This is a genomic window from Micromonospora sp. Llam0, assembly GCF_003751085.1.
Classification (GTDB): domain Bacteria; phylum Actinomycetota; class Actinomycetes; order Mycobacteriales; family Micromonosporaceae; genus Micromonospora_E.
This window is the reverse complement of sequence record NZ_RJJY01000002.1, coordinates 1,073,515-1,302,437: the sequence shown is the minus strand read 5'-3', so window position 1 is coordinate 1,302,437 and position 228,923 is coordinate 1,073,515. Positions and strand designations below refer to the sequence as shown.

At 71.0% G+C, this 228,923-nt stretch carries 222 protein-coding genes, 5 tRNA genes, 2 pseudogenes and 1 riboswitch (2 of these 230 only partly in view); of the genes and pseudogenes, 171 read left to right on the top strand and 58 right to left on the bottom strand.

The features are described from left to right. From nuoK to EDC02_RS33330, 6 genes are all read left to right on the top strand, one after another. A protein-coding gene (nuoK, locus tag EDC02_RS33355) for an NADH-quinone oxidoreductase subunit NuoK (protein WP_123606172.1) crosses the window boundary here: on the top strand, positions 1–296 show its 3' portion. Its footprint begins 97 nt before the window's first position; only the last 296 of its 393 coding nucleotides appear in the window; its start codon lies off the left edge, out of view; its stop codon occupies positions 294–296. Further along, complete coding sequence (locus EDC02_RS33350) at positions 293–2,248, top strand: NADH-quinone oxidoreductase subunit L (protein WP_123606171.1); 1,956 nt, start codon at positions 293–295, stop codon at positions 2,246–2,248. Before nuoK ends, EDC02_RS33350 begins: the two co-directional genes overlap by 4 nt. A gap of 16 nt (positions 2,249–2,264) precedes the next feature. Then, entirely contained in the window at positions 2,265–3,866 is a 1,602-nt protein-coding gene (locus EDC02_RS33345; RefSeq protein ID WP_123606170.1) for a NuoM family protein, read from the top strand. Beyond that, positions 3,863–5,455: an NADH-quinone oxidoreductase subunit N gene (locus tag EDC02_RS33340; RefSeq protein WP_123606169.1), complete on the top strand. Its 1,593-nt coding sequence runs from the start codon at positions 3,863–3,865 to the stop codon at positions 5,453–5,455. The genes EDC02_RS33345 and EDC02_RS33340 overlap by 4 nt, the downstream gene beginning before the upstream one ends. Before the next feature lie 142 nt (positions 5,456–5,597). After that, on the top strand, positions 5,598–6,485 hold the full coding sequence (htpX, locus tag EDC02_RS33335; protein WP_123607344.1) for a zinc metalloprotease HtpX: 888 nt from the start codon (positions 5,598–5,600) through the stop codon (positions 6,483–6,485). Positions 6,486–6,656: 171 nt separating this feature from the next. Further along, positions 6,657–7,931: an MFS transporter gene (locus EDC02_RS33330; protein WP_123606168.1), complete on the top strand. Its 1,275-nt coding sequence runs from the start codon at positions 6,657–6,659 to the stop codon at positions 7,929–7,931. A 6-nt stretch (positions 7,932–7,937) separates the two neighbouring features. Here the strand turns inward: EDC02_RS33330 and EDC02_RS33325 are convergent, their stop codons facing one another. Then, entirely contained in the window at positions 7,938–8,432 is a 495-nt protein-coding gene (locus tag EDC02_RS33325) for a YajQ family cyclic di-GMP-binding protein (RefSeq protein ID WP_123607343.1), read from the bottom strand. A 162-nt stretch (positions 8,433–8,594) separates the two neighbouring features. Here EDC02_RS33325 and EDC02_RS33320 point away from each other — a divergent pair. Further along, positions 8,595–8,678, top strand: a tRNA-Tyr gene (locus EDC02_RS33320). A 687-nt stretch (positions 8,679–9,365) separates the two neighbouring features. Here EDC02_RS33320 and EDC02_RS40565 read toward each other — a convergent pair. Next, the gene (locus tag EDC02_RS40565) at positions 9,366–9,566 is read right to left on the bottom strand and encodes a hypothetical protein (RefSeq protein ID WP_158632396.1); all 201 of its coding nucleotides are present in this window, start codon (positions 9,564–9,566) and stop codon (positions 9,366–9,368) included. 42 nt (positions 9,567–9,608) lie between these two features. On the opposite strand from EDC02_RS40565, the gene EDC02_RS33315 reads away from it, so the two are divergent. The 55 genes from EDC02_RS33315 to truA all read left to right on the top strand — a co-directional run bounded on the left by EDC02_RS33315 (position 9,609) and on the right by truA (position 51,410). Then, on the top strand, positions 9,609–9,809 hold the full coding sequence (locus EDC02_RS33315) for a hypothetical protein (protein WP_123606167.1): 201 nt from the start codon (positions 9,609–9,611) through the stop codon (positions 9,807–9,809). Between the two features lie 28 nt (positions 9,810–9,837). Beyond that, positions 9,838–12,363, top strand: a complete 2,526-nt coding sequence (locus EDC02_RS33310) for a bifunctional diguanylate cyclase/phosphodiesterase (RefSeq protein ID WP_233606573.1) — start codon at positions 9,838–9,840, stop codon at positions 12,361–12,363. 118 nt (positions 12,364–12,481) lie between these two features. Further along, positions 12,482–12,554 (top strand) — tRNA-Thr (locus tag EDC02_RS33305). Between the two features lie 25 nt (positions 12,555–12,579). Further along, positions 12,580–12,652, top strand: a tRNA-Met gene (locus EDC02_RS33300). Between the two features lie 134 nt (positions 12,653–12,786). Further along, the gene (rpmG, locus tag EDC02_RS33295; protein ID WP_123606165.1) at positions 12,787–12,954 is read left to right on the top strand and encodes a 50S ribosomal protein L33; all 168 of its coding nucleotides are present in this window, start codon (positions 12,787–12,789) and stop codon (positions 12,952–12,954) included. A gap of 63 nt (positions 12,955–13,017) precedes the next feature. Next, positions 13,018–13,467: a MaoC family dehydratase N-terminal domain-containing protein gene (locus tag EDC02_RS33290; RefSeq protein WP_123606164.1), complete on the top strand. Its 450-nt coding sequence runs from the start codon at positions 13,018–13,020 to the stop codon at positions 13,465–13,467. Between the two features lies 1 nt (position 13,468). Next, the gene (locus EDC02_RS33285; RefSeq protein ID WP_123606163.1) at positions 13,469–13,861 is read left to right on the top strand and encodes a MaoC/PaaZ C-terminal domain-containing protein; all 393 of its coding nucleotides are present in this window, start codon (positions 13,469–13,471) and stop codon (positions 13,859–13,861) included. 156 nt (positions 13,862–14,017) lie between these two features. Then, positions 14,018–14,090 (top strand) — tRNA-Trp (locus EDC02_RS33280). A 134-nt stretch (positions 14,091–14,224) separates the two neighbouring features. Beyond that, positions 14,225–14,614 (top strand): preprotein translocase subunit SecE, encoded by a 390-nt coding sequence (gene secE, locus EDC02_RS33275; protein ID WP_123606162.1) that lies wholly within the window; start codon positions 14,225–14,227, stop codon positions 14,612–14,614. A 23-nt stretch (positions 14,615–14,637) separates the two neighbouring features. Continuing rightward, positions 14,638–15,450, top strand: coding sequence for a transcription termination/antitermination protein NusG (gene nusG, locus EDC02_RS33270; RefSeq protein WP_123606161.1), 813 nt, complete (start codon positions 14,638–14,640; stop codon positions 15,448–15,450). Between the two features lie 240 nt (positions 15,451–15,690). Beyond that, positions 15,691–16,122: a 50S ribosomal protein L11 gene (rplK, locus tag EDC02_RS33265; RefSeq protein ID WP_123606160.1), complete on the top strand. Its 432-nt coding sequence runs from the start codon at positions 15,691–15,693 to the stop codon at positions 16,120–16,122. A 92-nt stretch (positions 16,123–16,214) separates the two neighbouring features. Continuing rightward, positions 16,215–16,931, top strand: a complete 717-nt coding sequence (gene rplA / locus EDC02_RS33260; RefSeq protein WP_123606159.1) for a 50S ribosomal protein L1 — start codon at positions 16,215–16,217, stop codon at positions 16,929–16,931. Positions 16,932–17,263: 332 nt separating this feature from the next. Further along, positions 17,264–17,806 (top strand): 50S ribosomal protein L10, encoded by a 543-nt coding sequence (gene rplJ, locus EDC02_RS33255; protein WP_123606158.1) that lies wholly within the window; start codon positions 17,264–17,266, stop codon positions 17,804–17,806. Between the two features lie 46 nt (positions 17,807–17,852). Further along, the gene (rplL, locus tag EDC02_RS33250; protein ID WP_123606157.1) at positions 17,853–18,239 is read left to right on the top strand and encodes a 50S ribosomal protein L7/L12; all 387 of its coding nucleotides are present in this window, start codon (positions 17,853–17,855) and stop codon (positions 18,237–18,239) included. A gap of 573 nt (positions 18,240–18,812) precedes the next feature. Beyond that, positions 18,813–22,244 carry a DNA-directed RNA polymerase subunit beta gene (locus EDC02_RS33245; RefSeq protein ID WP_123606156.1) on the top strand — a complete coding sequence of 1,144 codons (3,432 nt, stop codon included), beginning with the start codon at positions 18,813–18,815 and terminating at the stop codon, positions 22,242–22,244. An 86-nt stretch (positions 22,245–22,330) separates the two neighbouring features. Beyond that, positions 22,331–26,218: a DNA-directed RNA polymerase subunit beta' gene (locus EDC02_RS33240; protein WP_123606155.1), complete on the top strand. Its 3,888-nt coding sequence runs from the start codon at positions 22,331–22,333 to the stop codon at positions 26,216–26,218. A gap of 82 nt (positions 26,219–26,300) precedes the next feature. Beyond that, on the top strand, positions 26,301–26,666 hold the full coding sequence (locus tag EDC02_RS33235) for a hypothetical protein (RefSeq protein ID WP_123606154.1): 366 nt from the start codon (positions 26,301–26,303) through the stop codon (positions 26,664–26,666). A gap of 160 nt (positions 26,667–26,826) precedes the next feature. Then, the gene (locus EDC02_RS33230; RefSeq protein ID WP_123607342.1) at positions 26,827–27,201 is read left to right on the top strand and encodes a hypothetical protein; all 375 of its coding nucleotides are present in this window, start codon (positions 26,827–26,829) and stop codon (positions 27,199–27,201) included. A gap of 464 nt (positions 27,202–27,665) precedes the next feature. Further along, the gene (gene rpsL / locus EDC02_RS33225; protein WP_123606153.1) at positions 27,666–28,040 is read left to right on the top strand and encodes a 30S ribosomal protein S12; all 375 of its coding nucleotides are present in this window, start codon (positions 27,666–27,668) and stop codon (positions 28,038–28,040) included. A gap of 1 nt (position 28,041) precedes the next feature. Then, a complete protein-coding gene (rpsG, locus tag EDC02_RS33220) occupies positions 28,042–28,512 on the top strand; it encodes a 30S ribosomal protein S7 (RefSeq protein WP_123606152.1) in 471 nt (156 codons plus the stop codon). Positions 28,513–28,579: 67 nt separating this feature from the next. Then, positions 28,580–30,676, top strand: coding sequence for an elongation factor G (gene fusA / locus EDC02_RS33215; protein ID WP_123606151.1), 2,097 nt, complete (start codon positions 28,580–28,582; stop codon positions 30,674–30,676). A 187-nt stretch (positions 30,677–30,863) separates the two neighbouring features. Next, the gene (tuf, locus tag EDC02_RS33210) at positions 30,864–32,057 is read left to right on the top strand and encodes an elongation factor Tu (RefSeq protein WP_123606150.1); all 1,194 of its coding nucleotides are present in this window, start codon (positions 30,864–30,866) and stop codon (positions 32,055–32,057) included. Positions 32,058–32,465: 408 nt separating this feature from the next. Then, a complete protein-coding gene (gene rpsJ, locus EDC02_RS33205) occupies positions 32,466–32,774 on the top strand; it encodes a 30S ribosomal protein S10 (RefSeq protein ID WP_007073037.1) in 309 nt (102 codons plus the stop codon). Positions 32,775–32,784: 10 nt separating this feature from the next. Further along, positions 32,785–33,450: a 50S ribosomal protein L3 gene (gene rplC, locus EDC02_RS33200; protein ID WP_123606149.1), complete on the top strand. Its 666-nt coding sequence runs from the start codon at positions 32,785–32,787 to the stop codon at positions 33,448–33,450. Then, positions 33,447–34,106 carry a 50S ribosomal protein L4 gene (gene rplD / locus EDC02_RS33195; RefSeq protein WP_123606148.1) on the top strand — a complete coding sequence of 220 codons (660 nt, stop codon included), beginning with the start codon at positions 33,447–33,449 and terminating at the stop codon, positions 34,104–34,106. The genes rplC and rplD overlap by 4 nt, the downstream gene beginning before the upstream one ends. Then, a complete protein-coding gene (rplW, locus tag EDC02_RS33190) occupies positions 34,103–34,405 on the top strand; it encodes a 50S ribosomal protein L23 (protein ID WP_123606147.1) in 303 nt (100 codons plus the stop codon). The genes rplD and rplW overlap by 4 nt, the downstream gene beginning before the upstream one ends. A gap of 12 nt (positions 34,406–34,417) precedes the next feature. Then, positions 34,418–35,257: a 50S ribosomal protein L2 gene (gene rplB / locus EDC02_RS33185; protein WP_123606146.1), complete on the top strand. Its 840-nt coding sequence runs from the start codon at positions 34,418–34,420 to the stop codon at positions 35,255–35,257. A gap of 17 nt (positions 35,258–35,274) precedes the next feature. After that, positions 35,275–35,556 (top strand): 30S ribosomal protein S19, encoded by a 282-nt coding sequence (gene rpsS, locus EDC02_RS33180; protein WP_123606145.1) that lies wholly within the window; start codon positions 35,275–35,277, stop codon positions 35,554–35,556. A 37-nt stretch (positions 35,557–35,593) separates the two neighbouring features. After that, complete coding sequence (rplV, locus tag EDC02_RS33175; protein WP_123606144.1) at positions 35,594–36,145, top strand: 50S ribosomal protein L22; 552 nt, start codon at positions 35,594–35,596, stop codon at positions 36,143–36,145. Continuing rightward, entirely contained in the window at positions 36,145–37,011 is an 867-nt protein-coding gene (rpsC, locus tag EDC02_RS33170) for a 30S ribosomal protein S3 (RefSeq protein ID WP_123606143.1), read from the top strand. The genes rplV and rpsC overlap by 1 nt, the downstream gene beginning before the upstream one ends. 3 nt (positions 37,012–37,014) lie before the next feature. Further along, a complete protein-coding gene (gene rplP / locus EDC02_RS33165; RefSeq protein WP_123606142.1) occupies positions 37,015–37,440 on the top strand; it encodes a 50S ribosomal protein L16 in 426 nt (141 codons plus the stop codon). Then, positions 37,440–37,676, top strand: coding sequence for a 50S ribosomal protein L29 (gene rpmC, locus EDC02_RS33160; RefSeq protein ID WP_123606141.1), 237 nt, complete (start codon positions 37,440–37,442; stop codon positions 37,674–37,676). The genes rplP and rpmC overlap by 1 nt, the downstream gene beginning before the upstream one ends. Then, positions 37,673–37,963 (top strand): 30S ribosomal protein S17, encoded by a 291-nt coding sequence (rpsQ, locus tag EDC02_RS33155; protein ID WP_123606140.1) that lies wholly within the window; start codon positions 37,673–37,675, stop codon positions 37,961–37,963. Before rpmC ends, rpsQ begins: the two co-directional genes overlap by 4 nt. Before the next feature lie 131 nt (positions 37,964–38,094). Continuing rightward, positions 38,095–38,463, top strand: coding sequence for a 50S ribosomal protein L14 (rplN, locus tag EDC02_RS33150; RefSeq protein WP_123606139.1), 369 nt, complete (start codon positions 38,095–38,097; stop codon positions 38,461–38,463). Continuing rightward, positions 38,460–38,780: a 50S ribosomal protein L24 gene (rplX, locus tag EDC02_RS33145; protein ID WP_123606138.1), complete on the top strand. Its 321-nt coding sequence runs from the start codon at positions 38,460–38,462 to the stop codon at positions 38,778–38,780. Before rplN ends, rplX begins: the two co-directional genes overlap by 4 nt. After that, positions 38,780–39,349: a 50S ribosomal protein L5 gene (gene rplE, locus EDC02_RS33140; protein ID WP_123606137.1), complete on the top strand. Its 570-nt coding sequence runs from the start codon at positions 38,780–38,782 to the stop codon at positions 39,347–39,349. Before rplX ends, rplE begins: the two co-directional genes overlap by 1 nt. Before the next feature lie 3 nt (positions 39,350–39,352). Beyond that, positions 39,353–39,538, top strand: coding sequence for a type Z 30S ribosomal protein S14 (locus EDC02_RS33135; RefSeq protein ID WP_007465272.1), 186 nt, complete (start codon positions 39,353–39,355; stop codon positions 39,536–39,538). A 78-nt stretch (positions 39,539–39,616) separates the two neighbouring features. Next, on the top strand, positions 39,617–40,024 hold the full coding sequence (rpsH, locus tag EDC02_RS33130; RefSeq protein ID WP_123606136.1) for a 30S ribosomal protein S8: 408 nt from the start codon (positions 39,617–39,619) through the stop codon (positions 40,022–40,024). 17 nt (positions 40,025–40,041) lie between these two features. Beyond that, positions 40,042–40,584 carry a 50S ribosomal protein L6 gene (gene rplF / locus EDC02_RS33125; protein WP_123606135.1) on the top strand — a complete coding sequence of 181 codons (543 nt, stop codon included), beginning with the start codon at positions 40,042–40,044 and terminating at the stop codon, positions 40,582–40,584. A gap of 52 nt (positions 40,585–40,636) precedes the next feature. Further along, a complete protein-coding gene (gene rplR, locus EDC02_RS33120; protein WP_123606134.1) occupies positions 40,637–41,032 on the top strand; it encodes a 50S ribosomal protein L18 in 396 nt (131 codons plus the stop codon). A gap of 69 nt (positions 41,033–41,101) precedes the next feature. Then, on the top strand, positions 41,102–41,716 hold the full coding sequence (rpsE, locus tag EDC02_RS33115) for a 30S ribosomal protein S5 (protein WP_123606133.1): 615 nt from the start codon (positions 41,102–41,104) through the stop codon (positions 41,714–41,716). Positions 41,717–41,744: 28 nt separating this feature from the next. Then, complete coding sequence (gene rpmD / locus EDC02_RS33110) at positions 41,745–41,927, top strand: 50S ribosomal protein L30 (RefSeq protein ID WP_199757998.1); 183 nt, start codon at positions 41,745–41,747, stop codon at positions 41,925–41,927. After that, on the top strand, positions 41,927–42,370 hold the full coding sequence (gene rplO, locus EDC02_RS33105; protein WP_123606131.1) for a 50S ribosomal protein L15: 444 nt from the start codon (positions 41,927–41,929) through the stop codon (positions 42,368–42,370). The genes rpmD and rplO overlap by 1 nt, the downstream gene beginning before the upstream one ends. Before the next feature lie 231 nt (positions 42,371–42,601). Next, on the top strand, positions 42,602–43,933 hold the full coding sequence (secY, locus tag EDC02_RS33100; protein ID WP_123606130.1) for a preprotein translocase subunit SecY: 1,332 nt from the start codon (positions 42,602–42,604) through the stop codon (positions 43,931–43,933). Then, positions 43,934–44,587, top strand: a complete 654-nt coding sequence (locus EDC02_RS33095) for an adenylate kinase (RefSeq protein ID WP_123606129.1) — start codon at positions 43,934–43,936, stop codon at positions 44,585–44,587. A gap of 6 nt (positions 44,588–44,593) precedes the next feature. Further along, positions 44,594–45,442 (top strand): type I methionyl aminopeptidase, encoded by an 849-nt coding sequence (map, locus tag EDC02_RS33090; protein ID WP_123606128.1) that lies wholly within the window; start codon positions 44,594–44,596, stop codon positions 45,440–45,442. A gap of 88 nt (positions 45,443–45,530) precedes the next feature. Continuing rightward, positions 45,531–46,109 carry a DUF1707 domain-containing protein gene (locus EDC02_RS33085; protein ID WP_233606572.1) on the top strand — a complete coding sequence of 193 codons (579 nt, stop codon included), beginning with the start codon at positions 45,531–45,533 and terminating at the stop codon, positions 46,107–46,109. Positions 46,110–46,498: 389 nt separating this feature from the next. After that, positions 46,499–46,720, top strand: a complete 222-nt coding sequence (gene infA / locus EDC02_RS33080; RefSeq protein ID WP_007073013.1) for a translation initiation factor IF-1 — start codon at positions 46,499–46,501, stop codon at positions 46,718–46,720. Positions 46,721–46,807: 87 nt separating this feature from the next. After that, the gene (gene rpmJ, locus EDC02_RS33075) at positions 46,808–46,921 is read left to right on the top strand and encodes a 50S ribosomal protein L36 (RefSeq protein WP_012184307.1); all 114 of its coding nucleotides are present in this window, start codon (positions 46,808–46,810) and stop codon (positions 46,919–46,921) included. Between the two features lie 242 nt (positions 46,922–47,163). Next, the gene (rpsM, locus tag EDC02_RS33070; RefSeq protein WP_123606127.1) at positions 47,164–47,544 is read left to right on the top strand and encodes a 30S ribosomal protein S13; all 381 of its coding nucleotides are present in this window, start codon (positions 47,164–47,166) and stop codon (positions 47,542–47,544) included. 61 nt (positions 47,545–47,605) lie between these two features. After that, entirely contained in the window at positions 47,606–48,013 is a 408-nt protein-coding gene (gene rpsK / locus EDC02_RS33065) for a 30S ribosomal protein S11 (protein WP_007073011.1), read from the top strand. 14 nt (positions 48,014–48,027) lie between these two features. After that, positions 48,028–48,654 (top strand): 30S ribosomal protein S4, encoded by a 627-nt coding sequence (gene rpsD, locus EDC02_RS33060; protein ID WP_123606126.1) that lies wholly within the window; start codon positions 48,028–48,030, stop codon positions 48,652–48,654. A gap of 128 nt (positions 48,655–48,782) precedes the next feature. After that, positions 48,783–49,805, top strand: a complete 1,023-nt coding sequence (locus EDC02_RS33055; protein WP_123606125.1) for a DNA-directed RNA polymerase subunit alpha — start codon at positions 48,783–48,785, stop codon at positions 49,803–49,805. Positions 49,806–49,839: 34 nt separating this feature from the next. Next, positions 49,840–50,415 (top strand): 50S ribosomal protein L17, encoded by a 576-nt coding sequence (gene rplQ / locus EDC02_RS33050; protein WP_123606124.1) that lies wholly within the window; start codon positions 49,840–49,842, stop codon positions 50,413–50,415. A gap of 161 nt (positions 50,416–50,576) precedes the next feature. Further along, on the top strand, positions 50,577–51,410 hold the full coding sequence (gene truA / locus EDC02_RS33045; protein ID WP_123606123.1) for a tRNA pseudouridine(38-40) synthase TruA: 834 nt from the start codon (positions 50,577–50,579) through the stop codon (positions 51,408–51,410). A 79-nt stretch (positions 51,411–51,489) separates the two neighbouring features. Here the strand turns inward: truA and EDC02_RS33035 are convergent, their stop codons facing one another. After that, the gene (locus EDC02_RS33035) at positions 51,490–52,206 is read right to left on the bottom strand and encodes a hypothetical protein (RefSeq protein ID WP_148083737.1); all 717 of its coding nucleotides are present in this window, start codon (positions 52,204–52,206) and stop codon (positions 51,490–51,492) included. Between the two features lie 287 nt (positions 52,207–52,493). On the opposite strand from EDC02_RS33035, the gene EDC02_RS39885 reads away from it, so the two are divergent. The 14 genes from EDC02_RS39885 (at position 52,494) to thiC (ending at position 64,213) form a co-directional block, all read left to right on the top strand. Beyond that, a complete protein-coding gene (locus EDC02_RS39885) occupies positions 52,494–52,724 on the top strand; it encodes a hypothetical protein (RefSeq protein WP_148083736.1) in 231 nt (76 codons plus the stop codon). Positions 52,725–52,922: 198 nt separating this feature from the next. Further along, the gene (locus EDC02_RS33030; RefSeq protein WP_123607340.1) at positions 52,923–53,537 is read left to right on the top strand and encodes a class I SAM-dependent methyltransferase; all 615 of its coding nucleotides are present in this window, start codon (positions 52,923–52,925) and stop codon (positions 53,535–53,537) included. Between the two features lie 96 nt (positions 53,538–53,633). Then, the gene (locus tag EDC02_RS33025; RefSeq protein WP_123606121.1) at positions 53,634–55,361 is read left to right on the top strand and encodes an ABC-F family ATP-binding cassette domain-containing protein; all 1,728 of its coding nucleotides are present in this window, start codon (positions 53,634–53,636) and stop codon (positions 55,359–55,361) included. A gap of 28 nt (positions 55,362–55,389) precedes the next feature. Further along, positions 55,390–56,370, top strand: a complete 981-nt coding sequence (locus tag EDC02_RS33020; protein WP_370461624.1) for an aldo/keto reductase — start codon at positions 55,390–55,392, stop codon at positions 56,368–56,370. A gap of 403 nt (positions 56,371–56,773) precedes the next feature. Next, positions 56,774–57,658, top strand: a complete 885-nt coding sequence (locus tag EDC02_RS33015) for a helix-turn-helix transcriptional regulator (protein WP_123606119.1) — start codon at positions 56,774–56,776, stop codon at positions 57,656–57,658. Next, positions 57,645–57,845, top strand: a complete 201-nt coding sequence (locus EDC02_RS33010; RefSeq protein ID WP_123606118.1) for a DUF397 domain-containing protein — start codon at positions 57,645–57,647, stop codon at positions 57,843–57,845. The genes EDC02_RS33015 and EDC02_RS33010 overlap by 14 nt, the downstream gene beginning before the upstream one ends. Before the next feature lie 84 nt (positions 57,846–57,929). Beyond that, positions 57,930–58,130, top strand: coding sequence for a DUF397 domain-containing protein (locus EDC02_RS33005; protein WP_123606117.1), 201 nt, complete (start codon positions 57,930–57,932; stop codon positions 58,128–58,130). A gap of 130 nt (positions 58,131–58,260) precedes the next feature. Next, positions 58,261–58,372, top strand: a riboswitch (TPP riboswitch). Next, complete coding sequence (locus tag EDC02_RS33000; protein WP_123606116.1) at positions 58,367–59,041, top strand: thiamine phosphate synthase; 675 nt, start codon at positions 58,367–58,369, stop codon at positions 59,039–59,041. (Overlaps the previous riboswitch by 6 nt.) Further along, positions 59,038–60,228, top strand: a complete 1,191-nt coding sequence (gene thiO / locus EDC02_RS32995) for a glycine oxidase ThiO (protein ID WP_123606115.1) — start codon at positions 59,038–59,040, stop codon at positions 60,226–60,228. The genes EDC02_RS33000 and thiO overlap by 4 nt, the downstream gene beginning before the upstream one ends. Beyond that, a complete protein-coding gene (thiS, locus tag EDC02_RS32990; RefSeq protein ID WP_123606114.1) occupies positions 60,219–60,419 on the top strand; it encodes a sulfur carrier protein ThiS in 201 nt (66 codons plus the stop codon). Before thiO ends, thiS begins: the two co-directional genes overlap by 10 nt. 5 nt (positions 60,420–60,424) lie before the next feature. After that, on the top strand, positions 60,425–61,195 hold the full coding sequence (locus tag EDC02_RS32985; RefSeq protein WP_123606113.1) for a thiazole synthase: 771 nt from the start codon (positions 60,425–60,427) through the stop codon (positions 61,193–61,195). After that, positions 61,192–61,788: a thiamine phosphate synthase gene (locus EDC02_RS32980; RefSeq protein WP_123606112.1), complete on the top strand. Its 597-nt coding sequence runs from the start codon at positions 61,192–61,194 to the stop codon at positions 61,786–61,788. The genes EDC02_RS32985 and EDC02_RS32980 overlap by 4 nt, the downstream gene beginning before the upstream one ends. Next, positions 61,788–62,621 carry a bifunctional hydroxymethylpyrimidine kinase/phosphomethylpyrimidine kinase gene (thiD, locus tag EDC02_RS32975; RefSeq protein ID WP_233606571.1) on the top strand — a complete coding sequence of 278 codons (834 nt, stop codon included), beginning with the start codon at positions 61,788–61,790 and terminating at the stop codon, positions 62,619–62,621. Before EDC02_RS32980 ends, thiD begins: the two co-directional genes overlap by 1 nt. Then, complete coding sequence (thiC, locus tag EDC02_RS32970) at positions 62,621–64,213, top strand: phosphomethylpyrimidine synthase ThiC (RefSeq protein ID WP_123606111.1); 1,593 nt, start codon at positions 62,621–62,623, stop codon at positions 64,211–64,213. Before thiD ends, thiC begins: the two co-directional genes overlap by 1 nt. Here the strand turns inward: thiC and EDC02_RS32965 are convergent. The 3 genes from EDC02_RS32965 to EDC02_RS32955 all read right to left on the bottom strand — a co-directional run bounded on the left by EDC02_RS32965 (position 64,195) and on the right by EDC02_RS32955 (position 67,625). Then, the gene (locus EDC02_RS32965; RefSeq protein WP_123606110.1) at positions 64,195–65,826 is read right to left on the bottom strand and encodes a hypothetical protein; all 1,632 of its coding nucleotides are present in this window, start codon (positions 65,824–65,826) and stop codon (positions 64,195–64,197) included. The genes thiC and EDC02_RS32965 overlap by 19 nt on opposite strands. A gap of 69 nt (positions 65,827–65,895) precedes the next feature. Next, the gene (locus EDC02_RS32960; RefSeq protein WP_123606109.1) at positions 65,896–66,837 is read right to left on the bottom strand and encodes an LLM class F420-dependent oxidoreductase; all 942 of its coding nucleotides are present in this window, start codon (positions 66,835–66,837) and stop codon (positions 65,896–65,898) included. 2 nt (positions 66,838–66,839) lie between these two features. After that, on the bottom strand, positions 66,840–67,625 hold the full coding sequence (locus EDC02_RS32955; protein ID WP_123606108.1) for an ABC transporter ATP-binding protein: 786 nt from the start codon (positions 67,623–67,625) through the stop codon (positions 66,840–66,842). Positions 67,626–67,929: 304 nt separating this feature from the next. Between EDC02_RS32955 and EDC02_RS32950 the strand changes: the two genes are divergently transcribed. Beyond that, positions 67,930–68,964 (top strand): ABC transporter substrate-binding protein, encoded by a 1,035-nt coding sequence (locus tag EDC02_RS32950; RefSeq protein ID WP_123606107.1) that lies wholly within the window; start codon positions 67,930–67,932, stop codon positions 68,962–68,964. An 83-nt stretch (positions 68,965–69,047) separates the two neighbouring features. Then, positions 69,048–69,887, top strand: coding sequence for an ABC transporter permease (locus tag EDC02_RS32945; protein ID WP_123606106.1), 840 nt, complete (start codon positions 69,048–69,050; stop codon positions 69,885–69,887). Positions 69,888–69,976: 89 nt separating this feature from the next. Here the strand turns inward: EDC02_RS32945 and EDC02_RS32940 are convergent, their stop codons facing one another. Continuing rightward, positions 69,977–71,176, bottom strand: a complete 1,200-nt coding sequence (locus EDC02_RS32940) for an ABC transporter substrate-binding protein (RefSeq protein ID WP_123606105.1) — start codon at positions 71,174–71,176, stop codon at positions 69,977–69,979. A 465-nt stretch (positions 71,177–71,641) separates the two neighbouring features. Here EDC02_RS32940 and EDC02_RS32935 point away from each other — a divergent pair, with 465 nt between their 5' ends. The 4 genes from EDC02_RS32935 to EDC02_RS32920 all read left to right on the top strand — a co-directional run bounded on the left by EDC02_RS32935 (position 71,642) and on the right by EDC02_RS32920 (position 76,335). Continuing rightward, a complete protein-coding gene (locus EDC02_RS32935) occupies positions 71,642–74,869 on the top strand; it encodes a nitrate- and nitrite sensing domain-containing protein (RefSeq protein WP_123606104.1) in 3,228 nt (1,075 codons plus the stop codon). Continuing rightward, positions 74,866–75,279, top strand: a complete 414-nt coding sequence (locus EDC02_RS32930) for a roadblock/LC7 domain-containing protein (RefSeq protein WP_123606103.1) — start codon at positions 74,866–74,868, stop codon at positions 75,277–75,279. The genes EDC02_RS32935 and EDC02_RS32930 overlap by 4 nt, the downstream gene beginning before the upstream one ends. Before the next feature lie 80 nt (positions 75,280–75,359). After that, on the top strand, positions 75,360–75,731 hold the full coding sequence (locus tag EDC02_RS32925; protein ID WP_123606102.1) for a DUF742 domain-containing protein: 372 nt from the start codon (positions 75,360–75,362) through the stop codon (positions 75,729–75,731). Further along, positions 75,712–76,335 carry an ATP/GTP-binding protein gene (locus EDC02_RS32920; protein ID WP_123606101.1) on the top strand — a complete coding sequence of 208 codons (624 nt, stop codon included), beginning with the start codon at positions 75,712–75,714 and terminating at the stop codon, positions 76,333–76,335. The genes EDC02_RS32925 and EDC02_RS32920 overlap by 20 nt, the downstream gene beginning before the upstream one ends. 75 nt (positions 76,336–76,410) lie before the next feature. On the opposite strand, the gene EDC02_RS32915 is transcribed toward EDC02_RS32920, so the two are convergent. Genes EDC02_RS32915 through EDC02_RS32895 form a run of 5 tightly spaced genes read right to left on the bottom strand, consistent with a single transcriptional unit; the run spans position 76,411 to position 84,035 of the window. Continuing rightward, the gene (locus EDC02_RS32915; protein ID WP_123606100.1) at positions 76,411–77,499 is read right to left on the bottom strand and encodes a uroporphyrinogen-III synthase; all 1,089 of its coding nucleotides are present in this window, start codon (positions 77,497–77,499) and stop codon (positions 76,411–76,413) included. After that, the gene (nirD, locus tag EDC02_RS32910) at positions 77,499–77,861 is read right to left on the bottom strand and encodes a nitrite reductase small subunit NirD (protein ID WP_123606099.1); all 363 of its coding nucleotides are present in this window, start codon (positions 77,859–77,861) and stop codon (positions 77,499–77,501) included. The genes EDC02_RS32915 and nirD overlap by 1 nt, the downstream gene beginning before the upstream one ends. Further along, on the bottom strand, positions 77,858–80,437 hold the full coding sequence (gene nirB / locus EDC02_RS32905) for a nitrite reductase large subunit NirB (protein ID WP_123606098.1): 2,580 nt from the start codon (positions 80,435–80,437) through the stop codon (positions 77,858–77,860). Before nirB ends, nirD begins: the two co-directional genes overlap by 4 nt. After that, positions 80,434–81,891, bottom strand: a complete 1,458-nt coding sequence (locus EDC02_RS32900; RefSeq protein ID WP_123606097.1) for an FAD-dependent oxidoreductase — start codon at positions 81,889–81,891, stop codon at positions 80,434–80,436. Before EDC02_RS32900 ends, nirB begins: the two co-directional genes overlap by 4 nt. Continuing rightward, on the bottom strand, positions 81,888–84,035 hold the full coding sequence (locus EDC02_RS32895; protein ID WP_123606096.1) for a molybdopterin oxidoreductase family protein: 2,148 nt from the start codon (positions 84,033–84,035) through the stop codon (positions 81,888–81,890). Before EDC02_RS32895 ends, EDC02_RS32900 begins: the two co-directional genes overlap by 4 nt. A 421-nt stretch (positions 84,036–84,456) precedes the next feature. Here EDC02_RS32895 and rplM point away from each other — a divergent pair, with 421 nt between their 5' ends. The 3 genes from rplM (at position 84,457) to glmM (ending at position 86,977) form a co-directional block, all read left to right on the top strand. Further along, positions 84,457–84,900: a 50S ribosomal protein L13 gene (gene rplM, locus EDC02_RS32890; RefSeq protein ID WP_123606095.1), complete on the top strand. Its 444-nt coding sequence runs from the start codon at positions 84,457–84,459 to the stop codon at positions 84,898–84,900. A 20-nt stretch (positions 84,901–84,920) separates the two neighbouring features. After that, complete coding sequence (gene rpsI, locus EDC02_RS32885) at positions 84,921–85,403, top strand: 30S ribosomal protein S9 (protein WP_123607338.1); 483 nt, start codon at positions 84,921–84,923, stop codon at positions 85,401–85,403. 209 nt (positions 85,404–85,612) lie between these two features. Further along, positions 85,613–86,977, top strand: a complete 1,365-nt coding sequence (glmM, locus tag EDC02_RS32880; protein ID WP_123606094.1) for a phosphoglucosamine mutase — start codon at positions 85,613–85,615, stop codon at positions 86,975–86,977. 20 nt (positions 86,978–86,997) lie between these two features. Here the strand turns inward: glmM and EDC02_RS32875 are convergent, their stop codons facing one another. Continuing rightward, complete coding sequence (locus EDC02_RS32875) at positions 86,998–88,206, bottom strand: pyridoxal phosphate-dependent aminotransferase (RefSeq protein WP_255500600.1); 1,209 nt, start codon at positions 88,204–88,206, stop codon at positions 86,998–87,000. Positions 88,207–88,356: 150 nt separating this feature from the next. Here EDC02_RS32875 and glmS point away from each other — a divergent pair, with 150 nt between their 5' ends. Continuing rightward, positions 88,357–90,303 carry a glutamine--fructose-6-phosphate transaminase (isomerizing) gene (gene glmS / locus EDC02_RS32870; protein ID WP_123606093.1) on the top strand — a complete coding sequence of 649 codons (1,947 nt, stop codon included), beginning with the start codon at positions 88,357–88,359 and terminating at the stop codon, positions 90,301–90,303. Here glmS and EDC02_RS32865 read toward each other — a convergent pair. Beyond that, positions 90,290–91,894 (bottom strand): alpha/beta hydrolase, encoded by a 1,605-nt coding sequence (locus EDC02_RS32865; RefSeq protein ID WP_233606570.1) that lies wholly within the window; start codon positions 91,892–91,894, stop codon positions 90,290–90,292. The genes glmS and EDC02_RS32865 overlap by 14 nt on opposite strands. Then, positions 91,891–92,211, bottom strand: coding sequence for a hypothetical protein (locus EDC02_RS32860; RefSeq protein WP_123607336.1), 321 nt, complete (start codon positions 92,209–92,211; stop codon positions 91,891–91,893). Before EDC02_RS32860 ends, EDC02_RS32865 begins: the two co-directional genes overlap by 4 nt. Positions 92,212–92,398: 187 nt before the next feature. On the opposite strand from EDC02_RS32860, the gene EDC02_RS32855 reads away from it, so the two are divergent. From EDC02_RS32855 to ung, 5 genes are all read left to right on the top strand, one after another. Further along, complete coding sequence (locus EDC02_RS32855) at positions 92,399–93,919, top strand: NAD(P)H-hydrate dehydratase (RefSeq protein WP_123606091.1); 1,521 nt, start codon at positions 92,399–92,401, stop codon at positions 93,917–93,919. A 101-nt stretch (positions 93,920–94,020) separates the two neighbouring features. Further along, positions 94,021–95,139 carry an alanine racemase gene (gene alr, locus EDC02_RS32850; protein ID WP_123606090.1) on the top strand — a complete coding sequence of 373 codons (1,119 nt, stop codon included), beginning with the start codon at positions 94,021–94,023 and terminating at the stop codon, positions 95,137–95,139. After that, positions 95,136–96,224: an alpha/beta fold hydrolase gene (locus EDC02_RS32845; protein ID WP_123606089.1), complete on the top strand. Its 1,089-nt coding sequence runs from the start codon at positions 95,136–95,138 to the stop codon at positions 96,222–96,224. The genes alr and EDC02_RS32845 overlap by 4 nt, the downstream gene beginning before the upstream one ends. Then, positions 96,221–96,727, top strand: a complete 507-nt coding sequence (gene tsaE / locus EDC02_RS32840; protein ID WP_123606088.1) for a tRNA (adenosine(37)-N6)-threonylcarbamoyltransferase complex ATPase subunit type 1 TsaE — start codon at positions 96,221–96,223, stop codon at positions 96,725–96,727. The genes EDC02_RS32845 and tsaE overlap by 4 nt, the downstream gene beginning before the upstream one ends. A 91-nt stretch (positions 96,728–96,818) precedes the next feature. After that, positions 96,819–97,523, top strand: coding sequence for a uracil-DNA glycosylase (ung, locus tag EDC02_RS32835; protein ID WP_123606087.1), 705 nt, complete (start codon positions 96,819–96,821; stop codon positions 97,521–97,523). Positions 97,524–97,527: 4 nt separating this feature from the next. Here ung and EDC02_RS32830 read toward each other — a convergent pair whose 3' ends face one another. Further along, positions 97,528–98,250 carry a helix-turn-helix domain-containing protein gene (locus EDC02_RS32830; RefSeq protein WP_123606086.1) on the bottom strand — a complete coding sequence of 241 codons (723 nt, stop codon included), beginning with the start codon at positions 98,248–98,250 and terminating at the stop codon, positions 97,528–97,530. A gap of 381 nt (positions 98,251–98,631) precedes the next feature. Here EDC02_RS32830 and tsaB point away from each other — a divergent pair, with 381 nt between their 5' ends. From tsaB to EDC02_RS32800, 6 genes are all read left to right on the top strand, one after another. Then, a complete protein-coding gene (tsaB, locus tag EDC02_RS32825; RefSeq protein WP_123606085.1) occupies positions 98,632–99,345 on the top strand; it encodes a tRNA (adenosine(37)-N6)-threonylcarbamoyltransferase complex dimerization subunit type 1 TsaB in 714 nt (237 codons plus the stop codon). Between the two features lie 17 nt (positions 99,346–99,362). Further along, positions 99,363–99,815 carry a ribosomal protein S18-alanine N-acetyltransferase gene (rimI, locus tag EDC02_RS32820; protein ID WP_123607335.1) on the top strand — a complete coding sequence of 151 codons (453 nt, stop codon included), beginning with the start codon at positions 99,363–99,365 and terminating at the stop codon, positions 99,813–99,815. Continuing rightward, on the top strand, positions 99,808–100,854 hold the full coding sequence (gene tsaD / locus EDC02_RS32815; RefSeq protein WP_123606084.1) for a tRNA (adenosine(37)-N6)-threonylcarbamoyltransferase complex transferase subunit TsaD: 1,047 nt from the start codon (positions 99,808–99,810) through the stop codon (positions 100,852–100,854). Before rimI ends, tsaD begins: the two co-directional genes overlap by 8 nt. Positions 100,855–100,865: 11 nt before the next feature. Then, a complete protein-coding gene (locus EDC02_RS32810) occupies positions 100,866–101,120 on the top strand; it encodes a hypothetical protein (RefSeq protein WP_123607334.1) in 255 nt (84 codons plus the stop codon). Between the two features lie 77 nt (positions 101,121–101,197). Then, a complete protein-coding gene (locus tag EDC02_RS32805; RefSeq protein WP_123606083.1) occupies positions 101,198–102,961 on the top strand; it encodes an ABC transporter ATP-binding protein in 1,764 nt (587 codons plus the stop codon). Next, entirely contained in the window at positions 102,958–104,817 is a 1,860-nt protein-coding gene (locus EDC02_RS32800; protein WP_233606569.1) for an ABC transporter ATP-binding protein, read from the top strand. Before EDC02_RS32805 ends, EDC02_RS32800 begins: the two co-directional genes overlap by 4 nt. Here the strand turns inward: EDC02_RS32800 and EDC02_RS42980 are convergent. From EDC02_RS42980 to EDC02_RS32785, 3 genes and pseudogenes are all read right to left on the bottom strand, one after another. After that, a pseudogene (locus EDC02_RS42980) lies at positions 104,716–104,949 on the bottom strand (hypothetical protein); the annotation flags it as partial. The gene EDC02_RS32800 and the pseudogene EDC02_RS42980 overlap by 102 nt on opposite strands. A gap of 44 nt (positions 104,950–104,993) precedes the next feature. Beyond that, positions 104,994–105,188 carry a DUF397 domain-containing protein gene (locus tag EDC02_RS32790; protein WP_370461594.1) on the bottom strand — a complete coding sequence of 65 codons (195 nt, stop codon included), beginning with the start codon at positions 105,186–105,188 and terminating at the stop codon, positions 104,994–104,996. Further along, on the bottom strand, positions 105,185–106,024 hold the full coding sequence (locus tag EDC02_RS32785; RefSeq protein WP_233606568.1) for a helix-turn-helix transcriptional regulator: 840 nt from the start codon (positions 106,022–106,024) through the stop codon (positions 105,185–105,187). Before EDC02_RS32785 ends, EDC02_RS32790 begins: the two co-directional genes overlap by 4 nt. A gap of 948 nt (positions 106,025–106,972) precedes the next feature. Between EDC02_RS32785 and EDC02_RS32775 the strand changes: the two genes are divergently transcribed. From EDC02_RS32775 to EDC02_RS32745, 7 genes are all read left to right on the top strand, one after another. Then, a complete protein-coding gene (locus EDC02_RS32775; RefSeq protein ID WP_148083735.1) occupies positions 106,973–107,644 on the top strand; it encodes a hypothetical protein in 672 nt (223 codons plus the stop codon). Then, the gene (locus EDC02_RS42050) at positions 107,644–108,072 is read left to right on the top strand and encodes a helix-turn-helix transcriptional regulator (protein WP_233606567.1); all 429 of its coding nucleotides are present in this window, start codon (positions 107,644–107,646) and stop codon (positions 108,070–108,072) included. Before EDC02_RS32775 ends, EDC02_RS42050 begins: the two co-directional genes overlap by 1 nt. Before the next feature lie 984 nt (positions 108,073–109,056). After that, positions 109,057–110,058: a radical SAM protein gene (locus EDC02_RS32765; protein ID WP_123606077.1), complete on the top strand. Its 1,002-nt coding sequence runs from the start codon at positions 109,057–109,059 to the stop codon at positions 110,056–110,058. Next, positions 110,051–110,818 carry a hypothetical protein gene (locus tag EDC02_RS32760; RefSeq protein WP_148083734.1) on the top strand — a complete coding sequence of 256 codons (768 nt, stop codon included), beginning with the start codon at positions 110,051–110,053 and terminating at the stop codon, positions 110,816–110,818. The genes EDC02_RS32765 and EDC02_RS32760 overlap by 8 nt, the downstream gene beginning before the upstream one ends. A gap of 96 nt (positions 110,819–110,914) precedes the next feature. Beyond that, on the top strand, positions 110,915–111,706 hold the full coding sequence (locus tag EDC02_RS32755; RefSeq protein ID WP_123606075.1) for a hypothetical protein: 792 nt from the start codon (positions 110,915–110,917) through the stop codon (positions 111,704–111,706). Then, positions 111,703–112,356, top strand: coding sequence for an ATP-binding protein (locus tag EDC02_RS32750; protein WP_123606074.1), 654 nt, complete (start codon positions 111,703–111,705; stop codon positions 112,354–112,356). The genes EDC02_RS32755 and EDC02_RS32750 overlap by 4 nt, the downstream gene beginning before the upstream one ends. Beyond that, a complete protein-coding gene (locus tag EDC02_RS32745) occupies positions 112,328–112,777 on the top strand; it encodes an NUDIX domain-containing protein (RefSeq protein WP_199757997.1) in 450 nt (149 codons plus the stop codon). Before EDC02_RS32750 ends, EDC02_RS32745 begins: the two co-directional genes overlap by 29 nt. Before the next feature lie 262 nt (positions 112,778–113,039). Here the strand turns inward: EDC02_RS32745 and EDC02_RS32735 are convergent, their stop codons facing one another. From EDC02_RS32735 to EDC02_RS32710, 6 genes are all read right to left on the bottom strand, one after another. Next, positions 113,040–114,230, bottom strand: coding sequence for an ROK family transcriptional regulator (locus EDC02_RS32735; RefSeq protein ID WP_123606073.1), 1,191 nt, complete (start codon positions 114,228–114,230; stop codon positions 113,040–113,042). A gap of 19 nt (positions 114,231–114,249) precedes the next feature. Beyond that, positions 114,250–115,506, bottom strand: coding sequence for a sugar ABC transporter permease (locus tag EDC02_RS32730; RefSeq protein ID WP_123606072.1), 1,257 nt, complete (start codon positions 115,504–115,506; stop codon positions 114,250–114,252). Continuing rightward, positions 115,503–116,309: an ATP-binding cassette domain-containing protein gene (locus EDC02_RS32725; protein WP_123606071.1), complete on the bottom strand. Its 807-nt coding sequence runs from the start codon at positions 116,307–116,309 to the stop codon at positions 115,503–115,505. The genes EDC02_RS32730 and EDC02_RS32725 overlap by 4 nt, the downstream gene beginning before the upstream one ends. 122 nt (positions 116,310–116,431) lie before the next feature. Continuing rightward, complete coding sequence (locus EDC02_RS32720; RefSeq protein ID WP_123606070.1) at positions 116,432–117,523, bottom strand: sugar ABC transporter substrate-binding protein; 1,092 nt, start codon at positions 117,521–117,523, stop codon at positions 116,432–116,434. Between the two features lie 278 nt (positions 117,524–117,801). After that, entirely contained in the window at positions 117,802–118,281 is a 480-nt protein-coding gene (gene ybaK, locus EDC02_RS32715) for a Cys-tRNA(Pro) deacylase (protein WP_123606069.1), read from the bottom strand. Positions 118,282–118,292: 11 nt separating this feature from the next. Further along, positions 118,293–119,528 carry a class I SAM-dependent methyltransferase gene (locus tag EDC02_RS32710; protein WP_123606068.1) on the bottom strand — a complete coding sequence of 412 codons (1,236 nt, stop codon included), beginning with the start codon at positions 119,526–119,528 and terminating at the stop codon, positions 118,293–118,295. 210 nt (positions 119,529–119,738) lie between these two features. Between EDC02_RS32710 and groES the strand changes: the two genes are divergently transcribed. The 3 genes from groES (at position 119,739) to EDC02_RS32695 (ending at position 123,639) form a co-directional block, all read left to right on the top strand. Next, complete coding sequence (gene groES / locus EDC02_RS32705) at positions 119,739–120,053, top strand: co-chaperone GroES (RefSeq protein ID WP_123606067.1); 315 nt, start codon at positions 119,739–119,741, stop codon at positions 120,051–120,053. Positions 120,054–120,169: 116 nt separating this feature from the next. Then, positions 120,170–121,813, top strand: a complete 1,644-nt coding sequence (gene groL / locus EDC02_RS32700) for a chaperonin GroEL (protein ID WP_123606066.1) — start codon at positions 120,170–120,172, stop codon at positions 121,811–121,813. A gap of 254 nt (positions 121,814–122,067) precedes the next feature. Continuing rightward, positions 122,068–123,639 carry a molybdopterin-dependent oxidoreductase gene (locus EDC02_RS32695; protein ID WP_233606713.1) on the top strand — a complete coding sequence of 524 codons (1,572 nt, stop codon included), beginning with the start codon at positions 122,068–122,070 and terminating at the stop codon, positions 123,637–123,639. A gap of 85 nt (positions 123,640–123,724) precedes the next feature. Here EDC02_RS32695 and EDC02_RS32690 read toward each other — a convergent pair whose 3' ends face one another. Further along, positions 123,725–124,153, bottom strand: coding sequence for a WhiB family transcriptional regulator (locus EDC02_RS32690; protein WP_123607331.1), 429 nt, complete (start codon positions 124,151–124,153; stop codon positions 123,725–123,727). A 280-nt stretch (positions 124,154–124,433) separates the two neighbouring features. On the opposite strand from EDC02_RS32690, the gene EDC02_RS32685 reads away from it, so the two are divergent. Next, the gene (locus tag EDC02_RS32685) at positions 124,434–125,501 is read left to right on the top strand and encodes a response regulator transcription factor (protein WP_233606566.1); all 1,068 of its coding nucleotides are present in this window, start codon (positions 124,434–124,436) and stop codon (positions 125,499–125,501) included. Between the two features lie 31 nt (positions 125,502–125,532). Here the strand turns inward: EDC02_RS32685 and EDC02_RS32680 are convergent, their stop codons facing one another. Continuing rightward, positions 125,533–125,964 carry a DUF5319 domain-containing protein gene (locus EDC02_RS32680; protein WP_123607329.1) on the bottom strand — a complete coding sequence of 144 codons (432 nt, stop codon included), beginning with the start codon at positions 125,962–125,964 and terminating at the stop codon, positions 125,533–125,535. Positions 125,965–126,195: 231 nt separating this feature from the next. Here EDC02_RS32680 and guaB point away from each other — a divergent pair, with 231 nt between their 5' ends. The 3 genes from guaB (at position 126,196) to EDC02_RS32665 (ending at position 130,475) form a co-directional block, all read left to right on the top strand. Next, on the top strand, positions 126,196–127,785 hold the full coding sequence (gene guaB, locus EDC02_RS32675) for an IMP dehydrogenase (RefSeq protein ID WP_370461593.1): 1,590 nt from the start codon (positions 126,196–126,198) through the stop codon (positions 127,783–127,785). 72 nt (positions 127,786–127,857) lie between these two features. Further along, positions 127,858–128,976 (top strand): GuaB3 family IMP dehydrogenase-related protein, encoded by a 1,119-nt coding sequence (locus tag EDC02_RS32670; RefSeq protein ID WP_123606064.1) that lies wholly within the window; start codon positions 127,858–127,860, stop codon positions 128,974–128,976. Positions 128,977–129,062: 86 nt separating this feature from the next. Then, positions 129,063–130,475 (top strand): M1 family metallopeptidase, encoded by a 1,413-nt coding sequence (locus EDC02_RS32665; RefSeq protein ID WP_123606063.1) that lies wholly within the window; start codon positions 129,063–129,065, stop codon positions 130,473–130,475. 71 nt (positions 130,476–130,546) lie between these two features. On the opposite strand, the gene EDC02_RS32660 is transcribed toward EDC02_RS32665, so the two are convergent. The 3 genes from EDC02_RS32660 to EDC02_RS32650 all read right to left on the bottom strand — a co-directional run bounded on the left by EDC02_RS32660 (position 130,547) and on the right by EDC02_RS32650 (position 134,107). Next, positions 130,547–131,986, bottom strand: coding sequence for a non-reducing end alpha-L-arabinofuranosidase family hydrolase (locus EDC02_RS32660; RefSeq protein WP_123606062.1), 1,440 nt, complete (start codon positions 131,984–131,986; stop codon positions 130,547–130,549). Between the two features lie 116 nt (positions 131,987–132,102). Next, positions 132,103–133,101 carry a DUF5954 family protein gene (locus EDC02_RS32655; protein WP_123606061.1) on the bottom strand — a complete coding sequence of 333 codons (999 nt, stop codon included), beginning with the start codon at positions 133,099–133,101 and terminating at the stop codon, positions 132,103–132,105. A gap of 88 nt (positions 133,102–133,189) precedes the next feature. Next, positions 133,190–134,107 carry a sulfotransferase domain-containing protein gene (locus tag EDC02_RS32650; protein WP_233606711.1) on the bottom strand — a complete coding sequence of 306 codons (918 nt, stop codon included), beginning with the start codon at positions 134,105–134,107 and terminating at the stop codon, positions 133,190–133,192. 313 nt (positions 134,108–134,420) lie between these two features. Between EDC02_RS32650 and EDC02_RS32645 the strand changes: the two genes are divergently transcribed. Together EDC02_RS32645 and EDC02_RS32640 are read left to right on the top strand one after the other, a co-directional pair. Then, positions 134,421–135,116, top strand: a complete 696-nt coding sequence (locus EDC02_RS32645) for a hypothetical protein (RefSeq protein WP_123606060.1) — start codon at positions 134,421–134,423, stop codon at positions 135,114–135,116. Then, complete coding sequence (locus tag EDC02_RS32640) at positions 135,113–135,490, top strand: GntR family transcriptional regulator (protein WP_123606059.1); 378 nt, start codon at positions 135,113–135,115, stop codon at positions 135,488–135,490. The genes EDC02_RS32645 and EDC02_RS32640 overlap by 4 nt, the downstream gene beginning before the upstream one ends. A gap of 55 nt (positions 135,491–135,545) precedes the next feature. On the opposite strand, the gene EDC02_RS32635 is transcribed toward EDC02_RS32640, so the two are convergent. After that, positions 135,546–135,863 (bottom strand): type II toxin-antitoxin system PemK/MazF family toxin, encoded by a 318-nt coding sequence (locus EDC02_RS32635; protein WP_123606058.1) that lies wholly within the window; start codon positions 135,861–135,863, stop codon positions 135,546–135,548. Next, entirely contained in the window at positions 135,853–136,092 is a 240-nt protein-coding gene (locus EDC02_RS40560) for a hypothetical protein (RefSeq protein WP_158632395.1), read from the bottom strand. The genes EDC02_RS32635 and EDC02_RS40560 overlap by 11 nt, the downstream gene beginning before the upstream one ends. Between EDC02_RS40560 and EDC02_RS42975 the strand changes: the two genes are divergently transcribed. From EDC02_RS42975 to guaA, 3 genes and pseudogenes are all read left to right on the top strand, one after another. Continuing rightward, a complete protein-coding gene (locus tag EDC02_RS42975) occupies positions 135,995–136,423 on the top strand; it encodes an NAD(P)-binding protein (protein ID WP_370461592.1) in 429 nt (142 codons plus the stop codon). The genes EDC02_RS40560 and EDC02_RS42975 overlap by 98 nt on opposite strands. Further along, positions 136,414–136,650: pseudogene (locus EDC02_RS32625) on the top strand (GMC oxidoreductase); the annotation flags it as partial. The gene EDC02_RS42975 and the pseudogene EDC02_RS32625, both read left to right, overlap by 10 nt. Positions 136,651–136,708: 58 nt before the next feature. Then, positions 136,709–138,262, top strand: coding sequence for a glutamine-hydrolyzing GMP synthase (guaA, locus tag EDC02_RS32620; protein ID WP_123607325.1), 1,554 nt, complete (start codon positions 136,709–136,711; stop codon positions 138,260–138,262). 35 nt (positions 138,263–138,297) lie between these two features. Here guaA and EDC02_RS32615 read toward each other — a convergent pair whose 3' ends face one another. After that, positions 138,298–138,600, bottom strand: a complete 303-nt coding sequence (locus EDC02_RS32615) for a PspC domain-containing protein (protein WP_123606056.1) — start codon at positions 138,598–138,600, stop codon at positions 138,298–138,300. Between the two features lie 169 nt (positions 138,601–138,769). Here EDC02_RS32615 and EDC02_RS32610 point away from each other — a divergent pair, with 169 nt between their 5' ends. Both EDC02_RS32610 and EDC02_RS32605 read left to right on the top strand, forming a co-directional pair. Next, the gene (locus EDC02_RS32610) at positions 138,770–139,714 is read left to right on the top strand and encodes an NUDIX hydrolase (RefSeq protein ID WP_123606055.1); all 945 of its coding nucleotides are present in this window, start codon (positions 138,770–138,772) and stop codon (positions 139,712–139,714) included. 253 nt (positions 139,715–139,967) lie between these two features. After that, complete coding sequence (locus tag EDC02_RS32605) at positions 139,968–141,026, top strand: phosphatidylcholine/phosphatidylserine synthase (protein ID WP_233606565.1); 1,059 nt, start codon at positions 139,968–139,970, stop codon at positions 141,024–141,026. Positions 141,027–141,087: 61 nt separating this feature from the next. Here EDC02_RS32605 and EDC02_RS32600 read toward each other — a convergent pair whose 3' ends face one another. The 3 genes from EDC02_RS32600 to EDC02_RS42575 all read right to left on the bottom strand — a co-directional run bounded on the left by EDC02_RS32600 (position 141,088) and on the right by EDC02_RS42575 (position 144,378). Continuing rightward, positions 141,088–142,341: a phosphatidylserine decarboxylase gene (locus EDC02_RS32600; protein ID WP_123606053.1), complete on the bottom strand. Its 1,254-nt coding sequence runs from the start codon at positions 142,339–142,341 to the stop codon at positions 141,088–141,090. A gap of 76 nt (positions 142,342–142,417) precedes the next feature. Beyond that, positions 142,418–142,765 carry a hypothetical protein gene (locus EDC02_RS42045; protein ID WP_233606564.1) on the bottom strand — a complete coding sequence of 116 codons (348 nt, stop codon included), beginning with the start codon at positions 142,763–142,765 and terminating at the stop codon, positions 142,418–142,420. Further along, positions 142,762–144,378 carry a PspC domain-containing protein gene (locus tag EDC02_RS42575; protein ID WP_123606052.1) on the bottom strand — a complete coding sequence of 539 codons (1,617 nt, stop codon included), beginning with the start codon at positions 144,376–144,378 and terminating at the stop codon, positions 142,762–142,764. The genes EDC02_RS42045 and EDC02_RS42575 overlap by 4 nt, the downstream gene beginning before the upstream one ends. Positions 144,379–144,574: 196 nt before the next feature. Between EDC02_RS42575 and EDC02_RS32585 the strand changes: the two genes are divergently transcribed. From EDC02_RS32585 to EDC02_RS32555, 7 genes are all read left to right on the top strand, one after another. After that, positions 144,575–145,897: a PspC domain-containing protein gene (locus EDC02_RS32585; protein WP_370461623.1), complete on the top strand. Its 1,323-nt coding sequence runs from the start codon at positions 144,575–144,577 to the stop codon at positions 145,895–145,897. Continuing rightward, positions 145,894–146,598, top strand: coding sequence for a response regulator transcription factor (locus EDC02_RS32580; RefSeq protein WP_123606051.1), 705 nt, complete (start codon positions 145,894–145,896; stop codon positions 146,596–146,598). Before EDC02_RS32585 ends, EDC02_RS32580 begins: the two co-directional genes overlap by 4 nt. Before the next feature lie 458 nt (positions 146,599–147,056). Continuing rightward, positions 147,057–148,658, top strand: a complete 1,602-nt coding sequence (locus tag EDC02_RS32575; RefSeq protein ID WP_123606050.1) for an ABC transporter substrate-binding protein — start codon at positions 147,057–147,059, stop codon at positions 148,656–148,658. Positions 148,659–148,763: 105 nt separating this feature from the next. Continuing rightward, positions 148,764–149,774 (top strand): ABC transporter permease, encoded by a 1,011-nt coding sequence (locus EDC02_RS32570; protein WP_123606049.1) that lies wholly within the window; start codon positions 148,764–148,766, stop codon positions 149,772–149,774. A 71-nt stretch (positions 149,775–149,845) separates the two neighbouring features. After that, the gene (locus tag EDC02_RS32565; RefSeq protein ID WP_123606048.1) at positions 149,846–150,778 is read left to right on the top strand and encodes an ABC transporter permease; all 933 of its coding nucleotides are present in this window, start codon (positions 149,846–149,848) and stop codon (positions 150,776–150,778) included. An 8-nt stretch (positions 150,779–150,786) separates the two neighbouring features. Then, a complete protein-coding gene (locus tag EDC02_RS32560) occupies positions 150,787–151,830 on the top strand; it encodes an ABC transporter ATP-binding protein (protein WP_123606047.1) in 1,044 nt (347 codons plus the stop codon). Beyond that, on the top strand, positions 151,823–152,833 hold the full coding sequence (locus tag EDC02_RS32555) for an ABC transporter ATP-binding protein (RefSeq protein ID WP_123606046.1): 1,011 nt from the start codon (positions 151,823–151,825) through the stop codon (positions 152,831–152,833). The genes EDC02_RS32560 and EDC02_RS32555 overlap by 8 nt, the downstream gene beginning before the upstream one ends. Before the next feature lie 118 nt (positions 152,834–152,951). Here the strand turns inward: EDC02_RS32555 and EDC02_RS32550 are convergent, their stop codons facing one another. Next, the gene (locus EDC02_RS32550) at positions 152,952–153,338 is read right to left on the bottom strand and encodes a chorismate mutase (RefSeq protein ID WP_123606045.1); all 387 of its coding nucleotides are present in this window, start codon (positions 153,336–153,338) and stop codon (positions 152,952–152,954) included. Between the two features lie 336 nt (positions 153,339–153,674). On the opposite strand from EDC02_RS32550, the gene pcrA reads away from it, so the two are divergent. Further along, entirely contained in the window at positions 153,675–156,104 is a 2,430-nt protein-coding gene (pcrA, locus tag EDC02_RS32545; RefSeq protein ID WP_123606044.1) for a DNA helicase PcrA, read from the top strand. A 21-nt stretch (positions 156,105–156,125) separates the two neighbouring features. Here the strand turns inward: pcrA and EDC02_RS32540 are convergent, their stop codons facing one another. Next, positions 156,126–157,094: a M23 family metallopeptidase gene (locus EDC02_RS32540; RefSeq protein ID WP_233606563.1), complete on the bottom strand. Its 969-nt coding sequence runs from the start codon at positions 157,092–157,094 to the stop codon at positions 156,126–156,128. 285 nt (positions 157,095–157,379) lie between these two features. Continuing rightward, positions 157,380–158,144: a M23 family metallopeptidase gene (locus EDC02_RS32535; RefSeq protein WP_123606043.1), complete on the bottom strand. Its 765-nt coding sequence runs from the start codon at positions 158,142–158,144 to the stop codon at positions 157,380–157,382. A gap of 387 nt (positions 158,145–158,531) precedes the next feature. On the opposite strand from EDC02_RS32535, the gene EDC02_RS32530 reads away from it, so the two are divergent. The 3 genes from EDC02_RS32530 (at position 158,532) to sucD (ending at position 161,468) form a co-directional block, all read left to right on the top strand. Further along, positions 158,532–158,930: a cobalamin B12-binding domain-containing protein gene (locus tag EDC02_RS32530; RefSeq protein WP_123606042.1), complete on the top strand. Its 399-nt coding sequence runs from the start codon at positions 158,532–158,534 to the stop codon at positions 158,928–158,930. 448 nt (positions 158,931–159,378) lie between these two features. After that, positions 159,379–160,575: an ADP-forming succinate--CoA ligase subunit beta gene (sucC, locus tag EDC02_RS32525; protein ID WP_123606041.1), complete on the top strand. Its 1,197-nt coding sequence runs from the start codon at positions 159,379–159,381 to the stop codon at positions 160,573–160,575. A gap of 5 nt (positions 160,576–160,580) precedes the next feature. After that, on the top strand, positions 160,581–161,468 hold the full coding sequence (gene sucD / locus EDC02_RS32520) for a succinate--CoA ligase subunit alpha (protein WP_123607322.1): 888 nt from the start codon (positions 160,581–160,583) through the stop codon (positions 161,466–161,468). Positions 161,469–161,528: 60 nt separating this feature from the next. Here sucD and EDC02_RS32515 read toward each other — a convergent pair whose 3' ends face one another. Continuing rightward, a complete protein-coding gene (locus tag EDC02_RS32515) occupies positions 161,529–161,777 on the bottom strand; it encodes a hypothetical protein (RefSeq protein WP_123606040.1) in 249 nt (82 codons plus the stop codon). Positions 161,778–161,941: 164 nt separating this feature from the next. On the opposite strand from EDC02_RS32515, the gene EDC02_RS32510 reads away from it, so the two are divergent. Continuing rightward, positions 161,942–163,282 carry a DUF6350 family protein gene (locus EDC02_RS32510; protein WP_233606562.1) on the top strand — a complete coding sequence of 447 codons (1,341 nt, stop codon included), beginning with the start codon at positions 161,942–161,944 and terminating at the stop codon, positions 163,280–163,282. 22 nt (positions 163,283–163,304) lie between these two features. Here EDC02_RS32510 and EDC02_RS32505 read toward each other — a convergent pair whose 3' ends face one another. Beyond that, entirely contained in the window at positions 163,305–163,898 is a 594-nt protein-coding gene (locus EDC02_RS32505; protein WP_123606039.1) for a DUF4190 domain-containing protein, read from the bottom strand. Between the two features lie 137 nt (positions 163,899–164,035). On the opposite strand from EDC02_RS32505, the gene purN reads away from it, so the two are divergent. The 8 genes from purN (at position 164,036) to EDC02_RS32465 (ending at position 172,287) form a co-directional block, all read left to right on the top strand. Further along, entirely contained in the window at positions 164,036–164,650 is a 615-nt protein-coding gene (gene purN, locus EDC02_RS32500) for a phosphoribosylglycinamide formyltransferase (RefSeq protein WP_123606038.1), read from the top strand. Further along, entirely contained in the window at positions 164,647–166,251 is a 1,605-nt protein-coding gene (purH, locus tag EDC02_RS32495) for a bifunctional phosphoribosylaminoimidazolecarboxamide formyltransferase/IMP cyclohydrolase (RefSeq protein WP_123606037.1), read from the top strand. Before purN ends, purH begins: the two co-directional genes overlap by 4 nt. Before the next feature lie 16 nt (positions 166,252–166,267). Next, the gene (locus EDC02_RS32490; protein WP_233606561.1) at positions 166,268–166,843 is read left to right on the top strand and encodes a pentapeptide repeat-containing protein; all 576 of its coding nucleotides are present in this window, start codon (positions 166,268–166,270) and stop codon (positions 166,841–166,843) included. 61 nt (positions 166,844–166,904) lie between these two features. Next, a complete protein-coding gene (locus tag EDC02_RS32485; RefSeq protein ID WP_123606036.1) occupies positions 166,905–167,777 on the top strand; it encodes a bifunctional methylenetetrahydrofolate dehydrogenase/methenyltetrahydrofolate cyclohydrolase in 873 nt (290 codons plus the stop codon). Positions 167,778–167,893: 116 nt separating this feature from the next. After that, the gene (gene mdh / locus EDC02_RS32480) at positions 167,894–168,844 is read left to right on the top strand and encodes a malate dehydrogenase (RefSeq protein ID WP_123606035.1); all 951 of its coding nucleotides are present in this window, start codon (positions 167,894–167,896) and stop codon (positions 168,842–168,844) included. A gap of 147 nt (positions 168,845–168,991) precedes the next feature. Continuing rightward, a complete protein-coding gene (locus EDC02_RS32475; RefSeq protein ID WP_123606034.1) occupies positions 168,992–170,209 on the top strand; it encodes an NADP-dependent isocitrate dehydrogenase in 1,218 nt (405 codons plus the stop codon). 507 nt (positions 170,210–170,716) lie between these two features. After that, positions 170,717–171,562 carry a helix-turn-helix transcriptional regulator gene (locus EDC02_RS32470; RefSeq protein ID WP_123606033.1) on the top strand — a complete coding sequence of 282 codons (846 nt, stop codon included), beginning with the start codon at positions 170,717–170,719 and terminating at the stop codon, positions 171,560–171,562. 482 nt (positions 171,563–172,044) lie between these two features. Further along, on the top strand, positions 172,045–172,287 hold the full coding sequence (locus tag EDC02_RS32465; RefSeq protein ID WP_148083732.1) for a hypothetical protein: 243 nt from the start codon (positions 172,045–172,047) through the stop codon (positions 172,285–172,287). A gap of 13 nt (positions 172,288–172,300) precedes the next feature. On the opposite strand, the gene EDC02_RS42025 is transcribed toward EDC02_RS32465, so the two are convergent. The 5 genes from EDC02_RS42025 to cysC all read right to left on the bottom strand — a co-directional run bounded on the left by EDC02_RS42025 (position 172,301) and on the right by cysC (position 177,919). Next, a complete protein-coding gene (locus tag EDC02_RS42025) occupies positions 172,301–172,534 on the bottom strand; it encodes a hypothetical protein (protein ID WP_233606560.1) in 234 nt (77 codons plus the stop codon). Positions 172,535–173,292: 758 nt separating this feature from the next. Further along, positions 173,293–174,384 (bottom strand): galactose-1-phosphate uridylyltransferase, encoded by a 1,092-nt coding sequence (gene galT, locus EDC02_RS32455; protein WP_123606030.1) that lies wholly within the window; start codon positions 174,382–174,384, stop codon positions 173,293–173,295. An 11-nt stretch (positions 174,385–174,395) separates the two neighbouring features. After that, complete coding sequence (locus EDC02_RS32450) at positions 174,396–175,175, bottom strand: DeoR/GlpR family DNA-binding transcription regulator (RefSeq protein ID WP_123607321.1); 780 nt, start codon at positions 175,173–175,175, stop codon at positions 174,396–174,398. A gap of 118 nt (positions 175,176–175,293) precedes the next feature. Continuing rightward, a complete protein-coding gene (locus EDC02_RS32445) occupies positions 175,294–176,235 on the bottom strand; it encodes a sulfotransferase domain-containing protein (RefSeq protein WP_123606029.1) in 942 nt (313 codons plus the stop codon). A 154-nt stretch (positions 176,236–176,389) separates the two neighbouring features. Further along, positions 176,390–177,919: an adenylyl-sulfate kinase gene (gene cysC, locus EDC02_RS32440; protein ID WP_123606028.1), complete on the bottom strand. Its 1,530-nt coding sequence runs from the start codon at positions 177,917–177,919 to the stop codon at positions 176,390–176,392. Between the two features lie 257 nt (positions 177,920–178,176). Between cysC and EDC02_RS32435 the strand changes: the two genes are divergently transcribed. The 4 genes from EDC02_RS32435 to EDC02_RS32420 all read left to right on the top strand — a co-directional run bounded on the left by EDC02_RS32435 (position 178,177) and on the right by EDC02_RS32420 (position 181,772). Continuing rightward, entirely contained in the window at positions 178,177–179,100 is a 924-nt protein-coding gene (locus EDC02_RS32435; RefSeq protein WP_123606027.1) for an ABC transporter ATP-binding protein, read from the top strand. Between the two features lie 88 nt (positions 179,101–179,188). Then, positions 179,189–180,049, top strand: a complete 861-nt coding sequence (locus EDC02_RS32430; RefSeq protein ID WP_123607320.1) for an ABC transporter permease — start codon at positions 179,189–179,191, stop codon at positions 180,047–180,049. Beyond that, positions 180,046–181,053: an ABC transporter ATP-binding protein gene (locus EDC02_RS32425; protein WP_123606026.1), complete on the top strand. Its 1,008-nt coding sequence runs from the start codon at positions 180,046–180,048 to the stop codon at positions 181,051–181,053. Before EDC02_RS32430 ends, EDC02_RS32425 begins: the two co-directional genes overlap by 4 nt. Before the next feature lie 20 nt (positions 181,054–181,073). Then, the gene (locus EDC02_RS32420; protein ID WP_123606025.1) at positions 181,074–181,772 is read left to right on the top strand and encodes an ABC transporter permease subunit; all 699 of its coding nucleotides are present in this window, start codon (positions 181,074–181,076) and stop codon (positions 181,770–181,772) included. A gap of 129 nt (positions 181,773–181,901) precedes the next feature. Here EDC02_RS32420 and ppc read toward each other — a convergent pair whose 3' ends face one another. Beyond that, on the bottom strand, positions 181,902–184,805 hold the full coding sequence (gene ppc / locus EDC02_RS32415) for a phosphoenolpyruvate carboxylase (RefSeq protein WP_233606559.1): 2,904 nt from the start codon (positions 184,803–184,805) through the stop codon (positions 181,902–181,904). 279 nt (positions 184,806–185,084) lie between these two features. Continuing rightward, the gene (locus tag EDC02_RS32410) at positions 185,085–186,053 is read right to left on the bottom strand and encodes an endonuclease domain-containing protein (protein WP_123607318.1); all 969 of its coding nucleotides are present in this window, start codon (positions 186,051–186,053) and stop codon (positions 185,085–185,087) included. Between the two features lie 175 nt (positions 186,054–186,228). Between EDC02_RS32410 and EDC02_RS39880 the strand changes: the two genes are divergently transcribed. Continuing rightward, positions 186,229–190,020 carry a hypothetical protein gene (locus tag EDC02_RS39880; RefSeq protein WP_148083730.1) on the top strand — a complete coding sequence of 1,264 codons (3,792 nt, stop codon included), beginning with the start codon at positions 186,229–186,231 and terminating at the stop codon, positions 190,018–190,020. Positions 190,021–190,045: 25 nt separating this feature from the next. On the opposite strand, the gene EDC02_RS32395 is transcribed toward EDC02_RS39880, so the two are convergent. Then, the gene (locus EDC02_RS32395) at positions 190,046–190,273 is read right to left on the bottom strand and encodes a winged helix-turn-helix domain-containing protein (protein WP_233606558.1); all 228 of its coding nucleotides are present in this window, start codon (positions 190,271–190,273) and stop codon (positions 190,046–190,048) included. Positions 190,274–190,484: 211 nt separating this feature from the next. On the opposite strand from EDC02_RS32395, the gene EDC02_RS32390 reads away from it, so the two are divergent. Beyond that, the gene (locus tag EDC02_RS32390) at positions 190,485–190,859 is read left to right on the top strand and encodes a hypothetical protein (protein WP_123606022.1); all 375 of its coding nucleotides are present in this window, start codon (positions 190,485–190,487) and stop codon (positions 190,857–190,859) included. Positions 190,860–190,925: 66 nt separating this feature from the next. On the opposite strand, the gene EDC02_RS32385 is transcribed toward EDC02_RS32390, so the two are convergent. After that, the gene (locus EDC02_RS32385; RefSeq protein ID WP_123606021.1) at positions 190,926–191,684 is read right to left on the bottom strand and encodes a cyclase family protein; all 759 of its coding nucleotides are present in this window, start codon (positions 191,682–191,684) and stop codon (positions 190,926–190,928) included. Positions 191,685–191,839: 155 nt separating this feature from the next. On the opposite strand from EDC02_RS32385, the gene mfd reads away from it, so the two are divergent. From mfd to EDC02_RS32370, 3 genes are read left to right on the top strand one after another with little or no spacing between them, the layout of a single operon-like run. Beyond that, entirely contained in the window at positions 191,840–195,571 is a 3,732-nt protein-coding gene (gene mfd, locus EDC02_RS32380; RefSeq protein ID WP_123607316.1) for a transcription-repair coupling factor, read from the top strand. A gap of 13 nt (positions 195,572–195,584) precedes the next feature. Next, positions 195,585–196,280, top strand: a complete 696-nt coding sequence (locus tag EDC02_RS32375; RefSeq protein WP_123606020.1) for a hypothetical protein — start codon at positions 195,585–195,587, stop codon at positions 196,278–196,280. Next, complete coding sequence (locus EDC02_RS32370; RefSeq protein ID WP_123606019.1) at positions 196,277–197,338, top strand: MazG family protein; 1,062 nt, start codon at positions 196,277–196,279, stop codon at positions 197,336–197,338. Before EDC02_RS32375 ends, EDC02_RS32370 begins: the two co-directional genes overlap by 4 nt. Here the strand turns inward: EDC02_RS32370 and EDC02_RS32365 are convergent. Next, on the bottom strand, positions 197,285–197,935 hold the full coding sequence (locus EDC02_RS32365) for a signal peptidase II (RefSeq protein WP_123606018.1): 651 nt from the start codon (positions 197,933–197,935) through the stop codon (positions 197,285–197,287). The genes EDC02_RS32370 and EDC02_RS32365 overlap by 54 nt on opposite strands. Before the next feature lie 317 nt (positions 197,936–198,252). Between EDC02_RS32365 and EDC02_RS32360 the strand changes: the two genes are divergently transcribed. From EDC02_RS32360 to EDC02_RS32350, 3 genes are read left to right on the top strand one after another with little or no spacing between them, the layout of a single operon-like run. Then, the gene (locus tag EDC02_RS32360) at positions 198,253–198,945 is read left to right on the top strand and encodes a bacteriorhodopsin (RefSeq protein ID WP_158632393.1); all 693 of its coding nucleotides are present in this window, start codon (positions 198,253–198,255) and stop codon (positions 198,943–198,945) included. Then, the gene (locus tag EDC02_RS32355) at positions 198,935–199,948 is read left to right on the top strand and encodes a Brp/Blh family beta-carotene 15,15'-dioxygenase (RefSeq protein ID WP_158632392.1); all 1,014 of its coding nucleotides are present in this window, start codon (positions 198,935–198,937) and stop codon (positions 199,946–199,948) included. Before EDC02_RS32360 ends, EDC02_RS32355 begins: the two co-directional genes overlap by 11 nt. A gap of 40 nt (positions 199,949–199,988) precedes the next feature. Next, entirely contained in the window at positions 199,989–201,605 is a 1,617-nt protein-coding gene (locus EDC02_RS32350; RefSeq protein ID WP_123606015.1) for a DUF885 domain-containing protein, read from the top strand. Here the strand turns inward: EDC02_RS32350 and nudC are convergent. Together nudC and EDC02_RS32340 are read right to left on the bottom strand one after the other, a co-directional pair. Further along, a complete protein-coding gene (nudC, locus tag EDC02_RS32345; RefSeq protein ID WP_233606557.1) occupies positions 201,591–202,493 on the bottom strand; it encodes an NAD(+) diphosphatase in 903 nt (300 codons plus the stop codon). The two genes, EDC02_RS32350 and nudC, sit on opposite strands and share 15 nt — an antisense overlap. A gap of 10 nt (positions 202,494–202,503) precedes the next feature. Then, the gene (locus EDC02_RS32340) at positions 202,504–203,214 is read right to left on the bottom strand and encodes a hypothetical protein (protein WP_123607314.1); all 711 of its coding nucleotides are present in this window, start codon (positions 203,212–203,214) and stop codon (positions 202,504–202,506) included. Between the two features lie 215 nt (positions 203,215–203,429). On the opposite strand from EDC02_RS32340, the gene eno reads away from it, so the two are divergent. The 13 genes from eno (at position 203,430) to EDC02_RS32275 (ending at position 215,422) form a co-directional block, all read left to right on the top strand. Then, complete coding sequence (gene eno / locus EDC02_RS32335; RefSeq protein WP_123606014.1) at positions 203,430–204,713, top strand: phosphopyruvate hydratase; 1,284 nt, start codon at positions 203,430–203,432, stop codon at positions 204,711–204,713. Between the two features lie 139 nt (positions 204,714–204,852). Further along, positions 204,853–205,554: a septum formation initiator family protein gene (locus EDC02_RS32330; RefSeq protein WP_123607313.1), complete on the top strand. Its 702-nt coding sequence runs from the start codon at positions 204,853–204,855 to the stop codon at positions 205,552–205,554. Continuing rightward, positions 205,551–206,084 carry a DUF501 domain-containing protein gene (locus tag EDC02_RS32325; RefSeq protein WP_123606013.1) on the top strand — a complete coding sequence of 178 codons (534 nt, stop codon included), beginning with the start codon at positions 205,551–205,553 and terminating at the stop codon, positions 206,082–206,084. Before EDC02_RS32330 ends, EDC02_RS32325 begins: the two co-directional genes overlap by 4 nt. A gap of 9 nt (positions 206,085–206,093) precedes the next feature. Further along, positions 206,094–206,621 (top strand): amino-acid N-acetyltransferase, encoded by a 528-nt coding sequence (locus EDC02_RS32320; protein WP_123607312.1) that lies wholly within the window; start codon positions 206,094–206,096, stop codon positions 206,619–206,621. 103 nt (positions 206,622–206,724) lie between these two features. Next, complete coding sequence (locus EDC02_RS32315; RefSeq protein ID WP_123607311.1) at positions 206,725–207,759, top strand: Ppx/GppA phosphatase family protein; 1,035 nt, start codon at positions 206,725–206,727, stop codon at positions 207,757–207,759. A 152-nt stretch (positions 207,760–207,911) separates the two neighbouring features. Next, a complete protein-coding gene (locus EDC02_RS32310) occupies positions 207,912–208,619 on the top strand; it encodes a dienelactone hydrolase family protein (RefSeq protein WP_123606012.1) in 708 nt (235 codons plus the stop codon). A gap of 109 nt (positions 208,620–208,728) precedes the next feature. After that, positions 208,729–209,469 carry a uracil-DNA glycosylase gene (locus tag EDC02_RS32305; protein WP_199758098.1) on the top strand — a complete coding sequence of 247 codons (741 nt, stop codon included), beginning with the start codon at positions 208,729–208,731 and terminating at the stop codon, positions 209,467–209,469. A 47-nt stretch (positions 209,470–209,516) separates the two neighbouring features. Further along, positions 209,517–210,266 (top strand): DUF4129 domain-containing protein, encoded by a 750-nt coding sequence (locus EDC02_RS32300; protein WP_123606011.1) that lies wholly within the window; start codon positions 209,517–209,519, stop codon positions 210,264–210,266. Beyond that, positions 210,259–210,843, top strand: coding sequence for a hypothetical protein (locus tag EDC02_RS32295; protein WP_123606010.1), 585 nt, complete (start codon positions 210,259–210,261; stop codon positions 210,841–210,843). Before EDC02_RS32300 ends, EDC02_RS32295 begins: the two co-directional genes overlap by 8 nt. Then, entirely contained in the window at positions 210,840–211,877 is a 1,038-nt protein-coding gene (locus EDC02_RS32290; protein WP_123606009.1) for a MoxR family ATPase, read from the top strand. The genes EDC02_RS32295 and EDC02_RS32290 overlap by 4 nt, the downstream gene beginning before the upstream one ends. 16 nt (positions 211,878–211,893) lie before the next feature. After that, complete coding sequence (locus tag EDC02_RS32285) at positions 211,894–213,366, top strand: DUF58 domain-containing protein (RefSeq protein ID WP_123607309.1); 1,473 nt, start codon at positions 211,894–211,896, stop codon at positions 213,364–213,366. Continuing rightward, positions 213,363–213,926, top strand: coding sequence for a hypothetical protein (locus tag EDC02_RS32280; protein ID WP_199757996.1), 564 nt, complete (start codon positions 213,363–213,365; stop codon positions 213,924–213,926). The genes EDC02_RS32285 and EDC02_RS32280 overlap by 4 nt, the downstream gene beginning before the upstream one ends. Before the next feature lie 146 nt (positions 213,927–214,072). Continuing rightward, the gene (locus EDC02_RS32275; RefSeq protein ID WP_123607307.1) at positions 214,073–215,422 is read left to right on the top strand and encodes an NAD(P)/FAD-dependent oxidoreductase; all 1,350 of its coding nucleotides are present in this window, start codon (positions 214,073–214,075) and stop codon (positions 215,420–215,422) included. Here EDC02_RS32275 and EDC02_RS32270 read toward each other — a convergent pair. After that, on the bottom strand, positions 215,415–217,277 hold the full coding sequence (locus EDC02_RS32270) for a hypothetical protein (protein WP_123606008.1): 1,863 nt from the start codon (positions 217,275–217,277) through the stop codon (positions 215,415–215,417). The two genes, EDC02_RS32275 and EDC02_RS32270, sit on opposite strands and share 8 nt — an antisense overlap. A 140-nt stretch (positions 217,278–217,417) precedes the next feature. Here EDC02_RS32270 and EDC02_RS32265 point away from each other — a divergent pair. From EDC02_RS32265 to EDC02_RS32255, 3 genes are all read left to right on the top strand, one after another. Beyond that, positions 217,418–217,498: transfer RNA gene (locus EDC02_RS32265), tRNA-Leu, on the top strand. Positions 217,499–217,642: 144 nt separating this feature from the next. Continuing rightward, positions 217,643–218,464, top strand: a complete 822-nt coding sequence (locus tag EDC02_RS32260; protein WP_123606007.1) for a Bax inhibitor-1/YccA family protein — start codon at positions 217,643–217,645, stop codon at positions 218,462–218,464. A 73-nt stretch (positions 218,465–218,537) separates the two neighbouring features. Then, complete coding sequence (locus EDC02_RS32255) at positions 218,538–218,855, top strand: hypothetical protein (protein WP_123606006.1); 318 nt, start codon at positions 218,538–218,540, stop codon at positions 218,853–218,855. Positions 218,856–218,884: 29 nt separating this feature from the next. Here EDC02_RS32255 and EDC02_RS32250 read toward each other — a convergent pair whose 3' ends face one another. Further along, a complete protein-coding gene (locus EDC02_RS32250; protein ID WP_370461591.1) occupies positions 218,885–219,700 on the bottom strand; it encodes an SGNH/GDSL hydrolase family protein in 816 nt (271 codons plus the stop codon). Positions 219,701–219,732: 32 nt separating this feature from the next. Continuing rightward, positions 219,733–220,812 carry an SGNH/GDSL hydrolase family protein gene (locus tag EDC02_RS32245; RefSeq protein ID WP_370461590.1) on the bottom strand — a complete coding sequence of 360 codons (1,080 nt, stop codon included), beginning with the start codon at positions 220,810–220,812 and terminating at the stop codon, positions 219,733–219,735. Between the two features lie 284 nt (positions 220,813–221,096). Here EDC02_RS32245 and EDC02_RS32240 point away from each other — a divergent pair, with 284 nt between their 5' ends. Next, positions 221,097–221,453, top strand: a complete 357-nt coding sequence (locus EDC02_RS32240) for a YkvA family protein (RefSeq protein WP_123607306.1) — start codon at positions 221,097–221,099, stop codon at positions 221,451–221,453. A 120-nt stretch (positions 221,454–221,573) separates the two neighbouring features. Next, complete coding sequence (locus EDC02_RS32235; RefSeq protein WP_123606003.1) at positions 221,574–222,950, top strand: cystathionine beta-synthase; 1,377 nt, start codon at positions 221,574–221,576, stop codon at positions 222,948–222,950. Between the two features lie 352 nt (positions 222,951–223,302). On the opposite strand, the gene EDC02_RS32230 is transcribed toward EDC02_RS32235, so the two are convergent. Then, complete coding sequence (locus EDC02_RS32230) at positions 223,303–223,857, bottom strand: GNAT family N-acetyltransferase (protein WP_123606002.1); 555 nt, start codon at positions 223,855–223,857, stop codon at positions 223,303–223,305. A gap of 739 nt (positions 223,858–224,596) precedes the next feature. Between EDC02_RS32230 and EDC02_RS32225 the strand changes: the two genes are divergently transcribed. Beyond that, positions 224,597–225,664 (top strand): helix-turn-helix transcriptional regulator, encoded by a 1,068-nt coding sequence (locus tag EDC02_RS32225; protein WP_123606001.1) that lies wholly within the window; start codon positions 224,597–224,599, stop codon positions 225,662–225,664. A 76-nt stretch (positions 225,665–225,740) separates the two neighbouring features. Here the strand turns inward: EDC02_RS32225 and msrA are convergent, their stop codons facing one another. Continuing rightward, a complete protein-coding gene (gene msrA, locus EDC02_RS32220; RefSeq protein ID WP_123606000.1) occupies positions 225,741–226,397 on the bottom strand; it encodes a peptide-methionine (S)-S-oxide reductase MsrA in 657 nt (218 codons plus the stop codon). A gap of 137 nt (positions 226,398–226,534) precedes the next feature. On the opposite strand from msrA, the gene EDC02_RS32215 reads away from it, so the two are divergent. Both EDC02_RS32215 and EDC02_RS32210 read left to right on the top strand, forming a co-directional pair. Then, the gene (locus EDC02_RS32215) at positions 226,535–227,677 is read left to right on the top strand and encodes a cystathionine gamma-synthase (RefSeq protein WP_123605999.1); all 1,143 of its coding nucleotides are present in this window, start codon (positions 226,535–226,537) and stop codon (positions 227,675–227,677) included. A gap of 116 nt (positions 227,678–227,793) precedes the next feature. Further along, a protein-coding gene (locus tag EDC02_RS32210; protein ID WP_123605998.1) for an amidase crosses the window boundary here: on the top strand, positions 227,794–228,923 show its 5' portion. It continues 262 nt past the right edge of the window; the window shows 1,130 of its 1,392 coding nt (coding positions 1–1,130); its start codon is at positions 227,794–227,796; the stop codon falls past the right edge of the window.

Genomic DNA, 228,923 nt, shown 5'->3' with positions numbered 1-228,923 from the left:
CGGTCGAGTTGATGCTCAACGCCGTCAACCTGGTCCTGGTCACCGCCGACACCACGGTGCGCGCCGCGCTGCCGTACACCGGGCAGACGTTCGCCCTGTTCATCATCGTGATCGCCGCCGCCGAGGTGGGCGTCGGGCTGGCCATCGTGCTGCACCTGTACCGGCTGCGGGCCAGCGTCATCGTCGACGACGTGCCGCTCGGCGATGCCGCAGCCGGGCCGCTCGACGTAGACCCGCCGGCCGACACCGCTGCCGTGCAGGTCGACCCCGCCGCGCGGCAGGAGGTGCCCCGGTGACCGGGACGACCCTGGGCCACCTGCTGCCCGCCGTACCGTTCGCGGCCGCCCTGGCCGGCCTGCTGGTCAGCCTGCGACCCGACCCGCTGTCCGCCACCCGCCGCCGGGTCGCCGCCGGGCTCGGCATCGGCGGTGCCGCCGCCGCGCTGGTCACCGCCGTCGCGCTGCTCGCCAGCGGGGCACCCACCGTCGAGCAGTCCCGGCCGTGGGTCGACCTCGGCGGGCTGGCGGTCACCTTCGGCGTACGGCTGGACGGCCCCGCCGCCCTGGTCGCCGTCGCGGTCGGCGCGGTCGCGCTCGCCGTACAGCTGTATTCGGTCGCCTACCTCGCCGACGACGACCGCTACCCGGCGTACGCCGCCCAGGTCAGCCTGTTCACCGCCGCGATGCTGCTGGTCGTCGTCGCCGGTGACCTGATCATGCTGCTGGTCGGCTGGGAGGTGATGGGCGCCTGCTCGTACCTGCTGATCGCGCATGACCGGCGGCTGCCCGAGGCACCGGCGGCGGCCATGAAGGCGTTCCTGGTCACCCGGGTCGGTGACGTCGGCTTCCTGCTCGGCATCGCGGTGCTCGGCATCGGCGCCGGCAGCTTCCGGATCGCCGAGGTGCTCGCCCACGACTACCCACCGGCCACGGTCACCACGGCGGCGCTGCTGCTGCTCGCCGGCGTGGCCGGCAAGAGCGCCCAGTTCCCGCTGCACACCTGGCTGCCCGACGCGATGGCCGGCCCGACGCCGATCTCCGCGCTGATCCACGCCGCCACCATGGTCGCCGCCGGGGTGTACGTGGTGATCCGGCTCTACCCGATCTTCGTCGCCGCCCCGGCCGCGCTGATACTGCTCGGCGTACTCGGCGTCGTCACCCTGCTGCTCGGCGCGTTCGCGGCCACCGCCGCCGACGACATCAAACGGGTACTGGCCTGGTCGACCGTCTCCCAGCTGGGCTACATGACCGGCGCGTTGGCCGTCGGCTCCCCACCGGCCGCCCTGTTCCACCTGCTCACCCACGCCGCGTTCAAGGCGCTGCTGTTCCTCGCCGCCGGCTGCGTGATCCACGCCGTCGGCAGCAACCTGATGTCGGCGATGGGCGGGCTGCGCCGGCCGATGCCGGTCACCTTCGCCGCCACCGCCGTCGGGCTCGGCGCGCTCGCCGGGCTGCCGCCGCTGGCCGGCTTCTGGAGCAAGGAGAGCGTGCTGTACGCGGCCGCCGAAGCCGCCCGCCACCCCGGTGACGGGCCGGTGCCGGCGTGGCTGGGCTGGCTGGTCTGGACCGCCGGTCTCGTCGGGGTGGCGGTCACCGCCTGGTACGCCACCCGGCTGCTGCTGCGTACCTTCCTCGGGCCGTCCCGGGTGCCCGCCGGCACCCATCCGCACGACCCGCCGGCGTTGATGCGCTGGCCGGTGCTGGCCCTGGCGGTGCCGGCCGGGCTGCTCGGCCTGGCCGCGTTCAGCCCCACCTTCACCGGCTGGCTCAACGCCCCGCAGCCCAGCGCGGGATTCGGCCCCGGCGACAACCGACCCGCCGGCGACCAGTTCCCACCGTTGCAGGACGAGCTGGTGCACTTCGGTCCCGACCTGGTGCTGCCGGTGCTGCTGCTGGCCGTCGGCGTCGGCGCGGCGGTGTGGCTGCACCGACGCGACCCGGCCGCCGACCCGGCGCGGGTGCTCGGCCCGCTGCGGCCGGCGTTCGCGGCGGCGTTCTGGCTCGACGCGGTGCAGCGGGCCGTCGTGGTCCGCCCGGTGACGGCGCTCGCCGCCGCGGGCCGGGTCGGCGACGAATCCGGCGTGGACGGCGCGGTCACCGGCACCGGCCGGGCGGTGACCGGGCTGGGCGACTGGCTGCGCCGCCGGCACGCCGCCCCGCTGCCCCGGGCGGTCACCATGGTCCTCGCCGGCGTACTGCTGATCGGGTTGGCGACCGCGGCCGCCGCCGCCCTGGGGAGCGCGGGATGAGCGGGGGCAGCCGATGATGACGTACGCCGACGACGCGTGGACCGTCGGGCAGTTCGCCCTGCTTGCCGTGCTGGTCGTGCCGGCGCTCGGCGCGCTGCTGCTCGCCCTGCCGGTCGGCGGCGACCGGGCCGGCCGGATCACCGGCACCGTCTTCGCGGCGATCACGTTCCTGGTCAGCCTGCCGTTGCTGCGCGACCCGACCGGGGTCGGCTGGTTCGCCTACGGTCCGCCGCTGGACGGCCCGCCCGGGGTGCTGCCCTGGCATCAGCTCGACCTGCCCTGGGTGCCCGCCCTGGACCTGCGGTTGCACCTCGGCGTCGACGGCATCTCCTACCCGCTGGTGCTGCTCACCACCGGGCTGACCCTGCTGTGCTGCGCGTACACCGTCTGGCGCGCCCCGCACGGGCGCAACGGGCGGGCGTTGGTCGCGTTGCTGCTGGTCGTCGAAGTCGGCATCGTCGGTACGTTCCTCGCCCTCGACCTGGTGCTGTTCTTCGTCTTCTTCGAGGTCGTGCTGCTGCCGATGTACGCGATCATCGCCGGCTGGGGCGGCGGCCGTACCGCTGATGGTGGCGGCCGTACAACCGATGGTGGCGACCGGGCCGACACCGCGCACCGGCGGGCGGCGACCAAGTTCGCCGTCTACACCCTGGCCGGGTCGGTGCTGCTGCTGGTCGGCGTGGTGACCGTGACGACCGCCGCCGGCACCGCCGACCTGACCGTCCTCACCGGCGGCGACGGACTCGGCCGGGGCACCCAGCTCTTCGCGTTCACGCTGCTGGCGCTGGCCTTCGCGGTCAAGGCACCACTGTGGCCGCTGCACAGCTGGCTGCCCGACGCGCACAGCCAGGCACCCACCGTCGGCAGCGTGATCCTCGCCGGGGTGCTGCTCAAAATGGGCACGTACGGGCTGATCCGGGTCGCCGTCGGCGTCGCCCCCGACGGCGCCCGCTGGGCCGCTCCGGTGCTCGGCACCCTCGCCGTCGCCGCGATCATCGTCGGCTCCCTGGTGTGCCTGGCGCAGACCGAGCTGAAACGGCTGATCGCCTACTCCAGCGTCGGGCACATGGGGTTCGTGCTGCTCGGCATCGCCACGCTGAGCGCCACCGGCATCCAGGCCGCGCTGATCGGCAACGTCGCCCACGGCGTCATCACCGGCCTGCTGTTCTTCCTCGCCGGGGCGGTCAAGGACCGCTACCACACCGGCGAGCTGGCCGCGCTCGGCGGACTGCGGGAAGACTCCCCGGCGCTGTCCGGGCTGCTCGGCTACGCGGCGATCGCCTCCCTCGGCCTGCCCGGCCTGGCCGGCTTCTGGGGTGAGGCGTTCGCCGTCGTCGCCGCCTGGCAGCGCGGCGGGGCGCTGTGGACGACGCTGGCCGTGGCGGCGGCGGTCGGCGCGGCGCTGACCGCCGCGTACCTGCTGCGGATGCTGCGCCGGGTCACCCACGGCCCGGCCGGTCCGGCGGTCCGGGCCGCACCCGCCCCGGCGATCAGCCGCCCCGAGGCGCTGGCCTGGGCACCGCTGGTGCTGCTGGCGCTGGCCATCGGGCTGGTGCCGGCGCTGGTGCTCGGCGTCGCCGAGTCGCCGGTCACGATCCTGCTGGAGGTGATCCGGTGACCGACGGGTCCGCGGCACAGACGATCGACCACCTGGCGCTGCTGCCGGCGTACCTGGCGGCGGCGACCGCGGTCGCGGTGCTGCTGGCCGACCTGTTCGTCGGCCGGCGGGCGGTCACCGGGGCGACGGCGGTCGCCGGCGCCGCCGGGGTCGGCCTCGCCGCGCTGGTGGCGCTGGCGCATCCGGCGCGGGCCACCTTCTGCGGTACGCCGTCCGGCGTACCCGCCGAGGGCGGACTGCCGTCCGGTGGGCTGGTCAACGGCGGGCTGGCCTGCTCGTACGTCGCCGACGGCCGGGCCGCCCTGGTCGCGCTGCTGTTCGCGGCGCTCACCGCCGGCGTGCTCGCGCTGTCCGCGCCGCTGCTGAACTCCGGTGCGGTGCCGGCCGGCGAGTACTGCTTCCTGCTGGCCTGCTCGATGACCGGCGGGGTGGTGCTCGGTGCCGCCGGGGACCTGATCACCCTGGTCGTGGCGGTGGAGACGCTCACCCTGCCGCTGTACATCCTGGTCGGGCTGCGCCGGCAGCGGGCCGCCTCGGCCGAGTCCGCGGTGAGCTTCTTCGTGGTCAGCGTGGTGTCCACGGCGGTGGCGCTGCTCGGCGTGGCGTTGCTGTACGCCGCGTACGGCGTGGTGCACCTCGACCTGCTCGCCGGCGCCAGCGGCCTGGCCGAGCCGGCCGGTACGGTCGTCGGCGGCTCGGCCGACGGGCAGGCCCGGCTGGCCCGGGTCGGTGTGGTGCTGCTGCTGACCGGACTGGCGTTCAAGGTGGCGGCGGTGCCGCTGCACGCCTGGGCGCCGAAGACCTACGACGGCGCGACGCTGCCGGTCGCCGCGTACCTGTCGACCGCGTCCAAGCTCGGCGGTGTGGTGGCGATCGTCGCGGTGGTGACCGAAGGGCTCACCCCGCAGCTGGCCGCGTCCGGGCCGGTGCTGGCGGTGCTGGCGGTGGCGACCATGACGGTCGGCAACCTGGTCGCGCTGCGGCAGCGGCGGATGGTGCGGCTGCTGGCCTGGTCGTCGATCGCGCAGGCCGGGTACATCCTGGTGCCGCTGGCGGCGGCCGCCGGGGTGGCCGGCCGGGGCGCCGAGGAGCAGACGGTGGCCGTGGCGGCGGTCTTCGCGTACACCGTCTTCTTCGTGTTGTTGGAGCTGGCCGCCTTCGCGGCGGTGGTGGCGTTGCGGCCGGCGGCCGGCGACGGCGGTCCGATCGCCGCGTATGCGGGCGCGGCCCGCCGCCGACCGTGGGTCGGTGCGGCGCTGACGCTGGCGTTGATCGGGCTGGCCGGTCTGCCGCCGGGCCTGGCCGGGTTGTTCGCCAAGGTGGCGGTGGTCCGGTCGCTGCTGGTCGGTGGGGCCGGCTGGCTGGCGTTGGTGGTCGCCGCCAACGCGGTCCTCGGCCTGGTCTACTACCTGCGGGTCAGTGCCACGCTGTACGCCCGGGAGTCGACGACGCCGCCGCCGGCTCAGGGCGCGGCGGTGCCCGGTGGCGCGGTGGCGTGGCCGGTGGTGGCGACGCTCGCCGTCGCGACCGCTCTGGCGGTTTTGCTCGGATTCGCACCACAGGTGGTCTTTGACGTCGTCGCGGGCTGAGTGAGAGTTCCTGACTGAGTGAAACATGCCCGCCAGGTCTTGATTGACAGCTAACTCTCAGCTATCGCGGGATGCGCAGTGGGTACGTGGGCGTTGCACCTGCCGTGGGGTCTCCAGACGACCCGGTGGAGAGGGAGTGAACGTGCACAGCCACCACAACGGTCTCAAGACGGCAGCCCTGCTCGGCCTGCTCACCGCCATGATCCTCGGTGTTGGCTACTGGTTCGGCGGCAGCGGCGGCCTGATGATCGCCGTACTCGTATCGCTGGCGATGAACGCCGGCACCTACTTCTGGTCCGACAAGCTCGCGCTGCGCTCGATGCGGGCCCAGCCGGTCAGCGAAGCGGAGTTCCCGGCGCTGCATCAGATGGTCCGGGAGTTGGCCGCCGAGGCCGGGCAGCCGATGCCCCGGCTCTACGTCAGCCCGACCATGCAGCCCAACGCGTTCGCGACCGGGCGTAACCCGGCCAACGCGGCGGTCTGCGTCACCCAGGGGATCGTGCAGATCCTCGACTACCGCGAGCTGCGCGGGGTGATCGGGCACGAACTGTCCCACGTCTACAACCGGGACATCCTGATCTCCAGCGTCGCGGCGTCGCTCGCCGGCATCGTCACCATGCTGGCCCACCTCGCCTGGTTCCTGCCGTTCGGCGGCGGGGACGACGACGAGGGCGCCAACCCGGCAGCGCTGCTCGCCATGCTGATCCTCGGGCCGCTGGCCGCGTCGATCATCCAGCTGGCGATCAGCCGCAACCGCGAGTACCAGGCGGACGCGTCCGGCGCCGCACTGACCCGCGACCCGCTCGCGCTGGCCAGCGCGCTACGCAAGATCCACATGGGTACGCAGCGCATGCCGCTGCCGGCCGAGGGCCAGCTGGCCAGCTCGGCCCACCTGATGATCGACAACCCGCTGCGCAAGGGCGGGTTCGCCGCGCTGTTCTCCACCCACCCGCCGATGGAGCAGCGGGTGGCCCGGCTGGAGCAGTTGGCGTACGCCGGTGCCGGCGGCCCGGTGCAACGCCGGTTGTGAATACGCCTGTGTGAGCGGCCTCGCACCCCGTACCGGACCGAATCCGGTGGGGTGCGGGGCCGTCAGCGGGTTAGGGTCGGCAGGCCGAACGGTCGTTACCGCCGTCGGCCCATCGGCCGGTCCGCAGCACGTCGGCCGCCGGTGCCACCAGCCGGTGAAGGGAACGGAACAGTGTCCGGATTGCGGAAATACGTCGCCGTCTGGCGCATCCCCGGCGGACCCACCCTGCTGATCCCGGGCGTCATCGGTCGGCTCAGCATCGGCATGACCCCGCTCGCCCTGCTGCTGGTGATCAGCGACTCCACCGGCCGGTACTCACTCGCCGCGATCGCCGGCGGCGTCTACGCCCTCGCCGGGGCGGCCCTCAGCCCGGTCGCCGGGCGGATCGCCGACCGGCTCGGCCCGAGCCCGGTGCTGCTGGCCACCGGAGTCGCCCACCCGGTCGCCCTGATCGCACTGCTGTTCGCCACCCGCAGCGGCGGCTCGATCCTGCTCGTCTTCCTGATGTCCGGCCTCGCCGGTGCCAGCTATCCGCCGCTCAGCGCCGCGATCCGAGGCGCCTGGAACAACCTGACCAGCCCGGCCAGCGGCCGGTACCCGCTGCGCAACACCGCGCTCGCCGCCGAGACCACCATCTTCGAGGTGGTGTTCGTGATCGGCCCGCTGCTCGTCGCCGGGCTCGTCGTGCTCGCCGACGCCGCGGCCGCGCTGGTCGCCGCAGCCGTACTCACCCTGGCCGGCACCACCGTGGTGGCGCTCGGCAGGGCGATGCGCGGCTGGCGACCCCACCCGCGGGAAGGCCACGCCCGTGGCCTCGGCCCGCTGCGGGTGCCCGGCTTCCCGGCGTTGCTGGCCTGCGTCGGCGGGCTGGGCATCGGCTTCGGCACGGCCGGCGTGGCGGTACCCGCGTACGCCTCCAACTACCTGGGCACCAACGACGACGGCGGCAGCCTCGCCGGCGTACTGCTGGCGGTCTGGGCCGTCGGCAGCGCCACCGGCGGGATCTACTTCGGCATCCGCCGACCGGCGGTGGACGCGTCCCGGCAGTTCGCCTGGCTGCTCGCCGGGGTCGCTGCCAGCTTCGTCGTGTACGCGGTGATGCCGCACCCGCTGGCCCTGGGCGTGGCGCTGACGCTCGGCGGTGCCGTGATCGCCCCGGCGCTGACCGTCGAGAACACCATGGTCGGCCGGCTCGCCCCGGTCAGCATGCTGAACGAGGCGTACACCTGGGTGACCACCATGGCGGTAGGTGCCAGCGCGGCCGGCGGCGCGGTCGCCGGGGTGCTCGTGGACCGCGCCGGTGGCCCGACGGCAGCGTTCCTGTTCGCCGCCGCCGCGCTCGCCCTGGCTGCGCTGCTGGCCGGCTGGCCCGCCGGTCCGATCAGCCGCGCCGAGGCCCGCGCAGCGGTCGACCTGGACCGGGCCCTGCTCGGCGACCCGGCCTGAGCTGGGTCAGCGGTAGTTGGTGAACTGCAGGGCGATGCCGAAGTCCTCCTGCTTGAGCAGTGCGATGACCGCCTGCAGGTCGTCCTTCTTCTTGGCGGTGACGCGCAGCTGGTCGCCCTGGATCTGCGCCTGGACACCCTTGGGCCCGTCGTCGCGGATCTTCTTGCTGATCGCCTTCGCCTTGTCCGACTCGATGCCCTGGATGACCTTGCAGTCGATCTTGTAGGTCTTGCCCGACGAGCGTGGGTCACCGGCGTCCAGCGACTTGAGCGAGATGTTCCGCTTGACCAGCTTCTCCTTGAAGACGTCCAGGCTGGCCTTCACCCGTTCCTCGGTCTCCGCCTGCAACGTCACGGCCTCCTCGCCGGACCAGGTGATCTCGGCGCCGGTGCCGCGGAAGTCGAAGCGGGTGGACAGCTCCTTCTCGGTCTGCCGGAGGGCGTTGTCGATCTCCTGCCGGTCGACCTTGCTCACGATGTCGAACGACGGGTTGGCTGCCATGGTCTGCTCCTGCCAGTGCGGGTCTCGGACGGTGCGGGTCTCGGACGGTGTATCGGACGTTGCCGGACAGTTGACTCCCGCCGACGGTACCCGGTTGCGGAAGAGCCCCGTCATGCCGCTATCCTTTCCTGCGTCGCCTCGCGTGACGAGGCGGCACGCCCTGGCGGGTTGCCCGAGCGGCCAATGGGAGCGGACTGTAAATCCGTCGCGAAAGCTACAGAGGTTCGAATCCTCTACCCGCCACCAGGCGCACCAACAGCCCTTGACCTGCACCAACAGGTCAAGGGCTGTTGTCGTACGGTCGGCACGTCGTCCCGCCCGGTCCAGCCGGCTACGGCTTCCGGGCTACACCTTCCTGGACCCCAAGGTGCCTCTGCGGGCCTGATGCCACAGGTGCATCTTGATGCACCTGTGGCATCAAGCTCGACCGGTGCCACCGACCCGGGGTGGTTGCTCTGCGTCAATCGATCGGTGCGTATCGTCGTCGGTGGGTCTCGGAGGTCGACGACGGGCCCGCGTGATCCCGGTCGGTTGGGGGCCGGTCGGCAGGGGAGGAGGTGCCCCAACTGGTCCGCGCGCCGCGCCCGAAGGCCCGTCGATCCGGACAGGGTCGTGTTCTCGGCCGCAGTGCACCGTTTGGGCTGCGATTTCCGAACCGGCGAGTAGCCACCGACACCGAGCCGTGACCGAAAAGGGTGCCGTCGAGTGGCCGGCAGGGCTTAGCGTCGAGACCCGGCGACGGTCTGTTGTCAGCTGGCTGATGACTCGGTCAGTTGACCATCTATCCCGAATTTTAGTTGCATAAAAGAGCAACAAATCACTTCCTTCGTTGATTCGTAATAAATCCGGCATGTCGGTCACGATATTGGCCCGGTTGCGTCGCTGAGTGCGGGGTTTGCCTAGTGTCCGTGGCTGCCAATCCTCTGCGCGGCGTCACTGGCTGTCGTCGAGCAGGATCACCCGGCCTGAGCAGCAGCGGGACGAAAGCCGCAGGGCAAAGCCGCCGCTAAGGTTCTCCTCGTCCGATTGGCTAGGATGGGCAGTGCCGAAGGTGCAGGCCGGCCGCGTCAACCTACCGTTGGTGCGGTCCGGTGTGGCACCATCAGGACTCTGCCCCTCATTCGCGTAACTCATTCGCCTCCTTGGACGGGAGTCTGTAACATGCGTGGACACACGATGGGCCGCCGGCTCGGCAGGGTCGTCGCGGTCGCCGCACTCGGGATTGCTGTCTCGTTCACCGCTGGGACCGCCGCCCAGGCTGCCCAAGCCTGGGTTACGGTCGGTGACGAAGTGCCTGTGGTTTCCCCGGTGGACAAGTACGGCTTCGACGCCTCGGTGGATGCGCAGGTCTCGCTCTACGACTTCAGCTGGACCTGATCGCCGCATCCGACACCAAGGGGATCGAGTGCCAAGGCCACAGGCGATCTCACGGCATTCTTCCGGGCGGGCCTGGTTCGTAACCGGGCCACTCGCTCTGATAGCCGTACTCATCTCTGTGGCCTTGGCCATCAGCCACCCCAACCCCACCGGAGATTGGCCGCTGGGCCTGCTGTTCTTCGGCCTTTTCCTCGCCGCACACGCGGCAATCCTGCTGTTCGAGGTGCGCCGGCAGTCGTTCACCCTGAACATCGGCGAGATCCCGTTTTTGCTAGGTCTGTTCTTCCTGCCGCCGCTCACTCTGATCATCGGTCGGGTGCTGGCCGCCGTGGTCGGTCATCTCAGCCGGCGGCAGCCGCCCGTCAAGTTGTGGTTCAACGTCGCGAACGTGGCCGCCGGCACGTCCATAGCCACCGCGATCGTCGTCAACGCCGACGTGCTCGACGCCGCCGAGCCGCGTACCTGGTTGACGCTGGTCGGGGCGATGATCGCCTGCCAGATCATCACCCTGGTCGCCGTGCTCGTGGTGATCACCCTGGCCCAGGGTCGGTTGTCCACCAAGGAGCTCACCACCACGACGGTCCCCGCCCTGGTCGTCGCCTCCATCAACATCACCTTCGGTCTGGTGGTGCTGATCCTGCTGGCGCAGAGCGACTGGGCGCTGATCCTGCTGGTCGCGCTGATCACCTTCTTCGTGCTGGCCTACCGGTCGTACGCGAAATCACTGCGGCAGAACCGCACGCTCTCCGAGATCTACGCGTTGACCCGGGCGATCGCCGACACGCCGCACGACGGGACGATCGTCGACGTACTGCTCAAGCGGGTCCGCGAGGTGCTGCAGTCCGAGTACGCGACACTCTGGCTGCCGAAACAGGGGCGCTATCCCGAGGTGCTGCTGTCCGCGACCGCCGACGGACAAGGGCTGGTCGACACGGTCGGCGCTCCGGAATCGATCCGCGAACACGTCTTCGAGACCGGGAGTTCGCTGGCCGTCGGGGCGAAATTCGGCGACAGCCCGTTCGACACGGCACTTCGTGACTGGGGCACGAAGGACGCCGTCGTGGTGCCGCTACGGGCCGGTTCGCTGGTGATCGGCTGCCTGGAAGTGTCCGGCCGGCTCGGGGACATCTCCCACTTCGGGCCCGGTGACCTGCGGCTACTGGAAGCGATCGCCGTGCATGCCGCAGTCGCCGTGGAGAACTCGCGCCTGGTCGACCGGCTGCGCTACGACGCGGCCCACGACGGGTTGACCCGGCTGGCCAACCGCCGCCGGCTGACCGCCGCGCTCGACGAGTCGGTGGCCATCCGGACCCCGGGTGAAGTCGTCGCGGTCCTGCTCTTCGACGTTGCCGGGCTGCGGCAGGTCAACGAGTCGCTCGGCCACGCGGCCGGGGACAAGGTCCTGGCCGAGGTCGCCCGGCGGCTGCGGGAAAGCGCCCCGTCGGCCGCGCTGGTCGGCCGCAGCGGCGGGGACGAGTTCGTGGTCACCCTGCGGATGGAGGCCGCTGAGTACGCCGTACAGCTTGCGGTCGAGCTCCGTGACCAGATCCGCGACCAGATGGTCTTCGGCGCGTTGACCCTGGACGTCGACACCGTGGCCGGTGTGGCGGTGCACCCCGACCACGGCAGCGACGCCGCGACGCTGCTGCAGCGGGCGGACCTGGCCGCGACGGCGGCGAAGTCGGTGTCCGGCGGCGTCCAGCTGTTCAATCCGGCGTTGGAGTCCCGCTCGGTACGTCGGCTCGGGCTCGCCGGTGACCTGCGGGTCGCGCTGGACGAGACGCAGTTGGAGGTCTACTACCAGCCGAAGGTGACGCTGCACGGCCGCCGGCTGGTCGGGGTCGAGTGCCTGACCCGGTGGGAGCATCCGACCCAAGGCTCGGTCTCGCCGGAGGACTTCGTCGCGGTCGCCGAACACACCGGCCAACTCGGTCGGCTGACCGAGTTCGTGCTGCGCGAAGGGCTGCGCCGTAGCCGGGAGTGGAACGTCGGTCAGCAGCCGTTGCCGGTGGCCGTCAACCTGTCCGCCCGTACCCTGACCGATCCGGAGTTTCCCGAGCTGGTCCGGACCCTGCTGGACGAGGCGCAGGTCGCTCCGGAGCTGCTTACCCTGGAGATCGCCGAGGCGGGTGTGCTGGACGGTACGGACCGGCCGATGCCGACCCTGCGGCGGCTGCGCGACCTCGGGGTGCGGCTGTCCGTCGACGACTTCGGCACCGGATACACCTCGCTGGCGCACCTGCGCCGGCTGCCGGTGCACGAGGTGAAGGTCGACCGGTCGTTCGTGCAGGGGATGGCGACCGACCCGGGGGACCTGGCGATCGTCAACGCGGTCGTGACGCTGTCCCAGCAGTTCGGCCTGACCGTGGTGGCCGAGGGCGTGGAGAGCGAGTTGACCCTGGAGCTGCTGCAGGACATCGGCTGCCAGGTCGGGCAGGGCTTCCTGTTCAGCCGTCCGTTGCCGTACGAGCGGCTGGCCGCCTGGTACGAGGCCCAGGCCGACCCGGAGAGCCTGCAGTCCAGCGAGGTTCGCCGGCTGCGGGCGGTGCCCTGATCCCCGACCGGCAGGGGGCCTGACCTGCGGCGGCGTGGACGGGCTGATCTGATTTCACCTCGCGGGCGGGGCCGTGTACTCTTACCCGTGCGCATCCGCCCAGGCGGGTGGGTGTTCGGCCCCCTTAGCTCAGTCGGCAGAGCGTCTCCATGGTAAGGAGAAGGTCTACGGTTCGATTCCGTAAGGGGGCTCAGTGGGTTCCACTGGACCCGTCACGGCGGTGTAGCTCAGGTGGTAGAGCAAACGGCTCATAATCGTTGTGTCGCCGGTTCAAGTCCGGCCACCGCTACGGTCGGCTTCGCGAGTGAGGCCGGTGGTACGAAGTACGGGTGGGCGTCGCAGGCGCCCGCTTTGCATGTCCGCGCTGCCGCAGGCTACGCTGGCACGCTGTAGTTGTTCCGATAGCGAGGAAGGCACCCCGCCGTGGCCAAGGCGACCGACGTCCGTCCAAAGATCACTTTGGCGTGTGTGGAGTGCAAGGAGCGCAACTACATCACGCGGAAGAACCGCCGGAACGACCCGGACCGCATCGAGCTGAAGAAGTTCTGCCGCCGGGACGGCAAGCACACGCTGCACCGCGAGACCCGCTGACCCTCGCCGTTCCGGGCGGCCCGCGCGTCGTCCGGGTACGGGCCAGCGGGTAGGTTGCTGCGCATGCCCATGGATCCGTCCTTAGTCGGCCGCAGTTACCCGCCCGGTGCCACGTACCTGGTGGGGCGGGAGAAGATCCGCGAGTTCGCCGCCGCCATCGGGGCCAGCGATGCCGTCCACCACGATCCGGATGCGGCCCGCAAAGCGGGCTATCCGGACGTGGTCGCGCCACCGACCTTCCCGGTTGCGGTCACCATGTCCTCGTCCGAGCGGGTGATCTCCGACCCCGATCTCGCGATCGACTACAGCCGGGTCGTGCACGGCGACCAGCGGTTCCGGTACGTCCGCCCGGTGGTGGCCGGCGACGAACTGGTGTGCACCGACACCATCGAGGAGATCATGTCCCGCAGTGGCCACGACTTCCTCACCGTCCGTACCGAGGTCGCCACTGCGGCTACCGGTGAACCGGTGGTCACGGTCTGGATGAAGCTGGTCGTCCGGGGGGAGGACTGAGATGGAGCTGACTCCGCAACGGTTCCGGGTCACCCGGGCCGACCTCGTCCGCTACGCCGGAGCCTCCGGCGACTTCAACCCCATCCACTGGAGCGACCGGTTCGCCACCGGGGTCGGCCTGCCAGGTGTCATCGCCCACGGCATGCTCACCATGGCGTTGGCCGGGCGCGCGGTGGCGCAGTGGGCCGGATCGGCGGACGCGGTGGTCGAGTACTCGGTCCGGTTCACCCGCCCGGTGGTGGTCCCGGACGACGACGAGGGCACCGAGGTCGAGGTGACCGGGGTGGTCAAGGGCACCACCGAGGACGGGTTGACCCGGATCGACGTGACCGCCATCTGTGCCGGCGAGAAGGTGCTCAGCCAGGCCCGGGCACTGGTTCGTACCCCGCGCTGACGGCCGGTGGTACCGGCCCGGGTACGCGCGGTGCCGGTACCGGTTGGGAAAGTGGTGGCTCTACCCGTACACTGGTCCGCCGTGGGGCCTGTGACCCCTGTTCAGTCCTGCGTGGCCCTGCGCCTCGCGGGGTTGGGTGGGGTTGCCGACCCGCACAGGGGTGTAGCTCAATTGGCAGAGCAGCGGTCTCCAAAACCGCAGGCTGCAGGTTCAAGTCCTGTCACCCCTGCGCCCAAGGCCTGACCGACCCGGTGGGTCGGCTGCCGTCCCCGTTGGCGGCCGTCCCGCAAGGGGAATGGCCGACGTGCACGACGCAGCGCGTCTTACCTGGCGCGCGACCCGATCACCCCGACGGAGGGCGAGATGGCCGAGAGGAACCGGCGTGGCGATGACGCCGCGGACGACCGCCCCGAGGACGAGTCGATCGACGAGACGTCGGTCGAGGACGAGGTCGACGACGACGAGCCGGCGGCGCGGGGTGGCACGGCCACCCGGAGCAAGGCCAAGGCGGAGTCGTCGGAGGGACGACCGAAGGCGAAGTCCGAGGCCGGGGTGGGGTTTTTCGGGCGGATCATCCGGTTCGTCCGCGAAGTGGTCGCCGAGCTGCGTAAGGTCATCTGGCCGACTCGTAAGGAGTTGCTGACCTACACCGCCGTGGTGGTCGTGTTCATCGCGGTCATGCTGACCATCGTGGCCGGGCTGGACTTCGTGTTCGCCAAGGGTGTGCTGTGGGTATTCGGCAACCCCAGCTGATTTTGTGACGGAAGTGAGCAAGCGTGCCTGAGTACGACGAGACCGCCGGCGTCACCGACGACCAGTCGACGGTGGCCACGGCGGCGGCTGATGAGTCGGTTGAGGCCGCCAGCGCACCACCGGTCCCCGCTGCCGGGGCGGACGACTCCCCGGCCGACGCCAACGGCTCCGCCGCTGGGTCGGACAGTCCGGACAGTTCAGCGGCCGAGGCCGCCGAACCCGCTGCTGCGGCCGACGACGAGGAGTTCGACCCGGTCGCCGAGCTGCGGCAGAAGCTGCGCTACGCGCCAGGCGACTGGTACGTGGTGCACTCTTACGCCGGCTACGAGAACAAGGTCAAGACCAACCTCGAGACCCGGATCACCAGCCTCGACATGGAGGAGTACATCTTCCAGGTCGAGGTGCCGACCCGGGAGGAGGTCGAGGTCAAGAACGGCAAGCGGCTCCAGGTGCAGAACAAGGTCTTCCCCGGCTACATCCTGGTCCGGATGGACCTCACCCCGGAGTCGTACTCCTGCGTGCGCAACACCCCGGGCGTCACCGGCTTCGTCGGGGCGACCGACCGGGCCGACCGACCGGCGCCGTTGTCGCTCAACGAGGTGCTCAAGTGGCTCGTCCCGGCGGTGGCGGCCGAGCCCAAGAAGGCCAAGCCCGAGGTCAAGGTGCTGGACTTCGAGGTCGGCGACTCGGTCACCGTGACCGACGGCGCGTTCGCCTCGTTGCCGGCCACGATCAGCGAGATCAACGCCGACCAGCAGAAGCTGAAGGTGCTGGTGTCGATCTTCGGTCGGGAGACCCCGGTGGAGCTGAACTTCAACCAGGTCGCCAAGATCTGACCCGGGCGCAGCCGGGCCGGGGGTTCTCCGGCGCCTGCGCAACCACTGCTGCACACCGACGGCGGCAACCCCAGCTGGGGTTGCCGCCGTCAGCTGCGCTAACCTAGAACGTCGGCCCTGGGCCGCGCCTGACCGTGCGCGCGTGTCGAGGGCTCGCCAGCCCGTGCCGGACGACGGCCAGTCGCCGGTGACGTCCCGCAGATCCGGTGCGGAACACCAGATCAAGCCCCAGGAAGTGACATGCCTCCGAAGAAGAAGCTCGTCAAGACGTTCACGCTGCAGTTGCCGGCGGGTCAGGCCACCCCGGCGCCGCCGGTCGGTCCGGCGCTGGGTCAGCACGGCGTGAACATCATGGAGTTCTGCAAGTCGTACAACGCGCAGACCGAATCCCAGCGGGGCGACATCGTGCCCGCTGAGATCAGCGTGTACGAGGACCGGTCCTTCACCTTCGTGCTGAAGACCCCGCCCGCTGCCCGGCTGCTGCTCAAGGCCGCCGGGGTCCAGAAGGGCTCGGGTGTGCCGCACACCACCAAGGTCGGCCAGGTGACCACCGCCCAGCTGCGGGAGATCGCCGAGAAGAAGATGGCCGACCTCAACGCGAACAGCATCGAGCAGGCGGAGAAGATCATCACCGGGACCGCCCGGTCGATGGGCATCACCGTCAAGGAGTGACCGTCCCGACCCGCGACTGCGGGTCGGAGCCGACCGACGTGGGAGGGCGCGCGCACGGCGTCGCCCGCCAGTGACCACAGGAGCCAGAGACAATGCAGCGCAGCAAGAACTACCGCAAGGCCACCGAGCAGATCGACCGGACGAAGCTGTACGCCCCGGCCGAGGCGGTGAAGTTGGCCAAGGAAACCAGTTCGGCGAAGTTCGACGCCACGGTCGAGGTCGCGATGCGCCTCGGCATCGACCCGCGTAAGGCGGACCAGATGGTCCGCGGCACGGTCAACCTGCCGCACGGTACGGGCAAGACGGCCCGGGTGATCGTCTTCGCCGCCGGGGCGAAGGCGGAGGAGGCCGTCGCCGCCGGCGCGGACGAGGTCGGCACCGACGATCTGGTCGCCCGGATCCAGGGCGGCTGGCTGGACTTCGACGCGGCGATCGCCACTCCGGACCAGATGGCGAAGATCGGCCGGATCGCGCGGATCCTGGGCCCGCGCGGCCTGATGCCGAACCCGAAGACCGGCACGGTCACCATGGACGTGACCAAAGCCGTCTCGGACATCAAGGGCGGCAAGATCGCCTTCCGGGTGGACAAGCACTCCAACCTGCACCTGATCATCGGGAAGGCCTCGTTCGGCGAGGCCCAGTTGATCGACAACTACGCGGCCGTGCTCGACGAGGTGCTGCGGGCCAAGCCGTCCGCTGCCAAGGGCAAGTACCTCAGGAAGGTCGTGCTGACCACCACCATGGGGCCGGGCGTGCCGGTGGACCCGAACGTGGTCAAGGACCTGCACGAGGCGACCAGCGAAGGCTGAGCGGTCCCGATCGACAGACGGTGGGGTGGGGTCCGGTGGACCCCACCCCACCGCCGTGCCGGACGGATTTGGTGCCCGCCCGTGCCGTGCCGTACGCTTACCGTATCCACACCCAAAGACCGCTGGTCACCGTGCCTCGGCACGGTTGAAGGTCCCGTTTCCACGGGCGGCCCGCGCAGGGGCGGAACGGACGATGAGTCTTCGCCGTCGGTTGACGGCTGCCTCGCCCCGTGCGCCCTGCGCCCGGGGCGTTTTTCGTGGGCGCGGGATCTTCACGGCCGGCCGGCCACCCGCCGGTCGGCCGCCAGCCTGGAGCACCAGAGAGGAGGGACATGGCGGACAAGCCGGTTCGTGCCGACAAGGCGACCGCGGTCGCCGACCTGACCGAACGGTTCCGTGAATCGGGTGCCACGGTGCTCACCGAGTACCGGGGTCTCACCGTCGCCCAGCTGACCCAGCTGCGCCGTTCGCTGGGGCAGAGCGCGACCTACTCGGTGGCGAAGAACACCCTGGCCAAGCGGGCCGCGTCGGACGCGGGCATCGACGGACTCGACAAGCTGTTCACCGGTCCTACCGCGCTCACCTTCGTCTCCGGCGACGTGGTCGAGGCCGCGAAGGGCCTGCGCGACTTCGCCAAGGCCAACCCGATGCTCGTCATCAAGGGCGGGGTCTTCGAGGGGCGCGCGATCACCGCGACCGAGGTCAACAAGCTGGCCGACCTCGAGTCCCGCGAGGTGCTGCTGGCCAAGCTGGCCGGTGGCATGAAGGCGAACCTGAGCAAGGCTGCGGCCGTGCTGCAGGCCCCGCTGTCGAAGACCGCCCGCCTGGCGGCAGCGCTGCAGGACAAGCGCGAATCCGAGGGTACGCAGGCCTGACCCGCCAGCGCCCCGTTAACGTCATCAATTCGAAAGGAAGCCGACCATGGCGAAGCTCAGCACCGACGAGCTGCTCGACGCGTTCAAGGAGATGACGCTGATCGAGCTCTCGGAGTTCGTGAAGCAGTTCGAGGAGACCTTCGACGTGACCGCCGCCGCGCCGGTGGCCGTCGCGGCCGCCGGTGGCCCGGCTGCCGCCCCGGCCGAGGCCGAGCCGGAGAAGGACGAGTTCGACGTCATCCTCGACGCGGACGGTGGCAAGAAGATCCAGGTCATCAAGGTGGTCCGGGAGCTGACCGGCCTCGGCCTCAAGGAGGCCAAGGACCTGGTCGAGGCCGCGCCGAAGGCGGTCCTCGAGAAGGCCAACAAGGAGACCGCCGACAAGGCCAAGGCCAAGCTGGAGGCGGAGGGCGCGAAGGTCACCCTCAAGTGACCTGACCCACACCGAGGTTGGTTGCGGGCGGCGATCCCCGACGGGGGTTGCCGCCCGTTTCCGTTCGCACACCCGGTGCGATTGCCCGATGATCAGGGCATTTCGCCCGTCGCCGGGGTCGACGGGGCTGCCCGGCCGGCCGGCAACCGGCTGAATCAGTGGCGATCTCCCCGTACGACAGGCCTTGACGCGGCACGGACCGGCAGGCACGCTGACTACAGCAAGCTGTTTCACGGGCTTGCGACGGCCAAAGCTGGGTAATGGCACCAGCAGCGGGTCGCCGGATCGGGAGACCGGTCAGGGGTCCCGGTGTTCGCCAGCCCCCACCAGGTTCCGTGGGAACGCCGCGTTCCGAGCGGTACGGAGGCACCGGTCCCGGTCGCCCCGACCAGCTCCGCGACGTCCTTCGGCGTCGGGCTGGACAGCGGTTAGCCGCTCGGCTACACTGCTAGTTTGCGCTGCCTTCCGACTTGCCTCGCGCCCGGAATGTCCGATCCTGGATATTTTGACCGAGGTTCTTTGGAGTGCGCGCGAAACAGCCGTCTGCAGCACCGGTCCTCGGAAGGACGCATCTTGGCAGCTTCCCGCCCTGCGAAGACCAGTCGTACGTCGAGCGCTTTCGCTCCTCGCCGAATCTCATTCGGCCGGATCACCGAACACCTCGAGGTCCCCAACCTTCTCTCCATCCAGACCGAGTCGTTCGACTGGCTGGTGGGCAACGAGGCTTGGCAGGGCCGGTCGGCTGACGACCCGCACGCACGATCCGGCCTCGCGGAGATCCTCGACGAGATCAGTCCCATTGAGGACTTTTCCGGCACCATGTCGCTCTCCTTCTCCAGCCCGCGCTTCGACGAGGTCAAGGCCTCGATCGAGGAGTGCAAGGAGAAGGACCTGACCTACTGCGCACCGCTCTTCGTCACCGCGGAGTTCACCAACAACACCACCGGCGAGATCAAGAGCCAGACGGTGTTCATGGGTGACTTCCCGATGATGACGCCGAAGGGCACCTTCATCATCAACGGCACCGAGCGCGTGGTGGTCAGCCAGCTCGTCCGGTCCCCGGGCGTGTACTTCGACAAGCAGCCGGACAAGACCTCCGACCGCGACCTGTCCAGCGTCAAGGTGATCCCGAGCCGGGGTGCCTGGCTGGAGTTCGACATCGACAAGCGCGACACCGTCGGTGTCCGCATCGACCGTAAGCGGCGTCAGGCCGTCACCGTCCTGCTCAAGGCCATCGGTTGGTCCGCCGACCGGATCCGGGAGCGGTTCGGCTGGTCCGAGCTGATGATGACCACCCTGGAGAAGGACCACATCGCCGGGGCGGACGAGGCGCTGCTCGACATCTACCGCAAGCTCCGTCCTGGTGAGCCGCCGACCCGCGAGAACGCGCAGACGCTGCTCGACAACCTGTTCTTCAACCCCAAGCGGTACGACGTCGCCAAGGTCGGCCGGTACAAGTTCAACAAGAAGCTCAACCTCGACGTCCCGATCAACTCCGGGACGCTCACCGAGGACGACATCGTCGCCACCGTCGAGTACCTCTGCCGGCTGCACGCCGGTGAGGAGGGCTACGAGGCCGACGACATCGACCACTTCGGCAACCGGCGGCTGCGTACCGTCGGCGAGCTGATCCAGAACCAGGTACGGGTCGGCCTGTCCCGGATGGAGCGGGTCGTCCGTGAGCGGATGACGACGCAGGACGTCGAGGCCATCACGCCGCAGACCCTGATCAACATCCGCCCGGTGGTGGCGGCGATCAAGGAGTTCTTCGGCACCTCGCAGCTGTCCCAGTTCATGGACCAGACCAACCCGCTGGCCGGGTTGACCCACCGCCGGCGGCTCAGCGCGCTCGGCCCGGGTGGTCTGTCCCGGGAGCGGGCCGGCTTCGAGGTCCGTGACGTGCACCCGTCGCACTACGGCCGGATGTGCCCGATCGAGACCCCGGAAGGCCCGAACATCGGTCTGATCGGGGCGCTGTCCACCTTCGGACGGGTCAACCCGTTCGGCTTCATCGAGACCCCGTACCGCAAGGTCATCGACGGCCGGGTCACCGACCAGATCGACTACCTGACCGCGGACGAGGAGGACCGGTTCGTCAAGGCGCAGGCCAACGCGCCGCTGATGGCCGACGGCACCTTCGCCGAGGACCGGGTCCTGGTCCGACGCAAGGGCGGTGAGGTCGACTTCGTCCCGCCGGCCGCCGTCGACTACATGGACGTCTCACCGCGGCAGATGGTCTCCGTCGCCACCGCGATGATCCCGTTCCTGGAGCACGACGACGCCAACCGGGCGCTGATGGGCGCGAACATGCAGCGCCAGGCGGTGCCGCTGGTCAAGGCGGAGTCCCCGCTGGTCGGCACCGGCATGGAGTACCGCGCCGCGGTCGACGCCGGTGACGTGGTGATCGCCGAGTCCGGTGGCGTGGTCGAGGACCTGTGCGCCGACTACGTCACCGTGCACCAGGACGACGGCCACCGCCGGACGTACCTGCTGCACAAGTTCCGTCGCTCCAACGCCGGCTCCTGCGTCAACCAGAAGCCGACCGTCTTCGAGGGCGACCGGGTCGAGGCCGGCCAGGTCATCGCGGACGGCCCGTGCACCGACGACGGCGAGATGGCCCTCGGCCGTAACCTGCTCGTGGCGTTCATGCCGTGGGAGGGCTACAACTACGAGGACGCCATCATCCTGTCCCAGCGGCTGGTGCAGCAGGACGTGCTCACCTCGATCCACATCGAGGAGCACGAGGTCGACGCCCGGGACACCAAGCTCGGTCCGGAGGAGATCACCCGCGACATCCCGAACGTCAGCGAGGAGATGCTCGCCGACCTCGACGAGCGCGGCATCATCCGGATCGGCGCCGAGGTGGTTCCCGGTGACATCCTGGTCGGCAAGGTCACCCCGAAGGGCGAGACCGAGCTGACCCCGGAGGAGCGGCTGCTGCGGGCGATCTTCGGCGAGAAGGCCCGGGAGGTCCGGGACACCTCGCTGAAGGTGCCGCACGGCGAGACCGGCACGGTGATCGGCGTACGGACCTTCTCCCGCGACGACGGCGACGAGCTGCCGCCCGGCGTCAACGAGCTGGTCCGGGTCTACGTCGCGCAGAAGCGGAAGATCCAGGACGGCGACAAGCTCGCCGGCCGGCACGGCAACAAGGGCGTCATCTCCAAGATCCTGCCGGTCGAGGACATGCCGTTCCTCTCCGACGGCACGCCGGTCGACATCGTGCTCAACCCGCTCGGTGTGCCGGGCCGGATGAACATCGGCCAGATCCTGGAGACCCACCTCGGGTGGGTGGCCAAGACCGGGTGGAAGGTCGAGGGCGACGACGCCGAGTGGAAGGCCGCGCTGCGCGCCATCGGCTCGGACGACGCCGAGCCGGACACCAACGTCGCGACCCCGGTCTTCGACGGTGTCCGCGAGGAGGAGATCACCGGCCTGCTGGGCAGCACCCTGCCCAACCGGGACGGCGTGCAGCTGATCGGCAGCTCGGGCAAGGCCCGGCTGTTCGACGGCCGGTCCGGTGAGCCGCTGCCGGACGCGATCGCGGTCGGCTACATCTACATCCTCAAGCTCAACCACCTGGTCGACGACAAGATCCACGCGCGGTCGACCGGCCCGTACTCCATGATCACCCAGCAGCCGCTCGGCGGTAAGGCGCAGTTCGGCGGCCAGCGCTTCGGTGAGATGGAGTGCTGGGCGATGCAGGCCTACGGTGCCGCCTACGCGCTGCAGGAGCTGCTCACCATCAAGTCGGACGACGTCCTGGGCCGGGTCAAGGTCTACGAGGCGATCGTCAAGGGCGAGAACATCCCCGAGCCGGGCATCCCGGAGTCGTTCAAGGTGCTGCTCAAGGAGCTGCAGTCGCTGTGCCTCAACGTCGAGGTGCTGTCCAGCGACGGCGTGGCCCTGGAGATGCGCGAGACCGACGACGAGGTGTTCCGGGCCGCGGAGGAACTCGGTATCGACCTGTCCCGGCGGGAGCCGAGCTCGGTCGAGGAAGTGTGAGGCGCGGTCGGCGGCCCTGACCCCAGGGCCGCCGACCGGGGCCCCGTGAACCAGCAGTAGCGACGACGACATAGGGGACACGAAACGTGCTCGACGTCAACTTCTTCGACGAGTTGCGCATCGGTCTCGCCACCGCCGACGACATCCGTCAGTGGTCCCACGGCGAGGTCAAGAAGCCCGAGACGATCAACTACCGCACCCTCAAGCCGGAGAAGGACGGGCTCTTCTGCGAGAAGATCTTCGGTCCGCAGCGGGACTGGGAGTGCTACTGCGGCAAGTACAAGCGCGTCCGCTTCAAGGGCATCATCTGTGAGCGGTGCGGCGTCGAGGTGACCCGATCGAAGGTCCGTCGCGAGCGGATGGGGCACATCGAGCTCGCCGCTCCGGTCACCCACATCTGGTACTTCAAGGGCGTCCCGAGCCGGCTCGGCTACCTGCTCGACCTGGCGCCGAAGGACCTGGAAAAGATCATCTACTTCGCGTCGTACGTGGTGACCGGGGTGGACGCCGAGGCGCGCCACCGCGACATGTCGACGATCGAGAACGAGATCTTCGCGGAGAAGCGCCAGTCGGAGAACAGCCGCGACTCGGAGATCGAGAAGCGGGCCGCCAAGCTGGAGGCCGACCTGGCCGAGCTGGAGGCCGAGGGCGCCAAGGCCGACGTACGCCGCAAGGTCAAGGAGTCCGGCGAGCGGGAGATGCGCCAGATCCGCGACCGGGCGCAGCGCGAGATCGACCGGCTCGACGAGGTGCTCGACACCTTCCGCAAGCTGGAGCCGAAGCAGCTGGTCACCGACGAGTTGCTGTACCGGGAGCTGCGCGACCGGTTCGGTGAGTACTTCACCGGCGGGATGGGCGCCGAGGCGATCAAGACCCTGCTGCAGCACATGGACCTGGACGCCGAGGCGGACAACCTGCGGGAGATCATCCGTAGCGGCAAGGGCCAGCGCAAGATCCGGGCGCTGAAGCGGCTCAAGGTGGTCGCCGCGTTCCTCAGCACCCGCAACTCGCCCGGTGGCATGGTCCTCGACTGCGTACCGGTGATCCCGCCGGACCTGCGCCCGATGGTGCAGCTCGACGGTGGCCGGTTCGCCACCAGCGACCTCAACGACCTGTACCGCCGGGTGATCAACCGGAACAACCGGCTCAAGCGGCTGATCGACCTCGGCGCACCCGAGATCATCGTCAACAACGAGAAGCGGATGCTGCAGGAGGCCGTCGACGCGCTGTTCGACAACGGCCGCCGCGGCCGGCCGGTCACCGGCCCGGGTAACCGTCCGCTGAAGTCGCTGTCCGACATGCTCAAGGGCAAGCAGGGCCGGTTCCGGCAGAACCTGCTCGGCAAGCGGGTCGACTACTCCGGCCGGTCGGTCATCGTCGTCGGCCCGAAGCTCAAGCTGCACCAGTGCGGTCTGCCCAAGCAGATGGCGCTGGAGCTGTTCAAGCCGTTCGTGATGAAGCGCCTGGTGGATCTCAACCACGCGCAGAACATCAAGTCCGCCAAGCGGATGGTCGAGCGGCAGCGGCCGGTCGTGTGGGACGTGCTCGAAGAGGTCATCTCCGAGCACCCGGTGCTACTCAACCGGGCGCCGACCCTGCACCGCCTCGGTATCCAGGCGTTCGAGCCGCAGCTGGTCGAGGGCAAGGCGATCCAGATCCACCCGTTGGTCTGCACCGCTTTCAACGCCGACTTCGACGGTGACCAGATGGCGGTGCACGTACCGCTGTCGGCCGAGGCGCAGGCCGAGGCCCGGATCCTGATGCTGTCGTCGAACAACATCCTCAAGCCGTCCGACGGCAAGCCGGTGACCATGCCGACCCAGGACATGATCATCGGGCTGTACCACCTCACCCACCGGACCGAGGGTCTGCTCGGCGAGGGCCGGGTGTTCAGCTCGGACGCCGAGGCCCGGATGGCGTTCGACAACGGTGAACTGGACCTGCAGTCGCCGGTCCGGATCCGGCTGCGGGGCGTGGTCGAGGTCGACAACGGCGCCGGCGCGTCCCGCTGGGCGGCACCCGAGGGGTGGCAGCCCGGCGAGCCGCTGATCGTCGACACCACCCTCGGCCGGGTGCTGTTCAACGAGGTCATGCCGGTCGGCTACCGGTTCGTCAACTACGAGGTCCGCAAGAGCCAGCTGTCGGCGATCGTCAACGACCTGGCCGAGCGGTTCCCGAAGGTGGCCCTCGCCGCCACCCTGGACGGGCTCAAGGAGGCCGGCTACCACTGGGCCACCTGGTCCGGCGTGACCATCGGCATGCAGGACGTCGTCGCGCCGCCGCACAAGCAGGAGACCCTGGAGCGGTACGAGGCGGAGGCCGCCCGGATCGACAAGCAGTACCAGCGTGGTCTGATGACCGGCGAAGAACGGCGCGGTGAGCTGATCGAGATCTGGACCAAGGCGACCAACGAGATCGCCAAGGATCTGGAGACCTCGCTGCCCCAGGAGAACCCGCTGTGGAAGATGATCCACTCGGGTGCCCGAGGCAACCTGCTGCAGCTGCGGCAGATCGCGGCGATCCGTGGTCTGGTGGCCAACCCGAAGGGCGAGATCATCCCGCGGCCGATCAAGTCGAGCTACCGGGAGGGTCTGTCGGTACTGGAGTACTTCATCTCCACCCACGGTGCCCGTAAGGGTCTGGCCGACACCGCGCTGCGGACCGCCGACTCCGGTTACCTGACCCGTCGACTGGTCGACGTGTCGCAGGACGTCATCATCCGTGAGGAGGACTGCGGCACCGACCGGGCGATCACCATGCAGGTCGGCGAGCGGCTCGACGGCAAGCTGATGGTGCACGAGTTCGCCGAGACCGGGGTGCACGCCCGTACCCTCGCCGAGGACATCAAGGGTGCCGACGGCGAGGTCGTGGTCGAGCGCGGCGCGGACCTCAACTCGATCCTGGTGGACAAGCTGGTCGCCGCCGGGGTCGAGACGGTGCGGGTACGCAGCGTGCTCACCTGCGAGTCGAAGCTGGGCGTCTGCGGCGCCTGCTACGGGCGTTCGCTGCCCACCGGCAAGACGGTGGACATCGGCGAGGCGGTCGGCATCATCGCCGCCCAGTCGATCGGTGAGCCGGGCACGCAGCTGACGATGCGTACCTTCCACACCGGTGGTGTCGCCGGTGAGGACATCACCCAGGGTCTGCCCCGGGTGCAGGAGATCTTCGAGGCCCGGGTGCCGAAGGGCAAGGCGCCGATCGCCGACACCCCGGGCCGGGTGCGGATCGAGGACGGCGAGCGGTCCCGGAAGATCGTCGTCATCCCGGACGACGGCAGCGACGAGATCGTCCACGACAAGGTCTCCAAGCGGGTCCGGCTGCGGGTGCACGACGGTGACCACGTCACCGTCGGCGAGAAGCTCACCGAGGGCACCATCGATCCGCACGAACTGCTGCGGATCCTCGGCCCGCGGGCGGTCCAGGTCCACCTGACCCAGGAGGTCCAGGAGGTCTACCGCTCGCAGGGTGTGCTGATCCACGACAAGCACATCGAGATCATCATCCGGCAGATGCTCAAGCGGGTGACGGTCATCGACTCCGGCGGCACCGAACTGCTGCCCGGTGTGCTCGTCGACCGCGCGGTCTTCGAGTCGGAGAACCGCCGGCTCGTCTCCGAAGGCGGCGAGCCCGCCGCCGGTCGGCCGATGCTCATGGGCATCACCAAGGCGTCGCTGGCCACCGACTCCTGGCTCTCGGCGGCCTCCTTCCAGGAGACCACCCGGGTGCTGACCGACGCGGCGATCAACGCCCGCAGCGACTCGCTGATCGGCCTCAAGGAGAACGTGATCATCGGTAAGCTCATCCCGGCCGGTACCGGCATCAGCAAGTACCGCAACATCCGGGTCGAGCCGACCGAGGAAGCGAAGGCGAAGGTCTACTCGATGACCGGCTACCCGGAGACCGACTACGGGTTCGGGCCGGCCAGCGGGCAGGCCGTACCGCTGGACGACTTCGATTTCGGTTCCTACCGCTGATCAACGGCAGGTACGACTGTCCGGGCGCCTGTCCCGCCGCGACCGCGGCGGGACAGGCGCCTTCAACTTGTAGGCTGGCACCGTGCAGCTGACCCCGGTGCCCCAGGCCGTGCACCCGACGCCACGGCATCCGGCGGATCCCGACCCGGTGCGGTCCACGAAGGCCGGAGCCGTCTTCGCGCTCGGGCTGGTCGCGGCGATCACCGGGCTGCTGGTCGGCGGCGTGGTACCGGCCATGGTGGCACTGCTGCTCGCCCGCCAGGCGCGCCGGGAGGCGTACTCGTCGCGGGGTTATCTGACCGGGGCGGGCTGGCTGCGCCGTGGTGAACGCCTGGCCTGGACGGGCCTGCTCCTCGCCGCCGGGACGCTGACCCTGGCGCTGGTGCTCGGCATCTTCGACTGGGCCACCGGCCCGGTCGGGCAGGACTTCGGCCCCGGCATCGACTGACCGTGGCGGCACCGGGCCGGTCGCAGGACGAGGAGGAACGCAGGTGACCCAGTTCCCGGGGTACGGGACCGCAGCGCCGCCGGCCGGTCCGCCGGCCGGTGCCCGACCGGTGGCCCCGCCACCGCCGGAGGGACGGCTGTCACCCCGGCGGGTGGAGCAGGTGCCCGGCACGAGTTTCGGGCTGGTGCACCTGGAGGTGCGGCCGGTGGTGTCCGGCCTGGCGGTGACGTCGTTGATCGCCGGGGTCATCTCGGCACTGGTGTCGCTCGCCGTCGGCTGCCTGGGCTTGGCCGGCGCGGACGGCGGCTGGGGCGGTTGGGCGGCCGGGGCGTTCACCCTGCTCGGCGTCGCCTTCGGGGCGGCGGCCGTCGGTCTGGGCCTGCTCGGGCTGCGCCAGGTCCGGCAGACCGCGCCACCGCCGGCGGTGCGGTTCACCGGCCGTGGTCTGGCCATCGCCGGAATCAGCTGCGGCGGGGCGGGGCTGGCGGTGACCCTGTTCAGCTTCGCCCTCGCGCTCCTGTTGGTCGCCGCCTGACATCCGCAGGAGCACCCGGCACGTGCCAGTACGCCGCCCGCCGGGCCGGCACCCGGGCGAACCGGTACACTTGGTGACCGGAGCGGTCCGCTGCGGGCGGAGCAGCCAGACGGCCGATCCGAGGTCCGGGGTTCGGGTTCCGAGATTGCGGGGCCGGGGTCAGGAGTTCGGTGCCGCCGTTTTGACCTGCGCGCGCGTGGTGGGTACTCTATCCTCTTGTGCCCGGCCTGCCCGGGCAAGTCGTGCGTGCGCCCGATCCAGCCGATGGTCATCGAGCAGCGCAACGGCGGAGTGCAGATCCCGGTGGTTGACAGCTGACGGCCGGGTCCGCGTGCGGGCGACACGCCCGACCGCGGGTGCCGGTGCCCTGGCGGGTGGCCGGTCGGAATGTAGGAGAGTCGGCCTGCGGGGCGGCTGAGGAAAAGTGCGGCCGCCCGTGCGGCCGGAGGGAGCAAAGGAACCCGGTGCCAACGATCCAGCAGCTGGTCCGCAAGGGCCGCCAGGACAAGACGAGCAAGACCAAGACGCCGGCGCTCAAGGGCAGCCCGCAGCGTCGTGGCGTGTGCACCCGTGTGTACACCACCACCCCCAAGAAGCCGAACTCCGCGCTGCGCAAGGTCGCTCGGGTGAAGCTGAGCAGCCAGATCGAGGTGACCGCCTACATCCCCGGCGTCGGCCACAACCTGCAGGAGCACTCCATCGTGCTGGTGCGCGGCGGCCGGGTGAAGGACCTTCCGGGCGTCCGTTACAAGATCGTCCGCGGTTCGCTGGACACCCAGGGTGTCCGCAACCGCAAGCAGGCTCGCAGCCGCTACGGCGCGAAGAAGGAGAAGAGCTGAGATGCCGCGTAAAGGCCCTGCTCCGCGTCGCCCGCTGGTCGCGGACCCGGTGTACAACTCGCCGCTGGTAACCCAGTTGGTCAACAAGATCCTGATGCGGGGCAAGCGTCAGCTCGCCGAGCGGATCGTCTACGGCGCACTGGAGGGCTGCCGGGAGAAGTCCGGCACCGATCCGGTCGTCACCCTCAAGCGCGCCATGGACAACGTGAAGCCGACCCTGGAGGTCCGCAGCCGCCGGGTCGGTGGCGCGACGTACCAGGTGCCGGTGGAGGTCCGTCCGTCCCGGGCGACCACCCTCGGGCTGCGCTGGCTCGTCCAGTACTCCAAGGCGCGCCGGGAGAAGACGATGATCGAGCGGCTGATGAACGAGCTGCTGGACGCGAGCAACGGTCTCGGCGCGGCGGTCAAGCGCCGCGAGGACACCCACAAGATGGCGGAGTCCAACAAGGCCTTCGCCCACTACCGCTGGTAGGCCGCTGTCATGCCCGCCGGCACAGCCGCGCAGACACAGTCGACGACGAGACGAAGTAGGGATTGAAGTGGCCGCCGTAGACGCGCTCGCCAAGGTACGCAACATCGGCATCATGGCGCACATCGATGCCGGTAAGACCACGACCACTGAGCGGATCCTGTTCTACACCGGTATCACCTACAAGATCGGTGAGGTCCACGACGGTGCCGCCGTCATGGACTGGATGGAGCAGGAGCAGGAGCGGGGCATCACCATCACCTCCGCCGCCACCAAGTGTGAGTGGAAGGGCCACACGATCCAGATCATCGACACGCCGGGCCACGTCGACTTCACGGTCGAGGTCGAGCGGTCGTTGCGGGTGCTCGATGGTGCGGTCGCGGTCTACGACGGCGTGGCCGGCGTGGAGCCGCAGACCGAGAACGTGTGGCGGCAGGCGGACAAGTACAAGGTCCCCCGGATGTGCTTCGTCAACAAGCTGGACCGGACCGGTGCCGACTTCTTCCGCTGCGTACAGATGATGGTGGACCGGCTCAACGCCACCCCGCTGGTGCTGCAGATCCCGATCGGCCTCGAAGGCGACCACATCGGCGTCGTCGACCTGGTCGAGATGCGGGCGCTCACCTGGCGTGGGGATACTCAGAAGGGCGAGGACTACGCGGTCGAGGAGATCCCGGCCGACCTCGCCGACTCGGCCGCCGAGTGGCGGGAGAAGCTGCTGGAGACCCTCGCCGACGTGGACGACTCCGTCATGGAGAAGTACCTCGAGGGTGAGGAGTTGTCGGTCGACGAGATCAAGGCGGCGATCCGCCGGGCTACGCTCGCCGACCTGGGCAACCCGGTGCTGTGCGGTTCGGCGTTCAAGAACAAGGGCGTCCAGCCGATGCTGGACGCGGTGGTCGACTACCTGCCGTCGCCGCTGGACGTGCCGGCGATCGAGGGCACCGCGACGGACGGCGAGACCCCGATGTTGCGCAAGCCGGCGACGAACGAGCCGTTCTCCGGTCTCGCGTTCAAGATCCAGACCGACCGGCATCTCGGCAAGTTGACCTACGTACGGGTCTACTCCGGCACGCTGGACTCCGGGTCCCAGGTGGTCAACTCCACCAAGGACCGCAAGGAGCGGATCGGCAAGATCTACCAGATGCACGCGAACAAGCGTGAGGAGCGGGCGACCGCGATCGCCGGCGACATCATCGCCGTCCAGGGCCTCAAGCAGACCACCACCGGGGACACCCTGTGTGACCCGGCGAACCCGGTCATCCTGGAGTCGATGACGTTCCCGGAGCCGGTCATCGAGGTGGCGATCGAGCCCAAGACAAAGGCCGACCAGGAGAAGCTCTCCACCGCGATCCAGCGGCTGGCCGAGGAGGACCCGACCTTCCGCGTCAAGAACGACGAGGAGACCGGGCAGACGGTCATCGCCGGCATGGGCGAGCTGCACCTGGACATCCTGGTCGACCGGATGCGTCGCGAGTTCAACGTCGAGGCCAACATCGGCAAGCCGCAGGTGGCGTACCGGGAGACCATCCGCCGGAAGGTGGAGAAGGTCGAGTACACCCACAAGAAGCAGACCGGTGGTTCCGGCCAGTACGCCCGGGTGATCATCAGTCTGGAGCCGCTGCCGCAGGACAACGAGGCGCCGACCTACGAGTTCGCCAACGCGGTGACCGGTGGCCGGGTGCCGCGGGAGTTCATCCCGTCGGTCGACGCCGGTGCCCAGGACGCCATGCAGTACGGCATCCTCGCCGGCTACCCGCTGGTCGGGGTCAAGCTGACCCTGGTCGACGGGCAGTACCACGAGGTCGACTCGTCCGAGATGGCATTCAAGATCGCCGGCTCGATGGCGCTCAAGGAGGCCGCCCGCCGGGCGGACCCCGCGCTGCTCGAACCGATGATGGCCGTTGAGGTCACCTCTCCGGAGGAGAACATGGGTGACGTCATCGGCGACCTCAACTCCCGGCGTGGCATCATCCAGGCGATGGAGGAGCGCGGCGGAGCCCGCGTCGTCCGTGCCCTGGTGCCACTGTCGGAGATGTTCGGCTACGTCGGCGACCTGCGGTCGAAGACCCAGGGCCGGGCGAGCTACAGCATGCAGTTCGACTCCTACGCCGAAGTGCCGCAGAGCGTGGCGAAGGAAATCATCGCGAAGGCGACGGGCGAGTAACGGGCCGGGGAGTTGACCCTCCCCGGCCCGTCTCGGGCGAACTGCATACCGGGCCTGAAGGCGTGACCGCCGCAAGACCCGAGCACTTCCCGGTCGCCGACACCGGACCGGAAAGGCTGTCGACAGAGTCCTAAGCGCCGAACGGCGCGCCGGGCGTACGAACCAAGAAGTCCACAGGAGGACACCAGTGGCGAAGGCGAAGTTCGAGCGGACTAAGCCGCACGTCAACATCGGCACCATTGGTCACATCGACCACGGTAAGACGACGCTGACGGCGGCCATCACCAAGGTCCTGCACGACAGGATGCCGGACCTCAACCCGTACACGCCGTTCGACGAGATCGACAAGGCGCCGGAGGAGAAGGCCCGCGGCATCACGATCTCGATCGCGCACGTCGAGTACCAGACCGAGGCGCGGCACTACGCGCACGTCGACTGCCCCGGGCACGCCGACTACATCAAGAACATGATCACCGGTGCCGCGCAGATGGACGGCGCGATCCTGGTGGTCGCGGCGACCGACGGCCCGATGCCGCAGACCCGCGAGCACGTGCTGCTGGCCCGTCAGGTCGGCGTGCCGTACATCGTCGTGGCGCTCAACAAGAGCGACATGGTCGATGACGAGGAGCTGCTCGAGCTGGTCGAGCTCGAGGTCCGTGAGCTGCTGTCGGCCCAGGAGTACCCGGGCGACGACCTGCCGGTGGTCCGGGTCTCCGCGCTCAAGGCGCTGGAGGGCGACCAGGAGTGGTCCGACAAGCTCATGGAGCTGATGAACGCGGTCGACACCGCGATCCCGCAGCCCGAGCGGGAGACCGAGAAGCCGTTCCTGATGCCGATCGAGGACGTCTTCACGATCACCGGTCGGGGCACCGTGGTGACCGGTCGCGCCGAGCGTGGCGTGCTCAAGCCGAACGAGGAGGTGGAGATCGTCGGCATCCGTGAGAAGTCGATGAAGACCACCTGCACCGGTATCGAGATGTTCCGCAAGCTGCTCGACGAGGCGCGGGCCGGTGAGAACGTCGGTCTGCTGCTGCGTGGTATCAAGCGCGAGGACGTCGAGCGCGGCATGGTGGTCATCAAGCCGGGTACCACCACCCCGCACACGGAGTTCGAGGCGACGGTCTACATCCTCTCCAAGGAGGAGGGTGGCCGGCACACCCCGTTCTTCCAGAACTACCGTCCGCAGTTCTACTTCCGGACCACCGACGTGACCGGTGTGGTCACGCTGCCGGAAGGCACCGAGATGGTCATGCCCGGTGACAACACCTCGATGAGCGTGAAGCTGATCCAGCCGATCGCCATGGAGGAGAACCTGAAGTTCGCGATCCGGGAGGGTGGCCGCACCGTCGGCGCCGGCCGGGTCACCAAGATCATCAAGTGAACTGGTAGCCCGATTGGCCTTGCCGTACCTCGGTACGGCATACTAGTCAGGTTGCGTCCGCGTAGGGTGGCTGGCTGCCCGTCAGTCAGCCACCCTCGCACGGCGTCCGGGGCAGATGTGCCGCGGCACCCGCACTGTTCGGCAGCGTACGGCTATCGCCGCGTCGTCGACCGGAGCGGTGATGCCGCCGACCTGGCCCGGTGCCCAAGACCTCAGCGGTGGGGATCGTCTCCGCGTGGGGCCAGATCGCTCCGGTGTCCCGGGGCGGAGCCTGGTCAGCGGTTGCGACACGCCCGACCGCGGGGGTCGGACACCGAAATGAAACGGCAGCGCCGGGGTCCGACCGGCGGCATCCGCTCCGGCGAGCGGGCTCCATTGCGGGCGGAGAGAGAAGGAACAGAAGCCACCATGGCGGGACAAAAGATCCGCATCCGGCTCAAGGCCTATGACCACGAGGTCGTGGACTCCTCGGCGCGGAAGATCGTCGAGACGGTGACGCGCACCGGCGCTCAGGTCGCAGGCCCGGTGCCGCTGCCCACTGAGATCAACCGTTTCTGCGTCATCCGTTCGCCGCACAAGTACAAGGACTCGCGCGAGCACTTCGAGATGCGCACGCACAAGCGTCTGATCGACATCATCGACCCGACTCCGAAGACGGTCGATTCGCTGATGCGCCTCGACCTGCCGGCTGGCGTCGACATCGAGATCAAGCTGTAGGGACCGGACAATGGACAGGCAAGTGAAGGGCATCCTGGGCGCCAAGCTCGGCATGACCCAGGTCTGGGACAACAACCGGGTCGTCCCGGTGACGGTGGTGCAGGCCGGCCCGTGCGTGGTGACCCAGGTGCGGACCGCCGACAAGGACGGTTACGCCGCGGTTCAGCTCGCGTTCGGCGCGGTCGACCCGCGCAAGGTGAACAAGCCGGAATCCGGTCACTTCGCCAAGTCCGGCGTGGCACCGCGGCGGCACCTGGTCGAGCTGCGCACCACGGACGCCAGCGAGTACGAGCTGGGCCAGGAGATCACCGTCGAGACCTTCGAGCCGGGTTCCCGGATCGACGTCACCGGCCGGACCAAGGGCAAGGGCTTCGCCGGTGTCATGAAGCGGCACGGCTTCCATGGCCTGCGGGCCAGCCACGGTGTCGAGCGCAAGCACCGCTCGCCCGGCTCGATCGGCGCCTGCGCGACCCCGGGCCGCGTCTTCAAGGGCGTCAAGATGGCCGGCCGGATGGGCAGCGTGCGCTACACCGTGCAGAACCTCACCGTGCAGGCGGTCGACCTGGAGAGCAACCTGCTGCTCGTCAAGGGCGCGATCCCGGGTCCGGCCGGCGCGCTGATCCTGGTCCGCAGCGCGGCGAAGGCGCAGGCGAAGAAGGGCGGTGCCGGCAAATGACCACCGTTGACGTGATCAGCCCCGAGGGTGCCAAGAGCGGCACCGTCGACCTGCCGGGCGAGGTCTTCGACGTACAGGCCAACATCGCCCTGATGCACCAGGTCGTGACCGCCCAGCTCGCCGCCGCGCGACAGGGCACCCACAAGACGAAGACCCGAGGCGAGGTCGCCGGCGGCGGTAAGAAGCCGTACAAGCAGAAGGGCACCGGGCGCGCCCGGCAGGGCTCGATCCGCGCGCCGCAGTTCGCCGGCGGTGGCGTGGTGCACGGCCCGGTCCCGCGCGACTACAGCCAGCGGACCCCCAAGAAGATGAAGGCCGCCGCGCTGCGCGGTGCCCTCTCCGACCGGGCGCGGTCCGGACAGCTGCACGTCGTGGAGGCGTTCGTCACCGGCGAGCAGCCGTCGACCAAGAGCGCCCTGGCCACGCTGCGCAAGGTCAGCTCCGCCAAGCGGGTGCTGGTCGTGCTGAGCGCGACCGACGAACTCAACTGGCTGTCGCTGCGCAACCTGCGCAACAGCACGCCGCTGGTGCACCTCATCGAGGTGGGTCAGCTCAACACGTACGACGTGCTGGTCGCCGACGACGTGGTCTTCACCAAGGGAGCTCTCGACGAGTTCCTCGGTGTTCCGGCGCAGACCGAGGAGGGCGACAAGTGAGCACGATTGCCGACCCGCGCGACATCATCGTGGCGCCGGTGGTCTCGGAGAAGAGCTACGCCGAGCTCAACCGGAACTGGTACACGTTCATGGTCCACCCGGACGCCAACAAGACCCAGATCAAGATCGCGATCCAGCAGATCTTCGACGTCCGCGTGCTGACCGTGAACACGCTCAACCGCGAGGGCAAGCGCAAGCGCACCCGTACCGGCTTCGGGCAGCGCAAGGCGACCAAGCGGGCGATGGTGAAGCTGGCCGACGGTGACCGTATCGAGGCCTTCGGCGGCCCGGTCAGCTGAGGGGTGTAGACAATGCCAATCCGTAAGTACAAGCCGACGACGCCGGGCCGCCGTGGTTCGTCCGTCGCCGACTTCGCCGAGATCACCCGGTCCACACCGGAGAAGTCGCTGCTGGTGCCGCTGCCCAAGAAGGGCGGCCGGAACACGCACGGCCGGATCACCGCCCGGCACCACGGCGGTGGCCACAAGCGCCAGTACCGGCTGATCGACTTCAAGCGGGTCGACAAGGACGGCGTACCGGCCAAGGTCGCGCACATCGAGTACGACCCGAACCGGACCGCCCGGATCGCACTGCTGCACTACGCCGACGGCGAGAAGCGCTACATCATCGCGCCGAAGGACCTGAAGCAGGGCGACACCGTCGAGTCCGGTCCGGCCGCCGACATCAAGCCCGGCAACAACCTGCCGCTGCGCAACATCCCGGTCGGTTCGACCATCCACGGTGTGGAGCTGCGGCCGGGTGGCGGCGCCAAGCTGGCCCGCTCGGCCGGCACCGGCATCCAGTTGCTCGGCCGGGAAGGCGCCTACGCGACGCTGCGGATGCCCTCCGGTGAGATCCGCCGGGTCGACGTGCGCTGTCGGGCCACCATCGGCGAGATCGGCAACGCCGACCAGTCAAACATCAACTGGGGCAAGGCGGGCCGCATGCGGTGGAAGGGCAAGCGCCCGACCGTCCGTGGCGTCGCGATGAACCCGGTCGACCACCCGCACGGTGGTGGTGAGGGCAAGACCTCCGGTGGTCGCCACCCGGTGAACCCGAAGGGCAAGCCGGAGGGCCGGACCCGTCGTAAGGGCCAGCCGAGTGACCGGCTGATCGTCCGCCGCCGCTACGCCACCCGCAAGCGCGGCTAGAAGGAGTCTGGTAGCACATGCCTCGCAGCCTGAAGAAGGGCCCGTTCGTCGACGACCACCTGATGAAGAAGGTGGAGACGCAGAACGACAAGGGCTCGAAGAACGTCATCAAGACCTGGTCGCGGCGCTCGACGATCACCCCGGAGATGCTCGGGCACACGATCGCCGTGCACGACGGACGCAAGCACGTCCCGGTGTTCATCACCGAGTCGATGGTCGGGCACAAGCTCGGCGAGTTTGCCCTGACCCGCACCTTCAAGGGTCACGAGAAGGACGACCGCAAGAGCCGTCGGCGCTGAGTCGCGGGCACGGATAGAGGATCAAGGGGTTACAGCGATGCCAGTGAAGGGCGACGCTCCGGTGCTTCCGGGCGCGCGGGCGGTTGCGCGGTACGTGCGCATCTCGCCGATGAAGGCGCGTCGGGTGGTCGACCTCGTCCGCGGTCTGCCCGCGAAGGAGGCACTCACCGTCCTGCAGTTCGCGCCGCAGGCCGCCAGTGAGCAGGTGTACAAGGTCCTGGCCAGCGCGATCGCCAACGCCGAGAACAACGAGCAGCTGGACCCCGACGCGCTGCTGGTCAGCGAGGCGTTCGTGGACGAGGGTCCGACGCTGAAGCGGTTCCGGCCACGGGCGCAGGGCCGGGCGTACCGGATCCGCAAGCGGACCTGCCACATCACCATCGCGGTGGAGGCCGTCGCTGCGGCGAAGCCGACCCGGCGGGCGGCCAAGGCCCAGCCGGCGAAGGCCGCGAAGAAGGCCCAGCCGGCCGAGGCGGCAGCGACCGAGGCGCAGCCGGCGGCCGTGGAGCAGACCGAGAGCACGGCGCAGGGCACGACCGCGAACGAGCCGGCCGGCGGCAAGCAGAGCAGCACGGAGGGTGCCGAGTAATGGGTCAGAAAGTTCACCCGCACGGGTTCCGGCTCGGCATCTCGACCGACTGGAAGTCGCGCTGGTACGCGGAGAAGCTGTACAAGGACTACATCGCCGAGGACGTCAAGATCCGCCGGATGATGTCCAGCGGTCTCGAGCGGGCCGGTATCTCCAAGGTCGACATCGAGCGGACCCGCGACCGGGTCCGGGTCGACATCCACACCGCCCGCCCGGGCATCGTCATCGGCCGAAAGGGCGCCGAGGCGGACCGGATCCGGGGCAAGCTGGAGAAGCTCACCGGCAAGCAGGTGCAGCTCAACATCCTCGAGGTGAAGAGCCCCGAGTCGGACGCACAGCTGGTCGCGCAGGGCGTCGCCGAGCAGCTGGCCAGCCGGGTCAGCTTCCGGCGGGCGATGCGCAAGGCCATGCAGTCGGCGATGAAGAACCCGATCGTCAAGGGCATCCGGGTGCAGGTTTCCGGCCGGCTCGGCGGTGCGGAGATGAGCCGTACCGAGTTCTACCGTGAGGGTCGGGTGCCGCTGCACACGCTGCGGGCCAACATCGAGTACGGCTTCTTCGAGGCCCGGACCACCTTTGGCCGGATCGGCGTCAAGGTGTGGATCTACAAGGGCGACGCGGTCCCGGGGCGGGAGGCCCCGGCCGAGGCGCCCAGCCGTCCCCGCCGGGAGCGGCCGGACCGGCCCCGTCGCGGGCGTTCCGGCTCCAGCGGGACGACCGCCGGTGGCACCGAGGCCGGCCGGGCGGCCGCCGCGGAGATCTCCGGTGGCCCGTCGACCACGACCAGCAGTGCCGCGCCGGCTGATGCCGCGCCGGCCACTCCGGCCGCTTCGGCCGGAGCGGACAGCTCAGCGCAGGAGGGCTGACAGATGCTGATCCCGCGCAAGCCCCCGAAGGGCTTCCGCAAGCCGCATCACCCGAGCCGTACCGGCGCCGCCAAGGGCGGCACCCGGGTGGTGTTCGGCGAGTTCGGTATCCAGGCGCTCGAGCCGGCGTATGTGACCAACCGTCAGATCGAGTCGGCCCGTATCGCCATGACCCGCCACATCAAGCGTGGCGGCAAGGTCTGGATCACGGTCTTCCCTGACCAGGCGCTGACCAAGAAGCCGGCCGAGACCCGGATGGGGTCCGGTAAGGGCTCGCCCGAGTGGTGGGTCGCCAACATCAAGCCGGGACGGGTGCTCTTCGAGATGTCCTTCCCGAACGAGCAGATCGCGCGTGAGGCGATGCGTCGTGCGATCCACAAGCTCCCGATGAAGTGCCGCATCGTGACGCGCGAAGTGGGTGAAAGCTGATGGCAGCGGGCGTTTCGGCCGCCGAGATGCGTGAACTCTCCGAAGAGGAGCTGGTCACGAAGCTGCGGGAGGCCAAGGCGGAGCTGTTCAACCTCCGCGTGCAGGCCGCGACCGGTCAGCTGGACAACAACCGTCGGCTGCAGGTCATCCGTCGGGAGATCGCCCGGATCTACACGATCATGCGTGAGCGTGAGTTGGGACTCTCCGCCGCGCCGACTGAGGTGGCTGCATCATGAGTGAGAACACCGCCCCCGAGCAGGGCGCAACGGTCGTCCGGGCCCGCCGCAAGGTTCGCGAAGGGCTCGTGGTCAGCGACAAGATGGAAAAGACCGTCGTCGTCGAGGTCGAGGACCGGGTCAAGCACCGGCTGTACGGCAAGGTCATGCGCCGTACCAGCAAGCTGAAGGCACACGACGAGCAGAACGCGTGCGGGGTCGGTGACCGGGTGCTGCTGATGGAGACCCGGCCGCTGTCCGCCACCAAGCGGTGGCGGGTCGTCGAGATCCTCGAGAAGGCGAAGTAGCCGGGCGGCCCGTCCGCCGCCGTGGCGCGGTGTTCGGGTCGGTCGGGTCCGGATGACAGCCCGCGCGTAGCGCGGACCAGGTTCTTCCAAGCTCCGGGTGACCGGAGGACTGGCAGACATAGGAGATAGACGTGATCCAGCAGGAGTCGCGACTGCGTGTCGCCGACAACACGGGTGCCCGGGAGATCCTGTGCATCCGGGTGCTCGGTGGCTCCGGTCGGCGCTACGCAGGCATCGGCGACGTGATCGTCGGGACGGTCAAGGACGCGATTCCCGGCGCCGGTGTGAAGAAGGGCGACGTGGTGAAGGCCGTCGTGGTCCGGACCGCGAAGGAGAAGCGGCGGCCGGACGGGTCGTACATCCGCTTCGACGAGAACGCTGCCGTCATCATCAAGGACGGTGGGGACCCGCGCGGTACCCGCATCTTCGGCCCGGTCGGGCGTGAGCTGCGGGACAAGCGGTTCATGAAGATCATTTCTTTGGCGCCGGAGGTGCTGTGACCGTGAAGGTGAAGAAGGGCGACACGGTCGTCGTCATCGCCGGTAAGGACAAGGGTGCCAAGGGCAAGGTCATCGCGGCCTACCCGCGGCAGGACAAGGTCCTCGTCGAAGGCGTGAACCGGATCAAGAAGCACACCCGCATCCAGACCACCCAGCGCGGCGGGCAGACCGGTGGCATCGTCACCCAGGAAGCTCCGATCCACGTCTCGAACGTGCAGGTGCTCGACTCCGACGGCAAGCCGACCCGGGTCGGTTACCGGTTCGACGACAGCGGCCAGAAGGTGCGGATCGCGCGTAGCAACGGTAAGGACCTGTGATGACCACCGCTACCCAGACCAGGCCGGCGCCGCGCCTCAAGCAGCGGTACCGCGAGGAGACCATCGCGCAGCTGCGTGAGCAGTTCCAGTACGCGAACCCGATGCAGGTTCCGGGGCTAGTCAAGATCGTCGTGAACATGGGTGTCGGCGAGGCCGCCCGGGACGCCAAGCTGATCGACGGTGCCCTGCGTGACCTGGCCACCATCACCGGTCAGAAGCCGCAGGTGCGTCGGGCGACCAAGTCGATCGCGCAGTTCAAGCTCCGCGAGGGGATGCCGATCGGCGCGAAGGTCACCCTGCGCGGTGACCGGATGTGGGAGTTCCTGGACCGGCTGCTGTCCATCGCGCTGCCCCGAATCCGGGACTTCCGCGGGCTGGACGGTCGCAAGCTCGACGGCAACGGCAACTACACCTTCGGGCTCACCGAGCAGTCGGTGTTCCACGAGATCGACCAGGACCGGATCGACCGCACCCGGGGCATGGACATCACGGTGGTGACCACCGCCAAGACCGACGACGAGGGCCGGGCGCTGCTCAAGCTCCTGGGCTTCCCGTTCAAGGAGAACTGAGCTATGGCCAAGAAGGCGCTGATCATCAAGGCCGCCGCGAAGCCGAAGTTCTCGGTGCGCGCGTACACCCGTTGCCAGCGGTGCGGGCGGCCCAAGGCGGTCTACCGCAAGTTCGGCCTCTGCCGGGTCTGCATCCGGGAGATGGCGCACCGCGGTGAGCTGCCCGGTGTGTCGAAGGCTTCCTGGTAACCCCACCTTGACAGGTCTTCGCCGTAGGCCCGGTGGCGCGGCCACCGGGAACCCCGGCGAGAAAGGTTGACGAGACCCATGACGATGACCGACCCGATCGCAGACATGCTGACCCGTCTGCGCAACGCCAACCAGGCGTACCACGACCGGGTGACGATGCCGTACTCGAAGGTCAAGGCGAACATCGCCGAGGTCCTCAAGGCCGAGGGTTACATCTCGACCTGGCAGGTCGAGGACCCCGCGGAGGGTGCCGTCGGCCGGCGGCTGGTGGTCGATTTGAAGTACGGCCAGAACCGGGAGCGTAGCCTCGCCGGGATCAAGCGCGTGTCCAAGCCGGGTCTGCGGGTGTACGCCAAGTCGGATGAGCTGCCCCGAGTGCTCGGCGGCCTGGGCGTGGCGATCATTTCGACGTCCCAGGGGCTGCTCACCGACCGGCAGGCCCGTAAGCGGAGCGTGGGCGGGGAAGTCCTCGCCTTCGTCTGGTAATCGGGAGACTGGTAACAATGTCGCGTATTGGACGTAAGTCGATCCCGGTGCCGGCCGGCGTCGATGTCAAGATCGATGGCCAGACCGTCACGGTCAAGGGCCCCAAGGGCGAGCTGTCGCACGTCCTGCCCGAGTCGATCACCGTAGAGCGGACCGAGGACGGTCAGCTCCAGATCAACCGGGCAAACGACGAGCGCCAGGCCAAGGAACTGCACGGGCTGAGCCGCACCCTGGTGTCGAACATGGTCATCGGGGTGACCGACGGTTACCGCAAGACCCTGGAGATCGCGGGTACCGGTTACCGGGTCACCGCCAAGGGCAAGGACCTGGAGTTCGCGCTCGGGTTCTCGCACCCGGTGCTGGTGCCGGCCCCGGAGGGGATCACCTTCACCGTGGAGCGGCCGACGCTGTTCCACGTGGCCGGGATCAACAAGTGGCAGGTCGGTGAGGTCGCCGCCAACATCCGGAAGATCCGCCCGCCGGAGCCGTACAAGGGCAAGGGCGTGAAGTACCAGGGTGAGGTCATCCGCCGCAAGGCCGGAAAGGCAGGTAAGAAGTGAGCGCGAGGAGCGAGCTTGCGAGCCCCGCAGTCGCGAACGGAGGCGGGTTCCGATGAGCGCCACACTGTTGAAGCGTCGGGCGGGCGGCAGCGTCTCCGCGCGGCGTGCCATCGGGCGGGCGCGCCGGCACTTCCGGGTGCGCAAGAACCTCAGCGGGACCGCGCAGCGGCCGCGCCTGGTGGTCACCCGTTCCCTGAAGCACATGGTCGCCCAGATCGTCGACGACACCAAGGGGCACACCCTGGTGTCCGCGTCGACCATGGACGCGTCGCTGCGGGGTACCGCGGGTGCCAAGAGCGAACTGGCCGGCAAGGTGGGCGCGCTGCTCGCCGAGCGGGCCAAGGCGGCAGGTATCTCCAAGGTCGTGTTCGACCGTGGGGGCAACCGGTACGCGGGGCGGATCGCCGCGCTGGCCGACGCCGCCCGCGAAGCCGGACTCGAGTTCTAGCGGCCGTCTGATGCCTGTCCAGACGCAAATCGAAGCAAACCCCGTCACGAGTAGGAAGGAAGGCTGCTGATGCCAGGTCAACAGCGTCGTGGCGGCGGGTCCGGTGGCAACGAAGGTGGTCGCCGCGACAACCGCCGTGAGGGCGGTCGCGGCAACGCGCCCGTCGAGAAGACCCCACACCTGGAGCGCGTCGTCGCGATCAACCGGGTCGCCAAGGTCGTGAAGGGCGGTCGGCGTTTCAGCTTCACCGCCCTGGTGATCGTGGGCGACGGTGACGGCACGGTCGGCGTGGGTTACGGCAAGGCCAAGGAGGTGCCGGCGGCGATCGCCAAGGGTGTCGAGGAGGCCAAGAAGCACTTCTTCAAGGTGCCCCGGATCGCCGCGTCGATCCCGCACCCGGTGCAGGGCGAGGACGCCGCCGGCGTGGTCCTGCTGAAGCCGGCGAGCGCCGGTACGGGTGTGATCGCCGGTGGCCCGGTGCGTGCGGTGCTGGAGTGCGCGGGCATTCACGACGTGCTCTCGAAGAGCCTCGGCTCGTCGAACCCGATCAACATCGTGCACGCCACGGTCGCCGCGCTGAAGAGCCTGGAGTCGCCGGAGGCGGTCGCCACCCGGCGTGGCCTGCCGGTCGAGGACGTGGCCCCAGCCGCGATGCTCGCGTCCCGCGCGGGCGCAGGGGCGTGACAGCGAAGATGAACGGAGGGCGGCTGTGATGGCACGTCTGAAGGTGACCCAGGTCCGGTCCGGGATCGGGACCAAGCGCAACCAGCGGGAGTCGCTGCGGTCGCTCGGTCTGAAGCGGATCAACGACGTGGTGGTCAAGGAGGACCGGCCCGAGATCCGGGGCATGATCTTCACCGTGAACCACCTCGTGAAGGTCGAGGAGGTCGAATAATGGCGATCAAGGTCCACCACCTCCGGCCGGCGCCGGGGGCCAAGACCGCGAAGACCCGGGTGGGCCGCGGTGAGGGCTCCAAGGGCAAGACCGCCGGTCGGGGCACCAAGGGCTCCAAGGCCCGCAAGAACATCCCGGCGGCGTTCGAGGGTGGGCAGATGCCCATCCACATGCGTCTGCCGAAGCTGAAGGGCTTCAAGAACCGGTTCAAGGTCGTCTACCAGGTGGTCAACCTGGACCGGTTGGCGGAGCTCTTCCCGAACGGCGGTGAGGTCGGTCCGCAGCAGTTGGCCGAGTCCGGTGCGGTCCGCAAGGGCCAGCCGGTCAAGGTGCTGGGCAGCGGCGACCTCGGTGGTGTGTCTCTCCAGGTGTCGGCGCACGCGTTCAGCGGGTCGGCCAAGGAGAAGATCGCCGCAGCTGGCGGCTCGGTCACCGAGCTCTGAACACCAAGCTTGGACGTGGCGCTCGCTCAGTTGTCCGCGACTGACGGGCGCCACGGCCTACTGGTGAAGCCTCCGTCCCGTTAATATCGGGACCGGTGTATGTTCTAGGGCACGCCTGCCCAGACCGACGCCGGACTGTTAGAGTCCGATGCCAGCCATGGATATCGGGCGCTCCGCACCCACCCCGACCCGCCAGAACATCCGGCGGCCGCCTCGCGCAGGAGGAAGAAGTTGCTCTCCGCCTTTCTCAGTGCGTTCCGCACGCCTGACCTGCGCAAGAAGCTGCTGTTCACGGTCTTCATCGTCGCGATCTACCGGCTCGGCGCCACGCTGCCGAGCCCAGGCGTGTCGTACGGCAACGTGCAGCAGTGCATCACCGCCCTGGAGTCCGGGGACTCCAGCGGGGTCTTCACCCTGCTGAACCTCTTCTCCGGCGGTGCGTTGCTGTCCCTGTCCGTCTTCGCGCTGGGCATCATGCCCTACATCACCGCGTCGATCATCCTGCAGCTGCTCACCGTGGTGATCCCACGGTTGGAGCAGCTCCGCAAGGAGGGGCAGTCCGGCCAGGCAAAGATCACTCAGTACACCCGTTACCTGACCCTGGGCTTGGGCATCCTGCAGGCCTCGGCGTTCGTCGCGCTGGCCCGCTCCGGGCAGCTGTTCAACAACCAGTGTGACCAGTGGCCGATCATCCCGGACGGGACCGGCCTGCCGACCTGGCTGACGCTCAGCGTGCTGGTCATCACGATGACCGCCGGCACCGGCATGGTGATGTGGCTCGGCGAGCTGATCACCGACCGGGGCGTCGGCAACGGCATGTCGGTGCTGATCTTCACCTCGATCGCGGCGCGACTGCCCAGCGAGGGTTGGGCGATCAAGAACACCCACGGCTGGGGCATGTTCGGCCTGGTGATCGTGCTGGTCCTGCTGGTCATCACCGCGGTGGTCTTCATCGAGCAGGCACAGCGCCGGATCCCGGTGCAGTACGCCAAGCGGATGATCGGCCGGCGGATGTACGGCGGCACCTCGACCTACATCCCGTTGAAGGTCAACCAGGCCGGTGTCATCCCGGTGATCTTCGCCTCGTCGGTGCTCTACCTGCCGCAGCTCGGGCTGCAGTTCTTCGATCCGAACGACCCTGGTCAGATCCAGGCTTGGATCCAGAACAACCTGGCGAACCCGACCAGCCCGATCTACATCGTCACGTACTTCTTTATGATCATCTTCTTCACGTACTTCTACGTGTCGATCACGTTCAACCCGACCGAGGTCGCGGAGAACATGAAGAAGTACGGTGGCTTCGTGCCCGGCATCCGGCCGGGCCGGCCCACGGCCGAGTACCTCGACTTCATCCTCAGCCGGATCACCCTCCCCGGTGCGCTCTACCTCGGCATCATCTCCGTGCTGCCGAACTTCTTCTTCATCTGGCTGGACAGCGACCAGTACGTGAACTTCCCGTTCGGTGGCACCGCCGTGCTCATCATGGTCGGTGTCGGTCTGGAAACCGTGAAGCAGATCGAGAGCCAACTCATGCAGCGCAACTACGAAGGGTTCCTCCGGTAGATGAGGCTGGTACTGGTCGGTCCCCCCGGGGCGGGGAAGGGGACCCAGGCCGAGTTCATCGCCGCTCACCTGGTCGTGCCCAAGATCTCGACCGGGGACATCTTCCGGGCCAACGTCACCCAGGGCACGCCGCTGGGCGTCGAGGCCAAGCGATACATGGACGCCGGCAAGCTGGTTCCGGACGAGGTGACCATCAACATGGTCCGGGACCGGCTGGCCGAGCCGGACGCCGCCGAAGGCTTCCTGCTCGACGGCTTCCCGCGGACCACGCCGCAGGCCGCCGCGCTGGACAAGCTGCTGGCCGACCTCGGCACCGCGCTGGATCTGGTACTGGAGCTCGTCGTCGACGACGACGAGGTGATCCGGCGGCTGTCGGGTCGGCGTACCTGTCGCGGTTGCGGCAAGATCTGGCACGTCGAGTTCGACGCGCCAGCGACCGAGGGCCGCTGTGACCGGTGCGGCGCCGAGCTGTTCCAGCGTGACGACGACAAGCCGGAGACCATCGCTCAGCGCCTGGTGGAGTACGCCGAGAAGACCGCGCCGCTGGTCGACTTCTACGGTGCCCAGGGCAAGCTGGTCGGGATCGACGCCACCGGGCCGGTCGAGGACGTCACCGTACGCGCGATCGACGCCCTGCGTTCGTACGGCGGGTAGCGGCCGATGCGCCGCCAGCAGCTGGACATTCAACTGAAGACTCCGGAGCAGATCGACCGGATGCGGGCCGCCGGCCTGGTGGTCGCTGACGCCCTGGCCCGGATGCGGGCGGCGATCGCCCCCGGCGTCTCCACCGCGGACCTGGACGCAATCGCTGCGGCGACGATCCGCGACGCCGGCGCGGTCCCGTCGTTCAAGGGCTACCACGGCTACCCGGCGACCATCTGTTCCTCGGTCAACGAGCAGGTGGTGCATGCGATCCCGGCCGCTGGGCAGGTGCTGCGCGACGGCGACGTCATCTCGGTCGATTGCGGTGCGGTGCTGGACGGCTGGCACGGCGACGCGGCCTTCACCGCTCCGGTCGGGGAGGTACGTCCGGAACTGCTGCGGATGATCACGGTAGCCGAGGACGCGCTGTGGGCCGGGATCGCCGCTGCGGCGCGCGGTGCGGTCAGCGGCCGCGGTCGGCTCACCGACATCTCGTACGCGGTGGAACGGGCGATCCGGGCGGGCGGCCGGTACGGCATCGTCGAGGGCTACGGCGGCCACGGGATCGGCACTGAGATGCACCAGGACCCGCACGTGCTCAACTACGGCCGGCCGGGCAAGGGCCCTCGCCTGGTCCCGGGGATGGCGCTGGCCATCGAGCCGATGATCACCGAAGGGTCGGCCCGCACCGACGAGCTGGCCGACGGCTGGACAGTGGTGACCCGGGACGGGTCGATGGCGGTGCACGTCGAGCATTCGATGGCGCTGCTGCCGGACGGCGTCTGGGTGTTGACCGAGCCGGACGGCGGCCGTTCCCGGCTCGGCGATCTGGTGACCGCCCGTCAGCCGGCCGATTCCCGACGCTGACCCGGGGCCTGCCCCGGCTCCGGCCGCCTCCTGGTCGGGTCCGGTGCCGGTCTGGTCGGGCTGGCACCGGGGTGTCAAGCTGGTAGCCATGGATCGGCGGGACGGGATGCGGGCGGCCGACGCCGACCGGGAAGCAGTGGCCGAACGGTTGCGCAACGCGCTGAGCGAGGGTCGACTGGATCTTGCTGAGTTCGACGAGCGGTTGCAGCGGGCCTATGCGGCGAAGACGTACGGAGATCTCGACGGGCTGCTCGACGATCTGCCACCGGTGACCGCCGCCGGACGCTCGCAACTGGTGCCGGTCGTCGCCGACGGGTTGCCCGCCGAGTTGACTCCCGGCCCGGACGGCCGCTATCCCGGTGCGACCCGCCGATGGCTGGTCAACGAGTGGGACGGGTACGGGACGGCGGTCGGGATCACCATCGCGATCTGGGCGGTGACCTGCGTCATGAGCCAGGATCTGCTGTACTTCTGGCCGGGCTGGGTGGCCGGCCCGTGGGGTGCGGTGCTGCTGGTGACCACCGTGCTGGGCCTGATCAAGGGCGAGCCGCAACAGTGGGCGGCCAAGCAGGCCCGGCGGCACCTCGCCAAGCAGGAGAAGGCGGAACGGAAGCGGATCGAGCACGAGTCCGGCGGGGCTGACGGACCGGCCCCGGGCCAGGGGTAGCCACCCGCCCGCACGCCGCACGCCGAGCGGTCGGCCGGCGGCCGAAGGCCTGACCGACGCCCGGCGGGTCGCCGGTAAACTCCCTGCTCCTGCTGCTTTGTCGGGTATGCTGACCCGCGGCAGCGCGCGGTTTGCTGTCCGCGTGACAACCCGCGTACACTGATAGATCGGCGCACAGCGTCCACTCCAGCGTGCCTGCTCTGCGCTTCGGCAGGCCGTGTCTGACCGGGTGTCGCCTGGGTTCCCGTAACCCGGGCCGAGCCCGTCGTCAGACGTCTGGAGCCGCGGCTGGCGCGGGCGAATCGGTACGGTCGGCAGGCCGGACGGGTCCGTCCGCGAATGGTGTTGTGAGCCGATCCCGAGCAACCGACGTCAGGACAGCGGAGGACATGCCGAAAAAAGACGGGGCCATCGAGATCGAAGGTCGAGTGATCGAGCCACTACCGAACGCCATGTTCCGGGTAGAGCTCGCCAACGGCCACAAGGTGCTGGCTCACATCAGCGGCAAGATGCGGCAGCACTACATCCGCATCCTGCCCGAGGACCGGGTCGTCGTCGAGCTTTCGCCGTACGACCTCACCCGCGGGCGCATCGTCTATCGCTACAAGTAACCGCCTGACGGCGGCCGGGGCGTCCCGTGTCCGTCCTCAAGCCCGCACCGTGTACGCGGCCGGGCGTCAACGGAAGTAAGGCACACCGTGAAGGTCAAGCCGAGCGTCAAGAGGATCTGCAACAAGTGCCGGGTGATCCGCCGGCACGGCCGGGTGATGGTGATCTGCACCGACCCCCGGCACAAGCAGCGCCAGGGCTGACCCCGAGCCGACCGGCAGGAGCCGGGCCGGCGACGGGGCGGTTCAGGCGGCCGATCGCACAACAGCACATGCCCGTCCCAGCCGCGAGCACCCGGCGACCACGTCGCCGTGCCCGTGGCGCAACCCCCGGTCGGAGGCCGGGGCCCGGCATGCCGGCCCACCCAGCTGGGTGGTCGGCGAGGGCAGCCGGGGTGGGGCGGGCTCAGACCTCCGTGCACACCACTTGAGGAGTACGCCCGCACATGGCACGTCTAGTCGGCGTGGATCTGCCCCGCGAAAAGCGGATGGAGATTGCGCTCACCTACATCTTCGGGATCGGCCGGACCCGTTCGATCGCCACGCTTGCCGCGACTGGCATCGACCCGAACAAGCGGGTCCGGGACCTCACCGACGAGGAGCTGGTCCAGCTCCGGGATCACATCGAGGCCAGCTTCAAGGTCGAGGGTGATCTGCGTCGGGAGGTTGCCGCAGACATCCGCCGCAAGGTGGAGATCGGCTGCTACGAGGGCATCCGGCACCGCCGCGGGTTGCCCGTGCACGGCCAGCGCACCCGGACCAACGCCCGGACCCGCAAGGGCCCGAAGCGGACCGTCGCCGGCAAGAAGAAGCCGGGCAAGAAGTAGTCCTGGCCGACGCCGGGCTCGCCCGGATACCTCGATCGTTCAATAGGAGCGCAGAAAACTTATGCCACCGAAGGCTCGCGCTGGAGCCGCCGTCAAGAAGGTCCGGCGCAAGGAACGCAAGAACGTCGCCCACGGGCAGGCGCACATCAAGAGCACCTTCAACAACACCATCGTCTCGATCACCGACCCGACCGGCGCGGTGATCTCCTGGGCCTCCGCCGGCCAGGTCGGTTTCAAGGGCTCCCGCAAGTCGACGCCGTTCGCCGCGCAGCTGGCCGCCGAGGCCGCCGCCCGGCGGGCGATGGAGCACGGCATGCGCAAGGTCGATGTCTTCGTCAAGGGCCCCGGCTCCGGCCGGGAGACCGCCATCCGTTCGTTGCAGGCCGTCGGCCTGGAGGTCGGGCAGATCTCCGATGTCACGCCGCAGCCGCACAACGGGTGCCGTCCGCCGAAGCGTCGCCGGGTCTGAGAGGTTAGGAAGAGATGGCTCGTTACACGGGTGCTGACTGCCGCCGTTGCCGGCGGGAGAAGATGAAGCTGTTCCTCAAGGGCAGCAAGTGCGATGGGCCGAAGTGCCCGTTCGAATCCCGGCCCTTCCCGCCCGGCCAGCACGGCCGCGGCCGGACCAAGGAGACCGAGTACCTCCTCCAGCTGCGGGAGAAGCAGAAGGCCCGCCGGGTGTACGGCGTGCTGGAGAAGCAGTTCCGCGGCTACTACGAGGAAGCAGTGGCCAAGCAGGCGAAGACCGGTGAGGTGCTGCTGCAGATCCTGGAGTCCCGGCTCGACAACGTCGTGTACCGGGCTGGCTACGCCAAGTCCCGGGACATGGCGCGCCAGCTGGTCAAGCACGGGCACTTCATGGTCAACGGCAAGAAGGTCGACATCCCCTCGTTCCGCGTCAAGGAGCACGACATCGTCGAGGTGCGGACGAAGTCGAAGGAGCTGACCCCGTTCCTGGTCGCCCAGGGCGAGGCCGGTTCCAAGACCGTCCCGGCCTGGCTGGAGGCGATCCCCAGCCAGATGAAGATCCTCGTGCACTCCATGCCGGCGCGTCAGACGATCGACACGCAGGTTCAGGAGCAGCTGATCGTCGAGCTCTACTCGAAGTGAGCCAACCCCCGTCGACGGGGGTCGCGGTCGACCGGCGTCACCGACGTACGGTACCGGCCCGGCCCCCGTCGGCGGGCGCACGACCGACGGGCGTCATATAGCGGTCGCCCCGACCCAAGGAGAAGTACGTGCTCATCAGCCAGCGGCCGACTCTGTCCGAGGAGTCGATCAGCGACACGAGGTCCCTGTTCACCATCGAGCCGTTGGAGCCGGGTTTCGGCTACACGCTCGGCAACTCGCTGCGGCGTACCCTGCTCAGCTCCATTCCGGGCGCGGCGGTCACCAGCATCAAGATCGACGGCGTGCTGCACGAGTTCACCACGATCCCCGGCGTCAAGGAGGACGTGGTCGAGCTGGTCATGAACGTCAAGGAGCTGTGTGTCAGCTCCGAGCACGACGAGCCGGTCAGCATGTACCTGCGCAAGCAGGGCCCCGGTGACGTGACCGCCGGTGACATCCAGCCGCCGGCCGGGGTCTCGGTGCACAACCCGGACCTCAAGCTGGCCACGCTCAACGGCAAGGGCCGCCTCGACATGGAGCTGACCGTCGAGCGGGGCCGCGGGTACGTCACCGCCGCGCAGAACAAGCAGGCCGGCGCCGAGATCGGCCGGATCCCGGTCGACTCGATCTACTCGCCGGTGCTCAAGGTCACCTACCGGGTGGAGGCGACCCGGGTCGAGCAGCGGACCGACTTCGACCGGCTGATCATCGACGTCGAGACCAAGGCGTCGATCGGGCCGCGTACCGCGCTGGCCTCGGCCGGCTCCACCCTGGTCGAGCTGTTCGGCCTGGCCCGCGAACTGGACGAGACCGCTGAGGGCATCGACATCGGGCCGTCGCCGCAGGACGCCCAGTTGGCCGCCGACCTGGCGCTGCCGATCGAGGAGCTGGACCTGACCGTACGGTCGTACAACTGCCTCAAGCGTGAGGGCATCAACAGCGTCGGCGAGCTGATCGGGCGGACCGAAGCGGACCTCCTCGATATAAGGAATTTCGGTCAGAAGTCGATCGACGAGGTCAAGATGAAGCTCGCCGGGATGGGGCTGGGCCTGAAGGATTCGGCGCCCAACTTCGACCCGGCAAATGTCGTGGACTCCTTCAGCGAAGCCGACTACGACACCGACGACTACCGCGAGACCGAGCAGCTGTAACGCCGGCTGCCGCCACCACTGAGGAGCACCAACCATGCCCACGCCCACCAAGGGCCCCCGCCTCGGCGGCAGCCCCGCGCACGAGCGGATGATGCTGGCCAACCTGGCCACCTCGCTGTTCCGGTACGGCAAGATCAAGACCACCGAGACCAAGGCGAAGCGGCTGCGTCCCCTCGCGGAGCAGCTGATCACCAAGGCCAAGCGGGGCGACCTGCACTCGCGCCGTCGGGTGCTGACCGTCGTGCGGGACAAGGACGTGGTCTTCGAGCTGTTCGACCAGATCGCGCCCCGGTTCGCCAACCGTCCGGGTGGCTACACCCGGATCGTGAAGACCGGCCCGCGTAAGGGCGACAACGCCCCCATGGCGATCATCGAACTGGTCGAGGAACTGGTGGTGGCCACCCCGGCACCGGCCAAGGCCGACCGTCGGGCGGCCGCCCAGCAGGACAAGGTCGAGGCGCTCGCCGGTGCCGACGAGGCACCGGCCGCGCGTACCGACGCGGACACCGCAGCCGACCAGGACGCCGAGCCTCCGGTGTCGGCCTCCGGTGACACCGACACCGCTGCCACCCAGGCCGCCCCGGCCGGCGACGGCGAGAACAAGGCCTGAGCCGGCGACAACAAGGCCTGAGTCGCCGATTAGGGCGACACGGCCTGGTCGGCGACGACCACATCCGGTGGGACCCGGCGCTGCGACAGCGGCGCCGGGTCCCACCGTCTTTCCGGCAGCCACGCGACCTTTCCGGCAGCCACGCGAGACAGGAGGATCAGGTGCGGCAGGGGTACGTCCGGCTGCGGCTCGATGTCGCCTACGACGGCACCGACTTCTCCGGCTGGGCGGTGCAGCCGCAGCGGCGGACCGTCGCCGGGGTGCTGACCGAGGCCCTGGACCGGGCGTTCGGGCCGGGCGTCGCGGTCGGGCTGACGGTGGCCGGGCGCACCGACGCGGGGGTGCACGCCACCGGCCAGGTGTGCCACCTCGACGTACCGGCCGAGGTGTGGAGCGAACGGGCCGCGACGCTGCTGCGCCGGTTCGCCGGCACGCTGCCCCGCGACGTCCGGGTACGGGCGGTCACCGAGGTGCCGGCCGACTTCGAGGCCCGGTTCGCGGCCACCTACCGGCGGTACGCGTACCGGGTCACCGACGCCCCGTACGGCGCGGAGCCGCTGCGCCGGCACGACACGCTCGCCTGGCCGCGCCCGCTCGACCTGGCGGCGCTGAACGCCGCCGCCGCCAAGCTGGTCGGCGAGCACGACTTCGCCGCGTACTGCCGGCGCAAGGAGCACGCCACCACGATCCGGCAGATCACCCGGCTGGACTGGCACCGGGACGCGGACGGGACGCTGGTCGGCACCGTACAGGCGGACGCGTTCTGCCAGGCGATGGTACGCAGCCTGGTCGGGGCGATGCTGTTCGTCGGCGACGGCCGCCGGCCGGTCGACTGGCCGGGCAGCCTGCTGACCCGGCGGGAACGGTCCAGCGAGGTCACCGTCGCCCCGCCGCACGGACTCACCCTGGTCGAGGTCGGCTACCCCACCGACCCGGCCGGGTACGCGGCCCGCGCCAGCGTCACCCGCCGGCTGCGGCTACCCGCAGCCGACTGACGGCCGGTCCCCGAGCTGCCGCCGCGCCAGCCCCCGGCTTCGGCTTCGGCTTCGGCTTCGGCTTCGGCTTCGGCTTGTTCTATGCTGCGTCGCCGTCGGACTCGGCCGGCTCGTCAAGCGCTGCCGGTTGCACCGCCCGCTTCTCCAGTACGTTCGCCTGCAGGTGCAGTTGCAGCATGTCGAAGAGGATCTGCCGGGCGTACGGGTCATCGGCGGGCACCGGTTCGCTGTCGGCGCGGGCGATCACGCAGTACATCAGGAAGTGGCCGAGCGAGTGCCAGCCGACCTGGGCGGAGGAGAGCGCGATCGCCTCGGTCCCCTCGTCGGCGATCATGCCCTGGAATCGGCCCTTTTCCTCGTCGACCATTGGTTTGATCCGGGTGTGTGCCCATTCCGCGCCGGAGGCGTCGGCCAGGTTGAACACCCCGGTGGTGATCAGGTACTCACCGGTCGGCGACCGTAGCGTGCCGCGGACCACCTGGTTGCAGCCGAGCTCGTCGAGCAGGGTGCCGATGTCGCCGGCGACCGCCGCCCGGCAGCGCTCCTCGATCTGGGTCTTCAGCAGCCGGTACGGCGGCTCGGCCGGGTCGATCACGATGTCACCGGTCGGGAAGACCTCCTCCACGGTGAGCGGCCGCGGATCGGCCTCCCGGGAGCTGATGTCCCGGGGGACCACGGTCGGTGCCGCCACCGGGGCACCCGCCGCCGTCCGTCCGTTGCGTTCGTCCACGACGATGAAGTACGAGCTCAGCCCGCAGACGCCGAGCATCAGCAGGACGGCGACGCCGCTGATCACGACCTGCCACAGCTTCGTCGACGACCACACTGCCGTGGCCGGCCCGGCCGGTCGCCGGCCCGAAGGTTCGGTGGAACCGTCGGTCGGGTGTCGACGCGGTCGGGGGGTCCTGCCCGGCGGCGGGGCGGTGCCCGGCCGTCGGCGGCCGGTCTGACGACGTGCCCTGGCGGTACGGGACGACAACCCGGGCGCAGGAGGCTCGCCGTCCGCCGGTCTCGGTACGGCCTGCGGCGGAGGGTGAACCTGCGGGGGCCGGAATGCCTGCGGCGCAGGGAAGGCACGCGGCGGTGGCACAGCGTAGGGCGCCGGCCCGGCACCGCGCTGCGGCGGTGCGGCAGGCAGTGGCCAACGTGGCAGTCCAGGATGCGGCTGAGGCTGGACGCGGGGGTGTGGCCGGGGCGACGGCGGTGCACCGGGATGCGCTCGCGGTGTCGGCGGTGCACCGGGATGCGCTCGCGGTGTCGGCTGGGGCCGGGGGCGCGGTGGTGTTGGCGGCGGGACGCCGGCAGACCCCGTAGGCCGGACCGGCTGTTCGGGTCGAATCGGCCGGCGGTCCGCGCCGGATTCGTACCCGTACGTCATATCGCACAGAGTAACGGACGGATTGGGGGGAGAGCTGCCGGTCAAGACTTGCATCAATTGAAGATCGGGCATAAGCCTCATCGATCATGGTGACCGCCGTCAACGCCGCACCCAGGTTGGGCGACAATGCCCCGGTGACCGGCGACCACTACTTCAGCCCGCAGCCCGGCACCGCAGACGTACGGTCGGAGATCGAGTTCACGGTGGCCGGGCGCGACTACCCACTGACCGCCGCCGCCGGGGTGTTCTCCGCCGGTCGGCTCGACCCGGGCACCGCCGTACTGCTGCGCAAGGCCGACCTGCCCGCGTCGACCGACCCCGGCCCCTTCCTCGACCTTGGCTGCGGGTACGGCCCGATCACCTGCGTGCTGGCCGACCAGGCACCGGCCGCCACGGTCTACGCGGTGGACGTCAACGCCCGCGCCCGCGAGCTCACCCTGCTCAACGCCGACCGACTTGGCGTCGCCGACCGGGTCCGGGTGGCCGATCCGGACCGCGTGCCGCCGGAGCTCACCTTCACCCAGCTGTGGTCCAACCCGCCGATCCGGGTCGGCAAGGCGGAGCTGCGCGCCCTGCTCGCCCGCTGGCTGCCCCGGCTCGCCCCGGGCGGCGTCGGCTGGCTGGTCATCGCCCGCTACCTGGGCGGCGACTCGGTGCAGCAGTGGCTGCGGGAGCAGGGCTGGCAGGTGGACCGGCACGCCAGCCAGAAGGGCTACCGGGTGCTGCGGGTCACCCACCACGCCGACTGACCGGGAAGTCAGGTAACCCAGGGCCAGTGCCGGACGCCCAGCCGGCGTCGCGAATCTCAGCTGCCGACGGCAGGCCCGATCAGGCACCATGCCGGGGTGGGATACGTGGACGTGGCCGCGGTGGGGCACACCCTGCCGGACGGTCGGGAGCTCTTTGCCGACGTGTCGTTCCGGGTCGGCGAGGGTGCCAAGGTGGCACTGGTCGGCCCGAACGGCGCCGGCAAGACGACGCTGCTGCGGATGGTCGCCGGTGACCTGCCGGTGGCCACCGGAGCAGTCGCCCGCGCTGGCGGGCTCGGCGTGATGCGGCAGTTCATCGGCATGATCGGCGACGACCGTACGCTCGCCGACCTGGCGCTGTCGCTCGCCCCGCCGCCGCTGCGCGCCGCCGGCGAGCGGCTTGCCGCCGCCGAACGGGCCGTGCACGCCGCGGAGGCCGCCGGCACCACCCCGGCCGCCGCCGAACGGGCCGTGCACGCCGCGGAGGCCGCCGGCACCACCCCGGCCGCCGCCGAGAAAACCCAGATCGGGTACGCCAACGCCCTCGCCGCCTGGGGCGAAGCCGGCGGCTACGAGGCCGAGGTCGTCTTCGACACGGTGGCCACCGCAGTGCTGGACCTGCCGTGGGACCGGGTCCATGACCGTCCCGTCCGGACGCTCTCCGGCGGACAGCAGAAGCGGTTCGCGTTGGAGCTGCTGCTGCGCGGTACCGACGAGGTGCTGCTGCTCGACGAGCCGGACAACTTCCTCGACGTACCCGGGAAACGGTGGCTGGAGCAGCGGCTGCGCGAGTCGACCAAGTCGGTGCTCTACGTCTCGCACGACCGGGAGTTGCTGGCCCAGACCGCCGACCGGGTGGTCGCCGTCGAAGGCGGCTCCGCCTGGACCCACCCGGGCGGCTTCGCCAGCTGGCACGAGGCGCGTACCGCCCGGCACGCCCGGCTGGAGGAGCAGCGTCGCCGCTGGGACGAGGAGCACGAGAAGCTGCGCGAACTGATGCTGATGTACAAGCAGAAAGCGGCGTACAACGACGGGTTGGCCTCGCGCTACCAGGCCGCGCAGACCCGGCTGCGCAAGTTCGAGGAGGCCGGCCCGCCACCGTTGCCGCCGAAGGACCAGTCGCTGCGGATGCGGCTCTCCGGCGGCCGTACCGGCAAGCGGGCGGTGATCTGCGAGCAGCTTGAGCTGGACGGGCTGACCTACCCGTTCGACCTGGAGATCTGGTACGGCGACCGGGTCGCGGTGCTCGGTGCCAACGGCACCGGCAAGTCGCACTTCCTGCGGCTGCTGGCCCGGGGCGGCACCGACCCGGACCCGGCGGCCGGCCCGATCGCTGGCGCGGCGCTCGCCCCGGTGGCCCACGACGGCATGGTCCGGCTCGGTGCCCGGGTGCGGCCGGGCCACTTCTCGCAGACCCACGACCGGCCGGAGCTGCTCGACCAGACCCTCGCCGACGTACTGTGGCGCGGCGACGACCACCGCGACGGGATGGACCGGCACGCGGCGATGGCCGTACTGTCCCGCTACGACCTGGCCGGCCAGGGCGACCAGCGGTTCGGCACCCTCTCCGGCGGTCAGCAGGCCCGGTTCCTAGTGCTGCTGCTGGAGCTGTCCGGCGCCACCCTGCTGCTGCTCGACGAGCCGACCGACAACCTGGACCTGGCGTCGGCGGAGGCGCTGGAGGAAGGGCTGAAGGCCTTCGAGGGTACGGTGATCGCGGTCACCCACGACCGTTGGTTCAGCCGGTCGTTCGACCGGTTCGTTCTGTTCCAGGGCGACGGCGAGGTGGTCGAGGTCCCCGAGCCGGTCTGGAACGTACGCTGACCGTCGTAGGCTGGCCGGTGTGACGGAGATGATCTACCGCCGGTTGGGCGACTCGGGGCTGATGGTGTCGGCGGTCGGGCTCGGCTGCAACAACTTCGGCCGCAAGCTGGACGCCGCCGGTACCCGGGCCGTGGTCGACGCGGCGATCGACGCCGGGATCACCCTGTTCGACACCGCCGACATCTACGGCACCCCGCACGGCGGTTCCGAGGAGCAGCTCGGGGCGGCGCTGCGCGGCCGCCGCGACGACGTGGTGCTGGCCACCAAGTTCGGCATGGACATGTCCGGGCGCAACGGCGTCGACCACGGGGTACGCGGCTCCCGGCGGTACATCATGCGGGCCGTCGAGGCGTCGCTGCGTCGACTCGGCACCGACCACATCGACCTCTACCAGTTCCATGAGCCGGACCCGGTCACCCCGGTCGAGGAGACCCTGCGGGCCCTGGACGACCTGGTGCACGCCGGCAAGGTCCGCTATGTGGGCTGCTCCAACTTCGCCGGCTGGCAGATCGCTGAGGCGGCGTGGGTCGCCCGTACCGCCGGGTTGTCGCCGTTCGTCAGCGCGCAGAACGAGTACAACCTGCTGGACCGGCGGGTGGAGCGGGAAGTGGTGCCGGCGTGCCAGCGCTTCGGCCTGGGGCTGCTGCCGTACTTCCCGCTCGCCGACGGGCTGCTGACCGGCAAGTACCGCCGGAGCGAGGCACCGCCGCCGGGCAGCCGGCTGGCCGGCGAGAGCAGCCGGTACGCCGCCCGGCTCGCCGGAGCGCCGTGGGACGTCATCGAGGCCCTCGACGCGTACGCCGCGATGCGGGACCTGCCGCTGCTCGCGGTCGCGATCGGCGGCCTCGCTGCGCAGCCGGCGGTGGCGTCGGTGATCGCCGGGGCGACCACCCCCGAGCAGGTACGCGCGAACGCCGCCGCCGGGTCGTGGCAGCCCGATGCCGCCGATCTCGCCGAACTGCGGTCGATCCTGCCGGAGCCCGCCGGCCCCGGCGGCTCGCTGAGCTGACCGCCGCTGCCACTCATGGCGCCGAGAACTCATGGCGCCGAGGGAACCCACATTGTTGTCTCGGGGCCGTTTTGACGACAATGACGGTTCCCTCGATCTGATCCGCGTCACCGGCCGCCCCGGGCACCGCCCCAGGGGCGGTGCCCGGGGCGGCTGAGCCTCACATGATCTTGTCTCCTTGGCTGGACTTCCGCCGATGATCGGGTGCCTGCATTGCGTGAAGTGGAGACCGGCTGCGGTTGGCGGTGCTTTGTGCCGATTTCCGGATCGGCCATCAGCCGATGATCAATTAGCGGTTCGGCAATGGTGTCGTGGCGTTGTGGTAGAGATATGGCCACTCGACAGTGAATGTCGTCTGTCGATCATCCCGCCGTCGGTGAGTGGCGTATAAGGAGGTGGCAACGTGCCCGCAGCATTGTTGAACTCGTCGGTGCCCCGGCGGCAGCTCGGTCGGGAGCTGCGTCGGCTGCGTGAGCGGTTGGCTGGTGTCCCGCAGACCACGGCGGCGCGGGAGTTGGAGTGGTCGGCGACCAAGCTGCTGCGGATGGAGCGCGGTGAGGTGCCGATCCGCGCCGAGGACGTGGTGCTGCTCTGCGAGCTGTACGGCGCTGACCTTAAGACCATCGAGGCGCTGGCCGCGCTGGCTCCGAAGACCAAGGAGAAGGGCTGGTGGCACGACTACGCCAGCATCCCGTCCTGGTTCGAGCTCTACATAGGTCTCGAAGAGGCCGCTTCAGCGCTCCGCCAGTACCACACTGGCTTCGTCCCTGGCGTGCTGCAGACCCGCGAGTACGCGACTGCGGTGTTCAGCATGAACCAGCACGAGGTGCCTGCGGAGGAGATCGAGCGCAGGGTCGAGGTACGGATGCGTCGCGCTCGGCTGCTGACCCGGCTGGAGCCGTACCTGCCCAGGTTCGACATCGTGCTTGACGAAGCGATCCTGCGCCGACCTATCGGCAACGCGCAGATCATGGCTAACCAACTCCGGCGTCTAGCCCAGGCAGGTGAGCTACCGAACGTCTCGATTCGGGTGCTGCCGTTCAACGCAGGTCTGCACGCCGGTCTGATGGCCCACGGTTCGTTCATAGTTCTGGACTTCCAGGAAAAATACGAACCGACCACTGTCTACGTGGAGGGTCTGACCGGCGCGCTCTTCCTGGACCGGCCGGACGAGCGCGACAGCTATGCTTGGAGCTTCAGCGGCATGGGTGATCTGGCCATGGACGAGCAGCGCAGCCGCGATCTGCTCTGGCAGACGGCAAGGGAGTACGACGGTGATCGACTTTAGTTCCGCCTACTGGCGGAAGAGCAGCCGGTCGAACAACCAGGGAGAGTGTGTCGAGGTGGCTGACGGGCTGGATGGCGTGATCGGGGTGCGGGACTCGAAGGATCCGGCTGGTCCGGTGCTGGCGGTCGCCCCGGCGAGCTGGTCAAGTTTCGTCGCCGCTACGAAGAACAGCACCCTCACGAGTTGATTGGCGGTCAGTGGAGTTCCGCCGCGACGCCGCCTCGTGACTTCGACCGCCGAGGCGTGATCCGATCCGTAAGGGAGTACGGCGATGATCGACTATGGTTCCGCCTACTGGCGGAAGAGCAGCCGGTCGAACAACCAGGGCCAATGTGTCGAGGTGGCTGACGGGCTGGGCAGGGTCGTCGGGGTGCGGGACTCGAAGGATCCGGCTGGTCCGGTGCTGGTAGTCGCGTCGGCGAGTTGGTCTCGCTTTGTCGCCGCCGCCAAGGGCGGGGCCCTCACCAGCTGACGGCGGCGGTGCGCCGGCGGCCGGCCGGCGGTGAGCCTGGTCACGGCCGACAGCGGCGGGGCGGGCAGCGACCGAAGGTTGCCTCGGACCGGCCCTTGGCGGATCGACGAGACCGTCGTACGGTAACAGGCAAGTAACCCACGGGAGCCCGGTGCACCGGGCTGAGAGGGAGGCTGACGCGGCCTCCGACCGTAGAACCTGATCCGGGTAATGCCGGCGCAGGGAGGAGCGTTGCCGTGCCGTCCCTTGGGCGACTGCATCTGATCACCGACACCCGACCCGGGCGCGACCCGCTCGGCGTACTGCGGGCGGCGCTGGCCGCCGCCCGCGCCGTCGACGCCACCGCCGACCTGGTCGTGCAGGTCCGCGTCGAGGACGACATGTCGGACCGGGACGCGTACGAGCTGACCCTCCGCGCGGTCGCCGAATGCGCCGCGTACCAGGTGACCTGCCTGGTCAACGACCGGCTGCACGTCGCGCTCGCCACCGGTGCGGCCGGTGCGCACGTCGGTGCCCTGGACCTGCCGGTCGACGCCGCGCGCCGGGTGCTCGGGCCGGCCGCGGTCCTCGGTGCCACCGCCCGCGACCCGGCCACCGGGCGGGCGGCGGTCGCGGCCGGGGCGACGTACCTCGGGGTCGGGCCGTGCTACGCCACCGGTACCAAGACCGGGCTGCCCGACCCGATCGGGCTGGCCGGGCTGGCCGCCGTCGCCGTCGCCGTCGACGTGCCGGTGGTGGCGATCGCCGGGGTCACCGTGGACCGGGTGCCGTCGCTGCTGGCCGCCGGGGCGCACGGGGTCGCGGTGGTCGGCGCGATCGCCGGTGCCGCCGACCCGGGGCGGGCCACCGCCGACCTGCTGAGGGCGGTACGGCAGCGGCCGGGCGGCACCGACGACGGAGCGCCGGCATGACGGCGACGGGCAACGGACACGCCAACGGCTGGGCCAGCAGCCGAGCTGACGTTGCGGTGGTCGGCGGCGGGCCGATCGGGATGAGTATCGCCTGGCGGTGCGCGCAGCGCGGCCTGCGTACCGTGCTGTTCGACCCGGCACCCGGGTCCGGGGCGTCGGCGGTGGCCGCCGGCATGCTCGCCCCGGTCGCCGAGTCGCACTTCGGCGAGGCTGAGCTGACCCGGCTGCTGGTCGACTCGGCGTCCCGCTGGCCGGCGTTCGCCGCCGAGTTGACCGCCGTCACCGGCCAGGACATCGGCTACCGCGTCGACGGCACCCTGGTCGTTACGCTCACCGGAGACGACCGGCGGGAGGCGGAGCGGCTCTGGGCGTACCAGCAGAGTCTGGACCTGCCGATCACGCTGCTGCGCGCCACGGCGCTGCGGGATCGCGAACCGGCGTTGGCGCCGAGGGTGCGAAGCGGTGCGCTGACGCCCGACGACCACCAGGTCGACCCGCGTCGGCTGGTCGCGGCGTTGGGTACCGCGTTGGACCGGGCCGGGGTGACCGTCGTCCCGCAGCCGGTCACCGATCTTTCCGCACTGGACGCACGGGTCGTCGTGGTCGCCGCCGGCTGCGGATCGGCGGCGCTGACCGGGCTGCCGGTCCGCCCGGTGAAAGGCCAGATCCTGCGGCTGCGGGCACCCGCCGGCGCCGTCGGGTTCCGGCACGTGATCCGGGGGTACGCCGACGGCCGGCACGTCTACCTGGTGCCCCGCGCCGACGGTGAGGTGGTCGTCGGCGCCACCGTCGAGGAACGCGGCGACACCACCGTCACCGCCGGTGCGGTGCTGGAACTGCTGCGCGCCGCCGCCGACCTGCTGCCGGAGATCGCCGAGTACGAGCTGGTCGAGGCGCAGGCGGCAGCCCGGCCGGGCACGCCGGACAACGCGCCGCTGCTCGGCTGGCACCAGCTGGCCGGCGGCGACTCGGCCGGCGGCGACTCGGCCGGCGGTTCGGCGGGCAGGCGGGTGCTGGTGGCGACCGGGCATCACCGGCACGGCATCGTGCTGACCCCGGTGACCGCCGACCTGATCGCCGACCTGGCAGCCGGTGCCGCCCCGGATCCGGCGCTGGCACCGTTCTCGCCCGGCCGGTTCGCCGCCGCGACCAGGAAAAACGCGAGGGAGGAGCAGCAGTGGAGTTGATCGTCAACGGGGCGCCGATGACCGCGCCGACTGGGACCGTGCTGGCCGACGTCGTCCGGGCGGTCACCGACCAGGCACGCGGCGTCGCCGTCGCCGTCAACGGTGAAGTGGTGCCGCGCAGCGGCTGGCCGGCCGAGCAGCTGTGCGACGGCGACCGGGTCGAAGTGCTGATCGCGGCGCAGGGCGGGTGAGTCGGATGCCGTTCACCGTCGCCGGGCACAGCTTCGACTCCCGGCTGATCCTCGGCACCGGCGGTGCCGCCAACCTGCACATCCTGGAGCAGGCGATCACCGCCAGCGGCACCGGGCTGGTCACCGTCGCGCTACGCCGGGTGGACAGCGCCGCCACCATGCACGGCGGGCTGCTCGACCTGCTGGAGCACTGCGGCGTGCGGCTGCTGCCGAACACCGCCGGCTGCTACACCGCTACCGAGGCGGTCAAGGTGGCCCACATGGCGCGCGAGGCGTTCGACACCGACTGGGTGAAGCTGGAGGTCATCGGCGACGAACGCACCCTGCTGCCGGACGGTGCCGAGCTGCTACGCGCCGCCGAGCAGCTGGTCGACGACGGTTTCACCGTGCTGCCGTACACCACCGACGATCCGGTGCTGGCCCGCCGGCTGGCCGACGCAGGCTGTGCGGCGGTGATGCCGGCCGGTGCGCCGATCGGCTCCGGCCTGGGCATCCTCAACCCGCACCACATCCGACTGATCCGACAGTCGGTCGACATCCCGGTGGTGCTGGACGCCGGGGTCGGCACCGCCTCCGACGCCGCGCTCGCGATGGAACTCGGCTGCGACGCGGTGCTGCTGGCCAGCGCGGTCACCCGGGCCGCCGACCCGGTCGCGATGGCCACCGCCATGCGGTACGCCATCGAGGCGGGCCGGCTGGCGGCCCGCGCCGGGCGGATCCCGAAGCGGTTCCACGCCCTGGCATCCACTCCGGACGAAGGGCGGCCCGAGCTGTGAACGGGATTCTGCTGCTCACCGACCGCCGACAGGCGGCCCGGCCGCTGCCGGAGTTGGTCGCGGCGGCGGTCGCCGGCGGACTCCGGCAGGTGGTGCTGAGGGAACGGGACCTGCCCCGAGCCGAACGCGCCGCGCTGGCCGACCGGTTGCGCGGCATCCTCGCCCCGGTCGGCGGCACGTTGATCGTGGCCGGTCCCGACCCGTTGGGCGGCGACGCGGTGCACCTGAGCGCCGCCGGACCGTACCCGCCGCCGGCGTTCGGGCTGGTCGGCCGCTCCTGCCACGACGAGGCCGAGCTCAGCCGACTGACCACGGAGGACTACGTGACGGTGTCGCCGGTCTTCGTGACCGCGTCCAAGCCCGGGTACGGGCCGCCGCTGGGTCCGGCCGGGCTGGCCCGCTTGGTCCGAGTGGCCGCCGGCCGGCCGGTGGTCGCCCTCGCCGGGGTGACCACGGCGGAGCAGGTCGCCGCCTGTCGGGCGGCTGGTGCCGCCGGGGTGGCGGTGATGGGCGCGGTGATGCGCGCCGTCGACCCGGCGGCCGTCGTGGCGGAGTTGGTCGCGGCGGCGGCACCGGCCGAGGTGAGCTGCTGATGGCCGGCGAGCAGACCACTCCGGTGGTGGCGATGACGATCGCCGGCTCCGATTCCGGCGGCGGGGCCGGCATCCAGGCGGACCTGAAGGTCTTCGCCGCGCTCGGCGTCTACGGCACCAGCGCGATCACTGCGGTGACCGCGCAGAACACCACCGGCGTCACCAGCGTCCATCAGCTGCCGGCGGCGCAGGTGCTCGCCCAGATCGAGGCGGTCCGCGCCGACCTGCCGGTGTGCGCGGTGAAGACCGGCATGCTCGGTACGGCCCGGATCGCCGGGGCGGTCGCCGCGCTGGCCCGGGCCGGGGAACTGCCGAACCTGGTCGTCGACCCGGTGCTGGTCTCGACCAGCGGGCACCGGCTCGGCGTGGTCGGCGCGGTCGAGCGGCTGCTGCCGTACGCGCTGGTCGCGACGCCGAACCGGGCGGAGGCCTCGGCGTTGGTCGGCTGGCCGGTGCGGACCACCGACGAGATGGCCCGGGCCGCCGCCGAGCTGGCCGCCGGCGGGCCGAGGTTCGTGGTGGTCACCGGCGGCGACTCGGATGGTACGTCGACCGCCCCGACGGCGGACCCGGCGGTCGACGTCGTCGGTACCGCCGACGGCGGCTGGCGGCTGGCCGGTGACCGGCTGGACACCGGCAACACACACGGCACCGGGTGCAGTTTCGCGGCGGCGGTGGCCGCCCGGCTGGCGCTCGGAGACGACGTACCGGCGGCGTTGGTCTTCGCCAAGGAGTACGTCGCGCGGGCGCTGGCCGGCGCCCGGCACTGGCGGTTGGGCTCCGGCCACGGCCCGATAGACCATTTCGGCAACTACCTGAAGGAGGCCCGCTGATGCAGGCTCGGCGCAAGGTGTACGTGCAAGGACCGCGACCGGACATCCAGGTGCCGTTCGCCGAGGTGACCCTGACCGGCGACAACCCGCCGGTCCGGCTCTACGACACGTCGGGTCCGGGGTCGGACCCGCAGATCGGGCTGGCCGCGCTGCGCGGGCGGTGGATCGCCGAGCGCGGCGACGTCGCCCCGGTACGCGGTGCCGGCACCCCGCTGGCCGGGGCCCACGGGCGTCGGCCCACCCAGTTGGCGTACGCCCGGGCCGGGGTGGTCACCCCGGAGATGGAGTTCGTCGCACTGCGGGAGAACCTGCCGGCCGAGGTGGTACGCGAGGAGATCGCCGCCGGACGTGCGGTGCTGCCGGCCAACGTCAACCACCCGGAGTCCGAGCCGATGATCATCGGTGGCCGGTTCCTGGTGAAGGTGAACGCCAACATCGGCACCTCGGCGGTCTCGTCGTCGGTGGCCGAGGAGGTGGAGAAGCTGACCTGGGCCACCCGGTGGGGTGCGGACACGGTGATGGACCTGTCCACCGGCAAGCGGATCCACGAGACCCGCGAGGCGATCGTGCGCAACTCGGCGGTTCCGATCGGCACGGTGCCGATCTATCAGGCGTTGGAGAAGGTCGGTGGGGATCCGGTCAAGCTGAGCTGGGACGTGTTCCGGGAAACCGTGATCGAGCAGGCCGAGCAGGGCGTCGACTACATGACGGTGCATGCCGGGGTGCTGCTGCCGTACGTGCCGTTGGCGGTCGACCGGGTCACCGGGATCGTCTCCCGGGGCGGGTCGATCATGGCCGCCTGGTGCCTGGCGCACCACGAGGAGAACTTCCTCTACACGAACTTCGCCGAGCTGTGCGAGATCCTGGCCCGCTACGACGTGACCTTCTCGCTGGGTGACGGGCTGCGGCCGGGGTCGATCGCCGACGCCAACGACGCCGCCCAGTTCGCCGAGCTGCGGACGTTGGGCGAGTTGACCTCCGTGGCGTGGGAGCACGACGTGCAGGTGATGATCGAAGGCCCCGGCCACGTGCCGATGCACAAGATCAAGGAGAACGTGGACCTGCAGCAGGAGCTGTGCCACCAGGCGCCGTTCTACACGCTCGGCCCGCTGACCACCGACATCGCGCCGGCGTACGACCACATCACCTCGGCGATCGGGGCGGCGATGATCGGCATGTTCGGCACCGCGATGCTCTGCTACGTGACGCCGAAGGAGCACCTGGGGCTGCCGGACCGCGACGACGTCAAGGCCGGGGTGATCGCGTACAAGATCGCGGCGCACGCGGCCGATCTGGCCAAGGGGCATCCGGGGGCGCAGGCCTGGGACGACGCGTTGTCCAAGGCGCGGTTCGAGTTCCGCTGGGAGGACCAGTTCAACCTGTCACTGGACCCGGAGACCGCCCGGTCCTACCACGACGCGACGCTGCCGGCCGAGCCGGCGAAGTCGGCCCACTTCTGCTCGATGTGCGGCCCGAAGTTCTGCTCGATGAAAATCACGCAGGATCTGAAGGAGTACGCCCAGCAGGGCATGAAGGACAAGTCGGATGAATTCGTCGCATCCGGTGGTCGGGTCTACCTGCCGTTGGCCTGATCGTCGGCGCCGCTACGGCTCCGACTGTCGGCACCGTCGCGGCTCCGGCCCTCCGCGCCGTTACGGCCCCGACCGTCCGCGCGGCGGGGTTGCCGGCGCAGCTCACTGACCCAGTCCACGTGTTCGGCGTCCTCGTCGGTCAACGCCGATGGGGGTGCCGGCCGCCGCTGGCGCAGGAACCGTGGCCGGGGGATCCGGCCGGCCGCAGGTGCGGTGGGCGGTGCGGCGACCGGTTGCGGTGCGACCGGTGGTGGGGCGACCGGCTGTGGCGCCGGCCGGTCGATGCCACCGGTCACCGGTGTTGGTGTCGGCGTCGGCGGCCCGTCCGTCGCGATCGGCGTCGGGTCGACACGGGGGATGACCGCCGCAGGTGTCGGCGGCGGACGGTCACCCGGGTGCGACTGCGCGGCGACCGGCACCGGTGGCGCTGCGGTCGGGCCTGGCCGGACCGGTTCCGGTGAGGTCAGGCTCGGCTCGGGCGGTTCCGGTGCGGGCGGGCGTGACGCCATCGGGTCGGGTGCGGGTCGGGCCGGCGCTGCTGGACCGGGTGACACCTGCTCGGCGGATGCCGAATCGGCAGAGATCTTTTCAGATAGGGCAATTTCCGCTGCCGATTCGTGGCTCTCGGACGAGCCATTGGCGGGTCCGACGGTCGCTCCGACGGTGGGCACGGGCGTCCCCGTTGCAGGCACGGGCACGGGCGTCCCAGTCGGCCGCACGGGCTTTCCAGCTGCGGTGCTGGCCCGTCGGCCGGGCCGGCGTACGGCAGCGACAGCGATCGAACCGACGGCTCCGGCGGCTACCGCCAGCAGCGCCGCCCAGTAGGGGTCGTCCTGATACGGCCCGGCGCGTCCGGCCCCGGCGACCAGGTAGGCGGCGTCGAGGACCGCCGGTCCGACCATCCCGGACACCGCCGTGGCCACCGTCGGCATCGCCCGCCACCGGGCCAGCCCGCTCACCGCCGCACCGAGCGCCAGCGCCAGCGCCGGCAGCAGCACGAACAGTTGCCAACCGGGGCCACCCGTGTCGAGCACGACCGGTTCGAGTACCCCGGGTCGGATCTCGGCGACGGCGTCACCCGCCCACAGATCCGGGGCAGCTGACCCGACCGCCAGCAGCCAGAGCGCGCCGCTGAACACCAGCACGTTCCAGCGCATCGCCGGATGGGTCAACGCGGCCAGCGCCGCCGGCAGACCCACCACCGCCCCGATCCCGCCGATCAGAGCGGTGACCGTCACCGGATCGTCGACCCCGGTCGAGGCCTGCGCCGGCAGCACCGACAACCCGACCACGGCGAGTGCCGCACCGATCGTGGCGACCAGTGCCAGGACGACCCGGCGGACCGCCGTACGGACCGCCGACACCCGCAGGTGCCGGGCCGGACGCTGCTCGGCGACCCGTTGTGCCACGCACGCGCCGACCACGGCAGCGACGATCGCGAACCAGGCGAGCCAGGTCAGCTGGGTCGGCCAGAAGTCTGCGGTCGGCCCGACGAAGTCACGGCGCAGGCGTACCAGTTGGAGACCGTAGCCGGCACCGAGCTGGACGGCACCGGCGAACGCCGCCACACCAAATGCCGTGGTGATCGCTCTGAGCCAGGTCCGCAAGGCCATGCCGGGAGGTTACGGCCGGCCGCCCGTACTGTCGACCTGGACCGGGGCGACCGCCGCCGGGCCGGTGGGTCAGCCCAGCTGGGGCAGCACCTCGGCGGCGACCAGCTCCAGGTGATCCAGGTCGGCGAGGTCGATGAACCGCAGGTGCACCCGGCTGGTACCGATCGCCGCGAACTCCCCGATCCGGTCCACCAGCTGGGCCGGCGAACCGATCACCGGGTCCTCCGGCGGCAGGGCGCTCTTCTCGTGCAGCGGCGCGGCGCGACGCTGCGCCTCGGCGTCGGTACGCCCGATCGCGATGACGATGCCGGCCGACATGGTCAGCGGCGGCCGGTCCTGCTCGGTGCGCCCGGTCCGGTGACAGGCCTCGGTCACCCGCTCGTAGGCCGCCGCGGTCTCGGCGACCGACTTGAACGGCATGTTGAACTCGTCGGCGAATTCGGCGGCCAGCTCCGGGGTCCGCTTCGGCCCCCGTCCGCCGATGATGATCGGCGGGCCGGCCGGCTGCGCCGGCTTCGGCAGTGCCGGAGCGTCGACCAGCTGGTAGTGGTCGCCGTGGAAGCTGAACTTGTCACCGACCGGGGTACGCCACAGGCCGGTGATCACCTTGAGCTGCTCGGCCAACCGGTCGAAGCGTTCCCCGACGGACGGGAACGGCAGCCCGTAGGCGGTGTGCTCCCGGGCGTACCAGCCGGCCCCGATGCCGAGGTCGACCCGGCCGCCGCTCATCTGGTCGACCTGGGCGACCATCACGGCGAGCGGCCCGGGCAGCCGGAAGGTCGCCGAGGTGACCAGCGTGCCGAGCCGGATCCGGGAGGTCTCCCGGGCCAGCGCGGCCAGGGTCAGCCAGGCGTCGGTCGGCCCCGGCAGCGCCAGCTCCTCGCCCATCGACTGGTAGTGGTCGGCCCGCAGGTAACCCTCGAACCCGGACTCCTCGGCGAGCCGGGCCAGCCGGAGCTGGTCGTCGTAGCTGGCGCCGCGGTGCGGCTCGGTGAACACGCTGACCCGCATGGTCAGTACCCTCCGATCCCGGCCGTCGCCGGTGCGTCGCGTTCCATCAGCACCTCGTGCAGTTCCGCACTGCACCGGGCGACGTCCTCGGTGTGCGCGTTGCGCCCCAGGCTGCGGGGGCGGGGAATGTCGATCGGCACGATCTTGCGGATTCGCCCTGGTCGAGGGCTCAGCACCACGACCCGGTCGGCGAGCAGCACGGCTTCGTCGATCGAGTGGGTGACGAAGACGATGGTCGCCGCGCGTTCCATGTGGATCCGTTGCAGTTCGACGGAGAGTTCTTCCCGGGTCAGCGCGTCCAGCGCCGAGAACGGCTCGTCCATCAGCAGCACCTGTGGTTCGGCCAGCAACGAGCGGCACAGCGACACCCGCTGCTGCATGCCGCCGGACAGCTCGTGCGGCAGCCGCTTGTCGAATCCGGCCAGCCCGACCATCTCCAGCAGTTCCATGGCTTTCGCCCGGTGCTGCCTGCGACGCAGCCCGAAAATCTCCGCCGGCAGCAGGACATTGTCCAGCACTGATCGCCAGGGCAGCAGGGCCGGACGTTGGAAGAGCATCGCGATGTCCCGGCGTGGTTTGACCACCTGCTCGCCACCGACGGTGATTTCGCCGGCGGTCGTCGGGAGCAGCCCGGCGATGAGTCTGAGCAGGGTGGACTTGCCGCAGCCGGATCGACCGACGACCGCGACGAACTCACCGGCGGTCACCGAGAGGTCGATGCCGCGCAGTGCTTCCACTGTGCCGGAGCGACCGGCGAACGTCCGCCCGACTCCGCTGAGCTGGATCATGGGGCCGGCAGCTCCCTCGTCCTGAGTCGATCAACAAGCGGGGGACAGAGTATCCGGATCGTGCCGGCCACGCACCACCCGCACGGTAAACACTTTTGATTGCGATCCAGGGTCCGCGATGCCCGGCTGTCGCATTGGTCAGGTTTCCCTCGTACTCTGTTGCCCGCGAAGTTTCCCAACGCGACCGCGGCACCGGTCCGGCCCCCACCGACCGGCTGCCGCGCCGGACCAACTACCCCCTCCGGTCGCCTCGACGACCTGCGGGTTCGTCGAGGGGCCGTCGGGTTGGAAAGGACACACGTTCATGACAAGGCTCACCCGTACGATCGCCGCCACGGCCCTCGCGGCGGCGCTCGCGGTCACTGCCGGCTGCAGCGCGGACGACGGTGACGAGGCGAATGCCGGTGGCACCGAGGAATTGAAGAAAGTGACGTACCTCACTTCCTTCGGTAACTTCGGTCGGGACTCCTACGCCTGGGTCGCCAAGGACAAGGGCTTCTTCGAGGAGGCCGGTTTCGACGTCGAGGTCAAGGCAGGAGCCGGCACCGGCGACAACATCAAGACCGTCGTCGCAGGACAGGCCCACTTCACGCCGATCGACATGACCGGCGGACTGCTGCAGTACGGCAACGGCGAGGCGAAGGACTTCGTCGTGGTCGCCGGCATCCAGCAGCGCACCATGGCCGCGATCATCGCGCTCGACGGCAGCGGCATCACCACCCCCAAGGACCTGGAGGGCAAGACGCTCGCCGACGCCCCCGGCTCGGTGGTGCGCAACCTGTTCCCGACGTACGCCTCGCTGGCCGGCATCGACGAGAGCAAGGTCGAGTGGGTCAACGGCGCCCCGCAGACCCTGATGGGCACCCTGGCCTCCGGTTCGGTGGACGGCATCGGTCAGTTCGTGGTCGGTAAGCCCACCGTGGAGACCGTCGCGCAGGGCAAGACCGCCGTGGTGCTGCCGTACAGCGACATCATGACCGACCTGTACGGCAACGTGCTGATCACCTCGACGGCGATCGCCGAGGAGGACCCGGAGATGGTGAAGCGCTTCAGCGCGGCACTGCTCAAGGGTCTGGAGTACAGCATCACCAACCCGGAGGAGGCCGGCGAGATCCTGGCCAAGAACGTGGAGGAGGCCAACCCGGCCGCCGCCGCCGCCGAACTGGAGCTGATGGCCGCCTTCGTGAAGTCGACCAGTTCCGGTGTGCCGGTCGGTGCGCTGGACAGCCAGCGGATCGCCCGCAGCATCGCGATCCTGCAGGGCGCCGGGGCGATCCCGCCGGGCCTGGAGCCGGAGCAGGTCGTCAACTTCGACCTGGCCCCGAACGCCGAATCCTGACCGACCTGGGTGCGGCGGGTGGGCCACCGGCGGGTGGCCCACCCGCCGCACCGGGCGGTTCGGCGAGCCTGAGGAGTGTGTCGATGACCGTACTCAAACCGGCGCAGGCGCCACCGGTACGCGCCGCGACCACCGCTGCGGTCCGCCGCCCCGCCGGCGGCCGGGTCGCCGCCGTCGGACTACCGCTGCTCGGCGTGGCCGTGACGGTGACCGCGTGGTGGCTCGTCACCAGCGTGTTCAACCTGGTGCACTCGGTGGTGCTGCCACCCCCGCAGGACGTGTACGCGGCGTTCTCCCTGCGGATGCCACGGCTGCTGGAACATGCCCTGGCGACCACCACGTCGACCGTCGTCGGGTTTGCGATCTCCACCGTCATCGGGGTGCTGATCGGACTGGCGCTGGCCGGTTCCCAGGTGGCCGAGCGGATGTTCGCTCCGCTGCTGGTGGCGCTCAACGCCGTACCGAAGATCGTGCTCGCCCCGCTGCTCGTGGTCACCCTCGGCTGGGGTCAGCAGTCGATCCTCACCATGGTCTTCCTGCTCTGCTTCTTCCCGATCGTGCTCTCCACGGTGACCGGCCTGACCTCGACCCCGGCCGACCTGGCCGAGCTGGCCCGGTCACTGGACGCGTCCCGCTGGCAGACCTTCCGCAAGATCCGGTTCCCGGCGGCATTGCCGCAGATCTTCGTCGGCCTGAAGGTCGCGATGCCGCTGGCGGCGATCGGCGCGGTGATCGGCGAGTTCCAGGCCGGTGAGGAAGGGCTGGGCTACATGACCCTGCAGTTCAGCGGGATGGGCGAGAACTCCGCCGCCTGGGCGGCGATCGTGTTGATCGGGCTGATGAGCATTCTGCTCTACTTTGCGCTGGTCGGCTTCGAACGGCTGCTGCTGCCGTGGGTGCGGGAGACGACGTCCGCCCGCTGACGTCTGCCACCATGTCGTGCCCGCCCCGGACGTCGTGCGCCCGCCAGGATCTCCTGGCGGGCGCACGGGGCCGGGCCGTACCGGGGTGGTCAGCTGGCCAGCCGCCAGCGGCCACCCCGGGAGACCAGCATGGTCAGTGCCTGGGGCATCAGTCCGGAGTGGTTGTCCGGGGTCATCCGGATCGGCCCGGACAGCCCGTCGAACTGGGTGGTCTCCAGCACCTCACGGATGGCCTCCCGGTTGACCGAGCCGTCGCCGGTCGACCGGGCCACCGCGTCGGCGATCAGCTGGACCGCGTCGGCCGCGAACGAGGAGAACCCGTAGTAGCTGCCGAACCTTGCCGTGTAGTCGCGGAACCACTGCTTGCGGGCCGCCTTCGCCGGGGTGTTGGCGATCACGTCGTCAATCACCATGGTCTGGGTGAAGACCAGGTTGACGCCTTTGGTGCCGGTGGCGGAACCACCGGTCAGGAACAGGTCACCGGCGGCGGCGGCGTCGAAGAACAGCGGCCCCGGGTAGTCGGCCTGCGCGGCGCTGTCCGCCGCCAGCGCCGCCTGCTCGGCCGAGGTCCAGACCAGCAGCGCGCCCGGATTCTCGCCGGTCAACGGCTGCGCCAGGGTGGCGACTGCCTGGCTCACATCGGTGTCGGTGGTACGCACCTGTTCGGTGCCGACCAGGTTGATGTCGAGCTTGTCGAGTTCGGCGGTGATCACCCGCAGGCCGTCCCGGCCGTACTCGTCGTCGGTGTGCAGCAGGCTGGCCCGCTTGATGTTGCGGCGGCGCAGCTCATTGGCGACCGCGGCGGCGCTGTCCGCCGCGTTGGGGCCGAGTTTGAACAGGTAGCGACGCTCGTCGACCGGGGTGGCGACCGCGGTGGCCGGGGCCAGCGAGATGGTCGGCACCCGCTTGTCGTTGATCGTCCGGGCGGCGCCGACCGCACAGTCACTGCAACTGCCCATGATGATCGCGGTCACCGCGGAGTCGCCGGTGAAGTCGCCGATGTTGCGCAGCGACTCGCTCGGGTCGGAACGGTTGTCCCGGACGTCCAGCCGGATCGTCCGGTCGCCCAGCAGACCCGATTCGTTGATCTGCTCGACCTTCAGTTCGAGGGCTCGTTGGTAGCCCTTGCCGACGGTTGCGGCGGCACCGGACAGTTCCAGGTCGGCGGCGATGACGATCTCGCCGCCGTCCCCGCCGGCCGAGTCGCTGGCGAACTGGCAGCCGGTGAGCGAAGAGGCCAGCAATGTGGATGCGAGCGCCGTGAGTAGGGCGGAACGGGTGGGCCTCAAGTCAGTCCTCCAGGTACGCGGCGGATGCGCACCCGGTCGGTGGGCGGCGGCGCGGCTGAGCACGTCCTCAGTAGAAGTCGCGCCGACGGCATGCCGTACGGTGTGCGCGGAGCCTGCAAACTTGGGAAACCATGCCAATGGGCGGCGTTCTGGTCAAGCGCGCCGGTCGGGGCGTTTCCGGGACTGTCGTCCCACATGTTGGCAACGAGTACATGTTGCGAGCGTTGACTTTGGCGGGACAACTGACGGTGGAAGTTCTATCCGCGCTGATCAGGGCGGTGTGATGAAGATACTCTCGGGTAGCATCAGGGTGATTACGGGTCGTCCGACCGATTCCTGCCCCACTGAGGCTTCCCAAGCGGGTCCACTTCTGATGAAATCGCGGCCGTGCCGCATGCGGCGCTCACCGCTGCAGCAGGCATCGGTCGGCAGTCCGCGTGTGGAGATAGCGACGGAGGCGATGTCGTGAGGACCGGACCGACGACCCTGCCCGACAACGGCCCGCGGAAGCGCCGCGCGCCATTGCGTTGGGTACCGCGACTGAGGGATGCGCGGATCAGGTCCAAACTGGCCCTGATCCTGGTCGTTCCGCTGGCTGCGGTCGCCGCTCTGGCCACGGTACGGCTGGTCGACGTGGGACAGGGCGCAGTCGACGCGCGGATGGTGCGGTCGATGGCCGCACTCTCCGTCGACGTCTCGGCACTGGCTCAGGACGTCCACAAGGAGCGGATGGCTGCGGTGACCTTCCTCGCCGCCCGCGACGCCGACGCCGAGGCCTACAACATCCGGGTGCGCAGCACCGACGAGCGGATCGCGGCGTACGCCGCCGAACGCGACCGGGCCGGAAACGTGCCGGAGGCGGTGGAGCGGCAGCTGGTCGCCATCGACGACCACCTGGACACCTTGAACGCCACCCGCCAGGAGGTGCTCGACCGGCGGCAGATGCCGGTGCCGGAGGCAGTGCTGCGGTACGGCGTCATCCTGTCCGACCTGGCCTCCTACGGTGAGGTTCTCGGCCAGGTCTCCGGTGACGGCGAGGTGCCGGACAGTCTGCGTGCCGTCTCCGCCTTCGCCCGGGCCAAGCTGGCCACGGCCGAGGAGGAGGCGATCATTTTCGCGGCGCTGTCCACCGGCCGGCTGGACGAGGAGCAGTTCTCGTCGTACCTCGCCACGCTGACCAGCCAGCAGGAGGCGCTGCTGTCGTTCTCGCTGGCCGCGTCACCGTGGGAGCAGGAACTGGTCGACAGCAGCGTCACCGGTGACGCCGTCTTCCTCGCCGACCGGGTCGCCACCGAGATCACCCGTTCGGTGGGCCAGCGGGCTCCGATGAGCGCCGCCGAGGCGGCCCGGACCGTAGGCGCGGTCAACGACCTGATGCGGTGGGCCGAGATCCAGCTGGAGAACCGGCTGCTCGAGCGGGCCACCGAGGTGAGCACCAACGTCACCCGGCAGGCGATCATCGAGTCGATCGCGGTGCTGATCGTCCTGGTGCTGGCGATCGCCCTCGCGGTGGTCCTGGCCCGCTCGTTGAACGACTCGCTGCGCCGGCTGCGGGAAGGCGCCATGTCGGTGGCCAGCAAAGACCTTCCGGAGGCGGTGGCCAAGCTCCGCGACGTCAACGACCTGAACGACCGGGGTCCGGAGGAGATCGTCCGCAACCTCCGTGACCCGATCCGCCTGCCCAACCGCGACGAGGTCGGCCAGGTCGGCCAGGCGTTCAACGTGGTGCACCGGGAGGCGGTCCGGATCGCGGCCGAGCAGGCGGCGCTGCGGGCGAGCGTGTCGGCGATGTTCCTCTCCCTGGCCCGCCGAAGCCAGACGCTGGTCGACCGGATGATCGGCGAGCTCGACGCGATCGAGCGAGGCGAGGAGGACCCGAAGCGGCTCGCCCAGCTGTTCCAGCTCGACCACCTCGCCACCCGGATGCGCCGCAACGACGAGAACCTGCTGGTCCTGGCCGGTGCCGACTCGACGGCACCACGCCGGGAGGATGCGCTGCTGGTCGACGCGCTGCGGGCCGCGCAGTCCGAGGTGGAGCTCTACAACCGGATCGAGTTCGGCACCGTCGACACCGACATCCTGATCTCCGCGCATGCGGTCAACGACGTGGTACGTCTCGTCGCCGAGTTGCTCGACAACGCCACCCGGTTCTCGCCGCCGACCACCACGGTCGTCGCCGACGCCCGGCGGCTGCGCGACTACGTGCTGGTCCAGGTGGAGGACCGCGGGCTGGGGTTGTCCGAGGAGCAGTTCGACAATCTCAACCGGAGGCTCGCCGAGCCATCCACGGTCGACGTCTCGGCGTTCCGGCTGATGGGTCTCGCCGTGGTCAGCCGGCTGGCCGGCCGGTACGGCATCCGGGTCGAGCTGCGGCCCAACCCCGAGGGCGGCACCATTGCCCAGGCCACGCTGCCGAGCAGCATCCTGGTACTGCCGCAGCGCACCCGGGAGCCGGTGATGACGCGGGGACGACCGGCCATGGCGGCCGAGCCGATCTCCGCCGCGCCCACGTCGGGCGGGACCTGGTCGCCGATCTCGAGTCCGCCGGCGGCACCCGGCCGTACGGCGACCCTCACCGATCAGTGGCAGAACGCCCGGTCCTCACAGTGGAACGCGGTGGCTGGTGCCCCTACCGCCGCCTTCCCGGTGACCACCGGCGGGCAGTCGACGCCGGTCTCCGCCGCCCCGATCTCCGCGTCGCCGATGTCTGGCTCCCCGATGTCTGGCTCCCCGATGTCCGGGCCGCCGGCGGCCCCGGCCGCCGGCCCGGCCGCGCCGACGTACAACCCCGGGCTGCCGGCGTACCGTCCGGCGGCATCCGCCGCCCCGCCGGCTGCGGCACCGCCGGTGGCCAACGTCGGTACGCCGACCGTCGCCTACCCGACGGTGCGGCCGACGGGTGCCGGCGGCTACCCGGACCAGTCCGGGGTCATCCCGGCCACGATGCACCCGCTGGCCCCGGCGGTACGCCCCGGCGGCCAACTGCCGCACGGCCCGATGGCCGGCGGCTCCACTGGCGGCGGTGCGCCCGCCAACCCCGCCGCGCCCGCCAACCCCGGTGCGCGACCCGAGGACGCCGCCGAGATGCCCATCTTCCGGGAGATGGAGGCCGTCTGGTTCCGGTCACACGGCTCGGCCGAGACCACCGTCCTGCCGCTACCGACCGCCGGTCGCCCGCCGGCTGCCGGCGCGCCTGCGGCGGCGTACTCACCGGCACCCGCTCCGACCAGGACACCGCTGCCGGCCCGCAACCCGGGACAGTCGACTCCACAGCCGGCGGCGTACTCTGCTCCGGTGCAGCCGAACGCCGCACCACCACCCCCGGCCGCGCCACCGGCGCCCGCACCGTCCACTCCGGCCGGCGCGGCGACGTCGGCGCTGGGTGCCATCCCCCGGCAACGGACCGGCGACTCCGGCAGTTGGCGTACCGCCGCTGACGAGGGCTGGGCCCGGGCCAGCCAGGCAGCTGAGCCGGCGAACGCCGGCACCACCCGCTCTGGTCTGCCGAAGCGCCAGCCCCAGGCACAGCTGGTGCCGGGTGGCGTGGAGGCCAAGCAGGGCCGCGAGCCGACCCGGCGGACCCCGGACGAGGTCCGCGGCCTGCTGTCGGCATATCACCGTGGCGTGCAACGCGGCCGGACCGTCGGCAACGAGCAGTACCGCGCCACCTCAACCAAGGAGACCAGCGAATGAACAGGCCAGCAGCTATTCAGGACATGGGTTGGCTGCTCAGCAACTTTGCCGACAGCGTGGCGGGAATCGCCCACGTCGTGGCTGTCTCGGCAGACGGACTGCTGCTCGCCTCCTCGCGTGACCTGCCGGCGGACCGGGCCGACCAGTTGGCGGCGATCACCTCCGGTGTGGTCAGCCTCACCGACGGGGCGTCGCGGATGTTCAGCGCGGGTGGTGTGCTGCAGACGGTGATCGAGATGGACAGCGGGTACCTGTTCCTGATGTCCATCAGCGATGGATCGTCGATGGCGGTGCTCGCCGCCCGCAGTTGCGACGTCGGTCAGGTCGGGTACGAGATGGCGTTGCTGGTCGAGCGGGTCGGTGCCGCGCTGGTTCCGGCACCACGGGAGGCCGTGGGCGGCCGACCCTGATCCGAGGCTGAAGTTCCGCAGCGACACAAGGGACCGTCACCGATGACGTGCCAGCAGACCCACGAGGAGGTGACCGCTCAATGGGCCAACCACGACAGGACCCGCGCGGAGCGCTGGTCCGCCCCTACGCGGTCACCCGCGGGCGTACCGAGCCACGGCAGCACATCGCACTGGAAGCGGTGCTGGTGGCCTCGGCGGCAGCGGTCACCGAGTCTCGTTTCGCCGGGCACGACAAGCATCGAATCGCCACGATCTGCGACAACCGTGCCCAGTCACTGGCGGAGATCGCCGCGTACACCCGGCTCCCGCTGGGCGTCGCACGGGTCCTCGTCGCCGACATGGTCGCCGACGGCCTGCTGGCGTTGCACAGCACCGCTCCGACCGAGACAGAGGGCTACGAGGAGCGGATGGAACTTCTTGAGAGGGTGCTAAGTGGACTTCGCAGGCTATGACCGTCCCGGCGTCCGCCGGGACAAGGGAATCACCTCGGCGAAGATCGTCATCGCCGGTGGATTCGGGGTGGGCAAGACCACCATGGTCGGCGCGGTCTCCGAGATCACGCCGCTGACCACCGAGGCGCTGATGACCTCGGCCGGTGTCGGCATCGACGATCCGTCAAAGGTCCCCGGCAAGGAGACCACCACGGTGGCGATGGACTTCGGCCGGATCACCATGGCCGACGACCTGATTCTCTATCTGTTCGGCACACCCGGACAGACCCGGTTCTGGTTCATGTGGGACGAGATCATCCGCGGTGCGGTCGGTGCCGCAGTGCTGGTGGACACCCGCCGGATCACCGACGCCTTCGCCCCGCTGGACTACTTCGAGAACCGGCAGCTGCCGTACCTCGTGGCGTTGAACTGCTTCGACGGCGCGCCACAGTACGAGCCGGAGGAGGTGCGGGAGGCGCTGGCCATCGCGCCGCACGTGCCGCTGGTGATGTGCGACGCCCGCAGCCGGGACTCGACGAAGAGTGTGCTGGTCAATGTCGTCGAGCATGCCATGGCGACGCTGCGCGCCGAGCACGGCCGGGGGTATCCGACCCCGGTCGGCTGACGGCACGACCCCGGTCGGCTGACCGCATGGGAAACGGCCGGCGGCGCAGCGCGCCGCCGGCCGGCGTGGCCTGGCTCAGTCGATCGGCAGCCGGTAGCCGCGTTTGACCACGGTCTGGATCACCCCGGGCGTGCCCAGCCCGGCCCGGAGCCGGGCCACCGCCATCTCGACGGCGTGCTCGTCGGCACCCCGGGGCAGGGTGCGCAGCAGCGCGGCCCGGGACAGCACCCGCCCCGGGGTCTGCGCCAGCGCGCGCAGCACCGCCATCGGTGCCGGCGCCAACGGGCGCAGCTCACCGTCGACGACTGCGGCGTGTCCGCGCAGGGTGAGCAGGTGTCCGCCGACCTTCAGGTTTACCGCCCGGCGGGGCAACTCGTCGACGATGGTCCGGACCAGCGCCCCGAGCCGGGCCCGGGCCGGTGCGGTCACCGGCACCCCGTGCCGGCGCAGCGGTGCCGCGGTGACCGGCCCGACGCAGGCGGCCAGTACGTCGGTCCGCATCGCCTCGAGCACCGCGTCGGCGTTGGGTCCGGCGGCGCGCAGCAGCGCTCCGACCGCCGGCGCGGAGGTGAAGGTGACCGCGTCGACGAGCCGGCCGGCGACCAGGTCGACCAGCCGGTGCAGCGGAGCCGGGTCGGTCGGTGGCGCCCACCGGTACACCGGCACCTCGATCACGGTGGCACCGGCCGCCTCGAGCGCCGCCGAACACTCCGGTTGCCGTTCCCCGTGCAACTGCATCGCGATCACCTGGCCGGCCACGCCGCGGGCCCGTAGATGGTCGGTGACCTCGTCACAGCTCTCCGACGCGGGTGACCACTGGTCGTGCAGGCCGGCGGCGCGGATCGCACCCCGGGCCTTGGGACCGCGGGCCACGATGTAGGCACCGCCGAGCACCGCCCGCAGCGGCTCGGCCAGGCCCCACCCCTCCGCGGCCTCCAGCCAACCCCGCATGCCGATGCCGGTGTTGGCGATCAGCACGTCCGGCGGATTGTCCAGGCAGGCCCGGGTCGACGCGCGCAGTTCGGTGTCGTCGGCCAGCGGCACGATCCGCAGCGCCGGGGCGAGCACCACCCGGGCACCCCGCCGCTCCAGCAGTGCGGCCAGCTCGTCGCGCCGCCGGTCGGCGGTGACCCCGATGGTGAATCCGGACAGCTCGTCGGACATCACTGGTCCTGCCGCCGACCGAGCACCTCGATCAGCCCGTCCCGACAGCGCACCCGGTAGGTCGGCACGGCGACGCCCGGCAGATCCAGACATTCGCCGGTACGCAGGTCGTAGACCTGCTTGTGCAGTGGTGACGCCACGGTCGGGACGTCCCCTCGGGTACCGACGATGCCCCGGGACATGACGTGGGCGCCGGCCACCGGGTCCTGGTTGCCGATCGCGTACAACGTCCCGTCGTAGGTCCGGAAGACCGCCACCTGCTCGCCGTCGACCAGTGCGGCCACGCCCCGCTCCGGCTCCACCCGGGAGTACGGGCACACCGGTGTCCACCGGGCGGTGACGTTGACTGTCTGCACACTCATCGGCGTACCTCCAGGGTTGTCGGGAGACCGAGCGCGACGGGCCGGCGCTCGCCCAGGGCCGGCACCGGCTGGCCCCGCTCGACCTCGAAGGTGATCGACGGATCCGGGGTGTCGGGTGCGTTGACGAAGGAGGCGAAGCGGCGCAGCCGCTCCGGGTCGTCGATCGTGTCCCGCCACTCGTCCGAGTAGGATTCGACGTGGCGGGCCATCGCCTCGTCCAGCTCGGCCGCCAGCCCGAGCGAGTCGTCGACGATCACCGATCGCAGGTGGTCCAGGCCGCCGTCCATCGCCTCGATCCAGGCCGCGGTGCGTTGCAGTCGGTCGGCGGTGCGGATGTAGAACATCAGGAACCGGTCGATGGTACGGACGAGCTCCTCGGTGGACAGATCGCTGGCGAACAGCTCGGCGTGCCGGGGACGGAAGCCGCCGTTGCCGCCGACGTAGAGGTTCCAGCCGACGTCGGTGGCGATGATGCCGAAGTCCTTGCTGCGCGCCTCGGCGCACTCCCGGGCGCAGCCGGAGACCGCAGACTTGATCTTGTGCGGGGCGCGCAACCCCCGGTAGCGCAGCTCCAGGGCGACCGCCAGGCCGACCGAGTCCTGTACGCCGTAGCGGCACCAGGTGGATCCGACGCAGGACTTCACCGTCCGCAGCGCCTTGCCGTAGGCGTGACCGGACTCGAAGCCGGCGTCGACCAGCCGCCGCCAGATCTTCGGCAGCTGCTCGACCCGGGCGCCGAACAGGTCGATCCGCTGCCCGCCGGTGATCTTCGTGTAGAGGTTGAAGTCCCGGGCCACCTCGCCGATCACGATCAGCTTCTCCGGGGTGATCTCCCCGCCGGGGATCCGCGGCACCACCGAGTAGGTGCCGTCGCGCTGGATGTTGGCCAGGAAGTGGTCGTTGGTGTCCTGCAGGGTGGCCTGCTCGCCGTCGAGCACGTAGCCGTTGCCGAGCGAGGCGAGGATCGAGGCGACCACCGGCTTGCAGATGTCGCAGCCCCGGCCCCGACCGTGCTCGGCGACCAGCTGGGAGAAGGTCCGGATACCGCGTACCCGGACGATGTCGAACAGCTCCTGGCGGCTGTGGTCGAAGTGTTCGCACAGCGCGGTGGACTGGGTCACCCCGGCGACGGACAGCAACTGCTTGAGCATCGGTACGCAGGACCCGCAGCTGGTGCCGGCCCGGGTGCACGCCTTGATCCCGGCGACGTCGGTGCAGCCTTCGCCGATCGCACCGAGGATCTGGTCCTTGGTGACCGCGTTGCAGGAGCAGACCTGGGCGCTGCCGGGCAGCGCGTCGATGCCGGCCCCGCCGACGGCCCCGTCGGAACCGGCCGGGGCGAGCAGCGCCAGCGGCGGGCCGGGCAGCGGCCCGCCGACGCTGGCCCGCAGCGTCGGGTACGCCGTCGCGTCGCCGACCAGCACCCCGCCGAGCAGGGTGCGCGCGTCGTCGGAGAGCACCAGCTTGGCGTAGACCCGGGTGGCCGGGTCGGTGAACGTCACGTCCAGACAGTCGGTGGTGGTGCCGTGCGCGTCACCGAACGACGCCACGTCCACCCCGAGCAGTTTGAGCTTCGTGGAGGTGTCCGCGCCGGGGAAGGCGGCGGTGCCGCCGAGCAGCCGGTCGGCGACCACCTCGGCCATCGCGTAGCCGGGGGCGACCAGCCCGTAGCAGCGGCCCGGCTCGCCGTCGACGCTGACCGCGGCGCATTCCCCGACCGCCCAGATGTGCGGGTCACTGGTCCGGCAGGTGGCGTCGACGGTCACCCCGCCGCGTTCGCCGACGGCCAGCCCGGCGGCGCGGGCCAGGTCGTCGCGGGGCCGGATGCCGGCGGCGACCACCACCAGGTCGGTCTCCAGTTGGGTGCCGTCGGTGAGGGCGACTCCGTGCGGGGTGCCGTCCGGCCCGGTGCGGATCGCCGACGTCGCGGTCCCCAGGTGTACGTCGACGCCGAGGTCCTCGACGTAGCGGCGCAGCATCGCCCCGCCAGCCTCGTCGACCTGGACCGGCATCAACCGGGGCGCGAACTCCACCACGTGGGTACGCAGGCCGAGCAGCCGCAGCGCGTTGGCGGCCTCCAGGCCGAGCAGGCCGCCGCCGATCACCGTACCGACCCGTCGGCCGGCGGCCGGATCGGTGGCGAAGGCGCGGATGGCGACCAGGTCGTCCAACGTCCGGTAGACGAACACCCCGTCGCGCAGGCCGCCGCCGCTGGCACCGTCGGCGGGTCGGTGCGCGCCGTCGATCGGCGGGACGAACGGGTACGAGCCGGTGGCCAGCACCAGCGCGTCGTAGCCGTACTCGCCGTGGTCGGTGACGACCACCCGGCGGTCCCGGTCGATGCGCCGGGCCGGCTCGGCCAGCCGCAGGTCCACCCCGTCGTCCGGGGTGTGCACGCTCAACTCGTCCGGCCCGACACCGTCGAAGAAGGCCGACAACCGGACCCGGTCGTACGCCGGCCGCGACTCCTCGGCGAGCACCGTGACCTGCCATCCGCCCCCGGCGTCGCGGGAGCGGACCGCTTCGACCAGGCGCTGCCCGACCATGCCGTTGCCGATGACGATCAACCGGTTCATGTCGGTACCTCCACGTCGGAATCCACAGATGAGAGCCAGTCGACGATGCCGGTGACCGCGTCGGTGCAGCTGCCGCAGCCGGTGGTGGCCCGGGTGGCGGCGACCACCTCGGCGACCGACCGGGCACCGGCGCGCCAGCAGCGCACCAGCGCGCCCTTGCTGACCGTGTTGCACTGGCAGACGGTCGCCGAGTCCGGCATCAGCGCCGGACTGGTGGCCGGTGCCGCGACGGTGCCGCCGACCGCCCGGCCGAGCAGCAGCGCCCGCCGGTCGGTCGGCACCGGACCGCCCCGGTCGAACAACTGGATGACGGTGCCGACGGCCGGGTTGTCGCCGAGCATGATCGCCCCGGTCAGCCGGTCGTCGCGGATCAGCAGCCGGGCGTACGTGCCACGGGCCGGGTCGGCGAAGCTGAGCTCCTCGGTCTGCCCGTCGGCGCCCGGGCGGGTGTCACCCATCGCCGCGAGGTCGATGCCGGCGGCCTTGAGCCGGGTCACCGTCGGCAGTGGCCGGTAGCGGGCACCCGGGTCGTCGCCGGCCAGCACCCGGGCCAGCACCCGGGCCTGTTCCCAGGCCGGGGCGACCAGCCCGGTGACCACTCCGTCGTGTTCGGCGCAGTCACCGATCGCCCAGATCCGTGGGTCGCTGGTGGCCATCCGGTCGTCGACCACGACGCCGCGTCCGACCCGCAGTCCGGCCCGCCGGGCCAGGTCGGTGTCCGGCCGGACCCCGCAGGCCAGCACCAGCAGGTCGGCACCCAGCTCCCGGCCGTCGCCGAGTCGCAGCCGTACCCCGTCGGCGGTGGCGGTGAAGGACTCGGCGGCGGCGGCCAGCTCGGTGCCGACGCCGAGGCCGGAGAGGGTACGGGCGAGCACCGCGCTGGCGGTCGCGTCGAGTTGGCGCTCCATCAGCTGGCCGACCTTGTGCACCACCCGCACGTCCAGGCCACGGGCGGCGAGTCCACGGGCGGCTTCCAGCCCGAGCAGGCCGCCGCCGAGGACCAGGGCGGTGCGGGCGTCGGCGGCGGTGGAGAGGATCCGCCGGCAGTCGTCGAGGGTCCGGAACACCGCGACCCGGCCCGGCAGCCCGGCCGGGTCGTCGGTGCCGGTCAGGCCGGGCAGGTCGGGGACCACGGCCCGGCTGCCGGTGGCGAGCACCAGGTGGTCGTACTCGGTGGCGGTGCCGTCGGCGGTGCGCACCGTCCGGGTGGCCGGCTCGATCGCGGTCACCGCCAGCCCGGCCCGTACGTCGATGCCGTGCCCGGCGGCCTCGGTGAGCGTCACGTCCAGCTCGTCGGCCCGGCCGGCGAGCAGGTTCGACAGCATGATCCGGTTGTACGCCCGGTGCCGCTCCGCCCCGTACACAGTGATCTTGTAGTCGCCGCGCCGGGCGTGCAGTTCGGCGGCGAGCCGGGCACCGGCCATGCCGTGGCCGACGATGACGATACGGTTCACGCTCGCTCCACCCTGACCGCACAGATCTTGAACTCGGGCATCCGGGATGTCGGGTCCAACGCGTCGTTGGTGACCGAGTTGATCCGCCCCGCGCCGCCCCAGTGGAACGGGGCGAACACGGTGTCCGGGCGGATCGACTCGGTCAGTCGGGCCGGGGCGCGCATCTCGCCGCGCCGGCTGGTCACCGTGACCGGGTCGCCGTCGGCGACGCCGAGCCGGGCGGCCAGGTCCGGGTGCAGCTCCACGAAGGGTTCCGGGGCGGCGCCGCGCAGCGGCGCGATCCGGCGGGTCTGCGCACCGGACTGGTACTGGGCCAGCACCCGGCCGGTGGTCAGGTAGAGCGGATAGTCGGCGCACACCTCCTCGGCGGCGGCCCGGTGCTCCACCGGCACGAACCGGGCCCGCCCGTCCGGGGTGGCGAACCGTTCGGTGAACATCCGTGGGGTGTCCGGCCGGTCCGGGTCCGGGCAGGGCCAGAAGACGCCGTCGGCGGCGTCGATCCGCTCCCAGGTCACCCCGGCGTAGTCGGCGACGCCACCGGCTGAGGCCCGGCGCAGCTCGGTGAAGACCTCGGCGGGGTCGGCCGGGAACTGTCCGGCCGGGCAGCCGAGCCGCTGCGCCAGGTCGGCGAGGACGGCCAGGTCGGTGCGGACACCGGGCGGGGGCGGCCGTAGCGCGTGCCGGCGCAGCACCCGTCCCTCCAGGTTGGTCATCGTTCCGTCCTCTTCGGCCCACTGGGCGGTGGGCAGCACCACGTCGGCCATCGCTGCCGTCTCGGACAACACGAAGTCGGCGACGACCAGTAGGTCCAGATCGGCCAGTCGCCGCTGGACCCGGCCGGCGCGGGGGGCGGAGACCACCGGGTTGGAGCCGAAGACCAGCAACGCCTTCGGCCCGGTCGGGGTGCCGAGCGCGTCCAGCAGTTCGTACGCGGACACCCCCGGCCCGGGCAGGTCGGCCGGGTCGATGCCCCACACCCCGGCCACGTGCGCCCGCGCCGCCGGGTCGTCGATGCGCCGGTAGCCGGGCAGCTGGTCGGCCTTCTGGCCGTGCTCCCGGCCGCCCTGGCCGTTGCCCTGGCCGGTCAGGCAGCCGTATCCGGATCCGGGCCGGCCGGGCAGCCCGAGGGCGAGCGCCAGGTTGACGTACGCGCTGACCGTGTCGACGCCCTTGGCGTGCTGCTCGGCCCCGCGCGCGGTGAGGATGACGACCTTCGCGGGCGGGGCGTCGGTCGTGCGTCGGTCGCCGCCGGCCAGCGCCCGCGCCGCCGCCTCCAGATCGCCGATCGGTACGCCGGTGAGCCGTTCCACCCGGGCCGGCCAGTAGCCGGCGACGGTGGCCCGGACGGTGTCGAAGCCGGTGGTCCGCTCGGCGACGTAGGTCTGGTCCACCCAGCCCTCCCGTAGCGCGACGTGCAGCAGCGCGTTGGCCACCGCGAGGTCGGTGCCGGGGGTGGGTTGCAGGTGCAGGTCGGCCAGCCGGGCGGTGGCGGTGCGGCGGGGGTCGATCACGATCAACGTACCGCCACGCTGTTTCAGCTCGGTCAGGTAGCGGGCGAACGGCGGCATCGTCTCGGCCACGTTCGCGCCGACCAGCAGCAGCGTGTCGGCGGTGCCGACGTCGGCCATCGGGAACGGCAGGCCGCGGTCGACGCCGAAGGCCCGGATCCCGGCGGCGGCCGCCGAGGACATGCAGAACCGGCCGTTGTAGTCGATGTTGCGGGTGCGCAGCGCGACCCGGGCGAACTTGCCCAGCGCGTACGCCTTCTCGTTGGTGAGCCCGCCGCCGCCGAACATCGCGACCGCGTCGCGGCCGTGCGCGCGCTGGATGCCGGTGACGCCGTCGACGATCCGGTCCAGCGCCTCCGGCCAGCTGACCGGCCGCAGCTCGGCCCCTGGTCGGTCGCGGACCAGCGGGGTGGTCAGCCGCTGCGGGTGGTCGAGCAGCTCGGCGGCGGTCCAGCCCTTCTGGCAGAGTCCGCCCTGGTTGGTGGGAAACTGCCGGGGGAGCACCTGCACGCCGCCGTCGGCCGTGGCGCGCAGCCGCATCCCGCACTGCAGGGCGCAGTACGGGCAGTGGGTGGCCACGGTCCGGTCGACGGATTCGCCGGTCGGCCCGATGGTCACCTGCACACTGCCTGGCATGTGCGAAGCGTGCCGGGGGGCGATTTCGCCTCGACGTCCCGATTGTTTCCAGCCTGCTAAGAGCAGCTCACACGGGCTGTTGTCAGAGGGTTAGCTGGCCCATCTGGTGGGACCTCCGGCGTACCGGTGCCGACCAGCCGTTTTGACCGGCGTGCCGGGCAGCGGGTATCGTCGCCTGCTGTTGTGCGACAACCGAGGGGCGTCCCTCGCCAGACCCGTCACCGTCCCAGGTCACCGTCCGTGGATGCAGCTCACCGTCTGCGGGAGGCCCCGTCCGATGGTGCCAGGTCAGCCGGGGTATGCTTGTCGTTCGCGCGCGCGTTCTCTGCCAGGTCGCCCGGTTCCGGGTCGCCCCGACGGCCCGCGCGTTACCTGACGACCGACGCGCGACCCCAGACCGACGACGAGACAAGGTAGACCTGTGCGTACGTACAGCCCGAAGCCGGGTGAGATCGAGCGTCAGTGGCATGTGATCGACGCCTCTGACGTCGTGCTGGGCCGCCTGGCCACCCACGCCGCCACGCTGCTGCGCGGCAAGCACAAGCCGACTTTCGCGCCGCATGTCGACACCGGTGACTTCGTCATCGTCGTCAACGCCGGCAAGGTGGCGTTGACCGGCAACAAGCGGCACACCAAGGTGGCCTACCGGCACTCCGGTTACCCCGGCGGGCTGAAGCAGGTCGGCTACGACGAGCTGCTGGCCAAGCGCCCCGAGCGGGCGATCGAGCTGGCCGTCAAGGGCATGTTGCCGCACAACAAGCTCGGTGCCAAGCTGATCCGCAAGCTCAAGGTCTACGCCGGCGCCGAGCACCCGCACGGCGCGCAGCAGCCGGTGCCGTTCGAGATCAAGCAGATCGCGCAGTGAGCGCGGGCGAAGGAACCAGCATGACCGACACCACCGAGGCCAGCTCGGTCGCCGTTGCCGAGACCGAGCCGGCCACCGCCGTGACGCCCGCGCCAGTGGTGCGCGCGCCGCGCGGCGAGCGCCCGATCCAGACCGTCGGGCGGCGCAAGGAAGCCATCGTCCGGGTGCGGATCGTCCCCGGTTCCGGCAAGATCACCTGCAACGGTCGCGAGCTCGAGGAGTACTTCCCGAGCAAGGTGCACCAGCAGTTGATCCGGGAGCCGCTGGGGACGGCCGAGAAGGCCGAGGCGTTCGACGTGATCGCCAACCTGCGCGGCGGCGGCATCACCGGCCAGGCGGGTGCGCTGCGGCTGGGCATCGCCCGGGCGCTGTGCGCCAACGACGGCGACGACCGTCCGGCGCTGAAGAAGGCGGGTTTCCTCACCCGCGACGACCGGGTCAAGGAAAGCAAGAAGTACGGCCTGAAGAAGGCCCGCAAGGCTCCGCAGTACTCGAAGCGCTAGTCCGACACGGCTGAACGGGCGGCTGGGACACCTCCTTCGTGGGGTTTCTCAGCCGTCCGTGCTTTTTTGTCTAGTTGATGCGGATTCTTCCGTTCATCGGCAGTATCTTCATCGGTTGCCGGCCCGCTCGCCATCGCGGCGGGCGGATTCGTACCCCCGGCGGGGCGGCGGAGCGGCACCGTTAGCGGGACCATCGGAGGATGACAGGTATGGCGCGGCTGTTCGGCACCGATGGCGTACGTGGGCGGGCCAACGCCGATCTCACCCCGGAGTTGGCGCTGGCGGTCGCGGTCGCCGCCGCGCACACCCTGGCCGAGCGGGATCCGAGCCGTCAGCCGTTGGCCGTGGTCGGCCGCGACCCGCGGGCCAGCGGCGAGATGCTGGAGGCCGCCGTGGTGGCCGGGCTGACCAGCGCCGGCGCGAACGTGCTACGGGTCGGCGTGCTACCGACCCCCGGCGTCGCGTTCCTGGTCGGGGAGACCAAGGCCGACTTCGGGGTGATGCTCTCCGCGTCGCACAACCCGATGCCGGACAACGGGATCAAGCTGTTCGCCGCCGGCGGGCACAAACTGCCGGACGACCTCGAAATGAAGATCGAAGCCGCGATCGGCGCGGCGATCGAGGGCGACGGGTCCACCGGACGACGGCGGCCCACCGGGGCCGGCATCGGCCGGGTGAGCGACCTGCTGGACGGGGCCGAGCACTACGTCGGGCACCTGGTCGGCACGGTCGACCACCGGCTCGACGGGCTGCGGGTGGTGGTCGACTGCGCGAACGGCGCGGCGGCCGAGGTCGGTCCGGTCGCCTACCGGGAGGCCGGCGCGGAGGTCATCGCGATCAACGCCGAGCCGAACGGGCTCAACATCAACGACGGTTGCGGGTCGACCCACCTCGACGTGGTCCGGGCCGCCGTCGGTGAACACGGCGCCGACCTGGGGCTGGCCCACGACGGTGACGCCGACCGGTGCCTGGCGGTGACCGCCGACGGCACCGAGGTGGACGGCGACGAGATCATGGCGATCCTGGCGCTGGCCATGCGCGACGCCGGCACGTTGATCGCCGACACCCTGGTGGCCACCGTGATGAGCAACCTCGGACTGCGGCTGGCCATGTCCCGGGAGGGCATCAAGCTGGTCGAGACCAAGGTCGGCGACCGGTACGTGCTGGAGGAGCTGCGGGCCAGCGGGCTGGCGCTGGGCGGCGAGCAGAGCGGGCACATCGTGATGCCCAGCTACGCCACCACCGGCGACGGGGTGCTCACCGGGCTGCAGCTGATGTCCCGGATGGCGGCCACCGGATCCTCGCTGGCCGACCTGGCGGCCGCCGTCACCAAGCTGCCCCAGGTGCTGATCAACGTGCCGGTCGGCGACCGGGTCGCCGGCGCCGGCGACCCGGCGGTGCGGGCCGCCGCCGAGCGGGCCGAAGCCGAGCTGGGCGGCACCGGGCGGGTGCTGCTGCGCCCGTCCGGCACCGAGCCGCTGGTCCGGGTGATGGTCGAGGCGGCGACGGTGGAGACCGCCAGGTCGGTCGCCGAGCGGATCGCCGCCGCCGTCCGCGCGGCCAGCCCGGCCTGAATCCCGTCCGGCCTGCTCCGTCAGTCGGCCGGGCGCAGGCCGGCCAGCCGCCGGCCGGCTTCGGCGAGGACCTCGGGACGTTTGCAGAAGGCGAACCTGACCAGCAGTCGCCCGGCGTCCGGCTCGTCGTAGAACACCTGGGTCGGTACCGCGACCACGCCGCAGCGCTCCGGTAGGGACAGGCAGAATTCGATCCCGTCGGTGCCGCCCAGCGCGCTGATGTCGGCGGTGGCGAAGTAGGTGCCCTCCGGCACCAGCACCCGGAATCCGGCCTCGGACAGCCCGGCCACCAGTTGGTCGCGCTGCGTCTGCATGTTCTGCCGCAGCCCGGTGTAGTAGCTGTCCGGCAGGTCCAGCGCCACCGCGATGGCCGGCTGCAGCGGCCCGCCGTTGACGTAGGTGAGGAACTGCTTGACCCGGGCTGTGGCGTTGACCAACGCGGCCGGCCCACTGGCCCAGCCGATCTTCCAGCCCGTACAGGAAAAGGTCTTGCCGGCCGACGAGACGCGCAGCGTCCGGTCTCGCATCCCGGGCAGGGTGGCGAGCGGGACGTGCGGGGTGTCGGCGTCGGTGAAGACGAGGTGCTCGTACACCTCGTCGGTGACCGCCCAGATGTCGTGCTCCTGGCAGATCGCGGCGATCGTGGTGAGCTCGGCGACGGTGAAGACCTTGCCGGTCGGGTTGTGCGGGGAGTTGAGCAGCACCAGGCGGGTACGCGGCCCGACCGCGGCGCGCAGTGCGGCGGGGTCGAAGGCGTACCGGCCGTCCCCGTCGGGGCGTAGGGTGACCGGCCGGCGGACCGCCCCGGCGAGCGCGATCGCGGCCGCGTACGAGTCGTAGTAGGGCTCGAAGCAGACGACTTCGTCGCCCGGCTCGCACAGCGCGAGGATGGCGGCGGTGATCGCCTCGGTCGCGCCGGCGGTGATCAGGACCTCGGTCTCCGGGTCGTAGTCGAGACCCCAGAAGCGCTGCTGGTTGCGGGCGACGGCGGTGCGCAGCGCCGGGATGCCGGGACCGGGCGGGTACTGGTTGTGGCCGCTGCGCAGCGCCTCGGTGGCGGCGGTCAGCATCACGGTGGGCCCGTCGGTGTCCGGGAAGCCCTGGCCGAGGTTGACCGCGCCGGTGCGGACGGCAAGAGCGGACATCTCGGCGAAAATCGTCGTGCCGAACGGGCGCATGCGGCGGACCAGGGGGTCGATGTCGGCGGGGGCGCCGGGGGAGGTGACCACCTTGCCACTTTATGCGGTCCATCGAAACAGATGACGGCGCCCGTACTTTGCACTATAAGACGGGTTTGGTCAGTTACTGCTCAGCGTGCTTGATTGATTGCTGGGGTTATGCGCACCGCTGATGAGCGATCGTGGGTTACGCTTCGACCCATGTGTGGAATCGTGGGGTACGTCGGCACGCGGCCGGCGCTGGGCATCGTGCTGGACGGGCTCCGGCGGCTCGAATACCGGGGCTACGACTCGGCCGGCGTGGCGATCGTCTGTGACGACGAGCTGCGCACCGAGAAGCGGGCCGGCAAACTCGCCAACCTGGAGAAGGCGCTCGGCGACGAGCGGTTCGGCACCGGCACGGCCGGTGACACCACCACGGTCGACGGCACCGGCTGCCCGGCCCCGGTCGGCATCGGCATCGGCGACGGCACCGCCGGCATCGGCCACACCCGGTGGGCCACCCACGGCGGACCGACCGACCGCAACGCCCACCCGCACGTGTCCCGGGACGGCCGGATCGCGGTGATCCACAACGGGATCATCGAGAACTTCGCCAAGCTGGTCGCCGAGCTCGAAGCCGACGGGGTCGAGTTCGTCAGCGACACCGACACCGAATGCGCCGCCCACCTGCTCGCCGCCGCGCTGGCCGACCTGCGGACCGCCGGCGAGCCGGAGGGGCCGAGGCTGCTGGCCGCCGCGATGCGTCGGGTGTGTCAACGCCTCGAAGGCGCGTTCACCCTGCTCGCGGTGGACGCCAGCATCCCGGACGCGGTGGTCGGGGCGCGGCGCAACTCTCCGCTGGTCGTCGGCCGCGGACCGGGCGAGCACTACCTGGCCAGCGACGTTTCCGCGTTCATCGAGCACACCCGCGACGCCGTCGAGCTCGGCCAGGACCAGGTCGTCCTGATCACCCCGGACAGCATCGAGATCACCGACTTCTCCGGCGCGCCGGCGCTCGGCCGCGACTTCCACATCGACTGGGACGCCTCCGCCGCCGAGAAGAGCGGCTACGACTACTTCATGCTCAAGGAGATCGCCGAGCAACCGCAGGCGGTCGCCGACACGCTACTCGGCCGGCTCACCGAGACCGGCGAGATCATGCTGGACGAGGTCCGCCTCACCGACCAGGACCTGCGCGACGCCGACAAGATCTTCATCGTCGCCTGCGGTACGGCGTACCACTCCGGGATGGTCGCCAAGTACGCCATCGAACACTGGACCCGGATTCCGTGCGAAGTGGAGCTGGCCAGCGAGTTCCGCTACCGGGACCCGGTGCTGGACCGGTCCACCCTGGTGGTGGCGATCTCCCAGTCCGGCGAGACGATGGACACCCTGATGGCGCTGCGGCACGCCAAGGAGCAGAAGGCCCGGGTGCTGGCCATCTGCAACACCAACGGCTCCACCATTCCGCGCGAGTCGGACGCGGTGCTGTACACCCACAGCGGCCCGGAGATCGCGGTCGCCTCCACCAAGGCGTTCCTCACCCAGCTGGTGGCCTGCTACCTGATCGGCCTGCACCTGGCCCAGGTCCGCGGCATCAAGTACGCCGACGAGGTGGCCGCCGTGGTCAGCCAGCTGCAGGAGATGCCGGACAAGCTGCGGCAGGTGCTGGACTCGATGGAGCCCGTCCGCCAGCTCGCCCGGGACCTCGCCACCGCCAACCAGGTGCTGTTCATCGGCCGGCACGTCGGCTACCCGGTCGCCCTCGAAGGCGCGCTCAAGCTCAAGGAGCTCGCCTACATGCACGCCGAGGGCTTCGCCGCCGGCGAGCTCAAGCACGGCCCGATCGCCCTGATCGACCAGGGCACCCCGGTGGTCTGCGTGGTGCCCTCACCGGCCGGCCGGGGCATGCTGCACGACAAGATCGTCTCCAACATCCAGGAGGTACGGGCCCGGGGCGCGCGGACCGTGGTGATCGCCGAGGAGGGGGACACCGCCGTGGCGCCGTACGCCGACGATCTGATCTACGTGCCGCGCACCCCGACGCTGCTGGCCCCGCTGCTGACCACAGTGCCGCTACAGGTGCTCGCCTGCGAGATCGCCGCCGCCCGGGGGCACGACGTCGACCAGCCCCGGAACCTGGCCAAGTCGGTCACCGTGGAGTGACCGCCGCGCCGGTGCCGGGGCGGCTGCCAGCCGGGTGGTCGGCGCCGAGCACGATCCGGGCCATCGAGTCCAACGCCGGATTGTCCCCGGCCCAGTAGCCCAGATGCCCGGACGCGTCACCGGTGAAGACCCGGGCGCCGAAGTCCTCGCCGCTCGGGTCCTCGCCGTGCCACAGCCGGTCGCCCGGCCACAGCTGCGGCCAGGTCGCCCGGCGGATGACATCGTTGTCGGCGGTGGTGGCCCACACCCGGTCGGCCGGCACCGCCAACTCGTCCACCCGATCCACCCCCACCCCGGGCGAACCGACGAAGATCAGGTTGTCGGCGGCCAGGCCGGGTGCCTGCGCCGCCGTACCCACCACCAGCGAGCCGTAGCTGTGCCCGAGCACCGTCAACCCGCCCGGGTCGCCGTCGCGGTTGACGCCCAGACCATCCTGGAACCGGCGCAGATCGGCGGCCCCGGCCCGCGCCGGTGCGGTGCTGGCCGCCTCGTCGACGAACGCCGGCGCCGGGTAGTCCAGCCACAACACGGCGGCGGTCGACTCCTGTGGAGCCAACTGCTGGCAACGTCGCAGCACCTGCTCGGTGCGCACCAACTCGCCGCCGACCCGGTCGAGACCGCTACCCATCCCCGGCACGTGGGTCAGCACACGTCGGGCCTGGTCGGGATCGCCCAGCGCGAGGATCACCCGGCCGGTCGAGGCGGGAGCCGACGGATCACCCGCCCGGCCGGCACCGCCGTCCAGTGCCAGCAGGTAGGCCCGCGGGCCGGCCGGGGACGCGAGCCGGTCGTCGACCGTGGCCAACCCGGCGATCAGCCGATCAAGCCGGCGCAACCGCGGCACCGCCGTCGGGTCCGTGCTGTCGAGCAGCGCCGCCCGCTCGGCCAGCAAGGCTGCCCGCTGCCGACCCAGCAGCAGCCGGTTCGCCTGGTCCCGAACGGCCGCCGGTAGACCGTCCCACCGGCCGACCCGGGCCGGCTCGTGCCGGATCAACCAGCGTCGCTGCGCGTCGTCCAGCCCGGCCCACCAGGCCCGCACCGTCGCCGGCAAGGCCGACGGCGGCGGCCGCGTCGCCGGCGGGCGGGCCGGCCAGCCCTGGCTGGCGGCGGTGGCGGCCGCGTCGAGCTGGCGGGCCGCGTCGACGTCCGCCTCGGTGGCCAGGGCGAGCGCGTCGGCGACGCCGGCGGCCACCCGGCGGGCACCGGCCAGGGTCGGCCCGTCCGGACGGGTCACCGCCGGATCCACGCCGACCCGGCCGTCCCGGTCGATCGACAGACCGAGCGCCCCCGCCGTGGCGACCCAGTCGGCGAGCACCGCCTTGGCCCGGGCCAGCTGCTCGGCGTACCGGCTGAGGATCTGGTCGACGACGCACAGCGCCGGGCCGACGGCGTCGAGCCGGTCACCCAGGCCGGCCAACCGGGTGTCGGCGGCGGACGCAGCCGGGCCGGACCAGCCGGCGCGCAGCGCCCCGGCCGCCCCGGCCACCTCGGCGGCCCGCCGCTCGACCGCTGGTTGCCGCCGCCGCCAGCCGTACGCGGCCCGCTGCCAGGCCGCCGGGTCGGCCCGCCACAGCTGCCGGTACGTGATCACCTGGCCAGCCGGTGGACCGCCCGCCAGTCGGCGGCGTCGTACTCGTCGGCGGCCCTGGCCAGCGCCTGACCGGTGCCGGCCGCGTCCGCGCCGGCCCGGCTCACCTGGCGGTGCACCGCGGCCTCCACCGCGACCAGCAGGTCGGCCGCCGCCCAGCCCGGTGCGGCGACGCTCAGCTCCGGCTGGCCGGCCAGCCCGTGCCCCAGCCGGTAGGCCAGCCCGGTCAACCGGTCGGCGGCGTCGTGCAGCACAGCCGGCCGCACCCGCAGCGGCCCGCCGCCGGCCGGGCCCACGTCATTGCCGGGCAGTTCACCCATGTCGCCTCCGTTCACCCATGTCGCCTCCGTCGGCATGTGTCGATGGGCAGACGCTATCCGGAACCGGCGGCGTGGCGGGGACCCTGTGGACAATCGGCGCAGCGGTTACCGTCCCGCCGGTCACCACCGCCGGTAGGGTGACCGTGGGCGGTGAGCGACGAAGCCGGCGCGGCGGAGGTGCGAGGAGATGATCCAGGTGTGGCGGGTGTCCGACGTCCGCAGCGCCGAGCAGGCGCTGATGGCGACCGTTCCACCGGGGACACTGATGCACCGGGCCGCCGCCGGCCTGGCCCGCAGGTGCGCCACCCTGCTCACCGAGCGCGGCGGGGTCTACGGCGCCGAGGTGCTGCTGCTGGTCGGCTCGGGCGACAACGGCGGTGACACGCTGTACGCCGGGGCCCGGCTGGCCCGCCGGGGCGCCCGGGTCACCGCCTGGCTGCTGCGACCGGACCGGGCCCACCGTGGCGGGCTCGCCGCGCTACGGGCCGCCGGCGGCCGGGCCGTCGACGGCGCCGGCCGGCACGCGGACCTGATCCTGGACGGGATCGTCGGCATCGGCGGCACCGGTGGGCTGCGGGAGCCGGCCGTCGGTGCGCTCGCCCGGGCCGGTGAGCTCACCTCGGCACGTGGCGGTCGGCCGGTGCTGGTCGCGGTGGACGTGCCCAGCGGCGTGGCGGTCGACACCGGCGGGGTGCCCGACGGCGCTGCGGTGCCGTCGACCGGAGCGGGCCTCGCCGGGGCCGGAGCTGCCGGGGCCGGGACGGACACCGTACGGGCCGACGTCACCGTCACCTTCGGATGCCTGAAGCCGGCCCTGATGGTCGGACCGGCCGCCGCCCGCGCCGGCCACGTGGAGCTGGTCGACATCGGCCTGCGACCGTGGTTGCGCGGCACACCCGCGTTCGAGGTGCCCGGTCGCGACGACGTGTCGGCCTGGTGGCCGTCGCTGGCCCCGGCCGCCGAGAAGTACACCCGGGGAGTGGTCGGCGTGGCGACCGGATCGGCGACCTATCCGGGCGCGGCGGTGCTCTCCGTCGGCGGGGCGGTCGCCGGGCCGACCGGCCTGGTCCGGTACGCCGGCAGCGCCGCCGCCCAGGTGCTGGACCGGTATCCCTCGGTGATCGCCACCGGTCGGGTCGCCGACGCCGGCCGGGTGCAGGCCTGGGTGTGCGGCTCCGGGCTGGGTGGCGGGGAACACGCCGTCACCGAGCTGCGGTCGGTGCTGGCCGCGCCGGTGCCGGTGGTGCTGGACGCCGACGCGTTGACCATGCTGGTCGACGGCAGCTGGGCCGAGCAGCTGCGCGGCCGGCAGGCACCCACCGTGATCACCCCGCACGACCGGGAGTTCGCCCGGCTCGCCGGCCAGCCACCCGGCGACGACCGGGTCGGGGCCGCGCTGCGGCTGGCCGCCTGGATGCGGGCGACCGTCCTGCTCAAAGGCGACCGTACGGTGGTCGCCGGCCCGGACGGACGGGCGTACGTGAACGCCACCGGCACCCCGGCGCTGGCCACCGGCGGCACCGGCGACGTGCTGGCCGGTCTGCTCGGCTCGCTGCTCGCCGCCGGGCTGGACCCGCAGCGGGCGGCGCTGGCCGCCGCGTACGTGCACGGCCTGGCCGGCCGGGCCGCCGCCCGGAGCGGGCCGGTCACCGCAGTCGAGGTGGCTGCCGCGCTGCGCCCCGTGGTGGCCGACCTGACCGTTGAGTGACGGCGACCTTTCAACAGGTGACGATGATCTGACCCGGTCGGGCGCCGACCTGACCGGCCGGGAACCTGCCCGATCAGGTGACCGGTCAGTAGGCTGGCCTCATGTGGCAGGCAGAGGTGCGGGTCGACCTGGACGCGATCCGGGAGAACGTGGCCCGGCTGCGGGCCGGCACCAGCGCCGAGCTTATGGCGGTGGTGAAGGGCGACGGGTACGGCCACGGCATGGTGCCGGCGGCCCGGGCCGCCCTCGACGCCGGAGCGGACTGGCTGGGCGTCTGCACCCTCGGTGAGGCGCTGGAGCTGCGCGGTGCCGGGCTGACCGGGCCGGTGCTGGCCTGGCTGCTCAGTCCCGGACTGCCGCTACACGACGCGGTCGCCGCCGACGTCGACCTCGGCGTGGGCAGCCGCGCCCTGCTGTCCGAGGCCGTCGCCGCAGCCCGACTCGCCGGCCGGCCGGCCCGGCTGCACCTCAAGATCGACACCGGGTTGTCCCGGGGTGGGGCCACCGGCGACGACTGGCCAGAGCTGGTTGAGGCAGCCGCCAAAGCGCAGTCCGACGGCACCGTCGAGGTGGTCGGGGTGTGGAGCCACTTCGTCTTCGCCGACGCGCCGGGGCACGCCACCATCGACCGGCAGCTGGCGGCGTACCACGACGGGCTGGCCGTGGCCGGCCGGTACGGGCTGCGCCCCCGCTACCGGCACCTGGCCAACTCGGCGGCCACGCTGACCCGGCCGGACACCCACTTCGACCTGGTCCGCCCCGGTATCGCCTGCTACGGGCTGTCCCCGGTGCCGGGTGAGGATTTCGGCCTGCGGCCGGCGATGACCGTCCGCGCCCGGGTGATGCTGGTCAAGCGGGTCCCCGCCGGGCAGGGCGTCTCCTACGGGCACACCTACCACACCGGACGGGAGAGCACCCTGGCCGTGGTGCCGCTCGGCTACGCCGACGGGGTGCCCCGGCACGCGTCCAACACCGGGCCGGTGCGCCTCGGCGGCCGGACGCGCCGGATCGCCGGCCGGGTGTGCATGGACCAGATCGTGCTCGACTGCGGCGACGACGAGATCAACGCTGGGGAGGTGGCCACATTGTTCGGTGACGGACGCGACGGCGGCCCGACCGCCGACGACTGGGCCGACGCGGTCGGCACCATCAACTACGAGATCGTCACCCGGTTCGGTAGTCCCCGGGTGCCCCGGACCTACCAGGACAGCCGGCCATGAGCGGGCAGCGGGTCGGTGCGCAGAAGGTGGCCCGGACCGCCGGCGTCGTCGGCGCGGCCATCGGCGTCGCGGCTGCCGGGGTGACCGCGACGGTCGCCGCCGAACGCGCCCTGGTACGTCGGCTCAAGCGGGAGGTGGCGGACCGGTACGCCGACGAACCCTTCGGCGAGCTGCCCTACGACGAGACCCGGGTGGTCACCGCCGCCGACGGCACCGACGTCTACGTGGAGATCGTCGAGCCGGACGACGCGGCACCGCTGCGGCCGACCATCGTCTTCGTGCACGGCTACTGCCTGGACATGGGGACCTTCCACTTCCAGCGCCGGGAGCTGACCCGGCGGGGAGAGTACCGGTTGGTCTGCTACGACCAGCCCGGCCACGGCCGCTCCGGCCGGCTGGAGTCCGGCGACTACGAGATCGACGCGCTCGGTGAGACACTACGCGCGGTCATCGAGCAGGCCGCCGGCGACGGCCCGTTGATCCTGGTCGGACACTCGATGGGTGGCATGACCATCATGGCCCTGGCGCAACGGCATCCGGAGCTGTTCCGCGACCGGGTGGTCGGCACCGTACTGATGGCGACCTCGGGCAGCCTGGCCGACGAGGCCCGGCTCGGTCTGCCGGCGATCCTCAGCCGCGCCGGCTCGCCGCTGCTGATGCTGGTCAACAACGCCACCCGGCTGACCGGCGGAGTCATCGACCGGCTGCGGGTGGCCACCGCCGACCTCGCCTGGCTGCTGACCCGCCAGTACGGCTTCGGCACCGCCCGGCCCAGCCCGGCGCTGGTCAGCTACGTGGAACGGATGAACTCACGGACCTCGGCGGAGACCGTCACCCGGTACGTGCGCACCCTGCTGACCCACTCCCGGTACCCGGCACTCGCGGTGCTGGAGAGCAGCCCGACGCTGGTCATCGTCGGCGACAAGGACATGATCACCCCGGTGACCCACTCGGAGGAGATCCTGCGTCGGCTGCCCGACGCAGACTACGTGAAGATCCCCGACGGCGGGCACGTGGTGATGCTGGAACACGCCGACCGGGTCAACGCGGCGCTGTTCGCGTTCCTTGCGAAAATTGCCCGATGACCGTCCGGATCCCGCTACCCGAACTGGCCGACACCCACGACCTCGGCCGCCGCCTCGGCCGGCTGCTGCGCCAGGGCGACCTGGTGGTGCTGACCGGTCCGCTCGGCGCCGGCAAGACCGCGCTGGTGCAGGGGATCGGCGACGGCCTCGGGGTACGCGGCGACGTCACCTCGCCGACCTTCGTCATCGCCCGGGTACACCAGCCGGATGCGGCCCGGGGCGGCACGCTCACCCTGGTGCACGCCGACGCGTACCGGCTCGGCGACGCACCCGACCCACGGGCCGAGATCGACGACCTCGACCTGGACGCCGACATGGACCGGGCGGTCACCGTCGTCGAGTGGGGCGAGGGGATGGTCGAGCAGCTCGCCGAGGCGCACCTGCTGGTCCGCATGCACCGGGCCGAGGACGACTCCCGGACCGCCGAGTTGACCGGGCGGGGCCCCGGCTGGTCGGGTCGGCTCGCTGCGCTGGACCAGCCGGCCGACCATGCTGGACGGTGATGTCGTAGCCGACCCGTAGAGTGCCGGACGGCGCGCAGCCCTCCGTGACCGGGCGGCGGCCACCACCGAGGTGTGACGAAAGGCTCCCGAGATGCTCGACCTGCTGGCCATGTTGCCTCCTGCCTGGGCCACCGCGCTCACCCCGCACCTGGACCCGGCCGGCACCGCCGCGCTCGGCCGGTACGTCGCCGACGAGTACGCCGACCAGACGGTGTACCCGCCGGTGGAGGATCTGTTCACCGCGTACCGGCTGTGCCCGCCGGAGCAGTGCCGGGTGCTGATCCTCGGCCAGGACCCGTACCACCGGGCCGGGCAGGCCCACGGGCTGAGCTTCAGCGTCCGTGACGGGGTGCCGGTGCCGCCGTCGCTGCGCAACGTCTTCAAGGAGCTGGGCACCGACGTCGGGGTGCCGATGCCGCGCAGTGGTGACCTGACCGGCTGGGCGGCCCAGGGGGTGCTGCTGCTCAACGCGGTGCTCACCGTGCGGCAGGGCCGGCCCGGCTCACACGCCGGCAAGGGCTGGGAGGGGTTCACCGACGCCACGATCGCCGCGCTCGACGCCCGCGACCAGCGGGTCGTCTTCCTGCTGTGGGGCGGCTACGCGCGCAAGAAGCGCGGATTGATCACCAACCCGGGGCACGTCGTGCTGGAGGCCGGCCACCCCAGCCCGATGAACCCGCGGGGTTTTCTCGGCAGCCGGCCGTTCAGCGCCACCGACAAGGCGCTGGCCGATGCCGGCCTGCCCGGCATCGACTGGAGCCGGACCGGCGGTGCCGGTCAGCCGGTGGCCGGCTGACCGGTCAACCGGCGCGGCCCGGTGCCGGCTGACCGCCGCGGCCCGCCCGGTGCCGGTCCAGTAGCCGGGCGACGCCCGGATCGGCGATCGCCAGCTCGGCCAGCGGCACCACCGGGTAGTGGCGGTCGCCGTGCCGTACGTCGATCGACTCGGGGAGTTCGTCGCACATCCGGGCGTGGATCTCCCCGGCTATCGTCTGCCACCGGTGCGGATACGGTTCGCGCGGATCGACCGGAATGTGCCGGTACTCCTGCCAACGGTCCATCCACCGGCTCGCGTACCGGCCGGTCAGCCATTCGGTGATGTGGTCCGCCTCGGACCAGAGCAGGGCCACGTGCACTCCGGGTGCCGGCACCGGTGCGCCCTGCAGCAGTGCGGCGGTCGGGCCGTCGAAGACGTAGCTGATTCCGTCGATGTGGCGGCGGAACCGCTCGACGTCGGTGTCCAGGAGCCGGTCATCGATCCCGCTGGTGGCGAGTTGCGCGATCTGCCGGTCCACGTCCTCGCCGATATCCTCGACTCCGACCACGAGCTGCCGGCCCAGCGCCGCGAACAACCGCTCGACCAGTGGTAGCGCCGCGCCACGGTGACCGGACTCGACCCGGGCCACGGTGGTCTGCGCGATTCCGGTGGCCATGGCCAGATCCCGCTGGGTCAGCCGGCGGAGTTCGCGTTCCTGCCGCAGTAGCCGGCCGACCTCCCCGCCGAGCCGGGTCGACGATTCCATCCGCTGATGGTTCCTGTCCGAGACCGATCATGTCCATCCTCGACGGATGTCCGGTTCCCGACCGGCGGCGCGCGGGCGGTTGGGCGGACTCCCGGGCGGCCGGGCTCAGGCCGGGCTCAGGCCGGGCTCAGGCCGGGCTCAGGCCGGGCCCGGGTCGGCCCTGGGTCGGGCCGGAGGACATGGTCTCTCTCCAGGCTTGATGCACCTGTGGCATCAAGATGCACGTGTGGCATCAGGTCCGGAGAGTACGAGTGGCGGGCGATACGCGCGATACGCGCGATACGCGCGATACGCGGGGGACGCGGGGCGTGGGGTGACCCGGCCACGGGCGCGCCGAGGGCAGACAGGAGCCGGACGCGGTGTCCGGTTAGGGTGCATACCGTGCTGGTACTGGTGCTGGATTCGTCGACTCCCGCGGTGACCGCCGCGCTGGCCGAGATCACCGACGACGTACGTCTGCTGGCCAGCCGACGTACGGTCGACGCGCGGGCGCACGGCGAGCTGCTCTCCCCGCAGATCGCCGCCTGCCTGGCCGAATCCGGCGCGGCGGCGGCGGACCTGACCGCAGTGGTGGCCGGGCTCGGACCCGGGCCGTTCACCGGCCTGCGGGCCGGGCTGGTCACCGCCGCCAGCATGGCACACGCCCTGGACATCCCGACGTACGGCGTCAACTCCCTCGACGCGCTCGGCCACGCCGCCACCGTCCTCGCCGGCAGCACCGGCGCCGCCGGCAGCGACGCCGCCCCCGGCCCGGTGCTGGCCGCGACCGACGCGCGGCGCCGGGAGATCTACTGGGCGGTGTACGCCGCCGGCGGTCGGCGGCTCACCGACCCGGCGGTCGGCGCACCGGCCGCCGTCGCCGAGGCCCTGCCGGGTCTCGGCGTGGCCACGGCCGTCGGCGACGGCGCCCTGCGGTACGCCGAACTGCTCGGCGTAGCGGTGCGACCCGAGCCCCGCTACCCGGACGCGCTGCCGCTGGCGCGGCTGGCGGCCGACCGGGTCCGCACCGCCGCGCCGACCGAGCCGCTGACCCCGTGCTACCTGCGCCGGCCCGACGCCGTCGCGGCGGCCGGACGCAAACCGGTGCTCCGGTGACCCAGGCCGACGGGCAGGTGCGGATCGTCCCGTTCCGCTGGTGGCACATCGACCAGGCGTTGCCGATCGAAGCGGACCTGTTCGGGGCCGAACGATGGTCGGCCGAGATGTTCTGGAACGAGCTGGCCAACGGACACCACTACCTGGCCGCCGTTGACGGTACCGACCAGCTCACCGGGTACGCGGGGCTGGCGCTGGTCGGCGACCCGGCGGCACCCGACGAGGCGTGGGTGCAGAACGTCGCGGTACGCCGGGACCGCCAGCGGCGCGGCGTGGGCCGGACCCTGCTGGTCGGACTGCTCGACGAGGCCACCCGACGCGGGGCCGGCCGGACCTTCCTGGAAGTCGCGGTGGACAACGCACCCGCGCAGCGGCTGTACGCGGCGTACGGTTTCGAACCGGTGGGCGTACGCCGTGGCTACTACCAACCCAGCAACACCGACGCTCTGGTGATGATGCGAGATGGCTGACGAACCACTGGTCCTCGGGATCGAGACCTCCTGCGACGAGACCGGGGTCGGTATCGTCCGCGGGCACACGCTGCTCGCCGACGCGCTGGCCTCCAGCGTGGCCGAACACGCCCGGTTCGGCGGCGTGGTGCCGGAGGTGGCCAGCCGGGCCCACCTGGAGGCGATCGTGCCGACGATGCGCCGGGCGCTCGCCGACGCCGGCGTCACCCTGGCCGACATCGACGCGATCGCGGTGACCGCCGGCCCCGGTCTGGCCGGTGCCCTGCTGGTCGGTGTCGCGGCGGCCAAGGGTTACGCGATCGCCACCGACAAGCCGGTGTACGGCGTCAACCACCTCGCCGCCCACGTGGCCGTCGACACCCTGGAACACGGTCCGCTGCCGGAGCCGGCGATCGCCCTGCTGGTCTCCGGTGGGCACTCGTCGCTGCTGCTGGTCGACGACCTGACCGCCGGGGTCACCCCGCTCGGCGCCACCATCGACGACGCGGCCGGTGAGGCGTTCGACAAGGTGGCCCGGCTGCTCGGTCTGCCGTTCCCCGGTGGGCCGCCGATCGACCGCTCGGCCCGCGACGGTGACCCGGCGGCGATCGCGTTCCCGCGTGGACTCACCGCGCCGAAGGACCTCGCCGCGCACCGGTTCGACTTCTCCTTCTCCGGGCTGAAGACCGCGGTGGCCCGCTGGGTCGAGGCCCGGGAACGGGCCGGTGAGCCGGTGCCGGTGGCGGACGTCGCCGCGTCGTTCCAGGAGGCGGTCTGTGACGTGCTGACCGCGAAGGCGGTCGACGCCTGCCGGGACCGGGGCGTCGAGACCCTGGTCATCGGTGGTGGGGTGGCGGCCAACTCGCGGCTGCGGGCGATGGCCGAGCAACGCTGCGAGCGGTACGGGATCCGGGTCCGGGTGCCCCGGCCGAAACTCTGCACCGACAACGGCGCGATGGTCGCGGCGCTCGGTTCGCATCTGGTGGCCGCCGGGGTACCGGCCAGCCGGCTGGACCTGCCGGCCGACTCCGCGCTGCCGTTGACCACGGTGAGCGTGTAATGTCCGGCGACGTGATCGTGCGGATGTGGGAGGCCAAGGCCGAGCCGTCCCGCCTGACCGAGTTGCTCACCTGGGTCTGCGACACCGCGCTGCCGGAGATCGAACACAGCCCGCTGCACCTGGCCAGTGAGGTCTTCTCGTCGACCGACGACCGGCTGGTGGTCATCTCGAAGTGGCGCAGCGGCCCGCTGTCGTTGCCGGAACCGCCGCTGCGGCTGGTCACCCGGCCACCGCACAGCTGGGACTTCACCCAGGTCGACCGCTGAGGCCGCCGCCGACCGGCCGGCGGAAATGGGAAAATCGGTGGATCGGCCACGTAACGTAGCCGTACCGTCGCGATGTCATGTGGTCACTACCCGTCGCCGATCCCGGCGTAGCCGATCACCGGTCAGCCCTGCGTCTGCTGCGCTGGCTGGCCGGACGTGCCGGGGCGTCCGTGGCCTGGGGGTCGGTGCTCAGCGTGGTCTGGATGGGCAGCCAGGCGTTGATGCCGGCGGTTCTCGGGCGCGCCGTCGACGTCGGCCTGACCGCCCGCGATCCGCAGGCGCTGCTCGGCTGGTCGGCGGTGCTGCTGGGGCTCGGGCTGGTCCAGGCGACGGCCAGCATCAGCCAGCACTGGTTCGGCGTGTTCAACTGGCTGTCCACCGCGTACCGCACGGTCCAGCTAACCGTACGGCAGGCCAACCGGCTCGGCGCCACCCTGCCGAAACGGCTGGCCACCGGCGAGGTGGTGAGCATCGGCACCGCCGACATGAGCAGTCTCGGCGGCGCGGTGGAGGTGGTCGCCCGGGCGGTCGGTGCGGTGGTGGCGATCGTCGTGGTCGCCGCGATCCTGCTCGGCATCTCAGTTCCGCTCGGGCTGGTGATCGTGATCGGGGTGCCGGTGCTGATGGCGGCCGTCGGGCTCGGCCTGCGGCCGCTGCACCGCCGCCAGCAGACCTACCGGGACCAGCAGGCCACCCTGGCGACCCTGGCCGGCGACATCGTGACCGGCCTGCGGATTCTGCGCGGCGTCGGCGGTGAACCGGCCTTCGCCGACCGCTACCGGGACCAGTCGCAGGAGCTGCGGCGGCGCGGCGACCGACTGGCCCGGGTCGAGTCCGTCCTGGAGGCCGGCCAGCTGCTGCTGCCCGGGATGTTCCTGGTGCTGGTGACCTGGCTCGGGGCGCGGCTCACGCTCTCCGGCGAGCTGACCGTCGGGCAGCTGGTCGCCGCCTACGCGTACACCGCGTTCCTGACCGGTCCGATCCGGACGCTGACCGAGTTCCTGCACACCATGACCCGTGGCCACGTCGCCGCCCGCCGGGTCGCGGGCCTGCTCGCCATCACGCCGGAGTTCACCGACCCGGCGTGGCCGCGCCGACTGCCGGACCGCGACGGCGAACTGGTCGATTCCACGTCCGGCCTGCGGGTGGCCCCGTACCAGTTGACCGCCGTCGCGGCCACCGCGCCGGAGGACGTCGCCGGGCTCGCCGACCGGCTGGGGCGCTACCGCGACGCCGAGGTCGCCCTGGCCGGCGTACCGCTGCGGGAGCTGGACCTGGCCGCGGTCCGGCAGCGGATTCTGGTGACCGACAACGACGACCGGCTGTTCACCGGCCGGCTGCGCGACGAACTCGACGGCACCGGGCGGGCCAGCGACGACGCGATCCGGGCGGCACTGGTCGCGGCCAGCGCCACCGACATCGTCGACGCGCTGCCCGACGGTCTCGACGCCGAGGTCGCCGAACGTGGCCGGGAGTTCTCCGGCGGTCAGCAGCAGCGGCTCCGGCTGGCCCGGGCGCTGCTCGCCGACCCGCCGATCCTGGTGCTGGTCGAGCCGACCAGCGCAGTCGACGCGCACACCGAGGTGCGGATCGCCGCCCGACTCCCGGCCGCCCGGACCGGCCGGACCACCGTCGTCTGCACCACCAGCCCGCTGCTGCTGGAACACGCCGACCGGGTGGTGTTCGTCGACGCCGGCCGGGTGGTGGCCGACGGCAGTCACGCCGATCTGCTGCGTACCGCGCCCGGGTACGCCGCCCTGGTGACCCGCGCCGAGTCGGCGGCGTCAAGCGAGCCGGCGGCGTTGAGTGAGGTGGCGGCGTTGAGTGAGGTGGCGTCGTGACGGCGTTGCCGGTCGCGGACCGGGCCGAGGTCCGCCGGTACGCCCGCGTCCTGGTCCGCCGGCACCCACGGATGCTGGCCGGTGCCCTCGCGCTGCACGTGGGTGCCGCGGTCGCCGGGCTCGCCGCGCCCCGGCTGCTCGGCGGCCTGGTCGAGACGCTCACCACCGGGACGGCGGCGGTCAGCGCAGTGGACCGGACCGCCCTGGCGATCGCCGGGTTCCTGGTCGGCCAGGCGGTGCTGGCCCGCTACGCGCACGTGGCGTCGGCCCGGCTCGGCGAGCGGGTGCTGGCCGCATTACGCGAGGAGTTCATCGGCCGGGTGTTGTCCATCCCGCTGTCGACGGTGGAGAAGGCCGGCACCGGTGACCTGCTCACCCGGACCTCGCACGACGTCGCCGTGCTGTCCAAGTCGGTGCGGTTCGCGGTGCCCGAGACGCTGATCGCGATCAGCACCGCGACCTTCATCTTCGGGGCGTTGCTGCTGGTCGGTCCGGTGCTGGCGGTGCCCTGCCTGATCGTGGTGCCGCTGCTGTGGGCGGGCACCCGCTGGTATCTGCGTCGGGCGCCGGACGGCTACCTGGCCGAGAGCGCCGCGTACTCGCGGATCACCGACGGGCTCAGCGAGACCGTCGACGGTGCCCGGACCGTCGAGGCGCTGCGCCGGCAGGAGCACCGGCGGCGGCGTACCGACACCGACATCGCCCGGCAGTACGCGGCCGAGCGCTACACACTGTGGCTGCGTACCGTCTGGTTCCCGCTGATCGAGATCAGCTATGTGGTGCCGGTCGCGGCGACCCTGGCCATCGGCGGCTGGTGCTACCTGCGCGGTTGGGTGACGCTCGGTCAGGTCACGGCGGCGGTGCTCTACGTGCAGATGCTGGCCGCCCCGCTGGACCGGCTGCTGAACTGGCTGGACGAACTGCAGCTTGGTGCCGCGTCGCTGGCCCGGCTGCTCGGCGTCGCCCAGCCGGGCCGGTCCGCGACCGCAGTGCCCCGCACGCCGGCCCCCGACGGTGTGCGCGCCGCCGACCCGGTCGCGGCGGTCGACGTCCACTTCAGCTACGTCGACGGCCGGGAGGTGCTGCGCGGGGTCACCCTGGTGCCGCAACCGGGGGAGCGGATCGCGATCGTCGGGCCGTCCGGCGCCGGCAAGTCCACCCTGGGCCGGCTGCTGGCCGGGGTGCTGCGGCCGACCGCCGGCTCGGTCACCGCCGGCGGCATACCGCTGACCGACCTCGCCCCGGACCAGCTGCGCGGCCGGGTCGCCCTGGTCACCCAGGAGCATCACGTCTTCATCGGTACGGTGCGCGACAACGTCGCGCTGGTCCGACCGGACGCCACCGACGCCGAGGTACGCGACGCGTTGGCCGCCGTCGACGCGCTGGACTGGGTGTCCGCCCTGCCGGCCGGGGTGGCCACGGTGGTCGGTGCCGGCGGCCACCCGGTCGGTCCGGACCAGGCCCAGCAGCTCGCCCTGGCCCGGCTGGTGCTGGCCGATCCGCAGACCCTGGTGCTGGACGAGGCGACGTCGCTGATCGACCCGCGTACCGCCCGGCGCACGGAGCGGTCGCTCGCCGCGGTGCTGCACGGGCGTACGGTGATCGCGATCGCCCACCGGCTGTACTCGGCGCACGACGCCGACCGGATCGCCGTGGTCGAGGACGGGCTGATCACCGAGTTCGGCTCGCACGACGAGCTGGTCGCCGCCGACGGTCCGTACGCCGATCTGTGGCGCACCTGGCAGGGTCTCGGGTCAGCCGGCCACCGCGTCGAGCGGGTCGGCGAGCAGCTGCTCGAAGGCGAGTTCGGCAGCGCCGATCAGCGGCGCGTCGTCGCTGAGTTTCGGGGTACGTAGCCGGACGTGCTTGTGACGAGGGTCAGTGAGGCAGGGCGGGCGGAGTTGAAACAGCCCCCGAGAGCGGCCGGGCGTCGACTGATTCCGCGCCCACAGGCGCGAAACCCAAGAGGGGCCGCCGAAAAACAACAGCGACCCCTGAGGGAGGTCGCCCACGGCTTCTCGTGCTGGTCAGGTCAGGATTCCAAGCGCCCCGTAATTAGCCCGGCGAGGAAGTTGCCGTAGCTCTCGCGGTCGAACGAGAGCGTCGGACCGCTGCGGTCCTTGGAGTCTCGGACCTGGACCCCGCCGCTATGCGCTCGAGTCTCGACGCAGCTATCGCTGCCGTTGCTCTTGGTTGACTTCTTCCAGTGTTGCGTCAGTCCGTTCACTTTATCCCCTCTGCGGCGGTTCGTAGCAATTCGGTCGATCTGTCCGTAGACAACGCATCCTGCGCCAACCTGTTGAATACGTCGCCATACGATGCTACCGCCTCGGGGTAAAGGTCCCCAGCGTAGGTCTCGCAGTACACGACGTCGTCACCCTCTGGAAAGCCAAGGATCACGAGCGGTCCGAGGGTGCCGGCGTGGGCACCTGCGGAGTATGGGATCACCTGGAGGTCGATGTTGGGCCGCGCTGCGATGTCCACCAGGTGGAGGATCTGGCGACGCATGACCTCCGCGCCACCGACCATCCGGCGGATGACTCCTTCGTCAAGGATGATCCACGTGCTCGGCGGGTCGCTCTGATCAAGGATGGCCTGGCGTGACGTGCGTACCGCGACACGCGTGTCGATCTCGTCGACCTTCAGTCGGACAGGTCCGCGTTGCAGTAGCGCTCGGGCGTACTCCTCGGTCTGGAGCAGGCCGGGCACGACCATCGAACCGAACGCCTTGATCGAGGTCGCTTCGCTCTCGAAGGCGATCAGGCTCGTGTACTTCTCGGAGATCGCCGCAGCGTACGGCTGCCACCATCCCCGGTCACCGCGCTTGGTCGTATCGGCGGCGGTCCGGGCCAGCCGTTCCGTGACCTCGGCGTCTGCACCGTAGCTCTGGAGCAACGCCTTGAGGGTCAACGGTCGAACACCAACCCGACCACGTTCGATACGGCTCAGGTGCGAGTCGGAGATGCCAGCCGCGCTGGCAGCCTGATCGATGTTCAGGCCGGCTGCCTCGCGCAGCCCCTTGAGTTCGATGCCCAGCTTCCGTCGAGCAGTAGGACTTGCCACGGCGGACAGTCTACGACCAAGGTCAACGATCAAGACACTTCTCCAAACACTAGCTCCAGACAGTTGCCTGACGCAGGTGCCTCGTGGGATTATTCCTGCGTTGCCCCTCGTCGTAGCCAGGGAGGTCGGGAACATGCCCAGTTCGACGAAAGTCCGCGCCGGAGTCGGTGTCTCCCGCAGCCGCCTTGACCCAAGGTGGCAGCGTCGAACCCGTTGGCACGGCCTCGACTCGTTAGCCGCCCGAGGCGCGTCGCAACGGGACGGGGAGACAATAAAGATGCTTATTGCCACAGTTGCAGGCACTGCAGTGGCCAGCTACCTGGCCGGACTACTCTCATTCAAGATCAAGTCTCGTTGGTGCCCGGAGTGCGGCGCGACCACCACTGACGCCATTGCGAAGAACGTCAGGAAGAACCTGTAGCAACCTCCGAAAAAAATAGCACGACCATCGTTTCTAAAAGCCACCAGACTTTGGTTGCTGGACGGGAGCCGTCTGGCAAGAACGGACGGGCATGGGCACCTACCACGGAGGAAACCAGATCGATCAGGCGCAAGCAACACTTGACAGGCATGCGGTATCCAGTAGTGACGGGCTGTGCGTGGAGTGTCGGGTGCTCGGCCCGTGCTCAGTGCACGAAGCGGCGGCCAGGGTGTTCTTGCTTTCGGCACGGCTCCCTCGGCGGCGACCTGGCGCGACGCGGCCGGAACTGATGGGCGACAAGCAGGATGAATTCAGTTGGCTATCAACGCGGGCGGCGAGCTGAGGTGCATAGTTTGACGGCTGCCGAGCCCCGAGATAGCGGGCTACACCCAGCACACATACAGGATCCGCCGGGTAGGTCATGGCTGAGAAACGCACCCGCGTGGTCGCCAGGTACGTCGAACTACTCGCCATCTCCTCGCCGCTCTGTCCCCGACGATCTCCGATCAAGGAACGGATCTTGTTTCATGGCTTATCAACCGGGACCGAACGAGTTGCTGCGGGCAGCACGACTGGCGCTGCGGTCTCCTTCGGGCTCGGGTCGGCCGTTGTCACGCCAGGAGTTGGCCGACGCGGTTATCACCTACCTGTATGAGCACGCCGGGCGACGCTCCGCCGTCGCGGGCCACTACATCGGCAATCTGGAACGCGGCCAGACCCGTTGGCCGTCCGCGCACTACCGCACAGCGCTGCGTGCGGTGTTGGGCAAGGCCACGGACGCCGAACTCGGCTTCTTCATCATCCAGGGCCACACCAACGATCCCGACGTCTCACCGGCCGAGCCACTCCCACCCGTGGGTCCGTCGCAGGCAGCGGTATCACACGGCCGTCCAGCGACGCCGCTGACCATCGCCCACTCTCCAGCCGCCACCCCTTCAGCGTCGAACGGCCACGAACCGGTAACCGTGCACGCGAAGACAGCGGTGGTGCACCTCAGCATGCACGAGGACACAGCTGTCACGGTGGTGCACCACGACGCGGTGCCCCCCGGCCATGTCGCGATTGTGGCCGGACCGATCCAGGTGCTGATCAGCCCCGCCGATGTCGAGCCCGTAAGACTCGCCCCGGTCGTTGCTGGTGTGCCGACGGTGGCGGGCGAAGCCCGGGTGTACCCGATCGCCCAGGGGCGGTGGTCGTGATGACCCGTGCACCGCACCCTCGGCCGCAGCATCAGCGTGTTCCGACCACGCCGCGCCGCGTCAGCCCTACGGGCGGCATCACACCCGGTCAGGTAGCCGACGCGCGCAAGGACCTCGGCCGGCACCTGGCCTTCTGGCGCGTCGCAGCCGGGTTAAGGCAAGTCGACCTTGCCACGCTCATTCGCTACTCCCGCAGCCAGATCGCCAACGTCGAAGTCGGCCGCGACAACACCACTCGCCGATTCTGGCTGAACGCGGACACGACTCTCGGCGCGCATGGAGCGCTCCTGGCGGTGTACGACCAGGTACACGCACTCATGCGCGACTTCCACGCCCAGACCGAACTGGAGCGCGACCTGGAACGCCAGCTTCCCACCACACAGCCGGCACCATTCACTCCTGCCGGCACCACATCCCCGGCATCGTGAGAGGAGTGCGGGCCAGTGGTCGTCGGTCGGTGGACCGCACGGGAGATCCGCGCGTTGCGCGAGGCGCTGCGCATGAGCGTGCGAGCGTTCGCCGAGCACCTCGGATTGGCCGTAGCTGCCGTTACCGCATGGGAGCACCGCACCACCCCCGCAACACCGACGCTCGCGGCACAGTCTGTGCTCGACCAAGCCCTCACCCTTGCCGACACCAACTCCAAGGCCCGCTTCCAGCTCCTTCTCGCTAACCCTGACGGCCCTGCTCGCCAACGTGACGGGCGAGTCACGGTGGACGGGCCAGCCACCGCATTGACGAATCGACAGGTAGGGGTACGTCCGGCCTCCTGATCACCACCAACGGCCGGAGTTAGGAAGGAGGCCGGTATGCAGCGTCCGATTCCCACCTTACGCGGCACCCCGACGCACGCCACCGCCGTGGAGCTCTATCAACGCCACCAGGTCACCGCAGCTAGAACGTGTGCGAGATGCGGTGGTCCGACGCCATGCGAAGTCCGGTCCTTCGCGGCCTCGGTCATCGCAGCAGCCGGGGACGACCCACTTTGGTACGACACACGAAGCGCCCTGTCTGCACCAGCCGCATCGGCGGCCAACGAGCCCCGGCACCCCGATCCCGCTCATTCGAATAACCCCGAGCTGATACAGGCGCGGACAGAGCCTTTCGGCTACTCGGTCGGTTGGCGCGATCTGTCGCCGGATGCCGAGGGCTTGCTCTACGAGCGGGAGCACTGATGGCCAGCCATCACCGCCCCGCACCCGTCCAGTCACCCGTCAAAGCAGCGGTGGCCACCCGGAATCGGCTCGTCGTGCCTCACAAGACGGGACGGACGACACCTCGGGAACGAGGCCCTCCCGGCTAGTCGAACTGACTCGTGCGTGGCGACATCTACGACTCAACCATCGACTTTCACCCATGCCATAACGGTCCGGTCGGACCAGATCCCGACCCCTGCAAGGGAGACATTGACCATGACCATGCTGGGTATGCCCGCTGTCCCGCCCGCGCCGCCGCAGGTCGCCGGGCCGGTGGCCTTCACCGCCGGACACCACTTCACCGTGACTGGCGCGGCAAGCATCGAGGAGCTTGCCGAGGCGGCGACGGTGCCGCTGTCGGTCATCCTCCAGATCACCAAGCGGTGCAACTTCGACTGCTCATTCTGCTCGGAGACGTTGCAGCTTCCCGACCCGACCTTGCCCGAGTTGGACACGATCCGCTCGAACCTTGCCGGGGTAGGCCGGGTATTCCTGTCCGGCGGGGAGCCGTTGCTGCGCAGAGACTTCGGCGACATCGTGGACATGTACAGCCCCGACTTCATCCTCGGTATCCCGACGAATGCCACCCGGGGGTTGCAGCACGCCAAGTCGATGGTGGACAAGGTGGCGTTCGTCAACGTCGGGTTGGAGGGACCACGCGCGACCACCAACCGGGTACGCGGCGACTACGACCAGGTGATGTCCGGTGTGCGCGCGTTTCTGGACGCTGGATTGCCGCTGTCGCTGTCAGCCGTGGTGTACCGGTCGACCCTGCACGCGTTGCCGTTCACCTACCAGATCGCGGATGTGATCGGAGCGGGCAAGCTGAAACTGATCCTGCCGCTGCGCAAGGGCAACGCCCTCGGCCTGGAGGCCAACGAGTTCATCAGTATCGACGAGGCGGGCCGGACGTTCGACCGGCTCATGGAGGCACGCTCGACCCACGACTGGCGGCCGGCGCTGCGCATGACGTGTTGGACCCCGGAAACCGAGGGTCACATGATCCTCGTGGAGGTCACCGGCAAGGCCAGCGCCTGGCCGGTGTACGACGCACCGGACCTGCTGGAACCTCTCGGCAACGTCCTCACCGAACCGGTGACGGAGATCTGGAAACGCTACCGGTACAAGCGCAACCACTTCGCCAAGTACCTCGGTGCCAGCATCCGCACCGCTGCCAACGCGGGCGCCCCCGCCTCCGATGGGCACGTCGGTGCGTGAGTACACCAACCTGCAATGGCCGCAGACGCCGTTCGGCGCCGAGCAACGACCCTTCGGCCGGCACTGGGACATGCTGACGGCCTGCACCCTTGAATGGTCCGGCCGCCCCGAAGAGGCGGGGCTACCGGTCGCGTCGGCGGCGGTGTACCTGCGGGTCCGCAAACACGGCACCGCCCAGCACATCGCCGACGACACGCTGTCCGTCGGGTTCCGGACAGCCGTCATCGAGGAACCGGGTGAGGTGCCGGACCTGCTCCGGCTCACCGACCGGGAGCTGACCGGTGCCCGCCGCCTCGGCGTCATCCTCGCCGGACACCGCCTCAGCGATGACCTGACCCGCATGAACGCCCTCTCAACGGTGCCGCTGCGCGGAGCGGCCGAGGTGCTTTCCGCCTGGGCGAACCGGACGGTCAAGCAACGCGGCGTCGCAGTCATGATCGACACCGCTGCGGAAGCCGCCGCGACCGGAGCGGAACTGGACATGCACCTGGAACCCGTGTCGGTCCCGGTGCCCACCTGCCCGACGTGCGCGTCCGGAGTCGCCCGATCCGCCCTGGCCCGGTGCCTGGCAGTCGGTCTGACCGCCGCCGTGCACACCGATCGCTACACCTGGGAGGGCACCTCTCGTGTGACCGAGACCATCGACCGGGCAGCGTGGGATGTCTTCACCACCGACACCGACACCGCCTGTTGCGCCACCCGCCGCATCGTCGGAACGGATACCAACACGGCCGCCGTGCTCACCTCTGCTCCAGACTGAACGGCGCTAGGGTCGGTGGCCGTCGCCCGTACCGAGGCGGGACGGGCGACGTCCACCGGCCGGCAAGCATGAGCATGACCATGTGGAGTGGTAAAGATGGTGCAGATGATCAGCGACGTCGGTGGGCCAGGCAGCACACCGAGCCGCCCGGCGGGCACTCGACTCGTAGCCTCGATGGATGTCGAGTGGAGCAAGAACTACCGAATCAAGGACGGCAACCAGGCGTTCTGCTACTCGATCCTTTGGCTCACCGTTCCCACGACAAACCAGCCAGCACAGCTCACCGGTGGTCTGCCGTTCTGGTCGACGAGCGTCTACCTAGGCCACGACCAGGAGCGGCTGGAACTGGTGGAGGCCGCAGCGACCGACATCGGTGCAGCATTGGGCGGCGCAGACCTGATCGTCGGGCACCAGCTATGCAGCGACCTAGCGGTGCTCATGGCCAACGCCGGAAATTCCACACCGACCGCGTTGACTGCCGCGAGACGGGCATGGCAGGAGCGACGCAGTGACCCCGCACAACGAGTGCTCGACACCCGATTCGACACCAGCCAGGTGCTCACCGGCACCTCCCGCCGCCTTGTCGACGTGTGCGGCGAACTCGACCTCGACGTGACCCAACCGGAACTGGCACGAAAGTCGATGACAGCCCTACACCGCGACTGGTTGGAACATGGCGACACCGAAGCACGGGAACGCATCACCGTGCTCAACCTGCGACACAGCCTCTCTACCGCCTACGTCGCGCTCCGCGCGGCCGGATACGTCACCTGGGGATCGCCGTTGAACGTCAACGCCAACCTCGCCGAGCAATGGGCCGGCCGCGTCGCCTGGCTGGACCACCCCACCTTCCAGGCACTACTCCCGCCAGGGCGGCAAACGCGATGACCGCACGAACCTGCGTGCTTGTAGGAATCGAGGGCACACACGCATCCGGCAAGAGCACCCTGGTCCACGCGCTGACCGCCCACTACCGGCACCAAGGCGTGCTCGTCGACTGCCTCGCAGAGCCCGCCCGCACAAGCCCCTTCATCGAGGAAACCGTCATTCACGGCAAGGGCAACTTCGACCTGACCTGCGAAGTGGACCTGTTCGCCGCGCACCTGTCCACGACGCTGCGCGCCGCCCGCCATCAACGACTCCTCATCTGCGACAAAACGGTGATCAACGTTCTCGCCTACGCCCGCATGATCCTCGCCCCCGCACCCGGCAGCCCTGACGCCGCCGTACTCGACGCGATGGCTACGTTCTGCCGCACATGGGCACCTACCACCTACGACGCGGTCTTCTACCTATCTGACCGCTTCGACCATCCCAACGACCCGATGCGAGCCAAGGTCGCCCACCTCCAAGCCGAAACCGCCGAGGCGCTCCGCGCAACCTGCGCCGACGTGAACCTACCGCTGACCGACGTGCCCACCGGGATCGACACCGCCGCCCGCGTGGCATGGATCGCCCGGCGGGGGTCGACCCACTACTTCCTGGCACGACCGGCTAACCTCGGCCAGCGTGACCATCCTCCCTGCGCACCCGGTTGATGTGCTGCTCCTACTCACCCGCGCCGACCATCTCTTACTCGCGCTCCGCGAAGGAACCGGCTACGCGGACGGCCAGTGGAATCTTCCATCCGGGAAGCTGGAGCACGGCGAACACGCAATCACCGCCATCGTCCGCGAGGCCGGTGAGGAGATCGGCGTGCGCCTCAGCCCTTCGGAGCCGCAACTGGTCACCACGGTGCACCACCGCAACGCCAGCGGCCTCGCCCGCGTCGGCCTCGCCTTCGCCGTGGCCTTCGACCAAAGCCGGCACGGCGAGCCGGTCAACGCCGAGCCGCACAAGTGCGCCAAGATCGCATGGTTTCCCGCTGACATGCTGCCGACCAACACCTACCCGTACACCGCCGCCTGCGTACGCGCATTCCGAGACCGGGCACCCTTCGTACTCAGCGGCTGGTCATAGTTCGCATGCCTCCCTGCCGGCGGGGAGTGTCAAACCACGGGGGTGACCCGTGCTGATGCCAGAACACCCGCCGGAGATCGTCATGGCTGACGTTGACCGGTGGCGGACGGTGGAGCGGCGTCGGCGGAGCGGTTGGTGTGGGAGTCGGCGCCTCCGGACCCTGACGCTCCACGCGATGGGCTCCGAGTTCGGCTCGCACGACGAGCTGGTCGCCGCCGACGGTCCGTACGCCGATCTGTGGCGCACCTGGCAGGGTCTCGGGTCAGCCGGCGACCGCGTCGAGCGGGTCGGCGAGCAGCTGCTCGAAGGCGAGTTCGGCGGCGCCGATCAGTGGGGCGTCGTCGCCGAGTTTCGGGGTACGCAGCCGGACGTGTTCCCGGCAGGCCGGTAACCCGTTGGAGTTGAGCCGACTGCGCACGTGCGCGGCCGCCGCCAGGTAGACGTCCCGCAGCGTACCGCCGAAGATCACCGTCTCCGGGTTGAAGATGTTGACCAGGTTGGCCACGCCGAAGCCGAGCCAGTTGCCGACCTGGCGGACCGCGGCCTGGGCCTGGCTGTCGCCCCGGTCGGCCGCGTCCACCACGGCGAGCACCGCTTCGCGGCCGACGACGGCCCCGCTGCGGCCGGCCGCCTGGATCAGCGCGTGTTCGCCGATCTCGGTCTCCCAGCAGCCCCGGGATCCGCACAGGCAGGGCCGGCCGCCGGGGTGCACCACCATGTGGCCGACCTCGCCGCCGTACCCGCCGTGTCCGGTGACCCGCCGGCCACCGGCGATGATCCCGGCGCCGATGCCGACGTCGCCGTACAGGTAGATGACGTGGTCGCAGCCGACCGCCGCGCCCCGGGTGTGTTCGGCCAGCGCACACACGTCGGAGACGTTGCCGACCAGGACGCCCCGGTCGTCGCCGAGCGCCTCGGCCAGGGCGGCGCCCAGCGGCTCGTCGACCCAGCCCATGGTCGGCCCGAGCCGGACCATGCCGTCGTCGCGGCGGACCATGCCGCAGACCGCGACGCCGCTGCCGACGCAGACCGAGCCGGCCGGCACCGCCTGGTGCAGCTCCTTGACGAAGCCGGTGAGCGGGCCGACCGCCTCGGCGGCCAGCGTCCCGCGCGGCCGTTCGGCGGTGCGCATGTCGAGGATCCGGCCACCGAGCCCGACCCGGGCGGCCCGTAGCCGGTCGACCTCGATGCTGAGCGCGTACGCGTACACCCGCTCGGACGCGGGCCGGACGACCAGCGACGGTCGTCCGGCCCGGCCGGTTTCCCGGGCGCCGCCCTCGCTGACCAGGCCGGCGGCGGCCAGGTCGGCGGTGAGCGCGCCGATGGTGCTGCGGTTGAGCCCCAGCGTGGTGGTCAGTTCGGCCCGTGAGGTGGCGCCGTGCACGTGCACGTGCCGCAGCAACGCGCCGAGGTTGTGCCGGCGGATCTCCTCCTGGCTGGGTCCTGCCCGCATCGGTTCTTCGTCTCCGCAGTCATCGTGACCCGGCGGCGGCGCGACGACGGGACAGCGCGTCGACGCTGGCGGCCAGCAGCAGCACCAGTCCGGTGAAGACGAACTTCACCCCGGAGCTGACGTTCATCAGCCCCATGCCGTTCTCGATGACCGCGACCACGGCGCCGCCGAGGACCGCGTCGAGGACCCGGCCCTTGCCGCCGAACAGGCTGGTGCCGCCGATCACCGCCGCGCCGACGGCGAACAGCAGCACGTTGCTGCCGCCGGTGTTGGCGTCCACCGAGTTGGCCCGGCTGGCGGCCACGATGCCGCCGACGGCGGCCATCGAGGAGCAGATCATGAAGGCGGAGATCCGGATCCGGTCGACGTTGATGCCGGCCCGGCGGGCGGCTTCCCGGTTGCCGCCGACGGCGTAGATGTGCCGGCCGTACGCGGTGCGCCGCAGCACGAAGGTCCAGAAGACCAGCAGTACCACGATGACCGGCACCACGATCGGCACCCCGCGTAGCGAGGTGATCAGCGGGTTGATGCTGCGCTCCTGGTTGAGGATGTAGACGGCGGCGCCGGCGATCGCGATCAGCACGCCGATGCGGGTCAGCACCACCACCATCGGGTCGGTGACCAGGCCCTTGGCGGACCGGGTGCGGTAGCGCAGCAGTTGGATCAGCGCGAACCCGGCCACCCCGACGCCGAAGATCGCCCAGCCGACGACCGGCGGGACGTTGCGGTTGACGATCGCGATGAGCACGTCGTCGCGCAGCGAGACGTTCTTGCCGCCTTCGATCAGCAGCAGCACGGTGCCCTGGAAGGCGAGGAACGCGGCCAGGGTGACCACGAACGACGGGATGCCGACCTTGGCGACCAGGAATCCGAGGGTGGTGCCGATCAGGGTGCCGGTGGCGACCGCCGCCAGCACCGCCACGTACCAGGGCAGTCCCATCTCGGTGGAGACGACCGCCAGGATCGCGGCGCAGACACCGCTGGCGAAGCCGGCGGAGAGGTCGATCTCACCGAGCAGCAGGACGAAGATCAGCCCCATCGCGATCAGGGTGACCGCTCCGCCCTGGATGAACAGGTTGGCGAAGTTGCCGGCGGTGAAGAAGTTGGGCCGCACGATCGAGAAGACCGTGCAGAGCACGACGAGACCGAGGATGGCGGGCAGTGCGCCGAGGTCGCCGCCGCGCACCCGGGAGGAGTAGTTGCGCAGGTGTTCGCCGACGCCGGGCGAGTCGGCCGGGGCGGCGGGCCGCTGGACTGTCGAGGTGGCGGTGCTCATCGGTCGGCTCCCGGTCCGGTGGTGACGGTGTACTCGGTGCCGTTGTCGGCCGGCAGGCCGAGGTCACCGCTGCGGCCGGCGGTGATCAGCTCCACGATCTGCGCGTGGGTGATCTCCGTGCTGCGGACCTGGGCGACCATCTGGCCGAGGTACAGCGCGGCGATCCGGTCCGACACCGCGAAGACATCGTTCATGTTGTGCGAGATCAGCACGACGGCGAGGCCGTTGTCGGCGAGCCGGCGGACCAGTTCGAGCACCTGGGCGGTCTGGGCGACGCCGAGCGCCGCGGTGGGTTCGTCGAGGATGACGACCTTGCTGTTCCACAGCACCGCCTTGGCGATGGCGACGGTCTGGCGCTGGCCGCCGGAGAGGCTGGCGACGAGTTGCCGCAGCGACTTGACGGTCCGGACGGAGAGCCCGGCGAGGGTGTCCGCGGCCATCTGCTCCATGGTGGTCTCGTCCAGCACGATCCCGGAGCGCTTCTCCCGCCCGAGGAACATGTTCTGCACGATGTCGAGGTTGTCGCAGAGCGCGAGGTCCTGGTAGACGACCTCGATGCCGTGCGAGGCGGCGTCGCGCGGATTGTGGATGTGCACCCGGCGGCCGTTGACGAGGACCTCGCCGCGGTCGATCGGGTGGATGCCGCTGATGCATTTGACCAGGGTGGACTTGCCGGCACCGTTGTCACCGACGAGCGCGGTCACCTCGCCGGGGTAGACGGCGAAGTCGACGTTGCGCAGCACCTGGACGGGGCCGAAGTTCTTGTCGATCCCGCGCAGTTGCAGCAGGGGGGTCGCGGACACGGGTGGTCTCCTTCGTGAGGGTGTCCGGCCGGTGCCGGTTCCGCCGCCGCGGGTGTCACCCGGCGATGGTGCTGCCGGGTGACACCCGCGGCGGGGCTACCGGTCGGTCGCCGGTACGCCGGTCAGCTGATGCCGGCCTCGGCGCAGAGCTCGGCGAACTCGTCGGTGCAGAGCTCCTCGGCGGTGACGTAGCCGTCGTTGACCACGTCGGCGACGTTCTCCTTGTAGATGGCCTGCGGGGTGAGCAGCACCGACGGCACCTCCCGGTTGGTCTCCGGGTCGGTGACGGTCTGCGCGACCTCCTTGCGCTCACCGTTGGCCAGCGCGACCGCCAGGTCGGCGGCGGCCTGCGCCTCGGCCTTGATCGCCTTGTAGACGGTCATGCACTGGTCGCCGGCGAGGATGTTCTGCAGACCCTGCGGGGTGGCGTCCTGCCCGGTGACCGGCACCTGGCCGTTGAGCTGGTTGCGCTTGAGCACCGAGATCGCCGCGTTGCCGAGGGTGTCGTTGGCGGCCAGCACACCGTCGATCTCGCCGCCGGTCTGGGTCAGCATCTGCTCGAACAGCGTGGCGGCCTGGGCGCCGTCCCAGTCCGGCACCCAGCGGTCCGGGCCCTTGACGTATTCGCCGGACTCGTACAGCGGGTCGAGCACGCCGTCGTAGCCGTTCTTGAACAGGGTGGCGTTGTTGTCGGTCTCGGAGCCGTTGAGGGTGGCGATGGTCGGCTCTTCCACGCCGGCGTCGGTCAGGCACTTGACCAGACCTTCGCCCTGCAGTTGGCCGACGGCCTCGTTGTCGAAGCTCACGTAGTACTCGGCGGAGCCGCCCAGGGTCAGCCGGTCGTAGTCGATGGTGGCGACGCCCTGCTGCTTGGCCTTGTCCAGCACGGCCTTGCCGGTGCCGGAGTCCAGGTTGACGATCATCAGGACGGTGGCCCCGTCGGTGATCATCTGGTCGGCGAGGGTCTGGAACTGGGCCTTGTCGCCCTGGGCGTTCTGGATGGTGGCCTGCACGCCGGCGGCGTCGAACGCCTCCTGCAGGAAGCGCCGGTCGGCGGTCTCCCAGCGGTCGGAGGAGGCGCTGTCCGGCAGGATCACGCCGATCTTCGGGGTGGGCGTGTCACCGCTGTCGGTGCCGGTGTCGCTGCTACAGGCGGTCAGGCCGCCGGCGAGCAGGACGCCAGCGGCGGCGGTGCTGAGGATCCCTCTGCGCATCGCTCGGGTCCTTTCGAAGGGTGATGTTTCGCGTACAAGGGGTTGGTGCTGGTGCGTGTCGTGCGGTATCAGGTGTGGCTCGCGCGGCGCTGATGGGCTCCGGAGACCCGGCCGGCGACGGCAACGGCCTGGGGCTGGGCTGGGCCGTCACAGTTTTGTTGTGTCCGGCAACGTATTAGGAGTGTGGCGCCGAGCACAAGACCGCTGACGTCACCAGTTTTGTTGCCCGCGATAACAATTCAGCAACGTGGCGGACATCTGCCCGTCGACTGACCGGATCAGTGGGTAGCGATCGGGGCGAACCGGGCGTCGGCCACCGCTGCCAGATCGCCCGGAGTGATACTCAGCTGCAACCCGCGACGGCCGGCCGAGACGTACACCTCGGCGAACCGCTGCGCCGAGGCGTCCAGCACCGTCGGCAGGCGTTTACGCTGCCCGATCGGGCTGATCCCACCCCGGACGTACCCGGTGGTCCGCTCGGCGAGCACCCGGTCGGCGAGCACCGCGCGCTTACCACCGAGCGCCACCGCGAAGGCCTTCAGGCCCAGCTCCCCGGTGACCGGCACGACACCGACGGCGAGTGCCCCGTCGACCTGCGCCACCAGCGTCTTGAAGACCTGCTCGGCGGCGACGCCGAGGGCGGCCGCGACCGCCGCGCCGTAGTCCGGGGTGTCCGGCGAGACCCGGTACGGGTGCAGTTGGAAGGTGATCCGCCGCTTGGTCAGCAGCGTCGTCGCCGGGGTCGCGGTACCTGCCATGCCGCGCGACGTTACCGGCCTGGTGCCTCCACCGGGTGGGCGAGCAGCGCCGTCGGGGCGCCGGCCACCCGGGTCAGCACCAGGCTCGCCGCCACGCCGGCTCCGGCGGCGGTACGCAGCCGCAGGTCACGCCGCAACTGGGCGGGGTCGAGCGGGGAACCGCGTTTGAGGATCTCCAGCCGCGTGACACCGCGTTCGCGCAGCAACGCCCGCAGCCGCTTCAGCGAGAACGGCAGCACGTCGGTGATCTCCAGACATCGGCCGTACGGCGTGTCGGTCGGCGTGTCGGCGTAGACGTAGGCGATCGACCCGTCGGCGAGGGTGCCGCCGACGGTCGCGGCGAACGCGGCGACCAGGTGCGAGCGGACCACCGCCCCGTCCGGGTCGTACAGGTAACGCCGGACCGGGCCGACGTCGACCGGCTCGTCGCCGTCGCCGACCAGGTCCGTGGCCGGCCGTCCGGCACGCAGCAGGGTGGCCCGGCGCGGGGCGTCGGCCAGCGGGCCGCACCAGAACGCCGCCTCGACCACCTCCCGGTCGACGCTGACCCACTCGGCCTCGGCTCCCGGCGGGATCAGCGCGTGGTCGATGCCCGGCGCCACCTTGAGCACGGTCCGCGGCACCCGGGCGACCAGCGACCGGACGAAGTCCCAGGACGGGGAGTAGCTGTCCGGGTCGAAGGTGCGCCGACCGCTGCCGGTACGGCGGGCCGGGTCGCAGAAGACCGCGTCGTAGCCGGAGACGTCGACTCCGGTGGCGTCGGCGCAGACCACGTCGACCAGGTCGGCCAGCCCGGTCGCCGCTGCGTTGGCGGCGGCGATCGCGGCGGTGCCCGGGTCGGCCTCCACCGCGTACACCCGGATGCCGGCCCGGGCGGCGGCGAGGGTGTCCGCGCCGAGACCGCAACCCAGGTCGGCGAGGTGGCGCACCCCGGCGGCGCGCAACCGGGCGGCGCGCCGGTCGGCGACCACCGACCGGGTGGCCTGCTCCAGGCCGGCGCGGGTGAAGAACATCCGGTCGGCGGCCGGGCCGAACTTGCCGGTCGCGCGGGCGCGCAGCGCGGCCTGGGTGAGCGCTGCGGTCGCGAGCGGTGCCGGCACCCCGGCGGTACGCAGCGCGGTCGCCGCCGCGAGGGGATCCGCCCCGCCCGACGCGGCCAGCACCTCGCCTGCGGTGACCAGCGCGGCCGCGCCTTCCGGGGCACGCAGGGCGGCCAGTTCGTCCGGGTGCACCGCGACATTGTCCATGCTCGGCCATCGGGCTAGCACTCCGCACAGGCGACTGCTAATCTGCGGTTAGCACTCTCGGGTCGAGGGTGCCAGCCCACCGGCTCCCGCCGGTGAGCGAAACGCCAGGCGGTCCGGCACCCGCGACGACGGATCCGCCCGGTGGACATGAGGCAGATTGACGCCGGTTACCCACGTGGCCGGCACCAAAACCAGATACCCCAGGAGGGTATGCCCGTGACTACCGCGACCAAGGTTGCGATCAAGCCGCTCGAGGACCGGATCCTGGTCCAGGCGAACGAGGCTGAGACCACCACGGCGTCGGGCATCGTGATCCCCGACACCGCCAAGGAGAAGCCGCAGGAGGGCACCGTCCTCGCTGTCGGCCCCGGCCGCGTCGACGACAAGGGCAACCGGATCCCGGTTGACGTCAACGTCGGCGACACGGTCATCTACTCGAAGTACGGCGGCACCGAGGTCAAGTACGCCGGCGAGGAGTACCTGGTGCTCTCCGCCCGCGACGTCCTCGCGGTCATCGAGAAGTGACCTACTGCCAGTGCTGAACGCCCCGAAGCCCCAGCCGGGGCTTCGGGGCGTCGCCCGTCGGCCGGAGCCCGGCAGCCGCCGGCCGGCCGACGGCTAGTGCCTGTGAAGGGAATGTCATGGCGAAGATCCTGAGTTTCTCGGACGACGCCCGGCACCTCTTGGAGCACGGCGTCAACACGCTCGCGGACACGGTCAAGGTCACCCTCGGCCCGCGCGGGCGCAACGTCGTGCTGGACAAGAAGTTCGGCGCTCCGACGATCACCAACGATGGCGTGACCATCGCCAAGGAGATCGAGCTCACCAACCCGTACGAGAACCTCGGTGCGCAGCTGGTCAAGGAGGTGGCGACGAAGACCAACGACGTCGCCGGCGACGGGACCACCACCGCCACCGTGCTCGCCCAGGCGATGGTCCGTGAAGGTCTGCGCAACGTCGCCGCCGGGACCAACCCGGCCGGCCTCAAGCGCGGCATCGACGCGGCCGCGCAGAAGGTCTCCGAATCGCTGCTGGCCAAGGCGGCGGACGTGGCCGACAAGGGCTCGATCGCGCAGGTCGCGACGATCTCGGCCCAGGACGCCACGATCGGCGAGCTGATCGCCGAGGCGATGGAGCGGGTCGGCCGCGACGGCGTGATCACCGTCGAGGAAGGCTCCACCCTGGCCACCGAGCTGGAGGTCACCGAGGGCCTGCAGTTCGACAAGGGCTTCATCTCCCCGCACTTCGTCACCGACGCCGAAGCGCAGGAGGCGGTCCTCGAGGACGCGTACATCCTGATCACCACCCAGAAGATCTCCTCGATCGAGGAGCTGCTGCCGCTGCTGGAGAAGATCGTCCAGGACAGCAAGCCGCTGCTGATCGTCGCCGAGGACGTCGACGGGCAGGCGCTGTCCACCCTGGTGGTCAACGCCGTACGTAAGACCGTGAAGATCTGTGCGGTCAAGGCCCCCGGCTTCGGCGACCGGCGCAAGGCGATGCTGCAGGACATGGCGATCCTGACCGGCGCCGAGCTGATCGCCCCGGAGTTGGGCTACAAGCTCGACGCGGTCGGGCTGGAGTCGCTGGGCCGGGCCCGGCGGATCGTGGTCGACAAGGACACCACCACGGTGGTCGACGGCGCCGGCAACGACTCCGAGGTCGCCGACCGGGTCACCCAGATCCGCAAGGAGATCGACGCGTCCGACTCGGACTGGGACCGGGAGAAGCTCGCCGAGCGGCTGGCCAAGCTCTCCGGCGGCATCGCGGTGATCAAGGCCGGGGCCGCCACCGAGGTCGAGATGAAGGAGCGCAAGCACCGCATCGAGGACGCCATCGCCGCGACCAAGGCCGCGGTCGAGGAGGGCACCATCCCCGGCGGCGGCGCGGCGCTGAGCCAGATCGCCGCCGTGCTCGACGACGACCTCGGCTTCGACGGCGACGAGAAGGTCGGCGTCTCGGTGGTCCGCAAGGCGCTGCACGAGCCGCTGCGGTGGATCGCCCAGAACGCCGGCTACGACGGGTACGTGGTGGTCGGCAAGGTGCTCGAAGGCGACTGGGGCCACGGGCTCAACGCCGCCACCGGTGAGTACGTCGATCTCGCCCGGGCCGGCATCATCGACCCGGTGAAGGTGACCCGCAACGCGGTCAGCAACGCCGCGTCGATCGCCGGGCTGCTGCTCACCACCGAGAGCCTGGTGGTGGAGAAGCCGGAGAAGGCCGAGCCGGCCGCCGGCGGTCACAGTCACGACCACGGGCACGGCCACCAGCACGGTCCCGGTTTCTGACCGGAAGCTCCACCTGTTCCACCTGTTCCACCTGCGCCACCTGGATCCGCGTGATCAGTACGGCCGAGGGTGCATTCCGCCCGAGGTTTCTGATCACGCGGATTCTGCGTATCGTCGGCGGTATACCTACGCGCCGTCGACCCGTACGGTGCCGGACAGATGGGCTGGACGCGATGAGGGCGGAGCCGACGGTGCCGGACGCGACAGGGCCGGAGCCGACCGGGCCAGCTGCGCAGACCGAACCGCCGGGCCGCCTGCCCGGGCCGCTCGCAGCGCTCGCCGGCGTGGCCGCGGCCGCACTCGCCCTGGGCCTGGCCGAGCTGATCGCCGTCGCCACCGGCGCCCGCTCGGCACCGCTGGTCGCGGTCGGCGGGGTGGTCGTCGACACCGTCCCCGAGCCGCTGAAACAGTTCGCCATCGACGTGTTCGGCGTACACGACAAGACCGCGCTGCTGATCGGCACCGGCGTACTGCTCGCCGGGTTCGCGGCCGTCATCGGGATGCTGGCCGCCCGCCGGCTGGCCGTCGGCTTCGTCGGCGTCGCGGTTTTCGGCGTGGTCGGCGCGGTGGCCGCGCTCACCCGGCCCGGCGCCGGGCCGGCCGCCGTCCTGCCGGCGGTGATCGGCGCGTCCGCCGCCGCGTTGCTGCTCTGGGCGCTGCTCGCCGGCCCGCTGCGGCCGGCCGCCGCCGCGTCGCCTGCCTCGTCTGCCTCGTCTGCCTCGTCTGCCGAGCCGGTACCGGTTCGGCCCGGCGCCGGCACCGCCGACCGGCGACGGTTCCTGTCCAGCGTCGGCGTGTCGGTCGGCGCCGCCCTGGTCACCGGTGCCGGCGGTCGCTGGCTGGCGCAACGCCGGGGGGTGGCCACCGCCAGGTCCGCCGTGACACTGCCCGCCCCGGTCGCCGCCGCGCCGCCGCTGCCGTTCGGTGTGGACCCGGCGGCACCGGGGCTGAGCCGGTACGTCACCACGAACCGTGACTTCTACCGGATCGACACCGCGCTGGTCGTGCCCCAGGTCGACCCGGACGAATGGCAGCTGCGGATCCACGGCCGGGTGACCAACCCGATCACCCTGAGCTACGCCGACCTGCTCGGGATGGAGCTGGTGGAGCGGTACGTCACGCTGGCCTGTGTCTCGAACGAGGTGGGCGGGAACCTCATCGGCAACGCCCGCTGGCTCGGCGTACCGGTGCGGGACCTGCTGGTCGAGGCGGGCCCGCTGCCCGGAGCCGACCAGGTCGTCGGCCGGTCCGTCGACGGCTGGACCTGCGGCACCCCGACCGAGGCGCTGCTGGACGGGCGGGACGCGCTGCTCGCGGTCGGGATGAACGGTCAACCACTGCCGGTCGAGCACGGTTTCCCGGTCCGCATGGTGGTGCCCGGCCTCTACGGGTACGTCTCCGCCTGCAAGTGGGTCACCGAGCTGGAGTTGACCAGCTTCGCCGACTTCGACGCGTACTGGGTGCCGCGCGGCTGGGCGGCGCAGGGCCCGATCAAGACCCAGTCCCGGATCGACACCCCCCGGATCCGCACCGAGTTGTCCGCCGGCACCGTACCGGTGGCCGGGGTGGCGTGGGCCCCGCACCGGGGCATCAGCGGCGTCGAGGTACGGGTGGACGACGGCCCCTGGCAGCCGGCCGAGCTGGCCCCGGCGGTCTCGGCGGACACCTGGGTGCAGTGGGTCTGGCAGTGGCCGGCGACCTCGGGTGAGCACCTGCTGCAGGTCCGGGCCACCGACGGGACCGGCGCCACCCAGCCCGAACTGCGCCAACCTGTTGCCCCGGACGGGGCGACAGGTTGGCACTCGGTCCGCGTAACAGTCCAGTAGGGACATTTGAGCCGGCGGCCCCGCGGCCGAGGTCGTGGCCGAGGTAGTAGCCGCGCGGCCGTGGTTCAGGCGGCAGTCGCCGGGGTCAGGCGGCGGTGGCCGAGTCCGCCGGCTGCGGCCTGACGGCGGTCGATTCCGGCCGGCGCTGGGCCGGCACGGTCGACTTGTGCGGCCGGCCCAGCCGGGCCTCCAGCCGTTGCACGTCGACCCGGCCGCCGTGGCGGTCGGCGAGGTCCTCCCAGCCGAGGGCGAGCAGCCGGAGTCGTTCCGACTCGCTGAAGCCGCCCCACACCCCGTACGGCTCGCGGACCGACAGGGCGTGCGCGGCGCACTCCGCCCGGACCGGGCAGGTCCGGCAGACCGCCTTGGCGCCCGACTCCCGACGGTTGCGTGACGACCCCCGCTCACCGTCGGGGTGGAAGAACTGGGCGCTGTCCCGGCCACGGCAGGCACCGAGGATCTGCCACTCCCATAGGTCGACGATCGGTCCGGGCAGTCGGCGTACATCCGACATCTGCACCCCTCCTTCCGCGCGGCTCCCGCGGACACTTCGTGGTAGGACCGGGCGGCCGGCCGCGCAAGCGCTCCGGTCCTTCGTGTCACCGGGGTACCCGGGAGTCCCACTGCTCAATCACCCGTGCCGGAACGTGCGGGAACACCCGGGTCGGAACCTGCGCGTGATAGCCGGTCGGCGACGTGGCCACCGGTCCTGAACTTTCATCTTTTTTCGTGGCAAAGCGCATGAGCGAGCGTGCCTCGCGTGATCTGCTGCTGGCGGGAGAGGGGAGTCACAAGTGCGCAAGGTGCTCGTGTGTGTACGAACAGTAGTTGCAGCTCAGAACATCACCGCCGCCGCCGCCCGGCTCGGTCTCTCCGCCGCAGTACGCACAGCGGTCTCTGAACCGGAGGTGATGCTGCGGCTCGCCGAACGCCCAGCGGAGATCGTACTCGCCGACACCGCCCTAGCCCGTCCAGACAGCGCCAGCTTCACCCGCCGGGTGCTGGCCCGCTCGCCAGGCAGCGTGATCGTGCTGTTCGGCGGGGAGGACCCGCAGGTGGCGTCGGCCGCGCTGGCCGCCGGCGCCCGCGGGCTGCTGCGCGGCACCGACGACCTGGTCACCGCCGTGGCGAAGACCCTGCTGCTGCTCGCTGCGCCGGGTCGCCGTACGCCGGCACTGCTGACCGAGCAGTCAGCGGCCGCCCCGGCCCCGGCGGTGACCGCCACCATCGGTGCCGCTGGCGCGGCGACTCACCACCCCGGGGCTGCCGCCGCTGGCGCGGCGACTCACCACCCCGGGGGCGCCGCCGCTGGTACCGACTCCGCCGGACGAGCGGTCACCGGCGCCGCCGCAGAGCCAGCGGCTGCGGCTGCTGCCGGTGCGGACCCGGCCACCGGTCCGACCGTGGTGCCGAACCAACGCGACGACGCGGCCGCGGCGGCACCGGCCGCCGACACCGCCGACGCACCGGCACCCGTCCCGCACCCCGACGGCGCGGTGACTCGGGGGACGGACTCCGGCATCGCCCCGGCGGATGGCACCGCCCCGACCGGCAGCGCACCCAATGGCACCGCCCCGACCGGCAGCGCACCTGATCGCAGCGTGTCGCACGGTACCGGGCCGGACGGCGCCCAGCCGTCGGACGGTCGAGTCACCGCGCTACGCCGGATCGGGCTCACCGAACGCGAACTTCAGGTGCTGCGCGGGATGGCGGAAGGCAAGAGCAACGGCGAGATCGGCCGTGACCTGTTCGTCTCGGAGGACACCGTCAAGACCCACGCGCGGCGACTGTTCCGCAAGCTCGGCGCACGGGACCGGGCGCACGCGGTGGCCACCGGATTCCGTACCGGACTGGTCGCCTGACCGACCTTAGCCCGGCCGGCCCTGACTGGCCTTAGCCCGGCCGGCCCGGGTCGTCGGCCGGCCGGTCCTGGTCGTCGTCCGCCTCGTCCCGCAGGGTGTCGTGCACGCCGTCGGCGTACCCCCGCGCGTACTCCCAGCTCACGTAGTGGTCCGGGTCGGGGTTGAAGGCCGGCTCGTGCACCCTCGGCCGGCCGGAGTCGAGCAGGTGGCGCAGGTTGCCGCGCAGCAGGTCCCAGTCGAAGTAGTGCGGCTCCCGGCAGTCCTCGCAGTCGATCACCAGCCCGCGGATCCCGACCGCGCCGAGCAGCGCCCGGTAGACCTCCAGGTCGGCGAGGTCCTCCAACACGTCCTGCCGTTCGGCGGGCGTCAACGAGTCCGGCTCGCCGGCCTCGGTGGGATCCTCCAGCCCGGCTGCCGGATCGGCGGGGTCGCCGCTGAACGGATCGATCGGCTCTTCGTGCACCCCTCCACCGTAGTCCCATCCGTACCGGCTGCGCGGGCCCCACCCGGTCCGGCCCGCCGCGCAGGTGGCGCGCCCGGCCGGCCCGGCGGTGGGTACGATGAACCATCGCACCGCAAGACGGGGCGAGCCGGTCAACCGCCACCCACACCGGGCCGCCTGCCGACCCGGCACCCGGACATCAGCCGCCGCCGGCATCAGGCGAACCGTCCGACCAGCTCAGGGGAAGAAGTCGTGGAAAACTCGCCCACCCAGCAGCCCGTCGCCGACAGCACCGCCAACGGCGGTCACGTGCCCCCGGTCCCCGCCGCGTTCGGCGGCCACGTGCCGGAGATGCCCGCCGGGTCGGCCCGGGCGGTGCCGCTCGGGTTGACCTTCGACGACGTGCTGCTGCAGCCCGCCGAGTCGGACGTCATCCCGAGCCGGGTCAACACGGTGACCTCGATGACCCGCAACGTGCGACTGTCCGTACCGCTGCTGTCCAGCGCGATGGACACGGTGACCGAGGCGCGGATGGCGATCGCGATGGCCCGGCAGGGCGGCATCGGCGTACTGCACCGCAACCTCTCCGCCGACGACCAGGCGATCCAGGTCGACCTGGTGAAGCGCTCCGAGGCTGGCATGATCACCAACCCGGTGACCTGCGGCCCGGACGACACGCTGCGGCACGTCGACACGCTGTGCGGCCGGTACCGCATCTCCGGTGTCCCGGTCGTCGACGAGCGGGGTGCCCTGGTCGGCATCATCACCAACCGCGACATGCGGTTCGAGACCGACCAGAGCCGCCCGGTACGCGACCTGATGACCTCGATGCCGCTGGTCACCGCCCCGGTCGGGGTGGCCAAGGCGGACGCGCTGGCCCTGCTGCGCCAGCACAAGGTGGAGAAGCTGCCCCTGGTCGACGACGCCGGCCGACTGCGCGGGCTGATCACCGTGAAGGACTTCACCAAGAGCGAGCAGTACCCGGACGCGACCAAGGACGATGCCGGCCGGCTGCGGGTGGCCGCCGCGATCGGCGTCGGCGACGACTCCTACAAGCGGGCCCGGACCCTGGTCGACGCGGGCGTCGACGTGCTGATCGTGGACACCGCCCACGGCCACCAGCGCGGGGTGCTGGACATGGTGCGGGCCCTGAAGCGGGACACCGAGGTCGACGTGGTCGGCGGTAACGTCGCCACCTACGCCGGTGCCCGCGCGCTGGTCGAAGCCGGCGCGGACGCGGTCAAGGTCGGCGTCGGCCCGGGCGCGATCTGCACCACCCGGGTGGTCGCCGGCGTCGGCGTACCGCAGGTCACCGCGATCATGGAGGCGGTCCGGGCCTGCCACCCGGCCGGCGTTCCGGTGATCGCCGACGGCGGCATCCAGTACTCGGGCGACATCGCCAAGGCGTTGGTCGCCGGTGCGCACACGGTGATGCTGGGCAGCCTGCTCGCCGGCTGCGAGGAGAGCCCCGGCGAGTTGCTGTTCATCAACGGCAAGCAGTTCAAGTCGTACCGGGGGATGGGGTCGCTGGGCGCGATGCAGTCCCGTGGCCAGGCCCGTTCCTACTCCAAGGACCGCTACTTCCAGCACGACGTGCTCAGCGACGAGAAGCTGGTCCCGGAGGGTGTCGAGGGCCAGGTGCCGTACCGTGGACCGCTGGCCACCGTCGTGCACCAGCTGATCGGCGGGGTCCGGCTGGCCATGGGGTACGTCGGCGCCGAAGGCATCGACGACCTGCACCAGCGCGGCCAGCTGATCCGGATCACCGCCGCCGGTCTGAAGGAGAGCCACCCGCACGACATCCAGATGACGGTCGAGGCCCCCAACTACCACACCCGCTGACCTACGCCGTCGACCTGCCCGCGCGGTGGCCGAGCCGCCGGGCGGTCGACCTGTCCATGACGGAGATATGCCATGCGTGACGTGGTCGAGATCGGGCTGGGCAAGACCGCGCAGCGCGGCTACCACCTGGACGACATCGCCATCGTGCCGAGCCGGCGGACCCGGGACGTCGACGACGTCTCCACCGGGTGGCAGCTCGACGCGTACCAGTTCAAGATTCCGTGCGTGGCGCACCCGTCGGATGCCACGATGAGCCCGGCCAGCGCCGCCAAACTGAGCGAGCTGGGCGGGCTCGGCGTACTCAACGTCGAAGGGCTGTGGACCCGCTACGAGGATCCGAGCAAGGTGCTCGGCGAGCTGGCCGCGCTGGACGACGACGACCCGGCGACCCGGCGGCTGCAGGAGGCGTACGCCGAACCGATCCGCCCCGAGCTGATCGCCGAACGGGTCCGGCAGATGCGGGCCGGCGGCGGTACGGTCGCCGCCCGGGTGTCGCCGCAGCACACCCTGGCGCTGGCTCCGGTGGTGCTGGACGCCGGCGTGGACATCCTGGTGATCCAGGGCACCCTGGTGTCGGCGGAGCACGTCTCCACCACCGACGAGCCGCTGAACCTCAAGGAGTTCATCGCCGACCTGGACCTGCCGGTGGTGGTCGGCGGCTGCACCGACTACAAGACGGCGCTGCACCTGATGCGTACCGGTGCGGCCGGGGTGATCGTCGGGATCGGCGCGGACGAGTGGTCGACCACCGATTCGGTGCTCGGCATCCGAGTGCCGATGGCCACCGCGATCGCCGACGCGGCCGCCGCCCGCCGCGACTACCTGGACGAGACCGGCGGCCGGTACGTGCACCTGATCGCCGACGGCGACCTGCAGACCTCCGGTGACATCGCCAAGGCGCTGGGCTGCGGTGCCGACGCGGTGATGCTCGGGGAGCCGCTGTCACTGTGCGCCGAGGCCCCGGCCGCCGGGGCGTGGTGGCACTCGGTGGCCAGCCACCCGAAGCTGCCGCGCGGCGCGTTCGGGGTGGCCGACGAGCCGCTGGGCACCATGGAGCAGATCCTGTTCGGCCCGGCCGACTCCCCGGACGGCCAGCAGAACCTGTTCGGCGGGCTGCGCCGGGCGATGGCCAAGTGCGGCTACCGCGACCTGAAGGAGTTCCAGCGGGTCGGTCTGGTCCTCGACCGGTGACCAGCCGCCGTCCGTCGCCCGCGCCGGGTCGGTGTCCGTCGTTCGCGTCGGGCCGCCGTCGGTGGTCCGGGCCACGGCGGCGTACGGTGCGCGTCGCCGCGCTGCTCGCGGCGGTGCTGACCGCCGGTGCCGGCGGCTGCGGCGTCCTGCCGGAGCTGGTCGACCGGGGTGACGACAGCCCGGCGGGTGGTTTCCAACCAGGTGCGGCCGGCATCGGCGACCCCTACTTCCCGACGTACGGCAACGGCGGCTACGACGTGGCCGGCTACCAGCTGACGTTGCGCTACGACCCGGACGGCGAGCGGCTCGACGGCACCGCCACGATCACCGCCACCGCCACCACGGACCTGTCCCGGTTCAACCTCGACCTGGCCGGGCTGGTCGTCGACGCGGTCACCGTCGACGACGCCGCGGCCGAACACAGCCGCGACGGCAACGAACTGGTCGTCACCCCGGCCACCGGGCTGACCGACGGTACGCAGTTCACCGTGGTCGTCGACTACGGTGGCCGGCCCGAGCCGCTGACCAGCCCGGACCTCGGCGCGGGCGGCTTTCACGTGACCGCCGACGGCGCGATCGCGCTCGGCCAACCCGAGTCGGCCAGCACCTGGTTTCCGGTCAACGACCACCCGCTGGACAAGGCGACCTTCGACATCGACATCACCGTCCCGGACGGGCTGGCCGCGTTGAGCGTCGGCGTACCGGGGCCGACCAGCAGCACCGGCGGCTGGACCACCTGGACCTGGTCGGAGTCCACCCCGCTGGCCAGCTACCTGACCACTCTGGTGATCGGCGACTACCGGGTGGAGCGTGGCACCCACGCCGGCCGGCCGATGGTGACGGCCGTCTCCGCCGATTTGCCGGAAGGCGGCCCGGCCGAGCAGGCGATGGCCCGCACCGGTGAGATCGCCGACTACCTGGAGACGGTGTTCGGCCCGTACCCGGTCGACGCGTACGGCGGCGTGGTGGTGAACGACGACCGGATCCGCTACGCCCTGGAGACCCAGTCGCGGCCGGTGTACGGCGACGTGTTCTTCGACTCCGGACCGGTCACCTGGGTGGTCGCCCACGAGCTGGCCCACCAGTGGTTCGGCAACAGCGTGTCGATCCGGCACTGGCGGGACATGTGGCTCAACGAGGGTTTCGCGACGTACGCGGAATGGCTGTGGTCCGAGCACGACGGTGCGGCCACCGTCGACGAGATGTTCGACCGCGAGTACGACCGGATCGACTGGGCGAGTCCGGCAGGTGACCCCGGGCCGGCGGGGATCTTCAGTCAGTCGGTGTACAAGCGGGGCGGGCTGACCGTGCACGCGTTGCGGCTGACCATCGGCGAAGACGCGTTCTTCCGCCTGCTCCGCACCTGGACGGCCGAGCGCCGCAACGGCAACGCCAGCACCGAGGAGTTCGTCACGGTCGCCGAGCGGGTCTCCGGCCAGCCGCTGCGGGAATTCTTCGATGCCTGGCTGTACGGCGACACCGCTCCGGCCAAGCCCTGATCGTTCGCAGGGGGCGGGCCCGGCGTGGTGCCGGGCCCGCCCGTCATGCTGTGGTGCTGTGGTGTGGTGGGTCAGCGTTGCAGGGTGAGGACGCCGGGGCGGTAGGGCAGGAGGCCGTAGTCGCCGCCGGAGTTGGGGGAGCGTCCCTGGTAGAGGAGTTGGAGGTTGCAGGGGTCGATGGTCATGGTCTGGTCGGCGTTGGTGCGGATGAGTTCGCCGTGGCTGATGTCGTTGGTCCAGGTGGCGCCGCTGTTGGCGCGGCCGGCGAAGGGGTTGTTTTCGCTGGTGGCTTGGGGTGTCCAGGTGCCGCCGAGGTTGGTGGCGGTGAAGGAGCGGAAGTAGCGGCCCTGGGAGCCGATGGCTTCGACGATCATGAGGTAGCGCTGTTGGCCTTGGAGTTTGTAGACCTGGACGCCTTCGAAGAGGTTGTTGGTGGTGTCGGTCATGATGGTGGTGTAGTTGGAGCCGAAGCTGGCGGGGAAGTTGCCGATGGGCATGCTGGCGCGGTAGATGCGGCCGTTGTCGCCGGCGAAGAAGAGGTACATGTTCTGGTCGTCGCCGATGAGTGCCTGGTCGATGGGTCCGGTGCCGGAGTTGCTGATGCTGCCGGTGAAGAGGGTCTGGTGGGCGGACCAGCTGTTGACGTCGGCCGGGTTGGTGGAGGTGCGGTAGGAGAAGGCGGGGCCGCCCCATTGGTAGGCGAGGATCCAGATGTTGCGGGGGGCGAAGTAGAACAGCGACGGTGCGACGGCGGAGAAGGGCATGGCGTTCTGGCTGGCGGAGCCCATCTGGTTCCAGTTGGAGAAGAGGCCGAAGTTCATGGAGCCCCAGCTGGTGCCGTAGTCGTGGTTGGTGGCGTAGACGAGGTGTTGGCCGTTGTAGGGGGCGTGGGTGAAGTCCTTCAACGACACCCAGCCGGAGCGGGGTTGGGCGAGTGCGCCGGTGGAGGTCCAGCGGTACGTCGACGGCAGATTGCAGGTCGGCGGTGCGGTGGTCGGTGGCGGGGTCGTGGGCGGTGCGGTCGTGGGCGGTGCGGTGGTCGGCGGTGCGGTCGTGGGCGGTGCGGTGGTCGGCGGTGCGGTGGTCGGGGTCGTGCCGCCGTTGCACGCCACACCGTTGAGGGCGAAACTCGTCGGTGCCGGGTTGCTACCCGTCCACGAGCCGTTGAAGCCGAACGACACCGTACCGTTGGTGGGGACGGCGTTGTTGTAGCTGACGTTGCTGGCGGTCACCGCCGAGCCGCTCTGGGTCAGTGACGTGTTCCAGGCCTGCGTCACCGTCTGTCCGGCACCGAACGACCAGGTCAGCGTCCAACTGGTCAGTGGATCCCCGAGGTTGGTGATGGTCACGCTGGCGCCGAACCCGCCCGGCCATTGTGACGACACGGCGTAGTTGACCGAGCAGCCCGCCGCAGCGGCACCGGCCGGTGCCGCCACGACGAGCGCCGCCGACGCCAGCAACGCGGCCCCGGCCGACGCCAGGCCGGCTCTGGTTGTTCTCGACTTGATCATGTAGCACTCTCCCGGCAGGACGGTGACCTCGCACTTGTGTGCAGGTCATTGTTAGGTGAGCGTTAACATCCGTGCCGGGTATGTTACGGGAGCGCTCCCAGTCCATCAACCTATGTCTATGCTGAGGCGTCGGGTTCCTGCATGAGGCGCGCCGGGGGCAGGTGCGAGTCCGGGTCCGACGGGCGGGGCCCCTCCGGGCCGTCCGGGCCGACCCGGACGAAGGTCTCCACCCGGGTCACCCGGCACGGGACGCCCTTCAACTCGAAGTCGTCGGCGCGCGGCGGCCGGTGCGCCGCGCGGGCCCGCTCGTACGCGGCCATGAACTCCTCCATCGGGGTGTCGTCGTCCAGCTTGACCCCGACGTCGGAGATCGAGAACGACTCCGCGTCCCGGGCATCCTGCGGCGTCGCGTAGGTGGTGGAGGACCGGGGCCGCCATCGCCCAGCGACGCACTCTCCGACGGTGAAGCCGACCGGGAGCAGCACCACGTTCGGATGCGTGGTCACCGCCAGCCGGGAATCGGCGTGCACGTCCCCTGGAACGGCCCTCGGATGGTAGGAGGCGGAGATCATTTCCATCCGGACGAGTCCGTTGGTCAGTCCGGTGCCAGCGGCCGGGTCAATGGCAAATCCGTCCAACTGCGACGTGTCCCGCTTCGTCTGGCCCGGCGGGTACGGGTCCGGGTCGGTCGGCCGGGGTGGCTCCGGTCCGTCCGCGCCCATCCGGATGAACGGCTGGGCGCGGATGATCCGGTAGCGGGAACCGTTGACGGTCAGTTCGTCGACCGCCTCCCAGTCCAGCAGCTCGTACACCGATTCGTACTCTGCCCGCTCGGCGGCGTGCTCGGGGGTCTGCGGTGTCTCACTGTGCAGCCTCCGGAAGTGGGACGCAAGGCTGTCGCGGGCATCCTGCGGGCTGTCGGCATTCAGCCGCAGGATTCGCCACCGACCGTTCGCCTCCTGGGCGGAGCCGAAAATCGGGGCACCCCACATGAGCTTCGGGTAGGCGGCCGCACGGTTGCGGGCGTCGTCCTCGGAAACCGCCGATACGGGGTCGTCCCGATGCTCGATTTTGATCAACAGATGCTCAGGCACCTGGTTGGCGTCATAGACCATGTACGCATTGTGATGGCTCGATCGCTGGACCGCAGCCCGCCCCGCCGGGATCGGCTCGCATCACGGTCGATCCGGCCTCGGTACGACCCTACCCGCCGTTCGGGTCCAGGCTCTGTGGATCGTTGGGATCCAGGGCGGCACGCGCCTCGTCCCGGCTGGGGTACCCGCACAGCTCGACGAGGTTGCCGGTCGTGGCGACGAAGGCCTCGTAGATGTCGTCATCGAAATGGTTGAGCCAGTCCCCGGCCTTGCCCTTGCGGTAGTGCGCCGTCGGCCCGGTCTCCAGGCGATTCTTGCGCATCCGGGAGAACCCGTGCCGGTCGAGCAGCGCCGTCAACTCGGCCGGAGGCAGGGCGATCCCACAGTGCCGCATCAACTCTTCCACCTCGTCCGCCTGTCGCCCACCGGTCAGATCCTCGTACCGGAAGAGGCGGAACGTGTCGGCGCTGGGCGCGACCACCCACGACCGCAGCGCGGAGAAGAGGTTCTTCTCCGCGAGGTGGTTGATGATGTACAGCAGGCCTTCCTTGCGTGGCTTCTCTTTGAGGATCTTCCGATGGTGCAGGACGTCGCCCATCGGGGTGTGTGAATTCCGCAGCGAGAAGTAACTGGAGACGACGATGTCGCGCGGGTCCCGCATCACGAAGAAGGCCCGGTACTTCTCCGGCTTGGGGATCGCTTCGAAGCGTTTGTAGCCGACGAAGAGCGACGAGGCCACCCGGCCGCGCGGGATGGCGTCAGGGTAACGCCGCCGGTGGACGCGCTGATCGAAGGGCAGCAGGCCGGAGTACTGGTACACGACCGGGTCGCTGAGGATGGCCTTCACCCACTGGCTGCCCGTCTTGCGGACCGTGCAGTGGTAGATGTTGTCGTACTCGCAGCGGGCGACCACCGGGATCGTCAGCCGGCTTCTCGCGATCCGCGTCTCGAGCATCGTCCACCGCACCGCCACCCGCAGGTTGCTGGGCGTGTGGTGCTTGGCGAAGGTGAAGGTCTGTTTGATCAGTGTCCTAGCCCTGTCTCTGCCCGCGGCCCTGTCTCTGCCCGAAGGCGGACGACACGCATCGGCGGATGATGCGCATCTCAGCCTGGGATGATAGTACGCACCTCAGCCTGAGATGATGATGGACCTGTATGGTGCCGGTCAACCTCTGGACTGCCCGTGAACCCCTTCATACTGAGCGTGTCGACCCGGGAGTGGGCGGCGGAGGCCGATGCTGGACCGGGTTTGGCTCGGCTCGTTTGTGGCAAGTAGTTGACACAAATGGGCGACCTGGTTCACCCTGCTTGTACTAGACACTTGACACAAGCGGGAACTCATGACCAGGTCGATCGCTCGGCGCACCGCCGCGCTGCGCTGGGCCGGAGTGGCGGTCGGGGCTGTCGTCGGCGTACTCGCCGGGGAGCTCACGGTACGGCCACCACGTGGGCCGACCCGGACCGCCGCCGTCGAGGTCCGCCGGATCCGCGACTACCTGCCGCGCCGCCTGGGCGGGGTGGTGGGGGTGGCCGGCGGGGTGCTCCTCATCCTGCTCGCTGCGACGACGGCGGCCGGTGACCCCGACGACATGGGTCGCCCGGGACGGGCGCTCATCCGGCGTTGCGCGGCCGGCCTGTACGAGAGCCGCACCCCGTGGCCGGGCTCTTTCTACACGTCCGGGCTGGCGGTCGTCGTGCTGGTCGGCCTACTGATGGCGTACCTCGCCCTGCGCGCCATCGTCCGGCGACCGCGGTCCGGGAATGCCGGCGATGCGGCAGACGACGACGTGCTGCGCAGGCGCGCGGCCCACGTCGTCACCGGCGCGGTCGGCATCCTCGTCGCCATCCCGCTCGCCGGGGTCAGCCTGACGGCGGCCAACGGCCTGCTCGGCACGTCCTGCGCGCCTACCTGGTGGACCGTCACAGGCTGGGTGCTGCTCGCGCTGGCACCGGCAGCGCTCGCGATGGGGGCCTGGTGTGCGGCTGCGGTCCTCCTGCTCACGGACCGGGCCGATCCACCGGTGCGGACGCGATGACCGATCGTCTGGCGTTGACGGTGGTCACCGGTGACCCCACGCCGCCTTACGAACAACTACGCCGTCAGTTGGTCGAACTGATCCGGTACCGCGCGCTGGCCCCCGGCGACCGCCTCCCGCCCGTCCGCCAGCTCGCCGCCGACCTGGGGCTGGCCGCCGGTACGGTGGCCCGTACGTACCGCGAGCTCGAGGTGGCCGGGCTGGTGACCTCCCGGCGTGGCGGCGGCACCCGGGTCGCGGCCGTGCCGCCCGCCGGGCCCGGTCCGGACGAGATGCTGCGTCACCACGCTGCCGCGTTCGTCCGCGAGACGCGTCAACTCGGCGTGGAGGACAGCCAGATCATCTCGGCGGTCGCCCGAGCGCTGGAGGCTTAGACGCATGACCTCGACGCGCAGGTCCGGTAGTCTGCCGTCCAGGAGTTGGGCCGGCTCAAAGGATGTCGAGAACGGCGCGTAGCAGCCGGTTGACCTCGACCATCTCGGCTGGGCTCAGCCGGCCGACGCGCTCGCCAATCGCCTTTTCGACGTCGACGGCACGCAGTTGGTCCAGCATGAGTCGGGTTGGCTCGCCGCGCACGGTGACCTCGGGCCGGAACACGTACGGGTGGGCTGAGGTGGAGGTAGGAGCGACGATCGTCGTTGACAGGTTGAGATCGTCGGACTGCACCACCACGGCGTACCGCGCTCCTTTCCGCTCGTGACCGACGGCATCGCGGGGTGCGCGCAGCCGGTAAACGTCACCACGCACTGAGCTCGTCCATCTCAGCCTGTACCCGGCGAACCTCCGCCAGGTCGTCGATGTTGCCACGAGCGTGCTCCGCGTCGGCCCGCATCTTCGCCCTCAGCGCCTGGTCGGCGTGCTCATCTAGAAGCCGCGTGATGACCTCGTCAATCGGCGCGTCACCGAACTCTTCCGTGCGGGTCCGCATCAGCCGGTCGCGAGTGGCCGTGCTGACCCGGATCGTCGTCGTCGCCATGCAGAGAATTCTACGTTTCAGGCTACTTTTCGTCTACAGCCCGGTCTACTTCCTCCGGCTGCCTGCCGATCCGCTAGCGGATGGATCGGCGGATCGGCTGGTGGTGCAGCGGTTACCAGTCGGTAATGATGGCGGGATGCGGTACGACGTGGTCGTGATCGGGTCCGGGTTCGGGTTCGGCGGCAGCGTCGCCGCGCTGCGGCTCGCCGAGAAGGGCTACTCGGTGCTGGTGCTGGAGGCCGGTCGACGCTTCGCCGACCACGAGTTGCCGCGCACCTCCTGGCGGGTGCGACGGTTCCTGTGGATGCCGGCGCTCGGCTGCTGCCGATGACCGCCCACGTCCTGGGCGGGGCGGTGATCGGCGCCACCCGCTCCGCCGGCGTCGTCGACGCGTACCACCGGGTTTTCGGTTGTCCGGGCCTGCACGTGGTCGACGGCGCGGCGGTGCCGGCCAACCTGGGCGTGAACCCGTCGCTGACCATCGTCGCGCTCGCCGAGCGGGCGATGGCCCACTGGCCGGTCAAGGGCGCGCCGGACCGCCGCCCGCCGGCGAGCTGAGCCGCGACCCTGAACCATCGTCGGGACGGTCCGGCGACGGTCGGTAGGCTTCGTGGACATGAGCACGCCGCGTCCGGTCCTGGTGGTGGACTTCGGAGCCCAGTACGCCCAGCTGATCGCCCGTCGGGTGCGCGAGGCCAAGGTCTACTCGGAGATCGTCCCGCACGACATGCCGGTGGCCGAGATGCTGGCCAAGGAGCCGGCCGCGATCATCCTGTCCGGCGGCCCGGCCAGCGTCTACGCCGACGGTGCCCCGCAGGTCGACCCGAAGCTGTTCGACGGCGGGGTGCCGGTCTTCGGCATCTGCTACGGCTTCCAGGCGATGGCGCTGGCGCTCGGCGGCACGGTCGCGCACACCGGCAACCGGGAGTACGGCGGCACCCCGCTGACCGCCCGCCCCGAGGCCGGGGTGCTGCTGCGGGAACTGCCGACCGAGCTACCGGTGTGGATGAGCCACGGCGACTGTGTGACCGCCGCGCCGGAGGGGTTCACGGTCACCGCCGGTTCGGCCGGGGCACCGGTCGCCGCGTTCGAGGATCTCGCCGGCCGGCGGGCCGGGGTGCAGTTCCACCCGGAGGTGGGGCACACCGCGCACGGCCAGCTGATGCTGACCCGGTTCCTCTATGACATCGCCGGCATCGAGCCGACCTGGACGCCGCAGAACATCATCGACGAGCAGGTGGCCCGGATCCGCGAGCAGGTCGGTGCCAAGGAGGTCATCTGCGGGCTGTCCGGCGGGGTGGACTCGGCGGTCGCCGCCGCGCTGGTGCACCGGGCCGTCGGCGACCAGCTGACCTGCGTCTTCGTCGACCACGGGCTGCTACGGGCGGGGGAGGCCGAGCAGGTCGAGTCGGACTACGTCGCCGCGACCGGGATCAAGCTGAAGGTGGTCGACGCCACCGACCAGTTCCTCGGCGCGCTGGCCGGGGTGACCGACCCGGAGCAGAAGCGCAAGATCATCGGTCGGGAGTTCATCCGGGTCTTCGAGGCGGCGGCCCGCGAGGTGGCCGCCGCCGGTGACGTCGAGTTCCTGGTGCAGGGCACCCTCTACCCGGACGTGGTGGAGTCCGGCGGCGGCACCGGCACCGCCAACATCAAGTCACATCACAACGTTGGCGGGCTGCCGGACGACCTGCAGTTCGCCCTGGTCGAGCCGCTGCGCACGCTGTTCAAGGACGAGGTGCGGGCGCTCGGCCTGCAGCTCGGCCTGCCGGAGGCGATGGTCTGGCGGCACCCGTTCCCCGGCCCGGGTCTGGCGATCCGGATCATCGGCGCGGTCGACCGGCAGCGGCTGGACCTGCTGCGCGCCGCCGATCTGATCGCCCGCGAGGAGCTGACCGCCGCCGGGTTGGACCGTGACGTCTGGCAGTTCCCGGTGGTGCTGCTGGCCGACGTGCGCAGTGTCGGGGTGCAGGGCGACGGGCGCAGCTACGGTCACCCGGTGGTGCTGCGCCCGGTGTCCAGTGAGGACGCCATGACCGCCGACTGGTCCCGGCTGCCGTACGAGGTGATCGGCCGGATCTCCACCCGGATCACCAACGAGGTACCCGAGGTGAACCGGGTGGTGCTGGACGTGACCAGCAAGCCGCCGGGCACCATCGAGTGGGAGTGAGCTGACCGGTCAGTCGGTGGTGTCGCAGCGGCCGGTCAGATCGGTCCCCGGTCGCCGTGCGGCGGCATGGTCGGTGCCGGTGCGGCGGTCGCCGCAGCGGGCCAGGGTGGCGCGGTCGGCGGCTCTTCAGGCATCAGGAACCAGATCACCGGGTAGGTCAGCGCGGCCAGGCCGCCGGTCAGCACGGTGACCACCGCGAAGATCACCCGGACCAGGGTGGGGTCGGTGTCGAAGTAGCGGCCGAGGCCGCTGGCGACACCGGCGATCATGCGGTCCGTGGTGGGTCGCCGGAGCTGCTTGTACGGGGCCTGAGCTGTGGGGTTCTGAGAGGTCGTCATGCTTCAACGGTCCGCGCGGCGGTCCCCGGCGACCTCGGTGACCCCCCGGATCAATACCCTGATCCGTCCCGGAATGCGGCTCTAGGTAGTCAAGTAGTTACCTAGAATACTGTCGCCAATCTGACAGTCGTCCGCACCGACTGGCCACTTGCGGGCAGAATTCGGACTCGTGACTCCCGCCCTAGAGCCGCTTCGCAGGATCGCGGCATACGCTGTCTGTGCCGATTCGGAGGACCGGGTTCTGCTGGTCCGCGCCTCTCCGCGCTCTGGTACACCCGGGGTGTGGTCGCTGCCCGGAGGAGCAGTGGATCACGGGGAGGATCCCAACCACACCGTTGTCCGGGAGACCGCTGCGGAAACCGGCATTTCGGTCGCGGTCACCGGGTTGCGTGACGTGCTCGCCGACATGCGGTCCCTTCCCCGGCGCGGCATCACCCTGCACACCGACCGGTTGATCTACGACGCGTCGATCCGTGGCGGACAGATCTGCCACCGGATCAACCAGCCCACCGACCTGGCCCGGTGGTGCAGCCTGGACGAGGCGAAGCAACTGCCGCTGCGTCCGTTCACCGCCAGCGCGCTCGGCCTGCCACCGGAGACGATCGACCTGCGGCCGGACACCGCTCCCGACTTCCCGTCGTTCTACGCCGTACCGGGGCCGGACGGGCTGCACCGGGCACAACGGTTCGCCGCGTACGCGGTCGCCACCGACCCGGCCCGACGGGTCCTGCTGACCCGGATCGCGCCCGGCTACCCGGGTGCCGGTCGGTGGCATCTGCCCGGCGGTGGCACCGACTACGGCGAGCAGCCCGGCACGGCGCTGATCCGCGAGCTGGTCGAGGAGACCGGCCAGCGTGGCCGGCTGGTCCGGCTGCTGGGCGTGGCCAGCCACCGGGACGCGGCCTCGCTCGGTCCGGAGGGTTACCCGATCGACTGGCACGGGGTGCGCGCCTTCTACCAGGTGGAGGTGGACCGCCCGTCGCTGCCGATCGTCACTGACATCGGTGGCTCGACCTCGGAGGCCCGCTGGTTCGCCCGTACGGATCTGGTCACCATCCGGTCGGAGCTGACCGAGGTGACCGCCGAGGCGGTCGGAGCCGCCCGGCTGGTCTGAGCCCGACCCCGGCGGTGCCTCCGATGCTCGGCGGCGCCGCCGGGAAGGCTGCGGTCGGTGCTAGCTCCAGCTAGCATTGCTTGCTTGAGCTAGCGCGTCGCCGTGAGTAGGTGACCGGTTTGGCCCGGACGAACCGGCATAACTCAGACTGATCTCTCGCCATCCCGCGTCGGCTGTGCAATGGTGTAGGCCGCATAATCGGGCGTCCGGCGCAAGTTGCGCTCCGGACGACCGACCGATGATGGAGGGATCCGTGGCGAGAGCCCCGTGGCGGCGGCGGCGTACGACTGACAGTCCCCGGCCGGCTGGACGCCAATGGGCGGGCCGTCGATGGACCGGTCCGCTTCGTCGTAGTGGCAGCCTGGCCCGCCAGGTCCTGCTGGTGCGGGTCGGCCGCAGCGGCAGCGACCGGCTCCGGTTCGGCCGGCGGTCGGCGGACCCCGTTGGGCGGTACCGGGTCGACCCGCTGACGGCGGCCGAGATCGCCGCGATCGCTCCGCTCAGCCCGGTGGTCGGTCCGGTCGGTCCGGCACCTGCCACCGGTGTCGAGGACCACCCGATCACCCCTGACGACCACACCGCCACCGCGGCTGACCGGCCCGGCGGGCTGCGGCCGGCTGCCGTACCGCTGCTGCCCGGCACCCCGACGGCGGCCCGGCGGGCCGGCTTCGTGCTGGTCAACTCGACCACGCTGGCCAGCCTCACGCTCGGCCTCACCGCCATCTTCCTGGCGATGGAAGGCGACGTACGACCGGCCGCGGTCTGCCTGATCGCCTGCGTGGTCTTCGACGGACTCGACGGGGCGCTGGCCCGCCGGCTCGGGGTGGCGAGCCCGTTCGGCGCGCAGATGGACTCACTCGCCGACATGTGTTCGTTCGGGCTGGCCGCCCCGGTCGTCGTCTACGCCTCGCTGGCCGGCTCGGTCTCCACCACCGCCGCAGCGGTCGCCTGCGCCGTGGTCGCCGGCTGCGCCGCGATCCGGCTGGCCCGGTTCAACGTGTCGCCGTGCGACGGCCGCTTCTTCACCGGCGTACCGACCACGCTGGCCGCCGCCGTCCTCGGTCTCGGCGTGCTGATCGACGTCCCGATCCCCGGTGGTGCGCAGCTGGCGGTCGTGGCGCTGCTGGCCTTCGCGATGGTCTCCAGCTTCCCGTACGCGAAACTGGCCCGGCTGATCAAGCTGCCGCCGTGGCTGTGGGTCGTGCCGGTGGTCGGCGCGTTGATCGACGCGCGGCTGACCTTCGGCCTGACCGTGCTGGCCTACCTGGTGAGCGGGCCGTTGCTCTGGCTGCACCAGCGGCGGGCCGCCTGACCCTGGTGCGCCGGCCGGCCGGACCGGCCGCCAGGCAGGTCGGCCCGGTCGGCCCCGCCGATCAGCGCCAGCGGGCGATCACCGAGCTGCCACCGGCCACCCGGTCACCCGGCCCGACCAGCGCCTCGGCGGCGTCCGCCGGCAGATAGACGTCGGTGCGCGAACCGAACCTGATCAGCCCGAACCGCTCGCCCTTGGCGAGCAGACTGCCGACCGGGGCGCGGTGCACGATCCGGCGGGCCACCATCCCGGTACGCTGCGCGACCACCACCCGGCCGTGGGCGGTCTCCAGCACCGTGTACGCGGCGACGTTGTGCTCGGCGGCCGGCTTCATCGCGGCGGCGAAACCCCCGTCGGTGACGAAGTGGTCGACCACCCGGCCGGCGACCGGACTGCGGTTGACGTGCACGTCGAGCACCGAGAGGAAGACCGCGATCCGCAGGAACTCGGTGGCACCGAGCCGTTCGTCGTGCACCCGCTCCACCGACAGCACCCGGCCGTCGCTCGCCGCGACCACGGCGGTCGGGTCCTCCGGTACGTCGCGTTGCGGGTCGCGGAAGAACGCGGCGACCGGGCCGGCGGCCAACGCCGGCAGCAGCCAGAGCCGGCTCTTCGGCCGAGCCAGCCGGGTCGCCGCAGCCAGCCCGAGGGCGATCCCGGCGGCGGCCACGCCGCTGGAGTCGATGTGCATCCCCCGGGTCAGCGGCACGCTGCTCGTCCGGAACGCCGGCCCCAGCTTGGCGGCCCGGTCGACCGACGCCGGGGTGAACCGCAGCCGGTGCACCCGCACCGGCGGGACGTTGCGCAGCACCAGGTCGCTGCCGACGCCGAAGAGCGCCGCCTGCCGGTCCAGTTCGGCGGCCGCGCCCGAGGTGCCGCCCGGCAGCGCCGCGACGGCCACGGACAGTACGGCGCCTTCGGCGAGGTACTTGCCGTAGCCGTCGATCGTGGCGCGGGCCTGCTCGCCACTTCCGGTGCGGACGGTTCCGACGATCAGCAGGTCGGCCGGGTCGGCGGCCGACACCGTCTCGGTCACCCGGACCCGTTCGTCGACCCACGGGCCGTGGCCGGCGATCTCCGCCCGCAGTTGTGCCGTCTGGTCGGCGCTGGCCGGCACCACGGTCATCGTGTCGCCGGGCAGCAGTGCGTCGATGGCGGCGTCGACCACCACCGACCCTGGGGCCACCTCGACCAGCAGGACGTGCTTCGCCGCGTTGTCCCGGGCGAGTTCGGCGGTCAGCGTCCGGGCGGCGCGCTCGCCGATGTCGACGCGGGTGCGAAGCACAGAAGTGGCTGGTACGGGGGTGTCGGACATGGCGGACGGGCTCCTCGCGGCAATGGTGGGACGCGGACCCAGCATAGGTGCACCACCGGTGGGCTGCAGCGGGCCGTCAACCACCCGACCCGCTGGACGGGGTGGCCGGCTCGTCGGGCGCCGGAGCGTCGGGCGCTGGCTCGTCGGGCGTGGAGGCGTCGAGCGTCGGCTCGTCGGGCGTCGGGGCGGCGGTGTCCGCCGGCCCGACGGCCTGGCCAGCGGCGCCAGCAGGCGGTTCGCTGCGGCCGGACCGCAACGCACCGACCAACCCGAGTACGCCGAGCAGGATCAGCCCGCCGGCGACGATCCAGCCGACCCGGGGCAGCGGTACGTCGACTGACTGGGCGATCAGCCACCAACCGGCGATCAGGAGGAAGATCAGTCCGAAGGTGAGGGAAACGCCGTCGGTGCGGTGCCGTTTCATCGGATGACCTCCAGGTCGCCGGCGTTGATTTCGATCCGTAGGGTGAGTTCTCCGCCGCCGGTCCCGTCCGATCCGAGGTCCTCCACGACGCGGCGGCCCTGCTCGAAGCCGTCCCAGCGGTGGCCGAGCACGGACGCGTTGCCGGCGTTCATGTCAGTCTCGGTCCGGACGTCGACCTCGTCCGGCAGGTAGACGCGGAGTTTGCCGAACGACAGCGAGACCGTCACGTCCTTCTGCCGGTCGGTGAAGTCCACGCCGCGCAGGTCCAGCACGGCGTCGCCGAACGTCGCCTCGTACCGCGAATCCATCTGGCCGTAGGTCGCCGGTTTCCACACCACCGGCTCCGACACGGCCTGGTTGGCCGACTCGGCCAGGCTGGAGACACCGACCGCGGCGGCGGCCGTCAGACCCAGCGCGATGAGCCAGCGGGCCCGGCCGATCCAGGCCCCGACCAGCAGACCGACCGCGATCGTGGCGAGTACCGCCGCGAAGTAGGCCGAGGGCGGCGTGGGCGCCAGGTCGGTCAGGTCGAGCGCGGCGACCAGCCCGAGCACCACGAAGATCATCGAAAAGGTGATGGTGCCCAGCCGGGACCGTTCCTTGCGGGGCCGTGGTGCGGCCGCTGGTGGCGGTGGCACCGGGTGCGGCGGGACCGGAGGCGGCGGGGGGAACTGCCCCGGCGGTCCGCCGCGACCCGCGTACGGGCCGTAGGGCGCGAACGGTGCCCGGTAGCCCCCAGCCGGTGGTGGCGGATACACCGGCGGGTACGCCGGCAGCGGGCGGGTCGGCGGCTCGTCCGGCTGCGGCCCGCCGGGTGCGAGGTCTGCGGTGGCTGCCGGTTGGCCGGCGCCGACCAGTGCGGCCGATCCCGCTGCCGGCCCGTATCCCGGCGGTTGGCCGTACCCGGGTGGCGGCGGGCTGTATCCGGCTGGCGGCGGGCCGTACCCCGGCGGTGGCGGCGCCGGGGGGCCGGCCGGTCGCGGGCCGTCCTCCCGGAGACCGCGGTTGAGCAGCAACGCGCCGCCGATCAGCACCGCCGAACCGAGCAGGACGGCCCGGAACCCGTCGGTGACGATGAAGCCGAACATGACGGCGGCGAGGATGCCGACCACCAGGACGGTGACCGGTGAGGTGCTCGACCGGCCCCGGCCCAGCAAACCTTCCACCGGCGAGGTGCTGTCCCCCTCACTCGGGGTGGCCAGCCACACCACCAGATACACCAGGATGCCGATGCCGCCGAAGAAGCCGAGCACCGCCAGCAGCACCCGCCACAGAACCGGGTCGGTGTTGGTGGCCCGGCCGATGGCCCCGCACACCCCGGCCAGGTACCGGCCCTGACGCGGCCTGATCAACCCGTACCGCGAGGCGAGGGCCTCGGCATGTGGTGGCGGTGGCGGTGGCTGCCAGCCGTACCCGGCGGTGGGGGCGTCCGTCGGCGGGGCCGACGCGGTCCCGTCGGCCGGTTCGCCCGCTGGGCCGTCCGGCTGCGTCGACTCGCCCGTCGGGTCGTCCGGCTGCGTCGACTCGCCCGTCGGGTCGGGCAGCTGCGCCGGTCTGGTCGCTGGGTCGGGTGGCTGCGCCGGTCCAGCTGGCTTGGTCGGGTCGTCGGTCATACTTGTGATCCTCCGTGCCCGGCTGTCCGACCTGCCTCGGGAATCGACCCTGAAGCCACCCTGACTTTCCAGACGGTGGTTGTCCGGGACGTCCCCGTGGTCGCGCGGGTCGTCGCCGTGTGACGATCGAATCGACCGGCCGAATCGACCGGCCGAATTCACCGCCACCGGGCGCCGGCCGGATTTCGGCCGTCAGATCGTCCACGTCCCATCCGCCGAGGAGGCAGCGATCACTACCGCGATCGAGCCGCCACGTCTGTATCGCAGTCGCGAGCAGCGGGTGGTCGCCGGAGTCGCCGCCGGGATCGCCCACCACCTGCGACTGCCGGTGGTCGGCGTACGGGTGGCGTTCGTCGTACTGATCGGGTTCAGCGGACTCGGCGTGCTGCTCTACGCGGCGTTCTGGGCGGTGGTGCCACCCGCGACCGCCGGGCCGCCGAAGCGTCGCGACCTGGGCGAACTACTGCCGTTCGTGGCGATCGGTCTCGGCGTCATCCTGATCCAGGTGCTGGTCTTCGAGTCCAGCGGGGTGAGCGCCACCGCAGGCTGGCTGGTGGCGGTCATCGCGGTCGGGACCGGGATCATCTGGCACCAGTCGGCACCGGAACGGCGGCGGGCCTGGCGGGAGACCCTGCCGCAGGTGCCGTGGCTGGGTGCGGTGGTCGACGAGAGCGACCGCCGGGCCTTCCTGCTGCGGTTCATCGGCGGCGGGCTGCTGGTGGCGGTCGGCGTGATCGGGGTGGTAGCGGTGTATTCGCCCCGGGGCGACTTCGCCGCCGTCGTCAACGGCGTCATCTTCGCCCTGGTCGGTCTCGCCGGGGTCGGGGTGGTCACCGCCCCGGTGCTGTGGCGGACGTTCAACCAGTTGCGCGCCGAGCGGGAAGGCCGGGTCCGGGAGCAGGAGCGGGCCGAACTCGCCGCGATGATCCACGACCAGGTGCTGCACACCTTGGCGCTGATCCAGCGCAACGCCGCCGACCCGAAGGCCGTGCAGCGGCTGGCCCGGGGCCAGGAGCGGACCCTGCGGAACTGGCTCTACAAGCCGACCGCCTCGCCGACCGAGCGGTTCGCGGCGGCGTTGGAGCAGGTCGCGGCCGAGGTGGAGGACACCTTCGGATTGTCCGTCGAAGCGGTCGTGGTGGGTGACCGGGGCACCGACGAACGGGTCGGCGCGCTGGTCGCGGCGACCCGGGAGGCGCTGGTCAACGCGGCGCGGCACGCCGGGGTGCAGACCGTGTCGCTGTACGCGGAGGTGGAGCCGGAGCAGCTCAGTGTCTTCGTCCGGGACCGGGGCGCGGGCTTCGACCCGGCCCGGGTGGGGGACCACCGGCACGGGGTGCGCGGCTCGATCGTCGGCCGGATGCGCCGGCACGGCGGCCGAGCCGAGATCATCAGTACGCCGGGCTCGGGCACCGAGGTCCGGCTGACGCTGCCGGTCGGGCCGGAGAACCGGCAACCTGGGCCGCAGAGTCCGCGGCCCACGCCGGAGCGCCGACAGCCTGGAGAGGGGCAGACATGAGTGAACCGACCAGCCAGCCGGCGGGTGGGGCACCGGAGCAGCCGGACGGACGGCGGTTGCGGGTCTTCCTGGTCGACGACCACGCGATGTTCCGCACCGGGGTCCGCGCCGAACTCGGTGCCCACGTGGATGTGGTGGGCGAGGCGAGCACGGTGGCCGAGGCGGTCAGCGGGATCGCCGCGGTCGGCCCGGACGTGGTGCTGCTCGACGTACACATGCCTGATGGTGGGGGACGGGCGGTGCTGGACGCGGTGCTGCGGGGCTCCGGCGTGGCGCGGCCGTCGGTGCGATTCCTGGCGCTGAGCGTCTCGGACGCGGCGGAGGACGTGATCGGGCTGATCCGGGCCGGCGCCCGTGGATACGTGACGAAGACGATCTCACCGGACGATCTGGCGGCGGCGATCCAACGGGTGGCCGACGGTGACGCGGTGTTCAGCCCTCGGCTGGCCGGGTTCGTGCTGGACGCGTTCGCCGCCCGGTCGGACACGCCGGTGGTGGATCCGGAGCTGGACCAGCTGACCAACCGGGAGCGGGAGGTGCTGCGGCTGCTCGCCCGGGGCTACGCCTACAAGGAGATCGCCAAGGAGCTGTTCATCTCGATCAAGACGGTGGAGACCCACGTCTCGAACGTGCTGCGCAAGCTGCAGATGTCGAACCGGTACGAACTGTCCAGATGGGCGGCGGACCGCCGGCTCATCTGATCGACCAGCGGACTTGCTCTATCTCCCGGATGGTGGGAACCTGGTTGGCGATCCGTCCGCAGTCGATCACGGCGGGCCTGGTTGTGGGCTCGCGGTGGGTCTGCTGCGGACCGGTGTTAACCCTGAGGTTACAAGCCGGCAATTGCCGTCAATCCGGCATCCGGGCACCTCAGACAAGTGGTGACTAATCGTATTGACTTGACATCCGAACGTGATGGAGGGGTCGCGGGGAAGGTCACACGAGGGCGTTCCTACTCTGCGGTAATAAAGGTTGTACAGTGGTCCGATGCCCAGGTCAGGGCGGGTCTGAGCGACGGTTGAGTGATCTTGACCGGAGTATCGGGGCCGTCCCGGCCGCGTATCACCTTGATAACGGCACCTTCACGCAACGGGCTACCTGGTGTCACAGTGTCAGTCACCTCACAACCCCCCCGTGAGCGCCCTGAGGAGGCTCTCCCATGCGTGGGAAAACCCTAAAGGTGGCGGTCGCAGCGACCGCCATCGCTCTGTTCGCCACCGCTTGCAGTAGCGACGGCGAAGACACCACGGAGAACAACAACTCCGGCGGTACGCTTCGCATCTATGCCTCGGAGCCGGCGTTCCTGCTGCCGTCCGCTGGTGACGACGAGCCGTCCATCCTGGTCATCCGCCAGCTCTACCGTGGTCTGGTCAAATACAACGCCGAGACCGGTGAGCCGGAGAACGACCTCGCCGAGTCGATCGAGTCCGAGGACAACAAGACCTGGACGGTCACGCTCAAGGACGGCTACACCTTCGACAACGGTGAGCCGGTCAACGCCGACGCCTTCATCCGGGCGTGGAACTACACGGCGTACGGGCCGAACGCCCAGAACAACGCGTACTTCATGAAGCGCATCGCCGGCATCGACGAGGTCAGCGGCGAGGAGCCGGCGGCCGAGGAGCTCTCTGGCCTGCAGCAGGTCGACGACCTGACCTTCACCGTCGAGCTGAAGGAGCCGTTCGCCGGCTTCCCGGCGATCGTCGGCTACTCCGGCTTCTTCCCGATGGCCGAGGCCTGCCTCGCAGACACCGACGCCTGCAACGAGACCCCGATCGGCAACGGTCCGTACAAGATCGACGGCAGCTGGGAGCACGACCAGCGGATCCAGCTGGCGCGCAGCGAGACCTGGGCCGGCGAGGAAAAGGGCGCGGCCGACGTCCTGGACTACAAGATCTACGCCGATGTGGACGCCGGCTACGCCGCCTTCCAGTCCGGTGAGCTGGACGTGATGTACACCATCCCGCCGGCGCGGTACCAGGAGGCCAAGCAGCAGTACGGCGACCGGATGTACGAGGCCCCCGGCGACAGCTTCACCTACGTCGGCTTCCCGACCTACGACGAGCGCTTCGCCGACAAGCGGGTCCGGCAGGCCTTCTCGCTCGCGCTCGACCGGCAGGGCATCATCGACGCCGTCTTCGACGGCCGGTTCACCCCCGCCGAGGGCGTCGTGGCACCGACCTTCGACGGCTACCGCCCGGGTGTCTGCGAGTACTGCACCCAGGACGTCGAGCGGGCCAAGGAGCTGCTGGAAGACGCCGGCGGCTGGGACGGCGAGCCGCTGGTGCTGTGGGCCAACGCCGGTGCCGGTCACGAGCAGTGGCTGCAGGCGGTCGGCGACCAGCTGAAGGCCGCGCTGGGCATCGACTACGAGCTGAAGGTCAACCTGCAGTTCCCCGAGTACCTGGCGACCGCCGACGAGAAGGAGTTCACCGGTCCGTTCCGGCTCGGCTGGGGCCCGGACTACCCGGTGGTCGAGACCTACCTCTACCCGCTCTACGGCTCCGGTTCGGACAGCAACAGCTCGGGCTACAACAACCCCGACTTCGACGCGCTGATCGCCCAGGGCGACGCCGCGGCGGACCTCGAGGCGGCGATCCCGTTCTACAACCAGGCCGAGGACATCATCGTGGAGGACATGCCGGTCATCCCGATGTGGTTCAGCAAGATCGCCGCGCTGTACGGCGAGAACGTCGACGAGTTCCACTGGAACAAGATCTCGGACGCTGAGTACGGCAAGATCACTCTGAAGAACTCCTGACCTGCGAGTCTGACTGATCAAGTCGTAACGCGACGTGGCGGCAACGGGAACTCCCACGAGGGGGCCTGTTGCCGCCACGTTTAGCGCCGAGAGGAGACCCCCCAGATGGGGCGCTACGTCATCCGACGGTTGCTCCAGTTCATCCCCACCGTGCTGGGCACCATGTTCCTACTGCACTACGTCACGTCGCTGGGCATCCAGTTCAGCGGCAACCCGGTCCGGGCGATCTTCGGCGACCGCAAGCCGACCGAAGAGCAGCTCGCCGCCATGACCGAGAAGCTCGGCTTCGGCGACCCCTGCCTGGAGCAGCCGGGCAACCCGTGCTTCGGTCTGTTCGTCGACCGCCTGCAGGACATCTTCCTGCGCTTCGACTTCGGCATCAACCTGCAGAAGGAGCCGGTCACCGAACTGGTCTCCCGGGCCCTGCCGCACACCCTCAAGCTGGTGCTCATCGCCATCGTCTTCGAGGCGGTCATCGGCATCTTCGCCGGCGTCCTGGCTGGCCTGCGTAACGGCAGCTTCTGGGACTACCTGGTGAAGATCTCCACGGTCTTCGTCATCTCCGTGCCGATCTTCGTCCTCGGCGTCGTGGTCCGCCAGTACGTCGGCGTCGAGTTCGGCAACGTCCTGCGCGGGCAGGACTGGATACCGGAAGTGATCTCCCGTGGCGTCTTCGGCGCCGGGTTCATCGCCGACTACCCGACCGCCAGCCTGGTCATCCCCGGCATGGTGCTCGGCGCGGTCTCCCTGGCCACCACCGCCCGGCTCACCCGGACCAGCATCATGGAGAACGTCCGGGCCGACTACGTGCGTACCGCCAAGGCCAAGGGTCTGGCGAACCGGCGGGTCATCGGCGTGCACACGCTGCGCAACTCGCTGATCCCGGTGATCACGTACCTCGGTGTCGACATCGGCTCGCTGATGGGCGGCGCGGTGGTCACCGAGCGGATCTTCAACGTACGCGGTATCGGATCGTTGGTCGCCCAGGCCGCCACCTCCGGTGAAGCCTCGGTGGCGATCGGCGTGGTGACCATGCTGGTCATGGTCTTCCTGCTGGTGAACCTGCTGGTGGACCTGCTTTACGCGGTCCTCGACCCGAGGATCCGCTATGAGTGATCGCAATGGACCGAACATCCGGCCCGGTGCCGTGTTGATCCACGGCGGACCGAGCGTAGCGAGGTGCCACCATGAGTGACCCGACCCATCCCACTGCCCCCGCCGGCGGCACCGAGGTGGCACCACCGCCACCCGAACCGGCCCCGGCCACCACCGAACGCAACGCCAGCCTGTGGGCCGACGCCCGGCGGCAACTGCTGCGTGACCCGGTCTTCATCGCCGCGTCGATCTACGTGCTGCTGGTCGCGTCGATGGCCGCCTTCCCCACCCTGTGGACCCGGCAGGACCCGCGCGCCTGCGACGTCCAGCGGACCCGGATCGGGCCCAGCTGGGAGCACCCGTTCGGGTTCAACAACCTGGGCTGCGACTACTACTCGCACGCCATCCACGGGGCCCGGCCGTCGCTGCAGATCGCGATCTTCGCCACGCTGGGCATTGTCGTTTTCGGTGGCATCGCCGGGCTGCTCGCCGGCTACTTCGGCGGCTGGGTGGACGCGATCATCTCGCGGATCACCGACATCTTCTTCTCGTTGCCGTTCCTGCTCGGCGCGATCGTCTTCCTGACGGTGATCAAGCAGCAGAATGTCTGGACGCTGGCCGCCGTCCTGGTCGTGCTCGGCTGGACCACCATCGCCCGGATCATGCGGGGCAGCGTGCTGTCCTCCAAGGGCCTGGACTACGTGCAGGCGGCCAAGGCGATGGGGGCCGGGCACGGTCGACTGATGTTCCGGCACATCCTGCCGAACGCGATCGCCCCGATGGTCGTCTACGCGACGATCACCCTGGGCGCGTTCGTCTCCGCCGAGGCGACGCTGACCTACCTCGGTGTCGGTCTGCAGCCACCGGAGGAGTCCTGGGGGATCATGATCTCCCAACATCAGGTCTACTTCCTCGACCACCCGTGGCTGCTGCTCTTCCCGTGCGGGCTGCTGGTCGGCACGGTGCTCTCCTTCATCCTCATGGGCGACGCGCTGCGCGACGCCCTCGACCCGAAGCTGCGGTGAGGTGAGCCATGGCGACAGACAGAGACATCACCGCCACCATCGACGCGCTGCCCGGCCTCGACGCCAGCGCACCGCCGCTGGAGGTCAGCGACCTGCAGGTCGAGTTCCGCACCCGTAACGGCATCGCCCGCGCGGTCAACGGGGTGAGCTTCTCGTTGCAGGCTGGCGAGACCCTGGCCATCCTGGGTGAGTCCGGCTGCGGCAAGAGCGTCACCGCCCAGGCGATCATGGGCATCATCGACTCGCCGCCCGGGTTCGTCACCGGCGGCGAGATCAAGTACCGGGGCGTGGACCTGCTCAAGCTGCCCGAGTCGCAGCGGCGCAAGATCCGGGCCAACCGGATCGCGATGATCTTCCAGGACGCGCTGTCGGCGTTGAACCCGGTGTTCACCGTCGGCTTCCAGCTCTCCGAGCTGTTCCGCAAGCACCGGGGGATGTCCCGGGCCGACGGAAAGGCGCGGGCGATCGAGCTGCTCGACCTGGTGAAGATCCCGGCCGCCAAACAGCGGGTCAGCGACTTCCCGCACCAGTTCTCCGGCGGCATGCGCCAACGGGTGATGATCGCGATGGCGTTGGCTCTCGACCCCGAGGTGCTGATCGCCGACGAGCCGACCACCGCACTCGACGTCACCGTCCAGGCCCAGGTGATGGCCCTGCTCGCGGAGTTGCAGCGGGAACGCAACATGGGCCTGGTGCTGATCACCCACGACATGGGGGTGGTGGCCGACGTCGCCGACCGGATCTCGGTGATGTACGCCGGTCGGGTCGTCGAGGAGGCTCCGGTGCGGGACATCTACGCCTCGCCGGCCCACCCGTACACCAAGGCGCTGCTGGAATCGATCCCCCGGATCGACCTCAAGGGCCAGGAGCTGAACGTCATCAAGGGCCTGCCGCCCGCGTTGACGAACATCCCGGCCGGCTGCTCGTTCAACCCGCGCTGCCGGTACGCGCAGGATGTCTGCCGGGCCGACCCGGAGCCGCCCCGGTTCGCGCTGGCCCCGAGCCGGACCTCCGCCTGCCACTTCTGGAAGGAGGTCAAGGGCGATGAGTGACGTTGTCCTGGAGACCAAGGACCTGGTCAAGCACTTCCCGCTGACCCAGGGCATCCTGTTCAAGAGGCAGATCGGCGCGGTCCGCGCGGTGGACGGGATCAACCTCCAGCTGCACCGGGGCGAGACGCTCGGCATTGTCGGCGAGTCCGGGTGCGGCAAGTCCACCCTGGCCAAGCTGCTGGTCGGGTTGGAGACCCCGTCGTCCGGCTCGATCATGGTGCACGGTGCGGACATCGCCGGCCGCAGCGGCGCCGAGATGCGCCGGGCCCGGCGCAACATCCAGCTGGTGATGCAGGATCCATACACCTCGCTGAACCCGCGGATGACGGTCGGTGACCTGATCGGCGAACCGTTCGAGATCCACCCGGACGTGGCGCCGAAGAGCGACCGTGGCCGCCGCGTCCAGGAGCTGCTGGAGCTGGTCGGCCTCAACCCGGACCACATCAACCGCTACCCGCACCAGTTCTCCGGCGGGCAGCGGCAGCGGATCGGCATCGCCCGGGCGCTGGCGTTGCGTCCGGAGATCATCCTCTGCGACGAGCCGGTCTCCGCGCTGGACGTGTCGATCCAGGCTCAGGTGATCAACCTGCTGGAGCAGCTGCAGAAGGAGCTGGGGCTGTCGTACATCTTCATCGCCCACGACCTGTCGGTGGTGCGGCACATCGCGCACCGGGTCGGCGTGATGTATCTCGGCAAGATCGCGGAGATCGGCACCGAGGAGGAGATCTACGAGCAGCCGACCCACCCGTACACCCAGGCGTTGCTCTCCGCGGTCCCGCTGCCCGACCCGACGGTACGCGGCCTGCGGGACCAGATCGTGCTGGAGGGCGACGTGCCGTCACCGGCCGACCCGCCGTCCGGCTGCCGGTTCCGGACCCGCTGCTGGAAGGCGCAGGACATCTGCGCCGCCGAGGAACCGACCCTGACGGTACGGGCGACGTCGGCGCACCCCAGCGCCTGCCACTTCGCCGAGGTGCGTGACGTGGTGCACGTCTCCGAGTAGTCCCGGCCCGGCCCGCTCGTCGCCTCGCGTCACGTCGAACGCGTGGCAGAGCGGGCCGGTCGGCCGGCCGGCCCTCGATGGCCCCGGCCGGCGGGCTGCGGTGAGCGCCGGCGGGTGCTCACAGCGGGCCGCGGCCGGCCCGCAGCACCAGCAGCGCCAGCTGGGTGCCGTCGGCACCCAGCTCCGACCGGTAGCGGTCGACGATCTCGCGCTCCCGGGAGAGCACCAGCCGGGTGCCGCCCGAGGCGATCCGGACCGCGCCCACCTGCCTCGACAACTCGGCCCGTTCCTGCCAGAGCGCGATCAGCGCGTCGTCGATCTCGTTGATCCTGTTCCGGATGGCCAGGATGCGGTCGGCCGCCTCCGGCGCGTCCGTTCCGGTCTGGTGCCGACCGTCGGATCGCCCTGCCGAGCCGGTCGCGCCCGGTTGGCTCGCCTCCTCGGCGGTGCCGGCCGGTGGCGTCGCGCTGTCGTCGGCGGTGTGCGCAACGGCGTTGGTCCCCATGTCCTGCCTCCTGGATTGTCCGGCCCCGGTGGACGCGGAACCCGGAACGCGAAGTGCCCCGGGCTCTCGCGAGAGCCCGGGGCACTTGTAGGTCTGATGATCAGGCGCGACCTACGGCAGCCGGACTCCCGGAACCGTAGCTAAAGAAAAATCGTGCCTGGCGGATCACGCTACGAGTATGCCCAGGCTGGCAACGTCAGCGCAAGAATTCCGCCATCCTCTGGGAAGGTGCCCAGGGTGTGCTGGTGGCGACCCTGGGCCGGGTGACCCGAAGACGCCCCGGCGGGGCCCGGCGGCGCGGAGTTGTCGGTCGTGCGGCATAGACTCGGCCGTGCGATGCATCCACTCTTCGAAACCCCAGCGGCCCCATCCGCACCAGCCACGGACCGGGGCGGTCCGCCGGCTGAGCCCCGTGTGGCCGGCCGGGGGCCGGCTGAGCCCAATCTGGCCGGTGCCGCGCTGCTGACCGGGCTCAACGGCCCGCAACGGGAGGCGGTCACCCACGCCGGTGGCCCGCTGCTGATCGTGGCCGGCGCCGGTTCCGGCAAGACCAAGGTGCTCACCCACCGGATCGCGTACCTGCTCGCGGCCCGGCAGACCCACCCCGGTGAGGTCCTGGCGATCACCTTCACCAACAAGGCGGCCGGTGAGCTGAAGGAGCGGGTCGGCAACCTGGTCGGGCCGCGCGCCCGGATGATGTGGGTCTCCACGTTCCACTCCGCCTGTGTGCGGATCCTGCGGGCCGAGCACGAGCACGCCGGGCTGAAGTCGACGTTCTCCATCTACGACGCGGACGACTCACGGCGGCTGATGCAGCTGGTCGCCCGGGAGCTCGACCTGGACCCGAAGCGCTACCCGGCCCGGGGGCTGGCCACCCAGGTGTCGAACCTGAAGAACGAGCTGGTCGACCCGGAGACGTTCACCGACCGGGCGGCCGGCCCCAACGAGCGGGCCCTGGCCGAGGCGTACACGCTCTACCAGCGTCGGCTGCGTGAGGCGCACGCGCTCGACTTCGACGACCTGATCATGACGACGGTGCACCTGCTGCAGGCCCACCCGCACGTGGCCGGCAGCTACCGGCGGCGGTTCCGGCACGTGCTGGTCGACGAGTACCAGGACACCAACCACGCGCAGTATCAGCTGGTCAAGGAGCTGGTGGGGGACGGTTCGGACGACGTACCGCCGGGGGAGCTCTGCGTGGTCGGCGACGCGGACCAGTCGATCTACGCGTTCCGGGGCGCCACCATCCGCAACATCCTGGAGTTCGAGCGGGACTTCGCCCAGGCGAAGACGATCCTGCTGGAGCAGAACTACCGCTCCACCCAGACGATCCTGACCGCCGCCAACGCGGTGATCACCAACAACGCCGGTCGCAAGCCGAAGCGGCTGTGGAGCGACCAGGGCGACGGCGAGCCGATCGTCGGCTATGTCGCCGACACCGAGCACGCCGAGGCGGACTGGGCGGCCCGGCAGATCGACCGGTTGTGCGACGACGGCGCGGCCCGGCCGGGCGACATGGCGGTCTTCTACCGCACCAACGCGCAGTCCCGGGTCTTCGAGGAGGTGTTCATCCGGGTCGGCCTGCCGTACAAGGTGGTCGGCGGGGTGCGCTTCTACGAGCGTAAGGAGGTCCGCGACGCGCTGGCCTACCTGCGGGCGGTGGTCAACGCCGACGACACGGTGAGCATCCGGCGGGTGCTCAACACGCCGCGTCGGGGGATCGGTGACCGGGCCGAGGCGTGCGTCGAGGCGCTGGCCGCCCGCGAACGGATCTCGTTCGGTGCCGCGCTGGGGCGGGCGGCCGAGGCACCGGGGATCTCCACCCGGGCGGTGAACGCGATCGCCGACTTCGTGGCGCTGCTCGACGGGGTGCGGGAGCAGCTGGCCACCACCACACCCGAGGAGGCACTGGAGTCGGTGCTGCTGCGCTCGGGTTACCTCACCGAGCTGGAGGAGAGCCTGGATCCGCAGGACGCCGGCCGGGTGGAGAACCTGCAGGAGCTGGTCAGCGTGGCCCGCGAGTACACCGAGCGGGTCGAGGCGTCCGACGAGCCGGCGACCGTCGCCGGCTTCCTGGAGCAGGTCGCGCTGGTCGCCGACGCCGACCAGGTGCCCGACGACGACCCGGACCACCAGGGCGTGGTCACCCTGATGACCCTGCACACCGCCAAGGGCCTGGAGTTCCCGGTGGTCTTCCTGACCGGCCTGGAGGACGGCGTCTTCCCGCACCTGCGGGCTCTCGGCGACACCGGGGAGCTGGAGGAGGAGCGGCGGCTGGCGTACGTCGGGATCACCCGGGCCCGGCAACGCCTGTTCCTGTCCCGGTCGGTGACCCGGGCCGCGTGGGGGCAGCCGGCGTACAACCCGCCGTCACGGTTCCTCTCCGAGTTGCCGGCCGAGCTGGTCCGCTGGGAGCGGACCGAGGCGGCGTACACCTCCTGGTCGGGCACCGGGGGCGGGGTCGGTGGCCGGTCGGCCGCCGCGGACCGGTCACCGGTTGCCCGGGGTGGCGGCTTCGCCGGCGGTACGCCGAAAGCCGCCCGCCTCGCCCAGCGGCTCGGGGTGGACCCGAGCCGGCTGAGCACCGCCAGTGAGCTGCCCACCGCGCCCAAGCTGACGGTGGGGGAGCGGGTCAACCACCAGCGGTACGGGCTGGGCCGGGTGCTGGCGGTGGAGGGGCACGGGCCAGGCGCCAGGGCGCAGGTCGACTTCGGCGACCAGAGGATGTGGCTGGTGCTGCGGCACGCGCCGATCGAGAAGATCTGACCGCGGCGCGTGCCGCAGCGGTCAGCAGCCCAGGTCGACGCCGCGTTCGCGCATCGACGGGGCCGGGTCCACCTGGCTCCACAGCCCGCCGACGTGCACCTCGAAGTGCAGGTGCGGGCCGGTGGAGTCGCCGGTGGAGCCCTCCGCACCGATGGTGTCCCCGGGGGCCACCCGGTCGCCGACCGAGACGCTGGTCGCGGAGAGGTGCGCGTAGTGGGTGAGCACACCGCCGCCGTGGTCGATCACTACCGAGATGCCGTAGCCGGTGTACGCCCAGCCGGCGACCTGCACCGTCCCGGCGCCGGCGGCGAGCACCGGGGTGCCGGCCGGCAGGGCCAGGTCGATTCCGGCGTGCAGCACGCCCCAGCGCTGGCCGTAGCAGGAGGTGATCTGGGCGCCGGGCATCGGGGTGACCCAGTCGGCCGTGCTGGCCGCTGTACTCGGCTGCGCCGCCGCCGTGGTCGTGGCCGCCGAGTCACCGTCGTCGCTGCCGCCGTCGTCGGTCTGCCTCGCGGCGTCGTCGGCCGACCTCGCGGTCTCGTCGTCGGTCCCGGCCGGCGCGGCGTCGTCGGCTGCTGCGGTCGGGTCCGCCGGTTGACCGGTCTGCTCGGCGCGGCTGGTGCTGCTGTCGGTGGGCGCCGGGCCGAAGCCGGTCTCGTCCCCGCCGCTGTCCGGGGTGGCTGTCGGCTGACGGGTGCTCCGGTCGGCGCGTCCCGCCGCGTCGGCCCGGTCGGCGAGAGCCGAGGTGGTCGCCGGGTCGGTCGCGGTGGGGTCGGGGGCGGAGTTGAGTGCGGTGGCTGCGCCGCCGATCCCGAGGGCTGCGACGGCCAGCACAGTGAGGGCGGCGGTACGGGTCCGGCGGCTGAACTCCGCCACCTGGGCGTGCCTGCCGGGCGGAACCAGCCGGTGCAGCCCTGGTGACCGACGTCGGGTCGAGGGCTCGCTGCCCTCCGTGGGCTCGCTGCGCTCCGTGGGCTCAGGGTGCGACACGGGGGTGACCTCCGTGGTTAAGGGGGGCACGGACCCGGAAATGGTGGTGTGCCAGGCACAGAGGGTGGGTACCGGGTAGCCGGAGAAGCCGACGCGCACCGCCCGGAGGCCGGACTTTCGTGACTCTCCGTGGTCAGATGGGGGATTTGCTGGCCGGGCCGATAGTGGTGCGGGTCACAAGATCCAATGTGACGTAGGACATATTCTCGCTGCTGGAGGCGACCGGACTGCACAAAAAACCGCTCAGACCGTACGGTCTGAGCGGTTTTGGTTAGTCACTTAGTGTCAGGGCTCGACAATACCGCCGTAGATCGCCTCGACCTGCAGTTTGAGGTCCACTCCCTTGCCCCGCAGCCAGGTGATCGGGTCCTGCGGCTCCGAGTCCACGTGTACTTCGAGGTGCAGGTGGGCACCGTAGGAGTGGCCGGTGTTGCCGACGTCGCCGAGCAGGTCACCGGCTTCCACCCGCTGACCGGCGGTGACCCGCAACCGGGACGCGTGGCCGTAGACGGCCTCGGTCCCGTCGTCGTGCTTGACGATCACGCAGTAGCCGTAGCCGCCGTTCCAGCCGGCGAGGGTGACCGTGCCGGCGTGGATCGAGTGGAACGGGGTGCCCTCGGCGGCGGCCAGGTCGACGCCGGCGTGCAGCTTCCCCCAGCGCATGCCGTACGGGGAGGTGAAGGTGTAGCCGCGCAGCGGCAGCATCCAGACGTCCGGAGCGGCCTGGGTCATCGAGGTGGCCGGCGTCCGGTCGGCGTCCCGGGAGGCGCGCTCGGCGTCCTCGGCTCGCTCGCTGATCTGGCTGTCCAGGTCGAGGGCCTGGTCGTCGATCTCCAGGGCCTGGTCGCTCAGCGCGACGCTGTTCTCCAGGTCGGCCAGGGCCGACGGGCTGAGTGTCTTGGCGTCGGGCATCGCGCTGGCCCCGAGGGCGACGACACCCGCACCGACGACGGCGGTGGTCATGACCGCCGCGTAGCGGCTACGGGGTGGAGTCGGTACGCGGCGACGACCCCGATATCGGTCGGGCTCTGACGACAGGCGCTGGCGCACGCACACCCTCCATCGGCGGGTAGTTCGGCGGCGGTGCGAGCACCCCGGACCCTCGTTGCGGAACCTGGGATTAACGCTCGTTGGCCGGGTTGGTTCTGGCCGGAGCCAGAGGACAACCGTGGACACGGTAGCCAACCCCTAGGGCCGCCACAACCCGACTCGCGAAAAACTGTTGACGATCTGCGACCGTCCGTTGTGTATTGCCCGATTTCGTAACCTTTTATCGGGCCACTCGTTGGTAACTGCTGGTTACATTGAGCAATACTTATCGTGCGTTCAGTCAGGGTGGATCGGGGTTGCGGCTCTGGGTCGGCCGGGCTGCCGCCGATGTGCCGAGGTTGGTTAACCTTCGTTAAGGACAGACCGGTCGGCAGGAGGCGCGCAGCGATGGAGACTCGGATCCGGGTGGTGGTGGCCAAGCCTGGTCTCGACGGCCACGACCGCGGCGTCAAAGTGGTGGCCAGGGCGTTGCGGGACGCCGGCATCGAAGTCATCTACACCGGTCTGCACCAGACACCGGAGCAGATCGTCGAGACCGCCATCCAGGAGGATGCCGACGGCATCGGGCTCTCCGTGCTGTCCGGCGCGCACCTCACGCTGTTCCGCCGAGTGCTCGACCTGCTGCGCCAGCGGGGTGCGGACGACATCGTGGTCTTCGGCGGAGGCATCGTCCCCGACGAGGACATCGCGGAACTCAGTGCGCTCGGCGTGGCCAGGATCTTCACTCCCGGGGCGAGCACCACCGACATCGTCGAATGGGTCCGCGGCAGCATCCCCGCCCAGTGAAGCGGCGGCATCCCGGCCCAGTGAAAAGGTGAGACGGCCCACTGAAAAGGGTGAGAGGCCGGACGCACCCCTCACACGTCCGGCCTCTCCATGCACGATGCCCCGCCGCCACCCCTCGACCGACAGGGCATCGGCCGCTTTCCGTCGGCCCCGCGCTGCGTTTCCGACACCTCACTCAACGACACCTGTCACCGGGGGTTACGTCGCCGGCGCACCTTATTTCAGGGAGCCGGGCCGGTGGTCGGGACCAGCTCGCCGTACGGCTGCATGGGCGGCTCGCCGGATGTGTGCAGTTGCGCACACCGTCCGCCCGCCTACTGGCGTCCCGGGGCCGGGTGGTTAGGCTGCGCCAATGGCCGGTCACCGCTCGTGACCGGGAAATCATCTGATTCTGCACGCTGGCGGCGGCGCGACGGCGCGCCGCGGAGACGGAACGGGACGCGCAAACGTGGACCTGTACGAGTACCAGGGGCGCGAGCTGTTCGAGCGACACGGGTTGCCCGTGCTCGCCGGCGGCGTCGCCACCACCCCGGAAGAGGCCCGCGCGATCGCCGAGCGCCTCGGCGGCCGTGTCGTGGTCAAGGCCCAGGTCAAGGTCGGTGGTCGAGGTAAGGCCGGCGGCGTGAAGCTGGCCGAGGACGTCGACGAGGCGGTCGGTCACGCCACCAACATCCTCGGTATGGACATCAAGGGGCACACCGTCGGCAAGGTGATGCTGACGGTGACTGCCGACATCGCCGACGAGTACTACCTGTCGTACCTGCTGGACCGGGCCAACCGCACCTTCCTCTGCATCGCCAGTGTCGCGGGCGGGATGGACATCGAGCAGGTCGCCGCCGAGACCCCGGAGCGGGTGGCGAAGATCGCCATCGACGCCAACGTCGGGGTGGACGAGGCCAAGGCCGCCGAGATCGTCACCGCCGCAGGCTTCCCGGCCGAGCTCACCGACCAGCTCACCGACATCGCGGTCCGCCTCTGGCAGGCGTTCATCGCCGAGGACACCACCCTGGTCGAGGTGAACCCGTTGGCCCGGACCCCCGAGGGCCGGGTGCTCTGCCTCGACGCCAAGGTCACCCTGGACGAGAACGCCGGTTTCCGGCACCCCGACCACGAGGCGATGGTCGACCAGTCCGCGGTCGACCCGCTGGAGCAGCGGGCCAAGGAGAAGGACCTCAACTACGTCAAGCTCGACGGCTCGGTCGGCATCATCGGCAACGGGGCCGGCCTGGTCATGTCCACCCTCGACGTGGTGGCGTACGCCGGCGAGGCGCACGGCGGCGTCAAACCGGCCAACTTCCTCGACATCGGTGGTGGCGCCAGCGCGGCGGTGATGGCCAACGGGCTGGAGATCGTGCTCTCCGACCCGGACGTGCGGACCGTGTTCGTCAACGTCTTCGGCGGGATCACCGCCTGCGACGAGGTGGCCAACGGCGTAGTCCAGGCGCTGGCCCTGCTCGAACAGCGCGGTGAGACGGTGACCAAGCCGCTCGTCGTCCGGCTGGACGGCAACAACGCCGAGGCGGGCCGGGCGATCCTCGACTCGGCCGCCAACCCCCTCGTCGAGCGGGTCGACACCATGGACGGAGCGGCCGAGCGGGCCGCGCAGCTCGCCGCAGCGGCGTCCGGCCGCCCGGAAGGACAGTGATCGAGATGGCGATCTGGCTGACCAAGGACTCCAAGGTCATCGTGCAGGGCATGACCGGTTCTGAGGGCTCCAAGCACACCCGGCGGATGCTCGCCGCCGGCACCACCGTCGTCGGCGGGGTCAACCCGCGCAAGGCCGGACAGCAGGTCGAGTTCGGCGACACCCGGCTGCCGGTGTTCGCCAACGTCGGCGAGGCGATGAAGGAGACCGGGGCCGACGTCACGGTCATCTTCGTCCCGCCGGCGTTCTGCAAGGCGGCGGTGATCGAGGCGATCGACGCCGAGATCCCGCTCGCCGTGGTGATCACCGAAGGCATCCCGGTGCACGACTCGACCGCCTTCTGGGCGCACAACACAGCCAAGGGCGGCAAGACCCGGATCATCGGTCCGAACTGTCCGGGGATCGCCTCCCCAGGGGCCTCCAACGCCGGCATCATCCCGGCGGACATCACCCCGGCCGGCCGGATCGGCCTGGTCAGCAAGAGCGGCACGCTGACCTACCAGCTGATGTACGAGCTGCGCGACATCGGCTTCTCCACCTGCGTCGGCATCGGCGGTGACCCGGTCATCGGCACCACCCACATCGACGCGCTGGCCGCCTTCCAGGAGGACCCGGAGACCGACGCGATCGTGATGATCGGCGAGATCGGCGGCGACGCCGAGGAGCGGGCCGCGGAGTTCATCAAGGCGAACGTGACCAAGCCGGTGGTCGGCTACATCGCCGGGTTCACCGCCCCGCCCGGCAAGACGATGGGCCACGCCGGTGCGATCATCTCCGGCTCGGCGGGCACCGCCGATGCCAAGAAGGTCGCGCTGGAGGCGGCCGGAGTCAAGGTCGGCCGTACGCCGAGCGAGACCGCCCGGCTGATGCGCCAGGTGATCACCGGCGGCTGACCGGCCACAACCGACACGGGCCGTCGACCGGGAGACCGGTCGGCGGCCGTCGTCGTGTGGTCAGCCGATCGGGTAGTTCCCGGTGGCCCAGAAGCTGGCGTTGGCGATGATGTTCAGCACGCTCAGCACGATCGCCACCCAGCCGAGCACCGGGGACTTACGGAAGCGGTTGGCGTCGCGGATCGACAGTGCGCCGAAGACGATGCCGAGGATGCCGCAGCAGAGCAGGCCGATCACGATGCCGAGCACACCCCACAGGGTGCTGCGGTCGCTGCCGGCTGATGCTGCGGCCGGTGGATACTGGGTCATCGGCAGGGTCCCCCGTCAACTCGACGACCGCCGTCGTCGACGGCGCGGTCCAGCACCGAGCGTACGGCCAAATGACCGGAATGTCGGCGGGTTCGGCAGGTGACCGGCCAGGCTACGGCGATATTGCCGCCGGATCAGTGCGCCCACGTGCCAAAGTAGGCACGATGGCAGCCCACCCCCCGGATCCGCCGCGACCGCCGGACGGTACCGCGTCGGTCGACGCCGTTCGGCACCCCGGCCCCGGCCGTGCCCCCGGTGCCGCCCGCCGTGGCCGGGCCCCGCTGGTCGTCGCGGCCTCGGTGACCACCCTGTGGGCCGCCGTGGTGTCGTACCTGCCGGTCGCGGTGGTGATGTGGCTGATCCGACTCGCCGAAGGCGACTCGTCGGTCCTCGGCGCGGCCCGGATCGGTCTGGCCGCCTGGCTGCTCGGGCACGGCGTACCGCTGGACACGCCGACCGGTCCGCTCGGCCTGCCGCCGCTGCTGCTCAGCGCGCTCGCCGCCTGGCGGATCTACCGGGCCGGGGTGCACACCACCCGGGCGGTCGGTGCCCGGCGCAGCGGATCCGCCGTACGGGCGCTCGTCGTCGCATTGGCCGTCGCGACCGCGTACGGCGCGCTGGGCGCCGCCGCCGCGCAGATCGCCAGCAGCGCTACCACGGCGGTCGAACCGCTGCGGGCCGGGACCACGCTGGCGGTGTTCGGCGCGGCCGGCGCGTTGATCGGAGCCGGCCAGACCACCGGTACGCTGCGCCGACTGGCGGCGCGCTGCCCCGACCTGCTCCGGCACGCGGCGCGGGCCGGGCTGGTCGCCGCGCTGCTGGTGCTCGGCGCCGGTGCCGCCGTGGCCGGGCTGTCCGTGGCGATCAGCGGTGGGGACGCCGCCGACACCATCGGGGTGTACCGGGCCGGGGTGGCCGGGCAGGCCGGGATCACGCTGCTCAGCATCGCGTACGCACCGAACGCCACCATCTGGGCGACCGCCTACCTACTGGGGCCGGGCTTCGCGCTGGGATCCGACACGGCGGTACGGACCACCGAGGTCACCCTCGGCAGCCTGCCGGCGGTGCCACTGTTCGCCGGGCTGCCCAACGGCCCGGCCGGCGGGCTCAGCGCGGCGCTGCTCGCCCTGCCGGTACTGGCCGGGATGACCACCGGTTGGGTGCTGGCCCGCCGCTGGCCGACGGCGACCGACCGGGGCGCTGCCCGGCTGCCCGGCTGGCCGGTGCTGATCGGTGCCGCCCTGATCGGCGGGCCGGTGGCCGGTCTGCTGTTGGGCGGTGCGGCGGCCGTGTCCGGCGGTCCGCTCGGTGCCGGACGGCTCGCCGACGTCGGCCCGGTCGCCTGGCAGGTGGCGGCCATGTCGAGCGTGGTGCTCGCGGTCGGGGCGGTGGTCGGCGCGGCGGCGGCGTGGGCGGTGGCGGCACCCCCGGCGGACCGGTCCGGCTCGCGTCCGGGACGGTCCGGCAACAGAACAGGGCGCCCCGGATCATCCGGGACGCCCTGATCGGCCGCGTCGCAGCGCCGACTCAGACGCTGCCGAACCCGCCGCCGAAGTCCATCAGAATGCCGAGGATCGAGTTCGCGATGCCGAGCACCACCCCGATCGCGCCACAGATCAGCCCGGCCATCGCCTGCCCACGGTTGTCCGCCAGCCCCTGGTCGGCCTTGTTCTTGCCGAGGAAGCCGAGCACCGCGCCGGCGATCCCGGCCGGGATGCCGAGCAGCGGGCAGCACAGGGCCAGCACCAGCGAGGTGATGCCGACGATCATGCCGATCAGGCCCAGGTTGTTGTTCTTCTGCTGGCCCGGCATGCCGTAGCCGCCGGCAGGGTACGGCTGGCCCGGCACCGGCTGTTGAGCGTACGGGTCACCGTAGGGCTGCATCGGCGGCTGCTGCGGGTACGGCTGCCCCGGCGGCTGCTGGCCGTACGGGTCCGAGTAGGGCTGCCCCGAGGACGGCGGCTGCTGGCCGTACGGGTCCGAGTAGGGCTGCCCCGACGACGGCGGCTGCTGGCCGTACGGGTCGGACGGTGGCGACGAGGTCGGGTCCTGGGGCTGCTGGGGCTGCTGGCCGTACGGATCTTGGCCTGGGTAGCCGGGCTGCACAGAGAGCTCCTTCATGACGACGACGCTCAGGGCGGTCGGAAGTCGTGTTTGCCCGAGCGTCGGGCAGCGTATCTGGTCAGCGCAAATCCTGTCGCCCGTCGCGCCGGGCGGGACCTGGAAGGGCGTCGTCGGCGGCCGGGTAGGGTGCTCGGGTGACCTCGTCCCCGGCCAGACTCGTGGTGCTCGTCTCCGGCTCCGGCACCAACCTGCAGGCGCTGCTCGACGCCACCGAGGACCCCACGTACGGCGCGGTCGTCGTCGCGGTCGGCGCGGACCGGGACGGGATTGCCGGGCTGGACCGGGCCAGGGCCGCCGGGGTGCCCACCTTCGTGGCCCGGGTCGCCGACCACGCCAGCCGCGCGGACTGGGACGCCGCACTGACCGCCGAGGTCGCCGCGTACCAGCCGGACCTGATCGTCTCGGCCGGCTTCCTGAAGCTGGTCGGCGCCCGGTTCCTCGCCGCCTTCGGGGACCGCTACGTCAACACCCACAACTCGTTGCTGCCCGCGTTCCCCGGCATGAACGGCCCGCGGGACGCCCTCGCCTACGGGGTCAAGCTGGCCGGTGCCACGCTCTTCTTCGTCGACGCCGGCGTCGACACCGGACCGATCGTCGCGCAGGTCGCGGTCCCGGTCGAGCCGGACGACGACGAGGCCAGCCTGACCGAGCGGATCAAGGAAGCGGAGCGGGCGCAGCTCGTCGAGTACGTCGGCCGGCTGGTCCGGCACGGCTGGACCATCTCGCATCGAAAGGTCACCATCCGATGAACCCGAGCACCGACGGCCGCCGTCCGCTGCACCGGGCGTTGATCAGCGTCTACGACAAGACCGGCCTGGTCGAGCTGGCCACCATGCTGCACGCCGCCGGGGTGGAGATCGTCTCCACCGGGTCGACCGCGACCACCATCGCCGCCGCAGGCGTGCCGGTGGTCCGGGTGGAGGACGTGACCGGCTTTCCGGAATGCCTGGACGGCCGGGTCAAGACGCTGCACCCGCACATCCACGCCGGGCTGCTGGCCGACCTGCGCTCCGCCGACCACACCACGCAGCTGGCCGAGCTCGGCGTCGCCCCGTTCAACCTGCTGGTGTCCAACCTGTACCCGTTCCAGCAGACGGTGGCCTCCGGTGCCGACCTGGACGGCTGCGTCGAGCAGATCGACATCGGCGGCCCGGCGATGGTGCGGGCGGCGGCGAAGAACCACGCCAGCGTCGCGGTGGTCACCTCGGTGTCGGCGTACCCGCTGATCGAGCAGGCCCTCGCCGACGGTGGTTTCACCCTGCGGCAGCGACGCGCCCTCGCCGCCCGCGCCTTCGCCGACATCGCCGAGTACGACGTCGCGGTCGCCGACTGGTGCGCCCGGACCCTGGTCGGCGCGGACACCGACCAGCCGGCGACCGGTGGCGCCGGTGGGACGGTGGACTGGCCGGAGTTCGCCGGCACCGCGCTGCGCCGGGCCGCCGTGCTGCGCTACGGCGAGAACCCGCACCAGCGGGCGGCCCTCTACCTGGACCCGGCGGCACCGGCCGGGCTGGCCCAGGCCGAGCAGCTGCACGGCAAGGAGATGTCGTACAACAACTACGTCGACTCCGACGCCGCCTGGCGGGCGGCGAACGACTTCACCGCCCCGGCGGTGGCGATCATAAAGCACGCCAACCCGTGCGGCATCGCGGTCGGTGTCGACGTCGCCGAGGCACACCGCAAGGCGCACGCCTGCGACCCGGTCTCCGCGTACGGCGGGGTGATCGCGGTCAACCGGGCGGTCACCGTCGAGCTGGCCAACCAGATCGCGGAGATCTTCACCGAGGTGGTGGTGGCCCCCGGGTTCGACCCGGCCGCGGTCGAGGTGCTGGCCCGGAAGAAGAACCTGCGGCTGCTGCTCGCCCCGGCGTGGCAGCCGGCGGACGTCGAATGGCGGCAGGTCACCGGCGGCCGGCTGGCGCAGACCGCCGACCGGATCGACGCCGCCGGCGACGATCCGGCGAGCTGGCGGCTGGCCACCGGTGAGCCGGCCGACGCCGACCTGCTGGCCGACCTGGGCTTCGCCTGGCGGGCGGTACGCGCGGTGAAGAGCAACGCGATCCTGCTGGCCCGCGACGGTGCCACCGTCGGGGTCGGCATGGGCCAGGTCAACCGGGTCGACGCCGCCGAGTTGGCGGTACGCCGGGCCGGCGCCGGCCGGGCCGCCGGCGCGGTGGCCGCCTCCGACGCGTTCTTCCCGTTTCCGGACGGGCTGCAGGTGCTGATCGACGCCGGGGTACGCGCGGTGGTACAGCCCGGTGGTTCGATCCGGGACGACGAGGCGATCGCGGCGGCGAACGCCGCCGGGGTCGCCATGTACCTGACCGGCACCCGGCACTTCTTCCACTGACCGGCCGGCCGTCGTCGTGTCGCCGCAGCAGCGCGTCGAGGAGCGGATCGTCGGGGCCGACTGGGCGCTCGACGAGTTCGACCGGGTGCACTTCGACCGCTGTGAGCTCGTCGACGTCGACCTGACCGAGGCGGTGCTGACCGGCTGCGTCTTCACCAACTGCGTACTGGCGAGCGTGCGGGCCAACGCGGCCCGGCTGACCCACTGCGCGCTGCTGCACTGCGTGATCCGGCGGTCGTCGTTGTTCGACGCGACCTTCGCCGACTGCAAGCTGACCGGCACCCAGTTCCTCGACTGCACGCTGCGTCCGCTGCACGTCGACGGCGGGGACTGGGGGTTCGTGCTGCTGCGCGGCCAGGACCTGACCGGGACGAAACTGTCCGGGCTGCGGCTACGGGAGGCCGACCTGACCGAGGCGGACCTGAGCCGGGTGGATCTTTCCGGGGCCGACCTCGGCTATGCCCGGCTGACCGGCGCGAAGCTGCGCGGCGCGGACCTGCGTGGCGCGGATCGACCTGGCCCAGGCGGTGCAGGTCGCGGCGGCGTACGGCGCCGACGTACGGCCCTGACCGGCTGGGCCGCGCGGCCCTGACCGGCTGGTCCGCACGAGGTGCCAACCAGGGCGGATCGGGCGACGTGAGACGATCGGTGACGTGACGGCGACAATTCTGGACGGCAAGGCGGCGGCTTCCGCCATCAAGGACAATCTTCGTGCCCGGGTCAAGGCGCTCGCGGAGCAGTCGGTGGTGCCCGGTCTCGGCACCGTGCTGGTCGGTGAGGATCCCGGCTCCCAGGCGTACGTCAACGGCAAGCACCGCGACTGCGCCGAGGTCGGCATCGCCTCGATCCGCCGGGACCTGCCGGCCGACGCGACCCAGGAGCAGGTGGAGGCGGTGGTCGCCGAGCTGAACGCCGATCCGGCCTGCCACGGCTACATCGTGCAGCTGCCGATGCCGGCGCAGATCGACACCCAGCGGGTGCTGGAGCGGGTCGATCCGGACAAGGACGCCGACGGGCTGCACCCGGTGAACCTGGGCCGGCTGGTGCTCGGCTTCGACGCGCCGGTCGCCTGCACCCCGCGCGGCATCGTCGACCTGCTGCGCCGCAACGAGATCCGGATCCGGGGCGCGGAGGTGGTGGTGATCGGCCGGGGCACCACCGTCGGCCGGCCGCTGGGTCTGCTGCTGACCCGGCGCAGTGAGAACGCCACGGTGACCCTGTGCCACACCGGCACCCTGGACCTGGGTGACCACACTCGTCGGGCCGACATCGTGATCGCTGCGGCGGGCGTACCGGGACTGGTCACCGCAGAGATGATCACGCCGGGGGCGACGGTCGTGGACGTCGGTATCACCCGGGTGCTCGGCGAGAACGGCAAGGGCCAGTACACCGGTGACGTGGCACCGGACGTGGCCGAGGTGGCCGGCGCGCTGGCCCCGGTGCCCGGCGGGATCGGCCCGATGACCCGGGCCATGCTGCTGACCAACGTCGTGGAACTGGCCGAGCGGGGCCTGGCCGGCCGGTGAGCCGATCGGTGTGGCGGGCGTGAGGTGGGTCTCCGGGCGCGCCCCTTACCCGCTCCGCCGTTACCTGGCTGATACGGTCCCGTCAAATTCGCCCGGTAGCAGGGAGTGAGACGACAATGGGCAAGAAGGTCACCGTCGTCGGGGCTGGCTTCTACGGCTCGACGACCGCGCAGCGCCTGGCCGAGTACGACGTCTTCGACACCGTCGTGCTGACCGACATCATCGAGGGCAAGCCCGAGGGACTGGCCCTCGATCTCAACCAGTCGCGGCCGATCGAGGGCTTCGAGACCAAGGTCGTCGGTGCGACCACCGGGGTGGACGGCTCCGGCTACGAGGTGATCTCCGGCTCGGACGTCGTCATCGTCACCGCCGGCCTGCCGCGCAAGCCGGGGATGAGCCGGATGGACCTGCTGGAGGTCAACGCCAAGATCGTCCGCGGAGTGGCGGAGAACATCGCCCGGTACGCGCCGGACGCGGTGGTGATCGTGGTGTCCAACCCGCTCGACGAGATGACCGCGCTGGCGCAGATCGCCACCGGCTTCCCACGTAACCGGGTGCTCGGCCAGGCCGGCATGCTGGACACCGCCCGGTTCTCCCACTTCGTCGCCGAGACGCTCGCGGTACCGGTGGCGACCGTACGCACGCTGACCCTCGGCTCGCACGGTGACACCATGGTGCCGGTGCCGTCGCGGTGCACCGTCAACGGCAAGCCGCTGACCGAGCTGCTGCCGGCGGACAAGATCGAGGAGCTGGTGGTTCGTACCCGCAACGGTGGGGCGGAGGTCGTCGCCCTGCTCAAGACCGGGTCGGCGTACTACGCGCCGTCGGCGGCGGCGGCCCGGATGGCCAAGGCGGTGGCCGAGGACTCCGGTGCGGTGATGCCGGTCTGCGCCTGGGTCACCGGGGAGTACGGCATCGACGGCGTCTACCTGGGCGTGGAGGCCGAGCTCGGGGCCAACGGTGTCCGTCGGGTGGTGACCACCGACCTGACCGACACGGAGCTGGCCGCGCTGAAGGAGGCCGCCGAGGCGGTCCGGGCCAAGCAGGCGGACGTGGCCGACCTCTGAGCCGTACGGGCGTGACGATCGGGGCGGGCATCCGGGTGCCCGCCCCGACGTGTGTCGCGCCTCGTTCGGCCCGCCCGCTGCGCACCGGGTTCCGCAATCCAGTACGCTCGTACTGCTAACACGAGTTTCCGAGAGGAGCGCCGGTCGATGGCGAAGATCAAGGTAACCAACCCGGTCGTCGAGCTCGACGGCGACGAGATGACCAGGATCATCTGGAAGCAGATCCGGGAGCAGTTGATCCTGCCCTACCTCGACGTCGACCTGCACTACTACGACCTGTCGATCCAGTACCGCGACGAGACCGACGACCAGGTGACGGTGGACGCCGCGAACGCCATCAAACAGCACGGCGTCGGCGTCAAGTGCGCGACCATCACCCCGGACGAGGCCCGGGTCGAGGAGTTCGGCCTCAAGAAGATGTGGCGCTCCCCGAACGGCACCATCCGGAACATCCTCGGCGGCGTGGTGTTCCGCGAGCCGATCATCATGTCGAACGTCCCCCGGCTGGTGCCCGGCTGGACCAAGCCGATCATCATCGGCCGGCACGCGCACGGCGACCAGTACAAGGCCTCCGACTTCGTGGTGCCCGGGCCGGGCACGGTGACCATCACCTACACCCCGGCCGACGGCAGCGCCCCGGTCGAGATGGAGGTCGCCAACTTCCCCGGCGGCGGTGTCGCGATGGGGATGTACAACTTCGACGAGTCGATCCGCGACTTCGCCCGCGCCTCGCTGCGCTACGGCCTGGACCGCGGCTACCCGGTCTACCTGTCGACCAAGAACACCATCCTCAAGGCGTACGACGGCCGGTTCAAGGACATCTTCGCCGAGGTGTACGAGGCCGAGTTCGCCACCGAGTTCGCCGCCGCCGGGATCACCTACGAGCACCGGCTGATCGACGACATGGTCGCCGCCGCGCTCAAGTGGGAGGGCGGCTTCGTCTGGGCCTGCAAGAACTACGACGGTGACGTGCAGTCGGACACCGTCGCCCAGGGCTTCGGCTCGCTGGGGCTGATGACGTCGGTGCTGATGACCCCGGACGGCCGTACGGTGGAGGCGGAGGCCGCGCACGGCACGGTCACCCGGCACTACCGGCAGTGGCAGAAGGGCGAGAAGACGTCGACCAACCCGATCGCGTCGATCTTCGCCTGGACCCGGGGTCTGGCCCACCGCGGCAAGCTGGACGGCACTCCGGCGGTGACCGAGTTCGCCAACACGCTCGAGCAGGTCTGCATCGAGACCGTCGAGGCGGGCCAGATGACCAAGGACCTGGCGCTGCTGATCGACCGTAACGCTCCGTGGCTGACCACCGACGAGTTCATGGCGGCTCTCGACGGCAACCTGGCCAAGCGCCTGAGTGCCTGAGCGAGGGCTGAGCACCTGAGTTCGCGGCCGGCACCGTCACCGGTTCCTCCGGCAGATCGTTGAACAGGGTGGACGTGGTGCCAGTCGCGTCCAAGGGGATCTTCCGGTGGCGGTCGCCCTGAGCAATATGACGCTGATGGTGGATCCTCGGCTGTGAACCAGCAGCCTGCCGTCCCTTCCCTGCGGGGGGCCCTGTCCCGGGCCCCCCGCAACCATGTCGGGGCCCGGCTCGCATTCCGAATCGGATCGACCGTGCTCGGCCGCCGGTCCTTTCCGAGGTAGCCGGTAGTTATCTGGGCTTTGACCGATTTGTTCGGTCGGTCGGGAGTGCCCAGTCCGGCCGGTCCAGTCACCCGGCATGGGACGTCTCGGTGATGTGTTTCGGGTCGCATGGTAGGTTTCGTGCGCGGCGATGTGGAAATTCCGCGAATGGAATTTTCATTGGTACGCCCATGACGGTCGCGCCGAGCGTGGTACAGTCCATCCCGCCGTGTCAGACTGTCTGCCATGAACCGAACGCCCGTTGCCCTGAAGCGTCGCATCGCCTCGGAGTTGCGCGCGCTCCGTGAGCGCAAAGGGCTCACTCTGGAGGCGGCCGCCCAGCGGGCTGAGGTGACCAAGTCTTCGCTCTCCCGATTCGAGAATGGCCACTCGGCTCCGAAGATCCATACCCTGCGGGCGTTGATGGCGGTCTACGGCGCGTCCGCCTCGTTGCGCGCCGAGCTGGAGGACCTGACCAGGGACGCGGGGCGACGGGGCTGGCGGGCTTCCCTGTTCGGCGAAGGCGTCGAGGTGCCGGATTGGCTCCGGTCCTATGTCGGTCTTGAGGCGACTGCGAGGTCGCTGTCCATTTACAGTCTTTTCGTCCCACCGCTCTTTCAGACTCCCGAGTACGCCCGGGCGACACTGGTTGCCGAGGGGCATGATCCAGAAACGGTCGCGGCGCGGCTGCGGTTGACGACCGCCCGGCAGCAGTTGTTGACCGGCGGTGCCGCGACAACGGAGATTTCCGCTGTCGTCGACGAGTCTGCGGTGCACCGCCACGTCGGGGACCGTTCGGTGTTGCATGATCAGATTCTCGCCCTGGCGGCGGCCAACGACCTGCCTACTGTGACGGTTCGGATTCTGCCGTTCTCGGCGGTGCCCGTTCTGCCGTCGGGTGGTGGTTTCGTGCTGCTCGATCTGGATCCGGATCCGCCGCTGGCTTTCCTTGAGGCGTACGAGATCGCCCAGTTCGTCGAGGGCGAAGCGTACCTGGAGCGATTTCGCCGGCATTTCGATCTCTTCTCGGCCGCCGCATTAGGGCCCGAGGAGACGAATGACTTTCTCGTCCGTACCGCGAAGTCACTGTGATCACCGGCTGAGGTCGTTGCCGGTGTCGATCTGCGGCCCTCGGCCCGTGGCTCGACCGCCCGGTTGAGCGCGCCTGATCGAACTCTCCAGTTCATTTGTGATTCAAGTCACACGCGCCCGGCTGGTGCCGTTCGTGACACTGGGAGTTCCTCTTTGTATGTTCCATTATGGGATTTGGGTGCAGGTGGGATAGCCGGCCGCCGCGGTGGATGTGATCAATCTTCACTTCGTGGCCGCCGCGTGAAGGCTCCCGCCTGCTGGCGGCTGTGCGTCGACTGGCGGTTTCAATGACGGCAGCGGTGGCGAGAGCCATTGCGGATGTGAGGCGTTGGGGGCCGACGGTGGCATTTAGATCGACAAACGGCAATGAGATGGGCGGCGGCAATGGCGAAGGGACGGCAGGGTCGGGTGGCGGAGCCGGGCCGGCCGACCTGCCGGACGCGGAGACCGCGGTGTGGGCGCGAAGCCTGCGGACCGGATTGATGACCGCCGACGACCGCGCCGGTGGTCGGGACCGTTTCCTGTACGCCGAGTTCGGCGGCTGGGACCGGCTCGGCCGACGGGTGCCCGGTACCACGCTGCTGTTCACCCGGCAGGCGCTGGTCTCGACGATCATGAGCATGATGCGCGGCGGTGTCGACGTTTTCGGGGTGAGCTGGGCCCACCTGTTGTCCGAGGCGTTCGCCGAGGCGATGACCGAGGACCGGGACAATCTCCGACGATGACCGACGGTGGTAGTCACACCGACGAACGGTGACCGCCAGTGGTGGCCAATTCTGCGTGGTGTTGACGATGGACCCGGCAGGGCAGCCGGCGGTGCGTGTCGCGGTGCGGGCGTTGGTCGATCAGCTCACCGCCGGGTGTCGGCCGCCGTTCGGCGAGCAGGCGCAGACCCCGATCCAGGAACTGGCGCAGACCCTGATCCAGGAACTGGCGCAGACCCTGATCCAGGAACTTGTCACGGCCGGCCACTGGACACCGGTCGAACGTGCCCGGATCGACGGGCTACGCGCCGACGCCACGCTGGCCGAGCTGATCGGTCAGATGTTGGACGGCGACGGGCCGGTGGACCCGGGCCACCGGCTGGTGCGCTACGTCGCCTCGGCGGTCCAGCCGACCGTGCCCGGAAAGCTACCGGGAACGGATCGAGGCGGGGCTGCGGCTGCTGGCCGGGCCCATCGTGGATCCGGACGCCGACCAGCGGTCGTGACCCGACCAGGTCCGGCAGTCGGTCCTCCAGTCGAACGGCTCGAGGACCGACCCGTGCGTCAATCTTCCCGTCGATGCCGGGCGACGCCGGCCGGCTGCCTTCCGTGCGCAATGGCGCCACCGTGCTGGCCGGCCGACTGCTGTCGGGCGAGACCGCGCTGCCGTTGCGGGAAACATCTTCCAGCATCCGTACAGCGGTGCCGAACTGTCGATGGGCGCCGTCCGCATGGCCCTGTCGGTATCCGACCCGATATGCGAACCGTAGGTGCAGGCGACCGATCGCGTACGCGCTGGAGGCGACCAGCGCCAGGAGGAAGCCCAGGGCGAACCAGGACAACTCTGTTACCTCCCTGCCGACGTCAATGACCTGTCTTCCCGAGTGAGTACCCGGTGTTCCTGAGTGGGCACCCGGCGATCCTAATTCGGGAATCCCATTATGGGAAGGATCGTCGTCGACCGGATCGGTCGAGCCGGCGACATCGACCGACGCCAGCGCCTCGGGTGGCGGAAAACGGGTGCCGTCAGGCGTCGCGCAGCAGCGCCGCCGCCTGTTCCGGCCGGACGTCGTTGATGAACACGCCCATCGCCGATTCCGAACCGGCCAGGTACTTCAGCTTGTCCGCCGCCCGCCGGATGGTGAACACCTGCAGATGCAGGTAGCCCAGCTCCCGTTCGTGACGCACCGGGGCCTGATGCCACGCGGCGATGTACGGCGTACCCTGCCGGCTGTCGAAGAGTCGGTCGAAGCGGCGCAGCACGTCGAGGTAGAGCGGCCCGAAGGCGTCCCGTTCGGCGTCGTCCAACCTGGCGATGTCCGGCACCCGGCGGTGCGGTGCCAGGTGCACCTCGAACGGCCAGCGCGCCGCGGCCGGCACGTACGCCGTCCACTGGTCGTTGGCCGCCACTACCCGCACCCCGGCCGCCCGCTCGGCGGCCAGCACGTCCGCGTACAGGTTTCGCCCGCCGGTCGCCTCGGCGTGCCGTCGGGCGGCGGCCAGCATCGACCGGGTACGCGGCGGCACGAACGGGTACGCGTAGATCTGCCCGTGCGGGTGGTGCAGGGTGACCCCGATCTCCACGCCCCGGTTCTCGAAGCAGAACACCTGCTCCACCGCGTCCAGCGCGGACAACTCGGCGGTCCGGTCGGCCAGCGCGTCGACGACGGTGCGGACCCGGGCCGGGGCCAGCGCGGCGAACGAGGTGCCGTGCTCGGCGGTGAAGCAGACCACCTCACAGCGCCCGAGACCCGGCCGGGTCGGGGTGAACGGCGTACCACCGGGGTAGCCGGCCGTCCCGTCACCCACCCGGTCGCTCAGCGACGGGAACCGGTTCTCGAAGACCACCACGTCGTAGTCGTACGCCGGAATCTCGCTGGACCGGCCGGGCCGCGACGGGCAGAGCGGGCACTGATCGGTCGGCGGCAGGAAGGTCCGGGTCTGCCGGTGCGCGGCGATCGCCACCCACTCGTCGGTCAACGGATCGTAGCGAAGCTCCGAGGCCGGCGGCGGGGGCGGCAGCTCCCGCCGGTCCGGTCCTTCCCGGACGGCGTCGTCCCGCTCGTCGAAGTAGATGAGTTCCCGCCCGTCGGCGAGCCGTACCGCACTGCGTTTCACGCGTTGAGTTCCTATCGGTGTGGGTCGGCGATCGACAGCTCGACGCCGTGTCCGGCCAGCACGTCGCGGGCCGGCGCGGGTAGTCCGGGGTCGCTGACCACCACCTGGGCCGCGGCCAACTCCGCCATCGAGGAGATCCCCACGACGTCCCACTTGGTGTGGTCGGCCAGCACCACCAGGCGGGCCGCCGCCGTGATCAATGCCCGGTTGGTGTCGGACTCCATCAGGTTCGGGGTGGTGTAGCCGGCCCGTTCGCTCATCCCGTGCACGCCGAGGAAGAGCAGGTCCACGTGCAGGCCGCGGAGAGCGGTCACGGCCACCGGCCCGACCAGCGCGTCCGACGGGGTACGCACCCCACCGGTGAGGATCACCGTCCGGTCGCCCCGACCGTCCCGGTAGAACACGTCGGCCACCGGGATCGAGTTGGTCACCACCGTCAGCCCGGGGACGTCGACCAGCCGGCGGGCGAGCTCCACCGTGGTGGTGCCGGCCGACAACGCCACCGCCCCGCCGGCGACGACCAGCTCGGCGGCGTGCGCGGCGATCGCCGCCTTCTCGGCCTGCTGCCGGGCGGACTTCGCCACGAACCCCGGCTCGTCGGTGGCCCCGGGATCGACCAGGGTGGCCCCGCCGTGCACCTTGGCCAGCAGCCCTCGGTCGGCTAGGACGTCCAGGTCCCGGCGGATCGTCATGTCCGAGACGCCGAACTCGACGGCCAGATCGGTGACCCGTACTCCGCCGGCGGCCCGGACCCGGTCCAGGATCGCCGCCTGGCGCTGCGGCGCGAGCATCAGCACCACGTCCGGCTCCCACCTGCTCGCACTCAATCCAACAGATGCGAACACTATCGCGCAGGTGTGGCCGAATGGAAGTACGCCCCGGCCAGGTAGCCGCCTGCGTAGGGTCGGGTCAGCGGAACGCTTTCGCCACTGCGCTGCGCCAGACCGGCGGCCGGCCGAGCCAGCCGGCGAGCCGCGCGTCGTGCGGGGCGAAATGGTCGGCCAGCTCCCGACGGGTACGGGCACCGGGCGGCTCGACCGGCAGGCCGTCGGTCGGCGCGTCCGGCGCTGCCTCGACCAGGGCCGGCGGGGCCATCGGCGGCGGCAACGGTGGCACCTCGTCCAGCCTCGGCAGGCCGAGGAAGTCCAGCACCTCGCCGTACACCCTGGTCGGCGTGGTCCACAACCGTTCGGCCTCCACCAGACAGATCCGCTCCCGGCCAACCTGAACGGCCAGCCGGTCCAGGTAGGTGGCGTACTCGCCGCGCTGCCGGTACGCGTGGTGCTGGTGGGCGAAGCTGCGGTACCCGGCCTCCACCCCGAGGCGTTCCTCCTGCCCGCGTAGCCGTGCCGACTCCAGCGCCAGCGCCCGGGCGAACGACGGCTCCGGCTCGTGCCCGGCCAGCCGCTCCACCCGGAAGTGCGACCAGGCCCGGTCCACCGGGTCGCGGACCAGCACCAGTAGCCGCACGTCCGGCAGGTCCCGGGCGATCCGCAGCGCCGCGTACGGGTGGTAGAGGTAGTAGGTGCTGGTCTCGAAGGCGCTGGCGGTGCCGCCGTGGCGTCGTTGCAGCCGGCGGGCGGTGCGCTGGCGGGGGAAGTGCCCCCGGTACCAGTCGATGCCGCGCTCGTACGAGGTGTCGAAGAAGCTCACCCCGTCGCGCCGGGCCGCCCGCAGCACCAGCGGATGAGCGGCCAGCATCCGGTGCAGTCCGGCCGTCCCGCACCGGTGCCCGCCGCAGATCAGGAACGACGGCAGCACCCGACTCGGGGCCGTCCACCGCCCGTACGACCAGGACCGGGTGGGCACGATCCGGCGTAGCGGCTCCGGGATCCGACTGCGTAGCGGCATGTCGCCTCTCCTGTCCTGCCTGGGCGGCTGTCCTGCCTGCCTGGGCGGCGCGAAACGCTCTTCATCGGATAACGCCACCGCTACCCGGACAAGAGCGGCTTCTCGCCCGACTTGCCGTCATCTGCAGAAAAGGCGACAAAGGAGGATGTGGTGGTCAGGCCGGCTTCAGCCGCGGTTCCACCCAACCCGTTTCGGTGAGGTGTTGCAGCACCGTCTGCACGCCCTGTTCGATGCTCATCTCACTGGTGTTCAGCACCAGGTCGGCATCGGTCGGCTCCTCGTACGGATCGTCGATCCCGGTCATCCCGGTCAGCTGGCCGGCCCGCGCCTTGGCATACAACCCCTTGCGGTCGCGGGCCTCGCAGACCTCCAACGGGGTCGCCACCCAGACCAGCAGGAAACCGGCGCCGGCGTCGTTCGCCATCTGCCGGGCCGCCGCCCGGGGCTGAGCGTACGGCGCGATCGGGCAGCAGATCGCCACCCCGTGGTGCCGACCGACCTCGGACGCGACCCAGCCGATCCGGCGGACGTTACGGTCCCGGTCCGTCTTGGAGAACGTCAACCCGGCGGAGAGCTCACGGCGGACCACGTCCCCGTCGAGCAGCGTGACGGTCCGGTCGCCGCTCTCCCGCAGCGCGTCCGCCACCCCCCGGGCGATGGTCGACTTGCCGGAACCGGACAGCCCGGTGAAGAACACCACCAGGCCACGGTGCCGGCGCGGCGGCCGGGCCCGGGCCAGCTCCCGGGCCACTGCCGGCGGGGTGTGCCACTCCGGTAACGGAAAACCCCGGTCCAGCAGGTCGTCGATCTCCTCCTGGTCGAGCGCCAGCCGCCGGTTGCGCGGCGGAATGTCGTCGCGCCAGCGCCACTGGCCGTCCCGGTTGTCGTAGGCAAGCTCCCGGGGCACCAGCACCCGTGGACCGCCGCCGGAGAGCATCTCGCCGGTGGACAGCAGGTGGGTGACGCCGTACGCGGCCGCCACCCGGGCCCGCAGCAGCGCGTCCCGGATCTCGTCACCACGCCGGGTCAACGGCACCGCGACCAGCGTCGCCGGCGGCATCCGGTCCCGGGCCGCGAAGACGCTGCGGACCAGCACCTCCGGCGGCAGCCCGCTGACCCCGCCGTCCGCGACCGGGATCAGAATCAGCAGATGCGCGGCGAGGGTACGAGCGGCGTGCGCGATCTGGGCCAGCTGCGGGCGGTGCAACGGGCGGTCGGCGATCACCCCGAGCACCCGGCCCGGGGGCAGCAGCGCGCGTACCTCCGCCGGGCTGCGACGCAGCCGCTGGAACGGCCCGCCGGTGCCGTCGCCGAGCCGGCGCACCCGGCCGCCGACCGCCGAGAAGCCGTCCCGGCTCGGCCAGGCGTCGACGACGTCCAGCGCGGCCACCGGAGCACCCTCCGGGTCGGTGAGCACCAACACCCGCAGCAGCGGATTCGTCAGGTCGAGCCCGGCGACCAGGCCGGCCGGCACCTCCAGGGTGACCGGCACCGGCCAGGCGGTGCCGTCGGCCAGCCGGCCGCGACTACGCAACGAGGCAAGATCGGCGCGGGTGTGGAAGCCGGTCAGCGGGGCGTACGCCTCGGACAGGATCAGCTCAAGGTCGGCCAACTCGAACGGCCGCGGCGTGTACGCCGGCGCGTCCCGTAGCACGTCGTCAGGCAGCACCCAGCCGTCGGTCATCACACCCCCAATGGATCGAACTCACAGTTTCGCAGCCGTCCGGCCGTCGGTCGAGACTGGCACGGCGAGTTCTGTCACCATCGCAGGATGTCGACCATCATCGCGGGATGTCGACGTCTCGTCCGGGCCGAACCAGAGCAACGCTTGGTTTCCGGTGCGGCGGTGTCCCCCTAATGGCCGGGCGTGGGGTGCTCCTCAGGGAACCTCCAGGGGGAAACCCCATCCCGGGACGTGCCAGCAGTCCATACGCTGGCCGGGTGACTCTCATCGCGACCGATGCGCTGACCAAGACGTATGGCGGGCGGGTGACGGCCCTGGCCGACCTGACCGTCGAGGTCCAGCCCGGCATCGTCGGCCTCGTCGGGGCCAATGGCGCCGGCAAGTCGACCCTGATCAAGATCCTGCTCGGCCTGCTCGCGCCGACCAGCGGACAGGCCCGGGTGCTCGGACTGAACCCCACCACCGACGCCGACGCGGTCCGCGCCCGGGTCGGCTACATGCCGGAGAACGACTGCCTGCCGCCGGACCTCAGCGCCGCCGAGTTCGTCACCCACCTGGGGCGGATCAGCGGCCTGCCGCGTGCGGCGGCCCGGGAACGGGCCTCCGAGGCGCTGCGCCACGTCGGGCTCTACGAGGAGCGGTACCGGCAGATCGGCGGCTACTCCACCGGCATGAAGCAGCGGGTCAAACTGGCCCAGGCGCTGGTGCACGACCCGGACCTGCTGCTGCTGGACGAGCCGACCAACGGCCTGGACCCGGCCGGCCGGGACGCCATGCTGGCCCTGGTGCACCGGATCGGTGCCGAGTTCGGCATCTCGGTGCTGGTCTGTTCGCACCTGCTCGGCGAGGTGGAGCGGATCTGCGACTCGCTGATCGCCATCGACGGCGGCCGGCTGCTGCGTTCCGCCCAGCTCTCCGACATGACCACCGCCAGTGACGTGCTGGCGATCGAGGTCAGCGAGGGCACCGAGGCGCTGGCCGCCCGGCTGGCCGCAGCCGACCTGCCGGTCAGCCGGGAAGGCCAGCTGCTGCTGGTGCCCGCCGAGACCGGCTCCGACGTGTACGACCGGATCCTCGCCGCGGTCGTCGAACTCGACCTGCCGCTGCACCGGCTCGACCAGCGCCGGCACCGGGTCGCCGAACTCTTCGCCACCACGGAGGACTCCCGTGTCAACGTCTGACCAGCTCACCGCCGCCCGCGGCGCCGGGCCGTCGCCGGCCGGCCCGGCCGGCCCGGGCACCACCTCGAACAGCGCACCGGGCGGCGTCATCCACGACATCGGCTACCAGCGCTACACCGGGGTCCGGCTCGGCCGCCGGCACGTCGTCGGCGCGCTCTACGCGCACAGCCTGCGGACCGCGTTCGGGCTCGGCCGCAGCGCCAAGGCCAAGATCTTCCCCTGGTTCATTGTCGGGGTGGTGGTCGTCGCCGCCGCCGGCCTGGTCGCCGTCCGCGCCCAGATCGGCCAGGTGCTGCTCACCTACGCACAGTTCGCCGACACGATGAGCTGGCTGGTGATCTTCTTCGTCGCGGTGGTCGCCCCAGAACTGGTCTCCCGCGACCTGGGCAGTGGTGTGCTGCCGCTGTACTTCTCCCGGCCGCTGCGGCTCGTCGACTACCCGCTGGCCAAGTTCGCCGCTCTCGCCACCGCCGTGTTCATGCTGCTCGGCGCACCACAGCTGGTGATGTTCCTCGGCGGCGCGTTCACCACCGACGCCGGCTGGTCCGGGGTGTGGGACGAGGTCACCGACCTCGCGCCAGGCCTGGCGTACGCCGTGCTGTGGGCCGGCGTGTTCAGCGCCATCGGCCTGGTCGTCGCCTCGGTGACCGGCAAACGGGCGTTCGCCGCCGGCGGTGTGGTCGCCGTCTTCCTGATGACCGCCCCGATCGTCGGAGTGCTGTCGGTGCTGCCGTCGGTCACCGCCAACCAGCTCGCCGGCCTGGCCGCCCCGTCCAGCCTGGTCCAGGGCACCGGGATCTGGCTGTTCCGCGACGCGCTGCTGACCGAGGCCGGCACCGGTCCGGACCTCGGCGGCTTCGGCCCGCTGTACGGGCTGGTCACCGTCGTCCTGATCGCCGGCTGCTTCGCCGCCCTGATCGCCCGCTACCGGAAGGCGGCCCGCCGATGACCACCTCCACCTCGACCCCGAGCTCCACCCCGGCCGCCGCGGCCCCGGCCGGGACCGCCGCCGCCGGGACCGCCGGTTCTGCCGGCCGTCCCGCCGCGATCGAGCTCGCCGGGGTGTCCCGCTGGTACGGCAACGTCGTCGCGGTCAACGACGTCAGCATGGCGCTCGGCGCCGGGGTAACCGGCCTGCTCGGCCCGAACGGTGCCGGCAAGACCACGCTGCTGCACATGATGGCCGGCTTCCTGCCGCCGTCGCGGGGGGCCGTCACCGTCGACGGCGAACCCACCTGGCGCAACCCGGGCGTCTACCGCAAACTCGGGCTGGTCAGCGAGCGGGAGGCGGTGCACGGCTTCCTCACCGCGTACGAGTTCGTGCTGGCCAGCGCCCGACTGCACGGGCTGGCCGACCCGGCGGCCGCCGCCCGGCGGGCGATCGAGCTGGTCGAGATGACCCCGGCGCAGGACCGGCGGATCGGCACCTACTCCAAGGGGATGCGCCAGCGCACCCGGGTCGCGGCCGCGCTGGTGCACGACCCGACGGTGCTGCTGCTCGACGAGCCGTTCAACGGCATGGACCCGCGTCAGCGGATGCACATGATGACGCTGCTGCACTCGCTCGGCGACGCCGGCCGGACCATCCTGTTCAGCTCGCACATCCTGGAGGAGGTCGAGCAGGTCTCCGGCACCGTCCAGGTGATGGTCGCCGGCCGGCTCGCCGCCTCCGGTGACTTCCGCAGCATCCGGCGGCTGATGACCAACCGGCCGCACGTGTTCGCCGTACAGTCCAGCGACGACCGCGCCCTGGCGGTGGCGCTGCTGCGCCACGACTCGGTCACCGGCGTCGACCTGACCAAGGGCGGTGGGATCACCGTACGGGCCGGTGACTACGGCAGCTTCACCCGCGCCCTGCCCCGGATCGCGCTCACCGAAGGGATCCGGGTGCACCGCCTGCTGCCGTCGGACGAATCCCTGGAGAGCGTCTTCTCCTACCTCGTGGAGGCCTGAGAGCCGTGAACTCGACCGTCATGTGGATCACCGCGCGCGGGCTGTTCGGCCGCCGCCGGTTCCTGCTCCTGCTGCCGCTGCCGGTGCTGGTGATCGCCCTCGCCGTACTGTGCCGGTGGCTCGGCGTCGCGCCGGGCAACTGGGCCCAGCCGGTCCTGATCGCGCTCGGCCTGGCCGTGGTGCTGCCGGTGGTGGCGCTGATCGTCGGCACCGGGGTGCTCGGCTCGGAAATCGACGACGGCACCATCGTGCACGTACTCAGCAAGCCGCTGCCGCGCTGGCAGATCGTGCTGCCGAAGCTCGTCGTCGCGTTCGGCGTCACCACGCTGACCGTCGCGGTGCCGCTGTACGTCGCCGGGGTGCTCGCCGAATCGGTACGCCTCGGCCTGGCCCTGGCCGCCGCGAGTGCCGCCGGAGCGCTGGCCTACTCGGCGCTGTTCGTGGCGCTGAGCCTGGTCACCCGCCGTCCGGTGCTGCTCGGCCTGGTCTACGTCCTGATCTGGGAAGGGCTGCTGGGCAACATCGTCTCCGGCACCCAGGTGCTCTCCGTCCAGCAGTACGTGGTCACCTTCGCCGACCGGATGGCCGCCACGACACTGTTCGACGGCCAGGTGTCGGTCACCGTATCGGTGATCATGACCGCGGTGATCGCGGTGCTGTTCACCCTGCTCGCTATCGACCGGCTTCGTTCATTCAGCGTGGCTGGCGAAACCAGCTGAATCCGACCGTACCGAGCGGCCCGCATCGGGGGGTGCCCGCGCCGGCCGACCAGTCTCCCCGCTGGTCGGCCGGCCCGGCTGCGTCCGCGGTGAGCCGGGCCAGCCGTTCGCGTCCGCGGTGGGCTGGGGTCAGCCCGTGTTGCGCATGCCGGCGGCGATGCCGTTGACCGTGGTCAGCAGGGCCCGCTCCAGCGCGGTGTTGTCGCTCGGCGCCCGCCGGGCACCCGGCGCGGTCGCCACCGTCCGGGTCGCCGCCCCCGAGTCGCGGTACTGCCGCAGCAACGCCACCTGCAGGTGGTGCAGCGGCTCCAGGTAGGTGTCCCGGACCGCCAGGGTGCGCTGCAGCACGTTGTTGTTCTGCAGCAGACTCGACGAGCCGGTGATCGCCAGCACCTCGCGTACCGTCCGCTCGTACTCGTCGGAGATCTTGTCGAAGATCGGCTGCAGCGGACCCGGCACCAGCGTCTCCACGTAGCGCCGCGCGATGCCCAGGTCGGTCTTGGTCAGCATCATCTCGACGTTCGACAGGAAGGTGCGGAAGAAGTGCCACTGCTCGAACATCTGGCCGAGCACGTCGGACAGGCCGGCCTCACGGGCGGCGGCCAGCCCGGAGCCGACCCCGAACCAGCCGGGTACGATCTGCCGCGACTGGGTCCAGCCGAACACCCACGGGATCGCCCGTAGCCCACCAAGCCCGGCGCCGGTGTTCGGCCGCTTCGCCGGCCGGGAGCCGATGTTGAGCGCGCCCAGCAGCTCGGTCGGGGTCGCCGCCCAGAAGTACGCCGGCAGGTCCGGGTCCTCGACCAGCGAGCGATAGCAGCGGAACGCCGAGTCGGAGACCACGTCCATCGCCGCGTCCCAGTTCTCCAGCAGCTCCAGCGGCTGGCGCGGCTCGGTGTGCAGCAGCGTCGCCTGCAGCACCGCCGCGACCGTCAACTCAAGATTTTCCCGGGCCAGGGCGGGGATCGTGTACTTGTCGGAGATCACCTCGCCCTGCTCGGTCACCTTGATCGAGCCGTCCAGGGTGCCGTACGGCTGGGCCAGGATCGCCTCGTGCGTCGGCCCGCCGCCCCGGCCGACGGTGCCGCCCCGACCGTGGAACAACCGTAGCCGTACGCCGTGCCGGGCCGCCACGTCCCGCAGCGCCCGCTGCGCCCGGTGGATCTTCCACTGGCTGGTGGTGATCCCGGCCTCCTTGTTGGAGTCGGAGTAGCCCAGCATCACCTCCTGCACCTCGCCACGCGCGGCCACGATCGCCCGGTACGCCGGCAGCGACAGCAACTCGTCGAGCAGATCGCCACCGGCGTCCAGCTCGGCCGGGGTCTCCAGCAGCGGCACGAAACCGACCCGGGCCAGCCCGTTGTGCACGTCGACCAGGCCGGCCTCGCGGGCCAGCACCGCGGCGGCCAGCACGTCGTCGCTGCCCAACGTCATCGAGATGATGTACGACTCGACGACCTCCGGGCCGAACCGCTGCTGCGCCTCGCGGATCGTGCCGAACACGTTGAACGTCTTGCGCGCCGACTCGGTCAACGGGGCGTCCATGCTGGACAGCGGCCGGCGGCCGGTCAGCTCGTCGGCCAGCAGCTTCGTCCGTTCGGCCCGCGACAACGAGTTGTAGTCGGTCACCTCGCCGACCCGGGCGTACATCTGGGCCAGTACCGCGTGGTGCGCCTCGGCGTGCTCGCGTACGTCCAGCGTCGCCAGGTGCAGACCGAACGCCGACACCGTACGGATCGCCGACGCCAACTTGCCGACCGCGGTCAGCTGACCCGAGTTGCGGGCCAGCGACGCCCGCATCAGCTCCAGATCGGACAGCAGCTCGTCGGAGCCTCGGTAGTCGCGGCCCGGCACGTGTGCGGTGCCCCGGTTGAGCCGCAGCCTCGTGTTCGCCAGCTTCGCCTTCACGCACCGGGCCTTCAGCCGGTACGGCTCCTCCGCGTTGGTACGTCGGAACCGGGCCGCCACCTCCGGCAACGCGTCCAGGTCCTTGGCCAGGCTGGCCGACAGGTCCAGCGAGACGCCGCGCAGCCGCCGGGACACCGACACCTCGTTGATCAGCGCGTCCATCGCCTCGTCGGTGGCCTGGATGCCGTGCTCGTGCTGGATCATCAGCACGTCGCGGGTCACCGCCGGGGTGACGTACGGGTTACCGTCCCGGTCGCCGCCGATCCAACTACCGAAGGTCAACGGCCTCGACGTCGGTGATGTCTCCACCCCCAACTTGCGCAGCGTGTCGGCGAGGTCGTCGAGCACCTGAGGGGCGGCGTCGGCGTACAGGTCGCGCAGGTAGTAGACGGCGTTGCGGGCCTCGTCGGTCGGGTCCGGGCGGTCCAGCCGCAACTCGTCGGTCTGCCAGAGCAGGTCCAGCAGCTCCGCCAGGCGCCGGCTGCTCGCCGAGGCGTGCTCGCTGGCCCCGTACAGCACCGCCTCGGACATCTCCACGTCGAGTTCGTCGGCGACCGCCCGCAGCTTCGACAGGATCGACCGGCGGGCCGCCTCGGTCGGGTGCGCGGTGAACACCGGACGCACCGCGAGTCGGCGGGCGGCGGCGGCGATCTCGTCGGCCGACACCCCGCGAGCGGAGATCAACGTCGCGGCCTTGTCCAGCCAGCCACCCTCGGTGGCCCGGCGGCGGCGCAGGTCCCGGGCCCGGTGTACCTGTTCGGTGATGTTCGCCAGGTGGAAGTAGGTGGAGAAGGCCCGGGCCAGCTTCGTACCCGTGGTGACGTCCATCGCGGCGAGCCGGGCCGCGGCGGCCTCGGCGTCACTGCGCACCTGGGTACGGATCTCCTCGACCAGGTCGAGCAGCGGCTGACCCTCCTGCCGGGCCAGCGTCTGGCCGAGCAGGGTGCCGAGCCGGCGGATGTCGGACCGCAGCGCCGCGTCCGGCCCGTCCTGATCCTGACCGCTGCCAGCAGCGTCAGTCTGCGCGTTGCCTGCCTGCGCGCTGCTGGCCTGCGCGGCGGCGGGTTGCTGGGTGGCGGCGAGTTGCTGGGCGTCGGGCATCGGGTTTGCGGACAGCTCAGTCACTAGGCGCTCCTCACGCGAGTACGAAGGACGGCGCTGTCCGACAACTTGGATGTTATCGGCGATCCCCCCGGCCACGGGGAAACTGGTGAGTCTTGTCTCAACGTTCGGCGTACCGTCCCGAAATGTTCCTTTTGGTCCGACCTGCCGACCCGGCGATGCCCCCTTCTGGGGCGGCGCCCACGCAGCGAGGGAAGCCGGTCACCCCCACCTGCTCAGCGAGGGAACCTGTATTGTCGTCAAACCCGCCGGATGACAACAATGTAGGTTCCCTCGATCCGATCACCGGCGTTGTTCGGCGATGGCCTGCCGGACCATCCGGGTGAGTTGTCCGCTTTGTCGGAGGACGTCGTCCGCCGTGAAGCGCAGAACGAGCCAGCCGGCGGCCCGTAGCGCGTTGTAACGGCCCACGTCGCGGCGGAACGTCGTGCGCTCCCGATGGTGGTCACCCTCGTACTCGATGGCGATCCGCCACTGCGGGTAGGCAAGATCGACCCGAGCAATGAAGCGACCCTGGCCGGCACCATCCGCTGCCTGTGCCTGTCGTCGCGACATCGCCTGCTGCGACATCGCCTGCTGCGCCGGCCGGCGTACTTCGTACTGCACTGTCGGGCGAGGCAGGCCCGCGTCGTGCAGCAAGAGCCGGAGCCGCGACTCCATCGGCGACTCGGCCAACGGTTCGACGAGCGTGACGAGCTCACGCAGTTGGGCGATGCCACGTCCGCCAGCGTTGGTGTCGAGATAGCCGGTGAGGGCTTCAGCGGACAGCAGCCGGCGGTGCAACATCGCGTCGAGTGCGGCGAGCGCGTCGGCCCGGGGCAGCAGACGGCCCAGGTCGAACGCGGTGCATACCTCGGTGGTCAACGCGATACCGCCGAACGAAACGGTGATGTCGGTCGGGTCGAGCGAGCGACGGGAGACGGCCAGCCGGGGGTGTGCGCCGAATCTGGCCGAGCGAGGCAGGGTGACGTGCACCGGGCTCCTGCGGGGGAGCAGGTCGACACCCCACAGGTACGCGGCGCTCAGTCCGCTGATCGCCCCGCCGACGGGCAGCTTCACCGCTACCGCCTCGCACCACATCCGGTGGTCGTCGGGGTCGAACGCCGCCGCCTCCACGTAGACGTCGGGAAGCAGCCGTTGCCAGGCGGGGCCACGGAGCATCTGCCAGGTGGCCAGGCCGGCGGCCACCGCGCGGCTACCGGAGAACGGGGCGAGCCTCAACTCGCGAGGGACTCTGGCGGCGACAGGCATCGGCAGAGCCTGCCCGACAGGCTTCACTGACCGCTGTCCCGGTGGCCGGTTGCGTCACCGATCCGACTGCTCCTTTACGAAGACGCCTTCGTACCACGAGTGACCGGGCTACGTTGACCGCGATGGCAGGGGGCACCTCGCCCCAGCTGGACGCACCGTGGACGGGGGTACGGTGATGCGCGGCTGGCTCGGAAGATCCTGGCTCCTGTCCCCCCGCGTCTGGTGGGCCCAACTGGTCCGCCAGACCGAGATGGAGGTGGAGTACCAGTCGCGGCCAATCCTGCGGCGCACCATCGAGCCGCGGCAGTCGGACGCCAGCCCGTGGCGCCGGACGGGGTGGTACACCCTGTTCAAGTGGGTGCTGCCTACGGCCGCCGTAGCTGTCATCGTGTTTCAGCTGGTGGTTCCCCTTGTCAACCTTCTTTGGCATTGGCGGCACTGGGACTGGCTGATCCCGTCGTGGTGGTTTCCGTGGTTGCGATGGAGTCCGGCCGCCGCGTGGGGTGAGATAAAGACCGTTGTCGGTCCGATCGTCGGTATCGCGCTCGCCTTTGTTGCTTATTACCTGGTCGCGCATTGGAGGGTTGTTCGTTTCTATCTAAGTAAGGCGTGTGATTCGCCGACTGAGCTGGTGGCGACTGCAACCAAAATTATCGATGAAGTGGCTGGTCGCCGCGAGTTGTGTGAGGTGCTGATCGACAGGATTCGGGATCCGGCTACTCGATCTCCGATTGTGCTTATCGGGGGAGTTGGCGCAGGTAAAACCGCGACTTTGGTCGAGTTGACTCGCAGGTTGGCCGCGCGTGGAATTGTGCCTATTCCGATCCGACTGCGAGACACGGTCGGTCACCCGAAATTGAACTTCAAGGATCTGGCCAGGGACAAGTTTCTGGAGACGGTTGATTCGAAAATTTTTAGTGACGGCCATAAGGAACGGCTCTGGCGGGAGCTCTTTCTCTCCAATGAGGTGGCTGTCCTCGCTGACGGATTGGATGAGGCGATTCAGGGAGCGCCGGCTCGGGACAGTGCCATTCGAGAAGCTATTCGGCGGGCTTTCGAGGATGGCCTACCTATGGTGATAGTATCTCGACCCTACGATCCGCTGCGTGCCATGAAGGCTGCCGTCATCGCGCTGGAGCCGCTCGGCGAAGGCCCTGCCATTGACTATGCAAAAGGTTCTGGGTCGCTGGCGGATCAGTCGATCGCCGACATCGCGATCATCGCCGACATCGCGATCCTCGTGCAGGCGGCCGACGTCGCGGAGTCGCCGATGTTCCTACGTATCATCCGGGACTTGCAACGGATAGACCGGCTACCCCGTGAGTTGTGCACTGAAGTCGGGCCTGACGCCAAACACTCTCTGAGGGCACGGGACCGTGTCCAAGTGCGGCTCGCGCTCCTGCAGAGATGGTGTGAGGCATTGCTTGACGGGCATCTCCAGGTGGATTACGCCCATACTCGAAATGAGCGCAAGCTCACCGGGAGAGTCCTCGAAGCATTCGCCTGCCTGGGTCTCGGTCAAGAATCGCCGCAGCGCGTTGATTTCAAAGAGTTCCACTGTCCGCGGGAAAGCAACATCAAAATTAGCAGCGTATTCGTTGGTCAGGTGAGAAATTTACTCCGCGATCAGTTGGAAAAAGAAGGTCTTGAGAAGATCAACATCAATAATAAAGATGATATTGTTATAGCTACTCAGCGTGGCGATGAGTTGGGTCTGGTGGATGAGGAAGCCGATGGTGTGCGGTTCCAGTACGGCGATCTGAAAGCCTATCTGCAAGCCTATCTGGCTGCCAAGTTCCTGTTCGATTCGAGGAGTCCGGGACTGCTTCAAGAATTATTTGGCTTTGGCTTCGGCTACGGGAAGGGGGCGGAGTCCTGTCTTGGTGGCCATCAGCCGAGCCGGGAGCTGTTGAGTGCGCTGGTTTTGATGTCTCGAATGTGGGGGCAAGGGCGGCGGTCGGGTGAAGAGAAGCCGGTGGCACGAAGGTTGGATGAGTATTCGCCGAATCAACTGGTGGGTCTTCTCCTTGATCGGGCAAAATTTCAGGATAGCGGCGGAATCAATCCTTGTTGGCGACTGGAGATGTACGCCGCTGCGCTGGAGGTCGATGCCGTCTGTGACCGCTCGCAGCAAGAAAGGATCGTCGATGAATTGTGTCGGCGATGGAAGCAAGAATTTTTGGAGGACCCGACCGCGCCTGACCGGCCGTTGGACGAGGCCAAGCTTCACGTCGTCCGGCGGGCTGGTGATGCCGCGCGGCTCCTCAGCGCTCGGACCACTGCTGGCGGCCACTCCGACGCGACACCGCAGTACGAGAAGCTGTTCAAGATTGCGATCCAAGAGCATTCGTACCGTGTTCGGCTGGCAGCGGCCCGCGAAGTCGGTCTCGGTGGTCTAGATGCGACGAGGCAGTTGTGCCGGGAGCCTGAAGTTCTGGCGCCGCCGCCCCTGGCGGATGTCACCCGGAGGGCTGATGGCTCTCGACGGCTTGATGTCACCCGGCGTTCGGAGGTCGTCCAACGGTCCGCTGTCGTCCAGCAGCCCGATCCGGCGCGCCCGCCGGCCGCAGGCCATGGCTCGCTGCTGCGCTGGTTGCCGTGGCGGCCGGGCCGGTGGACCGTCAAGGGGCGTGAGCCCGTCGTCGCCGAAGAGCGTGTGTCTGTCCGCACCGAAGAGACGCGGACTGGGTCCTGGACGGCCAGCCGACCGACTCAGCCTGCTGAGGGTCAGCAGGGTCGTGACGAGGACCGCTGTCAGATCATCGGCTGGATGCTACCGCTGCTCTACCTCTCCGCGTCCCTCGAAAGCCAGGACAAACAGGATGAATCGGAACCCGACCATCAGTCCCGTAGAGCTGGTGCGATCGCTCCTGGCCGAGACAGGACGCCTGGAGAGCTTGCGCGGCAGGTGACCGAGCAACTCGGCTGGTGGCTACATGCGTTGTCGCAACGGGACTCCAATCGTCCCAACGTGCGCTTCCCGATCCGGGCTGAGCTGGCGCTGGCCCAGGGCTTCCGGCTCGCCGCGAACCTTCGCCGCCTGCCCCGGGGCACCCGGGTCCAGGACCGTAGCTTCATGGTCGAGCGAGCCGAGTTGGCGCTGCGCAACTCGGGTTATTGGTACAGCCAGATCGCCCTGATCCAGGCGCTCACCCTGCTGTCGCTTCCCGACGACCCGGATGCGGCTGTCCCGCCGGGCGGGAGGGTGGTCAATCCCTGGGCACAGGTCCGGTACTGGCTCCGCCTGGCCGGCAGCGCCGTGCCGGGAGGCGAGCGTCGCATGGTCCATCCGTTTGTCGTCGAGGTCGGTCGATTCTGCGTATCCGCGCTGCTGACCCTGCGCCCCGAACGCTATATCTGGATCGACGAGAGTGAGACGGCAAGCCGGGTCGGTGCGTGCAGCCCGTCGGAGGAGGTCAGGTGGCACCAGACCTCCTGGATTCCGGATTCGATGGGCTGGAGTCTGCTGGTGCCTCGAGCACAGCGTCTGCTGGCGGACGTCATGCTGCTCTACAACCTCGCCAACCGGGGTGACGACTCGGACCGACGCGAGGAACGGCTGACCCGGTCTGACCGATCAGACCTGCCGCCCTGTATCACCGACGACCGCCGGGCACTGCGGGTCAAACGCAATTTGACGACAAAGGAGCGTGGCGAGCCGGGTATGACCTGCCTGGACGGCTGTCCGTTCCGGCTCTGTCCGCTACCGGCACAAGGCGAACGACTGACCTACCAAATGGACCAGAGCTTCTGCGCCCGCCAGGGGGATCTTGTCGGCGCGATCCAGAGCGATTTCTCGAGCCCCGAGTTCTGGAAGCGCGGCTACTGGCAGGACGTTCCGCGCTGGCTGGACATCTGGTGGGCACGGTTCGTCAACCGGGCACCGTGGCAGGCTGTCCCCCGACGAGAGCTGAGCCGGTTTTGGCGGCAGATGTCCGAGCGTGACCTGCCCGACGACCGTTGGTAACTGTCGCGCCTGAATGTCGGTTGCGTCACCGATCCGACTGCTCCCGCACGAAGACGCCAGCGCCGGGTGCGCCATCGACGAGCCCACGCGCCTTGAGCCAGTCGATCGCGGCGCGGACCACTTGACGGGAGACGTCGAACTCAGCGCACAGTTCGGTGCCGGACGGCAGCTTCGCGCCGGGCGGGTACTCGCCTGACTCGATTCGCGAGGTCAGCGTGTCGATCAGGCGTTGCTTCTTCGTGTAGGCAGGCATGGGCATGACTTCCGTGGCAGGTATGCCCATGTGATCACGGATCTCGTCCGAGCGTCAATGTCAAGAACCGACAGGGCTTGACCTGACATGACAAGTAATCCTAGATTGACTTAGTCGACCGTGGCAGGTCGAAGCGATGAGATCTGTAGGCGGCCCGGGTGGAGTTGGCGCTCCATGATCCCGGGCCTTGACCGGGAGAGGACCCCGGCCCATGAGCAATCTACCGAAGCGTGCCCATCCGCCGTGGTGTCTGCGCGGCGCCGACTGCGCCACCGCGCCCGACAGCGCCGCCTGGCACTCCTCTCGCCTGCTGCGAGTTGCCGCGACCGACGTGCACCCCTACGTGGACGTCGCCGTCGGCCGCTGGCAACTCGATCCGGCCGAACCAGCGCAGGCGGCCCGAATGCAGCCGACCGGCATGACCGGTACGGCGGCGGTGCTGGCTGGCGGCGTACTGCTGGAATTTCGACTCGGTGACGACGTCGACCAGTGGCCGGTCGCCGGCGCGCAGGCGCTCGCCCTGACCTGGCTCATCCCGCGACTGCTGCGCGACGACGTCGCGCCCCGACGCCGCCGCGCAGCCTGACGGGTGCCGGCTGACGGGGCGGCCGGTGACGGTCAGGGCCGGTAGCCCGGTCGGCGACAGTACGGGTCAGTCGACGATGGCGTACGCGCGGACCGGCGCGGTGTCCAGCCCGGCGAACATCGGCGGTACGGCGCTGAACCGGAACCCGTACACCGGTAGCTCGCCGAGCCCACGCAGGTGCTCGACGATCGGGATCCCGGCGGCCAGCAGGACGCTGTGCGCCGGCCGGGCACCGTTGGCCGCGGGCGCGGTGTCGTCGATGTTGATCGAGTCGATGCCGACCAGGGCGACCCCTGCCGAGACCAGCAGTTCCGCACCGTCTTTCGTCAGGTACGGGTGGTCCGGGGCGGCGTACCGCTCGGTGCCGAAATGCGCCGACCAGCCGGTGTCCAGCAACACCGCCCGCCCCGCCACCGCCCCGCCGGCGGCCGTGCCGCCGCCGGTAGCTGCGTCGCCGGCGGCCGTGCCGTCGACGACGGCAGCCCCGGCCAGGTGCGGGCGCAGCAGCGCGGCGTCCACCGCCCGCGTCGAGGGCGGTACCCGGACCACCACGCCCGGCAGATCAGCCAACTTCTCCAGCGGCAGCCCGGCCAGGTCCGCCCCGTCGGACCAGCGGTGCGACGGGGCGTCCAGGTAGGTGCCGGTGTTGCCGATCATCGTGATCTGGTTGATCCGGAACGTGGTGCCGGCCGCGTACCGCTCGGCCGATGCCTCCCGGCTGAGCCACTCGGTGATCGCCGGGGCAGGCAGTCCTGGATAGGTGACCATGCCGTCCCGGATGACGTGGCTGAGTTCGACGAACCGTTTCTCGGTCGGTGTGCCCATGTCCGGCGAGGTTAGTGGGTGAGTGCGGATCTGCGGGCGGATAGGCTGGTAGGCCTGACCCCCGCCCGGACCGGGCGTGGGGGTTGTCGTCGCGTGTGCGCCCCAAGCGCGCACCGCCGCACAGCAAGGCGTATCCCACCGCGAAGGTTGTGACCATGACCGCGCTCGCCGGCCTGCTCAGCGCCGCTCTCGCCGATCCCGCCCTGACCCGGGTACGGGACCTGGCCAAGGTTGCCACGCCAGAAAAAGACGGGCTGGACGTCACCGCACCGCCGGCACTGCGCCCGTTCACGGTCGCTGCGGTGGCCGCCGAGACGCAGGTCGGCGGGGCGGGGCGACCGGTGCTGGCGGTCACCGCGACCAGCCGGGAGGCCGACGACCTGGCCGCCGCCCTCGGTGAGCTGTTGCCGGCCGGCCAGGTCGCGGTCTTCCCGAGCTGGGAGACGCTGCCGCACGAGCGGCTGTCGCCGCGTTCGGACACCGTCGGGCGGCGGCTCGCCGTGCTGCGCCGGCTGGCGCACCCCGACGCGGACACCGCACCGACGGTCAGCGGTGACGCGACACGGCAAGGGCCGTTGCGGGTGGTCGTGGCGCCGGTCCGCTCCGTGCTGCAGCCGCAGCTCAAAGGGCTCGGTGACCTGGAGCCGGTCCAGCTGACCGCCGGAGGCAACTCCGGTGGTGGCCTGGAGGAGGTCGTCGACCGGCTGGTCGCGATGGCGTACGCGCGGGTCGACCTGGTCACCAAGCGCGGCGAGTTCGCGGTCCGCGGCGGCATCCTGGACGTGTTCCCGCCGACCGACGAGCACCCGTCCCGGGTCGAGTTCTGGGGCGACGACGTGGAGGAGATCCGTACCTTCGCCGTCGCCGACCAGCGCACCATCGAAGCCGTCGACCGGCTGTGGGCACCGCCGTGCCGGGAACTGCTGCTCACCGATCCGGTGCGCCAGCGGGCCGCCGAGCTGGCGCAGCAGCACCCCGAGCTCGGCGAGATCCTGGACAAGCTGGCCGAGGGCATCCCGGTCGAAGGCATGGAGTCGCTCGCCCCGGCCCTGCTGGACGGCACCGGCAGCATGGAGCTGCTGCTGCACTGCATGCCGGCCGGCACCCACGTACTGCTCTGCGACCCGGAGCGGATTCGCACCCGGGCGCACGATCTGGTCCGTACCTCGGTGGAGTTTCTCGAAGCCAGCTGGGCCGCGGCCGCCGTCGGCGGCCAGGCCCCGATCGACCTGGGCGCAGCCGCCTTCCGCACGTTGGCCGAGGTACGCGCGGTGGCCGCCACGCTCGACCAGCCGTGGTGGACGCTGTCGCCGTTCGGGCTGGCCGAGGCGGAGACCGACGCAACCTCTGACGTCACGCCCTGGGCGGACGCGCCGGCGCCGGTGAGCGTCAGCCCGGACGTCGGGGACGCGGTGGTGCTGACCGCCAGCCCCGCACCGCTCTACCACGGGGAGACCGCCCGGGTCGTCGACGACCTGAAACGCTGGACCGGCGACGGCTGGTCGGTGGTGCTGGTCTTCGAGGGGCACGGGCCGGCCCAGCGGTCGGTCGCCGTGCTGCGCGACGCCGGCATCGGCGCAACGCTCGTCGAGACCCTGCCGACCGCCCCGACCCCCGGCGAGCTGGTGGTCACCTGTGGCAGCCTCGGCAACGGCTTCGTCGCCGACCGGGCCCGGCTGGCGATCGTCACCGGTGCCGACATCAGCGGCGGCCGGGGCGCGTCCACCAAGGACATGCGGAAGATGCCGAGCCGGCGGCGCAACACCATCGACCCGTTGGAGCTGCGCGCCGGCGACCACGTGGTGCACGAGCAGCACGGCATCGGCCGCTACGTCGAACTGGTGCAGCGCAAGGTCAACGGCGCCGACCGGGAGTACCTGGTCATCGAGTACGCACCGGCCAAGCGCGGCCAGCCCGGCGACCGGCTGTTCGTGCCGACCGACCAGCTGGACCAGCTGTCCCGCTACGTCGGCGGGGAGCAGCCGACGCTGCACAAGATGGGCGGCTCGGACTGGCAGAAGGCCAAGACCCGGGCCCGCAAGGCGGTCCGGGAGATCGCCGCCCAGCTGATCCAGCTGTACGCGGCCCGCAAGGCCGCCAAGGGGCACGCGTTCGGCCCGGACACCCCGTGGCAGCGGGAGCTGGAGGACGCCTTCCCGTACACCGAGACCCCGGACCAGCTGGCGGCGATCGACGAGGTCAAGGGCGACATGCAGCAGTCGACGCCGATGGACCGGCTGATCTGCGGCGACGTCGGCTACGGCAAGACCGAGATCGCGGTACGGGCGGCGTTCAAGGCTGTGCAGGACGGCAAGCAGGTGGCGGTGCTGGTGCCGACGACCCTGCTCGCCCAGCAGCACTTCAACACGTTCGCCGAGCGGATGGCCCAGTTCCCGGTCGAGATCCGGCAGCTGTCCCGGTTCGCCACCCCGAAGGAGACCGAGCAGACGCTGACCATGGCCGCCGAGGGCACCGTCGACATCGTCATCGGCACCCACCGGCTGCTGCAGTCGGCCACCCGCTTCAAGGCCCTCGGGTTGATCATCGTCGACGAGGAGCAGCGGTTCGGGGTGGAGCACAAGGAGCATCTGAAGTCGCTGCGTACCTCGGTCGACGTGCTGACCATGTCGGCGACGCCGATCCCGCGCACCCTGGAGATGGCGATCACCGGCATCCGGGAGATGTCGACCATCGCCACCCCGCCGGAGGAGCGCCATCCGGTGCTGACCGCCGTCGGTGCGTACGACGACAAGCAGGTCGCCGCCGCGATCCACCGCGAGCTGCTCCGCGACGGCCAGGTCTTCTACCTGCACAACCGGGTCGAGTCGATCGACAAGGCGGCGCGGCGGCTGCGCGAGCTGGTGCCGGAGGCGCGGGTCGCCGTGGCGCACGGCCAGATGGGTGAGGACGCCCTGGAGAAGGTGATGGTCGGCTTCTGGGAGAAGGAGTTCGACGTCCTGGTCTGCACCACGATCGTCGAGTCGGGCATCGACATTCCGAACGCGAACACGCTGATCGTGGAGCGGGCCGACCTGCTCGGCCTGGCCCAGCTGCATCAGATCCGCGGCCGGGTCGGCCGGGGCCGGGAGCGGGCGTACGCCTACTTCCTCTACCCGCGCGAGAAGCCGCTGACCGAGCACGCCCACGAGCGGCTGTCCACCATCGCCCAGCACACCGAGCTGGGGGCCGGCATGTACGTGGCGATGAAGGACCTGGAGATCCGGGGTGCCGGCAACCTGCTCGGCGGCGAACAGTCCGGCCACATCGAGGGCGTCGGGTTCGACCTGTACGTGCGGATGGTCGGCGAGGCGGTGCAGAACTTCAAGGGCGAGACACCCGACGACGCCGAAGCCGCCGAGGTGAAGGTCGACCTGCCGGTCGACGCGCACCTGCCGCACGACTACATCGGCGTGGAGCGGCTGCGCCTGGAGATGTACCGCAAGCTCGCCGGGGCCCGCGACGCCGCCGCGCTGCAGGAGATCGTCGTCGAGATGACCGACCGGTACGGCGAACCACCGGCGCAGGTCGGCAACCTGGTGGCGGTGGCGCGGTTCCGGCTGCTGGCCAAGGCGTACGGGCTGACCGACGTGTCGATGCAGGGCAAACATGTCCGGTTCGCCCCGCTGGTGCTGCCCGACTCGAAGCAGCTGCGGCTCAAGCGTTACCACCCGGACTCGGTCTACAAGTCGGCCGCCGACCAGGTCAGCGTGCCCCGGCCGACGACCCGGCGGATCGGCGGCGAGCCGCTGCGCGACCAGACGCTGCTGGACTGGTGCGCCCAGCTGCTGCGTGACGTGCTCGGTGACCCGCCGGCCCAGGCGGCTTCCGGTGCCGCACCGTCGACGGACAGTGCCCGGGTCGGTGCACCGGCCGGTAGGGGTGCGTGAGAGAGTGTCGTCCATGCAGCGTGTCCGTCGCCTGGCGTCGATCACCGTCATTGCCCTGGTCGGGGTCGCCGCACTGTCCGCCTGCCGGTCGCAGCCCGGGGTCGCCGCCTACGTCGGCGACGAGCAGTACACCGAGGAGCAGGTGACCAGCGTCATCGACGACCTGAGCGACCGGCTCGGCGAGCAGGCCGGCCAGCAGGGTGCCCCGCCGCCGCCGACCCGGCAGCAGGTGGTCAGTGCCCTGGTGCTCGCCGACGTCTGCGCCCAGCTCGACGTGCCGGGTGGTGCGCAGCCGATCTCCCCGGAGCAGTACGCCCAGCAGTTCGGCCTGCCGCCCGACTCGGAGTACGTGCGGGCGGCGGCGCAGGCCTGGACCTGCGTCACCGGCCTGCAGGCCGGCGGCCAGGTGCAGCCGACCCAGGAGGAGCTGTTCGACCTGGTCGACCGGGGCCGGGCCGCCGGGGTGATCCCGGACGACGTCGCCGACGAGGAGGCCGCTGGTCAACTCGACGGTGAGCAGTTGCGGTCCGCGCTGGCCGCCCGCGACGCGATCGCCGAGGCGGTCGCCGAGCAGGACGTCACGGTCAACCCGCGGTACCGCCCGCTGGAGTTCCCGGTGCTCAGCTTCCAGGCACCTCAGGGCAACGTGATCGCGGTCGGCATCCCGCTGGGCGACGGCGACTCGGGTACGGTCTCCGAACGGCAGTGACCGCCCGGATCGTCCTGCTGGTCACCTCGCCCCGGCTGCCGGCCGGGCTGCTGACGGCGCAAGCCTGGGACACCGTACGCCGGTTTCCGGTCTTCGCTGGCGCGGACAGTGAGCTGGCCACGGCGATCCGTGTCGCCGGCGGCTCGGTAACCGTGCCGGCACCGGAGTCGGAGTCGGAGCCCGCTGAGGAGACGCTACTGGCGGCGGCCGCCGAGCACGGTACCGCGGTCTGGCTGGCCGGTCCGGCCGGCGACGAGGACCTGGCCCGCCGGCTGGGGCTGCGGCTGGCCCGCGAGCCCGGCCTGGCCGAGCTGGAGCTGATGTACGGCTCCTGGGATCCGCCCGGTGCCAGGCTGCTCGACGCGGTCGAGGTCATGGACCGGCTCGTCTCGCCCGGCGGCGACCCGTGGAAGCGGCAGCAGACCCACGACTCGCTGGCGCGGTATCTGCTGGAGGAGAGCTACGAGGCGCACGACGCGATCGCCGCCGGTGACCTGACGGCGCTGCGCGACGAGCTGGGTGACGTGCTGCTGCAGGTGGTGCTGCATGCCAGACTCGCCCAGGAGTTGCCGGACGGCGAACGCTGGGACGTCGACGACGTGGCCGGTGGCCTGGTGGCGAAGATGATCCGCCGCAACCCGCACGTCTTCGCCGGCGCGCAGGTCGATGGCATCGACGACATCGTCGACAACTGGGAGCAGATCAAGGCCGCCGAACGGGCCGCGTCGGGCGCCGCCTCCGGCGTGGGCGACGGCCCGTCACCGATGGACGGGATCGTGCTGGCCCAGCCGGCGCTGTCGCTGGCCGACAAGGTGCTGCAGCGGGCCGGGCGCGCCGGGGTCGACGTACCGCTGCCGGAGCCGGACGCGGCCGTGAACCCGCAGCCGGGTGGCGCGGCGGACCTGGATCCGGGTGGCGCGGCGGAGCCGTCGGCGCGGCTCGGCGCGCAACTGCTCGCGCTGGTCGCGCAGGCCCGCGCCGACGGTCTGGACGCCGAGGGCGCGTTACGCCGCGCCACCCTCGCGTACGCCGCCGCCGTCCGCACCGCCGCCGGCTGACGGCCCGGACGGCTCTGACGGCCCGGACGAGTCGGCCGGCTCGGGCCGCAGTCGGATGCCGATCAGTTCCAGGGTGAGGAACGTGACGACGCCGAAGAAGAGCGCGATGTCGGCGACGTTGCCGATGAACCAGTCGAAGTACGCGATGAAGTCGACGACGTGGCCCTGCCCGAACGACGGCTCCCGGAACAGCCGGTCCAGCAGGTGGGTGAACGCCCCGCCGAGGACCAGGCCGAGGGCGGTCGCCCAGGCCCGGGAGCGGGCCCGCCACGCGAACCAGGCGGTCACGCCGACACCGATCGCGGCGGCGATCGTGAAGATCCAGGTGGTGTTCTCACCGAAGGAGAACGCGGCACCCGGGTTGTAGATCAACTGGATGCCGAGGGCGTCGCCGACCAGCGGGGTCCGCTCGCCCCGGGTCAGCGTCGCCTCCGCCCACATCTTCGTCAGCTGGTCGACGACGAGCACCGTGGCTGCGATGCCGAAGGCGAGCCAGGGGGCACGGCCGGTCCACCGCTGCTGCCGAGGCGCGGACACCGGTGTGCTGGAGTCGGTCGGTTCGTGGGCGGTCTCGTCGGTGCCGGCCTGCTCGCTCATGGTCGGTGATTCTTCCACCGCTGTCCGGCAGCCCACAGCCGCGTCGACCGCTGTGACCGGGCATCAGACTCAACCGGTACCCCCGATCAGGGAGGCCGGTCGCACCAAACGCCCAGGGTCTCCTTGATCCACTTCGCGTCAACGGACAGCACTACGGCGTGTCGCGTTGCAGGACCGAAGTGGATCAAGCATCGGGCCGCAACGCCGCAGGCGTCTCCCGCGGCACCGGTAGTCGGGACGAATAGCCTATAAGCAGATATCTGGCAGAAAGTTCTGCGACAATATCGGACAAAGTCTCCGATTGTCGAGGGCCTGTGGTGTCGCAGGGGTGGTTGTGGTCGTTCGTGGTGCTCGCTGTCGGAACCGCGTTGTGGTTCGCCCGCTGGAGTCGCGAGCCGAAGGGCCTCCCGGTCACGGCGTACCTGCTCGCGGCCGCCATCCTGATCTGGTCCGCTATCTGGCACGCCGTGATGGCGCTCGGCGGCGCACACACCAAGGTCGGTGACCATGACGTGCACTGGGGTCACTACGCCGACTGGATCGTCACCGCGCCGCTGCTGGGCTACTCCCTGGTGCTTACCGGGACGTACGCCCTGGCCAGCAAGCGGTTGGACCTGGTGGCGGTCCTGACCGTGGCCAGTGTCCCCATGATCGTCTGTGGCACGCTCGCCGACCTGGCTCACGAACCGACTACGCGATACACGGTCTACGGCGTCGGCGTCGGCGTGGTCAACCTCGTAGTCATCTGGGGGCCGCTGCGGATGACCGCGGCGCGGCAGCCCGCCCCGATGGCGGCACACTTCATCCTGGTGGCCCGGCTGCTGACCGCATTGTGGCTCGGCTTCACACTGGTCTGGTTGCTGGGACCGTCCGGCCTCGGCATCCTCGACGAACTAACCACGACAGTTGTGTTCGTCGTCCTGTCGGCGCTGATGAAGGTCGCCTGGAGCGCGGTCGATCTGGGCCGGCTGCGGCTGCTCGCCGATCGTGACCAGTTGCTTGTGGCCTGAGCGTCAGCCGGACACCGGACAGTGGCTGCTGCGCCGCGCCGGGCGGTTTTCCGCGCTGGCACTGGTCGCGGTGCTGCTGCTGGACCTGCTCGCGCTGAGACCCGCCGGGCCGGCCAGCCACTCGCCGCTGCCGCTGCCGCTGCTGGCGGGTCTGCTGATCGGCCTCCCGCACGGTGCCGTCGATCACCTGGTGCCGGCCTGGCTGTCGGTGCCATCCCGTGGCTGGCGACCACGGGCGGGCCTGCTGGCCGGGTACGTCGGCGCTGCCGGGTTTGGCTGGTGGATATGCCACACCGCCTCCGGCCCGATGCTCATCGCGTTCCTGGCGCTCACGATCGGGCACTTCGGCGCAGGTGACGAATCGTTTCACCGGCAACGGGACGGACGTGGCACACCGGTTCGGCCGTACGCCGTGCTCGCCTACGGCGCGCCGCCGGTGCTGCTACCGTTGGCGCTCTGGCGCGACCAGGTGGATCCGCTGCTGGAGAGCATCGACTCCGGTGCGGCGGACCTGCTGACCACCGAGCTCTGCGGCGCGGCTGTCGCGCTCGCCGGCGCGGCGATGGTCGTCACCGCGATGGACGACCTGCGAGCCGGCCGCCGAGGTGACGCCGCCTACCTCGGGTTGCTCGTCGCCGTGTTCGCGCTGGTGCCGCCCGCGCTGGCGTTCGCAACGTACTTCGCTGCTGGCCACTCGGTGCGACACGTGGCTCGGCTATTGTGCGCGGACCCCGCCAATGCCGTCGCGTTGAGTGCCGGCCGGCTGGGTCCTCCGCTGCTCCGGTTCGCGGCACAGGCGGCGATCCCCGTCGGGGTCGTGCTGGTTGTGCTGGTTCCGATCACCGTCTCGACCACGCCGGACGCGGCGGTGTCCACCGGCTTCGCGGTGCTGGCCGGGCTCACCGCACCGCACGCCATGCTGGTGTTCTGGCTCGACCGGCGCGCCGCCGCCGACTCGCCGGGCGAGGTGCGGTCCGGTAGTCCCGGCTGCTCGCCGGGTTGATCGACGCATAGCGTCGGTGGCATGGCCTAGGGTCGGTGCCATGGCGTCGTTCGTACCTCTGGCTGAACGCATCATCGACGCGCTGCTGGCCAGCGACCCCGCCCTGGCGTCGTCGGCCGGTGACCACCGCCACGACGACCGGCTGCCGGACCTGTCGGTCGACGGGGTAGCCGCGACCGCGACGATGCTGCTGGATGCCACCAACGCGCTCGCCGAGGTCGACGCGGACGTGCTGTCCACTCAGGAGCGGGTGGATCACGCGATCCTGTCGGCCATGGTCGACCGGCGGCTGTTCGAGTTGACCGAGGTGCGCGCCCGGGAGTGGAATCCGCTGGTCTACAACCCGGGGCCGCTGCTGCACGGGCTGATCGCTCGCCCGTTCGCGCCGGCCGCGCAGCGGCTGACCAGCCTGGCCGGGCGGCTCGGTGCCGTACCGGACGTGCTGGCCACCGCCCGCGAGACGCTGCGCGGCGTGCCGGCGATTCACGCCGAGACCGCCGCCGGCCAGTTCGCCGGCACCGCCGCGCTGGTTCGCGAGCAGGTGCCGGGGCTGCTGGCCGAGGAGCCGGGGCTGCGGGACCAGGTCGAGCCGCTGGCGGCCGAGGCGGCGTACGCGTTGGACGAGTTCGCTGGCTGGCTGCGCGACAGTCGGGAGCGCGACGTCGACCGGCGGGATCCGCAGCTGGGTCGGCGGCTGTGGGAGGCCCAGCTGTGGCACACCCTGGACACCGAGCTGACCGCCGCCGACGTGCTGGACCGGGCCTGGGCGAATCTGGAGCGGGTGACCGGCGAGATCCGGGCGGCGGCGGCCGAGCTGACCGGTGGGCCGGCCACCGATGACACGGTACGCACCGCGCTGGCCCGGTTGGCCGCCGAGCATCCGGACGACTCGTCCATCGTGTCGCTGGCGCAGACCGCGATGCGGGAGACCAGTGAGTTCGTCGCCGCCCACGATCTGGTGTCGATGGTGGACGACCGGTGCGTGATCCAGGAGATGCCGGAGTTCGCCCGGGGCGTCGCGGTGGCCTACTGCGACCCGCCCGGGGTGCTGGAGCGGGCCGACGTGCCGACGTTCTACTGCATCGCGCCGACGCCGACGGACTGGCCGGCCGAGCGGGTCGAGTCGTTCTACCGCGAGTACAACGACCACATGGTGCGTAACCTGACCGTGCACGAGGCGATGCCGGGGCACTTCCTGCAGTTGGCGCACGCCCGTCGGTTCCTCGGCACCACCCGGGTGCGGCCGGTCGGCCGGTCCGGGCCGTTCGTGGAGGGCTGGGCGGTGTACGCCGAGGAGATGATGGTCGACGCCGGTTTCGGTGGCCTGCCGGTACGGCTGCAGCAGTTGAAGATGCAGTTGCGGATGACCATCAACGCGATCCTGGACCAGTTGACGCACTGCGCGGAGCTGTCGCAGGCCGAGGCGATGGCGTTGATGACCGGTCGGGGTTTCCAGGAGGAGGGCGAAGCGGCCGGCAAATGGCGTCGGGCGCTGCTGACCTTCACCCAGCTCTCCACGTACTTCGTGGGCTATGCGGAGGTGGCGCAGGTGGCGGCGGCGCGGCCGACCGGCGTACCGGCCCGGCAGTGGCACGACGCGATGCTGGCGCACGGCTCCCCGCCGCCGCGGCACCTGCCGGCGCTACTGCCGGTCTGACCGGGCCGCTGAGGCCCGGCCTTGCTGGGCTGCTGAGGCCCGACCGCCCCGCTGGTGTTCGATCAGCCAGCGGGAGATCGAGTACGTCGCCGGCAGCTCGGCCGGCAGGTCGTCCAGGGCGAACCACCGGGCCTCGGCGATCTCCCGGCCGTCGACGACCGGTTCGGCGTCCGGCGCGGCGCGGGCGGTGAACCCGGCGAGCACCACGCCGGGGCCGGACATCGCCCACGGCTGGCTGCCGAAGTAGTCCACCTCGTGCACGTCGAGGCCGACCTCCTCGGCGACCTCGCGGTGCACCGCCTCCTCCAGCGTCTCGCCGGCCTCGACGAACCCGGCGACCAGGGCCCAGACAGCGGTCGGCCCGTAGGTGTGCCGGACCAGCAGCAACTCGTCACCGTCGGGGCCGGGGCTGCGGGTGATCGCAGCCAGCACGGCGGGGGAGAGCTGCATCGGTACGTACAGGTCACAGCCGGGGCAGCGGCGGGCGTGCTCGCCGGGCACCTCGGCCAGCTCGGTGGCGCAGGCTCCGCAGAACCGGTGGGTACGCCGCCAGGTGATCACCTGCAGGGCGCGTCCGGCGAGCGCGGCGAGTGGCTCACCCAGCTCGCCGGCCATCGCCGGCCAGCTCCGCCAGCCGCCGAGCTGGTCGTCGACGGCGGGCAGGCCGGCCGCCCACACCCGGGTGCCGTCCAGGCTGCCCAGCGGCACCCACTCGGTGCCGGCCGGTAGATCGGCCACCGACGGTAGTCCGCCGTCGGCGCCGACCAGCAGTCGGCGGCCGGCCACCACCAGACACGGATCGGCCGGAGCGGCACCCTGGCCCACCCGGGCGTCGGGTACGAATCTGCTGGGCGGGGCCGGATCGCTGGGCGGGGCCGGATCGGGCACCGACGGCCCGTTACGCCGGGCCGGGTCGACGGTCGACGGACCGGGCCCCGCGGGGGAGCGTGAAGGCGGTCTCGTCGGCAGTGTCACTGTACCGGCTTATCGCGAATTCGACGGCCTGTCCATCGACCACCCCGGTGAAGCTGCCCAGCGCGCCTTCGGTGGTGACACACACGTCGAACCGGGACGCCGCCGCCCCCTGCACCTGGCTGACCTGCACACAGCTGGCGTGCCGGCCGGCGATCGTGGTGTCGTTCTGGCTCACCACGGCCGCCGGATCCAGCGCGGTGGCGTTGAGTAGCGTGATCACCACCGGTGGGGTCACCAGGCCGCCGGCGTTGGCGTCGGTGAACAGCTCCGGATCTGGTTGGGTGGAAGGGGACGGCCCGCTGGTCAGGGTGCAGACCGGCGGGGAATCGTCGGTGTCACACTCGGTGGTGGTCTCGCCGGTGACGATCAGCTTGCCGCCCGGGTAGACGTACGCCGTACGTTGCGGGGTCTGCGCCTGCACGATGCTGGCACTGGCCCCGCCGACCAGTTGGTACTCGGCCGAGTAGGTCAACGCCCTGGCTCCGTCGAGTCGGGCGGCCAGCTCGTTGACCAGGTCGGCCGGCTCGATGGTCTGCCCGGCGTCGGCGATGGTCTGGCAGCCGGCGACCAACAGCAGCGTGCCGGCGGCGGTGGCCGCAGCGGCGCGGCGGAACCGGTTCTCCGTTGCACGCATGGTGACAGGGTGACCGATCCTGTCCACCCGCCGCAAACCGATTGCCATCAATGTCAGTAAATGGGATCGATGCCGGATCCGGGTGGTTCCCGACGTGTACATCCCGCGTTTCGGAAGCCAGCGCCCGCAGCGTCACCGTCGCCCGATACGCTGCCACCGGAACGGTCGGCCGCACCGTCGCGGCCTTGCGGGACTTGATCACGAGGAGCGACACAGTGGCTACCATCGAGGGAATCGTCGCCAGGGAGATTCTCGATTCGCGCGGCAATCCGACCGTCGAGGTCGAAATCGGGCTCGACGACGGCACCATCGCCCGCGCCGCGGTGCCGTCCGGCGCGTCCACCGGGGCCTTCGAGGCGATCGAGCTGCGCGACGGCGACACGAACCGCTACTCCGGCAAGGGTGTCGAGCAGGCGGTGGCCAACATCGAGGAGCGCATCGTCGACCAGCTGGTCGGTTTCGAGGCGAGCGAGCAGCGGCTGATCGACCAGAAGATGCTGGATCTGGACGGCACCGCGGACAAGTCCGGGCTGGGCGCCAACGCCATTCTCGGCGTTTCCCTGGCGGTCGCGAAGGCCGCCGCGAACAGCGCCGAGCTGAGCCTCTTCCGGTACCTCGGCGGGCCGAACGCCCACCTGCTGCCGGTGCCGATGATGAACATCCTCAACGGCGGCGCACACGCCGACTCCAACGTCGACGTGCAGGAGTTCATGATCGCCCCGATCGGCGCGCCGACCTTCCGGGAGGCGTTGCGCTGCGGTGCCGAGGTCTACCACAAGCTCAAGTCGGTGCTGAAGAAGAAGGGCCTGGCCACCGGCCTCGGCGACGAGGGCGGCTTCGCCCCGGACCTGCCCACCAACGCCGCCGCGCTGGACCTGATCGCCGAGGCGGTCGGCGCCGCCGGCTACCAGCTCGGCACCGACATCGTGCTGGCGCTCGACGTCGCCGCCACCGAGTTCCACCGCGACGGCGCGTACGTCTTCGAAGGCGCCGGCAAGACCTCCGACGAGATGGTCGCCTACTACACCAAGCTGGTCGGCGAGTACCCGATCGTGTCCATCGAGGACCCGCTGGGCGAGGACGACTGGGCCGGCTGGTCGGCGATGACCGCCGCGCTCGGCGACCGGATCCAGATCGTCGGCGACGACCTGTTCGTCACCAACCCGGAGCGGATCGCCCGGGGCATCGCCGAGCAGGCGGCGAACGCCGTCCTGGTCAAGGTCAACCAGATCGGCTCGCTGACCGAGACGTTCGACGCGGTCGAGCTGTCCCACCGCAGCAACTTCCGCTGCATGATGAGCCACCGGTCCGGCGAGACCGAGGACACCACGATCGCCGACCTCGCGGTGGCCACCGGCTGCGGTCAGATCAAGACCGGCGCGCCGGCCCGCTCCGAGCGGGTGGCCAAGTACAACCAGCTGCTACGGATCGAGGAGGAGCTGGCCGACGCGGCGCGCTACGCCGGGGCCGGCGCGTTCCCGAGGTACCGTTCCGCCTAGCGTCCCGCCGGTTCGACCGGCCCGGTCCTGGCGACCGGGTCCGGTCCGGCCGGTCCCGGCGCGCCGGCGGTTCGACCAGCCGCCGGCGCACCGCGACCGGTCCCGCACAGCCAACCGCCCGGGGAGGGGTGTGACGACGGTGCCGCAACGGCGCACACCGAGTGGTCAGGGCCCGGCCCGCCGGCCGGGCCAGCCCGGCCGGTCCGGCTCGCGCGGGCCACTGCGACTCGCCGGCCGGGACACCGGCCAGGACGGCGGGTCCCGGGCCGACCAGCGCGGCAGACCGACCCGGTCGGCCGGTGCCGACCGGTCCGCCCCGCCCCGCTCCAGCGCGCCCCGGTCCGCTGCGGGCCGCTCCGGTGACCCAGGTCGCCCGGCCAGCCGGCCGGCGGCCGGCCGCCGAGTGCCCGGCGGCCCGGTCAAGCGGACCACCGCGCCGCAGCCCAACCGGTTCACCGGCCGGGCCACCGTGCTGTTGGTGGTGCTGGTCGCCCTGGCGCTGGCGTACACCTATCCGGTGCGGGTCTACCTGGCCCAGCAGTCCGACATCGCCCGCATCGAGCAGGCTCAGCAGGCCCAGCGCGAGCGGATCGCCGAGCTCAACGCGCAGGCCGAGCGCTGGCAGGACCCGGACTTCATCCGGATCGAAGCGAAGCGCCGGTTCTACATGGTCTACCCGGGCGAGGTTCCGCTGCTGGTGCTGCACGATCCGGACGGTGCCGCCCGCGACTCGGGCGAGCCGGTCGAGCCGGCTGGCGAGCGCGACGGCCCAGCCGGCCCGTGGTACGACACGCTCTGGTCGAGCGTGCAGGCCGCCGACGCGGAGGGCATCTCTCGGTGAGCGAATCGGTGCACGAATCGGTGAGCGAAGCAGCCGACGAACGCGATCTCGCGGCGGTCGCCGCGCAGCTCGGCCGGCCGCCGCGCGGCACCCGGGCGGTCGCTCACCGCTGTCCGTGCCAACTGCCCGACGTGGTCGAGACGGTGCCCCGGCTCGCCGACGGCACGCCCTTCCCGACCCTGTTCTATCTCACCTGCCCTCGGGCGACGTCGGCCTGCAGCCGGCTCGAATCGGCCGGACTGATGCGCGAGTACGCCGCCGAGCTGGCCGAGGATCCCGAGTTCGCCGCCGACTACCGGGCGGCACACGAGGACTACCTGACCCGGCGGGAGGCGATCGGCCACGTCCCGGAGATCGCCGGCGTGTCGGCCGGCGGTATGCCGGGCCGGGTCAAGTGTCTGCACGTCCACCTGGGTCACGCACTCGCCGTCGGCCCGGGCGTCAACCCGATCGGCGACCGGGTGCGGGAGCTGATCGGCCCCTGGTGGGCCGGCGGCCCCTGCGTACCGCCGCCGCCGGAGTCGGACTAGGTGACCGGCGTGACGGATCCCGGATCCGACGCCGAGCTGGTCGTCCGGCGGGCCCGGACCCGCGACGTACGGGGCATCCGACGGCTGATCGACCTGTACAGCCCGGACCGTCGGCTGCTCAGCAAGGCCACGGTCACCCTGTTCGAGGACGTCCAGGAGTTCTGGGTCGCCGAGCGGCCGGCGGACGGGACGATCGTCGGCTGCGGCGCGCTGCATGTGATGTGGGAGGACCTGGCGGAGATCCGTACCGTCGCGGTCGACCCGCAGTGCCGGGGCCGGCGGATCGGGCACCGGATCGTGACGGAGCTGCTCGCCGTCGCCCGTCAGCTGGGCGTGGCCCGGGTGTTCGTGCTCACCTTCGAGACGAAGTTCTTCGCCAGCTTCGGCTTCGTCGAGATCGACGGGGCTCCGGTGCCGGCCCAGGTCTACGAGCAACTGCTGCGTTCGTACGACGAAGGCGTCGCCGAGTTCCTCGGGTTGGAGCGGGTAAAACCGAACACGCTCGGCAACACCCGGATGCTGCTGCACCTGCGCTGACGAGCACCGCACCCGCACCCCCGCGCCCGACGGCGTCGGCGGCCGACGCCGACGGCCCGGCAGCGGCTCCGGACCCGGTACGGTGTCCGGTGTGGCGACGCGGGTGGCGGGCATCGACTGTGGCACCAACGCGGTCCGGTTGCTGATCGCGGACCTGCCGGACCTGCCGGATCCGCTGCAGCCGGCAGACTCCGGGACCGGGACCGGGACCGGGACCGGGACCGGGAACGGCCTGGCCACGGAAGCCGGCTCGCCGGCCGGGTCGGCCGCCGCACCGCTGACCGACGTGGTCCGCCGGATGGAGATCGTCCGGCTCGGGGAAGGCGTCGACCGGACCCGCCGGCTCGCCCCGGCGGCCATCGAACGGACCCGGCAGGCCCTCACCGGGTACGCCGCCGAACTGGCCGCGCACGGCGTCGAGCGGGTGCGGATGTGCGCCACCTCGGCCAGCCGCGACGCCGACAACGCCGACGAGTTCGTGGCGATGGTGCAGGCCACCCTCGGAGTGACCCCGGAGGTGGTGACCGGCGACGAGGAGGCCCGGCTCACCTTCGCCGGGGCGGTCGGTGGGCTGGCGGCCACCGCGTCGGCACCGTACCTGGTGGTTGACATCGGCGGCGGGTCCAGTGAGTTCGTTGTCGGCGCAGACACCGTGCACCGGGCGGTGTCGGTGGACGTCGGCTGCGTACGGATGACCGAGCGGCACCTGCGTGCCGATCCGCCGACCCCCGCCCAGATCGCCGCCGCCGAACGTGACATCGCGGCGGCGGTCGACCGGGCGCTGTCGGTGGTGACGGGTCCGGACCGGTCCGGACCGCCGCCGACGCTGGTCGGGCTCGCCGGGTCGGTGACCACGGTGGCCGGGATCGCGCTGCGGCTGGACAGCTACCGGGCGGACCGGCTGCACCACGCCCGGATCAGCTATGACCAGGTGGCCGAGGTGACCGCCGACCTGCTAGCCATGCCGGTCGGGCAGCGGCTGCGGATCCCGGTGATGCACCCGGGCCGGGCCGACGTGATCGCCGCCGGTGCCCTGGTGCTGCGGATCGTCATGGAACGCGCCGACGTGTCGTCGGTGGTGGCCAGTGAGCACGACATCCTGGACGGGATCTGCCTGAGCCTGACGGGATCTGCCTGAGTTTGCGGTGACCGGCAGACGTACCGCAGCTCACCAAGAGGCGTACGCCACCCTCCGCTTGCCTTCCCCGGCCCCACGGCGCGTGTCAGGCTACCCGGACACGTGCCCCACTGCGCGCCAGCCAACGATGACTGACCGACAGGAGGACCCCCATGGGCGAGATGGTGAGCTACCGCAGCAACGGCGGGACCAGCGAGGGATACCTGGCCCTGCCGCCGGCACCCGGGGAGGGCGGCGCGGTGGGCGCCGCACCTGCGGTCATCGTGATCCAGGAGTGGTGGGGGCTGGTGCCGCACATCGCCGCGGTCGCCGACCGGCTCGCCGAGGCGGGGTTCGTGGCCCTCGCCCCCGACCTCTACCACGGCGTACAGGCGACCGAGCCGGACGACGCCCGCCGGCTGCTGATGGGCCTGGCGATGGACCAGGCGGCCGAGGACATCGCGGGCGCTGCCGAGTACCTCGCCGGCCGGGCCGAGTCGGCGGGCGACACCGTCGGTACGGTCGGCTTCTGCGCCGGCGGCAGCCTGGCGCTCTGGTCGGCCACGCTGACCGGGCGGATCGTCGCCACCGCCGGGTTCTACCCGGCGCTGCCGTGGGAGCGGATGCGTCCGGACTGGGCGGGCTACGCCGGCAAGTCGGCGATGATTCACTGTTCGGAGCAGGACGGCACCTCCGCCGCCGACGGAATCCAGCAGGCCAAGGGCTACATCGAGGCGGCCGGCGGCGGTTGCGTGGTCTACGACTACCCTGGCACCCGGCACGCGTTCTTCAATGACGACCGGCCGGAGTCGTACGACGACGACGCGTCGACGCGTGCCTGGGCGCGGACCTTGGAGATGTTCCGGACCCGACTCGGTTGACGCCGCAGCCGGCCGGTCCCGGTCTCGCGGTGCGTCGTCCGCTGGCCGACCGACGTCGGAAGGAGCCGTGGTGACCGGTACCGCAGCCGACGAGACCAGCGCGTCCGAGGTGACCGGCGTCAGCGCGTCCGAGGTGACCAGTGCGGCGGCGCGGGTGCCGGACCTGCCGGCGCTGGACCACGCGGTAGCCGGCTGCCGGGCCTGCCCCAACCTGGTCGCCTGGCGGGAAGAGGTCGCGGCGACGAAGCGCGCGGCGTTTCGGGACCAGACCTACTGGGGCCGCCCGGTCCCCGGCTTCGGGCCGCCGGACGCCCGGATCGCGATCCTCGGGCTGGCGCCGGCGGCGCACGGCGGCAACCGGACCGGCCGGGTCTTCACCGGCGACCGCTCCGGCGACGTGCTGTTCGCCGCCCTGCACCGCGCCGGACTGGCCAACCAGCCGACCAGCGTCGCGGTCGACGACGGTCTGCGGCTGTCGGACACCCGGGTGGTGGCCGCCGTCCGCTGCGCCCCGCCGGCGAACCGGCCCACCCCGGCCGAACGGGACACCTGCGCGCCCTGGCTGCACCGGGAGATCGCCCTGCTGAGACCCACGCTGCGGGTGGTGGTCGCGCTCGGCGCGTTCGCCTGGGCTGCGTGGTGGCCGGCGATGACCCGGGTGTACGGGCGACGGCCGCCCACGCCCCGGCCGGTGTTCGGCCATGGGGCACACTGGTCGGGCGGCGGGGCGGTGCCCGACGTGCTGGGCTGCTACCACGTCAGCCAGCAGAACACGTTCACCGGACGGCTCACACCCGCCATGCTCGACGAGGTGTTCACCGAGGTGAATCGCCTGGCGGGGCGGATTTGACCGGGCCGGGACGACCACTGGAGGACTCGAGGGGGCACCCACCGGCAATGGACTCCGCGGCTATCCGCAGGCTGTGGCCACTCGCCGCCATCGCCGTACTGCTCGCGCTGACCGCGGTCGCGGCGGCGAACTCCACCCTGCCGGTCGGCCGCACCGACGCCACCGTCGAACGGGACATCCCCGCGCTGCCGGACTACCAGCAGCCGCAGACGGCACCGAGGAACCAGCCGCCGCCGGACGACTTCGCCGCCGCCGATCAGCAGCAGCTTCCGTCCTGGATTCCGTTGCTCGCCGGGGCGCTGTGCGGCCTTGCCGTGCTGGTCGTCGCCGGCCTGCTGCTGTGGACCCTGCTGCGCGACGTGGTGCGCCGCCGGCCCCGGTCGGCCCCGGTCGGTATCCGTCGGCGGAGCACGTCACCGCCCGGCCCGGCCAGCGCGGCCGAAGTGGTCGCCGCCGTCGACGCCGGCCTGGTCGAGCTCTCCGCCGCCGACGCCGACCCGCGCCGGGCGGTGATCGCCTGCTGGGTACGCCTGGAGCAGGCCGCCGCCGCGGCCGGCACCCCGCGCCAGATCGGCGACACCCCGACCGACCTGGTCACCCGGCTGCTCGCCGGGCACGAGATCAGCGCCGAGGTGCTGTCGGCGTTCGCGGCCGTCTACCGGGAGGCCCGCTACGCCCGGCACGACGTCGACGAACGAACCCGGGAGCAGGCGCGGTGGGCGCTGCGCCGGCTGCGTACCGAGCTGACCGCCGCGGCCAGCCCCAGCGAAGGCGAAGGCGGGCCGGCCGGTGAGTGACCCGCAGACCAGCATCGACGACCTGCTCTACCACGACGAGGAGGCACCGCCTCGCGAGCGTCGCGCACCCGGCCGGGTCCGGTCCTGGCTGACCGCGCTGGCGCTGGCCGCCGCCGGCACCGCGGCCGTGCTGTTCGGGCTGCGGATGTTCAGCCTGACGGTGCCCGTCGAGGCGGTCTTCGCCGGCTGCCTCGCGCTGGTGGTGCTGCGCCGCACCGTACGGTCGGTCGCCGCCCCGCCCCCGGTCAAGCTGCGCCGGGTCGGCTCTGACCCGGAGGACGGCAGCTACGTTTTCGGCAGCGAGGACGGTCTGCGGGAGGCGGTCGGCCGGTGGGAGCGGCGGCTGCGGGCCGGTCAGGGCGACGCGGCCCGGTTCGCCGAGGTGACCCTGCCGGTGCTCGGCGAGCTGGTCGACGAGCGGCTACGGCACCGGTACGGGCTGACCCGGGCCACCGACCCGCAACGGGCCCGGGAGATCTGCGGGGACGAACTGTGGAACTTCCTGAACACCCCGGCCCGGCGCAAGCCGTCCGCCAAGGACTGCGCGGTGTTCGTCAGCCAATTGGAGATGATATGAACGACGTGGTGGCGGCCCCGACCACCGAGGTCAGCCGGCTCGCGCACGCCGTCCTGGACTCGGTCGGCACCGTGCTGGTCGGCAAGCGGGACGCGCTGGAACTGGTCCTCGCCGGCATTCTCGCCGGCGGGCACGTGCTGCTGGAGGACCTGCCCGGGCTGGGCAAGACGTTGACCGCCCGGTCGTTCGCCCAGGCGTTGGGGCTGGACTTCCGTCGGCTGCAGTTCACCCCCGACCTGCTGCCGGCCGACGTTACCGGTTCGTTCCTCTACGACCAGCGCAGCGCCGACTTCACCTTCCGGGCCGGTCCACTGTTCACCAATCTGCTGCTCGCCGATGAGATCAACCGGACACCGCCGAAGACTCAGTCGGCGCTGCTGGAGGCGATGCAGGAGAAGCAGGTGTCGGTCGAGGGGGTCACCTACCGGCTGGAGGCGCCGTTCCACGTGCTGGCCACCGCCAACCCGATCGAGTACGAGGGGACCTACCCGCTGCCCGAGGCGCAACTGGACCGGTTCCTGCTGCGGGTGTCGTTCGGCTACCCCACCCACGAGGAGGAGTGGGAGGTACTGCGCCGACGCATCTCCCGCCGCCAGGAGGAGACCGAGCTGGCCGCCGTGGTCGACGCCGCCGGGCTGCGCGCCATGCAGGCGGCGCTGGAGAACGTGGTGGTCGAGGACTCCATCGGTCGGTACATCGTGGCCCTCACCGCGGCCACCCGGGAACACCCGTCGGTCCTGGTCGGAGCGTCGCCCCGGGGTTCGCTGGCGCTGCTGCTGCTGGCGAGGGCCAAGGCGGTGCTGGCCGGCCGGGACTTCGTCGTGCCGGAGGACGTCAAGGAGGTGGCCGCCCCCGTGCTGGCACACCGGATCACCCTGCGGCCGGAGATGTGGCTGCGCCGGGTGGATCCGTCGTTCGTGGTCGGCGAGGTGCTGGCGCAGACCCCGGCCCCGGCCAGCGGCGCGCTGCCCAGCTACGGTGGCGGGTTCGGCCCACCGGGCAACGCGGCGGCCGGCCGCCGCGCGGCGCCGTGACCGGCGGCGGCGTGCCATGACCGCCACGCAATGGCAGCCGACCCGGGCGCTGGGCCGGGCGGTGCTGATCACCGGGCTGCTGCTGATCACCGGGGTGATCCTCGGCCGGGTCGACCTGGTGGCCCTGGCCACCCCGTTCGCGCTGGGCACCGCGTACGCGCTGCGCCGCCGGCCGGCCGCCGCGCCGGTGCTGGACCTCGGAGCGGTCGACGCCAACCTCGTCGAGGGCGGCCAGGTCGGGGCCCGGGCCGCCGCCGCCAACCCGGCCGACGCCGACTACGACCTGGTGGTGGTACGCGCGTTGGTGTCGCCGTGGCTGCGCATCGACGAGGTCGGGGTGCTGGCGCCGATTTCGATCGACGGCGGTCGTTCCAGCGACGACCGGCCCGGCGACAGTCCGGGCGACGCCGCCGCCGATCAGGCTGCCGGAGGTGGCCAGCTGCTGGTGCTCGAACGGTTGGCGGCGGCGGCCAGCCCCCGGCCCAGCGGTGGGGTGCCGGACCGTCCGTTCGGCCTGGCGGTGCCGACCGGCTCAGCGGCCGGCTTCGAGCTGACCGGGGTGGCGCTGCGCTGGGGCCGCCAGCCGGTCGGGCCGGTCGCCGCGCGGGCGATCGCCTGCGACGGGCTGCTGTCCTGCCGGCCGGTGGTCGCCGAACCGGTCCGGGTGCCGGTCTACCCGGTGATCGACCCGTTCAACGCCGACGAGGCGATGCCCCGCGCCGCCGGGCTGGTCGGCGGGCACCGGTCCCGCCGGCCGGGGGAGGGCGGTGAACTGGCCGGGGTGCGCATCTTCGGCCCCGGCGACCGGCTGCGCCGCATCGACTGGCGGGTGTCACTGCGGGCCCGGCAGCTGCACGTCGCCGCGACCCTGTCCGACCGCGACGCCGAGGTGGTGCTGCTGCTCGACGTCCTCACCGAGGTCGGCCGCTCCGGTGGGGTGTCCGGCGGTGCGTCGGTGCTGGACACCACGGTCCGGGCGGCGGCCGCGATCGCCGAACACTACCTGCACCGTGGTGACCGGGTGTCGATGCTGGAGTACGGGCCGACGGCCCGTCGGCTCCGCCCGGCCACCGGCCGCCGGCAGTACCTGACGGTCCTGGAGTGGCTGCTCGACGTCGAGGTACGGCCCACCCCGTACGAACCGTACGACCAGGTCTTCGGCCCGCAGCTGCTCTCCTCGGACGCGCTGGTCGTGGTGCTGACCCCGCTGGTGGACCCGCGTTCGGCGGAGATGCTGGCCCGGATGGCCCGCTCCGGGCGGATCGTCGTCGCCGTCGACACGCTGCCCACCACGGTGGCGCCGCCGCCCCGGCAGGGCCAGTGGACCGAGGTGGCGTACCGGCTGTGGCGGCTGGACCGGGAGAACACCGTCGGGCAGCTGCGTGAACACGGCGTACCGGTGGTCAACTGGGCCGGGGCTGGAAGCCTCGACCAGGTGCTGCGGGACGTGGCCCGACTGGCGTCGGCGCCGAAGGCGGTGCTGCGATGATCACCGCGATCCGGGACCGGATGACGGCGGTGCGCACCGGATTCACCCGGGTCACCCTCGCGCCGGCACTGCTGCGGGGCGCGGTGGCGGTCACCGCGCTACTCGCGTTCGGGCTCGCCTACCCGGCCGAAGTCTTCCTCGGCCGGGCCGGCCCGGCGCTGCTCGCCGTCGCGCTGCTGCCGGCGTTGGCGCCGCGCGGGCACGCGCCGACGGTGACGATCCTGGTCGGGATCGGCGGCTGGGTGCTCGCCACCACCGGGTACGGGACCCCGGTGCAGCTGTGGCGGCTGTTGGCGGTCGGCGCGCTGCTGTATCTGACCCACAGTCTCGCCGCGCTGGCCGCCGCCGTGCCGTACGACGTGGTGCTGGCCCCCGAGGTCGTGGTGCGCTGGTCGACCCGGGTGGCGGTGGTGCTGCTCGCCTCGGCGGTGCTGGTGGTGCTGCTGATCACCGCCGCCGGCCGGACCGCCGGTCAGCCTTTCCTACTCGCGGTGCTGGCCGGGCTGGTGGTGGCGGTCGGCGCGGTCGCCCTGCTCGCCACCCTGGGCCGGCGCCGCTGACCGTCCGGCGCCGCTGACCGCCCCGGGGCGGCGCGGTCGGCGGTCGGCCTGGTCGGCCGGCGTGCGGCGGCTCACACGGGCGTGCTCGGTCACATATCTGGCTTTCGAGGCGGCGTCAAGAGGCAACCGGGAGGAAGATGGGGTACGTGAACAGGCAACGGATCCTTGTCGTCGGTGCCGGGCATGTCGGTCTCTACGCCGCCCTGCGCCTGTCCCGCAAGATGCGCCGGGGCGAGGTCGAGGTGATCGTGGTCGACCCGCAGCCGCACATGACCTACCAGCCATTCCTGCCGGAGGCGGCGGCCGGCAACATCTCACCCCGGCACTCCGTCGTGCCGCTGCGCCGGGAGCTGCGCCGCTGCCACGTGATCGCCGGAGCGGTGACCCGGATCGAGCACGCCCGCAAGGTCGCCGAGGTGCAACCCATCGTCGGGCCGCCCCGGGAGATCAGCTACGACCATGTGATCGTCGCCCCCGGTTCGGTGTCGCGCACCCTGCCGATCCCCGGCCTGCGGGAGCACGGTATCGGGTTCAAGACCATCGGTGAGGCGATCTACCTGCGCAACCACGTCCTGGAACGGCTCGACGTGGCGGCTGCCACCGCCGACGAACAGGTCCGTCGGACCGCGTTGACGTTCGTCTTCGTCGGCGGCGGTTACGCCGGCATCGAGGCGCTGGCCGAGATGGAGGACATGGCCCGGGATGCGCTGCGCTACTACCCCGAGCTGAAGCCGGCGGACATGCGCTGGGTGCTGGTCGAGGCGACCCAGCGGGTGCTGCCCGAGGTCGACCGGGACATGGGCGCCTACACGGTGCAGCAGCTGGTCAAGCGGGGGATGGACATCCGGTTGGACACCCGGCTGGAGTCCTGCGTCGACGGGCTGGTGCGGCTCTCCGACGGCGACAGCTTCCCGGCCGACACGATCGTCTGGACGGCCGGGGTGAAGCCGTCGCCGATGCTCGACGCCACCGATCTGCCCCGCGACGAGCGGCGGCGGATCAGCTGCCGGCCGACCCTGCAGGTCGTCGACGGCGACCGGACGGTCGACGGCGCGTGGAGCGCCGGTGACTGCGCCGCGGTGCCGGACCTGACCGGCCCGCCCGGGGCGTACTGTTCGCCGAGCGCCCAGCACGCGGTGCGCCAGGCCCGGACGATGGCCGACAACATCCTGGCGGTGGTCCGTGGGCAGCAGCCGGTCGAGTACCGGCACAAGCACGCCGGCAGTGTGGCCAGCCTCGGCCTGCACAAGGGCGTCGCCCAGGTGTACGGGATCAAGATGACCGGGCTGCCGGCCTGGTTCATGCACCGTACGTACCACATGAGCCGGATCCCGTCGCTGAACCGTAAGGTGCGGGTGATCGTCGACTGGACGCTCGCGCTGGTGCTCAAGCGTGAGGTGGTGGCGCTCGGGCAGCTGCACGACCCGCGTGAGGAGTTCCTCGGGGCGACCCCGAAACTCGACCAGCCGGGTGCCGCGCCGGCCCGGGTCAGCTGACCGGCCAGGTCCAGGCGTCGGCCACCCGCTGGCCCGGCCCGAGCAGGTCCTCGGTGGTCTGCCGCAGCTCGGCGGCGTGCGTGGTGTCGTCCACCAGCACCACGCAGTCGGCGCCCCAGCGGGTCAGGTCACGACGGGCCCGGGCGCGTTCCTCGTCGGTGATCTCCGGCACCTCGCCGGTCCGGGCCACCTCGGCGAGGATCTTCGACGTCGGCAGTTTGAACGTGCCCATCGAGGCGTCGCCACCTGGGGCGTACGGGCCGATGAAGAACCCTTCCGGCATGCCGAAGGCGACCGTGGTCGCGGTGGCCCAGGCCATCGGCCACGGCTGCGGCGGGGTGGCGGGCGGCACCGGCACCAGCACCCCGCCGGCTGGTACGCAGCTCCGCCAGTGGCCGCCGACGATGAACTCCGGCAACGGGTCACGGTCCATCGCCGGCAGCGGGGCCGGCACGACCGGGAGCAGCGCCACCGCGACGACGGCCGGGCCGGCCAGCCGGGCCGGCCGCCAGCCGAGCCGCAGCACCCGGTCGACGGCGAGGGTCAGGATGACTGCGATCAACGGGATCACCGCGAGGGCGAACCGCATCGGTAGCGCGCCGTCCACCACCGGCATCCCGTCGAGCAGGGCGTACGGCCCGGGGACGTCGGTCTCGGCGCCGTTGACGACGATCCGCGGGCCGAGCGAAAGCCCCGCCATCAGCAGCGTCCCGGCGGCGCAGGCGATCACCACCGGTCGCCGGATCAACCAGCCGGTGGCGGCGACCGTGACCAGCACCAGCGGCCAGCCGAGGAAGGTGTTGTACTCGGCCGGGCCGGTGGTCAGCTCGGCGGCAGCCGCCGAACCGGCCACCGACAGCTCGGACACCGCCGGCCAGCTCGCCAGATCGGCCGAGAAGTACGCCGGGTCGAACACGCCGTCGGAGACGCCCTGCGGCCCGGCGAACTGGAACCACAGCGGATACCCGAGCAGCACCACGCCAACGGCCACGGCGACGAGCATCCCGGCGACGAAGTTCGGCAGGATCCGCCACACGTAAAGGGGCCTGGTCGCGGCGAACGCCGCCGCCATGATGATCAGCGTGACGGCGGTGAGGAAGAGCACCTCCTCGCCGACGAACACCTGGACCGCGACCACGACTCCGAGCCAGCCGCCGGAGGTGACGATCCGGCGGCGGTCGGGCCGGCCGGCCGGCCCGAGAATCCGCCCGCCGGGTGTCGAGCCGGTCGGGTCGGCGGCCCGCATGATCCGGATCAGCAGCCACACCATGACCGGAATCAGCCACAGTGCGGTCATGTGCAGGTGGCTGTTGCTCTGCGAGACCATCCCGGGGGCGAACCCGCAGAACGCACCGCCGGTCGCCGCGGCCAGCCGGTGCGTCCCGAGGGTCCGGGCGAACAGGAGGTAGAACGCGATCGCGCTGGCGGCCAGGTTGCCGGCGACCAGCAGCGCGAAGCTCACCGGGGCGCCGAAGAGCACGGTGACCGGGGCCATCAGGAAGCCGAGCGCGATGACCGTCGTGTTGGCCATCAGGTTCACCCCGTCGGGGGCGTTCAGCCGGTCACTGAGCAGGCCGAAGTCGCCGAACAGCAGCCGCGCGTCGCTGGCCAGGAACCACTCGTACAGGGTCTGGTCCTCCGGGTTGAAGGCCAGCAGACGGGCACCGGGTGCGGGCCAGAGCTGGTGGGTCAGCAGGCCGGCGAACAGGACGAAGAGCAGGCACACCACGGCGTCCACCCGGTGTCCACGGGCCGCCGCGACGATCCGGGACCACCGGGAGCCGGCCGCCGAGGGCCCGCCGGGCCGGGGCGGAACGGGGCCGGTGTCCTGCGCTGCGGTTGCTGAGCGGCTCACGGTTCGCACCCTAGTGCCGTCGGCCGGCCGGGCTGCGTCCGGCTGGGCGCGACCCGCTACCGTGACATCGTGCCGTCGCGTACCAGCGCGTGGCGTGTCGGCGATCGGGTACGGCCGGGCGTAGCCCGGCCGACCCGCCGGCCCGGGTGGTGGAATGGCAGACACGGCTGCCTTAAAAGCGGCTGCTGAAAAGCGTGCGGGTTCGATTCCCGCCCCGGGTACCTCGGCGTCGCCCGTTGCCGTCTGCGCCCCCGGTGTCACCGGCCGGAGCCCGTCCGCAGCCGCCGGTCCTACGCGGCGTCGATCGGGCCGTCTACCCTTGACCTCACACCATCGTGTGACAACCCCCTGAGGGAGGCTGGACAGTGAAGACATCCAACCCGGTCCTGGCCCGGCTCGGCCAGGCGGCCGAGCGGGAGCGGGCCACCGGGTACGCCCCTGCCGGTCCCTACGGGCAGCCCGGCGCCGGGCAGCCATATCCGACGCAGGCCGGTTACCCGGCCGCGCCACCCACCGTCGCGCCCATGACGGTCGACGACGTCGTCGTCAAGACCGTCACCCTGCTCGGCATCACCGGCCTGTCGGCGGCGGCGGCCTGGGTCCTGGTCCCCGACTCGCTGCTGTTCGGCGCCTGGATCGGTGCCGCGATCGTCGGTCTGGTGCTGGGGCTGGTCATCTCGTTCTCCCGGGTCGCGAACCCGGCGCTGGTGGTCACCTACGCCGTCGTCGAAGGTGTCTTCGTCGGTCTGGTGAGCAAGTTCTTCGAGGTGGTCGCCGGCTACCAGGGCATCGTCCTGCAGGCGGTGGTCGCCACCTTCGGCGTCTTCTTCCTGATGGCCGCCCTCTACAAGATGAAGGTCATCCGGGCCACCCCGAAATTCACCCGTGGCCTGATCGCCGCGATGGTCGGTGTCTTCGCGGTCATGATGATCAACCTGGTGTTGTCGCTGTTCGGCGTCGACACCGGGCTGCGTAGTGGCGGTCCGGTCGCCATCATCTTCAGCCTCATCTGCATCGTGGTCGCCTCGCTGAGCTTCGTGTTGAGCTTCCACGAGGTCGAGGAGGGCGTCCGGCTCGGCCTGCCGCAGCGCTACTCCTGGACGGCGGCGTTCGGCATCCTGGTCAGCCTGATCTGGCTCTACATCGAGATCCTTCGACTGCTCAGTTTCCTGCAGGGCGACGACTGACCGTTCGTACAGACCGCGCCGCGCCGTACTGTCGGCGCGGCGCGGCTGTCGTCGCCGGCACTAGACTGCGGCGGTGGCCGCAGCACACCTGACCCGCCTGGTCGACCTCCTGGTCCGGCAGGTGGCCCACTGGGAACAGCCCCGATGGGCGGCGGGTGACGGCCACCGAGCGGACGAGTTCCACGACCTGGTGCAGTACCTGGCCGACTTGGGTGCGGCCGCCGAGGGGCTGCCCGGCCGGCAGATACCCCGGCTGAGCCGTGACACCGCGCTGCCCGACCAGTTGCGGGTGGTCGCCGCCGACCTGATCCGGGCGGCACCCGACCCTGCGGTGCTGGAATCGGCGGCGGCTGCGGCGCGGCGGCTGCGCGGCCGGCTCGAAACGCCCTGACCGGTGCGGGCTCTGCGGTACGCGGTGGGTCAGCGGTGCGGGGCGGTGTTCGCCGCCGCGAGTACCGCCGGAAGCAGCGCGTGCGCCCAGATCCGGTACCCGTCGGCCGACGGGTGGTAGCCGTCGTGGCAGTAGGTGTTGGGGTCGGCGCGGAACACCGCCCCGGTCTCGCCGGCCAGGTCGACCACCCTGGCGCCGGCGTCCCGGCCGGCGCGGGCCTGGGCCCGGGCGGTCCGCCGCCCGAGCAGCCCGGCGAGCTGACGCAGCGGCGGCAAGATCGCCCGGGCGGCACCGAGATCCGGGCAGGTGCCGACCACCACCTCCGTCCCGGCACCACGTAGCCGGCGTACCGCCGCGGCGAGATGAACCGCCGACTCGCCGGGCCGGCGCAGCGCGGCCGCGTCGTTGGTGCCGATCAGAACGACCGCTACGTCCGGTCGGTCGCCCAGCAGCGCCCGGGCGACCTGGGTGGCCAGGTCCCGGGAGCGGGAGCCGGCCACGCCGACGCTGGACAGCAGGACCCGGCGCCCGGCGACCGCCGAACCGCCCGCGTGCTCGGCGAGCAGCCTGGCCAACTGGCCGCCGACCGTGTCGGCCACCCGGTCCACCCCCACTCCGAGGGTCACCGAGTCGCCGAGCAGCACCAGCCGCAGCGGCGCGCCGCCGGCCGGACCGAGCGCCACCCGGACGGCCAGCCCCAGCTCCGGCTGGGCGTACCGACGGTGACGGGCCAGCAGCGCCTCCCCGACCAGCAGCGCGGCGCTGCTCACCGCACCGGCGACGACCGTGGCGGCGGTGACCTGGCCCATCCGTACAGCGATGTTTTTCGACGTCACGGCGGTCACCTTCCGTCGGTGCGGTTGCGGTCGCGCACGGCTCAGTCCTGCGGTCCGGCGGTGGACAGGCCGACCCGCTGATCGGAGGATACGGCCGACTTGCGGTGGTCGCCGTCCCGATCGCCGCCCGGCGGACCGAACAACCAGTTGAGCGCGGCGGTCTGCCAGGACCGGCCGGCGAACCTCGGCCGACGGCGCAGCCGGGCCCAGCGGCCGGCCGGACCGCGTTCCCGGCCGGCCACCCGGGTGCCGCGGACCTCGGTGCCGGCGTGGCGGACGGCCTCGTGCGCGGCCTGGGGCAGCGTCCGCACCTTCTCCCGGCCGGCGACCACACCACGCGACGCGGTGCTGGCACCGAGCGCGCCGAGGGCCGCCGGCAGCAGGACGGCGGCGGCCATGGCGTACCCCTCGGCCGAGGGGTGGAACCGGTCCCAGGAGTAGAGCCGGCCCGGTTCGGCGGCGAACCGTGGACCGAGCAGGTCGCCGAGGGAGACCGTCCAGCCGCCGGCCTCGACCACCGCGACGGTCTGCGCCGCGGCGAGCTGTCGGCTCCACCGACGGGCCAGCCAGCGCAGCGGCGGTTTGATCGGCTTGATCGCGCCCAGGTCCGGGCAGGTGCCGACGACCACCTCGGCCCCGGCCGCGCGCAGTTGCCGTACCGCGTCGACGAGGTGCCCGACCGCGACCTCCGGCGGAGTGCGGTGAGTGACGTCGTTGCCGCCGATCAGGATTACCGCGAGGTCCGGTCGCAGCTCCAGCGCCGCCTCCACCTGCGGGACCAGGCCGACCGACCGGGCACCCACCACCGCCAGCCGGTGCAGCCGGACCGGTCGCCGCTGCCGGCGGGAGATGCCGGTGGCCAGCAGCGCGCCGGGGGTCTCTCGGGGGCGGTGCACGCCGTAGCCGGCGGCCGACGAGTCGCCGAGCACCACCAGGGTCAGCGGCGGCCCGGGCAGCCGGGAACCGTACACCCCGTCACCGCGCGGCGGCGGTGCCTCGGCCAGCGGGATGATCCGCCGGGCCTGTTTGGCCTGCCCGTAGAGGGTGCCGGCGGTGGCCACCGCGACCGCTGCGGCGGCACCGGCTCCGAACGCCACCAGCCGGACGGCCCGCGTCGCCACGGTCCGGTCGGTCGGACGCGTACCCGCGCCACCCGTACCCATCGCGCCCCCCGACTGCGATCCGCTGCTGCCGTCGTGCTAGGTCCTTCGAGATTATCTCGGCACTCGGTGCCGGGCTCAGCCCGATTCCTGGCGGGGTCCACCGGGCTGGGGACGCGTGTCCGGCGACATTTGCCGATCCCGGGCATCATGGAGGGCAGGGCACCACGGGTCGACGACCGGGCACGGTCGGCGGCCGGTGGGCACACACATCCGGCAGGCCCGGTGACGAGGAGGTGGCCGCGATGGCCAGGACACTCAAGCGGGCGGCGGCGTTCGCGGCGCTGGGGCGGGCGCTGACCGCAGGCGCCCGCGGCGGTCCCTCACTGGGGCGGCGGTTGGCGGCGCTGCCCCGGATGATCCGGGCCACCGTGCGCGGCGACTACGACGGCGGCCTGCGGCTGGCGTTGATGACCGCGGCCGTGGCCTACGTCGCGTCCCCGTTCGACCTGGTGCCGGAGGCGATGCTGCTGATGCTCGGCATCGTCGACGACGCGCTCGTGGTGACCTGGCTCGCTGGCAGCGTGCTCGCCGAGACCGAACGCTTCCTGGACTGGGAGGCCCGGCGCGAGTCGGTGGTGCCCGGTCAGGTGGTCGGCTGACCGGCCGGGCACCAGTAGGCTGACCCCGACATACTCCACCGCCGGCAGCGGGCTGTTGTCGGCTGACGACCTCAACCCGACGATGGCGCCTCGCCGGCGTCAGCAGAAGGGCACAACGAGGTGCGTTACCACGACAGCGTTGTCGATCTCATCGGCGACACCCCGCTGGTGCGGCTGCGCAACGTCACCGCAGGGATCTCCGCGACGGTGCTGGCCAAGGTCGAGTACTTCAACCCGGGCGGCTCGGTGAAGGACCGCATCGCGCTGCGGATGGTCGAGGCCGCCGAACAGGACGGGCTGCTCCGGCCCGGCGGCACGATCGTCGAGCCGACCAGCGGGAACACCGGCGTCGGCCTGGCCCTGGTCGCGCAGCTGCGCGGCTATTCGTGCGTCTTCGTCTGCCCGGACAAGGTCAGCGAGGACAAGCAGAACGTGCTCCGGGCGTACGGTGCCGAAGTGGTCGTCTGTCCGACGGCGGTCGCGCCGGAGGATCCCCGCTCCTACTACCAGGTGTCCGACCGACTGGCGGCGGAGATCCCCGGTGCGTGGAAGCCGGACCAGTACGCGAACCCGGCGAATCCGCAGTCGCACTATGAGGGCACCGGGCCGGAGCTGTGGACACAGACCGAGGGGCGGATCACCCATTTCGTCGCCGGGGTGGGCACCGGAGGGACCATCTCCGGGGTGGGCCGCTACCTGAAGGAGGTGTCCGGCGGCGCGGTGCGGGTGGTCGGCGCCGACCCGGAGGGCTCGGTCTACTCCGGCGGGTCAGGGCGGCCGTACCTGGTCGAAGGGGTGGGGGAGGACTTCTGGCCGCAGACCTACGACCGGTCGGTCTGTGACGAGATCGTGGAGGTCTCCGACCAGGAGTCGTTCGAGTTGACCCGCCGGCTGGCCCGGGAGGAAGGGCTGCTGGTCGGTGGCTCGTGCGGGATGGCGGTCGCGGCGGCGTTGCGGGTGGCCGGCCGGGCCGGGCCGGACGACGTGGTGGTGGTGCTGCTGCCGGACGGCGGACGCGGCTACCTGTCGAAGATCTTCAACGACGAGTGGATGGCCCGGTACGGGTTCCTGGGGATCGAGGCGGCCGAGCCGACCGTCGGCGACGTGCTGGCGGCAAAGCCGGGCGGCCTGCCGGAGCTGGTGCACGTACACCCGACCGAGACGATCCGCGACGCGGTCGACTACATGCGCGAGTACGGCATCTCGCAGCTGCCGGTGCTCAAGGCGGAGCCGCCGGTGGTGACCGGCGAGGTGGCCGGGTCGATCGCCGAACGGGATCTGCTGGACGCGCTGTTCAGCGGCAAGGCACAGCTGCACGACACGATCGAGCGGCACATGGCGCCGCCGCTGCCCATGGTGGGCGGTGGCCAGCCGGTACGCGACGCGGTGGCGCTGCTGGCCGGCACCGACGCGGCCCTGGTGCTGGTCGATGGCAAACCACGTGGAGTGATCACCCGCCAGGACCTGCTGGCGCATCTGGGAAAGTCTGGCCGATAGTCGCACAGTGTGTCCGGTTGATTGCTGGTGGCTGGGGTTGACTAGGGCCATGGAAGCGCTGCCCCGGCACGGTCCGTCACCGGGGCAGGCGACCATGGTGCTTCACCACCGCGGTGACCCTGGGCGCCCGCCAGCATCCCGGGGTCCCGCACTGTTGCCCGCCCACACCGATCAACCGGCACGCCTCCGCCGGTTGAGCGCCTTCGGCCAGGCGTTTTCCCCCGGTTAGGGCGGGCAGTGCCGGGCGAGAGTGCGGGGCTGGACGGAACCCCCGCAGCAGCGGTCCCGTACTCTCGCCCGGCCGTCAGCCTTGTGCGGCGGCGCGGCGGCGCGACGGTCAGCCCGGTGGCCGTCAGCCTGGTGCGGCGGCCTGCGTCGCCGGCTCAGCTGCGGCGACCGTGAGGTCGCGCGCGTAGCGCAACTGCGGAGTCGACACCGGCCCGAGCCAGCCGTCCCGGCGGACCCCGTCCGGCTGCCAGCCGCCCGCTTCGTAGAAGTTCCGGGCCCGGTGGTTGGCCGCGTACACCCAGAGCACCGCGCGACGGCACCGGAGCTCGCGCATCGTGTCGAGCGCATCGCGGATCAACGCCCGGCCGACGCCGCAGCCCTGGTGCCCGGGATCGACGTGGATCGCGTACAGCTCACCGGTGGCCGGCTCGCCGTCCTCGTGCGGACCGACGTAGGTGAACCCGACCAGCCGCCCCTGGTGTTCGGCGACCGTCAGCCGGTGCGTGTCGCGTTCATGGCTCCATCGCTCGACCCACCACCGCGCCGTGACGTCGGCACCGTAGGTCTCCAGGGCGGCATCCGGCACGATGCCCTGGTACGCGCTGAGCCGGGACCGGTGGTGCAGGTGACCGACCGGGGCGATGTCATCGAGGATGGCCGTGCGCAGGGTGACCGCCACCCGGCCGAGCCTACCGGCATGAGACGACCCCCGGGGCTTCCGCGTCTTCGACGCGGACCGGCTGGACTGGGCCGGCACCCCGGGGGTCGGGTGGCTGTCGTGGATTCGCCGCACCGCTGCCACACGGTCTCGACGATCGGAGCTGTCAAGGACAGCGGCTAGCGGGCAGCCACCTCACGAGTCCTATAGCTATACAACGCTGGACCACCTCCTTTCCCGTGTGTGGCCACGCTAGCCGGCGGCTACGGCGGCCGGCAACGATTTTTGCCGCCGAGCCGGGCGACGGCGTGGACCGCCTGGCCGGGGCGCGGGCGTGGACCTGCCTGGCCAGTCCGGCGGCATCGACCGGCGGTGACGAATGGTTACCTTGCACTCACTTTGGGTGGTTAATGACAATGATTGATTATGGTCTTAGTCTCGGGTGGCCTCGGGTATCACGCCACGGGAGATCGAATGAAGTCGGCCCGGACTTGTCCAGCACGGCCGACATCTGCCATCGTCTTTGCTGGATGGTGTACTTGACCCCAGATCGTTGGTGCACATGGTGGCCGGTCGCTGGCATGCTGGTCGATGGGCCGCGAGGTCGGCGGGCCGTTACGCCGAGTCGGTGGAGGTTCGGTCCAACGCGTCCACGCGCCATCCCCGCGGCCTCTGGTCAATAGCGTCAGGGGCAGCCGAAGGTCAGGAAAAGCGCGGCTGGGTTTTCAGCAGGTCTTCAATACAGGTGGGCAGGCGGAATATGAGCGACACGGGTGAGACCCTGAGGAAGGCCCGAGAATCCGCTGGTGTCAGCCTGGCGAAAATGGCCGCGCTGAGCCACTTCAGCAAGGGCCATCTGTCGAACGTCGAGGCGGGGCGGCGGACAGCGACGGCCGACGTGGTGACCGCATACGAGCAGGTCTTGGGGGACCATATGCAACGTCGGGGCCTGATCACCGGGCTCGCCGCCGCGGTGGTGGCACCGGCCGCCGTCTCCGAGTTGATCCATCGCGGCTTCACTGCGGCGCTCGGCGACCCGGCGGCCGAGGAACAGTGGCAGGAGCGGGCCGGCAATCTCGGCCGCGACTACATGTCCGTCGGCGCCGGTGAGCTGCAGGATCGGCTCGCCAGCGACCTCGTCGTGCTGCAGCAGCAACTCGGCTCCCCGGTGATGTGGGGACTGGCCGCTCGCTTCCTCAGCGTCTACGGCAAGACCACCGGGGAGGCGCAGGAGGCCGTCCGGTGGTACCGGCTGGCGGCGGTCAGCGCGGACCGCAGCGGTGACCGGACGGTGCGGGTCTGGGTCCGGGGCCGCGCCGCGCTCGCCCTCGGCTACGAGGGTGCCGCCCTCGCGGTCGCGCAGGACCTGGCCGACCAGGCCCTCGCGTTGACCGACCGACCGTCGCTCGGGCGGCTCAACGCGTTGATGGCCAAGGCGCACGTCGCCGGCGTCCGTGGCGACCGTACCGCCGCGCTGGCGCACCTGGCCGCGGCCCGCCGGGTCTTCGACCAGACCTGCTCCGCCGAGCAGATCTCCGACTTCGCCGTGCCCGAGTGGCGGATGGCGACCTTCACCAGCATGCTGCTCGCCCGCCTCGGCGACCCGGCCGCGGTCGACGCCCAGGAGTGGGCGGACCGGACCCGGCCGGCCAGCCTGGCCCGGTTCGCCACCCACATCGAGCTGCACCGTGGGCTGATGCTGGTCAAATCGGGCGACCGCGTCGAAGGGCTGCGACACGCCCGATCGGCACTGGCGAGTCTGCCACCGGCCAAGCACAGCCAGTCGCTGCGGTTGATGCTGCGGGAGGTGGAGCGGGCCGCCGCCTGATCGGCGGCGGCCGGCTTCCGGTTCAGCATCGGCGGCGGTCCGCTTCGGCTCAGTATCGGCGACAGCCGGCTCCGGGTCAGCCGGCGCTACGGGCGACGCCCACCGGGCAGGTCATCCCGTTCGGCCCGTGGTTGCAGTAGCCGCCCGGGTTCTTGTGCAGGTACTGCTGGTGGTAATCCTCGGCGTAGTAGTACTCGCCGAGCGGCCGGATCTCCGTGGTGATCCCGTCCCGGCCGGCCGCGGCCACCACCGGAGCGAACGCGGTCCGGGAATCGGCGGCCTCGGTCGCCTGCTCGGCGTCGGTGGTGTAGATCGTCGACCGGTACTGCGTACCGACGTCGTTGCCCTGACGCATGCCCTGCGTCGGGTCGTGGTTCTCCCAGAACACCTTCAGCAGGTCGGCGTAGCCGATCCGGGTCGGGTCGTAGGCCACCTGGACGACCTCGGCGTGCCCGGTCCCGCCGGAGCACACCTCCTCGTACGTGGGGTTCGGCGTCTCGCCGCCGGCGTACCCGACCGAGGTCGACACGACCCCGGGCAGTCGCCAGAACAGCCGTTCGGCCCCCCAGAAGCAGCCCATCCCGAAGACCGCCACCCGGGTGCCGGCCGGCCACGGGCCGGTCAACGGCGTACCGAGCACCGCGTGCCGGTCCGCCACCGGCATCGGCCGGTCCCGGCCGGGCAGGGCCTGACCCGGTTCGGGCAGGTTCGCTTTCATCGGTCGCAGGAACACCGTGCGACTCCTCTCGTTCGTGGCCTCTCGGACAACACCGGCGGGGGCCGGCTCGTTCCCGCCAGGGATACCCGCAGGTCGGGTGGGCATCCGTCCCACCGGCGGTGGTGGTCGGACCGATGGCCTAGCCTCGTGCCATGACATACGGGTTCGACACGATCGCCATCCACGCCGGGCAGGAGCCGGAGGCCCGGACCGGAGCGGTCGTGCCGCCGATCCACCAGACCAGCACGTACGCCCAGGATGAGGTGGGCGTGCCCCGGGCCGGGTACGAGTACAGCCGGTCGGCCAACCCGACCCGGGACGCGCTGCAGGAATGCCTGGCCGCGATCGAGGGGGGCCGGGCCGGGCTCGCCTTCGCCAGCGGTCTGGCGGCTGAGGACACGCTGCTGCGTACCGTCTGCCGGCCCGGCGACCACGTGATCATTCCGGACGACGCGTACGGCGGCACCTTCCGGCTGTTCGCCAAGGTCGCCGAACGCTGGGGACTGACCTGGACCGCCGCGCGGATCTCCGACGTCGACGCGGTCCGGGCAGCGGTACAACCCGGTCGTACCCGGATGATCTGGGCGGAAACCCCGACGAACCCGCTGCTCGGCATCGCCGACATCGCCGGACTGGCCGCCCTGGCCCGCGACGTCGCGGCGCGGCTCGTGGTGGACAACACCTTCGCCTCGCCGTACCTGCAGCAGCCGCTGGCGCTCGGTGCCGACGTGGTGGTCCACTCCACCACCAAATATCTCGGTGGACACTCCGACGTGGTCGGTGGCGCGCTGGTCACCGACGATCCGGAGCTCGCCGCCGAGCTGGCCTTCCACCAGAACGCCATGGGCGCGGTGAACGGGCCCTTCGACGCCTGGCTCACCCTGCGCGGGATCAAGACCCTGGGCGTACGGATGGAACGGCACTGCGACAACGCCGAGCGGATCGTCGAATTCCTCGACCAGCACCCGGCGGTACGCCAGGTGCTCTACCCCGGACACCGCGACCACCCCGGCCACGAGACGGCGGCCAAGCAGATGCGCCGGTTCGGTGGGATGGTCTCGTTCCGGGCGGCCGGCGGTGCGGCGGAAGCGGTGCGGATCTGCAACCGGGCCCGACTGTTCGTACTCGCCGAATCGCTCGGCGGGGTCGAATCGTTGATCGAACATCCTGGACGGATGACCCACGCGAGCGCCGCCGGCTCGCCTCTTGAAGTCCCCGGCGATCTCGTGCGACTGTCTGTCGGAATCGAAACCGTGGACGACCTGCTGGCTGACCTGGATCAGGCGCTCGGCTGAGGATCCGTCGGCGAGATCCGACGGGCGGGCCCACCCCGGGCCGGCCCGACACCGGGCGGGTCCGGCGACGGGTCCGCACAGCGACGCGAACCGCGTACCGGCTGCCTGGAGGTGCCGTGCACGACATCGTACCGACCTGGGTCGGAACCACCGCCCGGCAGATCGCCCGGGCCGTACGCCGGGGTGACACCTCGGCGACCCGGGTCGTTGCCGACCATCTCGACCACATCGCCCGAGCCGACCCGGAGCTGTCCGCCTTCCGGGCGGTCCGCGGCGGCGAGGCCATCGTCGAAGCGGAGAAGGTCGACGAGCAGGAGGACCTGGCGAACCTGCCACTCGCCGGGGTGCCAGTGGCGATCAAGGAGAACACCCCGGTCGCCGGGCTGCCGACCTGGCGCGGATCGGCCGCCGCGCGGACCCCGGTGGCCGAACACGACCACGAGATCGTCCGCCGGATGCGCGGTGCCGGCGCGGTCGTCGTCGGGGTCACCCGGATGCCGGAGCTCGGGCTCTGGGCGACCACCGACGACGCCACGGCGACCAGCCGCAACCCCTGGCAGCTGTCACGCACCCCGGGTGGTTCCTCCGGCGGCGCGGCTGCCGCGGTGGCCAGCGGCATGGTGCCGATCGCACACGGCAACGACGGATTCGGCTCGATCCGGATCCCGGCCGCCTGCTGTGGCCTGCTCGGGCTCAAGCCGGGCCGCGACGTGGTTCCGCGACAACTCGGTACCGAGGACTGGTTCGGCCTCACCGAGCACGGCATCCTGACGACCTGCGTGGCGGACGCCGCGACCGGCTTCGCGGTGCTCGCCGGCCGGCGACCGGAGAAGCTGGTCCAGCCGGGCCGGCTGCGGGTGGCGGTCTCGCTCACCTCGCCGGTGGCCGGGCTGCGGGCCGACGCGGCCAACCGGGACGCGGTGGCGGCGACGGCGCGCCGGCTCACCGAGGCCGGCCACGACGTGGTCGGCACCGAGCTGCACTATCCGGCCTCGCTGGGGCTGCGCGGGCTGTCCACCTGGTTCGCCGCCGCGGCCGAGGACGCCGCCGCCGGCCGGGCCGGCGGCCGGGACCTGCAGCCACGGACCCGCCGGCACGTCGCGCTCGGCCGGTGGGCACAACGACGTGGGTACGTCCGGGAAGCCGACCGGACCGCCTGGCGGGACCGGATGACCGGGTTCTTCACCGATCAGCGCGCCGACGTGCTGCTGACCCCGGCGCTGGCCAGCACCCCGCCGGCCGCGAC

Coding starts and splice junctions, on each gene's coding strand:
- rplK (WP_123606160.1), top strand. CDS start 15,691: ATGCCTCCGAAGAAGAAGCTCGTCAAGACGTTCACGCTGCAGTTGCCG.
- rpsQ (WP_123606140.1), top strand. CDS start 37,673: ATGAGTGAGAACACCGCCCCCGAGCAGGGCGCAACGGTCGTCCGGGCC.
- EDC02_RS32710 (WP_123606068.1), bottom strand. CDS start 119,528: ATGGACAATGTCGCGGTGCACCCGGACGAACTGGCCGCCCTGCGTGCC.
- EDC02_RS33285 (WP_123606163.1), top strand. CDS start 13,469: ATGGAGCTGACTCCGCAACGGTTCCGGGTCACCCGGGCCGACCTCGTC.
- thiC (WP_123606111.1), top strand. CDS start 62,621: ATGCAGGCTCGGCGCAAGGTGTACGTGCAAGGACCGCGACCGGACATC.
- EDC02_RS32670 (WP_123606064.1), top strand. CDS start 127,858: ATGCGTGACGTGGTCGAGATCGGGCTGGGCAAGACCGCGCAGCGCGGC.
- rplD (WP_123606148.1), top strand. CDS start 33,447: ATGACCACCGTTGACGTGATCAGCCCCGAGGGTGCCAAGAGCGGCACC.
- rplL (WP_123606157.1), top strand. CDS start 17,853: ATGGCGAAGCTCAGCACCGACGAGCTGCTCGACGCGTTCAAGGAGATG.
- EDC02_RS32385 (WP_123606021.1), bottom strand. CDS start 191,684: ATGGGCACACCGACCGAGAAACGGTTCGTCGAACTCAGCCACGTCATC.
- rpsD (WP_123606126.1), top strand. CDS start 48,028: ATGGCTCGTTACACGGGTGCTGACTGCCGCCGTTGCCGGCGGGAGAAG.
- EDC02_RS32445 (WP_123606029.1), bottom strand. CDS start 176,235: ATGCCGCTACGCAGTCGGATCCCGGAGCCGCTACGCCGGATCGTGCCC.
- pcrA (WP_123606044.1), top strand. CDS start 153,675: ATGCATCCACTCTTCGAAACCCCAGCGGCCCCATCCGCACCAGCCACG.
- EDC02_RS32280 (WP_199757996.1), top strand. CDS start 213,363: ATGATCACCGCGATCCGGGACCGGATGACGGCGGTGCGCACCGGATTC.
- EDC02_RS32960 (WP_123606109.1), bottom strand. CDS start 66,837: ATGCGGGTCAGCGTGTTCACCGAGCCGCACCGCGGCGCCAGCTACGAC.
- secE (WP_123606162.1), top strand. CDS start 14,225: ATGGCCGAGAGGAACCGGCGTGGCGATGACGCCGCGGACGACCGCCCC.
- tsaE (WP_123606088.1), top strand. CDS start 96,221: ATGACCGTCCGGATCCCGCTACCCGAACTGGCCGACACCCACGACCTC.
- EDC02_RS32425 (WP_123606026.1), top strand. CDS start 180,046: ATGACCACCTCCACCTCGACCCCGAGCTCCACCCCGGCCGCCGCGGCC.
- alr (WP_123606090.1), top strand. CDS start 94,021: ATGTGGCAGGCAGAGGTGCGGGTCGACCTGGACGCGATCCGGGAGAAC.
- rplA (WP_123606159.1), top strand. CDS start 16,215: ATGCAGCGCAGCAAGAACTACCGCAAGGCCACCGAGCAGATCGACCGG.
- EDC02_RS32225 (WP_123606001.1), top strand. CDS start 224,597: ATGAGCGACACGGGTGAGACCCTGAGGAAGGCCCGAGAATCCGCTGGT.
- glmS (WP_123606093.1), top strand. CDS start 88,357: ATGTGTGGAATCGTGGGGTACGTCGGCACGCGGCCGGCGCTGGGCATC.
- EDC02_RS32655 (WP_123606061.1), bottom strand. CDS start 133,101: ATGGTCTATGACGCCAACCAGGTGCCTGAGCATCTGTTGATCAAAATC.
- EDC02_RS32615 (WP_123606056.1), bottom strand. CDS start 138,600: ATGACGACCTCTCAGAACCCCACAGCTCAGGCCCCGTACAAGCAGCTC.
- EDC02_RS32640 (WP_123606059.1), top strand. CDS start 135,113: ATGACCGATCGTCTGGCGTTGACGGTGGTCACCGGTGACCCCACGCCG.
- EDC02_RS32510 (WP_233606562.1), top strand. CDS start 161,942: ATGGCAGCCCACCCCCCGGATCCGCCGCGACCGCCGGACGGTACCGCG.
- EDC02_RS42050 (WP_233606567.1), top strand. CDS start 107,644: ATGACCCGTGCACCGCACCCTCGGCCGCAGCATCAGCGTGTTCCGACC.
- EDC02_RS32580 (WP_123606051.1), top strand. CDS start 145,894: ATGAGTGAACCGACCAGCCAGCCGGCGGGTGGGGCACCGGAGCAGCCG.
- map (WP_123606128.1), top strand. CDS start 44,594: ATGCGCCGCCAGCAGCTGGACATTCAACTGAAGACTCCGGAGCAGATC.
- mfd (WP_123607316.1), top strand. CDS start 191,840: ATGACCGCGCTCGCCGGCCTGCTCAGCGCCGCTCTCGCCGATCCCGCC.
- EDC02_RS32530 (WP_123606042.1), top strand. CDS start 158,532: ATGGAGACTCGGATCCGGGTGGTGGTGGCCAAGCCTGGTCTCGACGGC.
- EDC02_RS32450 (WP_123607321.1), bottom strand. CDS start 175,175: ATGCTCGCGCCGCAGCGCCAGGCGGCGATCCTGGACCGGGTCCGGGCC.
- tsaD (WP_123606084.1), top strand. CDS start 99,808: ATGGCTGACGAACCACTGGTCCTCGGGATCGAGACCTCCTGCGACGAG.
- cysC (WP_123606028.1), bottom strand. CDS start 177,919: ATGACCGACGGCTGGGTGCTGCCTGACGACGTGCTACGGGACGCGCCG.
- EDC02_RS32950 (WP_123606107.1), top strand. CDS start 67,930: ATGACAAGGCTCACCCGTACGATCGCCGCCACGGCCCTCGCGGCGGCG.
- EDC02_RS32750 (WP_123606074.1), top strand. CDS start 111,703: ATGACCGCACGAACCTGCGTGCTTGTAGGAATCGAGGGCACACACGCA.
- rpsS (WP_123606145.1), top strand. CDS start 35,275: ATGCCTCGCAGCCTGAAGAAGGGCCCGTTCGTCGACGACCACCTGATG.
- rpsE (WP_123606133.1), top strand. CDS start 41,102: ATGCCAGGTCAACAGCGTCGTGGCGGCGGGTCCGGTGGCAACGAAGGT.
- EDC02_RS32690 (WP_123607331.1), bottom strand. CDS start 124,153: ATGTCGGATGTACGCCGACTGCCCGGACCGATCGTCGACCTATGGGAG.
- EDC02_RS32845 (WP_123606089.1), top strand. CDS start 95,136: ATGAGCGGGCAGCGGGTCGGTGCGCAGAAGGTGGCCCGGACCGCCGGC.
- EDC02_RS33345 (WP_123606170.1), top strand. CDS start 2,265: ATGACGTACGCCGACGACGCGTGGACCGTCGGGCAGTTCGCCCTGCTT.
- EDC02_RS32830 (WP_123606086.1), bottom strand. CDS start 98,250: ATGGAATCGTCGACCCGGCTCGGCGGGGAGGTCGGCCGGCTACTGCGG.
- EDC02_RS32765 (WP_123606077.1), top strand. CDS start 109,057: ATGACCATGCTGGGTATGCCCGCTGTCCCGCCCGCGCCGCCGCAGGTC.
- EDC02_RS32965 (WP_123606110.1), bottom strand. CDS start 65,826: ATGGCCTTGCGGACCTGGCTCAGAGCGATCACCACGGCATTTGGTGTG.
- EDC02_RS32570 (WP_123606049.1), top strand. CDS start 148,764: ATGGGGCGCTACGTCATCCGACGGTTGCTCCAGTTCATCCCCACCGTG.
- EDC02_RS32855 (WP_123606091.1), top strand. CDS start 92,399: ATGATCCAGGTGTGGCGGGTGTCCGACGTCCGCAGCGCCGAGCAGGCG.
- EDC02_RS32505 (WP_123606039.1), bottom strand. CDS start 163,898: ATGAAGGAGCTCTCTGTGCAGCCCGGCTACCCAGGCCAAGATCCGTAC.
- EDC02_RS32860 (WP_123607336.1), bottom strand. CDS start 92,211: ATGGGTGAACTGCCCGGCAATGACGTGGGCCCGGCCGGCGGCGGGCCG.
- nirD (WP_123606099.1), bottom strand. CDS start 77,861: ATGAGTGTGCAGACAGTCAACGTCACCGCCCGGTGGACACCGGTGTGC.
- EDC02_RS32310 (WP_123606012.1), top strand. CDS start 207,912: ATGGGCGAGATGGTGAGCTACCGCAGCAACGGCGGGACCAGCGAGGGA.
- EDC02_RS32410 (WP_123607318.1), bottom strand. CDS start 186,053: ATGCCTGTCGCCGCCAGAGTCCCTCGCGAGTTGAGGCTCGCCCCGTTC.
- EDC02_RS32600 (WP_123606053.1), bottom strand. CDS start 142,341: ATGTCCGACACCCCCGTACCAGCCACTTCTGTGCTTCGCACCCGCGTC.
- EDC02_RS32550 (WP_123606045.1), bottom strand. CDS start 153,338: ATGGGGACCAACGCCGTTGCGCACACCGCCGACGACAGCGCGACGCCA.
- thiD (WP_233606571.1), top strand. CDS start 61,788: ATGGCCGGCGAGCAGACCACTCCGGTGGTGGCGATGACGATCGCCGGC.
- EDC02_RS33085 (WP_233606572.1), top strand. CDS start 45,531: ATGGATCGGCGGGACGGGATGCGGGCGGCCGACGCCGACCGGGAAGCA.
- rpsM (WP_123606127.1), top strand. CDS start 47,164: ATGGCACGTCTAGTCGGCGTGGATCTGCCCCGCGAAAAGCGGATGGAG.
- EDC02_RS32365 (WP_123606018.1), bottom strand. CDS start 197,935: ATGAGCGAGCAGGCCGGCACCGACGAGACCGCCCACGAACCGACCGAC.
- ybaK (WP_123606069.1), bottom strand. CDS start 118,281: ATGGCAGGTACCGCGACCCCGGCGACGACGCTGCTGACCAAGCGGCGG.
- rplF (WP_123606135.1), top strand. CDS start 40,042: ATGTCGCGTATTGGACGTAAGTCGATCCCGGTGCCGGCCGGCGTCGAT.
- EDC02_RS32420 (WP_123606025.1), top strand. CDS start 181,074: ATGTGGATCACCGCGCGCGGGCTGTTCGGCCGCCGCCGGTTCCTGCTC.
- EDC02_RS32755 (WP_123606075.1), top strand. CDS start 110,915: ATGGTGCAGATGATCAGCGACGTCGGTGGGCCAGGCAGCACACCGAGC.
- EDC02_RS33325 (WP_123607343.1), bottom strand. CDS start 8,432: ATGGCAGCCAACCCGTCGTTCGACATCGTGAGCAAGGTCGACCGGCAG.
- groL (WP_123606066.1), top strand. CDS start 120,170: ATGGCGAAGATCCTGAGTTTCTCGGACGACGCCCGGCACCTCTTGGAG.
- rpmD (WP_199757998.1), top strand. CDS start 41,745: ATGGCACGTCTGAAGGTGACCCAGGTCCGGTCCGGGATCGGGACCAAG.
- EDC02_RS33290 (WP_123606164.1), top strand. CDS start 13,018: ATGCCCATGGATCCGTCCTTAGTCGGCCGCAGTTACCCGCCCGGTGCC.
- EDC02_RS33020 (WP_370461624.1), top strand. CDS start 55,390: ATGATCTACCGCCGGTTGGGCGACTCGGGGCTGATGGTGTCGGCGGTC.
- EDC02_RS32375 (WP_123606020.1), top strand. CDS start 195,585: ATGCAGCGTGTCCGTCGCCTGGCGTCGATCACCGTCATTGCCCTGGTC.
- EDC02_RS32985 (WP_123606113.1), top strand. CDS start 60,425: ATGCCGTTCACCGTCGCCGGGCACAGCTTCGACTCCCGGCTGATCCTC.
- rplV (WP_123606144.1), top strand. CDS start 35,594: ATGCCAGTGAAGGGCGACGCTCCGGTGCTTCCGGGCGCGCGGGCGGTT.
- rpsJ (WP_007073037.1), top strand. CDS start 32,466: ATGGCGGGACAAAAGATCCGCATCCGGCTCAAGGCCTATGACCACGAG.
- purH (WP_123606037.1), top strand. CDS start 164,647: ATGAACCCGAGCACCGACGGCCGCCGTCCGCTGCACCGGGCGTTGATC.
- EDC02_RS32575 (WP_123606050.1), top strand. CDS start 147,057: ATGCGTGGGAAAACCCTAAAGGTGGCGGTCGCAGCGACCGCCATCGCT.
- EDC02_RS33095 (WP_123606129.1), top strand. CDS start 43,934: ATGAGGCTGGTACTGGTCGGTCCCCCCGGGGCGGGGAAGGGGACCCAG.
- EDC02_RS42575 (WP_123606052.1), bottom strand. CDS start 144,378: ATGACCGACGACCCGACCAAGCCAGCTGGACCGGCGCAGCCACCCGAC.
- EDC02_RS42975 (WP_370461592.1), top strand. CDS start 135,995: ATGACCTCGTCAATCGGCGCGTCACCGAACTCTTCCGTGCGGGTCCGC.
- rplO (WP_123606131.1), top strand. CDS start 41,927: ATGGCGATCAAGGTCCACCACCTCCGGCCGGCGCCGGGGGCCAAGACC.
- EDC02_RS42045 (WP_233606564.1), bottom strand. CDS start 142,765: ATGAAACGGCACCGCACCGACGGCGTTTCCCTCACCTTCGGACTGATC.
- rpsC (WP_123606143.1), top strand. CDS start 36,145: ATGGGTCAGAAAGTTCACCCGCACGGGTTCCGGCTCGGCATCTCGACC.
- EDC02_RS33135 (WP_007465272.1), top strand. CDS start 39,353: ATGGCCAAGAAGGCGCTGATCATCAAGGCCGCCGCGAAGCCGAAGTTC.
- EDC02_RS32915 (WP_123606100.1), bottom strand. CDS start 77,499: ATGTCCGACGAGCTGTCCGGATTCACCATCGGGGTCACCGCCGACCGG.
- sucD (WP_123607322.1), top strand. CDS start 160,581: ATGGCGATCTGGCTGACCAAGGACTCCAAGGTCATCGTGCAGGGCATG.
- EDC02_RS32645 (WP_123606060.1), top strand. CDS start 134,421: ATGACCAGGTCGATCGCTCGGCGCACCGCCGCGCTGCGCTGGGCCGGA.
- EDC02_RS32390 (WP_123606022.1), top strand. CDS start 190,485: ATGAGCAATCTACCGAAGCGTGCCCATCCGCCGTGGTGTCTGCGCGGC.
- EDC02_RS32735 (WP_123606073.1), bottom strand. CDS start 114,230: ATGCGGGCAGGACCCAGCCAGGAGGAGATCCGCCGGCACAACCTCGGC.
- EDC02_RS32515 (WP_123606040.1), bottom strand. CDS start 161,777: ATGACCCAGTATCCACCGGCCGCAGCATCAGCCGGCAGCGACCGCAGC.
- EDC02_RS32475 (WP_123606034.1), top strand. CDS start 168,992: ATGGCGAAGATCAAGGTAACCAACCCGGTCGTCGAGCTCGACGGCGAC.
- EDC02_RS32285 (WP_123607309.1), top strand. CDS start 211,894: ATGACCGCCACGCAATGGCAGCCGACCCGGGCGCTGGGCCGGGCGGTG.
- EDC02_RS32240 (WP_123607306.1), top strand. CDS start 221,097: ATGGCCAGGACACTCAAGCGGGCGGCGGCGTTCGCGGCGCTGGGGCGG.
- rpsG (WP_123606152.1), top strand. CDS start 28,042: ATGCCGCGTAAAGGCCCTGCTCCGCGTCGCCCGCTGGTCGCGGACCCG.
- EDC02_RS39880 (WP_148083730.1), top strand. CDS start 186,229: ATGCGCGGCTGGCTCGGAAGATCCTGGCTCCTGTCCCCCCGCGTCTGG.
- EDC02_RS32660 (WP_123606062.1), bottom strand. CDS start 131,986: ATGATCAAGTCGAGAACAACCAGAGCCGGCCTGGCGTCGGCCGGGGCC.
- EDC02_RS32465 (WP_148083732.1), top strand. CDS start 172,045: ATGACCGCCGACGACCGCGCCGGTGGTCGGGACCGTTTCCTGTACGCC.
- EDC02_RS32340 (WP_123607314.1), bottom strand. CDS start 203,214: ATGCGTGCAACGGAGAACCGGTTCCGCCGCGCCGCTGCGGCCACCGCC.
- EDC02_RS32805 (WP_123606083.1), top strand. CDS start 101,198: ATGTGGTCACTACCCGTCGCCGATCCCGGCGTAGCCGATCACCGGTCA.
- rplQ (WP_123606124.1), top strand. CDS start 49,840: ATGCCCACGCCCACCAAGGGCCCCCGCCTCGGCGGCAGCCCCGCGCAC.
- EDC02_RS40565 (WP_158632396.1), bottom strand. CDS start 9,566: ATGAGTTACGCGAATGAGGGGCAGAGTCCTGATGGTGCCACACCGGAC.
- EDC02_RS32895 (WP_123606096.1), bottom strand. CDS start 84,035: ATGCCAGGCAGTGTGCAGGTGACCATCGGGCCGACCGGCGAATCCGTC.
- rpsI (WP_123607338.1), top strand. CDS start 84,921: ATGACCGACACCACCGAGGCCAGCTCGGTCGCCGTTGCCGAGACCGAG.
- thiO (WP_123606115.1), top strand. CDS start 59,038: ATGACGGCGACGGGCAACGGACACGCCAACGGCTGGGCCAGCAGCCGA.
- groES (WP_123606067.1), top strand. CDS start 119,739: ATGCCCGTGACTACCGCGACCAAGGTTGCGATCAAGCCGCTCGAGGAC.
- rplP (WP_123606142.1), top strand. CDS start 37,015: ATGCTGATCCCGCGCAAGCCCCCGAAGGGCTTCCGCAAGCCGCATCAC.
- infA (WP_007073013.1), top strand. CDS start 46,499: ATGCCGAAAAAAGACGGGGCCATCGAGATCGAAGGTCGAGTGATCGAG.
- EDC02_RS32945 (WP_123606106.1), top strand. CDS start 69,048: ATGACCGTACTCAAACCGGCGCAGGCGCCACCGGTACGCGCCGCGACC.
- EDC02_RS32395 (WP_233606558.1), bottom strand. CDS start 190,273: ATGCCTGCCTACACGAAGAAGCAACGCCTGATCGACACGCTGACCTCG.
- nirB (WP_123606098.1), bottom strand. CDS start 80,437: ATGAACCGGTTGATCGTCATCGGCAACGGCATGGTCGGGCAGCGCCTG.
- rpmC (WP_123606141.1), top strand. CDS start 37,440: ATGGCAGCGGGCGTTTCGGCCGCCGAGATGCGTGAACTCTCCGAAGAG.
- EDC02_RS32775 (WP_148083735.1), top strand. CDS start 106,973: ATGGCTTATCAACCGGGACCGAACGAGTTGCTGCGGGCAGCACGACTG.
- EDC02_RS32470 (WP_123606033.1), top strand. CDS start 170,717: ATGAACCGAACGCCCGTTGCCCTGAAGCGTCGCATCGCCTCGGAGTTG.
- EDC02_RS32300 (WP_123606011.1), top strand. CDS start 209,517: ATGGACTCCGCGGCTATCCGCAGGCTGTGGCCACTCGCCGCCATCGCC.
- guaA (WP_123607325.1), top strand. CDS start 136,709: ATGAGCACGCCGCGTCCGGTCCTGGTGGTGGACTTCGGAGCCCAGTAC.
- rplE (WP_123606137.1), top strand. CDS start 38,780: ATGACCACCGCTACCCAGACCAGGCCGGCGCCGCGCCTCAAGCAGCGG.
- EDC02_RS33315 (WP_123606167.1), top strand. CDS start 9,609: ATGGGCCGCCGGCTCGGCAGGGTCGTCGCGGTCGCCGCACTCGGGATT.
- EDC02_RS32555 (WP_123606046.1), top strand. CDS start 151,823: ATGAGTGACGTTGTCCTGGAGACCAAGGACCTGGTCAAGCACTTCCCG.
- EDC02_RS32930 (WP_123606103.1), top strand. CDS start 74,866: ATGAACAGGCCAGCAGCTATTCAGGACATGGGTTGGCTGCTCAGCAAC.
- glmM (WP_123606094.1), top strand. CDS start 85,613: ATGGCGCGGCTGTTCGGCACCGATGGCGTACGTGGGCGGGCCAACGCC.
- rplR (WP_123606134.1), top strand. CDS start 40,637: ATGAGCGCCACACTGTTGAAGCGTCGGGCGGGCGGCAGCGTCTCCGCG.
- EDC02_RS32925 (WP_123606102.1), top strand. CDS start 75,360: ATGGGCCAACCACGACAGGACCCGCGCGGAGCGCTGGTCCGCCCCTAC.
- EDC02_RS32350 (WP_123606015.1), top strand. CDS start 199,989: ATGGCGTCGTTCGTACCTCTGGCTGAACGCATCATCGACGCGCTGCTG.
- EDC02_RS32730 (WP_123606072.1), bottom strand. CDS start 115,506: ATGAGCACCGCCACCTCGACAGTCCAGCGGCCCGCCGCCCCGGCCGAC.
- rpsH (WP_123606136.1), top strand. CDS start 39,617: ATGACGATGACCGACCCGATCGCAGACATGCTGACCCGTCTGCGCAAC.
- rpsK (WP_007073011.1), top strand. CDS start 47,606: ATGCCACCGAAGGCTCGCGCTGGAGCCGCCGTCAAGAAGGTCCGGCGC.
- EDC02_RS32720 (WP_123606070.1), bottom strand. CDS start 117,523: ATGCGCAGAGGGATCCTCAGCACCGCCGCCGCTGGCGTCCTGCTCGCC.
- EDC02_RS32560 (WP_123606047.1), top strand. CDS start 150,787: ATGGCGACAGACAGAGACATCACCGCCACCATCGACGCGCTGCCCGGC.
- EDC02_RS32565 (WP_123606048.1), top strand. CDS start 149,846: ATGAGTGACCCGACCCATCCCACTGCCCCCGCCGGCGGCACCGAGGTG.
- rplJ (WP_123606158.1), top strand. CDS start 17,264: ATGGCGGACAAGCCGGTTCGTGCCGACAAGGCGACCGCGGTCGCCGAC.
- EDC02_RS32955 (WP_123606108.1), bottom strand. CDS start 67,625: ATGATCCAGCTCAGCGGAGTCGGGCGGACGTTCGCCGGTCGCTCCGGC.
- EDC02_RS32215 (WP_123605999.1), top strand. CDS start 226,535: ATGACATACGGGTTCGACACGATCGCCATCCACGCCGGGCAGGAGCCG.
- ung (WP_123606087.1), top strand. CDS start 96,819: ATGCTCGACCTGCTGGCCATGTTGCCTCCTGCCTGGGCCACCGCGCTC.
- EDC02_RS40560 (WP_158632395.1), bottom strand. CDS start 136,092: ATGGCGACGACGACGATCCGGGTCAGCACGGCCACTCGCGACCGGCTG.
- mdh (WP_123606035.1), top strand. CDS start 167,894: ATGGGCAAGAAGGTCACCGTCGTCGGGGCTGGCTTCTACGGCTCGACG.
- rplC (WP_123606149.1), top strand. CDS start 32,785: ATGGACAGGCAAGTGAAGGGCATCCTGGGCGCCAAGCTCGGCATGACC.
- rplB (WP_123606146.1), top strand. CDS start 34,418: ATGCCAATCCGTAAGTACAAGCCGACGACGCCGGGCCGCCGTGGTTCG.
- EDC02_RS32290 (WP_123606009.1), top strand. CDS start 210,840: ATGAACGACGTGGTGGCGGCCCCGACCACCGAGGTCAGCCGGCTCGCG.
- EDC02_RS33005 (WP_123606117.1), top strand. CDS start 57,930: ATGATCGACTATGGTTCCGCCTACTGGCGGAAGAGCAGCCGGTCGAAC.